Origin of the sequence: Paenarthrobacter sp. Y-19 (assembly GCF_029223985.1) — a bacterium.
In the GTDB taxonomy this organism is placed as follows: Bacteria; Actinomycetota; Actinomycetes; order Actinomycetales; family Micrococcaceae; genus Arthrobacter; species Arthrobacter nicotinovorans.
In genome coordinates, this window is sequence record NZ_CP119414.1 from 510272 (window position 1) to 740957 (window position 230686).

General features: G+C 63.4%; 204 protein-coding genes, 2 tRNA genes, 3 rRNA genes and 4 riboswitches (1 of these 213 only partly in view). Of the genes, 122 read left to right on the plus strand and 87 right to left on the minus strand.

Annotated features, from left to right (window positions below):
- Nucleotides 1–180: 180 nt before the first annotated feature.
- The 6 genes from PYR64_RS02460 to rlmB all read left to right on the plus strand — a co-directional run bounded on the left by PYR64_RS02460 (nucleotide 181) and on the right by rlmB (nucleotide 5006).
- Nucleotides 181–663: a CarD family transcriptional regulator gene (locus PYR64_RS02460; protein ID WP_011690592.1), complete on the plus strand. Its 483-nt coding sequence runs from the start codon at nucleotides 181–183 to the stop codon at nucleotides 661–663.
- Nucleotides 664–748: 85 nt separating this feature from the next.
- Nucleotides 749–1531 carry a 2-C-methyl-D-erythritol 4-phosphate cytidylyltransferase gene (gene ispD, locus PYR64_RS02465; RefSeq protein ID WP_018777895.1) on the plus strand — a complete coding sequence of 261 codons (783 nt, stop codon included), beginning with the start codon at nucleotides 749–751 and terminating at the stop codon, nucleotides 1529–1531.
- Nucleotides 1532–1545: 14 nt separating this feature from the next.
- Complete coding sequence (ispF, locus tag PYR64_RS02470) at nucleotides 1546–2085, plus strand: 2-C-methyl-D-erythritol 2,4-cyclodiphosphate synthase (RefSeq protein WP_275779879.1); 540 nt, start codon at nucleotides 1546–1548, stop codon at nucleotides 2083–2085.
- Nucleotides 2078–2434, plus strand: a complete 357-nt coding sequence (locus PYR64_RS02475; RefSeq protein ID WP_275778151.1) for a hypothetical protein — start codon at nucleotides 2078–2080, stop codon at nucleotides 2432–2434. The genes ispF and PYR64_RS02475 overlap by 8 nt, the downstream gene beginning before the upstream one ends.
- Nucleotides 2435–2469: 35 nt before the next feature.
- Nucleotides 2470–3936: a cysteine--tRNA ligase gene (gene cysS, locus PYR64_RS02480; protein WP_039239789.1), complete on the plus strand. Its 1467-nt coding sequence runs from the start codon at nucleotides 2470–2472 to the stop codon at nucleotides 3934–3936.
- Nucleotides 3937–4016: 80 nt separating this feature from the next.
- Nucleotides 4017–5006, plus strand: a complete 990-nt coding sequence (gene rlmB / locus PYR64_RS02485; RefSeq protein ID WP_018777891.1) for a 23S rRNA (guanosine(2251)-2'-O)-methyltransferase RlmB — start codon at nucleotides 4017–4019, stop codon at nucleotides 5004–5006.
- A 628-nt stretch (nucleotides 5007–5634) separates the two neighbouring features.
- Here the strand turns inward: rlmB and PYR64_RS02490 are convergent.
- Complete coding sequence (locus PYR64_RS02490; RefSeq protein WP_275778154.1) at nucleotides 5635–6444, minus strand: carbon-nitrogen hydrolase family protein; 810 nt, start codon at nucleotides 6442–6444, stop codon at nucleotides 5635–5637.
- 120 nt (nucleotides 6445–6564) lie between these two features.
- On the opposite strand from PYR64_RS02490, the gene glgX reads away from it, so the two are divergent.
- The 3 genes from glgX to PYR64_RS02505 are packed head-to-tail and all read left to right on the plus strand — an operon-like array spanning nucleotide 6565 to nucleotide 9587.
- A complete protein-coding gene (gene glgX / locus PYR64_RS02495; RefSeq protein WP_275778156.1) occupies nucleotides 6565–8679 on the plus strand; it encodes a glycogen debranching protein GlgX in 2115 nt (704 codons plus the stop codon).
- A gap of 26 nt (nucleotides 8680–8705) precedes the next feature.
- On the plus strand, nucleotides 8706–9206 hold the full coding sequence (locus tag PYR64_RS02500; RefSeq protein WP_275778158.1) for a ribonuclease domain-containing protein: 501 nt from the start codon (nucleotides 8706–8708) through the stop codon (nucleotides 9204–9206).
- 21 nt (nucleotides 9207–9227) lie between these two features.
- A complete protein-coding gene (locus PYR64_RS02505) occupies nucleotides 9228–9587 on the plus strand; it encodes a barstar family protein (protein ID WP_275778160.1) in 360 nt (119 codons plus the stop codon).
- Nucleotides 9588–9705: 118 nt separating this feature from the next.
- Here the strand turns inward: PYR64_RS02505 and glgP are convergent, their stop codons facing one another.
- Nucleotides 9706–12330 (minus strand): alpha-glucan family phosphorylase, encoded by a 2625-nt coding sequence (gene glgP / locus PYR64_RS02510; RefSeq protein ID WP_275778162.1) that lies wholly within the window; start codon nucleotides 12328–12330, stop codon nucleotides 9706–9708.
- A 125-nt stretch (nucleotides 12331–12455) separates the two neighbouring features.
- Here glgP and PYR64_RS02515 point away from each other — a divergent pair, with 125 nt between their 5' ends.
- The 8 genes from PYR64_RS02515 to PYR64_RS02550 all read left to right on the plus strand — a co-directional run bounded on the left by PYR64_RS02515 (nucleotide 12456) and on the right by PYR64_RS02550 (nucleotide 27125).
- Nucleotides 12456–14540: an alpha-1,4-glucan--maltose-1-phosphate maltosyltransferase gene (locus PYR64_RS02515; RefSeq protein ID WP_275779881.1), complete on the plus strand. Its 2085-nt coding sequence runs from the start codon at nucleotides 12456–12458 to the stop codon at nucleotides 14538–14540.
- Nucleotides 14540–16336, plus strand: coding sequence for a maltose alpha-D-glucosyltransferase (gene treS, locus PYR64_RS02520; RefSeq protein WP_018777880.1), 1797 nt, complete (start codon nucleotides 14540–14542; stop codon nucleotides 16334–16336). Before PYR64_RS02515 ends, treS begins: the two co-directional genes overlap by 1 nt.
- 1 nt (nucleotide 16337) lies before the next feature.
- Nucleotides 16338–19991, plus strand: coding sequence for a 1,4-alpha-glucan branching enzyme (locus PYR64_RS02525; RefSeq protein ID WP_275778164.1), 3654 nt, complete (start codon nucleotides 16338–16340; stop codon nucleotides 19989–19991).
- 524 nt (nucleotides 19992–20515) lie between these two features.
- A 16S ribosomal RNA gene (locus PYR64_RS02530) occupies nucleotides 20516–22033 on the plus strand.
- A 545-nt stretch (nucleotides 22034–22578) separates the two neighbouring features.
- A 23S ribosomal RNA gene (locus PYR64_RS02535) occupies nucleotides 22579–25722 on the plus strand.
- A gap of 150 nt (nucleotides 25723–25872) precedes the next feature.
- Nucleotides 25873–25989 (plus strand): 5S ribosomal RNA (gene rrf / locus PYR64_RS02540).
- The 16S, 23S and 5S rRNA genes sit together here, the layout of an rRNA operon.
- A gap of 127 nt (nucleotides 25990–26116) precedes the next feature.
- Nucleotides 26117–26611 carry an SRPBCC domain-containing protein gene (locus tag PYR64_RS02545; protein ID WP_026267458.1) on the plus strand — a complete coding sequence of 165 codons (495 nt, stop codon included), beginning with the start codon at nucleotides 26117–26119 and terminating at the stop codon, nucleotides 26609–26611.
- Nucleotides 26604–27125: an N-acetyltransferase gene (locus PYR64_RS02550; protein ID WP_229778714.1), complete on the plus strand. Its 522-nt coding sequence runs from the start codon at nucleotides 26604–26606 to the stop codon at nucleotides 27123–27125. Before PYR64_RS02545 ends, PYR64_RS02550 begins: the two co-directional genes overlap by 8 nt.
- A 13-nt stretch (nucleotides 27126–27138) precedes the next feature.
- Here PYR64_RS02550 and PYR64_RS02555 read toward each other — a convergent pair whose 3' ends face one another.
- Both PYR64_RS02555 and PYR64_RS02560 read right to left on the minus strand, forming a co-directional pair.
- Nucleotides 27139–28161 (minus strand): LacI family DNA-binding transcriptional regulator, encoded by a 1023-nt coding sequence (locus PYR64_RS02555; protein ID WP_018779858.1) that lies wholly within the window; start codon nucleotides 28159–28161, stop codon nucleotides 27139–27141.
- 20 nt (nucleotides 28162–28181) lie between these two features.
- Nucleotides 28182–29909, minus strand: coding sequence for a glycoside hydrolase family 13 protein (locus PYR64_RS02560; protein ID WP_275778167.1), 1728 nt, complete (start codon nucleotides 29907–29909; stop codon nucleotides 28182–28184).
- 209 nt (nucleotides 29910–30118) lie between these two features.
- On the opposite strand from PYR64_RS02560, the gene PYR64_RS02565 reads away from it, so the two are divergent.
- From PYR64_RS02565 to PYR64_RS02595, 7 genes are all read left to right on the plus strand, one after another.
- Nucleotides 30119–31417 carry a maltose ABC transporter substrate-binding protein gene (locus PYR64_RS02565; protein WP_275778169.1) on the plus strand — a complete coding sequence of 433 codons (1299 nt, stop codon included), beginning with the start codon at nucleotides 30119–30121 and terminating at the stop codon, nucleotides 31415–31417.
- Nucleotides 31418–31513: 96 nt separating this feature from the next.
- Nucleotides 31514–33151 carry an ABC transporter permease subunit gene (locus PYR64_RS02570; RefSeq protein WP_193590934.1) on the plus strand — a complete coding sequence of 546 codons (1638 nt, stop codon included), beginning with the start codon at nucleotides 31514–31516 and terminating at the stop codon, nucleotides 33149–33151.
- Nucleotides 33151–34083 (plus strand): sugar ABC transporter permease, encoded by a 933-nt coding sequence (locus PYR64_RS02575; RefSeq protein WP_039239841.1) that lies wholly within the window; start codon nucleotides 33151–33153, stop codon nucleotides 34081–34083. Before PYR64_RS02570 ends, PYR64_RS02575 begins: the two co-directional genes overlap by 1 nt.
- A 2-nt stretch (nucleotides 34084–34085) precedes the next feature.
- Nucleotides 34086–36065, plus strand: a complete 1980-nt coding sequence (locus PYR64_RS02580) for a glycoside hydrolase family 13 protein (RefSeq protein WP_275778173.1) — start codon at nucleotides 34086–34088, stop codon at nucleotides 36063–36065.
- Between the two features lie 113 nt (nucleotides 36066–36178).
- Nucleotides 36179–37642, plus strand: coding sequence for an FAD-binding protein (locus tag PYR64_RS02585; protein ID WP_275778175.1), 1464 nt, complete (start codon nucleotides 36179–36181; stop codon nucleotides 37640–37642).
- 320 nt (nucleotides 37643–37962) lie between these two features.
- On the plus strand, nucleotides 37963–39186 hold the full coding sequence (locus PYR64_RS02590) for an MFS transporter (RefSeq protein ID WP_275778177.1): 1224 nt from the start codon (nucleotides 37963–37965) through the stop codon (nucleotides 39184–39186).
- Nucleotides 39183–39668, plus strand: a complete 486-nt coding sequence (locus PYR64_RS02595; protein ID WP_039239845.1) for a pyridoxamine 5'-phosphate oxidase family protein — start codon at nucleotides 39183–39185, stop codon at nucleotides 39666–39668. The genes PYR64_RS02590 and PYR64_RS02595 overlap by 4 nt, the downstream gene beginning before the upstream one ends.
- Before the next feature lie 79 nt (nucleotides 39669–39747).
- Here PYR64_RS02595 and PYR64_RS02600 read toward each other — a convergent pair whose 3' ends face one another.
- The 6 genes from PYR64_RS02600 to PYR64_RS02625 form a co-directional block, all read right to left on the minus strand.
- On the minus strand, nucleotides 39748–40977 hold the full coding sequence (locus tag PYR64_RS02600) for an amidohydrolase family protein (protein WP_275778179.1): 1230 nt from the start codon (nucleotides 40975–40977) through the stop codon (nucleotides 39748–39750).
- A gap of 36 nt (nucleotides 40978–41013) precedes the next feature.
- Nucleotides 41014–42036 (minus strand): oligopeptide/dipeptide ABC transporter ATP-binding protein, encoded by a 1023-nt coding sequence (locus PYR64_RS02605; protein ID WP_039239848.1) that lies wholly within the window; start codon nucleotides 42034–42036, stop codon nucleotides 41014–41016.
- An 8-nt stretch (nucleotides 42037–42044) separates the two neighbouring features.
- Nucleotides 42045–43097: an ABC transporter ATP-binding protein gene (locus tag PYR64_RS02610; protein ID WP_275778182.1), complete on the minus strand. Its 1053-nt coding sequence runs from the start codon at nucleotides 43095–43097 to the stop codon at nucleotides 42045–42047.
- Entirely contained in the window at nucleotides 43094–44095 is a 1002-nt protein-coding gene (locus PYR64_RS02615; protein ID WP_055974226.1) for an ABC transporter permease, read from the minus strand. Before PYR64_RS02615 ends, PYR64_RS02610 begins: the two co-directional genes overlap by 4 nt.
- 81 nt (nucleotides 44096–44176) lie before the next feature.
- Entirely contained in the window at nucleotides 44177–45901 is a 1725-nt protein-coding gene (locus tag PYR64_RS02620) for an ABC transporter substrate-binding protein (RefSeq protein ID WP_275778185.1), read from the minus strand.
- A gap of 65 nt (nucleotides 45902–45966) precedes the next feature.
- Nucleotides 45967–47001 (minus strand): ABC transporter permease, encoded by a 1035-nt coding sequence (locus PYR64_RS02625; protein WP_209783734.1) that lies wholly within the window; start codon nucleotides 46999–47001, stop codon nucleotides 45967–45969.
- Between the two features lie 160 nt (nucleotides 47002–47161).
- Between PYR64_RS02625 and PYR64_RS02630 the strand changes: the two genes are divergently transcribed.
- Nucleotides 47162–48628 carry a chlorohydrolase family protein gene (locus PYR64_RS02630; RefSeq protein WP_055974220.1) on the plus strand — a complete coding sequence of 489 codons (1467 nt, stop codon included), beginning with the start codon at nucleotides 47162–47164 and terminating at the stop codon, nucleotides 48626–48628.
- A gap of 52 nt (nucleotides 48629–48680) precedes the next feature.
- Nucleotides 48681–49364: a GntR family transcriptional regulator gene (locus tag PYR64_RS02635; RefSeq protein WP_275778188.1), complete on the plus strand. Its 684-nt coding sequence runs from the start codon at nucleotides 48681–48683 to the stop codon at nucleotides 49362–49364.
- Nucleotides 49365–49427: 63 nt separating this feature from the next.
- On the opposite strand, the gene PYR64_RS02640 is transcribed toward PYR64_RS02635, so the two are convergent.
- The 5 genes from PYR64_RS02640 to PYR64_RS02660 form a co-directional block, all read right to left on the minus strand.
- Complete coding sequence (locus PYR64_RS02640) at nucleotides 49428–50843, minus strand: DUF4032 domain-containing protein (protein ID WP_018779875.1); 1416 nt, start codon at nucleotides 50841–50843, stop codon at nucleotides 49428–49430.
- Nucleotides 50840–52435 carry a beta-N-acetylhexosaminidase gene (locus PYR64_RS02645; RefSeq protein WP_275778190.1) on the minus strand — a complete coding sequence of 532 codons (1596 nt, stop codon included), beginning with the start codon at nucleotides 52433–52435 and terminating at the stop codon, nucleotides 50840–50842. The genes PYR64_RS02640 and PYR64_RS02645 overlap by 4 nt, the downstream gene beginning before the upstream one ends.
- A gap of 88 nt (nucleotides 52436–52523) precedes the next feature.
- The gene (gene ugpC, locus PYR64_RS02650; RefSeq protein ID WP_275778192.1) at nucleotides 52524–53606 is read right to left on the minus strand and encodes a sn-glycerol-3-phosphate ABC transporter ATP-binding protein UgpC; all 1083 of its coding nucleotides are present in this window, start codon (nucleotides 53604–53606) and stop codon (nucleotides 52524–52526) included.
- Between the two features lie 206 nt (nucleotides 53607–53812).
- The gene (gene otsB, locus PYR64_RS02655; RefSeq protein ID WP_079582569.1) at nucleotides 53813–54610 is read right to left on the minus strand and encodes a trehalose-phosphatase; all 798 of its coding nucleotides are present in this window, start codon (nucleotides 54608–54610) and stop codon (nucleotides 53813–53815) included.
- Complete coding sequence (locus tag PYR64_RS02660) at nucleotides 54600–56096, minus strand: trehalose-6-phosphate synthase (protein ID WP_064723542.1); 1497 nt, start codon at nucleotides 56094–56096, stop codon at nucleotides 54600–54602. Before PYR64_RS02660 ends, otsB begins: the two co-directional genes overlap by 11 nt.
- A gap of 176 nt (nucleotides 56097–56272) precedes the next feature.
- Here PYR64_RS02660 and PYR64_RS02665 point away from each other — a divergent pair, with 176 nt between their 5' ends.
- The 6 genes from PYR64_RS02665 to PYR64_RS02690 all read left to right on the plus strand — a co-directional run bounded on the left by PYR64_RS02665 (nucleotide 56273) and on the right by PYR64_RS02690 (nucleotide 61056).
- A complete protein-coding gene (locus PYR64_RS02665; protein WP_018779880.1) occupies nucleotides 56273–57151 on the plus strand; it encodes a thioredoxin domain-containing protein in 879 nt (292 codons plus the stop codon).
- A gap of 147 nt (nucleotides 57152–57298) precedes the next feature.
- Nucleotides 57299–57375: transfer RNA gene (locus PYR64_RS02670), tRNA-Thr, on the plus strand.
- 809 nt (nucleotides 57376–58184) lie between these two features.
- Nucleotides 58185–58874, plus strand: coding sequence for a helix-turn-helix domain-containing protein (locus PYR64_RS02675; protein WP_275778196.1), 690 nt, complete (start codon nucleotides 58185–58187; stop codon nucleotides 58872–58874).
- On the plus strand, nucleotides 58867–59175 hold the full coding sequence (locus PYR64_RS02680; RefSeq protein ID WP_064723544.1) for a hypothetical protein: 309 nt from the start codon (nucleotides 58867–58869) through the stop codon (nucleotides 59173–59175). The genes PYR64_RS02675 and PYR64_RS02680 overlap by 8 nt, the downstream gene beginning before the upstream one ends.
- Entirely contained in the window at nucleotides 59172–59453 is a 282-nt protein-coding gene (locus tag PYR64_RS02685; RefSeq protein WP_055974205.1) for a hypothetical protein, read from the plus strand. Before PYR64_RS02680 ends, PYR64_RS02685 begins: the two co-directional genes overlap by 4 nt.
- Nucleotides 59454–59625: 172 nt before the next feature.
- Nucleotides 59626–61056: a hypothetical protein gene (locus PYR64_RS02690; protein WP_275778199.1), complete on the plus strand. Its 1431-nt coding sequence runs from the start codon at nucleotides 59626–59628 to the stop codon at nucleotides 61054–61056.
- 228 nt (nucleotides 61057–61284) lie between these two features.
- Here PYR64_RS02690 and PYR64_RS02695 read toward each other — a convergent pair whose 3' ends face one another.
- From PYR64_RS02695 to PYR64_RS02710, 4 genes are all read right to left on the minus strand, one after another.
- The gene (locus PYR64_RS02695; RefSeq protein WP_079582573.1) at nucleotides 61285–61629 is read right to left on the minus strand and encodes a hypothetical protein; all 345 of its coding nucleotides are present in this window, start codon (nucleotides 61627–61629) and stop codon (nucleotides 61285–61287) included.
- Nucleotides 61630–61673: 44 nt separating this feature from the next.
- Complete coding sequence (locus tag PYR64_RS02700) at nucleotides 61674–61979, minus strand: hypothetical protein (protein WP_275778201.1); 306 nt, start codon at nucleotides 61977–61979, stop codon at nucleotides 61674–61676.
- Nucleotides 61980–62361: 382 nt separating this feature from the next.
- Nucleotides 62362–62514 (minus strand): hypothetical protein, encoded by a 153-nt coding sequence (locus PYR64_RS02705; RefSeq protein WP_018779902.1) that lies wholly within the window; start codon nucleotides 62512–62514, stop codon nucleotides 62362–62364.
- A 19-nt stretch (nucleotides 62515–62533) separates the two neighbouring features.
- A complete protein-coding gene (locus PYR64_RS02710) occupies nucleotides 62534–63256 on the minus strand; it encodes a hypothetical protein (RefSeq protein ID WP_039239874.1) in 723 nt (240 codons plus the stop codon).
- 210 nt (nucleotides 63257–63466) lie between these two features.
- On the opposite strand from PYR64_RS02710, the gene PYR64_RS02715 reads away from it, so the two are divergent.
- Entirely contained in the window at nucleotides 63467–63961 is a 495-nt protein-coding gene (locus PYR64_RS02715) for a hypothetical protein (RefSeq protein WP_275778204.1), read from the plus strand.
- A gap of 174 nt (nucleotides 63962–64135) precedes the next feature.
- On the plus strand, nucleotides 64136–64372 hold the full coding sequence (locus PYR64_RS02720) for a hypothetical protein (RefSeq protein ID WP_018779905.1): 237 nt from the start codon (nucleotides 64136–64138) through the stop codon (nucleotides 64370–64372).
- Nucleotides 64373–64640: 268 nt separating this feature from the next.
- Here PYR64_RS02720 and PYR64_RS02725 read toward each other — a convergent pair whose 3' ends face one another.
- The 3 genes from PYR64_RS02725 to PYR64_RS02735 form a co-directional block, all read right to left on the minus strand.
- Complete coding sequence (locus PYR64_RS02725) at nucleotides 64641–64943, minus strand: hypothetical protein (protein ID WP_275778206.1); 303 nt, start codon at nucleotides 64941–64943, stop codon at nucleotides 64641–64643.
- A gap of 129 nt (nucleotides 64944–65072) precedes the next feature.
- Nucleotides 65073–65567 (minus strand): DUF2306 domain-containing protein, encoded by a 495-nt coding sequence (locus tag PYR64_RS02730; RefSeq protein WP_275778208.1) that lies wholly within the window; start codon nucleotides 65565–65567, stop codon nucleotides 65073–65075.
- A gap of 211 nt (nucleotides 65568–65778) precedes the next feature.
- The gene (locus tag PYR64_RS02735; RefSeq protein ID WP_275778210.1) at nucleotides 65779–66561 is read right to left on the minus strand and encodes a hypothetical protein; all 783 of its coding nucleotides are present in this window, start codon (nucleotides 66559–66561) and stop codon (nucleotides 65779–65781) included.
- 35 nt (nucleotides 66562–66596) lie between these two features.
- Between PYR64_RS02735 and PYR64_RS02740 the strand changes: the two genes are divergently transcribed.
- Nucleotides 66597–66800 (plus strand): helix-turn-helix domain-containing protein, encoded by a 204-nt coding sequence (locus PYR64_RS02740; protein WP_039239890.1) that lies wholly within the window; start codon nucleotides 66597–66599, stop codon nucleotides 66798–66800.
- 42 nt (nucleotides 66801–66842) lie between these two features.
- Nucleotides 66843–67301 carry a Clp protease N-terminal domain-containing protein gene (locus PYR64_RS02745; protein WP_275778212.1) on the plus strand — a complete coding sequence of 153 codons (459 nt, stop codon included), beginning with the start codon at nucleotides 66843–66845 and terminating at the stop codon, nucleotides 67299–67301.
- 286 nt (nucleotides 67302–67587) lie between these two features.
- Here the strand turns inward: PYR64_RS02745 and PYR64_RS02750 are convergent, their stop codons facing one another.
- From PYR64_RS02750 to PYR64_RS02775, 6 genes are all read right to left on the minus strand, one after another.
- Nucleotides 67588–68481, minus strand: coding sequence for a glucose 1-dehydrogenase (locus PYR64_RS02750; protein ID WP_064723555.1), 894 nt, complete (start codon nucleotides 68479–68481; stop codon nucleotides 67588–67590).
- A 109-nt stretch (nucleotides 68482–68590) separates the two neighbouring features.
- The gene (locus tag PYR64_RS02755; RefSeq protein ID WP_275778214.1) at nucleotides 68591–69664 is read right to left on the minus strand and encodes a LacI family DNA-binding transcriptional regulator; all 1074 of its coding nucleotides are present in this window, start codon (nucleotides 69662–69664) and stop codon (nucleotides 68591–68593) included.
- Between the two features lie 38 nt (nucleotides 69665–69702).
- A complete protein-coding gene (locus PYR64_RS02760) occupies nucleotides 69703–70608 on the minus strand; it encodes a carbohydrate ABC transporter permease (RefSeq protein ID WP_055974167.1) in 906 nt (301 codons plus the stop codon).
- Nucleotides 70605–71486 carry a sugar ABC transporter permease gene (locus tag PYR64_RS02765; protein WP_018779914.1) on the minus strand — a complete coding sequence of 294 codons (882 nt, stop codon included), beginning with the start codon at nucleotides 71484–71486 and terminating at the stop codon, nucleotides 70605–70607. The genes PYR64_RS02760 and PYR64_RS02765 overlap by 4 nt, the downstream gene beginning before the upstream one ends.
- 47 nt (nucleotides 71487–71533) lie before the next feature.
- Nucleotides 71534–72871 (minus strand): extracellular solute-binding protein, encoded by a 1338-nt coding sequence (locus PYR64_RS02770; RefSeq protein ID WP_018779915.1) that lies wholly within the window; start codon nucleotides 72869–72871, stop codon nucleotides 71534–71536.
- A 45-nt stretch (nucleotides 72872–72916) separates the two neighbouring features.
- A complete protein-coding gene (locus tag PYR64_RS02775; RefSeq protein ID WP_079582580.1) occupies nucleotides 72917–74353 on the minus strand; it encodes a GH32 C-terminal domain-containing protein in 1437 nt (478 codons plus the stop codon).
- A gap of 326 nt (nucleotides 74354–74679) precedes the next feature.
- Between PYR64_RS02775 and PYR64_RS02780 the strand changes: the two genes are divergently transcribed.
- The gene (locus tag PYR64_RS02780; RefSeq protein WP_079582581.1) at nucleotides 74680–76239 is read left to right on the plus strand and encodes a glycoside hydrolase family 32 protein; all 1560 of its coding nucleotides are present in this window, start codon (nucleotides 74680–74682) and stop codon (nucleotides 76237–76239) included.
- A 31-nt stretch (nucleotides 76240–76270) separates the two neighbouring features.
- On the opposite strand, the gene PYR64_RS02785 is transcribed toward PYR64_RS02780, so the two are convergent.
- Both PYR64_RS02785 and PYR64_RS02790 read right to left on the minus strand, forming a co-directional pair.
- Nucleotides 76271–76750: a hypothetical protein gene (locus tag PYR64_RS02785; RefSeq protein WP_144027695.1), complete on the minus strand. Its 480-nt coding sequence runs from the start codon at nucleotides 76748–76750 to the stop codon at nucleotides 76271–76273.
- A 182-nt stretch (nucleotides 76751–76932) separates the two neighbouring features.
- A complete protein-coding gene (locus PYR64_RS02790) occupies nucleotides 76933–77541 on the minus strand; it encodes a TasA family protein (protein WP_275778218.1) in 609 nt (202 codons plus the stop codon).
- Nucleotides 77542–77817: 276 nt separating this feature from the next.
- Between PYR64_RS02790 and PYR64_RS02795 the strand changes: the two genes are divergently transcribed.
- On the plus strand, nucleotides 77818–79479 hold the full coding sequence (locus PYR64_RS02795; protein ID WP_179128476.1) for a RecQ family ATP-dependent DNA helicase: 1662 nt from the start codon (nucleotides 77818–77820) through the stop codon (nucleotides 79477–79479).
- Here PYR64_RS02795 and PYR64_RS02800 read toward each other — a convergent pair.
- Genes PYR64_RS02800 through PYR64_RS02810 form a run of 3 tightly spaced genes read right to left on the minus strand, consistent with a single transcriptional unit; the run spans nucleotide 79476 to nucleotide 81687 of the window.
- Nucleotides 79476–79982 carry a hypothetical protein gene (locus PYR64_RS02800; protein WP_275778221.1) on the minus strand — a complete coding sequence of 169 codons (507 nt, stop codon included), beginning with the start codon at nucleotides 79980–79982 and terminating at the stop codon, nucleotides 79476–79478. The genes PYR64_RS02795 and PYR64_RS02800 overlap by 4 nt on opposite strands.
- 21 nt (nucleotides 79983–80003) lie before the next feature.
- Nucleotides 80004–80918: an NAD(P)H-hydrate dehydratase gene (locus PYR64_RS02805; protein ID WP_227453690.1), complete on the minus strand. Its 915-nt coding sequence runs from the start codon at nucleotides 80916–80918 to the stop codon at nucleotides 80004–80006.
- Nucleotides 80902–81687, minus strand: a complete 786-nt coding sequence (locus PYR64_RS02810) for a histidine phosphatase family protein (protein ID WP_018780164.1) — start codon at nucleotides 81685–81687, stop codon at nucleotides 80902–80904. Before PYR64_RS02810 ends, PYR64_RS02805 begins: the two co-directional genes overlap by 17 nt.
- A gap of 125 nt (nucleotides 81688–81812) precedes the next feature.
- Here PYR64_RS02810 and PYR64_RS02815 point away from each other — a divergent pair, with 125 nt between their 5' ends.
- A complete protein-coding gene (locus PYR64_RS02815; protein ID WP_275778225.1) occupies nucleotides 81813–83108 on the plus strand; it encodes an NAD(P)/FAD-dependent oxidoreductase in 1296 nt (431 codons plus the stop codon).
- Here the strand turns inward: PYR64_RS02815 and PYR64_RS02820 are convergent.
- A complete protein-coding gene (locus PYR64_RS02820) occupies nucleotides 83094–83378 on the minus strand; it encodes a DUF3040 domain-containing protein (RefSeq protein ID WP_079582795.1) in 285 nt (94 codons plus the stop codon). The two genes, PYR64_RS02815 and PYR64_RS02820, sit on opposite strands and share 15 nt — an antisense overlap.
- Nucleotides 83379–83516: 138 nt before the next feature.
- On the opposite strand from PYR64_RS02820, the gene PYR64_RS02825 reads away from it, so the two are divergent.
- On the plus strand, nucleotides 83517–83978 hold the full coding sequence (locus PYR64_RS02825; protein WP_018780161.1) for a GatB/YqeY domain-containing protein: 462 nt from the start codon (nucleotides 83517–83519) through the stop codon (nucleotides 83976–83978).
- Nucleotides 83979–83989: 11 nt separating this feature from the next.
- Here PYR64_RS02825 and PYR64_RS02830 read toward each other — a convergent pair whose 3' ends face one another.
- Nucleotides 83990–84721, minus strand: a complete 732-nt coding sequence (locus PYR64_RS02830) for a DUF72 domain-containing protein (protein WP_055975233.1) — start codon at nucleotides 84719–84721, stop codon at nucleotides 83990–83992.
- A 261-nt stretch (nucleotides 84722–84982) separates the two neighbouring features.
- Entirely contained in the window at nucleotides 84983–85441 is a 459-nt protein-coding gene (locus tag PYR64_RS02835; protein WP_018780159.1) for a MarR family winged helix-turn-helix transcriptional regulator, read from the minus strand.
- 139 nt (nucleotides 85442–85580) lie between these two features.
- Between PYR64_RS02835 and PYR64_RS02840 the strand changes: the two genes are divergently transcribed.
- From PYR64_RS02840 to PYR64_RS02890, 11 genes are all read left to right on the plus strand, one after another.
- Entirely contained in the window at nucleotides 85581–86534 is a 954-nt protein-coding gene (locus tag PYR64_RS02840) for an SDR family NAD(P)-dependent oxidoreductase (RefSeq protein ID WP_193590956.1), read from the plus strand.
- 2 nt (nucleotides 86535–86536) lie between these two features.
- Nucleotides 86537–87427 (plus strand): 4-hydroxyphenyl-beta-ketoacyl-CoA hydrolase, encoded by an 891-nt coding sequence (locus tag PYR64_RS02845; protein ID WP_018780157.1) that lies wholly within the window; start codon nucleotides 86537–86539, stop codon nucleotides 87425–87427.
- 1 nt (nucleotide 87428) lies between these two features.
- A complete protein-coding gene (locus tag PYR64_RS02850; RefSeq protein ID WP_275778231.1) occupies nucleotides 87429–88631 on the plus strand; it encodes an acyl-CoA dehydrogenase family protein in 1203 nt (400 codons plus the stop codon).
- Between the two features lie 37 nt (nucleotides 88632–88668).
- Nucleotides 88669–89124, plus strand: a complete 456-nt coding sequence (locus PYR64_RS02855; RefSeq protein WP_064723682.1) for a MaoC family dehydratase — start codon at nucleotides 88669–88671, stop codon at nucleotides 89122–89124.
- A gap of 44 nt (nucleotides 89125–89168) precedes the next feature.
- On the plus strand, nucleotides 89169–90494 hold the full coding sequence (locus PYR64_RS02860; RefSeq protein WP_275778233.1) for an MFS transporter: 1326 nt from the start codon (nucleotides 89169–89171) through the stop codon (nucleotides 90492–90494).
- A gap of 11 nt (nucleotides 90495–90505) precedes the next feature.
- Nucleotides 90506–92056, plus strand: coding sequence for a long-chain fatty acid--CoA ligase (locus PYR64_RS02865; RefSeq protein WP_275778234.1), 1551 nt, complete (start codon nucleotides 90506–90508; stop codon nucleotides 92054–92056).
- A gap of 344 nt (nucleotides 92057–92400) precedes the next feature.
- Nucleotides 92401–92877: a DUF805 domain-containing protein gene (locus PYR64_RS02870; protein ID WP_018780152.1), complete on the plus strand. Its 477-nt coding sequence runs from the start codon at nucleotides 92401–92403 to the stop codon at nucleotides 92875–92877.
- Between the two features lie 138 nt (nucleotides 92878–93015).
- Complete coding sequence (gene lhgO, locus PYR64_RS02875; RefSeq protein WP_275778236.1) at nucleotides 93016–94215, plus strand: L-2-hydroxyglutarate oxidase; 1200 nt, start codon at nucleotides 93016–93018, stop codon at nucleotides 94213–94215.
- A gap of 104 nt (nucleotides 94216–94319) precedes the next feature.
- Nucleotides 94320–94535 carry a hypothetical protein gene (locus PYR64_RS02880; protein WP_018780149.1) on the plus strand — a complete coding sequence of 72 codons (216 nt, stop codon included), beginning with the start codon at nucleotides 94320–94322 and terminating at the stop codon, nucleotides 94533–94535.
- 126 nt (nucleotides 94536–94661) lie between these two features.
- Entirely contained in the window at nucleotides 94662–94964 is a 303-nt protein-coding gene (locus tag PYR64_RS02885) for a DUF4193 domain-containing protein (RefSeq protein ID WP_018780148.1), read from the plus strand.
- Between the two features lie 215 nt (nucleotides 94965–95179).
- A complete protein-coding gene (locus PYR64_RS02890; protein WP_275778238.1) occupies nucleotides 95180–95725 on the plus strand; it encodes a hypothetical protein in 546 nt (181 codons plus the stop codon).
- A gap of 92 nt (nucleotides 95726–95817) precedes the next feature.
- On the opposite strand, the gene PYR64_RS02895 is transcribed toward PYR64_RS02890, so the two are convergent.
- The 4 genes from PYR64_RS02895 to map form a co-directional block, all read right to left on the minus strand.
- On the minus strand, nucleotides 95818–97368 hold the full coding sequence (locus tag PYR64_RS02895; RefSeq protein ID WP_275778240.1) for an APC family permease: 1551 nt from the start codon (nucleotides 97366–97368) through the stop codon (nucleotides 95818–95820).
- 12 nt (nucleotides 97369–97380) lie between these two features.
- Nucleotides 97381–98406, minus strand: coding sequence for an agmatine deiminase family protein (locus tag PYR64_RS02900; RefSeq protein WP_275778242.1), 1026 nt, complete (start codon nucleotides 98404–98406; stop codon nucleotides 97381–97383).
- On the minus strand, nucleotides 98403–99431 hold the full coding sequence (locus PYR64_RS02905; protein WP_018780144.1) for a nitrilase-related carbon-nitrogen hydrolase: 1029 nt from the start codon (nucleotides 99429–99431) through the stop codon (nucleotides 98403–98405). The genes PYR64_RS02900 and PYR64_RS02905 overlap by 4 nt, the downstream gene beginning before the upstream one ends.
- A gap of 189 nt (nucleotides 99432–99620) precedes the next feature.
- Nucleotides 99621–100400, minus strand: a complete 780-nt coding sequence (gene map / locus PYR64_RS02910; protein ID WP_275778244.1) for a type I methionyl aminopeptidase — start codon at nucleotides 100398–100400, stop codon at nucleotides 99621–99623.
- A 69-nt stretch (nucleotides 100401–100469) separates the two neighbouring features.
- On the opposite strand from map, the gene PYR64_RS02915 reads away from it, so the two are divergent.
- Nucleotides 100470–100772: a helix-turn-helix transcriptional regulator gene (locus tag PYR64_RS02915; RefSeq protein ID WP_018780142.1), complete on the plus strand. Its 303-nt coding sequence runs from the start codon at nucleotides 100470–100472 to the stop codon at nucleotides 100770–100772.
- Here PYR64_RS02915 and PYR64_RS02920 read toward each other — a convergent pair.
- Nucleotides 100769–101371: an XRE family transcriptional regulator gene (locus PYR64_RS02920; RefSeq protein ID WP_018780141.1), complete on the minus strand. Its 603-nt coding sequence runs from the start codon at nucleotides 101369–101371 to the stop codon at nucleotides 100769–100771. The genes PYR64_RS02915 and PYR64_RS02920 overlap by 4 nt on opposite strands.
- Before the next feature lie 102 nt (nucleotides 101372–101473).
- On the opposite strand from PYR64_RS02920, the gene PYR64_RS02925 reads away from it, so the two are divergent.
- Both PYR64_RS02925 and PYR64_RS02930 read left to right on the plus strand, forming a co-directional pair.
- Nucleotides 101474–102478 (plus strand): NAD(P)/FAD-dependent oxidoreductase, encoded by a 1005-nt coding sequence (locus tag PYR64_RS02925; protein WP_275778246.1) that lies wholly within the window; start codon nucleotides 101474–101476, stop codon nucleotides 102476–102478.
- Between the two features lie 109 nt (nucleotides 102479–102587).
- Nucleotides 102588–102803: a hypothetical protein gene (locus PYR64_RS02930; protein WP_018780139.1), complete on the plus strand. Its 216-nt coding sequence runs from the start codon at nucleotides 102588–102590 to the stop codon at nucleotides 102801–102803.
- An 86-nt stretch (nucleotides 102804–102889) separates the two neighbouring features.
- Here the strand turns inward: PYR64_RS02930 and PYR64_RS02935 are convergent, their stop codons facing one another.
- Nucleotides 102890–104122 (minus strand): amidohydrolase, encoded by a 1233-nt coding sequence (locus tag PYR64_RS02935; protein WP_275778249.1) that lies wholly within the window; start codon nucleotides 104120–104122, stop codon nucleotides 102890–102892.
- Between the two features lie 102 nt (nucleotides 104123–104224).
- Between PYR64_RS02935 and PYR64_RS02940 the strand changes: the two genes are divergently transcribed.
- Nucleotides 104225–104884: a cyclodeaminase/cyclohydrolase family protein gene (locus PYR64_RS02940; RefSeq protein ID WP_275778250.1), complete on the plus strand. Its 660-nt coding sequence runs from the start codon at nucleotides 104225–104227 to the stop codon at nucleotides 104882–104884.
- A 6-nt stretch (nucleotides 104885–104890) separates the two neighbouring features.
- On the opposite strand, the gene PYR64_RS02945 is transcribed toward PYR64_RS02940, so the two are convergent.
- A complete protein-coding gene (locus PYR64_RS02945) occupies nucleotides 104891–106441 on the minus strand; it encodes an MFS transporter (protein WP_275778252.1) in 1551 nt (516 codons plus the stop codon).
- A 73-nt stretch (nucleotides 106442–106514) separates the two neighbouring features.
- On the opposite strand from PYR64_RS02945, the gene PYR64_RS02950 reads away from it, so the two are divergent.
- From PYR64_RS02950 to PYR64_RS02975, 6 genes are all read left to right on the plus strand, one after another.
- Entirely contained in the window at nucleotides 106515–107054 is a 540-nt protein-coding gene (locus tag PYR64_RS02950) for a TetR/AcrR family transcriptional regulator (RefSeq protein WP_275778254.1), read from the plus strand.
- Between the two features lie 93 nt (nucleotides 107055–107147).
- A riboswitch (glycine riboswitch) is annotated at nucleotides 107148–107245 on the plus strand.
- A 178-nt stretch (nucleotides 107246–107423) separates the two neighbouring features.
- Nucleotides 107424–110270 carry an aminomethyl-transferring glycine dehydrogenase gene (gcvP, locus tag PYR64_RS02955; protein WP_275778256.1) on the plus strand — a complete coding sequence of 949 codons (2847 nt, stop codon included), beginning with the start codon at nucleotides 107424–107426 and terminating at the stop codon, nucleotides 110268–110270.
- A gap of 9 nt (nucleotides 110271–110279) precedes the next feature.
- Nucleotides 110280–111413 carry a glycine cleavage system aminomethyltransferase GcvT gene (gene gcvT, locus PYR64_RS02960; protein ID WP_018780133.1) on the plus strand — a complete coding sequence of 378 codons (1134 nt, stop codon included), beginning with the start codon at nucleotides 110280–110282 and terminating at the stop codon, nucleotides 111411–111413.
- 99 nt (nucleotides 111414–111512) lie between these two features.
- Nucleotides 111513–111899: a glycine cleavage system protein GcvH gene (gene gcvH / locus PYR64_RS02965; RefSeq protein WP_018780132.1), complete on the plus strand. Its 387-nt coding sequence runs from the start codon at nucleotides 111513–111515 to the stop codon at nucleotides 111897–111899.
- A gap of 193 nt (nucleotides 111900–112092) precedes the next feature.
- Complete coding sequence (locus PYR64_RS02970; protein ID WP_110505696.1) at nucleotides 112093–113505, plus strand: L-serine ammonia-lyase; 1413 nt, start codon at nucleotides 112093–112095, stop codon at nucleotides 113503–113505.
- A gap of 38 nt (nucleotides 113506–113543) precedes the next feature.
- Nucleotides 113544–114365: a DNA/RNA non-specific endonuclease gene (locus tag PYR64_RS02975; protein ID WP_275778261.1), complete on the plus strand. Its 822-nt coding sequence runs from the start codon at nucleotides 113544–113546 to the stop codon at nucleotides 114363–114365.
- A 24-nt stretch (nucleotides 114366–114389) separates the two neighbouring features.
- Here the strand turns inward: PYR64_RS02975 and PYR64_RS02980 are convergent, their stop codons facing one another.
- Nucleotides 114390–114905: a class IV adenylate cyclase gene (locus tag PYR64_RS02980; RefSeq protein WP_110505700.1), complete on the minus strand. Its 516-nt coding sequence runs from the start codon at nucleotides 114903–114905 to the stop codon at nucleotides 114390–114392.
- Between the two features lie 211 nt (nucleotides 114906–115116).
- Between PYR64_RS02980 and PYR64_RS02985 the strand changes: the two genes are divergently transcribed.
- The 3 genes from PYR64_RS02985 (at nucleotide 115117) to PYR64_RS02995 (ending at nucleotide 119147) form a co-directional block, all read left to right on the plus strand.
- A complete protein-coding gene (locus PYR64_RS02985; protein WP_110505702.1) occupies nucleotides 115117–116205 on the plus strand; it encodes a peptidoglycan bridge formation glycyltransferase FemA/FemB family protein in 1089 nt (362 codons plus the stop codon).
- A gap of 111 nt (nucleotides 116206–116316) precedes the next feature.
- On the plus strand, nucleotides 116317–117633 hold the full coding sequence (locus PYR64_RS02990; protein WP_018779550.1) for a peptidoglycan bridge formation glycyltransferase FemA/FemB family protein: 1317 nt from the start codon (nucleotides 116317–116319) through the stop codon (nucleotides 117631–117633).
- Nucleotides 117634–117659: 26 nt separating this feature from the next.
- Complete coding sequence (locus tag PYR64_RS02995; RefSeq protein WP_018779551.1) at nucleotides 117660–119147, plus strand: threonine/serine exporter family protein; 1488 nt, start codon at nucleotides 117660–117662, stop codon at nucleotides 119145–119147.
- 81 nt (nucleotides 119148–119228) lie between these two features.
- Here PYR64_RS02995 and PYR64_RS03000 read toward each other — a convergent pair whose 3' ends face one another.
- Together PYR64_RS03000 and PYR64_RS03005 are read right to left on the minus strand one after the other, a co-directional pair.
- Nucleotides 119229–120068, minus strand: a complete 840-nt coding sequence (locus tag PYR64_RS03000; protein WP_275778266.1) for a siderophore-interacting protein — start codon at nucleotides 120066–120068, stop codon at nucleotides 119229–119231.
- Nucleotides 120069–120187: 119 nt separating this feature from the next.
- Nucleotides 120188–120955: a uracil-DNA glycosylase gene (locus PYR64_RS03005; RefSeq protein WP_055973380.1), complete on the minus strand. Its 768-nt coding sequence runs from the start codon at nucleotides 120953–120955 to the stop codon at nucleotides 120188–120190.
- 132 nt (nucleotides 120956–121087) lie between these two features.
- Here PYR64_RS03005 and PYR64_RS03010 point away from each other — a divergent pair, with 132 nt between their 5' ends.
- From PYR64_RS03010 to PYR64_RS03030, 5 genes are all read left to right on the plus strand, one after another.
- On the plus strand, nucleotides 121088–121399 hold the full coding sequence (locus PYR64_RS03010) for a DUF3263 domain-containing protein (RefSeq protein ID WP_179128353.1): 312 nt from the start codon (nucleotides 121088–121090) through the stop codon (nucleotides 121397–121399).
- Between the two features lie 49 nt (nucleotides 121400–121448).
- Complete coding sequence (locus tag PYR64_RS03015) at nucleotides 121449–122069, plus strand: LytR C-terminal domain-containing protein (RefSeq protein ID WP_275778268.1); 621 nt, start codon at nucleotides 121449–121451, stop codon at nucleotides 122067–122069.
- Nucleotides 122070–122237: 168 nt separating this feature from the next.
- Complete coding sequence (locus PYR64_RS03020; protein ID WP_011773737.1) at nucleotides 122238–122441, plus strand: cold-shock protein; 204 nt, start codon at nucleotides 122238–122240, stop codon at nucleotides 122439–122441.
- A gap of 320 nt (nucleotides 122442–122761) precedes the next feature.
- Complete coding sequence (gene groL, locus PYR64_RS03025; RefSeq protein ID WP_018779556.1) at nucleotides 122762–124387, plus strand: chaperonin GroEL; 1626 nt, start codon at nucleotides 122762–122764, stop codon at nucleotides 124385–124387.
- A gap of 177 nt (nucleotides 124388–124564) precedes the next feature.
- Nucleotides 124565–125629, plus strand: coding sequence for a ribonuclease HI family protein (locus PYR64_RS03030; protein WP_275778273.1), 1065 nt, complete (start codon nucleotides 124565–124567; stop codon nucleotides 125627–125629).
- A 126-nt stretch (nucleotides 125630–125755) separates the two neighbouring features.
- Here PYR64_RS03030 and PYR64_RS03035 read toward each other — a convergent pair whose 3' ends face one another.
- From PYR64_RS03035 to PYR64_RS03050, 4 genes are all read right to left on the minus strand, one after another.
- A complete protein-coding gene (locus PYR64_RS03035; RefSeq protein ID WP_018779558.1) occupies nucleotides 125756–126046 on the minus strand; it encodes a WXG100 family type VII secretion target in 291 nt (96 codons plus the stop codon).
- A gap of 144 nt (nucleotides 126047–126190) precedes the next feature.
- On the minus strand, nucleotides 126191–127654 hold the full coding sequence (locus PYR64_RS03040) for a HAMP domain-containing sensor histidine kinase (RefSeq protein WP_018779559.1): 1464 nt from the start codon (nucleotides 127652–127654) through the stop codon (nucleotides 126191–126193).
- 2 nt (nucleotides 127655–127656) lie between these two features.
- Nucleotides 127657–128367, minus strand: a complete 711-nt coding sequence (locus PYR64_RS03045; RefSeq protein ID WP_026267426.1) for a response regulator transcription factor — start codon at nucleotides 128365–128367, stop codon at nucleotides 127657–127659.
- 83 nt (nucleotides 128368–128450) lie between these two features.
- Entirely contained in the window at nucleotides 128451–129092 is a 642-nt protein-coding gene (locus PYR64_RS03050; protein ID WP_064723384.1) for a LysE family transporter, read from the minus strand.
- 69 nt (nucleotides 129093–129161) lie between these two features.
- Here PYR64_RS03050 and PYR64_RS03055 point away from each other — a divergent pair, with 69 nt between their 5' ends.
- Nucleotides 129162–130085: a LysR family transcriptional regulator ArgP gene (locus tag PYR64_RS03055; protein WP_079581243.1), complete on the plus strand. Its 924-nt coding sequence runs from the start codon at nucleotides 129162–129164 to the stop codon at nucleotides 130083–130085.
- A 68-nt stretch (nucleotides 130086–130153) separates the two neighbouring features.
- Complete coding sequence (locus PYR64_RS03060) at nucleotides 130154–130372, plus strand: hypothetical protein (RefSeq protein ID WP_039240009.1); 219 nt, start codon at nucleotides 130154–130156, stop codon at nucleotides 130370–130372.
- 25 nt (nucleotides 130373–130397) lie between these two features.
- Here PYR64_RS03060 and PYR64_RS03065 read toward each other — a convergent pair whose 3' ends face one another.
- From PYR64_RS03065 to PYR64_RS03085, 5 genes are all read right to left on the minus strand, one after another.
- Nucleotides 130398–132467, minus strand: coding sequence for a multicopper oxidase family protein (locus tag PYR64_RS03065; protein WP_275778279.1), 2070 nt, complete (start codon nucleotides 132465–132467; stop codon nucleotides 130398–130400).
- Between the two features lie 12 nt (nucleotides 132468–132479).
- Complete coding sequence (locus tag PYR64_RS03070) at nucleotides 132480–132953, minus strand: hypothetical protein (protein ID WP_018779565.1); 474 nt, start codon at nucleotides 132951–132953, stop codon at nucleotides 132480–132482.
- 209 nt (nucleotides 132954–133162) lie between these two features.
- A complete protein-coding gene (locus tag PYR64_RS03075) occupies nucleotides 133163–134821 on the minus strand; it encodes a DNA repair helicase XPB (RefSeq protein WP_018779566.1) in 1659 nt (552 codons plus the stop codon).
- Nucleotides 134822–134915: 94 nt separating this feature from the next.
- A complete protein-coding gene (locus tag PYR64_RS03080) occupies nucleotides 134916–137381 on the minus strand; it encodes a helicase-associated domain-containing protein (protein ID WP_018779567.1) in 2466 nt (821 codons plus the stop codon).
- Between the two features lie 54 nt (nucleotides 137382–137435).
- Nucleotides 137436–137651 (minus strand): hypothetical protein, encoded by a 216-nt coding sequence (locus PYR64_RS03085; RefSeq protein WP_055973402.1) that lies wholly within the window; start codon nucleotides 137649–137651, stop codon nucleotides 137436–137438.
- 224 nt (nucleotides 137652–137875) lie between these two features.
- Here PYR64_RS03085 and PYR64_RS03090 point away from each other — a divergent pair, with 224 nt between their 5' ends.
- From PYR64_RS03090 to PYR64_RS03100, 3 genes are read left to right on the plus strand one after another with little or no spacing between them, the layout of a single operon-like run.
- Nucleotides 137876–138259: a cold shock domain-containing protein gene (locus PYR64_RS03090; RefSeq protein WP_011773749.1), complete on the plus strand. Its 384-nt coding sequence runs from the start codon at nucleotides 137876–137878 to the stop codon at nucleotides 138257–138259.
- A gap of 8 nt (nucleotides 138260–138267) precedes the next feature.
- The gene (locus PYR64_RS03095; RefSeq protein WP_018779569.1) at nucleotides 138268–138888 is read left to right on the plus strand and encodes a DUF3027 domain-containing protein; all 621 of its coding nucleotides are present in this window, start codon (nucleotides 138268–138270) and stop codon (nucleotides 138886–138888) included.
- Nucleotides 138889–138931: 43 nt separating this feature from the next.
- Nucleotides 138932–140242: an MFS transporter gene (locus PYR64_RS03100; protein ID WP_275778282.1), complete on the plus strand. Its 1311-nt coding sequence runs from the start codon at nucleotides 138932–138934 to the stop codon at nucleotides 140240–140242.
- 92 nt (nucleotides 140243–140334) lie between these two features.
- Here PYR64_RS03100 and serC read toward each other — a convergent pair whose 3' ends face one another.
- The gene (gene serC, locus PYR64_RS03105) at nucleotides 140335–141465 is read right to left on the minus strand and encodes a phosphoserine transaminase (protein ID WP_039240016.1); all 1131 of its coding nucleotides are present in this window, start codon (nucleotides 141463–141465) and stop codon (nucleotides 140335–140337) included.
- 302 nt (nucleotides 141466–141767) lie between these two features.
- Between serC and PYR64_RS03110 the strand changes: the two genes are divergently transcribed.
- From PYR64_RS03110 to PYR64_RS03155, 10 genes are all read left to right on the plus strand, one after another.
- Complete coding sequence (locus tag PYR64_RS03110; RefSeq protein ID WP_018779572.1) at nucleotides 141768–142463, plus strand: iron dependent repressor, metal binding and dimerization domain protein; 696 nt, start codon at nucleotides 141768–141770, stop codon at nucleotides 142461–142463.
- 195 nt (nucleotides 142464–142658) lie between these two features.
- Nucleotides 142659–142899: riboswitch (cyclic di-AMP (ydaO/yuaA leader) on the plus strand.
- A 4-nt stretch (nucleotides 142900–142903) separates the two neighbouring features.
- Nucleotides 142904–143740, plus strand: coding sequence for a M23 family metallopeptidase (locus tag PYR64_RS03115; protein WP_018779573.1), 837 nt, complete (start codon nucleotides 142904–142906; stop codon nucleotides 143738–143740).
- A gap of 124 nt (nucleotides 143741–143864) precedes the next feature.
- A riboswitch (cyclic di-AMP (ydaO/yuaA leader) is annotated at nucleotides 143865–144047 on the plus strand.
- A 4-nt stretch (nucleotides 144048–144051) separates the two neighbouring features.
- The gene (locus tag PYR64_RS03120; protein ID WP_237567108.1) at nucleotides 144052–144783 is read left to right on the plus strand and encodes a C40 family peptidase; all 732 of its coding nucleotides are present in this window, start codon (nucleotides 144052–144054) and stop codon (nucleotides 144781–144783) included.
- A 94-nt stretch (nucleotides 144784–144877) separates the two neighbouring features.
- Complete coding sequence (locus tag PYR64_RS03125) at nucleotides 144878–145660, plus strand: NlpC/P60 family protein (RefSeq protein WP_039240017.1); 783 nt, start codon at nucleotides 144878–144880, stop codon at nucleotides 145658–145660.
- 216 nt (nucleotides 145661–145876) lie between these two features.
- Complete coding sequence (locus PYR64_RS03130; RefSeq protein ID WP_039240018.1) at nucleotides 145877–146377, plus strand: HNH endonuclease; 501 nt, start codon at nucleotides 145877–145879, stop codon at nucleotides 146375–146377.
- Between the two features lie 42 nt (nucleotides 146378–146419).
- Nucleotides 146420–147316 (plus strand): NTP transferase domain-containing protein, encoded by an 897-nt coding sequence (locus PYR64_RS03135; protein WP_275778287.1) that lies wholly within the window; start codon nucleotides 146420–146422, stop codon nucleotides 147314–147316.
- A complete protein-coding gene (locus PYR64_RS03140) occupies nucleotides 147313–148656 on the plus strand; it encodes a molybdopterin molybdotransferase MoeA (RefSeq protein ID WP_275778289.1) in 1344 nt (447 codons plus the stop codon). The genes PYR64_RS03135 and PYR64_RS03140 overlap by 4 nt, the downstream gene beginning before the upstream one ends.
- Before the next feature lie 30 nt (nucleotides 148657–148686).
- Nucleotides 148687–150993 carry an FdhF/YdeP family oxidoreductase gene (locus PYR64_RS03145; RefSeq protein ID WP_018779579.1) on the plus strand — a complete coding sequence of 769 codons (2307 nt, stop codon included), beginning with the start codon at nucleotides 148687–148689 and terminating at the stop codon, nucleotides 150991–150993.
- A gap of 1 nt (nucleotide 150994) precedes the next feature.
- A complete protein-coding gene (gene fdhD, locus PYR64_RS03150) occupies nucleotides 150995–151858 on the plus strand; it encodes a formate dehydrogenase accessory sulfurtransferase FdhD (RefSeq protein WP_018779580.1) in 864 nt (287 codons plus the stop codon).
- A 172-nt stretch (nucleotides 151859–152030) separates the two neighbouring features.
- Nucleotides 152031–155060, plus strand: a complete 3030-nt coding sequence (locus PYR64_RS03155) for a glycoside hydrolase family 38 C-terminal domain-containing protein (RefSeq protein WP_275778291.1) — start codon at nucleotides 152031–152033, stop codon at nucleotides 155058–155060.
- Nucleotides 155061–155108: 48 nt separating this feature from the next.
- On the opposite strand, the gene PYR64_RS03160 is transcribed toward PYR64_RS03155, so the two are convergent.
- The 7 genes from PYR64_RS03160 to PYR64_RS03190 all read right to left on the minus strand — a co-directional run bounded on the left by PYR64_RS03160 (nucleotide 155109) and on the right by PYR64_RS03190 (nucleotide 160983).
- The gene (locus PYR64_RS03160; protein WP_275778293.1) at nucleotides 155109–156140 is read right to left on the minus strand and encodes a hypothetical protein; all 1032 of its coding nucleotides are present in this window, start codon (nucleotides 156138–156140) and stop codon (nucleotides 155109–155111) included.
- Between the two features lie 3 nt (nucleotides 156141–156143).
- A complete protein-coding gene (locus PYR64_RS03165; protein WP_275778295.1) occupies nucleotides 156144–157055 on the minus strand; it encodes a hypothetical protein in 912 nt (303 codons plus the stop codon).
- Nucleotides 157056–157068: 13 nt separating this feature from the next.
- Nucleotides 157069–157857 carry an amino acid ABC transporter ATP-binding protein gene (locus PYR64_RS03170; protein ID WP_018779584.1) on the minus strand — a complete coding sequence of 263 codons (789 nt, stop codon included), beginning with the start codon at nucleotides 157855–157857 and terminating at the stop codon, nucleotides 157069–157071.
- Nucleotides 157844–158503: an amino acid ABC transporter permease gene (locus tag PYR64_RS03175; protein ID WP_018779585.1), complete on the minus strand. Its 660-nt coding sequence runs from the start codon at nucleotides 158501–158503 to the stop codon at nucleotides 157844–157846. Before PYR64_RS03175 ends, PYR64_RS03170 begins: the two co-directional genes overlap by 14 nt.
- Nucleotides 158504–159319, minus strand: coding sequence for an amino acid ABC transporter substrate-binding protein (locus PYR64_RS03180; protein ID WP_275778298.1), 816 nt, complete (start codon nucleotides 159317–159319; stop codon nucleotides 158504–158506).
- Nucleotides 159320–159556: 237 nt separating this feature from the next.
- Nucleotides 159557–160264 carry a hypothetical protein gene (locus PYR64_RS03185; protein WP_018779587.1) on the minus strand — a complete coding sequence of 236 codons (708 nt, stop codon included), beginning with the start codon at nucleotides 160262–160264 and terminating at the stop codon, nucleotides 159557–159559.
- Complete coding sequence (locus PYR64_RS03190; RefSeq protein ID WP_018779588.1) at nucleotides 160261–160983, minus strand: hypothetical protein; 723 nt, start codon at nucleotides 160981–160983, stop codon at nucleotides 160261–160263. The genes PYR64_RS03185 and PYR64_RS03190 overlap by 4 nt, the downstream gene beginning before the upstream one ends.
- 209 nt (nucleotides 160984–161192) lie before the next feature.
- On the opposite strand from PYR64_RS03190, the gene PYR64_RS03195 reads away from it, so the two are divergent.
- Nucleotides 161193–162854, plus strand: a complete 1662-nt coding sequence (locus PYR64_RS03195) for an ABC-F family ATP-binding cassette domain-containing protein (RefSeq protein WP_275778301.1) — start codon at nucleotides 161193–161195, stop codon at nucleotides 162852–162854.
- 3 nt (nucleotides 162855–162857) lie between these two features.
- Nucleotides 162858–164771, plus strand: a complete 1914-nt coding sequence (locus PYR64_RS03200; RefSeq protein WP_275778303.1) for an ABC transporter ATP-binding protein — start codon at nucleotides 162858–162860, stop codon at nucleotides 164769–164771.
- A gap of 2 nt (nucleotides 164772–164773) precedes the next feature.
- Here the strand turns inward: PYR64_RS03200 and PYR64_RS03205 are convergent, their stop codons facing one another.
- From PYR64_RS03205 to PYR64_RS03215, 3 genes are all read right to left on the minus strand, one after another.
- Entirely contained in the window at nucleotides 164774–165172 is a 399-nt protein-coding gene (locus tag PYR64_RS03205) for an NUDIX domain-containing protein (protein WP_018779591.1), read from the minus strand.
- Nucleotides 165169–165627: a DUF6314 family protein gene (locus PYR64_RS03210; protein ID WP_275778306.1), complete on the minus strand. Its 459-nt coding sequence runs from the start codon at nucleotides 165625–165627 to the stop codon at nucleotides 165169–165171. The genes PYR64_RS03205 and PYR64_RS03210 overlap by 4 nt, the downstream gene beginning before the upstream one ends.
- Nucleotide 165628: 1 nt before the next feature.
- A tRNA-Arg gene (locus PYR64_RS03215) sits at nucleotides 165629–165701 on the minus strand.
- Nucleotides 165702–165809: 108 nt separating this feature from the next.
- On the opposite strand from PYR64_RS03215, the gene PYR64_RS03220 reads away from it, so the two are divergent.
- On the plus strand, nucleotides 165810–166640 hold the full coding sequence (locus PYR64_RS03220) for a DUF998 domain-containing protein (protein ID WP_079581231.1): 831 nt from the start codon (nucleotides 165810–165812) through the stop codon (nucleotides 166638–166640).
- On the opposite strand, the gene PYR64_RS03225 is transcribed toward PYR64_RS03220, so the two are convergent.
- From PYR64_RS03225 to PYR64_RS03240, 4 genes are all read right to left on the minus strand, one after another.
- Nucleotides 166583–167005, minus strand: a complete 423-nt coding sequence (locus PYR64_RS03225) for a hypothetical protein (protein ID WP_039240033.1) — start codon at nucleotides 167003–167005, stop codon at nucleotides 166583–166585. The two genes, PYR64_RS03220 and PYR64_RS03225, sit on opposite strands and share 58 nt — an antisense overlap.
- A complete protein-coding gene (locus tag PYR64_RS03230; RefSeq protein ID WP_052247124.1) occupies nucleotides 167002–168456 on the minus strand; it encodes a hypothetical protein in 1455 nt (484 codons plus the stop codon). Before PYR64_RS03230 ends, PYR64_RS03225 begins: the two co-directional genes overlap by 4 nt.
- Nucleotides 168453–169250, minus strand: a complete 798-nt coding sequence (locus tag PYR64_RS03235; RefSeq protein WP_275778309.1) for a hypothetical protein — start codon at nucleotides 169248–169250, stop codon at nucleotides 168453–168455. The genes PYR64_RS03230 and PYR64_RS03235 overlap by 4 nt, the downstream gene beginning before the upstream one ends.
- A gap of 145 nt (nucleotides 169251–169395) precedes the next feature.
- Complete coding sequence (locus PYR64_RS03240) at nucleotides 169396–170016, minus strand: hypothetical protein (RefSeq protein WP_039240036.1); 621 nt, start codon at nucleotides 170014–170016, stop codon at nucleotides 169396–169398.
- A gap of 33 nt (nucleotides 170017–170049) precedes the next feature.
- Here PYR64_RS03240 and PYR64_RS03245 point away from each other — a divergent pair, with 33 nt between their 5' ends.
- The 8 genes from PYR64_RS03245 (at nucleotide 170050) to PYR64_RS03280 (ending at nucleotide 177776) form a co-directional block, all read left to right on the plus strand.
- The gene (locus PYR64_RS03245; RefSeq protein WP_018779598.1) at nucleotides 170050–170904 is read left to right on the plus strand and encodes an inositol monophosphatase; all 855 of its coding nucleotides are present in this window, start codon (nucleotides 170050–170052) and stop codon (nucleotides 170902–170904) included.
- Nucleotides 170905–171030: 126 nt separating this feature from the next.
- Complete coding sequence (locus tag PYR64_RS03250; protein WP_039240037.1) at nucleotides 171031–171456, plus strand: hypothetical protein; 426 nt, start codon at nucleotides 171031–171033, stop codon at nucleotides 171454–171456.
- Between the two features lie 171 nt (nucleotides 171457–171627).
- Nucleotides 171628–172917, plus strand: coding sequence for a choice-of-anchor G family protein (locus tag PYR64_RS03255; protein WP_018779600.1), 1290 nt, complete (start codon nucleotides 171628–171630; stop codon nucleotides 172915–172917).
- Between the two features lie 39 nt (nucleotides 172918–172956).
- Nucleotides 172957–173139 (plus strand): hypothetical protein, encoded by a 183-nt coding sequence (locus PYR64_RS03260; RefSeq protein WP_018779601.1) that lies wholly within the window; start codon nucleotides 172957–172959, stop codon nucleotides 173137–173139.
- Nucleotides 173140–173227: 88 nt separating this feature from the next.
- The gene (locus tag PYR64_RS03265) at nucleotides 173228–174589 is read left to right on the plus strand and encodes a glycosyltransferase (protein ID WP_275778314.1); all 1362 of its coding nucleotides are present in this window, start codon (nucleotides 173228–173230) and stop codon (nucleotides 174587–174589) included.
- Between the two features lie 5 nt (nucleotides 174590–174594).
- Nucleotides 174595–175188 carry an exosortase S gene (gene xrtS / locus PYR64_RS03270; RefSeq protein WP_275778316.1) on the plus strand — a complete coding sequence of 198 codons (594 nt, stop codon included), beginning with the start codon at nucleotides 174595–174597 and terminating at the stop codon, nucleotides 175186–175188.
- Nucleotides 175175–176056: a septum formation family protein gene (locus PYR64_RS03275; RefSeq protein ID WP_144401238.1), complete on the plus strand. Its 882-nt coding sequence runs from the start codon at nucleotides 175175–175177 to the stop codon at nucleotides 176054–176056. Before xrtS ends, PYR64_RS03275 begins: the two co-directional genes overlap by 14 nt.
- Nucleotides 176049–177776: a sugar ABC transporter permease gene (locus tag PYR64_RS03280; RefSeq protein ID WP_039240042.1), complete on the plus strand. Its 1728-nt coding sequence runs from the start codon at nucleotides 176049–176051 to the stop codon at nucleotides 177774–177776. The genes PYR64_RS03275 and PYR64_RS03280 overlap by 8 nt, the downstream gene beginning before the upstream one ends.
- On the opposite strand, the gene PYR64_RS03285 is transcribed toward PYR64_RS03280, so the two are convergent.
- From PYR64_RS03285 to PYR64_RS03295, 3 genes are read right to left on the minus strand one after another with little or no spacing between them, the layout of a single operon-like run.
- A complete protein-coding gene (locus PYR64_RS03285; protein WP_052247125.1) occupies nucleotides 177750–178391 on the minus strand; it encodes a LuxR C-terminal-related transcriptional regulator in 642 nt (213 codons plus the stop codon). The genes PYR64_RS03280 and PYR64_RS03285 overlap by 27 nt on opposite strands.
- The gene (locus PYR64_RS03290) at nucleotides 178385–179533 is read right to left on the minus strand and encodes a hypothetical protein (RefSeq protein WP_039240043.1); all 1149 of its coding nucleotides are present in this window, start codon (nucleotides 179531–179533) and stop codon (nucleotides 178385–178387) included. The genes PYR64_RS03285 and PYR64_RS03290 overlap by 7 nt, the downstream gene beginning before the upstream one ends.
- Nucleotides 179530–180759, minus strand: coding sequence for an ATP-binding protein (locus PYR64_RS03295; RefSeq protein ID WP_160291489.1), 1230 nt, complete (start codon nucleotides 180757–180759; stop codon nucleotides 179530–179532). The genes PYR64_RS03290 and PYR64_RS03295 overlap by 4 nt, the downstream gene beginning before the upstream one ends.
- An 88-nt stretch (nucleotides 180760–180847) precedes the next feature.
- Here PYR64_RS03295 and PYR64_RS03300 point away from each other — a divergent pair, with 88 nt between their 5' ends.
- The 13 genes from PYR64_RS03300 to PYR64_RS03360 all read left to right on the plus strand — a co-directional run bounded on the left by PYR64_RS03300 (nucleotide 180848) and on the right by PYR64_RS03360 (nucleotide 196968).
- Nucleotides 180848–181501 carry a response regulator transcription factor gene (locus PYR64_RS03300; protein WP_039240046.1) on the plus strand — a complete coding sequence of 218 codons (654 nt, stop codon included), beginning with the start codon at nucleotides 180848–180850 and terminating at the stop codon, nucleotides 181499–181501.
- A 76-nt stretch (nucleotides 181502–181577) separates the two neighbouring features.
- Complete coding sequence (gene pcrA, locus PYR64_RS03305; RefSeq protein WP_039240047.1) at nucleotides 181578–184112, plus strand: DNA helicase PcrA; 2535 nt, start codon at nucleotides 181578–181580, stop codon at nucleotides 184110–184112.
- Nucleotides 184113–184126: 14 nt separating this feature from the next.
- A complete protein-coding gene (locus tag PYR64_RS03310) occupies nucleotides 184127–184825 on the plus strand; it encodes a hypothetical protein (RefSeq protein ID WP_144401240.1) in 699 nt (232 codons plus the stop codon).
- A 264-nt stretch (nucleotides 184826–185089) separates the two neighbouring features.
- The gene (gene sucC, locus PYR64_RS03315; protein ID WP_039240049.1) at nucleotides 185090–186259 is read left to right on the plus strand and encodes an ADP-forming succinate--CoA ligase subunit beta; all 1170 of its coding nucleotides are present in this window, start codon (nucleotides 185090–185092) and stop codon (nucleotides 186257–186259) included.
- 12 nt (nucleotides 186260–186271) lie between these two features.
- Nucleotides 186272–187174, plus strand: coding sequence for a succinate--CoA ligase subunit alpha (sucD, locus tag PYR64_RS03320; protein WP_018779613.1), 903 nt, complete (start codon nucleotides 186272–186274; stop codon nucleotides 187172–187174).
- Nucleotides 187175–188009: 835 nt separating this feature from the next.
- Nucleotides 188010–188414 carry a tautomerase family protein gene (locus tag PYR64_RS03325; protein ID WP_275778329.1) on the plus strand — a complete coding sequence of 135 codons (405 nt, stop codon included), beginning with the start codon at nucleotides 188010–188012 and terminating at the stop codon, nucleotides 188412–188414.
- Nucleotides 188415–188576: 162 nt separating this feature from the next.
- Nucleotides 188577–189599 (plus strand): 5-dehydro-2-deoxygluconokinase, encoded by a 1023-nt coding sequence (gene iolC / locus PYR64_RS03330; RefSeq protein WP_039240053.1) that lies wholly within the window; start codon nucleotides 188577–188579, stop codon nucleotides 189597–189599.
- The gene (locus PYR64_RS03335; protein WP_275778331.1) at nucleotides 189596–190558 is read left to right on the plus strand and encodes a deoxyribose-phosphate aldolase; all 963 of its coding nucleotides are present in this window, start codon (nucleotides 189596–189598) and stop codon (nucleotides 190556–190558) included. Before iolC ends, PYR64_RS03335 begins: the two co-directional genes overlap by 4 nt.
- Nucleotides 190559–190565: 7 nt before the next feature.
- Complete coding sequence (gene iolD, locus PYR64_RS03340) at nucleotides 190566–192512, plus strand: 3D-(3,5/4)-trihydroxycyclohexane-1,2-dione acylhydrolase (decyclizing) (RefSeq protein ID WP_275778333.1); 1947 nt, start codon at nucleotides 190566–190568, stop codon at nucleotides 192510–192512.
- 41 nt (nucleotides 192513–192553) lie between these two features.
- Entirely contained in the window at nucleotides 192554–194065 is a 1512-nt protein-coding gene (locus PYR64_RS03345; protein WP_055973489.1) for a CoA-acylating methylmalonate-semialdehyde dehydrogenase, read from the plus strand.
- Between the two features lie 28 nt (nucleotides 194066–194093).
- The gene (locus PYR64_RS03350) at nucleotides 194094–195011 is read left to right on the plus strand and encodes a sugar phosphate isomerase/epimerase (protein WP_039240059.1); all 918 of its coding nucleotides are present in this window, start codon (nucleotides 194094–194096) and stop codon (nucleotides 195009–195011) included.
- A gap of 60 nt (nucleotides 195012–195071) precedes the next feature.
- Nucleotides 195072–196085 carry a Gfo/Idh/MocA family oxidoreductase gene (locus PYR64_RS03355; RefSeq protein WP_275778336.1) on the plus strand — a complete coding sequence of 338 codons (1014 nt, stop codon included), beginning with the start codon at nucleotides 195072–195074 and terminating at the stop codon, nucleotides 196083–196085.
- Between the two features lie 10 nt (nucleotides 196086–196095).
- A complete protein-coding gene (locus PYR64_RS03360) occupies nucleotides 196096–196968 on the plus strand; it encodes a sugar phosphate isomerase/epimerase (protein WP_275778338.1) in 873 nt (290 codons plus the stop codon).
- A gap of 72 nt (nucleotides 196969–197040) precedes the next feature.
- On the opposite strand, the gene iolB is transcribed toward PYR64_RS03360, so the two are convergent.
- Together iolB and PYR64_RS03370 are read right to left on the minus strand one after the other, a co-directional pair.
- Nucleotides 197041–197934: a 5-deoxy-glucuronate isomerase gene (iolB, locus tag PYR64_RS03365; protein ID WP_189076023.1), complete on the minus strand. Its 894-nt coding sequence runs from the start codon at nucleotides 197932–197934 to the stop codon at nucleotides 197041–197043.
- An 18-nt stretch (nucleotides 197935–197952) separates the two neighbouring features.
- The gene (locus tag PYR64_RS03370; RefSeq protein WP_018779623.1) at nucleotides 197953–198693 is read right to left on the minus strand and encodes a GntR family transcriptional regulator; all 741 of its coding nucleotides are present in this window, start codon (nucleotides 198691–198693) and stop codon (nucleotides 197953–197955) included.
- Between the two features lie 319 nt (nucleotides 198694–199012).
- Here PYR64_RS03370 and PYR64_RS03375 point away from each other — a divergent pair, with 319 nt between their 5' ends.
- From PYR64_RS03375 to PYR64_RS03385, 3 genes are all read left to right on the plus strand, one after another.
- Nucleotides 199013–200008 carry a substrate-binding domain-containing protein gene (locus PYR64_RS03375; RefSeq protein WP_018779625.1) on the plus strand — a complete coding sequence of 332 codons (996 nt, stop codon included), beginning with the start codon at nucleotides 199013–199015 and terminating at the stop codon, nucleotides 200006–200008.
- Nucleotides 200009–200072: 64 nt separating this feature from the next.
- Nucleotides 200073–201125 carry an ABC transporter permease gene (locus tag PYR64_RS03380; protein WP_018779626.1) on the plus strand — a complete coding sequence of 351 codons (1053 nt, stop codon included), beginning with the start codon at nucleotides 200073–200075 and terminating at the stop codon, nucleotides 201123–201125.
- A 12-nt stretch (nucleotides 201126–201137) separates the two neighbouring features.
- Nucleotides 201138–202064 carry an ATP-binding cassette domain-containing protein gene (locus PYR64_RS03385; RefSeq protein WP_275778344.1) on the plus strand — a complete coding sequence of 309 codons (927 nt, stop codon included), beginning with the start codon at nucleotides 201138–201140 and terminating at the stop codon, nucleotides 202062–202064.
- Nucleotides 202065–202133: 69 nt separating this feature from the next.
- On the opposite strand, the gene PYR64_RS03390 is transcribed toward PYR64_RS03385, so the two are convergent.
- The gene (locus PYR64_RS03390; RefSeq protein ID WP_275778346.1) at nucleotides 202134–203150 is read right to left on the minus strand and encodes a LacI family DNA-binding transcriptional regulator; all 1017 of its coding nucleotides are present in this window, start codon (nucleotides 203148–203150) and stop codon (nucleotides 202134–202136) included.
- A gap of 158 nt (nucleotides 203151–203308) precedes the next feature.
- Here PYR64_RS03390 and PYR64_RS03395 point away from each other — a divergent pair, with 158 nt between their 5' ends.
- The 3 genes from PYR64_RS03395 to PYR64_RS03405 all read left to right on the plus strand — a co-directional run bounded on the left by PYR64_RS03395 (nucleotide 203309) and on the right by PYR64_RS03405 (nucleotide 206619).
- Entirely contained in the window at nucleotides 203309–204496 is a 1188-nt protein-coding gene (locus PYR64_RS03395; protein WP_179128342.1) for a Gfo/Idh/MocA family oxidoreductase, read from the plus strand.
- A complete protein-coding gene (locus PYR64_RS03400; RefSeq protein WP_039240072.1) occupies nucleotides 204493–205512 on the plus strand; it encodes a sugar phosphate isomerase/epimerase in 1020 nt (339 codons plus the stop codon). The genes PYR64_RS03395 and PYR64_RS03400 overlap by 4 nt, the downstream gene beginning before the upstream one ends.
- 81 nt (nucleotides 205513–205593) lie before the next feature.
- Nucleotides 205594–206619 (plus strand): Gfo/Idh/MocA family oxidoreductase, encoded by a 1026-nt coding sequence (locus tag PYR64_RS03405; protein ID WP_275778349.1) that lies wholly within the window; start codon nucleotides 205594–205596, stop codon nucleotides 206617–206619.
- Here the strand turns inward: PYR64_RS03405 and PYR64_RS03410 are convergent.
- Nucleotides 206616–208505, minus strand: a complete 1890-nt coding sequence (locus PYR64_RS03410; protein WP_275778351.1) for an HNH endonuclease signature motif containing protein — start codon at nucleotides 208503–208505, stop codon at nucleotides 206616–206618. The genes PYR64_RS03405 and PYR64_RS03410 overlap by 4 nt on opposite strands.
- Nucleotides 208506–208630: 125 nt before the next feature.
- Nucleotides 208631–211549, minus strand: coding sequence for a chitobiase/beta-hexosaminidase C-terminal domain-containing protein (locus PYR64_RS03415; protein WP_275778353.1), 2919 nt, complete (start codon nucleotides 211547–211549; stop codon nucleotides 208631–208633).
- 215 nt (nucleotides 211550–211764) lie between these two features.
- On the opposite strand from PYR64_RS03415, the gene PYR64_RS03420 reads away from it, so the two are divergent.
- Nucleotides 211765–212898 carry an LOG family protein gene (locus tag PYR64_RS03420; RefSeq protein ID WP_275778355.1) on the plus strand — a complete coding sequence of 378 codons (1134 nt, stop codon included), beginning with the start codon at nucleotides 211765–211767 and terminating at the stop codon, nucleotides 212896–212898.
- A 13-nt stretch (nucleotides 212899–212911) separates the two neighbouring features.
- On the opposite strand, the gene PYR64_RS03425 is transcribed toward PYR64_RS03420, so the two are convergent.
- The 3 genes from PYR64_RS03425 to PYR64_RS03435 form a co-directional block, all read right to left on the minus strand.
- On the minus strand, nucleotides 212912–213844 hold the full coding sequence (locus PYR64_RS03425) for a peptidase M10A and M12B matrixin and adamalysin (RefSeq protein ID WP_275778357.1): 933 nt from the start codon (nucleotides 213842–213844) through the stop codon (nucleotides 212912–212914).
- 120 nt (nucleotides 213845–213964) lie between these two features.
- Complete coding sequence (locus PYR64_RS03430) at nucleotides 213965–214858, minus strand: matrixin family metalloprotease (RefSeq protein WP_275778359.1); 894 nt, start codon at nucleotides 214856–214858, stop codon at nucleotides 213965–213967.
- Nucleotides 214859–214945: 87 nt separating this feature from the next.
- Nucleotides 214946–216109 (minus strand): VIT1/CCC1 transporter family protein, encoded by a 1164-nt coding sequence (locus PYR64_RS03435; RefSeq protein ID WP_035733445.1) that lies wholly within the window; start codon nucleotides 216107–216109, stop codon nucleotides 214946–214948.
- Nucleotides 216110–216347: 238 nt separating this feature from the next.
- Here PYR64_RS03435 and PYR64_RS03440 point away from each other — a divergent pair, with 238 nt between their 5' ends.
- Complete coding sequence (locus PYR64_RS03440) at nucleotides 216348–216539, plus strand: hypothetical protein (RefSeq protein WP_018777074.1); 192 nt, start codon at nucleotides 216348–216350, stop codon at nucleotides 216537–216539.
- Here PYR64_RS03440 and PYR64_RS03445 read toward each other — a convergent pair.
- Together PYR64_RS03445 and PYR64_RS03450 are read right to left on the minus strand one after the other, a co-directional pair.
- Nucleotides 216536–216835, minus strand: coding sequence for a hypothetical protein (locus PYR64_RS03445; RefSeq protein WP_064723898.1), 300 nt, complete (start codon nucleotides 216833–216835; stop codon nucleotides 216536–216538). The two genes, PYR64_RS03440 and PYR64_RS03445, sit on opposite strands and share 4 nt — an antisense overlap.
- A gap of 16 nt (nucleotides 216836–216851) precedes the next feature.
- Nucleotides 216852–216971: riboswitch (SAM riboswitch) on the minus strand.
- A 109-nt stretch (nucleotides 216972–217080) separates the two neighbouring features.
- Complete coding sequence (locus PYR64_RS03450; protein ID WP_018777076.1) at nucleotides 217081–218616, minus strand: sodium:solute symporter; 1536 nt, start codon at nucleotides 218614–218616, stop codon at nucleotides 217081–217083.
- A 280-nt stretch (nucleotides 218617–218896) separates the two neighbouring features.
- Between PYR64_RS03450 and PYR64_RS03455 the strand changes: the two genes are divergently transcribed.
- Nucleotides 218897–219472, plus strand: coding sequence for a cupin domain-containing protein (locus PYR64_RS03455; protein ID WP_275778365.1), 576 nt, complete (start codon nucleotides 218897–218899; stop codon nucleotides 219470–219472).
- A 32-nt stretch (nucleotides 219473–219504) separates the two neighbouring features.
- Here PYR64_RS03455 and PYR64_RS03460 read toward each other — a convergent pair whose 3' ends face one another.
- Nucleotides 219505–219981 carry a DUF559 domain-containing protein gene (locus PYR64_RS03460; protein ID WP_275778367.1) on the minus strand — a complete coding sequence of 159 codons (477 nt, stop codon included), beginning with the start codon at nucleotides 219979–219981 and terminating at the stop codon, nucleotides 219505–219507.
- Between the two features lie 676 nt (nucleotides 219982–220657).
- Nucleotides 220658–222631, minus strand: a complete 1974-nt coding sequence (locus tag PYR64_RS03465) for an amino acid transporter (RefSeq protein ID WP_275778369.1) — start codon at nucleotides 222629–222631, stop codon at nucleotides 220658–220660.
- Between the two features lie 221 nt (nucleotides 222632–222852).
- Here PYR64_RS03465 and speB point away from each other — a divergent pair, with 221 nt between their 5' ends.
- Both speB and PYR64_RS03475 read left to right on the plus strand, forming a co-directional pair.
- On the plus strand, nucleotides 222853–223914 hold the full coding sequence (gene speB / locus PYR64_RS03470; protein WP_018777080.1) for an agmatinase: 1062 nt from the start codon (nucleotides 222853–222855) through the stop codon (nucleotides 223912–223914).
- Nucleotides 223911–225623, plus strand: coding sequence for a thiamine pyrophosphate-binding protein (locus PYR64_RS03475; RefSeq protein ID WP_079581197.1), 1713 nt, complete (start codon nucleotides 223911–223913; stop codon nucleotides 225621–225623). The genes speB and PYR64_RS03475 overlap by 4 nt, the downstream gene beginning before the upstream one ends.
- Before the next feature lie 90 nt (nucleotides 225624–225713).
- Here PYR64_RS03475 and PYR64_RS03480 read toward each other — a convergent pair whose 3' ends face one another.
- Both PYR64_RS03480 and PYR64_RS03485 read right to left on the minus strand, forming a co-directional pair.
- The gene (locus PYR64_RS03480; protein ID WP_275778375.1) at nucleotides 225714–227042 is read right to left on the minus strand and encodes an MFS transporter; all 1329 of its coding nucleotides are present in this window, start codon (nucleotides 227040–227042) and stop codon (nucleotides 225714–225716) included.
- A gap of 28 nt (nucleotides 227043–227070) precedes the next feature.
- Nucleotides 227071–228099: an MBL fold metallo-hydrolase gene (locus PYR64_RS03485; RefSeq protein WP_110505867.1), complete on the minus strand. Its 1029-nt coding sequence runs from the start codon at nucleotides 228097–228099 to the stop codon at nucleotides 227071–227073.
- Nucleotides 228100–228195: 96 nt separating this feature from the next.
- Between PYR64_RS03485 and PYR64_RS03490 the strand changes: the two genes are divergently transcribed.
- The 3 genes from PYR64_RS03490 to PYR64_RS03500 form a co-directional block, all read left to right on the plus strand.
- On the plus strand, nucleotides 228196–229101 hold the full coding sequence (locus PYR64_RS03490; RefSeq protein ID WP_079581195.1) for a LysR family transcriptional regulator: 906 nt from the start codon (nucleotides 228196–228198) through the stop codon (nucleotides 229099–229101).
- Nucleotides 229102–229175: 74 nt separating this feature from the next.
- Nucleotides 229176–229658: a MarR family transcriptional regulator gene (locus PYR64_RS03495; RefSeq protein WP_018777085.1), complete on the plus strand. Its 483-nt coding sequence runs from the start codon at nucleotides 229176–229178 to the stop codon at nucleotides 229656–229658.
- Between the two features lie 10 nt (nucleotides 229659–229668).
- Nucleotides 229669–230686: the 5' end (the start) of an MDR family MFS transporter gene (locus PYR64_RS03500; protein WP_189076012.1), read on the plus strand. Its footprint extends 1043 nt past the window's final position; the window shows 1018 of its 2061 coding nt (coding positions 1–1018); its start codon is at nucleotides 229669–229671; its stop codon lies beyond the right edge, outside the window.

The window sequence follows — 230686 nt, forward strand, 5'->3', positions numbered from 1 at the left end:
GTGGAGAAGTCCGGCCGCTCACACTGGGTGCCTGATGCATCTTTCGGCGAATACGTCAAGAGGTTGGATGAACCCGTTTAAGGCCTGTTTCCCTGTATTGGCGCGGGTGAGGAGGCCTTTGGGTGCCAGTCGTATGCCTTAATCGTGATAGACTAATCTGCGGGAAAGGGGAAAGTCCACATGGTTTTTGAGGTCGGCGAGACAGTAGTTTACCCTCACCACGGTGCAGCAAAAATTGAGGAAATCAAGATGCGCACCATCAAGGGCGAAGAGAAGATGTATCTCAAGCTCAAGGTGGCTCAGGGTGATCTGACCATTGAAGTTCCAGCAGAGAACGTTGACCTTGTTGGGGTCCGGGACGTAGTGGGCAAAGAAGGCTTGGAGCACGTTTTTGACGTTCTCCGCGCCGAGTTCACTGAAGAGCCTACCAACTGGTCACGTCGTTACAAGGCGAACCTGGAGAAGCTTGCTTCCGGCGATGTCATCAAGGTGGCAGAGGTCGTTCGCGATCTTTGGCGCCGCGATCACGATCGCGGCCTTTCGGCAGGCGAGAAGCGAATGCTGGCCAAGGCACGGCAGATTCTGATTTCAGAACTGGCCCTGGCTGAGAAGACGGACGAAGAGAAGGCTGCAAGCGTTCTTGACGAGGTCTTGGCTTCCTAAGAATTGAGCCCCGGTGGTGCGAAAGCGCCGCCGGGTTTCTTTTTGCCACAAATCACCCCTGATGCCTCGCAGTACTCTGGTGACCATGAGTATTCCTTCCAAGCGCGCCGTCACGGCCGTGATCGTGGTTGCCGCCGGCTCCGGTGAGCGGCTCGGCTACGGCATGCCCAAAGCCCAGGTTCCGCTGGGCGGCGAGACCATCCTGATGCACGCCCTGCGCGGAGTTGTTTCGTCCGACGTCGCACGCCAGATCTGCGTAGCCGTGCCCAAGGGCGACACCGTCCTGCGCGAGTCCATCGCGGACTTCACAGTCGACCTGGTGGATGGTGGCCCCGAGGTCACAGTCGTCGACGGCGGTTCCTCCCGCGCGAATTCCGTCCGCGCTGCCCTGGCTGCCTTGGAAGACGGAACGGAATTCGTCCTCGTCCACGACGCAGCCCGGGCGCTCACCCCTGAACGGGTCTTCCAGAGGGTCGCCGATGCGTTGTCGTCCGGCGCCAAGGCGGTCATACCCGCAATGCCGGTGGTGGACACCATCAAGACCGTCGCAGAAACGGATGGCCAGGACGCCTCCATAGCCCCCGAGGTTGTCACCGGCACGGCACCGCGCGAACAGCTCCGCGCCGTCCAAACCCCCCAGGGCTTCGAACTCGCCACCCTGCGGCGGGCACATGAGGCCGCAGAACTCTTTGACGACAAGCAAGCCGCCGCGGTCACCGACGACGCCATGCTGGTGGAACTCCTTGGCGTCCCGGTCCACGCCGTCCGCGGGGCAAGCCAATCCCTCAAGATCACCACGCCGCTGGACCTCATCATCGCCGAAGGCCTCCTGGAAGGCCCCCTTGGGATTCGTTGGGTGGAGGGATAGTGGCCCCGGAAAACATGATCCTGCCACGCACCGGCATCGGGATGGACGTCCACGCCTTCGCGCCCGAAGACGATCCCCAGCCGCTCTGGTTGGGTGGCCTCTTCTGGGAAGGCGAACAGGGACTCTCCGGCCATTCCGACGGCGATTGCGTCGCCCATGCAGCCGCTGATGCGCTCTTCTCCGCCAGCGGCATCGGGGATCTTGGCACGCACTTCGGTACGGACCGTCCCGAGTACGCCGGCGCATCGGGCGTCAAACTCCTCGGAGAGGCAGCGCGGCTCGTCCGTGCTGCCGGCTTCGAGATCGGCAACGTAGCTGTGCAGTTCGTGGCCAACCGCCCCAAGTTTGCTCCGCGTAGGGAAGAATCCCAGCGGGTCCTCTCCGTAGCCGCCAACGCTCCCGTGACCGTCACGGCCACCACCAGCGACGGATTGGGCTTCACCGGACGTGGAGAGGGCATCTCAGCCGTCGCCACAGCATTGGTCTACCCGATGCCCGGCCATGAGGTACCCGCCGCAGTGCCTGGGCCCGCGAAAGGGGCGCCGCATGCGTAAGTTAGGTGCCGGCGTCGTGCGTTCCGCTGTCCTGCTGCCGGCGGCCCTGGCGGCCGCGCTCCTGCTGGGCGGTTGTGCCGGTACGCCGAAGATGGACGTGAAAGCCAGCTGCGATTTCCTCAACAACGACGCCTTCAAACCGGACGGCAACCAGCAGCAGCAATCCAAGCAGATCGCTGAGCATTACCACCAGATCGCGGACAAGCTGGCTCCGGAGATCGGCGACCCCATCAAGGAGATGGCCGCGATCATGGATAAGGCTGCAGCGTCGTCGCTGGGCGTGGCCACCCAGGAGCAGCAGGAAAAACTCAAGGTGCAGTTCAATAAGATCGGCGAATACTGCAAGTAGGCAGGTCACGCCGCGTCATCGGCTAATCTGGAGCGGTGACCCTGCGCTTTTATGACACCGCTTCCGCCGAAGTCCGCGACTTCGTTCCCCTCGAAGACGGCAAGGCCAGCGTGTACTACTGCGGGGCCACCGTCCAGGGAATGCCCCACGTGGGCCACGTGCGGTCCGCGATCGCCTTCGACCAGCTGACCCGTTGGCTCGAATTCCGTGGCCTCCGTGTCACCGTGGTGCGCAACGTCACCGACATCGACGACAAGATCCTGGCCAAGTCCGCCCAGTCGTTCGGCCCGGACTGGGACGCCGAACCCTCCGCACGGCAGAACGAAGAATGGTGGGCCCTGGCCTACCGCTACGAGCAGGAATTCGAGAACGCCTACGAATCCCTCGGCGTCCAAAGCCCCACCTACGAGCCGCGGGCCACCGGACATATCCCGGAAATGCACGCGCTCATCCAGCGACTCATCGACCGGGGCCACGCCTACCCCGCGCCGGACGACTCGGGCGATGTCTACTTCGACGTGCGCTCGTGGAGCAAGTACGGCTCCCTGACGCGGCAGAACATCGACGACATGCAGGGCGCCCCCGACGTCGAAGCCCAGTTCGTCAGCCGGAAGCGCGATCCCCGCGACTTCGCACTGTGGAAGGGCTACAAGGAAGGCGAACCGGAGTCCGCGAGCTGGGCGTCGCCGTGGGGTGCGGGCCGTCCGGGCTGGCACCTTGAATGCTCCGCGATGGTCACCAAGTACCTTGGTGCGCGCTTCGACATCCACGGCGGGGGATTGGACCTGCGCTTCCCGCACCACGAGAACGAGATGGCCCAGTCGCAGGCCGCCGGCGACGAATTCGCCAATTTCTGGATGCACAACGGCATGGTCACGTACGAGGGCGAAAAGATGTCCAAGTCCATAGGCAACACCGTGAGCCCGGCAGAGATGCTCGACCTCGCCTCACCGCGGGTCGTCCGCTACTACCTCGGCCAGGCACACTACCGCTCGGTGCTCGATTACCGGCCCACGTCGCTGCAGGAGGCCGCGGCCGCCGTCGAACGTATTGACGGATTCATTTCTAAAGCGTCCGCCAAAGTTCCCGGCAGGTCAGGCGCGGACGTGGCACCGCAGGCCAACATGCCCGCCGCGTTCACTGCTGCCATGGATGACGACCTCAACGTCCCGCAAGCCCTCGGCGTGCTGCACGAAACCGTCCGCGCGGGCAACACAGCCCTCGCCAGCGGTGACCTGGACGGCGCCAAGGCGGCCCTTTACAGTGTGCTGTCCATGACCGAGGTGCTGGGGCTGGACGCCGTGAAGCAACCCGAAGCCGTACAGGGCCGTGAGCATGCGGCGCTGAAGGTCCTCGTGGACGCACAGCTCCAGGCCCGCGCTGCCGCAAGGGCCAACAAGGACTGGGCAGCCTCCGACGCGATCCGCGACACACTCGCCGCCGCCGGCGTCGTCGTCGAAGATGGTGCGGACGGGGCCACCTGGAGCCTCAAACGCGACTGACAAACGGGCGCTGCGGCCGAATTGCATCGGGTCAGTAGACTTGATTCCAGACTTACTCACAAAATCAAGGATGGAATCTCATGGCCAACAATGGTCGCCGGTCGGTCAAGAACAAGAAGGGCCCCTCCACCGGAACCGGTGGCCATGGCCGCAAGGCCCTGGAAGGCAAGGGTCCCACGCCCAAGGCGGAGGACCGGACCTACCACAAGGCGTACAAGAACAAGCAGCTCGCTGAGCGCTCGGCCGCCAAGCGCGGACCGGCACGTCCGGGCGGCGCCGGCGCCCGCTCCGGCCCCAAGGGCCGCGCCACCGAGGAACTGGTCACCGGCCGTAACTCCGTGGTCGAAGCCCTGCGTGCCGGCATCCCTGCCAAGGCACTGCACGTAGCCATCCGGATTGAAATGGATGACCGCGTCAAGGAGTCCCTCAAGCTCGCGGCCGAGCGCGGCATCCCGCTGCTGGAAACCGGCAAGCCCGAGCTGGACCGCATGACCGAGGACGCCGTCCACCAAGGACTCGTGCTGCAGATCCCGCCGTACGAATACGAGGACGCCTACGACCTCGCCGAGCAGACCCTCGCCAAGTGGAAGAAGGGGCACATTTCCAATGCGCCGATCTTCGTGGCTTTGGACGGCATTACCGATCCCCGCAACCTCGGCGCCATCATCCGCTCCGTCTCCGCGTTCAGCGGGCACGGCGTGATCGTACCCGAGCGTCGTTCCGTGGGCGTCACCGCGTCCGCATGGAAGACCAGCGCTGGTGCCGCTGTCCGCGTACCGGTGGCCCGCGCGTCGAACCTCAACAACGCGCTCAAGCAGTTCAAGAACATGGGCATCTACGTCCTGGGACTGGACGGCGACGGCGACGTCTCGCTGCCCGACCTCACGGTCGCCACCGAACCGGTCTGCATCGTGGTTGGTTCCGAAGGCAAGGGCCTCAGCAGGCTCGTGCGCGAAAACTGCGACCAGATCGTCTCCATCCCGATCGACTCCGCCATGGAGTCGCTCAACGCATCCATGGCCGTCGGCATCTCGCTGTACGAAGTGTCGAGGCAACGCTCCGCCCAGTAAGCAGTGCCCAAGGCGGTGGTCGCAGACGCGACCGCCGCCTTTCGCATGCCCGACGCTTGCTCACGTTCCGCGTGTTTGGGCCGGTCGCTTGCTCACGTCCCGCGTGTTTGGGCCGGTCGCTTGCTCACGTTCCGCGTGCTTGGGCCGGTCGCTTCCTCACGTTCCGCGTGTTTGGGCCGGTCGCTTCCTCACGTTCCGCGTGTTTGGGCCGGTCGCTTGCTCACGTTCCGTGTGTTTGGGCCTGATGCTTGCTCACGTTCTCACCCTTTAGGCCGCTCTGGAATCACGACGGCGACAGCGGCCTCGGTTTGTCCACCCGCCTGAGCGCGAATCGCGCGGAGGTAGACCGCCTGGCGTCCTGCCTTTTAGCAGTTCGATTCCTGACCGCGAATAGACCAAGGGCAGCATTGGCCCACAGCCAAAAGTTGAGTGAGTGTCGATGTGAAGCACGGGGGATGTGAGTGAGCGTCGGCGGGAAGCCTTAGGGATGTGAGGGAGGGTTGGCGGGAAGCCCTAGGGATGTGAGTGAGCGTCGGCGGGAAGCCTTAGGGATGTGAGGGAGCGTCGGCGGGAAGCCTTAGGGATGTGAGGGAGGGTCGGCGGGAAGCCCTAGGGATGTGAGCGAGGGTCAGAAGTCGCGGCGGTTGGCCAGGACGGGGAGCTTCTGCCGGGCGTCGTCCACTACTGAGGCGTCGAGGTCGGCGAAGATCAGGCCCGGCTCACCTTGGAGGGCTTCCAGAACCTGGCCGAAGGGGGACACGACGGCGGAGTACCCGACTCCCGTGGGGGCGGCACCCTTGGCTTCAATTCCCTGAGTGGCTGGATCACCCTGGCCGCAGGCGAGGACAAACGTCGTGGTGTCCACTGCGCGGGCCCGTGCCAGGAGCTGCCACTGATCGGCCTTCCCCGGACCAGCTCCCCAGGACGCCGAAACGATGTTCACCACGGCACCGCGCTGGGCGTTGGCAGTGAACAGGGCGGGGAAACGGATGTCGTAGCAGGTGGCTAAACCAAAGGTGAGGCCGCCGGCGTCGAACGTCACGGGTTCTGTACCGGCCTCAACGGTGTCCGATTCAGCGAAGCCGAACGCATCGAAAAGGTGGATCTTGTCGTAGCTGGCGTCGACGCCGGGCCCGGTGGCGAGAAGGGTGTTGCGCACACGCGGCGCCCCGGACTCCGCAGCAGCGCCGGGCGTGAACATGCCCGCCACGATGACCAGCTGCAGTTCCTCGGCGATGGCACGAACACGGCCTGCCCAGGGACCGTCCAGCGGTTCCGCGATGTCCAACAGTGAATTGCCGAACGCGCGCATCATCGCCTCGGGGAAGACCACCAGGCCGGCCCCACCATCCTTGGCCCGTCGCGCGTACTCCTCCAGGAGACGCAGGTTTTCGGCCAGGTCGCGGCCTGAGATGACTTGGGCGAGTGCCACGCGCACGATAGAACCTCCACTTCTCTGCCTCCCAGTATGCCAAGGAAAACAAAATCGCTGCCTCGAACGTCGTCATATGGGCTGCGGGCACTGCACATACCGGGCGTGGAACTAAACTTGCCTTCAATGGTTATGCCTATCTTTGACACAGCAGCTGCCGTCGACGCGTCGCGGCCACGACCCCTCGGACTGAGCACGCCCCAGCCCGGTCTTACGGATGCGGAGAGAACGCAAAACCAGGAAGTAAACGTCGCAGTCTTCGCGCCCGACCTGGAACGGGTGGAGATCGTATTCCAAGCGCCGGGCGAACCGTGGCGCGCCCGGATACTTCCCAACATCGAAGACGACGTGCATTTCGGGCTGGTGGGCGGCTTCACTCCGGGCACGCGCTATGGATTCCGCGCGGCGCCCTTGGAAGACGTGCTGCCCATGTCGGTTCCGGCGCTGGACCCGGATGACGACGGCGGACAGCGGCTCCTGCTCGATCCCTACGGTCGCGCCGTGGATCAGCATGGCGAGTTCCTGACGAGTGTCCACGTGGACACCGGCTTTGACTGGGGTGAGGACAAACCGCCCCGGACCCCCATGCGGACTTCGGTCATTTATGAGGCCCACGTCCGCGGCCAGACGATGCTTCACCCGGAAATTCCCGAGCACCTCCGCGGCACGTATGCCGGGATGGCGCACCCTGTGATGATCCAGCACCTCACCGAGCTGGGCATTACCGCGGTGCAGCTGCTGCCCATCCATTTCCACTTGGATGAATCGCACCTCCAGGACCTCGGCATGACCAATTACTGGGGTTACAACACCGCGGCCTTTTTCGCCCCGCATTCGGACTACGCCACGGAAGCTGCCCGCGACGCAGGTCCCCACGCTGTGCAGGACGAACTCAAGGGCATGGTCAAGCTCCTGCACGCGGCCGGGATCGAAGTCATCCTGGACGTGGTCTATAACCACACTGCCGAGGCCGGTCCTGACGGGCCGGCGCTGAGCTTCCGGGGACTCGGGGAGAAACGCTACTACCGTCATGACGCGCATGGCCGTTACCTGGACACCACTGGCTGCGGCAACACCTTGGATTTCAGCGACCCCGTAGTGGTGGACCTCGCGCTGGACTCGTTGCGTTACTGGGTCAACGAGTTCCACGTCGACGGATTCCGCTTCGACCTCGCCGTGACCTTGTGCCGTGACGCCGGAAACACCTTCGATCCCCAGCACCCCTTCCTGCAGGCCATCGCCGAGGATCCGGTGTTGTCGGCAGTCAAACTCATCTCCGAGCCCTGGGACGTAGGCTACGGCGGCTGGCAGACGGGCCGGTTCCCGCAGGGATGGTCGGACTGGAATGACCATTTCCGGGATGGCGTCCGCAGCTTCTGGCTTTCGGACCGCGCGGCCATCGAAGCCGGTGGCCAAGGAGGGTCGGTGGCGTCGTTGGCTGAGCTGATGGCCGGTTCCGCGAACCTCTTTGCCTCCTCCGGCCGCACCCGGCTGGCGTCGGTGAACTTCATTACGGCCCACGATGGCTTCACCCTTAAGGACCTTGTCAGCTACGACCGCAAGCACAATGAGGCCAACGGCGAGCAGAACCGTGATGGTCACGGCGACAACCGCAGCTACAACCACGGTGTGGAAGGCCGCAGCGAGAACGAGGCCATTGTGGCGGCGCGGGCGTTGTCCATCCGGAATTTGATGGCCACGCTGCTGATTTCCATCGGCGTGCCCATGATCACTGCCGGCGACGAACTCGGCCGCACCCAGCAGGGCAACAACAATGCCTACTGCCAGGACAACCCGACGGCATGGCTTGACTGGAGCCGCACGCAGGAAGCCAACGCCATGTTCCGGACCACCCGGGAGCTTGTCAGGCTCCGCCGCTGGTTCCTTCGGCACCAGCCCGAGAGCTTTCCGGGCCAGGCCAACAATTCAAGCCTTCAGTGGTTTGATGACAAGGGCAAGCGGATGACACCGGCACGGTGGAACGATCCCGGCGTTCGTGCGGTCCAGCTGTTGATGGGTCACGAGGACAGCGAAATCCGTGGCCTGATCGTGGTGAACGGCAGCAACCAGGACGTGAAGATGGTGCTTCCGGAGATCCTGAGTGAAACAGGGATCGGCAAGCGCATGTTCGAACTCCGGTTCACCACGTCGGTGCTGCACGACCGCCGGAAGGGCGCGTTGGTTGCCTCCGGGGAGCGGGATATCCTGCAAGCCAATACGATCAACATTTACCGCACGTAGGCACCAACCACACAGGAGAACTCCGCATGAACCGCAGCCGCAGCAAACTCGTGGCATTCGCGGGTTTGGTGATCGCCGTCGTCGTGCTGGTGGTCGCGATGGTGGGCGGAGGCGCGCTGACGGCGCCCTCTTCCACACCAGGGGGCGGCGTCCAAACCACGACGCCGTCCGCAGGCTTGGTGCCGACCCCACCCGCCGCCGTGCCAAGCCGGACGACGGCGGCAGCTGTGGAGAACCCGTCGGGCCTGCCGTCGATCAATGCCTCCCAACTGCCGAAGGAAGCCCGCCAAACCCTGGCCCTCATCGCCAAAGGCGGCCCGTATCCCTACGACCGGGACGGCGTGAACTTCGGCAATTTCGAGGGCCTGCTGCCCAAGAAGTCCGGCGGCTTTTACAAGGAGTACACCGTGCCCACCCCGGGAGAGTCGGATCGCGGCGCACGGCGGATCATTGTTGGCAAGGACGCTGCGAAGTACTACACGCCGGATCATTACGAGTCGTTCAAGTTCATCGTCGAGGACAAATAGTCGAAGACAACAGAGGAGCCCATGAAGATCTACTCAGCCGACACCTGGACCATGGAGGAACTGCAGGAGCAGGTATCCGACGCAGGCCGCAGGACAGTACTGGTCCCACCGGCAACCACCAAGCAGACAGTCCTTGAGGTCTTCGGCCAGGTCCTGGATTTCCCCGAGTACTACGGCGTGAACCTGGATGCCCTGAACGATTCCCTCCACGACTACGCGGACGCCCTCTCCGAGGACGAGGGCAGCCCCGTCACGATGATCTGGCAGGTCCCCGCGGCATACCGCACGGATCGCTCCTTCGGTGTCGTCTGCGAGATCCTGCAAGACGCAGAGCGCTACGCCGGCCGCGACCTGGCAGTCATTGCGGTGTTCGAAAACTAACCCGCGAACCCGCCCGGGCCCCACTGGGCAACAGCGGTCCGGCAGCGCTCGTCAAAACGACGAAGGAGCAGCGCGCAGCGGATCAGTGTTGCCCAGCGGGTCAGCCACGTTATTGCGCTTAGGCGTTCGCGATCAGCCCCAGTTCAGCCTTGGACGCCAGCGCGCTGTGCTTCGGGAACACCCGGACGGTGTAGCCGAAGGAGCCCGAACGGTTGATGACCAGCGATCCGTTGAAGAGGTGCCGGCCGTTGCCGAGGTCCTCCACGGAGTCCAGTTCCGCCACTACGATGTCTTCGAGTTCGTCGGATTCCTCGGCGCGGCCGAAGGCCACTTCCACGGAGACATCGTCCGGAGTCAGGTTGTTCAGTGCCACGTAGGCGTTGACGTGGAGGCTGTCGCCGACCTGGGGTTCCTCGGAAACACCTACTGAATCAACGTGTTCCACCACGACCTCGGGCCATGCGCTGCGGACCTTGGACGTCCAGGCTGCGAGCTCCTTGGCTTCCTTGAATGATTCCGCAACCGCCCGGCGTCCGGAGACGGCGGCGGGGCAGTAGAGGTTGTTGACGTAGTCGTGCAGCATCCGCTCGGCGGAGACGGCCGGGCCGAGGTTGGCGAGGGTGTGCTTGATCATGGACACCCAGTGGGTCGGCACGGTTTCCTGGCTGGACTCGGACGGGCCTGCTGCTCCTGCGCCCTGGGCGACGGTGGTGCCGTAGAAGCGTGGTGCCACTTGGGTTTCCAGGAGCTCGTACAGTGCCGAGGCTTCGATGTCGTCGCGTTCGTCGGCGGATGCGCCGTTGTTGGCCGTCGGGATGGCCCAGCCGTTTTCGCCGTCGTACATTTCATCCCACCAGCCGTCCAGGACGGAGAGGTTGAGGGAGCCGTTGATGGCGGCCTTCATGCCGGACGTGCCGCAGGCTTCGAGCGGGCGCAGCGGGTTGTTGAGCCAGACGTCGCAGCCGGGGAACAGGGTGCGTGCCATGGCGATGTCGTAGTTCGGCAGGAACACGATCCGGTGCCGGACCTCGGGGTCGTCGGTGAAGCGGACCAGGTCCTGGATCATCTTCTTGCCGGCGTCGTCGGCAGGGTGTGACTTGCCGGCGATGACCAGCTGGATGGGATGCTTCGGATCCAGCAGCAGGGCCTTCAACCGGGCGGGGTCGCGCAGCATGAGGGTGAGCCTCTTGTACGTGGGTACCCGGCGTGCGAAGCCGATGGTGAGTACGTCCGGATCCAGGACGGAGTCCGTCCAGCCGAGCTCGGCATCGGCGGCGCCGCGCTTCTTCCACGAAGCCCGGAGCCGGCGTCGGACGTCCTCGATGAGCTGTGCCCGCAGTTCGCGCCGGAGGCTCCAGACGTCTTCGTCGCTGACGTTGTAGGCCAGGTCCCAGCGTCCCATCGCCTCAGCTTCGGCGCCGAACTGGTGCCGGGCCAGGGAGGAGATCCGGGGGTCCACCCAGGTGGGAACGTGGACGCCGTTGGTCACGGAGGTGATGGGAATTTCGGAATGGTCGAATCCCGGCCACAGACCGGAGAACATTTCGCGGGAGACCACGCCGTGGAGCTTTGCCACACCGTTGGCGCGCTGCGCCAGGCGCAGGCCCATCACGGCCATGTTGAACACGGAGGGGTTGCCGCCGTCGTAGTTTTCGCGGCCGAGTTCCAGGATGCGTTCGGTGGGGACGGCAGGTGCCAGTCCGGCGTCGAAGAAGTGCTTGATCTGGAGGGACTCAAAACGGTCGATCCCGGCCGGCACCGGCGTGTGCGTCGTGAAAACGGTGGACGCGCGGCCGGCCGCGAGGGCTTCGTCCCAGGTGAGGGGCTCGTTGGGATCGGACATGGCTTCCTGGATGCGTTCGATCCCCAGGAAACCGGCGTGTCCCTCGTTGGTGTGGAAGACCTCGGGCGCGGGCGTGCCGGTGAGTGCCTGGTAGACGCGCAGGGCCTTGACCCCGCCCATGCCCAACAGGAGTTCCTGCTGCAGGCGGTGGTCGCCGCCGCCGCCGTAGAGGCGGTCGGTGATGCCGCGGGCGGCTTCATCGTTCGACGGGACGTTGGAGTCCAGCAGCAGCAGCGGAACGCGTCCGACGTCGGCACGCCACACGTGCGCGTGCAGCTCGCGGCCGTTCGGCAGCGGGAGGGAGATCTGCACCGGCTTGCCTTGGGCGCCGTCCTTGGCCGGGTGGCGGAGCAGGGTCAGGGGGAGACCATCGGGGTCCAGCACGGGGTAGGTTTCCTGCTGCCATGCATCGCGGGACAGTGACTGCTTGAAGTAGCCGGCCTGATAGAGGAGCCCGACGCCGATCAGCGGCACACCGAGGTCGGAGGCGGCTTTGAGGTGGTCGCCGGCGAGGATGCCGAGGCCGCCGGAGTACTGGGGGAGAACTTCGGTGATGCCGAATTCGGGGGAGAAGTAGGCGATGCAAGCCGGCGCATCTTCGCCGAGGCCCTGGTACCAGCGCGGCTCGCTGAGGTAGCGGTCCAGGTCGGCTGCGGCGTGCTGTACGCGGTCCACTACCTCGCCGTTGTTTGCCAGGTCCTGTAGCTGCTCGCGGCTGATTGATCCCAGGAGAGCGATGGGGTCGTGCTGCGAGGCCTCCCAAAGAGCCGGGTTAAGGCTCGCGAAAAGTTCCCTTGTTGGCCGGTGCCAGGACCAGCGCAAATTGGTCGCCAATCGGGCCAGCGGCCGGATGGGCTCGGGGAGGACGGTACGGACTGTAAACCTTCGAATAGCCTTCACGAGCGCCACACTAACGGACTCCCATGGCAGTCGGAACTGCATTGGGTTTCTTTTAGGTAAAAGTCATCTTGCGTCAAGGAGAAACCTCGTTTGCTTAGCATTCTGTGATTTTTGTCGCTAACGTCGTGGTTGTGACGAAAACTGCGCGAACCACCACCGTTCTGAATTCCAAGACGACCTCGGACATCACCGCCGGCCTTCGCTTCGGGCGGTTCCCCATCACTGCCGTGCAGCCGGTGGTTGAGGGTGGCCGTTTCCCCGCGAAAGCGTTGCCTGGCGAGGATCTGGTGGTCGGAGCCACCGTCTTCCGAGAGGGGCATGACCAGCTGGGCGTCTCCGCCGTGCTGCTCGATCCCCGGGGCAGGGAGCGCCAGCGCGTGCGACTGCACCCGGCCCAAGGCGAGCAGTGGAAGGGCCTGGACCGCTGGGAGGGCCTGTTCACCCCCAGCGGAACCGGCGCCTGGTCCTTCGTCATTGAGGCGTGGCATGACCGCTACGGCACCTGGCACCACAATGCCGAGGTGAAGGTCGCCGCGGGCATTGACGTTGAGTTGATGCTCGCCGAAGGCGCGGCCCTCCTCGCGGGAGCAGCCGACGACGCCGGTCGCACCGGCGCTGAAAAGCGCACCCTGCGTGCCGCTTCCGTCGTGCTTTCCGATACCACCAAGACGGCCGAGGAGCGCCTTGGCGCCGGCTTCAGCCCTGAGGTGCTGGCCGCCGTCGGGCGTCTTCCCATCCGCGAGCTGGTGACCGTTTCGGAGCGCTTTCCGCTCCAGGTGGAGCGCGACCTTGCGGGGCGTGGGTCCTGGTACGAGTTCTTCCCGCGTTCTGAAGGCGCCGTCCTGGACCACTCCACCGGGGTGTGGACGTCCGGCAACTTCCGCACGGCGGCCAAGAGGCTCGACGCCGTCGCGGACATGGGCTTCGACGTCATCTACCTGCCGCCCATCCACCCGATCGGTTTCCAGCACCGCAAGGGCCGTAACAACACCTTGACTCCGGGGCCGCAGGATCCCGGTTCGCCATGGGCCATTGGTTCCAAGGACGGCGGACACGACGCCATCCACCCGGAGCTCGGAACCTTCGAGGACTTTGACGCTTTCGTTTCCCGGGCCAATGAGCTTGGCCTGGAAGTGGCCCTGGATTTGGCGTTGCAGGCAGCTCCGGACCACCCCTGGGTCACGTCAAACCCGGAATGGTTCACCACCCGCGTGGACGGTTCGATCGCCTACGCTGAGAACCCGCCAAAGAAGTACCAGGACATCTACCCCCTGAACTTCGACAACGACCCCGCGGGTCTCTCCAAGGAGATCCTGCGCATCGTGCAGTTGTGGATCAGTCACGGGGTCAAGATTTTCCGCGTGGACAACCCGCACACCAAGCCGGTGTGGTTCTGGGAATGGCTGATCGGCAAGATCAATAAGAAGAACCCCGAAGTCGTGTTCCTTGCAGAGGCCTTCACACGCCCGCCCATGATGCATGCCTTGGGCAGGGCCGGATTCCAGCAGTCCTACACGTACTTCACCTGGCGGAACACCAAGACCGAGCTGGAGGAGTACTTCCACGAAGTCAGCCACGTGAGCCCGGCATACTTCCGTCCGAACTTCTTCGTCAACACCCCGGACATCCTTACCGAGTACCTGCAGTACGGCGGACCCGCGGCCTTCCGCATCCGGGCCGTCCTTGCAGCGACGGCCAGCCCGCTGTGGGGCGTCTACGCCGGCTACGAGCTGTACGAACACGTGGCCCGTCCCGGCGCGGAAGAGTACATCGACAACGAGAAGTACGAGTACAAAGCCCGGGACTGGGACGGTGCCGCCGAATCCGGCCGGACGCTGGCCCCGTACATCACACGCCTGAACACCATCCGCAAGGACCACTTGGCGCTGGGGGACCTGCAGAACCTGACCATCCACCGCAGCACCGATGACGCCACGATCGTCTACTCCAAGCACAAGACGTTGGCTGACGGTACCAAGGACACCTTGATCATGGTGGTCAACGTGGATCCGCACAGTGCCCGTGAAAGCACCGTTTCACTGGATCTGGCGGCCTTGGACCTTGACCCGGCCGATCTCAACGAAGACGGGCTCTTCCGTGTTGACGACCTCATCAGCGGCCAGAGCTGGTGGTGGGGCGAGCACAACTATGTCCGCCTCGATGCCCACGTTGAACCGGCACACGTCCTGAGCATCCGGAGGCAGCCTTAGTGAGTTTTTCTCCGCAGAATCCCAGCCAGTACTTCACCCCGAAGAACACCTTCGAGTTGAACGCCCCCGGCCTCCAGCATGATCCGCTCTGGTACCGGAAGGCAGTCTTCTACGAGGTACTGGTGCGGGCTTTTGCGGATGCCAACGGGGATGGTTCCGGCGACTTCCAAGGCCTGATCGACAAACTGGACTACCTCCAGTGGCTGGGCGTTGACTGCCTCTGGCTGCCGCCGTTCTTCCATTCCCCGTTGCGCGATGGCGGCTACGACATCGCGGACTACACCTCGGTGCTGGACGAATTCGGTACCATCAGCGACTTCAAACGGCTGGTGGCCGAGGCCCACGCCCGTGGCGTCCGGGTGATCATCGACCTTCCGCTGAACCACACGTCGGACCAGCACCCCTGGTTCCAGGAGTCCCGCAAGGATCCCACCGGTCCCTACGGTGATTTCTATGTGTGGAGCGACACGGACGAGAAGTACCAGGACGCCCGCATCATCTTCGTTGACACGGAGGAATCGAACTGGACCTTCGACCCCATCCGTCGGCAGTTCTTTTGGCACCGGTTCTTCAGCCACCAGCCGGACCTGAACTTCGAAAACCCCAAGGTCATCGAGGCTCTCTACGACGTCATCAGGTTCTGGCTGGACCAGGGCATCGACGGCTTCCGGGCTGACGCCATTCCGTACCTCTTCGAAGAGGAGGGCACTAATTGCGAGAACCTGCCGGCGACCCACACCTTCCTGCAGGACCTGCGCCGGATGGTGGATGCGAACTATCCGGGCAGGGTGATCATTGCGGAGGCCAACCAGCCTCCGCACGAAGTGGTGGAGTATTTCGGGACAGAAGAAGCGCCCGAATGCCACATGGCCTTCCACTTCCCGATCATGCCCAGGCTGTATTACGCACTCCGTGACCAGAAAGCCGCACCGATCATTGACACGCTGCGCGATACGCCGGAAATCCCGCGGGGTGCGCAGTGGGGTACCTTCCTGCGGAACCACGACGAGCTGACTCTGGAGATGGTGCCTGCGGAGGAGCGTGCGGCCATGCTTGGCTGGTACGCGCCGGATCCACGCATGCGGGCCAACATCGGTATCCGCCGCCGTCTGGCACCGCTCCTGGACAACTCCCGCTCCGAGATCGAGCTCATCAATGCGCTGCTGCTGTCCCTGCCCGGCAGCCCGTTCCTGTACTACGGGGACGAAATCGGCATGGGCGACAACATCTGGCTTGATGACCGCGATGCCGTCCGCACCCCCATGCAGTGGAACCCGGACCGCAACGCCGGGTTCTCCTCGGCGGACCCGGGCAAGCTGTATCTTCCGGTAATCCAGTCGCTGGTCTACAACTACAGCATGGCCAACGTCGAGGCCGAAGCCGCACACTCAGGCTCCCTGCTCCGGTGGACCCGGCAGATCCTTAGTGTCCGGAAGAACCACCCGGTATTCGGCTTGGGCGGTTTCCGGCACATCGAGGCCGACCACGAGGTGGTGTTGGCCTACGTCCGTGAGCTTCCCGCAGGAAACCCGGAAGGGGAAGACGCGGAAACCATTCTCTGTGTCTTCAATCTCTCGCAGCACCCGGTCGCGGCAACGTTGGATATTCCCGAGTTCGCAGGCCGCGGCTTGCGCGATATTTTTGGCGGCCAGCCTTTCCCGGCCGTCGGTGACAACGGTCACCTGACCGTGATGCTGGGCAGCCACAGCTTCTACTGGCTGCGGGTACGCTCGGCATTTTCGAATCCCTCGTCGCCTTTTACCCAGGCGATTCCAGTGGTGACCTCCAAAGGATGAGATGAACAAGGAAAACTTGAACCCCTCCATTGAAGGACTTCTGCGGACCTGGCTTCCCGGCAAACGCTGGTTCCCGGTCAAGAGCCCCGACTTCGCGTTGGAGCAGGTGGGCGGCTTCAGACTTCAGGGCAGCGGCGACGCTGTGTTGGAGGTCCTGGTGCTGGCCGTCACCCACCGGACGGCCGACGGCGGTCCCCGGACCGATGTGGTCCAGGTGCCGTTGAGCTTCCACAGCCAACCGCTTGTGGATGCGCCTTCGGCGCTTTTGGGCGAGTACACGGATCCGGAACTGGGCCTTCGTTTGGTGTACGACGCCGTCTACGACTCCGAATTCGTCACGGCGTGGCTGCAGCTCATGCGCAGCGAAGGGAATGTTGGTTCAGCCCGCGGCCACCTCACCCGTGGCCGCGTCCCGCTTCCGGAAAACCCGGTGTCCGTGCGGGTCCTTTCCGGCGAACAGTCCAACACGTCCGTCATCATCGACGACGGCGACTCGGCGGCGATCGTCAAGATCTTCCGGGTGCTTTCGCCCGGCCGGAATCCCGAGGTTGAGCTGGGTGCGGCGCTGACCGCTGCAGGGACCAGCGAGGTTCCCGCGACGCTGGGCTGGATCACGGGCTCGTGGAATGAACCGGCGTCGAAACACGGTGCAGTGGCCACAGGTGAGCTGACAGTCGCGCACGAATTCCTGCTCGGCGGCCTGGACGCCTGGCGTCTGGCTGTTGATGCCGCCGCGGCCGGCAACGACTTCACGGCTGAAGCGCGGGGACTCGGCAACGCCACCGCCACGGTTCACGCCAGGCTGGCGGAAACCTTCGGCACCCATGACGGCCAGGAGCAGGGCCCGGACATCATTGCCACTGTTGCCCGGCGGGTCCGGCAGTCGTGGGCTGAGGCGGCGTCCGCCGTCGGGCCCTATGACGCAAGCCTTGAAGAACTGCTGGCGGCCCTGGAGCCCCGGGCCGTGGGACAGCTGCAGCGCGTCCACGGTGATCTCCACCTGGGCCAGATCCTGCGGGTTGCCGGTAACGGGGCGCAACCGGGCCGCTGGGCGATCCTGGACTTTGAGGGCGAGCCGCTGCGGACGATCGACGAGCGGAACACCCCTGATCTTCCGCTCCGCGATGTCACCGGCATGTTGCGCTCGTTCGACTACGCCGCCGGTGCCGCGACCAGGGAGAATCCTGACGCGCAGGTACCGGAGACCTGGGTGGATGACTGTGCTGCCGCCTTCCTTGAGGGGTACAGCGAAGTCACCCCGGGAACCATTGACCTCCAGTCGCCGCTCTTTGTGGCATTGTGGCTGGACAAGGCCTTATACGAGGTGGTGTACGAGCTGCGTAACCGGCCCGACTGGTTGTCGATACCGGTGAACGCATCCCGACGGATCCTCGACAACACAAGCCGCGGCAAGCATGCGGCAGCAACAGCGGAAGGTAATGACATGACTGGCTCAGCACGTACCGAACGGCCCCGAGTTCCCTTGCACGTGGACTCCGAGACCTTGGAACGCGTGGCGGCCGGCGCTTACCACGCGCCGCATTCGGTCCTTGGCGCCCACCTCGATGACCACGGCCACGTGACCATCAGGACAGTGAAGCACCTGGCCAAGTCCGTCACCGTGGTGACGGAGACCGGCCGCACCCCCATGGAACACGAGTCGCACGGAGTATGGACTGCGGTCCTGGAACCGCTGCAGGCCGGGCATGTGCCGGACTACCGTTTGGAAGTGGTGTACGACGCCGAACCCGTCACCATCGATGACCCCTACCACTACCTGCCCACGGTGGGTGAGGTTGACCTGCACCTGATCGGCGAAGGCCGCCACGAACGGCTCTGGGATGTCCTGGGTGCGCACGTTCAGCACTACCGGTCCGCCTTGAGCGACGTGGATGGTGTTTCCTTCGCTGTGTGGGCGCCGAATGCGCAGGCTGTCCGCGTGAAGGGTGACTTCAACGGTTGGGACGGACGCTCGCACGGAATGCGCTCGCTGGGGTCCTCGGGCGTCTGGGAGCTCTTCATTCCAGGTGTTGTAGCAGGGGCGTGCTACAAATACGAGATCCTGACCAAGGCGGGTCAGTGGATCGAGAAAGCCGACCCGCTGGCCTTCGGGACCGAGGTCCCTCCACTCACGGCATCGCGGGTAGTGGACGCCAGCTACCGCTTCAAGGACGCGGACTGGATGGCTGCCCGGGCCAAGCGGGATCCGCACAACTCGCCCATGAGCGTCTACGAAGTCCACCTGGGCTCCTGGCGGTTGGGTCTGGGCTACAAGGAACTTGCCAAGGAACTCGTCGAGTACGTGAAGTGGCTTGGCTTCACCCACGTTGAATTCATGCCCGTCGCCGAGCACCCGTTCGGCGGCTCATGGGGTTACCAGGTGACGTCATACTTTGCCCCGACCTCACGCTTCGGGCACCCGGATGAGTTCCGGTTCCTGGTGGACTCGCTCCATCAGGCCGGTATCGGCGTCCTTCTGGACTGGGTCCCTGCCCACTTCCCCAAGGATTCCTGGGCGCTGGCCCAGTTCGACGGCCAGCCGTTGTACGAGCACTCCGATCCGGCGCTGGGCGAACACCCGGACTGGGGCACGCTGATTTTCGACTTCGGCCGCAGCGAGGTCCGGAACTTCCTGGTGGCCAACGCGCTGTATTGGCTGGAGGAGTTCCACATTGACGGCTTGCGCGTGGACGCCGTGGCCTCCATGATCTACCTCGACTACTCCCGCGAGGAGGGTCAGTGGCGCCCGAACAAGTTCGGCGGCAGGGAGAACCTGGAAGCCATCTCCTTCATGCAGGAAGTCAACGCGACGGTCTACAAGTCACACCCCGGCGCTATCGTCATTGCCGAGGAGTCCACCGCATTCCCCGGCGTTACGGCACCCACCAACCACGGCGGTTTGGGCTTTGGCCTGAAGTGGAACATGGGCTGGATGCACGACTCCCTGAAGTACATCTCCGAAGACCCCATCAACCGCAAGTGGCACCACGGCACCATCACCTTCTCGCTGGTTTATGCGTTCACGGAGAACTTCCTCCTGCCCATCAGCCATGACGAAGTGGTTCATGGGAAGGGCTCCATGCTGCGCAAGATGCCGGGCGACCGCTGGCAGCAACTGGCCAACCTTCGTGCCTTCTTCGCGTACCAGTGGTCGCACCCCGGCAAGCAGCTCATCTTCATGGGTACTGAGTTCGGCCAGGAAGCGGAGTGGTCCGAGCAGTACGGACTGGACTGGTTCCTCTCGGACATTCCGGCTCACCGCGGCCTGCAGCTCCTGGTCAAGGACCTCAATGAGGTGTACGCCGCCACCCCTGCGCTCTACGAGAAGGACAACGAGGCCGGCGGGTTCCAGTGGATCAACGGCGGGGATGCGGACCATAACGTCCTCACCTTCATCCGCTGGGGCAACAACGGCAAGCCGTTGGTCTGCGCGGTGAACTTCTCCGGCGGTCCGCACCAGGAATACATCCTGGGTGTTCCGCTGGCGGGGGAGTGGACCGAAGTCCTGAACACCGATGCCGAAGCATATGGCGGGTCAGGTGTGGTGAACGCCGGTTCGCTGAAGGCCACTGCCCCCGGCACGGACGGGCAGCCGGCGGCGCTGTCCGTCACGCTGCCGCCGCTCGGAGCATCCTGGTTCACGCCGGCTGAGTAACGCTCCTCCAGTTCCCGCGTGATTGGGCCCGACGCCCGCTCACATAACCGGTGTTTCCAGGCAACGCTCCCTCACTGCGGCGGGGGGGCGTTGCCTGCTTTCGTTGGGGCCAGGGAGTCCATCGGATAGGGGCTTTGCCAACCCGGCAGAGTGTGTGTATAGTTAATACCCGCGCTGCTCCACGAGTTGAGATCGCAAGCTGACAAGAAACCGCAAGGAAAAATGAAGTCAAGCTTGCCGATTTGACTCGGAGGGAAGCAGCGGGTAAGTTTGGAAAGTTGCTCCGGAGCGATCCTGGACCCTGTGGGGTGTGGGTGGTGCCGGTTGTGTCTGTTGTTTGAGAACTCAATAGTGTGCCAAGTTTGTTGATACCGATTGTTTTATTGATTGGTTGAAATTTTGCCAGGTTGCTGCGCACCCCCGTGTGTGGTGGTCTGGTTTTCAGCTGGTTTCGAATTTTGTGCAGCCGCGTTTTGCCGTTATTTCCGGTGGGTGTGGTTGTGTCTGTTTGATTTTGTTTTATTTCAACGGAGAGTTTGATCCTGGCTCAGGATGAACGCTGGCGGCGTGCTTAACACATGCAAGTCGAACGATGATCCCAGCTTGCTGGGGATTAGTGGCGAACGGGTGAGTAACACGTGAGTAACCTGCCCTTGACTCTGGGATAAGCCTGGGAAACTGGGTCTAATACCGGATATGACTCCTCATCGCATGGTGGGGGGTGGAAAGCTTTTGTGGTTTTGGATGGACTCGCGGCCTATCAGCTTGTTGGTGGGGTAATGGCCTACCAAGGCGACGACGGGTAGCCGGCCTGAGAGGGTGACCGGCCACACTGGGACTGAGACACGGCCCAGACTCCTACGGGAGGCAGCAGTGGGGAATATTGCACAATGGGCGCAAGCCTGATGCAGCGACGCCGCGTGAGGGATGACGGCCTTCGGGTTGTAAACCTCTTTCAGTAGGGAAGAAGCGTAAGTGACGGTACCTGCAGAAGAAGCGCCGGCTAACTACGTGCCAGCAGCCGCGGTAATACGTAGGGCGCAAGCGTTATCCGGAATTATTGGGCGTAAAGAGCTCGTAGGCGGTTTGTCGCGTCTGCTGTGAAAGACCGGGGCTCAACTCCGGTTCTGCAGTGGGTACGGGCAGACTAGAGTGCAGTAGGGGAGACTGGAATTCCTGGTGTAGCGGTGAAATGCGCAGATATCAGGAGGAACACCGATGGCGAAGGCAGGTCTCTGGGCTGTAACTGACGCTGAGGAGCGAAAGCATGGGGAGCGAACAGGATTAGATACCCTGGTAGTCCATGCCGTAAACGTTGGGCACTAGGTGTGGGGGACATTCCACGTTTTCCGCGCCGTAGCTAACGCATTAAGTGCCCCGCCTGGGGAGTACGGCCGCAAGGCTAAAACTCAAAGGAATTGACGGGGGCCCGCACAAGCGGCGGAGCATGCGGATTAATTCGATGCAACGCGAAGAACCTTACCAAGGCTTGACATGAACCGGAAAGACCTGGAAACAGGTGCCCCGCTTGCGGTCGGTTTACAGGTGGTGCATGGTTGTCGTCAGCTCGTGTCGTGAGATGTTGGGTTAAGTCCCGCAACGAGCGCAACCCTCGTTCTATGTTGCCAGCGGTTCGGCCGGGGACTCATAGGAGACTGCCGGGGTCAACTCGGAGGAAGGTGGGGACGACGTCAAATCATCATGCCCCTTATGTCTTGGGCTTCACGCATGCTACAATGGCCGGTACAAAGGGTTGCGATACTGTGAGGTGGAGCTAATCCCAAAAAGCCGGTCTCAGTTCGGATTGGGGTCTGCAACTCGACCCCATGAAGTCGGAGTCGCTAGTAATCGCAGATCAGCAACGCTGCGGTGAATACGTTCCCGGGCCTTGTACACACCGCCCGTCAAGTCACGAAAGTTGGTAACACCCGAAGCCGGTGGCCTAACCCTTGTGGGGGGAGCCGTCGAAGGTGGGACCGGCGATTGGGACTAAGTCGTAACAAGGTAGCCGTACCGGAAGGTGCGGCTGGATCACCTCCTTTCTAAGGAGCTGCTTGCAATGGCTGGTGCCCTGCATGGGGTGTCTGGTTGTTGTCAGTGTTGCCCATTGCGCAGGCGTTTGTTCTGCGGTGGGTGCTCATGGGTGGAATATCAACGAATCATTTTTTTGGCATGGCTTTCGTGGTTGTGTCCTGGTGCTAGTACGGCGGTTCGTGCTCCTGCTTTGTGTGGGGGTGTGGGTTGTTGGGAACGTGTCCGGGGTGCGGCTGGTGGGGGTTGTGTTTGGCGCACTGTTGGGTCCTGAGGCAACAGGACCTTTTTGCAGCAATGCAGGGGGGCACTTCTGGTGTTTCTTTTGTTCCTGCAGCCGGTTCCTCCGGTCTTTGTGTTGCGGCCTGCGTGTGTGGGTTGTGGCGGGTTGGGGGGTTGGTTGATGGGGTTGTTGTTTGAGAACTACATAGTGGACGCGAGCATCTGGGACATACACGCTTTGGTGTGTGTGTTCCATACAGCAATTTCTTATGAATGAACCTTGGGCCGTAGTGGCTCGTGGTTCTCTCGAGTAAGTTTTTGATCATGTTTGTGTGGTCAAGTTTTTAAGGGCACACGGTGGATGCCTTGGCATTAGGAGCCGAAGAAGGACGTAGGAATCTGCGATAAGCCTGGGGGAGTTGATAACCGAGCGTTGATCCCAGGATGTCCGAATGGGGAAACCCCGCACAACGCTGTCATGGTGATTGTGTGACCCGCATCTGAACACATAGGGTGCGTGGGGGGAACGCGGGGAAGTGAAACATCTCAGTACCCGCAGGAAGAGAAAACAAGAGTGATTCCGTTAGTAGTGGCGAGCGAACGCGGATCAGGCTAAACCGTTTCCATGTGTGATAGCCGGCGGGCGTTGCATGGGCGGGGTTGTGGGACTTTCCGTTCTGGTTCTGCCGGGCCAGTGAGGTGAGAGTGCGTGCATAGGTGAACGGTCTTGAAAGGCCGGCCAGAGAGGGTGTGAGCCCCGTAACCGTAATGTTGTGTGCCGCCTGGAGAGTATCCCAAGTAGCACGGGGCCCGAGAAATCCCGTGCGAATCTGTCAGGACCACCTGATAAGCCTAAATACTTCCTAATGACCGATAGCGGACCAGTACCGTGAGGGAAAGGTGAAAAGTACCCCGGGAGGGGAGTGAAACAGTACCTGAAACCGTGTGCTTACAATCCGTCGGAGCAGTCTTGTTACTGTGACGGCGTGCCTTTTGAAGAATGAGCCTGCGAGTTAGTGTTACGTCGCGAGGTTAACCCGTGTGGGGTAGCCGTAGCGAAAGCGAGTCTGAATAGGGCGAGTGTAGTGGCGTGATCTAGACCCGAAGCGGAGTGATCTACCCATGGCCAGGTTGAAGCGACGGTAAGACGTCGTGGAGGACCGAACCCACTTCAGTTGAAAATGGAGGGGATGAGCTGTGGGTAGGGGTGAAAGGCCAATCAAACTCCGTGATAGCTGGTTCTCCCCGAAATGCATTTAGGTGCAGCGTTGCGTGTTTCTTGCCGGAGGTAGAGCTACTGGATGGCCGATGGGCCCTACAAGGTTACTGACGTCAGCCAAACTCCGAATGCCGGTAAGTCAGAGCGCAGCAGTGAGACTGTGGGGGATAAGCTTCATAGTCGAGAGGGAAACAGCCCAGACCACCAACTAAGGCCCCTAAGCGTGTGCTAAGTGGGAAAGGATGTGGAGTTGCGAAGACAACCAGGAGGTTGGCTTAGAAGCAGCCATCCTTGAAAGAGTGCGTAATAGCTCACTGGTCAAGTGATTCCGCGCCGACAATGTAGCGGGGCTCAAGTACACCGCCGAAGTTGTGGATTTCACACAGTACCCTAGCCTTCGTGGTTCAGGGGTGTGGAGTGGTAGGGGAGCGTCGTGTGGGCAGTGAAGTCGCGGTGGAAACCAGCGGTGGAGCCTACACGAGTGAGAATGCAGGCATGAGTAGCGAAAGACGGGTGAGAAACCCGTCCGCCGAATGATCAAGGGTTCCAGGGTCAAGCTAATCTGCCCTGGGTAAGTCGGGACCTAAGGCGAGGCCGACAGGCGTAGTCGATGGACAACGGGTTGATATTCCCGTACCGGCGAAAAACCGCCCATGCCAAGCGGGGGATACTAACCGCCCGGAGCCTGCCCGCTCACCCTTGTGGTGTTGTGGGTTTTGGCCGAGCGCGGGACCTGATCCCGGGAGGTAAGCGTATTAACAGGTGTGACGCAGGAAGGTAGCCGGGCCGGGCGATGGTTGCCCCGGTCTAAGGATGTAGGGTCAGGGATAGGCAAATCCGTTCCTGTGTGCTTCGAGCACGTTCCTGAGATCTGATGGGACTCCCGTAAGGGGGGATCCGGTGATCCTATGCTGCCAAGAAAAGCATCGACGCGAGGTTTTAGCCGCCCGTACCCCAAACCGACACAGGTGATCAGGTAGAGAATACCAAGGCGATCGAGAGAATTATGGTTAAGGAACTCGGCAAAATGCCCCCGTAACTTCGGGAGAAGGGGGGCCTGCCCCGTGATGGAGACTTGCTCTCCGTGAGCGGGTGTGGGCCGCAGAGACCAGGGGGAAGCGACTGTTTACTAAAAACACAGGTCCGTGCGAAGTCGCAAGACGATGTATACGGACTGACTCCTGCCCGGTGCTGGAAGGTTAAGAGGACCGGTTAGCCACTTGTGGCGAAGCTGAGAATTTAAGCCCCAGTAAACGGCGGTGGTAACTATAACCATCCTAAGGTAGCGAAATTCCTTGTCGGGTAAGTTCCGACCTGCACGAATGGAGTAACGACTTCCCCGCTGTCTCAACCATAAACTCGGCGAAATTGCAGTACGAGTAAAGATGCTCGTTACGCGCAGCAGGACGGAAAGACCCCGAGACCTTTACTATAGTTTGGTATTGGTGTTCGGAGTGGCTTGTGTAGGATAGGTGGGAGACGTTGAAACCCGGACGCCAGTTCGGGTGGAGTCATCGTTGAAATACCACTCTGGTCACTTTGGACATCTAACTTCGGCCCGTGATCCGGGTCAGGGACAGTGCCTGATGGGTAGTTTAACTGGGGCGGTTGCCTCCTAAAAAGTAACGGAGGCGCCCAAAGGTTCCCTCAGCCTGGTTGGCAATCAGGTGTCGAGTGTAAGTGCACAAGGGAGCTTGACTGTGAGAGAGACATCTCGAGCAGGGACGAAAGTCGGGACTAGTGATCCGGCGGTACATTGTGGAATGGCCGTCGCTCAACGGATAAAAGGTACCTCGGGGATAACAGGCTGATCTTGCCCAAGAGTCCATATCGACGGCATGGTTTGGCACCTCGATGTCGGCTCGTCGCATCCTGGGGCTGGAGTAGGTCCCAAGGGTTGGGCTGTTCGCCCATTAAAGCGGTACGCGAGCTGGGTTTAGAACGTCGTGAGACAGTTCGGTCCCTATCCGCTGCGCGCGCAGGAAATTTGAGAAGGGCTGTCCTTAGTACGAGAGGACCGGGACGGACGAACCTCTGGTGTGTCAGTTGTACTGCCAAGTGCATCGCTGATTAGCTACGTTCGGATGGGATAACCGCTGAAAGCATCTAAGCGGGAAGCTCGCTTCAAGATGAGATTTCCATACACATTATGTGTGAGAGGCCCCCAGCCAGACCACTGGGTTGATAGGCCGGATGTGGAAGCGAGGACTAAAGACTCGTGAAGCTGACCGGTACTAATAGGCCAACAACTTACACCACACACAAAACACTGCACGCGTCCACTATGTGGTTCCCGAACAACAACCGTTCCAGGAACCAACAACAACAACAACTACATAACACCACAGTTGTAACCACAAAGCTTCCCACCCACCCCCACACCAACGGGGTCGGGACGGGTAACAGAGTTACGGCGGTCATAGCGTGGGGGAAACGCCCGGTCCCATTCCGAACCCGGAAGCTAAGACCCACAGCGCCGATGGTACTGCACCCGGGAGGGTGTGGGAGAGTAGGACACCGCCGGACAACCATTAACGAAGAGCCCCAACCACGGTTGGGGCTCTTCCATTTAACACACACTTCAACTTCACCACGTACTGGCCCTCAGGACCACAATGCGTCTGGGCCCGGTCCACCGGTAGAGTTGGTGGTCATGGAAAACCTCTTCAGCCACCCCGAGTCGGAGCCTGAGTCGGCCCAACAGGGCAGCAACGACCTCGAGCCGCTCATCGTTTGTGTCGTGGTCCCCAGCAACGTCTCCCACGCCTTCCAAGGATTCACGGACCACCCGCATCTCTGGTGGCCCTTGGAAGAGGAAAGCGTCTACGGTGCGGGCTCCCACGTTGAGTTCGAGGAGAACCTCATCCTGGAGACGGCTGAAGACGGCCGGACGTCCGTGTGGGGAACAATCGATGACTGGCAGCCCCCGCTGTCCTTCCACGCCAGCTGGTATCCCGCCGGAACTCCCTTGTGGTCCACCGAGATCCGGGTGGTGTTCAGCGCCGTCGAAAATGGTACGGAGGTGCGCCTGATCCACGATGGCTGGGAGGGCGCGGAAGATCCTGCGGCCTCCAGGGCATCCTATGCCGAGGGCTGGCCTCGGGTCCTCCAGCGCTACGCCCGGTTTATGGGCGGAGCAGTTGCCTAGGGTCCGCAGGCTCCACGCAGGCGATTGGCTGCTGCTCAAGAACGTCCGGCTGGAGATGCTTGCCGACACCCCCATGGCGTACGTGGAGAGCCTTGCAGCTGCGCGGCGTCAGACGGACAGCCAGTGGCGGGAACGAGCCGCTGCCATGTCCGGGGAATCCAGCGTTACTCTGGTGGCTGACGGCGGCGAGGACGGCTCCAGACTCTGTGGCCTGATGCGGGTAGTGGCCAAGCATCCACAAGATCCCGAGCGCCCACTGCAGGCGATGCTCATCAGCGTGTACGTCGCAGCTGAGCATCGTGGGCTGGGCCTGGCTGACGAGCTTCTCCAGGAGGCCTGCGCAGCTGCGGCAAACGAGCTCGGGGCCGGCTATCTGGAGCTGGGCGTGCATGAGGACAACTCCCGCGCCCAGGCCTTCTACAGACGCCACGGATTCGAAACCACCGGAGCCAGCAAGCCCTATCCGCAGGACACCACCAAACGTGAGCTCGTGATGGAGCGGCGGCTGTCCTAGGTTGCGCCCCGGCTTAGGCTGAGCCCACCTTGGGCACTGCCGTGCTTGTACGCACCACCAGTTTGGTGGGGTGTTCGGCGTCTTCGGGCTCCAGTACCAGGCCGTTATTGATGGCACCCAGCAGAGTGTGAACCGCCAGTGCCCCCTGCCCCTTGGCATCCTGGTCGATCGTGGTCAGGCCCATGACGTTCCCCAGGTCGTGGCCGTCGATGCCCATCACGGAAAGGTCCTCGGGAATCCGCAGCCCAAAATCGCGGGCGGCCAGGATGGTGCCGATCGCCATCTCATCCGATGCTGCGAACACGGCGGTGGGCCGTTCGGGCGCACTGGCCAGCAGTTGCCGGGCAGCGGCGTAGGAGCCTTCGATGGTGAAGTCCGCCGTAACGATCCATTCGGGCCTCACCGGGCAGCCGGCGTCGTTCATTGCTTTTTCGAAACCGCCGCGGCGGGTTCCGGGCAGCTGGAAGTCCTGGTCGTAGGTTTCGCTTCCCGTGATGTGGGCAATCTTGGTGTGGCCAAGCCCCAGCAGATGATTGGTGGCCTGCATCGCGATGCCGGCATCATTGATCCGGATGGTCGAAGCCCCGGGAAGGGGGCCGCCAATGCCGACAATGGGCCGGTGCATGGCATGGAGTTGCTGGATTTCGGCTTCGCTGAGTTCCAGGGAAACAGCGATCACGGCGTCCACCCGTTTGCGGAGCAGGAAGTCACTGAAGACGCTGTGCCGATGAGCCGGGTTTTCACCGATGTTGTACAGGGTGAGGTCGTAGCCGGCTTCGAGGAGGGCGGCCGAAGCGCCCTCGATCACCGCTGAAAAGAACCAGCGGTGGACCGAGGGCACCACCAGGCCAACGTTGTGCGTACGGCCGGAAGCGAGGCTTGAGGCATGGTAGGACAACACGAAACCGAGCTCCGCGGCTGCTGCCCTCGCGCGTTCCCGGCTGGCGGGGGACACGTGGCCCTTCCCGCTCAAGGCCCGTGAAACAGTGGCAACGGACAGCCCTGCGCGCTCGGCTACGTCCTTGATGCCGGTCATGCTGCTCCTTGGTGGGAAAGTTAGCTGGCTGACAGCCAGATTGTCTCCCCCGAGCCTAATGGATGGGTGGCGTCCGCCGCGGAACTGCGCAGGATGACCTCGCCCGCCGGAAGCGGAAGGGGTTCTTCGCCGACGTTCATGACCACCAGCGTTTCCCCGTTGAGGTACGCGAGTGTGGACTGCGTGCAGTAGTCCTCCACCCAGGCGAGGGACCCGGCGCCCAGCCGCAGCCGTGCCCGTTCCGCCAGCAACGCCCGGTACAGGTTAAGGTGCGACGCCGGATCAGACTCCTGCTCGTCCCTCGCCAGTGCGGGCCAGGACTCGGGCTGGGGCAGCCAGGGGTCCCGACCGTGACCGAATCCTGCATGGGGCTCCGCGGAACGCCACGGCAGGGGTACGCGGCAACCGTCGCGTCCGATCCTGGCTCCGCCGGTTCGCGCGAAGGTGGGGTCCTGACGCAGGCTCCCGGGAATGCTGGATGAATCGGGAAGGCCCAGTTCTTCGCCCTGGTAGAGATAGGCACCGCCCGGGAGGCCGAGCATGAACATGGTGGCCGCGGCAGCCCGGCGTCGTCCCAGCTGTTCGTTGGGCTGAACGTCGTCAGGGCCGATGCCATCGCCGTCACGGGGACCAGGGCCGTCGTAGCCGAAGCGTGAGACGTGGCGGACGACGTCGTGGTTCGAAAGGACCCAGGTGCTGGGGGCGCCTACGGCGTCCAGCGAGACCAAGGAGTCGGTGATGATGTGGCGCAGGCGGTTGAGGTCCAAACCTGCGTGCAGGTAGGGGAAGTTGAACGCCTGGTGCATTTCGTCCGGACGTACCCATTGGGCCAGGCGCGGGAGCGGGTCCACGTTGGCTTCGGCGCACAGGATGCGGTCCGGACCGTACTCTTCCAGGATGGTCCGCCAGCGGCGGTAGATCCCATGGAGGGCAGGCTGGCCGAACATGGGGGCGTCCTGGCCGGGGAAGCCTTCCGTGCTGTTGCCGTCAGCCCGGCCACCCCAGTTGGGCAGGCCGGGAGCCTTGACCAGGGCATGGGCGACGTCGACCCTGAAGCCGGAGATTCCACGATCCAGCCAGAAGCGGAGCACGCGTTCGAACTCGGCGTGCACTGCGGGGTTGTCCCAGTTGAAGTCGGGCTGCGAGGAATCGAAGAGGTGGAGGTACCACTGTCCTGGCCGCCCGTTGGCTTCGATGACCCGCGTCCAGGCGGGTCCGCCGAAGTGCGACTGCCAGTTGTTGGGTGGCTCGTTGCCGTCTTGTCCCAGACCGTCCCGGAAGATGAAAACATCCCGCTCGGGGCTGTTGGGGCCGGCGGCCAGCGCTGCCTGGAAGGCGACGTGCTGGTCCGAGCAGTGATTGGGAACGATGTCGGCGATGACCCGGAGGTTGAGCCTGTTGGCCTCCGAGATAAGGGCATCGAAGTCCGCCAGGGTCCCGAACAGTGGATCGACGTCGCAGTAGTCGCTGACGTCGTAACCGGCGTCCCGCTGCGGTGAGCGGTAGAAGGGCGACAGCCAGACGGCGTCGACCCCTAAGCGTGCCAACTGGCTGAGTTCGGCAGTGATGCCCGCCAGATCTCCCACACCGTCCCCGTTCAGGTCCCGGAAGGAGCGTGGATAGATCTGGTAAATCACAGCGGAGCGCCACCATCCGTGAGCCGTGGAGGCGTCGTGGACCGGGGTGAGCTGTGTGAAGGCTGCAGGGGGCTCGTGGGCCGCAACCTGGAGCAAAGAATCAACGGACATGGAGTCATCGTAGAAGAGAAAGCGCGAAATTGTAAACGTTTCCAGTCCTAAGGATGCTTTCTTTACAGGCTGATTTGCAAGCGCACTTTTCAAAAGGAGCAATTGCCCTGTAGTGTGTGGAAGCGCTTGCAGTTGTGAGCCATGTCACCGGCGATGCGACCGGGCCCAGAGCCCCTGCCGTCGAAGGAAAAAGAACGAAAGGGACACCAATGAAGGTGCACAACACCCTCGAGACTCGAACCACCCGCCGCGTTTTCACCACGGGAGCCATCTCTGCCGTGGCAGCCCTGGCCCTGAGCGCTTGCGGCGGAAGCGCTTCCACATCGCCCACCTCCGAAGCCGCAAAGCCCGACCTCAAAGCGTCAGGAGCCGGTGTCATCACCATGTGGGTAGACGCCGAACGCTCGCCGGCGTTGAAGGACATCACCGAAAAATTCAAGTCGGACACCGGCATCGAAGTGAAGCTCGTGGTCAAGGACTTCGCAGCGGTCCGGGACGACTTCATTACCCAGGTGCCCACCGGACAGGGGCCGGACCTCATTGTTGGACCCCATGACTGGATCGGCAAATTCGTCCAGAACGGCGTCATCGCACCCGTGGAACTCGGCGACAAGGCCGGCCAGTTCCAGGACTCCTCCATCACGGCCATGACCTACAACGGGGCTGTTTACGGTGTCCCGTACGCCATCGAGAACATCGCGCTCCTTCGTAACACCGGCATCGTGGACAGCAAAGCCGCCACCTTGGACGAAGTTGTGGCCAACGGAAAGAAAGCCGTTGCTGACGGTAAAGCCACGTTCCCGTTCCTGGTCGGCATGGACCCCAAACAGGGCGACCCGTACCACCTGTACCCATTGCAGTCCTCCATGGGTTCGCAGGTCTTCGGCAAGAATGCCGATGGTGGCTATGACGCCAAGCAGCTCCTCATTGGTGACGCCGCCGGCGTCGAATTTGCCAAGAAGCTGGCTGCTTGGGGCGATTCCGGCGAGAAGATCATCAACTCCAACATCACCGGCGACATCGCCAAGGAGAAGTTCCTGGCCGGCGAATCCCCGTACTTCCTGACCGGACCGTGGAACGTTCCGGACGTGCAGAAGAAGGGCATCAAGTTCGCAGTGGATGAACTGCCGACTGCCGGTGGCGAACCCGCCCAGCCTTTCATCGGCGTCAACGGCTTCTTCATCAGTGCCAAGAGCGCCAACGCCTTGGCCACCAACGAATTCGTCACCAACTACCTCACCTCGGAATCTGCCCAGGACTCCATGTATGCAGCCGGTGGCCGTCCGCCGGCCCTCAAGTCCTCCTTCGAGAAGGCTGCCAGCGATCCCGTGGTGGAAGCGTTCGGCAAGATCGGTGCCACCGGCGTTCCCATGCCTGCCATCCCCGAGATGAGTGCAGTGTGGGCTGATTGGGGAGCTACGGAGCTTGCCATTATCAAGGGCCAGAGCGACCCGGCTGAGGCATGGGCCAAGATGGCCGCCAGCATCAAGTCCAAGATCGGCGGCTGATCCCGCACCGGTGATTCCACCGGTCTGCCCAGGGCCGGGCGGCACACCACCGTCCGGCCCGTGCCTGCCGCCATCCGCTTGACGCAAGGACCCACAATGCCAACCCCAGACCTCCAAGAACTCCCGGCAACCGCCGCCAGCACCGCACCGCCCCGGCCGCGTCGCGGCAATACCCGCCGCATGCAGGGCAAGCACCACCCCGATTCCCTCAAGGGCACCATCCTGAAGATTGTCCTGTTGGGCCTGGTGGATGCCTTCGCCGTCTACGTGCTGATGATGCTCTTCCTGAGCCAGTCGTGGGCTGCGCTGGGAGTGTCCGCCCTGGTGGTCGTTGCCATCAACTGGATCTACCTCCGCAAGGGTGGGCTGCCCGCCAAGTACCTCGCTCCCGGTGTGCTGTTCCTGCTGGTTTTCCAGGTCCTGGTGGTGGTTTTCAGCGGCTACATCGCGTTCACCAACTACGGAGATGGCCACAACAGCACCAAGGATGATGCCATCTCCGCCATCCAGTTAACTGCCCAGAAGCGTGTCCCGGATTCGCCCGCTTACAAGGCATCCGTGCTCACCAAGGGCAGTGATTTCTACCTGCTGCTCACGGACCCCTCCGGGAAAGCGCAGATTGGCAGCACCGGGCAAGCACTCGCTGACGCGACGGCTGCGGGCAAGGATTCCACCGGCAAAGCAAACTCCCTGCCCGGCTACGAGACCCTCAAGTTCCAGGAGATCGTGGCCAATCAACAGGAGATCCTGAAGATCGCGGTGCCGGTCTCCAGCGATCCCGCTGACGGAACGCTGCGCACTGCGGACGGCAGCACGGCCTACCAGTTCAAGCCCGCCCTGCACTATGACGCCGGCACGGACACCTTCACGGACACTGAAACCGGTACCCAGTACACCGACAACGGCAAAGGTGCGTTCGCGGATTCCAAGGGTGAAACGCTGGCTACCGGCTGGAAGATCGACGTTGGCCTGGACAACTTTGCCCGCGCCTTCACCGATCCCAGCCTCCGCGGACCGCTCCTCGGCGTGATTATCTGGACCTTCACCTTCTCCATTGCATCGGTGGCACTGACCTTCATCATGGGCCTCTTCCTGGCCATCACGTTCAACCGTGAGGACCTCCGTGGCAAGAAGGTGTACCGGATCCTGATGATCCTGCCCTACGCGTTCCCGGCCTTCCTCTCCGGATTGGTATGGTCCGGCATCCTGAATCCCGAGTTCGGCTGGCTCAACCAGACCCTGCTGGGCGGTGCGAACATCGGGTGGCTGACCGACCCCGTCCTGGCCAAGGTCAGCGTGCTGGTGGTCAACGTGTGGCTCGGCTTCCCGTACATGTTCCTCGTCTGCACCGGCGCGCTGCAGTCGCTGCCCTCCGAAATTGACGAGGCCGCACGCATGGACGGCGCCTCTGCCTGGCGGGTGTTCCGCTCCATCAAGCTGCCGCTGCTCCTCGTGTCCGTTGCACCCCTGCTCATTTCGTCCTTCGCATTCAACTTCAACAACTTCAACGTGATTTACATGCTCACCGGCGGTGGGCCGCGCTTCGCGGACACCGATCGCGACATCGGAGCCACCGACATCCTGATCACCTTGGTCTACAAGGTGGCTTTCGGCCAGGGAACAGGCCGTGATTACGGGTTGGCCAGCGCACTGGCCATCATCATCTTCATCATCGTGGCCACGATCTCGGCCATCAGCTTCAAGCAGACCAAAGCACTCGAGGACGTGAACTGATGAGCGTACGCACTCTCGCCGCCAGCAAGGAAACAGCGTCCGACGGCGGCCCCTCGCCGCTGGTGCCCAAGCGCCGCCCGTTCGGGGTTTGGTTCAAAGACAAGGGGTGGCGGCATGTGGTGGGAGTCGTCACGACGATCTTCGCAGTGTTCCCCCTCCTGTACGTATTGTCCGCGGCACTGGACTCCAACGGCACCCTGGTAGGTTCCAACGGGCTGTTCTCCAGATTCGACACCGGCAACTTCACGGCTCTCTTCAGCGATCCAAGCCGCCCATTCGGCCGCTGGTTCGTGAACACGCTGGTGGTGGGGGTGGTGACCTCAGCCGCCACGGTGTTCCTCGGTGCCATGGCCGCGTACGCTTTCTCCCGGATGCGCTTCAAGGGCCGCCGGGTGGGCCTGCTGACGCTGCTCCTGCTGCAGATGTTCCCGCAACTGTTGGCCGTCGTCGCGATCTTCCTGCTCCTGAGCGGCATCTCACAGGTGATCCCGGCCCTGGGGCTCGGCAGCCAACTGGGCCTCATCATGGTGTACCTCGGAGGTGCGTTGGGCGTGAACACGTATCTCATGTACGGGTTCTTCAATACTGTCCCGCAATCCTTGGACGAAGCCGCCAAGATCGATGGCGCCAGCCACGTGCAGATCTTCTTCGGCATCATCCTCCGCCTGGTGACACCGATCCTTGCTGTCGTGGGACTGCTGGCATTCATTGGAATCTCCAGCGAATTCGTCATCGCCAGCGTGGTCCTGACAGACCCCGACAGCCAGACACTCGCCGTCGGGCTTTACTCCTACGTGGCCCAGCAGCGTTCGGAGAACTGGGGAGTCTTCGCAGCCGGCGCAGTCATCGCGGCCATCCCTGTCATGGCGCTGTTCCTGTTCTTGCAGAAATACATTGTCAGCGGACTCACCGCCGGCTCAGTGAAAGGCTGACCATGCCCATCGCGCTTCCGCACCACGACGGCTCCAGCCTCTTCGTCTCCACGTCCTCCCCTCAGTCCGTATCCCTTGGCGATACCGTCCGCCTCCGGGTACGCGTCCCCCAGGGGTGGGGTCCGGCGTCGAAGGTCTGGGTCCGGTCCGTCCAGGACGGGGAGCCGCGCTACGACGCCGCCATCCGGCTGGGCACGGCCGACGGCTGGGAATGGTGGGAAGCGGCGATGCTGGTAGCCAACCCCGTGGCCAAGTACCGCTTCCTGCTGGAAGTAACAGAAGCGCACGACGACGGCGCTCCCGCCGGCACGGCGGTATCTGGCACGGCGATATCTGGCACGGCGGTATCCGGCACGGCGGTATCCGGCACGGTGGGGCGGAGCTACTGGAACCTCAACGCCCAAGGGCTTTTCCGGCGCGATGTGTCCGACGCCGCCGATTTCAGGGTGACAACGTTTGCCCCGGCGCCGGAGTGGCTCCGCCGAGGCACCATGTACCAGGTGTTCCCGGACAGGTTCGCCCGCTCGGAGCAGGCAGATGGCCACCCTGTTCCCGATTGGGCCATCGGATGTTCCTGGGATGAGCCGGTTGTCGGGACGGGCGGGCAGGCAGCTACTCAGTTCTACGGGGGAGACCTGCCGGGAATCACGGGCAAGCTTGATCACCTCCGGGAGCTGGGCGTCGATGTCCTGTACCTGACTCCGTTCTTTCCGGCCCGCTCCAACCACCGTTACGACGCATCCACGTTCGACTCGGTGGACCCGCTCCTGGGCGGGGACCAGGCCCTGGTGCAGCTGGTGGAAGCGGCGCACGCACGCGGGATCAAGGTCCTGGGGGACCTCACCGCGAACCACTCGGGCGCTGCGCATGAGTGGTTCGTCAAGGCGCTCGCAGATCCGGGCTCGGAGGAAGCCGGCTACTACTACTTCAGCGCCGACCATTCCAGCTACGAGTCCTGGTGGGGAGTGCCGTCGCTGCCCAAGTTCAACTGGGCCTCGGATGCTCTGCGCCGACGCTTCATCACCGACGAAGACTCGGTGGTGGCGCGCTGGCTCAAGCCACCATTCAGCCTGGACGGTTGGCGGATCGACGTCGGCAACATGACCGGGCGCCTCGGATCCGTGGACCTCAATCACGAAGTAGCCCGGCTCATCGCGGACCGGGTTCGCGAGATCAACCCGAATGCCGCCCTGCTGGCCGAGTCCACGTCCGACGCAGCCCCCGATGTCACCGGTGAACACTGGCAGGGTGCCATGACGTACTCCAACTTCACCCGCCCCTTGTGGTCCTGGCTCGCCAAGGACGCTCCGGATGTGAACTTCTTCGGCTCGCCCCAAACAGGGCCAAACAGGATCGGCGCGGAAGATTTCCTGGCCACCCACCAGGACCTGTCCGCCGGATTTAGCTGGGGTGTGCGACAAAACAACATGAACGCCCTGAACACGCACGACACCGCCCGGGCGGCAACGGTCATGATCGACGGCGGCCCGGAAGTGGGCGCAGTAATCGCCTTCTGCCTGCCGGGCGTTCCCGTCATGTTCGCCGGCGATGAGTTCGGCCTGGAAGGGTTCAACGGCGAAGACTCCCGGACCCCCATGCCCTGGGACGCCCCGGAACGGGTGGGCAAGGACTTGCGTTCGGCTTACGCCACCCTGGGACGGCTCCGCAAAGAGCTGCCGGCACTGGGCGACGGCGGGATCCGATGGCTCCACGCCCAAGGGGATGCACTGGTCTTCATCCGTGAATGCTCCGGGACCTCAGCGCTGGTCTTCGCCGCGAGGTGCGACGCCACTGTCGTCATGGATTCCTCTGTCCTGTCCGAACCGCAATTGCGGGCACTGCTGGCCGCGCCACGGCACCAGTCCGGGACGGTGATGTCGGCACCGGCCGGACCAACCGGCGTCGACGGCGCGCGGCTGAGGGCGGAAGGGCCGTCGGCCGGCGTCTGGGTGCTCCCGGGAACCGCAGTGCCGGGCCGATAGGGGGCGCCGGGTTCCGTGCCGGCCGACGCCGGTCTGGCTAGACTGGCACCACAGAAAACACTGCGAAGACTGCCGGTTTGGCGTGTCCGCGGTGCACATGTGGAGGGAATGTCTTGTCGGACGAAACGGCTATCGCCGGAACATCAGGAGAAAGCGTCAGGAGCCGCACAGCCGGCGGAACAGAAACTGCACGGCACACGACCGCGCAAAGGGAATTCCTGGCGGAACTGGCCAACGGCCTTGAAGACCGCCAACTCGCCCGGGACGAAGAAACCCTCACGGTCTACTCAATCGACCAAGGGCCCACAGTGGAGCGACACCTTCCATTGGCCGTTGTGTGGGCAGAATCCGTAGAGGACGTCCAGCACGTGGTTCGCAGCTGCGCCGCCCATCACGTGCCGATCGTCGCCCGTGGCGCGGGAACCGGCGTATCGGGAGGAGCGCACGCCACCGAAGGCTGCATCGTCCTGAGCCTGGAACGGATGAACCGCATCCTGGACCTCAACCCCGATGACGAGACCGCCGTCGTCGAACCGGGCGTCATCAACGCCGAGCTGAACGCCGCCGCCGCCCCGCACGGCCTCATGTATGCGCCCGACCCGGCGAGCTACAAAATGTCCACCATCGGCGGCAACGCGGCCACGAACGCTGGAGGCCTGCGCTGCGCCAAGTACGGTGTGACACGCGATTCCGTGCTGGCGCTGGATGTTGTCATGGCGGACGGTTCGCTCATGCACACCGGCCACCAGACCTTCAAGGGCGTGGCAGGCTACGACCTGACCGCGCTGCTGGTGGGCTCCGAGGGAACCCTGGGCATCGTGGTCGGGATAACTGTCCGGCTGAAGTACCTCCCGCGCGAAGTCCACACCATCGCTGCGTTCTACCAGGACTTCCGCAACGCTGCCGCCGGAGTGCTGGCCGTTGGCCGGGCGAGGGTACAACCCGCCATCATGGAACTCCTGGACAACGGCACCCTTGAGCAATTGGACGAATTGCACGGAGGCGACCTGCAAAAGCGCGGCAAGTCCCTGCTCCTCATCCAGACCGACGGCTTCGGTGCCGCTGCGGAGGCCGACGTCGTCCGGGAGGTCCTCGCCGCGGGCGGCGCCACAGTCACCACCGAAGCCAGCGCCGAAGCGGAAATGCTGGTGGAACTGCGCCGCAACAGCCGCGGCGTGGAAGTCGACGACGAGTTCAGGGTAGGGGAAGACATCGCGGTGCCGCGTTCACGCCTGGTGGACTTTGTCGCCGAACTGGAAGCCATGGCCGCACGCTTCCAGGTCCGCCTCAAAGTAGTGGCCCACGCCGGCGACGGCAACCTACACCCCACGTTCTGGATGGACCGGGTAGACCCCGCCACGGATGCCGACGCACTGGTCCGCCTCAACGCCGCCCTCGACGAATCCATCCGGGTAGGCCTGGAAATGGGCGGGACCATCACGGGCGAGCACGGGATCGGGCAGTACAAGCTCCGCTGGCTGGGGCTTGAGCAGCCTGAGCCGGTGCGTGAGTTGCAGCGGCGGATCAAGGAGTTGTTCGATCCGCAAGGGATCCTGAATCCGGGGAAGGCGATCTAGGGCAGTCCGTGGGCGCGTGGGCGCGTGGGCGCGTGGGCGGCCCAAAGGGCCAGAACGCTCTGCGCGCTCGGTCGTTCCTCCCTTAGACGCGCGCTGCCGCGTTCCGGCCCTTTGGGGCTGTGCGCCTTGGGCACCCACTGGTATCCCAAATTTTACCGACCGCTTATTACACTCCGCCGATTCCCAGCATTTACTTTCCGCCAATCACCTCATAGTCTTACTTGGTATACCAAAGTGGCTATGAGGAGATTGACGTGGAAGAACGGCGCAGAGCTGGTGTCCTACCTTCGGGGAGTGGGGGCCGACTCGCTACGGGGCTCGTGCTGCTTGCTCTCGTGATGGTTTCCATCAATCTCCGGCCGGCCATTACCACCGTCGCCGGGGTGATGAACCAGGTTCCCGGGGTGTTTGGGCTGGATCCTGCGCTGCTTCCGCTGCTGGGGACCCTGCCGGTGCTGGCCTTTGGTATTTCGGGTCCGATCGGGCCTTGGCTGGCCCGGCGGGTCGGAACCGGGCGTGCCGTTGCGGTGGCCCTATTGGTACTGGCTGCGGCCTTGATCGTTCGGGCGACCGTGCCTGCACTGCTGTTGCCCGGTACATTCCTGGCGGGCTCGGCGATCATGACCGCAAGTGTGCTGGTACCGCAGATCGTCAAAGCCAATCGCGGCACCGGCTGGTGGACTGGCCTGTGCACTATGGGATTCGGTCTCGGCGCTGCGCTGGGCGCGGGACTCGTTCAGCCCCTGGAGCAGGCCTTCGGCGGAAACCTGCCCTCAGCCCTCGCGGTGTGGGCGGTGCCCGCTTTGATCGGCGCGTTCCTGATCCATCGGTCCGGAGGACGGCCGACGGCGGCACCCGCCGCTGCGGGTACGGTTTCCGGAGCCTCCGGTGCAGCCGCACCGCTGCGGAGACAGCGCACGGCGTGGGCTGTCACGGCGTTCTTCGGCCTTCAGGCGATGCTGTACTTCGCCATCACGTCGTGGCTGGCCGTGTACCTGGTATCCCGGGGTCTTTCGCCAGCCGACTCTGCGGCATTGCTCGCTTGGTTCAGCCTGGCGGGACTCCCGGCCAGTTTGCTGGCCCCGGTCCTTGCCAGCCGCCCGCGTATCCTGCGGGTCATGGCGCCGGGACTGGGGTTGTCGGTGGCCGTTGCCCTCCTGGGAGTCCTCACCGCACCTACGGAACTGCAGTTCATCGCCGTCGGGGTTTTGGGGGTTGTCCAGAGCGCAGGCTTCGGATTGGCCATGGCCCTGGTAGTGATCCGGTCAGCCGGGCCGCAATCTGCCGGGCGGCTATCGGCCATGAGCCAGGGCTTCGGATTCGCCCTGGCCTCCCTTGGCCCGCTGCTGGCAGGGTTGCTGCATGCGGTGACCGGAGGGTGGGAGGTGACGTTCTGCGTGCTTGCCGCGGAAGCTGTGGTGCTGGCCGGTGCTGGATTCTTCGCAATCCGCGGACCATTGGTCAGTGTGGGATCAGCCGACTCAGCCCCGGAGCCGGCCGGGCCTGTCGGGGCGCACCCCCGCGGCGTATCCTCGGCGTTATGACGAACTCATCAGGGACGAACCAGCCAGCAACACCCGCCACCGAAATCCTTGAAACCAACGAATGTTGGGAGCTCCTCCGGAGCGTCTCAGTGGGCAGGCTTGCCGTGTGGGTGGACGACCACCCGGACATCTTCCCCGTGAACTACAAGGTTGACCACGGCACCATGGTGTTCCGGACCGGCGAGGGTACCAAGCTCCACGCTGCCCTCGGCGACGCGCCAGTGGCCATCGAAGCCGATGGGGTCAACGCCGAAACCGGCGTGGCGTGGAGCGTGGTGGTCAAAGGCCAGGCGTCGGCCGTGAAACTGACCCAGGAGGTGCTGGACACCATCGGGCTCCTGCTCTTTCCCTGGGAGGCAGGGCAAAAGGACCAGTTCATCCGCATCACACCCAACAAAGTCACGGGACGGCGCTTCACGGTGACTCCTGCCGTGACCTGGTGGACGCCGCTCGATAACGCCCCCACGGCCCGCGCCGAATAGGCCGAACCAAGAAACCGCCCCTGTCCGGCTTCTTCCCCTTGCGGGGCGGGAGCTCGGTCAGGGGCGGGTTTCGTGCCGGCTAGACGAGTTCCAGCTGGTCGGCCACTACCTTGCCGGCGTGGATGACCGTGCGGTCCCTGCCCCGGTCCATCACCGTGGACGCCACAGTTTCGCCGTCCACCAGGAGCAGTTCCGCCGGATCGCCAACCTCGACGCCGGGACGGTGGGCCGTATCCTTCAGCCGGGTCGCGGAGGGGTCCAGGATGCTCGCGCCACCGATGGTGGCGATGGCCAGGCAGTGCTCGATCAACTCGTCCTTGCGGAAGCCATGGGTAAATGCGAGCTGCCACGTCCGGTCCAGCATGTCGGTGTTGCCATAGGGGGACCAGTAGTCACGCTGGCCGTCCTCGCCCAGGCCGAGCCGGACGCCGGCCTCGGTCAGCAGCGGGATGGGCAACTGGCCGGCAGCAGCTGGAGCCACCGAAGCCATGGAGACATCAAGCTCTGCGAAGGCGTCAATCAGCCTGCGGGTGGTGGCCTCATTGACGCTGCCCAGTTGGTAGGCGTGGGACATGGTCACCTTGCCCTGCATCCCCAGGGCCCGCGTCCGTTCCAGCACGAGGTCCGTGCTGAAGACGCCGAGTTCGCCGGGTTCGTGAAGGTGGATATCGATGGGGACCTGGTACTTCTCGGCGAGGCCGAACACGATGTCGAGGTGCCTCGCAGGGTCCCGGTCCAGGGTGCAGGGATCAATGCCACCCATCACGTTGGCACCGGCCTTGAGCGCTTCCTCCATGAGTTCCACCGTCCCTTCCTCCAGTAACAAGCCGGCTTGGGGGAAAGCAATAATGTCCACCGAAGCCTGGCCGGCGAACTTCTCCTTGGCGGCAGCAACGGCGTCGAAGCGTTCCAGCCTGCAGTCCACGTCAACCTGTGCGTAGGAGCGGACCCGGGTGGTGCCCCTCGCGATCATCCTCCCTAGGGTGTCGTTCACGCGATCCTGCAGTGGCACCTCGGCGTTGCGCCAGTTCTGCCGGTCGTTCATCATCATGGTCCACACACCCGGACCGCCGGTGTGCTCGCGGAACGGCAAACCGATCCGGGTGGAATCGAGGTGGACGTGGACGTCGGAGAAGGATGGCAGCAGCAAGCGTCCGCGTCCCTCCACTACGGTCACGTCGGCTGGAACGGCGCGGTGCGGGTCATGAGGTTCGACGCCGGTGATCTTGCCGCCTGCTTCACCCGCGACGATGGTGACATCGCTGAGCGCTTGCCCCCACGGGCGGACGGCACGGATCAGGGTATTCAATGGTTGCTCCTTTGGTTGTGGATCAATTGCCTGCGTCTATTTCACGCCCGCCAGGGCCGTTGCGGCCATACCCGCGTGGTGGCAGGCCGGCGCGGCGGGCGTCGCCGGTGTTGGAATCTCGTCGATGCAGCGCTGGCGTTGTTCTTCCGGGAGGGTCCCGATCAAGGGGCAACGGGTCCGGAAGACACAGCCGCTGGGCGGATTGGCAGGAGAGGGCAGGTCACCTCGAAGCCGGATCTTCACCTGTTCCCGGGCAGCCCTTGGATCGGGCAGTGGCACTGCCGAGAGCAGGGCCTTGGTGTAGGGATGCAGGGGGTTCCGGAAGAGCTCGTCGCGGGGTCCCTGCTCCACGATCTTGCCCAGGTACATCACCGCAACTTCGTGGGAAATGTGCCGGACCACGGAGAGATCGTGGGCGATGAAAATGTAGGAAACGCCGGTGTCCTGCTGGATCTGCTGCAGGAGGTTCACCACCTGGGCCTGCACGGAGACATCCAGCGCGGAGACGGGCTCATCGCACACAATGACCGACGGGTTCAGGGAAATGGCCCGGGCAATACCCACGCGTTGGCGTTGCCCGCCGGAGAATTCATGCGGGAACCGGTTGTAGTGTTCCGGCTTCAGGCCAACCTGGTCCAGAAGTTCCTTGACCCGGTTCTTCAGGCCGCCAGGCGGGTTGATCTTCTGCGCCACCATGGGAGCGGCAATGGCTGTGCCCACGCTCTGCCGCGGATTCAGGGAAGCGAAAGGATCCTGGAAGATCATCTGGACCTTGCGGCGGAAGTTGTACAGCTCCCGGCCCCGCAACTGGCTGATGTCCACGCCGTCGATCACTATCCGCCCGGCCGTCGGGTCCATAAGCCGGGCCACCATGCGGCCGGTGGTCGACTTGCCGCAACCGGACTCACCCACGAGCCCCAAAGTCTGGCCGCGGGCGAGACTGAAGGACACGCCGTCGACCGCTTTGACCGATCGCTTGGCGGCTCCCGGCAGCAACCCGCCCTTCAGCGGGAAGTGCTTTTGCAGGTTCTCCACCTGGAGAATTGGTTCATGTTCCACGGCTGGTCCTAACGCGAATTCCGGATGGTGATGATCTGCGGGCCGCTCAAGTGGCAGCGTTGGCCGTGGCCGTCGTCGATTGTCAGCTCCGGGCGCTGCTTGGCGCAGACGCCGTCGCCGACGAGTTCGGCGTACTGACACCGTGCGCTGAAGATGCACCCCTTGGGCAGGTCAAGGAGCGACGGCGGCTGGCCGGGTATCGGATTCAGCCGGCCTGCGGCGCTGTTCAGCGTGGGCATGGAGTTGAGCAGGCCCAGGGTATAGGGATGCCGGGTGTCGTAGAAGATGTCGTCCACCGGCCCGGACTCGACGCACTGGCCGCCGTACATGACCAGCACGTTGTCGCAGACCTCGGCCACTACGCCGAGGTCGTGCGTGATGAGGATCAGCGCAGAGTTCGTTTCCTCCTGGAGCTCTGACATGAGGTCCAGGATCTGCGCCTGGACAGTCACGTCCAGGGCGGTGGTGGGTTCGTCGGCAATCAGCAGCTCCGGCTCGCAGATCAGCGCCATCGCGATCATGGCGCGCTGACGCATTCCACCGGAGAAGTGGTGCGGGTACTCGTCGAAGCGCTGCTCCGGGCTGGGGATACCCACCCTTCCCAGCATGTCGACGGCGGCTGCCCGGGCCTGCTTTTTGCTCGCCTTGTTGTGGACCAGGTAGGCCTCGGCAATCTGGTGGCCCACAGTGTAGAAGGGGTGCAGTGCCGACAGTGGATCCTGGAAGATCATTCCGATGTTGCGGCCGCGGAGCTTGCGCATGGCGGACTCGGGCAGCGTCACCAGGTTCTTGCCTTGGAACATGGCCTGCCCGGTCACCTGCGCGGAGGTGCCTTTGAGCAGGCCCATCAAGGCCTGGCTGGTGACGGACTTTCCGGATCCGGATTCACCCACGATGCCCAGGGTCTCGCCACGTTCCAGGGCGAAGTCCATGCCGTTCACTGCGGAGACAACGCCGTCATCCGTAGGGAACTTCACTGTGAGGCCGTGGACTTCAAGGAAAGCAGCGGTTGCTGTACTTCCGGCAGTAGCGCTCGCGGTGTTGGTCTGAAGCTGGGTCATTGGAGCCTCACTCGGGGATCGATGGCGGCGTAGGCGAGGTCCACGGCGACGTTCGCAACGATGACGAAGAACGCGGCCAGCATGGTGATGGCCATGGTGACTGGAAGGTCGCCGGAGATGGCCGCATGCACTGCCGTGAAGCCCAGGCCCGGGACGGAGAAGATCTGTTCAGTGAGGACCGCGCCGCCGAGAAGGAGGCCGATGTCCATTCCGAGCATGGTGACAACCGGGGTGATGCCCGCACGGACGCCGTGCTTGAACGTGACCGTCCGGGGTGCCAGGCCTTTCGCACGGGCGGTCCTGATGAAGTCCTCGCCAAAGGTTTCAATCATGTTGGTTCGGGTGACGCGGATATAGGAGGCGCTGAACAGGACAGCCAAGGCGATCCACGGCAACAGGTAGTTCGCCACCCAGGCCCCCGGACCCTGTGGTCCGAAGGGACTGTTGATTTCGTTGGTGGTGAACGGCAGAAGATGCAGCTGGTTGACGAACAGGAGCAGCAGAAACAAGCCGGTGACCGGGATGGGCAGCGAGACCCCCACTGAGGCAGCACCCACGATGAACTTGTCCACCGGCGTTCCTTTGCGGAGGGCGGCCAGCAGACCCAGTCCGACGCCGGTGATGGTCCACAGGACCAGCGCGCCGATGGCCATGGAGAAGGTGTAGGGGAGCGAGCGGCCGATGATGTCGGCAACGTTCTCATTGGTTTGGAACGACTTGCCGAGGCAGGGCCATTCGCAAAGCGTCTGGGCTCCCGGAGCGCCGATCATGCGCGAGGAGAAGAAGCCGCGGATGTAGTCGATGTACTGGATAAGGAATGGCTGGTCCATGCCCAGGGCTACGCGGGCTTCAGCCACGCGTTCGGGAGTGCACTCCTGGCCGCAGGCTGCGGCGGCGGGATCAGACGGACCGAGCTGGAAGAGCGTGAACGTAATGAAACTGACGGCGGCAAGCAGCAGGACCAGCGATCCGGTCCGGCGAAGAATGAAAGTCATCATGGTGGTGGTTGCGGGCCGCCCGCCGGGGCAGGCGGCCCGCTTCTCCTTCTGGACTATGCCCGAATGGTTATCAAAGCCCGGTTACTGCTCGACGCCGACGATGGAGAGGTCGATGCCGCCGAAGAAGTAGCCCACCTGGGCATTGCGGACATTCGAACCGACCACGCTGTTCGTGTGGCTGCGGATGAGCGGGACGATCGGGTAGGTCTTCAAGGCAGAACCGAAGGCCTCTGCCCACTTCTTGCCAAGTTCCTCGGAGGTGCCGTCCGTGTTGCGCAGATCGAACATGGCCTTGGACACAACGGGGTCGAAGTAACGGGAGGTGTTGGAGAAGCCATAGCTGGTGCCCTCATTGTTCGGTCCCAACAGAGGGTCGGCGGAGGTGCGGACCGATGCCGGGTCGGCGCCACCGCACCAGCCGGAGCGGCCCATGTCCGGGAGCTGTTCGCTGGCGAGGACCGAGTAGTAGTTCGGGGCGGGAATCGGAACCAGTTCCACGTCGATGCCCAGGGCCTTGAGGTTCTGCTGGACCACCGTGCCGGTGTTCTTGAAGGCGTCCCGGTTGTTGGCGTAGCCGTACGTCAGGGTCTTGGGGTAGTCCTTGCCTTCCAGGAGCTTCTTGGCTTCCTCGAGCTTGGGCTTGCCGGTGGGGTCGAGTTCCAGCTCCGTTTCCACATAGCCGCGCATCTTGGCGTTCAGCGGGCTCTGGGTGATCTCGCCGAAGCGGCGTCCTCCGTACTGCACCAGGATGGACTGGCGGTCCAGGGCCAAGGCGATCGCCTTGCGGACGTCCGGGTCCTTGATCTTCTGGGTGTTCAGGCTCAGGACGTCGTTGCAGCCCAGCAGGCCCGAAGCTACGCGGTCCTTGACCTTGGCATCTGCCAGCTTTGCGGAGTCGGAGGTTTGGAGCGCGCCGTTGGAGTCGAGCGTGATGGCGTTGGGGTCCGAGTCGGCAAGCAACTGCTGGCTGATGGTGGCCTGGGACGTGGACAGCGAGAAGCTGAAGGTGTCCGGGAGGGCGGAGCGGTTGGGGTCGGTTGCCGGATCCCAGTGCGGATTGCGGACCAGCTTGAGGGACTTGCCGCGGTTGTAGGACTCCACCATGTACGGGCCCGAGGAAACGGGGTGGTTGGTGTAGTCCAGCTTGGTGTCCTTGGCTTTGGGGACCGGAGCCGTGTTGGAGCGCGACGCCAAGGCCGGGAACTCGGCGAAGGGCTTCTTCAAGTGGAAGACCACGGTGCGCTCGTCGGGCGTTTCAACAGCCTGAAGCACAGCGGCAGGATCCTTGTACGGACCCTTGTACCCGCCGGCGTCGAGCGCTGCATTCAACTCCTGCGGCGCCTGGGTGAAGACATCCTGGGCGAGGGTGCGTTCCACTCCGTACTTGATGTCGGCGGAGGTGATGGGTGTTCCGTCCTCGAACTTCACGCCGTCCTTGAGGGTGAACGTCCAGCTGAGGCCGTCATCGGAGACCTTGCCCGTGTCCGTGGCGAGGTCCGGGACGACCGTTGGCGGTTGGCCCGCTGTTTCCTTGGCCATGGTGAGCGTGCGGTAATACAGCTGGCCGACGTTGGCCGTCTGGACGTAGTTGCTGTTGCCCGGGTCCAGGGTCTGGAAATCGGAGGACATCAGGACGTTGAGGTTTCCGCCCTTGGAAGTGAAGCCGGACTTGACCACATTGGGGGCCAGTTCGGTGACGGACTCTGCGGGCTTGGAGTTGCCCGGCTGGTTCTGGCCGGCGCCGCAGCCGGTGGCTGCCACGGCAATCAGCACGGAAAGAGCAAGGGCTCTTGCGGGGGTTTTCATGATGCTCCTTGTAGAGGATGGGGCGATGCGGGGAATGGTGCGGAATTTGTCGGCGGGGTTCTTTGTCAGCGGGAGGACTTGGGATCCAGCGCATCCCGGACGGCGTCGCCCAGGAGGTTGAAGGCCAGCACGGTGACGATGAGCATGATGCCCGGTACAGCCAGGAACCACGGGTCGCTGAGGTACCAGTTGCCGGACTGGGCGGCGTTGAGCATCTGGCCCCACGACGGTGTGGGGTCCTTGACACCGACGCCGAGGAAGGACAGTGCCGCTTCGGCGGAGATGTTGGTGGGGATCAGCATGGTGGCGTACACGAGGACGACTCCCATGACGTTGGGGATGATCTGCCGGAAGAGGACGCTGAGGTGGGAGGCACCGAAGGACCGGGCGGCTTCCACGAATTCGCGCTCGCGGAGGCTCAGCACCTGGCCGCGGACGATGCGTGCAAGGTAGGCCCAGCCGAAGAAGCCCAGGATGATCACCAGCGAGGCCATGGGCAGGAAGCTGCCTTCGCCCAGCGGGGTATCGCGGAGCCGTGACTGCAGGATGGGCGTCAGCGAGAGCACCAGGAGCAGGTGCGGGAACGCGAGGAACAGGTCCATGATCCGGCTGATGATGGCGTCTGTCTTGCCGCCGAAGTAGCCGGCGGCTGCGCCAAGGACCGTGCCGAGGACCACGGAGACTGCAGTGGAAAGCAGCGCAATGGTCAGGGAGACCTGGCCGCCGTAGGCAAGCCGCGCGAAGAGGTCCCGGCCCAGTCCGGGCTCCACACCCAACCAATGCTGCGCCGAGGGGTACATGAACCCTGGGAGGGGCAGCCCGGGTGTTTGGAAGTCGTCCAGGACTTCGGGGCTGGTGTTGGACGTGTAGGGATCGTTGCCGGACATGGCGCTGAGCACAGGGGCAAGGATGGCGAACAACAGGATTGCCACCACGACGCACAGGCTAAGAAGTGCCACCTTGCTGCGTCGGATCCGCATCCATGCGGTGGCGAGCAGTGAGCGGGCTTCGGCAGGTGCCGCCACTTTGCCTTCCGGCGTCGTTGCCGGAGGCAGCGGCGGACTGCCGGTACTTGGTTCGACGGACTGTATCTGGGTCAACGGTTCTGCTCGTTTCGTGATCAGGAGCTTGCTCCGGAGTTCTTGTATACCAAAATAGACTAGAGCAGGATTCATGCGATGTAAATCACAAATAATGTACTGTTTGGAATACCAGAGAGTAATACGAGTTGTCCGGACGGGACAGGAAACAGGAGACGACGTGCGCACAAAGGTCACCGCCCGCTACGTGCTGGGCCACCACAACGGACATCACGTGCTGCTGGAAAACGCGTGCGTGGTCTACAGCGGCCACACCATCGACTTCGTGGGCCATGACTTCACCGGTCCTGTGGACGAGGAACGGCACATGGGGGATGCGCTGCTCATGCCCGGCCTGATCGATCTCGATGCCCTGACCGACATCGATCACCTCATCCTGGACAGCTGGGCCGGCGCTGAGCAGGCCAAAGGCCACCAGTGGTCCGAGGACTATTTCCGTAACCGCCGCACCGATGTCTTCACGGCCGGGGAACGCCAGCAGATCCGTGAGTACGCCCTGATCCAACTCGTCCTGCACGGCATCACCACCTACATGCCCATCGCCTCCGAAGTGCACTCCGAATGGGCGGAATCGTTCGAGGAGCTGGCGGGCATGGCGGAGACCAGCCGGCGGCTGGGCCTGCGCGGCTACCTCGGTCCGGCCTACCGCTCGGGCGTGAACGTCGTGTTGGACGATGGCAGCCGTTCAGTCATGTTCGACGACGACCGCGGCCGTGAGGGTCTTGCCGACGCCTTGCGCTTCATTGACCACGCGAACGAGCTCAACGATCCCTTGGTCAACGGAGTCCTGCTCCCGTGCCGCATTGAGACGCTGGACATCGAATTGCTCAAAGCCACTGCCGCAGCTTCCAGCGAGCGGGACGTGCTGGTGCGCCTGCACTCCCTGCAAGGGCTCGTGGAGCGACAACTCATCCAGGACTGGCACGGCGTAACGCCACTGGAACTCCTCGACCAGGTAGGCCTCCTCAACGAGCGGCTCCTGATCCCGCACGCCACCTACACGGACAGGAACCCTGCCGTCCATGGCGAGGATCGCGGCGACCTCGCGCAGTTGGCGGACAGCGGCGCCAGCATCATCCACTGCCCCCTCACCTCCATGCGTTACGGCAGCACACTGGACTCCTTCAACGCCTACAAGAGCGCGGGCATCAACATTTCGCTGGGCACGGACTCGTTCCCGCCCGATCTCATCCGGGGCATCGATGCCGGCGTGCAGCTCGCCAAAATCCTCGCCGGAAGCAACGACGCCGGAGACGTCGCCGGATACTTCGACGCCGCCACGCTGGGCGGTGCCCACGCCTTGAGGCGCCCGGACCTGGGCCGGCTTGAGCCCGGCGCCCAGGCTGACCTGGTGGCGTTCTCCTTGGAAGACATCCGTGACGGCGTCCACGACGACCCGCTGCGGACCCTCCTTCTCAACGGCACAGCCCGCCAGGCCGTGCTGTCCGTCGTGGCAGGCCGGACCATCATGGTTGACGGGACGATCGAAGGCGTTGACCTGGCCTTTTGGCGGTCCAAGGGGCAGGAATTATTCGACAGGATGCGTGGAGCCTACAGCAGCCGTGACTTTGGGAACCGCCCGGCCGATGAGCTGTTTCCGCCCGTGTATGCTCGGTTGGAACGCTGACCGGCGCCGTCCGGCGGCGGCAGCGTACGCAGTGATGAAGGGAAGTTCCACAGTGGCTGAGGCGATGCCGGAAACCGGGAATGGCCGCGATGACGAGGCCCGCGCAGAGAACGTCTACCAATTGGTACTGGAGGGCATTGTCACGGGCAAGTACGCCCAAGGCGTGCGGCTGCGCGAACGCGAACTCTCGGAGATTTACAGCGTCTCCCGCATCCCGGTCCGTGAGGCCATCCAGCGCCTGGAGCAGGACGGCTTCGTGGAGACCTTCCCGCGCCGCGGGGCGGTGGTCCGCCAGCTGACTCTCACGGACGTCAATGAGCTCTTTGATATCCGCCTGTGCTTGGAAACCTTCGCCGCGAGGATGGCCGCCACCCGGGTGGCCGAGGGCAGCGACGGCGGCCGGTTGGAGGAACTCATGGAGGCCTCCAACGCCGCCATCGACGAGGACCGGACCGAGGATGTCGCCGTGATCAGCGCAGAGCTTCACGCCGAGATCGTGCGCCTGTCAGGGAACAGGCTCCTCATCGAATCCGTGAAGCCGCTGTTTGGGCGGATGCGCTGGATTTTCGGGCTCACGCACAACCGCAGCAACGAACTCCAACGCGACGAGCATACGGAACTCTGCAACGCGATCCTCAAGGGCAAGCCGGACCTGGCGTATTCACTGGCGTACTCGCACATCGAGCTGGGCCGCGAGCCCGTGCTGAACGGGCTCGCGGAAACCCTGGAACCCTGAGTTTTTGTCCAGATAACGCCCTTTAGGAGCCGTCTTAGGGGTGTTAGCTGTACAAAAACTCCATTAGTCGTCGGCGTCCGGGTACTCGTCCTCGTCGTCGTACCGGCCTGACTCCTCCACCTCGACCTCAAGGATCTTGAGCAGTTCCGTGTCCGGGTTCAACATGATGGCCGCCTCGTCACGGCGGTGCTGCAGCACAGTGTCCAGGTAGGACTGCACGGTTTCAGCCAACGGCACGTACCTGTCCTGTTTCTGGCTCATGTACCAGCGGTGTTCCAGGACCTCGTGAACAACCTCAGCCGGCTCCAGCTTTCCCGCCAGATGGCGTGGGATGGAGCGGACAATGGGCTCGAAGATCTGGCTGACCCAGATGTGCGCGCTGATTTCCTCGTCCAGGTCAGGGTTGTTGTCGGCCCGGAACTGGTCCATGTCGTTCAGGAGCCTGCGGGCCTGGTTCTCCTGGGCGTCCAAACCGGTCAGGCGCAGCAGCCGGCGCTGGTGGTGCCCGGCGTCCACCACCTTGGGCTGGAGCTGGATGGTGGAGCCGTCCGCCGTCGTCTTGATGGCGTACTCTTCCACGTCGAAGCCGAGCTCGTTGAGGCGCCGGATGCGTGCACCCACGCGCCAGCGCTCGCCCAGTTCGAAGGATTCCTTCTCGGTCAGTTCAGTCCACAACCGGCGGTAGCTGCCCATGATCAGCTCACTGGTGGCTACAGGATCCACCTTCTCCTCAATGAGGCCGCCGTCCAGCAGGTCCATGAGCTCACCGGCGATGTTCACCCTGGCGATCTCAAGGTCGTATTCGCGCTGGCCCATGGAAAGGTCCGGGTAGAGCTCGCCCGTTTCGGCGTCCACCAAATAGGCGGCAAAGGCACCTGCGTCACGGCGGAACAGCGTGTTGGACAGCGAGACGTCGCCCCAGTAGAAGCCGATCAGGTGCAGGCGGACCAGCAGGAGGGCCTGCGCATCAATAAGGCGGGTCAGGGTGTCCTTGCGGAGCATCTGCGAAAACAGGGCACGGTAAGGCATGGAGAACTTCAGGTGCCGGGTCACCAGCACCGGATTGAGCGGCCGGCCATCCGCCGTGGTGCGGCCGGTAATGACGGCCACCGGCTCCACGCAGGGGACATCCAGCCGCGCCAGTTTGCGCAGCATGTGGTACTCGTGCCGTGCCACGTGCTCCGACGTTTCCTTGATGGCGATCACCGAACCGCCCAAGTGGGCGAACCGGACAATGTGCCGGGAAATACCGCGGGGAAGGGCGGCAAGGTTCTCAGCCGGCCAATCCTCCAACGCAATGTGCCAGGGCAGATCCAGCAACTCCGGATCTGCCGTTGCCGCCGTGATGTTCAGCGAACCGATGACGCTTGCCGGAGGGGCGGCATCCTGCGCGCTGGCAGCCTCGGTCCGCGGGAGCTTGCCGATCTGCCCGTAGTCGGTGGGTTCGTCGTGCCACTGGGCTTCGTTTTGCTCGCTCATGCCTCAATTGTTCCGTACTCAGGGGAAGCGGACGCACCCGCGTCCGTGAAGGGGTTCAGCGGCGGGGCTGACCATTCGACGTCGGGGGCCTCCTGGAAGACGACGCCCTGCTTGGTGAGGCGCTCACCAAAGGCGCCCAGCCGACGTCGGAAGTCACCGGCGTTGCGCAACTCCTGGCCGGTCCAGGCGACTTCCGCCAGCGAGATGGCCCGTGGGTAGAGCAACCACTGTGCTTGTTGGTTGTTGCGGACGGTCTCGGTCCAGAGGGGGCCTTCGACACCCAGGATCTGCTTGTCCGTCAGGCCGCCTTGGGCCGGGTCCCAGTTGTAGTACTCGGCCCAGGTGAAGGGGCCGCCCTTGACCCATTCAAGGCCCACAGGACTCTCCGGGGAGTACTTCTGGTCCAGATAGGTGTTGGCTGCCGGCGACATGATCACTGTGGGTGTGCTGGTATCAGCCTGCTGGACAATCGCTTCCAGATCTCCGAACCAGTACTGGATCACGGCCCCGTTCGGAAGCTCTGCCTCGGCAAACTCGTTCCAGCCCACCACGGTCTTTCCGGTCAGCGAAGCCAAGCGGGCAAATTCCTGCATCATGTCGAGGTAGTTCCGGTGCCCCGTTACCAACGCTTCGTCGCCACCGATATGCAGGTAGGGGCCAACGGTTATCGCGGCAAGCTGGCCCAGGACCTCGGCTACGAACTCGTAGGTGGCCGGGAGTGAGGCGTCCAGCGTTGACCAGCCGACGTCGGCAGTGGTGCTCATGTCCTTGGCGACGCCGTCCGGGTTGAGCTGCGGAATGGCCGCGAGGGCGGCGTTGACGTGTCCGGGAAGGTCGATCTCCGGAATGACGACGACGTTCCTGACAGCGGCATACGCCTGGAGTTCCTTGAAATCCTGCTGGGTGTAGAAACCGGACTTGCCGCGGGGCGGAACTGCCGTGGCGACTTCCACCGCTCCCTGCCCGCCCACGTCGGTCAGCTTGCTGTAGTCCAAGCCGGACGGGTTCTCTTCCGGTTGGCGGATTTCGATCCGCCAGCCTTGGTCGTCGGTCAGATGCAGGTGAAGGGCATTGAACTTGAACTGCGTCATGACGTCGATCTGCTCCTTGACCTCCTCCACCGTGAGGAAGTTGCGGGCAACATCGAGCATGAGGCCGCGGTAGGCAAAGCGCGGAGCGTCGAGGATCTCGACGGCGGGAACCACCCAGGTGCCGGCGTCGAGGTTTTGGGCGGCGTCGGTTTCTTCGATCGCTGCGGGGAATAGCTGCCTGAGCGTTTGCAGTCCGTTGAACAGGCCGGCAGGGGTGGAGGCGGTAAGCCGGATGCCATCCTCGGCGACGGTCAGTGTGTAAGCCTCACGGCCGCCGTCGAACGAATCCACCAACTCCAGGGCGATATCTCCTGGGCGGTGTTCTTCAACCAGCGGCAGTGCAAAGCCGGTGGCGGTGCGGAGCAGCGCGGCTAACTGTTCAGCGGGCTGCGCGGCGGCATGGCCGGCCGCGATCCTGGCGCCGGGGGAGAGGGTGAAAGCCGGGCCGTCCTGGGGTGCGACGTGGGAGGGCCGGGGAATCAGGTGATCTGTGGTGTTCATGCCGTTCTTTCCGGGAAGAAGGTTAACGTGATAACGGCCCGACCGGAAGGGTCGGGCCGCCATCACAATGCGGAACGTACAGACGCGATTAGTCGCCCAGGCGCAGGCCCGTCTTGGTGTCGAACAGGTGCACGTGGCCGGACTGCGGACGAACGAAGACGGACTCGCCCTTCATCGGAGGGCGGCGGCCGTCGACGCGTGCGACGATGTCGTGGCTCTTGCCATCAAGGATGGTGTGGCCGTAGACGTAAGCGTCGGCACCGAGTTCTTCAACCACGTCAACCTCAACCTGGAGGCCTTCGCCGTTGCCGACGGTCTCGAGGTCTTCCGGACGGGAACCAACGGTAACGGTCTGGCCGTGGGCTTCCTGGAGAACGTCACGCGGCACGGCGTAAACCGTTCCGCCGAACTGGACGCCGCCGTCGACGACCGGCAGTTCCAGCAGGTTCATGGCCGGGGAGCCGATGAAGCCTGCAACGAAGACGTTCTTCGGGCGGTCGTACAGGTTGCGCGGGGTGTCAACCTGCTGGAGCAGGCCGTCCTTCAGGACTGCAACGCGGTCACCCATGGTCATGGCCTCGACCTGGTCGTGCGTCACGTAAACCGTGGTGACGCCGAGGCGGCGGGTCAGGGATGCGATCTGAGTACGGGTCTGGACGCGGAGCTTGGCGTCAAGGTTGGAAAGCGGCTCATCCATGAGGAAGACCTGCGGGTTACGGACGATTGCGCGTCCCATGGCAACACGCTGACGCTGACCACCGGAGAGAGCCTTCGGCTTGCGGTCCAGGTACTGCTCAAGGTCAAGAAGCTTGGCGGCTTCGCGAACACGCTCTGCGCGCTCTTCCTTGGAAACGCCGGCGATCTTCAGTGCGAAGCCCATGTTGTCCGCAACGGTCATGTGCGGGTACAGGGCGTAGTTCTGGAAGACCATTGCGATGTCGCGGTCCTTCGGGGGAACATCCGTGACGTCGCGGTCACCGATCAGAATGCGGCCGGCGTTCACATCCTCAAGACCTGCGAGCATGCGCAGGGAGGTGGACTTACCGCAACCGGAGGGTCCAACAAGGACCAGGAATTCGCCATCGGCGATGTCGATGTTGAGCTTATCGACGGCGGGCTTATCTGTGCCCGGGTACAGACGCGTAGCGTTATCAAAAGTAACTGTAGCCACAGTTATCAATCCCTTCACCGGCAGGTACGTGCCGGACGATCCGTTGTGAATGGTTCATTTTCTTCAGTTGAACTCCCCGGCCTGAGGCCGGGGAGGATCGTGTAACGCCGCACGGTACTGTGCGTCACATCACAACCAAGAGTATGTCAGACTTTTTGACTAACTACCTAAATGTTACGAACATCACATATGCAACTGCTCACATATCAGGCCTCCGCGGTGACCCGTCGGCGCTCCCGCAAAAGCGCTTCCAGCAACTCCGCCACGTGGACGGGAGCCTCCACCCGGTACTGTGCCTGGGTGTAATCCAAGCCAACCTTGATGCCGACGTCATCACCCATGAGCCTGCCCAGGGCGTCTTCATCCGTGACGTCGTCCCCGGCAAACAGGATGGCCGTGGCACCTGTCGCCTGGCGGAGGAACTCCACGGCTTCGCCCTTGGAAGCGTGGACCACGGAGGTTTCCAACACCCGCTTCCCCGTCTTCAGGTACACCCCCGGATAGTCTCCCAGGACCCGCGTGGCGGCCTCGACGGCGTCCTCCGCCACGTCGTCGTCGGCCATCCGGGTATGGAGGACCACCCCGGCAGGCTTGTCTTCGAGGACGGTCCCGGGGGCGATGTTCACGATTTCGGCAAGCACCTCACGGACGGCAGCCAGTTTCTTCCGCTGGTCCTCATCCAGTTCCAGGCCCAGGGATCCTTCGCCTAGCCACACCTCGGCGCCGTGGCTGCCTATCAGCAGCGTGTTGGCCGGCGGAGAGGCGACCAGCCGCAGACTGTCCAGGGCCCTGCCGGAGATGAGTGCCGTCGTCGTGCGTGGCAGTTCGGCGAGGCTCGCAAGCGCTGCAGCCGAACGCGGAAGGGGACGCGCGTCCTCGGCCCGGTCGACGATCGGCGAGAGGGTTCCGTCGAAGTCCAATGCCACCAGCAGGTGCTCCGTGCCGGAAATACGACGGACGGCGTCCAAAAGTTCCGGTGACAGCGACAGGTTCTCAGCTGTCATCACGAACCACCTTCTCCTCCAATGCGGCCAGGAACTCGGCCGACCAATGATCGACATCGTGGTCCAGGATCTGCTTGCGCATCAGTTTCATGCGGCGGCGTGCTTCCTTCGGGGAGAGATTGATGGCGCGCAGGATGGTGGACTTGAGGCCGTCGATGTCGTGCGGGTTGATCAGCAGGGCCTGCTTGAGCTGATCGGCTGCGCCGGCGAACTCACTGAGGACCAGCGCGCCGTCGTCCTCGGAACGGGCCGTGACGTATTCCTTAGCCACCAGGTTCATGCCGTCGCGCAAGGCCGTCACCAACATGACGTCCGCAGCCAGATACAGAGCCACCATCTCTTCCACCGGGTAACTGTGGTGCAGGTAGCGCACGGCCGTGTTCTGGATGGTGTCGTACGTGCCGTTGATGTGGCCTACGGTGCCCTCGATTTCCTCGCGCAGAAGCCTGTACTGCTCCACGCGCTCCCTGCTGGGGCTGGCCACCTGGATAAGGGTAGCGTCCTCTACCTTGATATGCCCGTCCGCCAGGAGTTCCTCAAAAGCCTTGAGCCTGTGCCGGATGCCCTTGGTGTAGTCGAGCCGGTCCACGCCCAAGAGGATGGTCTTGGGGTTGCCCAGGTCCGTGCGGATCTGCCGGGCCCGCTCAATGATGTCCGGCCTGGCGGCGAGCTCGCGGATCTGGTCCACATCAATGGAGATGGGGAACGCCTGCGCCCTGGCGATGTGGGTCACTTCCCCGTCCGGGCCCTTCACATGAACCTGCTGCTGCTTCACGCTGGCGCCCAGGAAGCGGCGGGCGGAGCGCATGAAGTTGCCGGCGTCGCTGGGGCGTTGGAAGCCCAGCAGGTCAGCGCCAAGGAGGCCGTCGATGATTTCGCGGCGCCACGGCAGCTGGGCAAAGATCTCCGGCGGCGGGAAGGGAATGTGGTTGAAGAAGCCGATCTTGAGGTCCGGCCGGGATTCCCGCAACAGGCGCGGAACCAGTTGGAGTTGGTAGTCCTGCACCCACACAGTGGCGTCCTGTGCTGCGTGCCGGGCTACGGCGTCGGCGAACTTCCTGTTGACCTTGCGGTACGAATCCCACCAGGTCCTGTGGAACTCCGGCGGTGCGATGACGTCGTGATAGAGCGGCCAGATGGTCGCGTTGGAGAAGCCCTCGTAGAAGAGTTCAACGTCATCGCTGCTCAACTGTACGGGGATCAGGTCCATGCCCTCATGGCTGAACGGGCGCACGGTCTCATCCGGAGCGCCATGCCAACCTACCCACGCGCCGTCGGACTTGGTCATCATCGGCGCGAGCGCCGTCACCAGGCCGCCGGGCGAGCGGCGCCAGCCGTCCTTCTCATCTCCGTCGTCGCTGATCCGATCGACGGGCAACCTGTTGGAGACCACCATGAAATCGAACTTGGTTGCCGTGGGCTTCTTGACGGGAGAAGCCCGTACGCCCTCTTCGGTTGTGAGTTTCTCGCTTGCCAAATCCTGCATCAATGCTCCCTGGGGTTGCTGTGACTCAACTCCCAGCCTACTAGCGGAATCTTCCCCGGCGGTTGATCGTTCAACTACCGGGCGGACGGGTGCGCGGTAGAGCTCCAAGTTGGCTCCCGTAAACTGTCCCCGTTGCCCTAGCTATTCACTACGACGTCGAGTAACCCGAGGAACTGATGAGCCCCGCAAACGAATCCCGCCTGTCAAAGGCTGAACGCACCGCCCAGGCACGGGAAAAAGCGCGAGCAATCCGCGAAGAACAGTTGAAGAAGGAGAAGCGCAACAAGCTTCTGGTCGGCTGGGGCATCGTGGTTGCCATCGTCGTCATCATTGCCATAATCGCCGCAGTGGTCATCGGCAACATCCAGAACAACGCTCCGGTTGCAGACCAGGGCCCGACGCCGGCCAACGGCAACGTCCACGGCGGCGTCACGCTGCTGGCTGGCAGCGAAGTCGTCAAGTCGGAGCCCGGCAGCGTCAACGTCGCCGATGTTCCCTCCGCTCCCGCCACCAAGCCCGCCACGGTGACCGTGCCCGGCGGCGAAGCTGAGGCCGGCAAGCCCGTCAAGGTGATCGCCTACATCGACTTCATCTGCCCCGTCTGCAAGCGGTTCGAGACCACCTACGGAGAGTCCCTGACCAACCTCCGCAACGAAGGCAAGATCTCCCTCGAATACCGCCCCCTCGGGTTCCTGGACCTGCAGTCCACCACCAACTACTCATCCCGCGCAGCCAACGCCGCAGCATGCGTAGCGAACACCTCCCCGGAGAAGTACGCGGACTTCTTCAACCTGCTCTTCGAACGCCAGCCGGCCGAAGGCAGCGCAGGCATCTCCGACAAGGACCTGAAGGCCATGGCCACTGAGGTTGGCGCCGCCAACATCGACTCGTGCGTGGACAGCAAGCAGTTCCGACCTTGGGTGAAGGTTGCCACGCAAGAAGCAGCCGCAATCGGCATCACCGGCACGCCGACCATCTTCGTCGACGGCAAGCAGTGGGACGGTTCCACTGACCTGAACGCCGAGATCCAGACCGCCATCACGGCAAAGGGCTAAGCCTTTATCTGACATCCCGACGGCGGCCGGTCACCTTCTCGTTGAGGTGGCCGGCCGTTGTTGCTCAGGCAAATTTCGTTGACGGGGATGGTCTGGGCTAACCTTATCTAGCGCTCTTTCGCGCATGGTTCCGGGTAGCCGGAACGTGCCTCCTTAGCTCAGTTGGCCAGAGCACCGCTCTTGTAAAGCGGGGGTCGTCGGTTCGAATCCGACAGGGGGCTCCACGAACCCCTCCGTACCGGCGATTTTGCTCGGAACGGAGGGGTTTTTCGTGTCTGAAATGCAGGGCACTACACGTTTTCTACACGCTTTCAAGAAGGCAGACGACACCAGCGGGCTCCCCAGCTGCATAGAGGGAACCATGCAGTCAGAGAAGAAGGCCCTGAGGGCGACGACGGACCGAGACAACGTAGGGACGCTCAGGGATACAAATAAGACCGTCGGCAGGTGTCAACCCATTCCGGCGGATACCAGGAACAACACCTGTGCCGGCTGTACTTCCGACGCGTCGAAGCATCAGAGTTGCAGAGGCAGTGTGCGAAGGACGGCCAAGTACCGGACTGATTCTGAGCCTTTGAACGGGACCTCCTGATGGGAAGGTCCAGCCTGCCGATTGGCACTTGGGGAACGATCAGCGCCGCGAAGGACGAGACGACAGGGAAGTGGCGGGCCAGTTGCAGGTTCCGCGGCTGGGACGGGGCCACTCGGACGTACAGCAAGTTCGGTTCGACCAAGGGCAAAGCCACAACCGCGCAGCCAACCCCACTTTGAACGTGCGACGACAGACGCGAGAGACCAGACTTGAAGCTGTCAGCGGTCTCCTGGCCGGCTGGGGTGCAGCTAGTAATAGAGCGTCTCGCCCGTATCGAGGCGCACAACAATGCCCCATGCCTTTGGCCTGCTCTTCCCCATCACAGCCCTTTCATCTGGCCTCAATCTTCGCACTCAGTATCGGGCCCGCAGGATTGGCAGGGCGCACACTGCAGTGGCTCCTAATATTGACACATATCCTTACCTGGGTATGGTTTAGTGTATGCAGAACATGGACGGGATGACCGTCGCGGAGGTGGGGGAGAGGCTCGGTATCACCCGTGCGTCCGTTCATGGCCTGCTCGGCTCTGGCCAGTTGACGGCCAGTGGCAGGGCTGGCCGCATGTTGCTCATCGATCGTCAGTCGGTGGAGCGCCTGGCCCTGGCCGGTACCCGTCGCGGCCGCGCCTGGACGGCCAGGATTGCTTGGGCTGCATTGGCGCTGCTCTCTGGCCAGAACCCCACCTGGATCAGCGCTTCGGAGAAGTCCCGGTTGAAGAGGCGACTGCGTGAGCTGGACGCCGACGCCGTTCGTGTTCTTGCCCGGAACAAGGACATAACCCATCGCTATAGGGCGACTTCGGACGGGCTGGCCGCACTTAGCGACCACCTGATCCCAAGTGGCGCCTCGGCCATGCGCGAGGAGTCCATTGCAGGGACCTTCGGGATGGCCGGCGGGAGCGGGACTGCAGAGGGCTATGTCATGATCGGCGACGTATCCGCCCTCGCGGACGCGTTCGGCCTGGTTGAAGATCCAGACGGCAACGCCATCATTCATGAAGTCGATTTGGATGAACCCTTTGCCGACGGCCGGGCGCCGGTGGCAGCGATCGCCGTGGACCTCATGGACTCACTGGCAACCCGCGAACGCAGCGCCGGACAACGCGTCATCAACGAACTGCTCCATGTCTGAACCTGAACTGGACGCAGTCGCCGAAGCGGAAGATGACCGCGAGACCTGGGACGTGCCTGTGCCTCCTGGAGGCTGGGGAACACCATGGCCACAGTGCGTGGAACTGGCCCGTGCCCTGCCGTCCACCCAATGGACGTTGGTCGGTGGGCTCATGGTGCAACTGCACGCTGCGGCCGCCGGTCTTGCCGTCTCCAGGCCAACGGCGGATGTCGACATTGTGCTGCACATCGAGACCGGTGCGGCGACGACGACGAACCGGTACTCATCAGCATCCCGAATGCCCTCGGGGCGTTGGTCTTGAAAGGCGCGGCCTACCGCGAGGACTCCCGCGACAGGGATCGGCACCTCGATGATGCCGTCGTCCTCTGCGCGACCATCAGAACACCGCTGGCCACGGCGGCCCAGATGAAGGGCAGCGATAGGTCACGGGTTCTTTCCCTGCACAAAGAGCTGGCCGATCCGGGGCACCGATCGTGGCAGCTGCTGGACCCGGTCGACCGGACACCGGCGATGGACGCGCTGCGCATACTTGCCGCCAATCACAGCCTGCCGCCAGCCAACCGCCTCAAATCCGGCTGACAACGTCGAGGAGCGGCTGTCTAAAAACAATGGTCATAAAATCCCGGCCATTGTTATTTGACGTAAGAGCAAAGCGCAGGCTGAAACTACGCATGTCAAAGTTGAAGGGCTTGATGTGGCAGCATGCATGCTGTCGGGGCGATCAATCGCCCGTTCAGGAAGGGAACTCATAGTGCCACCGCGTCAAACACCTGCCCAAAAGTTGTCAGCGAAGCTATTGCTGGGCAATGAATGGGCGCCGATCACCACCCGGATGGGTTTCATCAACCTGCCCTTGGACGACAGCGCTCACGAGTGGCGGGTGTGGGCTCAAGGCCGTCCGACGGAAGGCGGGACAGGGGTTGGTGTCACTGAACTGAACGGCACGCTTCCCGAACTTTTCGAGAAACTCCTACCCCTCGACTGGAGCTATCGGTGGCTTCTTCTGGAGACGAGCAACCCGGAATGGACTGCCATCGTGGACAACTCCCGCGGAGGGTCCAACCTTCATGCCGCCCTTCACATGCATTTCCCGGACGCCCGCGGAATCACTACTGTCGAGGTCGAGGACGAACCCCGGAACATCAAACGGTTCGACGATGAACCAGGCCGAGGCCGTTGGGGTTCACGGACCTTCACAGTCCACGACAAGGAAGGGCTGAAGCGGTTCCTGAGCCTCAGCAACTTTGAGCCGTGGAAATTCAACCAGAATGGCGAGCCCTACGATTTCGAGGACACGTCCAAGTACGAGGAACCGAAAACGACGGACCGGTTCACCCACGAGATGCTCGTCGAGTACTGCCGTCAGCTTGGACTGGAGCCGTTCGAGGATGACTTCTACGTCGCGACCGGCCGCGCAGTGATGATCGAATTGCTTGGGGATTCCCGGGAACGGCTCGGATACACCTTGGCAGAAGCCAGAGCAGGCTACGAGGATCTGACCCAACGGGTCTGCCAGGAGCCGGTTGAATGGAAGCAGCTCCACCCGTCCGGCGTCGAATACCCGCCCTATGATGCGACGTTCCCGATGACCGGGTACAAGCGCTTTGCCAAGCCCACCCCTTGGGATGACGCCCGGACCGAATTTGAGCAAAGCCTGCAGCGGTACAGCTCTCATCCGGCGGAGGCATCCCTGAGCGTAGGCCTCGATGAGCATGGGACATTGGCCTACCCGACGTTTGAGATCACCAACCCGCGACTCAGTGTCCTGGTCGCCCCGACACTGCTGGAAGCGCCGGCAGCGGTGCGTGAGTACACGGCGGCGTTCATCAGCGTCCAGTACGAGAAGTTCAACGGTATGTCCGTCTACAAGGCGTTCTATCCGAACAAGAAGCAGATGGCCGTCATCCGGAAGCTCTACAAGGACCAAGGCCTGTACCCGTTCGACCAGCCATCCGATGGCGTCTACTACACACTGGCGCTGGACAAGATGGTCCGCATGACGACAGACCTGAAACTGACATCGGAGCTCGTGGACTGGGAGAACACCATCGCTCAGGCAGGCCCCAAGGAGGTGGCTGCGCCGGACCGGAGAAGCCACTCGAAGGCGTGGGACATCCGGCTGCACATCCAGGAGAACGAGGACGCCATCTGGAACGCCGAACTCGACGACCGCTGCGTGTGAGGTCTGCGCCTGACTACTACTGACCGGTGGCGTGCTCGGCCCAGTAGATGGCTCTGCGGACGGCCTCGGTCCGCTGTTGGGTCGGACAGGATGAGGCTGATTGCGTAGAACGGGATGAAGATCAGGGCCATGAGCGGGCCGAAGATGACCCCTGCTTCCTTGGCAGCGTTCAAGGCCGACAGTTGATGTCGTCAGCCTCAAACTGCTGTGGTGAAGTGAACTAATGTCCTACCGATCGCCGAGCTTCTCCAAGACCTCGGCAGGCGGCTCCGGTGTTGGCCGGTCCGCGGGGATGACGACCCAGACGATGCCGTGCTCGTCCTGTCGGGTGGTGGCCGCAAGTGTGCCTAGGGGTTCGGCAAGATTGATCGCTATGTCCCGCGCGTAGCCTTCGATGGTGCCGTCCGCTGAGGTGGGCGTGAACTCGAACCGGTGGCCCAGGATCGTGGTTGGGTCCATGGAGCGGCGGTGCACTACGCAGGCGGCCGGTCCGTCCTCCCAGATGCCGATGATCTTCACGTCCACGGTCCAGTAGCGGTCGACCGCGTCGTCTATGTGCTGAACCAGGTGCATGGCGGGCCAAGCTTTCTAAACAACTCGCGCCGAGCCGACGTGCCTTAACTATTCGAGACCAGAATGTTGGCGTGTACCTTGGTGAAGCCGGAAGCTTCCAGGTCTTTGGTGTCGTAGCCGTCTGGGACGAGAATGGATGTTTTCTGGTCAGGCCCTGACGCCTTCAGGATCTCTCCACGTCCTGAACCCTTTCCTGCGCAACTGGCGTGCCAGCCGGCGGGGTTTTCAACGGGATAGACAGCGAGGCATGAGGTAAGCCCTTCCTCATCCTGTCCGAGGAAGAATTTCTTACCGTTGGCCTCGGCGACCAAAAGTACTTTGCTCAGGTTTGTGTCGGGCCCGAAATTCACACCGTCGGGAAGGCTGTCGCTCGCTGTGGATTGACGCTCGAGCGCCTTGAAACCGGGTGCCTCGCCGGAACAACCCGCGAGAAACGAACTAACTGCGAGCGTCGTGACTAGGAATGCGAACTTTGGCTTCTTAATGGCGCTGCCCCCTCAGGCTCTTGTGTGTTTGATTCTAGCCACAACGCAGGAAAGCCCCGCCGATGGGGGACCGGCGGGGCTTCCAATTCAAAACTATGCCTGTCTGGTTCCACCACCAATTGGATTCGCTAACAGCATTTCGCTTGAATACGTAGCTGTCATTCGAGCTGAAGCAGACGGCCGGTCTGCGGAGTCAAAGGCGACGGAGGATCTCTCCGTCGCCTTTGACTCCTGCGTATAGGGACCGTCAGTGGGTTCGTTTTGCGTTACCGCGGGCAGCACGGCGTGCGATGCCCTTCGGGATGCCGCGTTTGGCTATGTAGATCAGCACTCCCACGACGATGAGAACGAGTATGACTACTGCGGCAATGATGAGGTGCCAGGCGGCGATTCCACCCATGGTGATCCTCCTTGGATAATTAGGACGAGTAGGTCATGTAGGCTCCGCCGAAGCCAACATTCAGCTGAACCCAGAAGTTGAACGCGAAGGGCGTACCGGCAGGATAGGCGAGGACGGTCAAGCGAGCCGTCGCGGGGGCCCCGGGTGTTTCATACTCTCGAGTTACCGCGAACTCCGTCTGTTCTGCGCTCGATGCTCCGCCGATGATGTAATCGGGGGAGTAGATGCTTCGAATGTAGTCGACATTGTTATCGACAGCAGAGTAGTCGGCGCGGAAGCCCATGTAGACCAGGCCCGCCCAGAAGTCGACCAAGCAATTGTCGTAGTTCTCGGTCGCTCCGACACGGTAGTACCCGCACTCGCTGATACCACGGGTTGTTATTTCGCCCTCTTGAGGCGCGGCCGCTGGCTTTTGAATTGACGTGACGTTAACGGAGCCGTCAGCGAACCGGGAAACAGTTTCTGTCTTGCCCGTCTTCTCGACGGTTTGGGTATCCACCGGCGTGGCCCCATTCAATGAGTCCCAGGTCTCACCACGCTGGTATTTGGCGACCAGTCTCTCCTGAGTTTCCGCCGTTACGTTGTAAAGGGTAAGGAACTCACGAGCCTGTTCCAGGGACTGGTTCACGTCTGAAACGGCCACTTTGGGTGCCGGCGACTGAGCAGCTGTTGCTGCCGGAACAGATGCCATGGTCAAACCAGCAGCAAGAAGAATTGCGGTTCCGAACGCGGATTTTTTCAAGGTATCCCCCAGTAATCTTGACTATTTTTCGGTCCGTTGCCGATCAGTCCAGTGTTAAGAGAGGATCTGAGGATTGCAAGTCAAGTCCCCCACTGCAGTGAAAGGTCCGCTGTGCCGGGTCATAGAGGGTGGGGTTGTGGCTTGGCACCACGAGCCTCGCGGAGCCGCTTCCCAGCGTCTGGAGGGAAGCACACGTCTCATAAGGCAGCGATGATTATCTCAGGTGTTTACGGGCTACGAGCCGCCGAGCAGGTAGTGGAGCCGGTCCCGCCTGCTGACCCCGTGGCGGCGTTGCAAGCCAGCCGGGCAGGTGGAGCCCAGCAGCCTTTCCGGACCACACTGTTCCACACCGGCATCAATTCGGGGCCGGTCACCATGACTGTAGACGTCCTAGGTGCCCGTCCCGAGTCTGTTCTGGAAGGGTGGGAGGACGTTCATGAAGTCTCAGCCAATCTTCCTGCAGGGCGGGTGGCCGCCGGCGGACCCATGGAGGAACTGACGGCCTTGGGAGAAATGGGGGAGGACGAATCCGGAGACTACAGAATCCGAGTGTCCGCTGTGGGCCGCGATGCGGCTCCCGACTTGGTCTCTTCGACAGCTGTTGAAGACTATCTGGTGCAGATCTGGCCTGAGGCGGTGTTAGCGCCGCGGGTTCTCTCCGCAACTTCGCAGCAGCGCCAGTACTGGGCGGCCAGGCTGGGCTAAGCGTGTGGTGGCGGAGCTACTTGAGCTCAGCCGCCACTTCGGCTCCCTGAGAAACTCTTGCGGAGAGGGCATGGCGCCTACATCTGGCGGACATGGGCACCCCTGCCCATATACGCCAGAAACCCCCGCTGATAGTTTCGCTCTATCCATACAGGACTATTTGGGGGAGTAACCATGAAACGCAGAATTGCCGCAGCATTGCTCGGATTGGGCATCGCAGGTTCCACACTCGTCGGCGGTGCGATTCCTGCCCAGGCGGCCACGTTGAGGGTGTACACCTATGAGTCACTTTCAACGTGCAACCAGGCCGCTGAATACTACGCCCAGCGCGGCACTATCGTTCAGTACTGCACCGTCATCAGCACCGTCAACGGTGTGCCGGTCAAATGGCGTCTGATGTTCAACATGTAGGAGTGTGCTGGCACGTCGCTGCCCGCCACGATGCCTTATTCAAGGACTACAGCAGGCCCACTCCAGGCATGACACGAAACGGGACACGCCGTCTCGTAGGGCGAGGGATTCAATCTGCTCCGGCCGATCGATCATGCAGATCTTGTGGGACTCCTGAGGGGTCGTCTCCCTAAGCCGAGTCACGTCGCTTATTCGCCCCAGCCTACGCAACGCACACGATGGAGCGGGCCCGACGAGAAGTAGAAGCGCTGCATGGACGTCAGCCGGGCTACTGGGGTTTGTACGATCTCAGCTGGCTGATCTTCTGCCGTGTCGCCACGATCAGAGGGCGTGCCGCGACAACCCCTGCCTTCAAAGTGCCAGGAACCTTACTCCAGCTGCTGCGGAACGGCTCCCGGTCTCGCAGGTTTTGCGTCAGTCCCCATGTTGTTCGGGTGAAGTGCACGGCCATCACTACGGTGAACAGGGAAATCGCCAGGCCGGCAGCCGATGCCACTACGATCATCACGCCGGTGATGTGCACTAGGAGGACGGCAGGGATCACTACTGTGGGGGCGTCAAGAAGGTCCATATTCGTTTCTCGTTGGTTGGTCTGGTGGATCGGCTGTTGTGCGGTGTGGCCGTGGCTGGGCGGCGGTGTTACACGTCTTTCAGCGGGCGCACCTTCATATTATTGAAAGTCTCGGGACGCTGTTCGGCACTAATGCCGGACGCTGGCCCCTGGCGTGGTCTTCTGACGAAGCTGCGTCAGGCCGGCGACAGTCAGCCCGGCGGTGAGAGCCAACGCTGCTACCCAGAGGGTCAAGCCGACGAGGTCGTGAACGGCCATTTGGGGGAGACGTCGGTCCGGTACAGCAACGACGCCGATGAACGCGCCAATGAGTCCGAAGTAACTGCCGGTCATAAATCGTTGGTGAGCGCGGATGTTGCCCTTACGGACGGACCACAAGCCCAGGGTCAAGGTGCAGAAAGTCAGCACAGAAAGTGCGTGAAGCCAGTTGAACCCGCCGTCGATGGTCCGGATCCCGAATGAGGTGAGGACGACGACGTACATGGTCGCCGCCCAGATGCGGCCCAGGATCTTGTGTGCTGCGGTGCCTTTGTTGCGCTTGAGCAGGTTTACGGCGCCGAAGATCAGGGCGTAGCCCGCAGCGATGGCGTGCAGGGCGATCAGGAAAGTCCACGGCGAAGGCATACGGCCAGCCTAGCGAGTCGGACGGGCAGTGACGGACTGCGGCAACATGGGCGCAATGATCGGAATCGCTGCCCTGTTCGGCTCGAACGTCCGTAGTCTCTGGCGGCGATCAGAATCGTGGCCGCTATATTGGTCAACTGGATTCTCCGGAGGCACACGGTAGTGGCAGCTACTCACTGCAAATCCTTGCCTGCGTAGCCTTCGAGCGTTTTTATGGCGTGTACTCGCCCGGCCAGAACTCCTTGGCACCTGCAGCAGCAGCCTTGAGCTGTCCGCCGTCGAGAATTAGAGAGCTTTCCTCGATGCCGAGGGCGGGCCATTGCGTGACCAGCCGAAGGTCGCCTTCCTCGGGAAGGGGCCACAGCCAGAGTGATCCCGAGCCGGCAAGTTCGTCGTCACCGCCACTGCCTCCACCGCCGTTGAAGGAGAGGACGGGAGCTGTGGGCTGCTGTGACGGGTCCATGTACCGGCCACCTCCGTGGGCTCCGGTGAAAGCGCGGGAACCGTCAGGGAGTTCTACGCCGAACAGCAGAAGCACGTCCAGCAGATTTTGTTCGGGCTTCGGCCGGAACCCGTGCTGGAAGAACACGCCATTGAGGGCTTCCCATTCCTCGTCTGTCTCGTCGGCCCGGCGGATGATCCAGGTCAGATCGAAATTGCATCCGGTGGAGAACACTTCAACGCCCTTGACGGCGATCACCCTGGTGGGGCTGAAGTACAGGAACTGACCGATGTGGACCAGCGCGGGGAGCTCGTAGCGGGGTGTTCCGGACCATGGCGGGGGAACGAAGCGGCCTTGGCGCCCACGTTTGGGCTGGGTTGGAATGGGGAAATCCTGGAAGAAGGCCATGGGGTCCTTTGCTCGCTGGTTTCGACCGACCAGCGGAACGACCGATGATGCCGCGCGTCGTTGTGGATCCCCCAATCCGTCCTTCACGACGAGTCTAGCCGTGTAGGTCGGGATGCCGGCAAGAAGCTCCTTGTCAGTCTGCATTGACGCAATGACTCATGTCAGTCTAGCCTGACAGCATGGAAGCTGATGAACTCTCCGAGCAGATCCACTCCACCAACCCCGCCGTCGGATTGCGGGCCGTGGGTGCCCTTCACCGCCTGGCCGAGCAAGTGGAAGCCGTCCATGTCCGGGCGGCACGCGAGCAAGGCTGGACGTGGGAGCAGATAGGTGACGCTTTGGGTGTTTCCCGGCAATCGGTGCATGCCAAATACAGGGAATGACCAGTTACGGAGAATGACCAAGTACAGGGAATGAGTTGAGCAATGTTTGAGCAATTTACCCATGACACCCGCCGGATCGTGGGGTTTGCCATGGAAGAAGCACGCAGTCTGGGCGACAAGCGAATGGGAACTGAGCACCTGCTCCTGGGGGCACTCCACGAACGCGGCCCCGCTGATGTCCTGGGCGTCTCCCTGGACGATGCGCGGAAGGCGGCGGCCAGGCTTGACGCCGCTGCGCTGGAGGCCATCGGCTTCAAAGGCAAGGGACTTGTACGAGCACCCATGCCAACCCGCGGAAGGAAGCCGCCTTTCAGCTCCGGAGCCAAGGAGGTCATGGCGAGCATGGTGAAATCTGCTGTGGATCAAAAATCCCGGAAGATCACCGCATCGAGCCTTTTACTCTCCCTGTTGGATCGGGAGGAGCATGACCCCGTGTCCGCCCTGTTCGAGGAGCTCAAGGTAAACCGTGAAGCTGTTCGAGAACGGCTGCTCTCCCAATAGTCCCGAAGAGAGTCCAAGTAGCGGGAGGCTCCAACGGGAGCAAAAAACGAGTACACATTACTCGTGTCCCCGCGGGTGGGGGCGACTTGACTGAATCCAGCGGATCCAAGCAACGGCCCATGACCCCCCTCGTCGGCCGGTGCTGCCCATCGGATCTGCGGCGCAGGGCCGGACGCATCTCCCGGAAGTGCTGTCCGGCCCTGACGCGAGGGCTGCGCGGCTGGGACGACGACGGCGACGCCCCAGCGTGTGGAGGCGTCGCCGTCGTGATGGTGCCAAGTGGCGCCTATGGCGTGGGGCTGCCCCCGTTGACGTTGAGGGTCTCGCCCACTACGTAGCTGGATTCCGCCGACGCCAGGAAGACATAAGCCGGAGCCAATTCGGCCGGCTGCCCGGCGCGGCCCAGGGGAGTGGACTGGCCGAACTCGGGGAGCTCTTCCTTGGGTTGACCGCTGCTGACCTGCAGGGGAGTCCAGATGGGTCCGGGTGCAACAGCGTTGACGCGGATGCCCTTCGGTGCGAGCTGTTGCGCGAGTCCCTTGGTGAAGTTGTTGATGCTCGCCTTGGTCGTGGCGTAGTCCACCAGGGTGGGCGACGGGTTATATGCCTGGATGGACGTGGTGTTGATGATCGTCGAGCCCGCCGGCAGGTGCGGGAGCGCCGCTTTTGTCAGCCAGAACATTGCATACACATTGGTCTTCTGTGTGTGGTCGAATTGCTCGTCCGTGATGTCAGCCAGGTTCTCCTGGGCAACCTGCTTTCCGGCGTTGTTGACCAGGATGTCCACGCCGCCCAAAACCGCGACGGCGGTGCCCACCAGTTCCTGGCAGGTCGCCGGGTCCTTGAGGTCGCCGGGGACTTTCACGGCCTTACGGCCTGCTGCCTCGATAAGTGCCGCAATCCGCGCGGCGTCCTCTTCTTCTTCGGGCAAGTAGGACAGTACGACGTCGGCCCCCTCACGTGCGAAGGCGATGGCGGTGGCTGCGCCGATCCCTGAGTCGGCGCCGGTGATGATCGCCTTGCGCCCCTCAAGCCGTCCGGTGCCGCGGTAGCTTTCCTCGCCGAGATCCGCCTTGGGCGTGAGTTCGGCGTCGAGGCCGGGCTCGGGCTGGTGCTGCTTTGGCGGGGAGATCTGCTCGTAGGCGGTGACCGGGTTGCGGAAGGTGTACTGGTCAGTCATTGTGGTCCTCCGGTTTCTTAGGCGTGAAACACGAAAGCTAAGTAAGCTTATGATTTCCAGCCTAGACACGTGAAGGCGTCCCTGCCAAACCGGGGAACCACCTCCCGTATCAAGCTGCTGTGTGCACCGCCACGGAAGCCCGTTCAACGGCGGGGCACGCGATTTTCACGGGGCCGTCGCCAGCGGCCTGATCCAGGCCGAGCAACATGCGGACGCCGGCCGCCCCGAGTTCGTAGTGCGGCAGGGAAACGGTGGACAACGGCGGGCGGAGGTGCGCGGCAATGACCTCCTGGTTATCGAAGCCCACAACGGCCATGTCCTCAGGAATGGCGAGCCCGTGTTCCCGCAGGCCATCGTAGAGGCCCATGGCCATGCGGTCGTTGTAGCAGTAGACGGCGGAAACGTTGAGCTTGAGCAGCTCCTCCGTCGCGCCGTAGCCACCTTCCTGGTCCGGGTACGCCTCCATCACCAGTTCCGGATCGAAAGCAATTCCCTCCGCTTCCAACGCCTCCCGGTAGCCCTCGAGCCGGCCGTCCTTGGCCGGAGCGGGAGTGGTGGTGTTGATGAAGGCGATACGACTATGCCCCCCGCGCAGCAGGATTTCCGTGGCCGATTTCCCGCCCTGGGCTTCATCGGGCACTACGGCACGGGATGCCGGCGAATCCGGCGAAAAACAGTTGACCAGCACGAAGTCGGACTCACGAAGGGTTTCCGGAACTTCCGTGGCCCGGTGGAACCAGGTTGAGTACAGGATGCCGCGGACCTTGTACTCCAGCATCATGGCGATCGCGTCCTTTTCCAGGTCCACGTTTCCTTCGGTGTTGGCGATCAGCAGGGCGTAACCGTGCTTCCAGGCTTCGTCCTGCGCGCCGTGGATGATCTGCCCCGCGAACGGGGTGGTTGCCACGCCGTCCGCTACGAGTCCGATGAACTTGGAAGTTCCGCTGACCAGATTCTTCGCCATCGCATTGGGCCGGTAGCCCAGGAGCTGGATGGCCTCCAGAACGCGCTGCCGTGTGTCGTCAGCGATGCGGGCGTTCTTCTTCTTGTTGATGACCAAGGAGACAGTTGCCGTCGAAACACCGGCTGCTTCAGCAACTTCGCGGAGGGTTACCGGATGGGCGCGGTCGGTAATAGTTGGAACATCGGCCGCGCTGCCTGAATTTTTCTCCTGCGAAATCATCTGTCCTCCATCAGGAGTATATCCATCCGCTGTGGTGGTCATCCCTTGCTCGCCCCGCTCTCCAGGCCCTGGATCATGGCCTTGTTCAACACCAGGAAGACCAGCAGCAGCGGTGTGATGGTCACGCAAACAGCAGCAAATGTTGCTGTCCAGTCCACCTTGCCCATGGCGCCGATGTAGTTCTGCAGACCGAGGGGAATGGTCTTGAGGTCCTCGGAGAGGACAAAGGTGTTGGCGAAAATGAAGTCGTTCCAAATGAAGATGCTGTTGACCAGGACCACGGTCACCACGGTGTTCAGCGACAACGGCAGGGTAATCAGGCCGAAGATCCGGTACGGCCCGGCACCATCCAGGGAAGCTGCTTCATAGGTTTCCCGGGGAATGTACTCAAAGAAGGACGAGAACAGGTAGATGGACATGGGCAGCGCAAAGCCGGCCAGGGGAATGATCATCGACTGATAGGTGTCCAGCAGATTCACGGTGGAGTAGTCGATGAACAGGGGGACCAGGGCGATCTGGACGGGAACGATGATGCCCACCAGGAACAACCCCCGCACGAACCGGCTCAATCGGAAGCCAAGGACCTGGATGGCGTACGCGGCCATCATGCCGAACAGGACGATGAGAAGGTTGGCGCCCATGGTCACTATGAAACTGTTGAGGATGTTCCGGCCGAGGTCACCCGTCTCAAAAGCCCGGGCGTAGTTGTCCCAGGTCAGTGCGCTCGGCAGGGCGAACGGGTCTCCGGTGGCGAAGTCCTGTTCCGTGCGGAGGCTTGTCAGGAACAGCCAGGCCAACGGATACACCTGGACGATCACGATCAGCATGATCAGGACCCGCGAAAGCGTCCGGTACAGGCTCGGCTTGCGGCGACGCCGTTTGGGTGCCGGCGCGGACGGCGGAACTGCCGGTGACTTGGTGGCCGGGGCTGTCTGGGCGATCATGAGTCTGCCTTCCGCTTGAGCATGAAAAGGATGAGGCCGACGGCGACGAGGCACTCGATCACGATGAAGACGGAGATGGTGCTTGCGTAGCCAAAGTCCGTACTGGTGAACGCTGTCTTGTACATGTAGGTGGTGAGCAGCTCGGAGGATTGTCCGGGGCCGCCGTTGGTCATGAGATAGGGGATGTCGAAGCCGCGCAGGCCGTAGGTGGTGGCCATGATGGTGGTAGTGATCCAGACAGGGCGGATGTACGGAAAACGGATCTTGGTGAAGAGCGTCCATTTGGAGGCGCCATCCAGGACGGCGGCCTCTTCAAGTTCCTTGGGAACGGCGATCAGTGCGGCGTAGATGATGAGCATGTAGAGCCCGGTGAATCGCCATCCCTCCGGGGCCGAAACTGCGGCAAGCACGGTATTCACATCGGAGAGCCAGGCGCGTTCAAAGGAACCGAGTCCCACCCAGTGCAGGAGCTGGTTGAGCAGGCCGACGGGATCGATTGAGTAGATGCGCACGAACAGGAAGGCGATCGCCACAGTGGAGATGACCGCGGGTAGCAGGTACAGGGTCTTGATGAGCTCCCGGCCCCGGCGCAGCGAGGTCAACAGGCTGGCGACAACCAGGGCGCCGCCAAGTTGCAGGACCAGGCAGATGGCCAGGTAGAGGAGCGCGTTGAAGAAGGAGCGCCAGAAAACATCATCGGCGGTGAGCATCCGGACGTAGTTCTGGAGCCCGACGAACTCCATGTCGCTGATGCCGTTCCAGGAAAAGAAGCTGAGAAACAGGGATTGCAGGATGGGGAACAGCACGGCTGCGCAGTACAGCAGCAGTGGAGGGAGCAGGAAGACCAGGACGGACGTCCTTGACCGGTTGGGAAGCATGGCGGGGCCTTTCGGGCGGGGGGCCTTGCGACCCCCCGCTGCTACGTTTACTTGAAGAACTTGGGCGCGTTCTGCTTGATGGCGTCGTTCATCGTGCTGGTGAACTGTTCGGGCGTGATGTTGCCTTGGACCAGCAGGACCAGCTCTTGCTGGAGCCTGCCGTTGGTGGTTGGGTCCAACTGCGTATCCCACGGCATGGCCTGCTTGTCACCAAGATCGTTGGCCGTCTCCAGCGCTTTCTTGTAGAGCGGGGTGGCGTTGGCCGGGATTGCCGTCTGAACATTGGTGGTGGGGGACAGTGCGCCGGTGGCCGCGTACTCGGACGGGTACTTCTCCAGGGCGAACTTCAGGAAGTCGCTGACCAACGGATCGTAGGTCTTCGAGTTCACGGCCATGCCGATGCCGGACGGTGAGACGAACTCGTTGGCCGCGGTCACGGACCCCTCAGTGGTGGGAAGGGTGAAGAAATCTATGTTGTCCCGGACTGCCGGGTTGAGCTTGTCCGTGGCAAGGCTAGGCAGCTCCCACGTTCCGATGTTGTACATGGCCGCCTGGCCGGACGTGAACTGGTTCTGCGCGTCCGAGTATCCCTGCGAAGAGAACCCGTCCTGGAAGCAATTGGCCTTGCCGAGATCAGCCATCCACTTGACTGTCTTCTGGCCCGGGGCGTCGGAGAATGAGGACTCGCCCTTCTTCAGTTTCTGCACGAAGTCAGGACCGGCTTCGCGGAAGGGCTGGTAGGCAACGTAGCGTTCCAGCGGCCACTGGTCCTGCCCGTCAATGGCGATCGGGGTGATCCCGGCCTTCCTCAAAGCCGTGCACATGGCCGGGATGTCATCGAGGGACTTGGGGATGGAAACGCCGGCCTTCTCCAGGAGGGCTTTGTTGTACCACATGAATTCCAGCTCGAATTGGAACGGAATCATGTAGAGCGAACCGTCGTCGAAACGCTGGTAGTCCAAGGCGCCCGGACGGTAGTCGTCGTAGAGGTTCAAGGATTTCAACAGCTTGTCGGCGTCCACCATCTTGCCTTGCTTCGCCAGTTGCTGGGCGAACGGGGTGGCGTCGGTGTCAAAAAGTTCAGGAAGCTTGTTCGCGGCAGCCAGGGTCTCAAGCTTCTGTATGTAGGACGGCCGGTCCGGTGTGGTGATGAGGTTCAGCGCGAAGCCGGGGTGGTCCTTGGCATAGTCATCGGCGAGCTTCTTCATGATGTTGATGACTGCGCCGTCGGCGGGCCTGGAGAGCAGCCACGAGATTTCGCGGGGTTTGATCTCGCCGGTGGGGCTGACGTTGGCAGGGTCGGCGGTGCTTCCTCCGCCGCCGCAGGCTGTCAATGCCAGTGCGGCTGCGGCTGCGACGGCGGCAACGCGGAGTAGTTTTTTCATTGCGGCAATCTCCCTTGATTGGAACAGAGGTTGGGGTTGGGGGTATTAGTTTTCGGTGCGTTGACGGATTTCGAGTTCGGTGACGCTGACGGAACCTTCACCGGCGAAAACGCCGATCCGTCCCGCCGTCAGGTCGTAGATCCGGGCGCTGAGCGCAACTTGGCGGTCGACGACGGCGACGCAAGTGTCGCCGTCGACGATCACCTCAAGGCTGTGCTCGCCCGGGGTGAGGTCGCAGGGGCGTTCCAGTTCGATATCGAAGGGGACGTCCCCGGAAACGTGCCACTGGGCGTCGCCGGTGATGGCGCGGGGCCATCGGTCAAAGACCAGGCGGCCGCGCTTTGGTTCCAGGCGCAGGATGTAGGACTGGTCGCCGTCGTGGCTTGCCCGCAGGAGCAGGCCGCATTCGGTGGTGTCGGGCCCTATGTCCAGCACGGCTTTGGCGTAGAACTGCGAGGGGAGCTCCTCCCGGGATACCAGGGCTGCGTAGCTGTCCGGCACGTCCAAAGCTGCCGGCAGCTCGTCCGCCAGCGATACGTGCACGTCTTCCCAAAAGCTCTCCACCAGTTCATCCGCGAAGGAGAACCCGAGGGTGCCATCCGGATTCTGTCGGGCCTCCAGGACGGACATGGTGCCGGCCCATTCCCAAGGGCCGTGGTCCTTGTTGCCTTCCTTGCTGGCGATCCATCCGAAGAAGAAGCGGCGTCCGTCGCGTTCGGCTGTTTTGGACGCATAGAAGGCCCGGCCATCGATGCTGTCCAGGTTCGGTACGGTCCATGGGCCGTCAGGGCTCTTGGCCATCCGGTACCGCGTGGTGAACGATTCCGAGAATTCTGAGTAGACCATGTACCACCAGTCGCCCCACTGGAAAACGTCCGGGCATTCGTGAGTGATGTAGCGGCGGGGATCCCAGAAAGGCTCGGTGTGCTCCCAGGTCATCAGGTCCGTGGATACGCACTGGGCGATGACACCGCGACGCCGCTCGGGTCCTTCTGAATGCCGAGCCGCGAGCAGCATCCGCCACTGGCCTTTGGCTTCATCCCGAAAAACGAAGGGATCCCGCCAGTCCCCGGATTCGTACCCGTCGGGAGCTCCGAAGGTGAGCTCCGGGTGCTTGGTCCAGCTCTGCATGCCGTCGGTACTGGTGGCGTGCATGACCAGTTGGAGCGGTGCGCCGTCGGGGCCCAGGTTGCGGGGGTTCTGGCCGGTGTAGAACAGGTGGTGGACTCCGGCGTCATCGACGACGACGCTGCCCGTGTAGGCGTTGAAGTCCAGTTCCGCTTCGGTTCCGTGCGGGAGGGCAACGCCGTGGTCCTCGAACTGGGTGAGGTCCTTGGTGGTGATGAGGTTCCATGAAGTGCCCGGTTTGGGCTGTGACCGGACTTCATGGAGGTAGTAGAGCCAAAACTCCCCGTCTTTCTCGAAAGGGATGAGGTCGCCGACCCAGCCGTCGGCGGGTTGGAAGAAGACTGAGCGTTTCATCTGCGCTGATGTCCATTCTGCTAAAGCGTTTGATCACACTGAAGGTAGCGCAGGTCACACACATTGATCAAGCGTTTTAGCAAAGTTAATTTGCTCAAAAATATTCTTCGCTAAAACGCTTGACCACCGAAACCCCCAGCCACTAACGTCCTTGCTACCGGAGGCACACCTGTGTCCCTCGACGCCGAGCAGACACCTTTGGTCACGCCCACCGGACGAAGTAATCCAGTTCCTTTGATGGCGCACTTTGGCGTGCCCGGATGCGCAGCCGTATCCGCACACCCACCGCGTTCTCAACCAAAGAATGTTTGAGAGGAAACCGCTTCATGACGCCCAAATTTCCACGACGAACCCTTCTCCAAGGCACCGGAGCCGGCGCTTTGGCCCTGCTGATGAGTGGTGCCGTGTCCGGCTCCGCCCAGGCTGCTGCCTCGCAGCGGGCGGTCTATCACATGACCCCGCCGTCCGGATGGTTGTGTGATCCGCAGAGGCCGGTGTACACCAACGGCGGCTACCAGCTGTACTACCTGCACTCCAGCATCAACAACGGCCAGGGCGGTTGGGATCACGCCACCACAACTGACGCGGTGTCCTTCAGCCACCACGGCGTAGTCCTGCCGCTTCAACCGAACTTCCCCGTCTGGTCCGGGTCGGGGGTGGTGGACACGGCCAACACCGCAGGCTTTGGCGCGGGAGCCGTCGTCGTGCTGGCTACCAAGCCGACCGACGGCATCCGCAAGTACCAGGAGCAGTACCTGTACTGGTCCACCGACGGCGGTTACACCTTCACGGCCCTGCCGGATCCGGTGATCGTGAACACTGACGGCCGGGCCGCCACCACACCTGCCGAGATCGACAACGCTGAGTGGTTCCGCGATCCCAAGATCCATTGGGACGCGGCACGCAGCGAATGGGTGTGCGTCATCGGCCGGGCCCGCTATGCGGCCTTCTACACCTCCGCGAACCTGCGCGATTGGCAATGGACCTCCAACTTCGACTACCCGAACCACGCCCTTGGCGGGATCGAGTGCCCGGACCTGTTTGAAATGACTGCTGGCGATGGCACCCGGCATTGGATCTTCGCCGCGAGCATGGATGCCTACAGCGTGGGCCTGCCCATGACCTATGCGTACTGGACCGGCAGCTGGAACGGCTCGGCCTTCATTGCCGATGACCTGACGCCGCAGTGGTTGGATTGGGGCTGGGATTGGTACGCCGGGGTGACTTGGCCGGACGTGGAAGCACCGGAGACCAAGCGTCTTGCCGTTGCGTGGATGAACAACTGGAAATACGCCGCCCGGGACGTCCCCACCGACGCATCCGATGGGTACAACGGGCAAAACTCGATTGTCCGGGAGCTGAGGCTGGAAAGGCAGTCAGGAGGCTGGTACAGCCTGCTGAGTTCCCCGGTCGCTGCCTTGCAGGGCTACGTCAGCGCCACCACCGCCCTCCCGGACCGTGTCGTCAATGGCAGCGCCGTCCTGCCATGGACCGGCCGTGCCTATGAACTGGAGCTCAGTATCTCCTGGGACGCAGCAGCCAACGTCGGGGTGTCAGTGGGCCGTTCGGCCGATGGAACGCGGCACACGAACATCGGAAAGTACGGCGATGAGTTGTACGTGGACAGGAGTCCCTCCGAGCTGGCCGGCTATTCGCTGGCACCGTACACCCGTGCTGCCGCACCCATTGATGCCAACACCCGCTCCGTCCACCTGCGCATCTTTGTCGATAAACAAAGCGTGGAGGTCTTTGTGAATTCCGGACACACCGTTGTTTCGCAGCAAGTTCACTTCGCGGACGGGGACACCGGGATTTCCCTCTATGCCGATGGTGGCCCTGCCAACTTCACGGGGATAACCATCCGTGAGTTCGGCAACCCCATCTAGAAGCTCTTCGTGGCGTCGCGGATTCCGCGGCTCAGGGGCAGTTCAGCGTGCCGGTCAGCGGCTGGCCTGCCCAGCTGTTGGTGGAGTTGGGCACCTTGTAATAACCGCGGATCTGGTAAGTCCACGTTCCGCTGAGGTTTCCCACGCTCTGGATTCCCGAACTGTAGGAACGGCCGGACGACTTGCTCAGATCTCCAGTGAACTGGACGACGCCGTCGGGATCGATGACTTTGAGCTCGTAGTAGTTCGCATAGGTTACGGCGGTGTAGCTTCCTACACTGATCTTGGCCTGGCCGAACCACAAGAAGGAATCACAGCTCTTGGTTACGGAGACGGTATTGGCCGCCGGTGCCGGGATCCGCGCCGCCGCCACGGCCATGCCGGCGCTTTCGGTGTCGTGGAACTGTGCATGGGCCGGAGACAACGAAAAGCCCATCAGCATCAGCAGGACGGCCAGGAAGATGGCCGGTCCGCGCCAGAGGATGAACTTGATCCGCATGCTCGTCGTCACTTCCGTTTCTGATGGTGTGGATTGGCCTTGATCCAACTCTCCCAAGGGATCCTCAGGAAAGGATCCTTCGGACCCTCAAGGTCTACTCAAGACTCAGGGAAAGCCTGGATTTGACCGGCACAGTAATGGCCGGGAACCGGCCTGAAGGGCAAGACGGGCCGGTTCCCGGGGTTTGGGGTGGTTTATTTGGTGGTTTCGGTGCGTTGGGTGCCGGTGAAGGCGAAGGCGATGGTGGAGGTGGCGCCTTGGAAGGTGTTGTCCGCGGTGGTGGGGAACGCGGTGGTGACTTTGAGGTTGTCGGTCTTGGCTGAGGTCAGGGAGGTGAGGTTGTTGAGGACCTTGTTCGCTGCGATGACGGGGCCGTTGGCCAGGACGGTGGTTTTGGTGCCGGCGCAGGTGTAGGGGGCGGCGGTGCCGGTCCAGGGGGTGGAGCAGTTTTCGATGGTCAGTTGCAGCCCGTTGGTCACATCGGTGGTGAGGAGGGAGGCGGTGGCGCCGGCGGAGGTGGTGAGGGTGACGTTGTTCAGGTCGGAGTTGCCGGTGTTGGCCAGGGTGACGAGTTTTTCGACTTTGTCGCCGGGCAGCAGGCCGGCGATGGGGACGTTGAGGGTGTTGGCTGGTCCGGGGGCGCCCAGGGCGATGGTGACGGTGCCTGCGGTGACGGCTTGGGAGGCGGAGGTGGAGGAGGTGAACGCGCCGTAGGTTCCCATGCCGGCGACGGCGGCTGCGGTGCCGACCAGTGCGACGGAGGCGAGGATTTTGCCGGAGGTGGTCTTGAGGCTGATGGCCATGGGGATCAGTGTCCTTTCGTGTGGCCACCGTGAGACCGGCCGGCCGTTTCTTCAGCCTGTGTGGCTGACAAGAAATACTTTGCCGGGCCTGGATCAAGAACCAATCCTGCAAACCCACAACACTTCCTCAGGAAACCCTCAAGAAAACCGCAGCACCCCAAGGCGCTTATCCACAACCCAAACTTCGTAAACGGCGCAGAGCCGTGCCTCGCGCTAGGCTGGTCATCTCGGCTGATGCAAGTGGCCGCAGGAACCACCAAGCGGAGCCACCTTTCCATGTCAGTTGACCTTGCCCTGACTGCCCTTGCGGCGTCCTCCTTTTCCCTTCCTGAGTTGCGCGATGGCCAACTCGCCGGCATGAGCGCCCTTGCTGAGGGCCGTGATGTTTTGGCAGTCATGCCGACCGGATACGGAAAATCTGCCACCTACCAGGTCGCGGCACTTCACCTTCACCAACAAACCAAGCGCCCCGCCGTCGTGGTTTCTCCCCTCATTGCCCTGCAGGAGGACCAACTGGAGGGCCTTGCCGGGGACCTGGGGGAGGGTTCCGCCGTCGCCATAAATTCGTCCCGCAGTGACTCTGAAGTGGAGGCCGCCTGGCAAGCGGCCGAATCCGGCCAGGCTGTCTTCCTTTTTCTCGCGCCGGAGCAATTGGCCAGGCAGGAGACAGTGGACCGGATCGCCACGTTGGACATCTCCATGTTCGTGGTGGACGAGGCTCATTGCGTCTCCGCGTGGGGCCATGACTTCCGCCCCGACTACCTGGAGCTGGGCAACGTCCGCGAACGGTTGGGCAACCCGCCGGTGATAGCGCTGACGGCAACAGCTTCCCCGCCGGTCCGCGATGAAATCGTCCAACGGCTTGGCATGCGCGATCCTTTGGTCCTGGTCCGGGGGTTCGATAGGCCCAACATCAGCCTGGACGTCATACGCCACCAGGAGGACAAGGCCAAGCGCAAAGCCGTGGTGGAACAGGTAGTGGAGCTGTCCGCGTCGCAGGGGATGGGGCTTCTGTACGCGGCTACGCGAAAAGACACCGAAAAGTATGCTGCCAAACTGACCGAACGGGGCCTGCGTGCTGAGGCCTATCACGCGGGCAGGACGGACGCGGACCGCGAAAGCATTCACGAGCGCTTCCTGGACGACCAACTTGATGTGGTGGTCGCTACAACTGCTTTTGGCATGGGCATCGACAAGCCCAACGTCAGGTTCGTCGTGCACGCGGACATCCCCGAGTCACTGGACTCGTACTATCAGGAAATCGGCCGGGCGGGCCGTGATGGCAAAGCTGCTGCGGCCATCCTGCATTACCGGGCCGAGGACCTGGGCTTGCGCAAGTTCTTCGGTACCCATTCGCCGGACCCTGTTGCCCTCAAAACGATCCTGAAGGTGATCAGGAACGCCGGTGGGCCGGCTCCGAAGAGCGCCCTGGTGGAACTGACGGGATTCCCCGCCCGGCGGGTTACCGGGCTGGTCAACCAGTTGGAGGAGGCCGGCGCGGTGAAAACCGGCAAGCGCGGCACCCGGCTCATTTCCAAGGCAAAACCGGCTACGCTGGTCAACCGCGCTGTGGATCTGGCCGAGTCACGGCAAAGGGTTGACCAGTCCCGGCTGACCATGATGCGGGCTTACGCTGAGACGGATGCCTGCCGCCGCCAGTTCCTGTTGGGCTACTTCGGGGAGGAGTTGCCGGAGCCCTGCGGCAACTGCGATTCCTGCGCTGAGGTCCAACAAGACGCACCGGGTTCCGGCAACCCCGCGGCCCCGGGCGGCGAGGAACAGTTCCCCCTGCAGTCCACCGTGGTCCATAAGGAGTGGGGGCCTGGTCTGGTGATGCGGCACGAGGACGACGTCATTACTGTCCTGTTCGAACAGGAGGGTTACAAGACCCTGTCCCGTACCGCCGTCGTGGAGCATGAGCTGCTGAAACCGGCCTAGGCGGTGGCGGGAGCCGCGCCGGATCGGCCATTGGTGACCACCACGATCAACCCGGCAAGCAAGGCTGCCGCACTGACCGTGTACAGCACTCCGCCCCACGGGGCGTAATCGCCACCGGAAATGAAGAACGCATCAGCCAAAGCCATTCCGGCGTGGAAAGACACCAACGAATAGGATGGGGCGCCGAGCCCAAGGATCAGGAGGTCGAGGAGGACAACGGTCCTCAGCCGCCTGAGAGAGCCGACCGCTGAAAGCAGCACCACAACGGCCCCCAGCGCTGTTCCCAAAAAGGCCCATGTCACAACCGTGGGCGCTGAGATTGACTCGTTGGCCCGCGCCAGCCCTTCATGAATTTCGTCCAGGCTGGCACCGGGCACAGCTGCGAGGGGGTTCCAGACAAGAATCTGGAACGCTCCCACAACTGCGAATGCAGCTATTGCAGCCAGCCCGAACAAACTGGCAATGACACGCGGTGTTCGATTACTTCCCCCGATTGTCCCCATGCTGGCAGCCTAGTGGAGGACTCAGGTGTTCAGTTCCACCATCAGGGCCGGCAGTTCGTCGGCGAGCTCCCGGGCCAGGAATCCGAGGGGACCCAGTTTGCTGGCCAGGCGGTCCGCAGCGGCTGCATGCAGATGGGTACCCCAGCAGGCGGCCTGGGCGTCGCTGGTTCCGCGGGCCCTGAGACCGGCAATCGCACCCGCCAGGACGTCCCCGCTGCCCGAGGTTCCCAACCCTCCGTAGCCTGTGGTGATCTTCCAGAGTCCGGATCCTTGATCCGACATCCCCTGCGGGCCGGCGATGAATCCCTGGCAGCTCACCACGGCATCGAACCGTTGGGCAATGTCCATCACTGCAGCTTCCAGGTCATCGACATCCTTCCCCAACAGGACCCCGGCCTCTGTGGGATTGGGGGTAAGGATCAGGCGCCCACGCCATGGTCCCAGCAGCGACTCAACCTTCCCAAGTGCCCCCAGGGCATAGGCGTCAAGAACGACGGCGGGACCGCCCGCAGCGTCAGCGGGACCGTTGGATTCCTCCCGCTCCAAGAGCGCCCGCAGCATCGTCCCGGCCAGATCCAGATCATCCAGCCCCGGCCCAATCAGCAGGACGTCGGCCCGCTCCAGGTCGGATCCGATTCGTTCCAGCCCTTCTCCGGTCAATGACCCGTCGGCTGTTTCGGGAAGACCGGGTGAACCGCACTCCGGCAGGGTTACGCCCACCTGCACCGCCGCGGATTCGGCCACGGCCAAGGTTATTTTGCCCGCCCCGGCACGCAGCGCCGCCGTCCCGGCGAGTATGGCCGCCCCGGGGGTCGCGCGTGCCCCGCCGATGACCAGGACTGCCCCGCGCGAATACTTGTCCTCGCCAGGGGCCGGCAGTGGCCAGTCCCGCAGAAGGGACGGAGTCACCAAAGTGGGTTCACTGGGGGTGGACACTGGCATCTCCGGCGTGTTCGGTGACTGTGACACCCTGCTCTGTGAGGTGGTCGGCGACGTTGAAGCTCTCCAATTCCCAGGGCCCCGAGCCGGTGGGACGCACATAGCGCGTGATCGAAGCATTCAACACCGACGTCGTCGCAGCGAGGTCCAGGATCTCCTCTTCGGACATGCCTTCCAGGACGTAGCGGACCAAAAGGATGACGGCATCGTGGCAGACCAGCATCACCCGCTGGCCCGAGCCCAAGGTGTTGAGTTCGTCCAGCACCGAGCGCAGCCGGAGGGCAACATCGGCCCAGGACTCACCGCCGGGCGGACGGTAGTACAGCTTGCCCAGCCACAGACGCCGCTCGGCCTCATCCGGGTAGCGGTTTTCCACGCCCCGGCTTGTCAGCCTGTCCAGGATGCCCAATTCCCTGTCCCGGAGGCGTTCGTCGGTGAGCACCTTCACTGGCCATCCGGCAGTTTGGACGGCGATTTCCGCCGTCTGCCTGGCACGGGCGTAGGGGGAGGAGACAACAGCGTCCGGCCTCATGTCTTCGGCGATGCGGGCCAGCGCGGTCCCAAGCGCTTTGGCCTGGTCCTGTCCGGTGCCCGAGAGGTTCACGTCGGGGTCCCGGGCCGGGACCGCAATGACCTCCGCCCCTGCCAGCCGCGCCTCGGTGGCCGCCAGGTTTCCTTCGCTCTCACCATGCCTGACCAGCAATAATTCCACGGCACCGGCCTCCTGCACGGCGTCCGTCAGACCGTCCTCGTTCACAAAAGCCACCCCTCCGCGTGCGTTGCCGAATGCAGAACACTACCCACTGCGTACCCATCGGTCCAGAGAATAAACACGCGACGACGGATCGGGAACCTCTGTTGCCCGGACCCCCGGTGAAGTATGTTGCTCGCATGAAGGACACATACCAGGTCATTGTGGTCGGTGGCGGATTTGCAGGCGTTGCAGCAGCCAGGGAACTCGGCCGCAAGGGTGTACAGGTCTTGCTCATCGACTCGAACAACTACCACCAGTTCCAGCCCCTCCTCTACCAGCTTGCTACGTCCCAAATCGGGGTGTCGGCCATTGCCCGGCCACTCCGTTCGGTGTTTCGCCGCCTCAAAACGGTCAAGGTCCTCACCGCCAAAGTGGAATCCGTGGACGCATCGCAACGCACAGTGACGACGTCCGACGGGCAGACCCTGCGGGCGGACATCCTGGTCCTTGCCGTGGGGGCCGTCCCGAACTTTTTCAACACTCCGGGCGCGGAGGAACTGGCCTTCCCCCTGTACTCCGTCACAGACGCAACAAGACTTGGCGGCGGGCTCACCCGGTTGCTGGACCAGGCTGACGGGAATCCCGACAGCTTCGTGGATGTGGTGGTGGTCGGCGGCGGTCCCACAGGTGTAGAGACAGCCGGAGCGATGGCTGAAAACGTCAAATACGTGGTGCGGAAGTACTTCTCGCCCGAGCTGGCTGCCCGCTGCCGGGTACACCTGGTGGACATGGTTCCCAGCGTGTTGAACATGTTCTCCCCGAAGTCCCAAAAGTACGCGACCGAACACCTGCAGAAAGTCGGTGTCCAGCTTCACATGGGAGTGGGTGTCACTGAGGTCCGGCCTGATGGTGTCACCTTGGCGGACGGGAGCTCCGTCCCGGGGCAGATCGTCGTTTGGGCCGGCGGCCTGAAAGCGGGCGGCATTATCGCCGGATCGGGGCTGGCCCAGGGGAGGGGTGGACGTGTCGATGTCCACCCGGACCTGACAGCGCCGGACGTGGATGGCGTTTACGTCATTGGGGATGCTGCCAACATCACGGACTCAACGGGAGCCAAATTGCCGCAGCTGGGCTCGGTAGCCCAGCAGGCGGGTAAATGGGCGGCCAAGAACATCCTTGCTGACCTTGGCGGCGGCAGCCGAACGCCTTTCCGGTACGTCGACAAGGGCTACATGGCGATGGTGGGACGCGGTGCGGCAGTGGCGGAACTTGGTCGCAAGCGCATCCAGCTTCAGGGCCTCTTTGCGTTTTTGTCCTGGCTGCTGGTGCACTTAGCCCTGTTGTCAGGGCTCCAGCAAAAGATCCGGGCACTGTTTTCCTGGCTCAACGGCTATCTCCTGCACAGTCCCGCCCAAGTGGTGGTCAGCGGACCCTTGGACAAGGAACCTCCCGGGCAGGGGCCGCCTGTGCCGGCACCGTTAAAGGAATCTTGAGGGGGCCTGTTTCTTGTAGTTGCGGTGGGACAACACCGCGTGAACCCCAAGAAGTGTGCCGGCCACGCCAAACAGGGGTACGTGCAGAGGTATCGCCATCAGGACCAGCAGTACTCCCAAAGCGGCGGCCATGACGTCACGGAGGCGCGGGTGGATGGGGCCGCGCACGGGGACACCGGATTCCAGTTGCCGGGCGAGGTGGGGATCCTGGATGAAGAGCTCCCGCTCAAGCTGCTGCAGAACCCTGCGCTCGCGTTCTGAAAGCGGCATAGTGGTCCTCCTCGGCGCTAGGTTTCCAAATTAGCTAAGCATGCTGATTATTAAGATCGCAAGCATCAATTTGCCGGCAATGAGCGCCCGTGGGGATCAGCTGGGAAGATAGCAGGAGGAATTCGAACAAGGAGCAGCATGACACTCAAAGAACGCTTGAAGGCAGACGTCGTCGACCACATGAAGGCCGGCAACAAAGTTGCCCTGACCACGGTTCGCAATGTCCTGGGTGAAATCACCACCCGTGAAAAGTCAGGCAAGACGCCAGTGGAGCTCGACGACGCCCAGGTCACCTCGCTGCTGCAGAAGGAAGCCGCCAAGCGCCGGGACACGGCGAAGATCTATACCGAGGCGGGGGAAGCTGACCGCGCAGCGGCCGAAGTTGCCGAGGCGGAGATCATCGAGGCCTACCTCCCCAAAGCGCTCACCCGCGAAGAGGTTGAGGCCATCGTGGACGAGGCCATTGATGCCTTGAAAGCTGAAGGCCAGGAACTCTCAATGCGTTCCATCGGTGCCGTCATGAAGCCTGTTACCGCGAAGGTCGCAGGACGTTTCGATGGCAAGACCGTCAGCGAGATCGTGCGCGCCCGCTTGGCCTGACCGCCACCGGGTCAGTTGACCCCAAGCAGCCACCGCAGAGTGTCAGCGTTGCGCACGGCGTTACCACCGCCGTCGTTGTTGAAGTAGACGTACACGTCCTTGCCGGCGCCGCTCCACTCGCGGATCCTGTCCGCCCACCACCTCAAATCGTCGTCCGAATAGGAGCCGCCGTAGAGGTGTTGGTGGTCCGGGCCGTGCATGCGGATGTAGACGAACGGAGCCGTGGCCCGGAGGATGCAGGGCAGATTGGCGCCGCTCATGATGCAGTAGGCGGTCTGGTGGCGTTCCAGCAGCGCGTACACGTCCGGGTGGTCCCAGCTGTCGTGCCGGAACTCGACGGCGACGCGGATCCAGTGCGGCAGGGCGGCCAGGAAGTAGTCGAGCCGGGCATCATCACGGGCAAAATCAGGTGGCAACTGCGCCAACAGAACCGCCCTTTTGTCGCCGAGCTCGTGCCAGCAGCGCACGATTCTTTCCACCCATACCTCGGGGCTGTAGAGCTTCTTGGCATGGGTAAGGCCACGCGGCGCTTTGACCGACATCGCGAAGCCTTCCGGCAGGCGGTTCCGCCAACCCGCGAAGGTGGTGTCCCGGGGCCAGCGGTAGAAACTCGCGTTGAGTTCCACGGTGGTGAACCGCGCAGTGTAGTGGGCCAGCCGCTTGGAGGCGGGCAGTCCCGGGGGATAGAGCACGCTTTCCCAGTGATCGTAGCTCCAGCCCGATGTGCCGATGTGGATGCCCATGGGGAGGATGTACCCCTGTGGGTGGTTTCTTAACGCACGGTTCCGTTGCCAGCGGTCCTCGCCATCAGCGCGCGGAGGTCATCGGCAACATTAGCTACTTCCCGCTGGCGTGCTCTGCGGGGCTGCTCGTCAGAACTTCGGGAAGCGTCAGCAAATGTACCTGGCAGTCCTCTCACGGAGTGGGTGCCCCGCGCAATCGGAAGGGCTGGATCGATGGCGTAGGAGTCCGGCCGGCCGAGGAAGCCGACATCGTAATTGCTCCTAGCCCCACAGCGCCTTTTTCAGCAGTGCCCGCAGCTGCGTGTTCTCGTCCTCGCTGAGCGCTGCCAGCTGTGTCTGCTCGCACACCTCAAGCGCAGCCCGGGCCTTGTTGTGGATCCGGCGGCCCTCCGCAGTGGAAACGATGATCTTGGCCCGCCGGTCCTGCTTGCCTTGCGCCCGCTTGACCAGACCGCGGTGTTCAAGGTCGTCAACCAGACTGACCACTTGGCTGGGGTCCAGGCTGAGGAAATCGGCGAGCTCGCGCTGCGTAGGTTCCAGGCCGCTGCAGGCAAGTGTCAGCACGGAGAAGGACCGCTCACGAAGCCCGTAATCCGCCAGTGCCTTGTTGTTCAGAAGGGAGCCTGTCGCGTGCAGTTTGGCCAGCAACAGGCCCACATCGTTGCCGATTTTGGCTTCGGCCAGGCGCGGGGTTTCCACTTCGGTGCTTTGCGGGCCCATGACAACTCCAATAGTAATGAAAAACAATCGTTGACTTTATCAATGATCCGTATTCTCATTGATCATGACAAGGATCTCACGACGCAGTGGGATCGGCCCCACCGGCTCCGGCCGGTTACTGCATGCGAAGGAGCACGCCATGAGCTTGAACGGCAAGGTTGCAATCGTTACCGGGAGTGGACAGGGTCTTGGTCTCGCTTACGCGAGGGAGCTCGCCCGCCAGGGTGCCGCCGTCGTCATTAATGACGTGAACGCTGAGACCGCAGCGCAAGCAGTCGCGCAGATCGAGGCCGACGGCGGCCGGGCCACCGCCGTCGTCGTTCCGGTGGGCACCACGGATGCCGCCAAGGCACTGGTCGCCGGTGCCGTGGAGACGTTCGGTCGCTTGGACATCCTGGTCACGAACGCAGGAATCCTCCGCGATAAGAGCCTGTTGAAGATGACCGACGAGGACTTCGACCTTGTCATCAACGTCCACTTGAAGGGCACGTTCACCTGCGTCCGTGAGGCCTTCGCGTACTTCAAGGAAAACAACGTCGCGGGCCGGATCATCACTATCGGTTCGCCTACGGGCCAGCGTGGCAACTTCGGGCAGACCAATTACGCGGCTGCGAAGGCGGGGATCGTGGGCATGGTCCGGACGTGGGCGCTGGAGATGAAGAAGGCCGGCGTGACCGTCAACTCTGTCATTCCGGTGGCGGCGACGGCGATGACCAAGACGGTCCCTTATTTCCAGAAGGCCGTGGAAGCTGACGAGCGTGGCGAGGCCATGCCGTCGTTCTTCCGTCATGACCTGGGTTTCGGAACTGCCGACGACGTCGCCGGGCTCATCGCCTTCCTCGCCTCGGATAAGGCGGCCGGCATTACCGGCCAGGCGATCGGTGCCGGCGGTGACCGGCTGCAGGTCTGGACGCACCCGACGGCGGCAACCACCGAATACCGCGACGGCGGCTGGAGCTACGAAGCACTGGTAGAGAACGCCGGATCACTCTTCGGCCCCGACGCGTTGCAGAGCTACGGTGAGGAATTCCTGCCCTTGCCGGAAGAACTGCAGCCTGAACCGGCCAAGCCCGAAGCGGTACAGGCCCGCTGATCATGGCTGACCGATACGAGCTCGGCATCGACGCCGCTGCCCTTGATGCGATCGACATGCACGTCCACCTCGAAGTGGACAGCTGCGGCCACGGCTCGCTCCCGGATGCCCTGACGGAAGCCTCGGCCAAGTACTTCAAAGCCGAGGACAGGACCCCGTCCCTGGACAGGATCGCCGAGGTGTACCGCGAACTGAACATGGCCGCCGTCGTCTTTACCGTCGACGCAAGGACGCAACTAAAGCACGAACCAAACAGCATCCCGGAACTCATCGCCGGAGCCGGGCGGAACAACGATGTTCTGATTCCGTTCGGCAGCGTGGACCCGCGGACGGGTGAGGACGCGATCGCCGGAGCCAAGCACCAGGCCGTTGAGCTCGGTGCCCGGGGATTCAAATTCCATCCTTCACTCCAGGGCTTCGACCCATCCAACGAGCAGTTCTACCCGCTCTGGGAAACGCTCCAGGAGCTGGGGTTGCCGTGTATTTTCCACACGGGCCAGAACGGTATGGGTGCCGGGCTTCCCGGGGGATACGGCATCAAGCTGGCGTACTCGAACCCGCTCCTGCTCGACGCCGTGGCGGCCGATTTCCCGGGCCTGCAGATCATCATGGCCCATCCCTCGGTGCCGTGGCAGGACGAGGCAAATTCGATCGCCACACACAAAGCCAACGTGTTCATCGACCTCTCCGGGTGGTCGCCGAAGTACTTCCCGGAATCGCTGGTGAAGGCCTCGAATTCGGTGTTGCAGGACAAGGTCCTGTTCGGGACGGATTTCCCGCTGATCACTCCGCAGAAGTGGCTGGGCGCATTTGCCGACCTGCCCTTGAAGGACGAAGTCCGCCCGAAGATCCTCAAGGACAACGCCGTCCGGCTGCTCGGGTTGGGTAGCTGAGATGACCACGAGTGTTGCGGATCAGCGACTGTACTCGGTGGCGGACTGGTACGACGCCGAGGCGCTCCTGACCACCGAAGAGCGCCGGGTGCTGGGCAGGTTGCGGACCTTCCTGGAGACCGAAGCGAAGCCGTTGCTCGCCGAGTACTGGGAGCGGGGCGAATTCCCTGAACAACTGGCGCAGCCGTTGGTCGACCTTGATCTGATGGAACCGGATGAGCTGACCGTCGATGCCCCCGCGAGGGGGATCTTCCACGGCTTCCGGATCTTCGAACTTGCCCACACGGACGCTTCCCTGGCTACGTGGTACACGGCGCAGGCTGGTTTGTTCCGGACAGCGATCCGGGTGGGTGCGTCCGAGGAGCAGCAGAAGGAGTGGATGCCCAAGGTCATCGATTTCTCCCTCAAAGGTGTCTTCTCGCTGACCGAACCGGAGCACGGTTCGGACATCGCGGGAGGGCTTTCCACCACCGCACGCTTTGAACCGGGAGACGGCAGCTGGGTTTTGGACGGCGCCAAGCGCTGGATCGGGGGTGCCTCCACGGCGGATGTGCTGTGCGTGTTCGCCCGGGATGTGGCCGACGGACAGGTCAAGGGGTTCCTCGTGGACCGGACCGCGCCCGGGGTCGGCTTGGAGAAGATCCACGGCAAGACGTCCCTGCGGATGATGCAGAACTCCCACATCACCCTGAAGGGCGTCCGGGTGCCGGAAGCCATGCGCCTGCACAGCGTAAATTCCTTCAAGGACGTGGCCGCGATGCTGCGGGCCATGCGATCCGATGTCGCGTGGATCGCCACCGGTATCCAGGCCGGTGCCTTCGAAGCCGCCCTTGCCTACGTCAGGGAACGCCGGCAGTTCGGCCGCTCCTTGGGGTCCTTCCAACTCGTGCAGGAAAAGCTGGCGCGAATGCTCGGAAATACCACCGCCTCGCTCTCGTTGGTGACCCGCCTGACCGAACAACAGGCCAAAGGCATCTACCGGGACCAGGACTCCGCCCTGGCCAAGATGCAGACGTCCCTGATGATGCGCGAAACCGTCGCCCTGGCCCGCGAAGTCGTGGGCGGCAACGGCATCACGCTCGCCGCCGACGTCGCCCGTTTCCATGCCGACGCGGAAGCTGTCTATTCGTACGAAGGCACCCACGAAATCAATGCACTGATCGTCGGACGCGCCCTCACGGGCGAGAGTGCTTTCACCCACTGAACAACGCACAGAAAAACACAACAACCAGGAGGCAACGATGCCCAATCTCGTCGTCGATTTCGACACTCTGCTCACCATGTCCGGCAAGGACCTGGGCACCACCGACTACCGTGAGATCACCCAACAGCAGATCAACCTGTTCGCCGATGCCACGGACGATCAGCAGTGGATCCACACTGATCCCGAACGCGCCAAGGATGGTCCTTTCGGTGCACCGATCGCCCACGGCTTCCTCACCCTGTCCCTGATCATCCCGTTCTGGGGCGAACTGTTCGACGTCGACGGCGTCACCACCAAGGTCAATTACGGCCTGGACAAAGTCCGTTTCACGTCACCGGTGAAGGTGGGCTCCAAAGTCCGTATGCAGGGCAGCATCGCCGAGGTGACCGAGGTCAAGGGCGGCGCCCAGATCAAGGTCAACGCCACCATCGAAATCGAAGGCCAGGAACGGCCCGCCGTCGTGGCCGAATTCCTCGCACGCTTCTACAAATAAACACTCCCTTTCCAGCAACTTCCCTCCTCTTCCAAGGAACAGCCATGTCAGGACACACTGCGCTCGCACAGTCGAGCACGGCCGCAAAGCGTAAAGAAGCGCGTACGGTCATCCTTTCCAGCTATCTGGGCAGCACCATCGAGTTCTACGACTTCCTGCTGTACGCGACGGCGGCAGCGGTTGCCTTCCCCAAGGTGTTCTTCGCCGGAACGGACGAGTGGGTGGGCGTCGTAGCTGCCTACGCAACGTTCGCCGCCGGTTACGTTGCCCGGCCCTTGGGCGGCATCATTTTCGGCCACTTCGGCGACAGGATCGGCCGGAAGGGAATGTTGATCGTTTCCATGGCCATGATGGGCGTCGCGTCCACACTGATCGGCTTGATCCCGGGATCCAGCGTGATCGGTCCTTGGGGTGCCGTGCTGCTGGTGCTCCTGCGCGTCTGCCAGGGCATCGCCGTCGGGGGTGAATGGGGTGGCGCCGCGCTGATGGCGCTGGAACATTCCGATCCCAAGCGGCGCGGTTTCGCTGCCTCGTTCGTGAACGCCGGTGCGCCGACAGGCGCCGTACTCGGCACGGTTGTGATGGGTATTTTCTCCGCCCTGCCGCAGGACGCCTTCCTGGCATGGGGCTGGCGCGTGCCGTTCCTGCTCTCCTTCGTGCTGCTGATCGTGGGCATGTTCGTCAGGCTCCGGGTCTCCGAGAGTCCGATCTTCGCCGAGGCCGTAGCCAAGGAAAGCGCCCAAGGCAGCAAGCGGAAGATCCCGCTGCTGGAGGTCCTGAAGCGTCCCAAAGCACTCATCATGATCATGTTTGCCGGTGCTGCTGGCTTCGGCCTTCAGGTAGTGCTTCCCACGTTCTCCGTCACCTACGCGGTTTCCAAGGGCGCACCGCAGCAGGGAGTGCTTTATGCCTTCGCGGGAGCTTCGGCGATTTCCATCCTGTTCGTCCTCCTGGGCGGCCGCTTGTCGGACCGCTTCGGCCGGCGCCCCGTGATGGTCACAGGTTTGGCCCTGTTCATCCTTTACCTGATCCCTATGTTCGGGATGCTCAGCTCAGGAAACATCGCCCTGATTTTCCTGGCATTCACGGTGGCGCTGGTCCTGCACTCGTCACTCTACGGACCCCTTGCAGCGTTCGTGTCGGAACAGTTCGGCACCACCAACCGCTACACGGGTGCTGCGGTCGGCTATCAGCTGGCTACCTTGATCGGCGCCGGGTTCACCCCTGGAATCGTCGCCGGACTGTACAAGGACGCAGGCCAGAGCATCGTCCCCGTAGTGGTGTTCCTGTCCATCATGTCCTTGGTGTCGATTGTCTTCATCCTGCTGACGCGGGAGTCTAAGAACAACGACCTCTCTACGGTCAGTTAGGAGAAACCACCATGGACAACAACGGAGTTGGATCCTGGCTGCACCGCCGCCGCAGCAAGTCCGGAAACGCAACAGCACTTGTTTCCGGTGACCGGAAGCTCAGCTACCTCGAACTGGCTGACCGGGCAGATCACCTGGCCAACGCCCTCAAGGACAGGGGAGTAGCCAAGGGAGACCGCGTTGCCTACCTCGGGGAAAACCACCCCTCCTTCGTGGAAACCTTCTTTGCCTGCGGGTTGGTGGGCGCCATCTTCGTGCCTCTCAATACGCGCCTGGCCGCTCCCGAGCTTCAGTTCCAGCTGCAGGACTCGGGAGCCCGGATCCTCATCAACGCCGCGGCTCTGGAGCCTGTTGCGACGGCCGCCGTGGCTGACACTGCGGTCATCAACCGGTTTGTGGTGGCTCCCGACGGCGGACCTGAAGGGTCCGCGGTCAAGCTGCCGACCGGCGTCGAACCTTATGAGGAGGTGATTGGCGCCTCGGACGGTACAGCGATGGATGTTGCGGTGTCCCCGGACGACGCCGCCATGATCCTCTACACCTCCGGCACCACAGGGAAGCCGAAGGGTGCGCTGCTCACGCACGGCAACATCACCTGGAACTGCATCAATACCGTGGTGGACATGGACCTGAGCCGCAACGACATAGCGCTCATGATTTCGCCTCTCTTCCATGTCGCATCCCTGGATATGGGTCTGCTCCCGATGCTGCTCAAGGGCGCCACGGTGGTCCTCGAATCCAAGTTCGACGCCGGTCGCGTCCTGGAACTGGTGGGCCGGCACAGGGTCACCACCCTGAACGGAGTCCCCACCACCTTCCAGATGCTCTGCGACCATCCGGCATGGTCGACGGCGGACCTCAGCTCCCTGGACAAACTCACCTGCGGCGGGTCCGCCGTTCCGCAGCGGGTGTTGGACGCCTATGAGGAACGTGGCATCGGATTCACCGCCTGCTACGGCATGACCGAAACCGCCCCGGGAGCCACCATGCTCCCGGTCTCCGCTTCCAAGGTGAAAGCCGGATCAGCGGGTTTGCCGCACTTCTTCACGGATGTGCGGATCGTTGACCCGTTCGGGAGCGTCGTGGGCGCGGGCGAAGTGGGGGAGATCCAGATCTCCGGGCCCAACGTCATCAAGGAATACTGGAACCGGCCGGAGGCAACTGCCGACAGCTACGCGGACTCCTCCTGGTTCCGCTCCGGGGACATGGGACACCAAGACGAGGAAGGCTTCTTATTCGTCTCCGACAGACTCAAGGACATGATCATTTCCGGCGGCGAGAACATCTACCCGGCCGAGGTGGAAGCAGCCATTGCGGAACTGCCCGCCGTGGGAAGCGTGGCCGTGATCGGCGTCGCCGACGGGAAATGGGGCGAAGTCCCGAGGGCGATCGTGACTTTGCGGGAGGGTGCTGCCCTGACCGAAGAGCAGCTGCGCTCGCATCTGGACGGACGATTGGCACGATACAAGATTCCCAAGTCCGTGGTGTTTGTGGAAGAGATGCCGCGCACGGCCAGCGGGAAGATCAGGAAGACCGACCTCCGCAAGCACTACGCACAGTAGCCCTCCCGACGCTTGCTCACGTTCCGCGTGCTTGGGGCGGACGCTTGCTCACGTTCCGGGTGCTTGGGGCGGACGCTTGCTCACGTTCCGGGTGTTTGGGGCGGACGCTTGCTCACGTTCCGGGTGTTTGGGTGAGACCCTCCCTCACGTTCCGCGTGTTTGGGTGGGACGCTTGCTCACGTTCCGGGTCTGAATGCGGCTTTCGGGCGACATATTCCGTTACTGGGCTAAATCCCGGTTAATTTTGTCCATCGAACTGCCTAAACAGCGTTCGGGGCATTACGATTGGGTCGACTCGTCTCTGAGTACGCATTCATCACAACGAAACCCCGGGGGATATACCAATGAGCTACCCGCAACAACCGCAACAGACCCAGCCCTACGCAGCGCAAGCCGGCGAGCCGCCGCTGTGGGCACCCTACTATGGCGCTCCGATCGGTGCAGCCGTCAAGCGTTTCTTCAAGAAGTACGCCGCGTTCTCGGGCCGTGCCAGCCGTAGTGAATACTGGTGGGTCGCCCTTGTACTGGGCGTCGTGGGCTTCGTCCTGCAGCTGCTCACCGGCATTCTCGGCGCCGCTGGTGCCACCACTACAAGCAGCGGAACAATTCCCGGTCCTGGTGCTGCAGTGGGGCTCATCCTCGTCCTCGTCTTCTACTTGGCAGTCCTGATTCCGTCTCTCGCCCTGTTGGTTCGCCGTCTCCACGACGCCAACCTCAGCGGCTGGTTGGCATTGCTCGTTGTGGTGCCGATCGTTGTTTTCGTGCTCTCGCTCCTGCCGTCCAACCCGGCCGGCCAGCGTTTCGACCAGCCGACCGCGTAGTAACCCACGCACCACGCAAAAAGGGGCGGTACCCAGTGTGCCGCCCCTTTTTCGTGCCCGCACTGCGTGCCCGCGGGGCCACTCCGTGAAATGCTGTCCCTTGACGCGGACCGACCCCGATGACGAGGAGAGCCAGCCATGAAACCAGTCAAGCGCTGCGCCGTGGTTGGCGGCGGGATCATCGGCGTCGCGGTTGCGCGGGAACTTTCCAACAAGCTCGACGGCGTCCAGGTCACCGTTTATGAGAAGGAAGGGCGCCTCGCTGCCCACCAAACAGGCCACAACTCAGGGGTGGTCCACGCAGGGCTGTACTACGAACCCGGCGGGTTGAAGGCACGGCTGTGCCGCAGGGGAGTGGAGCTGCTGCAGGAATTCTGCGCCGCGAAGGCCCTTCCCTACGAAGCATGCGGGAAGCTGGTCATTGCCCAGACACCAGAGGAGCAAAAACGCCTGGACAACATCTTTGCCCGCGCCACAGCCAACGGGGTGCCCGGAGCACGGATGCTGGGCGGCGACCGGATAAGCGAGGTGGAGCCGAACGCCGTCGGGCTTTCCGCTTTGCACTCGCCGGAAACGGCGATCGTCGACTATTCGGCCATCACCGAAGCGCTCGCCGACGACGTTCGGGCCTCGGGAGGGACCATCCGGCTTGGGCAGGAAGTCACGTCGGTGGAACAGCAAGCGAGTGGCGCGGTTGTCCATACGAAGGACGACAGTGAACACTTTGACCTGGTGGTCGCCTGCGCCGGCCTGCAATCGGACCGTTTGGCGAAGGCGGCGGGTGAGGCCGCGAACCCGAGGATCGTGCCGTTCTTCGGGCAGTACTTTCTCCTGGACCGCGCGGCCCGCGAGCAGGTGAAGGGCCTTATCTATCCTGTCCCGGACCCCCGGCATCCCTTCCTGGGCGTGCATCTGACCAAACGCATTGACGGCGAAATGATGCTCGGACCGAATGCGTTCATTTCCTTTGGCCGGGAATCCTACGGCTGGAAGGATGTCAAGGTCCGTGATGTCCTGGATTATGCGCTGTTCCCGGGCTTTTGGAATTTTGCGCGGCAGAATGTGCCGTCGGCCGTTCGTGAATTCCAGACTGTGGTGAGCCGCAAGAAATTCATCCGCGAAGCTGTCCGCTTTGTTCCGTCCCTGGAGGGCGCCACTGTTCTCCCTGGCACCCGCGGCGTCCGCGCCCAGGCCATGAACGGCGACGGATCGCTGGTGGACGACTTTGTCATCGCACGACGCCGGGACACCGTTTTGGTGCGGAACGCGCCGTCGCCCGGGGCTACTTCGTCCATGGCGATCGCCGAGTACATCGTGGAGCAGGCGCTGGCGGACTAGCAGGCGAGGGCTGTTTGGCCGGGGAGGGTCGGGAGCGGCGTGAGTTAACAAGGCCGTGACGATCCGGAAACGGCGCCCACATGCGGGGTGGATAGCTTTGCTCCATGATCACCTCACTGGCCGCACTTGCTACCCGACTCGGCGATTCCCTGGGCCGCTGGATCGAGGCCGCGTACGTCCTGGATTGCGCCGGTCCCGAGCCTGAAGGACCGCACGGGTCGGCTTCGGATTGGACATGGCTTCCAGCCCTGAGCGGGGTGACAGTGGCAGGAGCCCAGGCCATCCAATCGCACGCAGGACGCCCGCCGACGGCCACGTAGGAACCGCGCTATAAGCTGCCCAATGTTGCGTTGAGCACACTTTTCGTTGATGCCGGGTAGTATGCCCTAAACTGCTTCACTGAGGTGCCGGAATAGGCACTATGCAGCAACGAAAGCGAACCCTCAATGGCTACTGATTACGACGCCCCGCGCAAGACAGAAGAAGAGTCTCCCGCTGAATCACTTGAGGCTCTCCAGGCGTCCCGCGGGGGCGGTGCCCAGACCGCTGTCATCGACGTGGAAGACGTTGATACCGCCGAAGGAATCGATCTTCCGGGCGCCGATCTTTCGGGCGAGGAACTGACCGTCGTTGTGGTTCCGGAGCAGTCGGACGAATTCACTTGCGGGTCTTGTTTCCTGGTCCGTCACCGTTCGCAGATTGCCTTGGAAAAGAACGGCCTCAAGTTCTGCAAGGACTGCGAAGGCTGATAACGCGCTGATCACGTTATCTTCGGTCACGAAAACGTGGTTGAAGCCGACTGAAACGGCCCGGAATTGATGCCGGAAGCGGCTTCGGATGACCCGCCCGTAACCTGACGGGGGTCCTCTTAACGGTTGTGCTCCGAAGCGGCCACAACCCGCTAAAACCCGTGGATGCACTCCTACAGTTGAAGTATCAACTTCGCCTGAAGGGGGCACAAAAAATGAGGAAAATTGGAGCGGGTTTGGCGGCTGTTGTGGCAGCGGCCGGGCTCGGTCTGGCAGCACCGGGGCCAGCCTCGGCGGGTTCCTATTGCGGCATCACCTGGGGTTCCCTGGCCAAGGCCGACCCCGATATGAGCGCCGCGCAGGTCACCAATGTCCGCACGGGCCAACAGCTCTGCTACGACCGACTGGTGATCGACATGACCGGGAAAGTGGCCGGTTATTCAGTGCAGTACGTTCCGGTGATCACCCAGGATGCAACGGGCTTCCCCATCCCGGTGCTCGGTGACGCCGACCTGCAAGTGGTGGTGACGGCGCCGTCGTACAACCAGTACAGCCAGCCCACCTACGTTCCGGCAGCCAAGGCCGAGCTCTCCAACGTATCGGGCTACCAGACGTTCCGTCAGGTGGTCTACGCCGGGAGTTTCGAAGGAATTACCAGCATCGGCTTGGGTGTCCGTGCCAGGCTTCCGTTCCGGGTCTTCACCCTGGACGGACCCGACGGCGGCTCGCGGCTTGTCGTGGATGTCGCCCATCACTGGTGAAACACTGCCAAAACGCGCGAAAGCGGCCAGTTCGCCGGATAGCTCCGGCGAACTGGCCGCTTTCCGGCGTTCTCGCTGTTCGGCGCGCCCGGCTACTCAGGGACCACCAGGGCGGGAGTGTCTTTCCGGATGGTCTCGCCACGGAAGAACCCTGGCCGCATGCGGGCCTGGATCAGCATGACGACGGCACCCAAGGCCAGGATCCCGATGCCGAGGATGAACACGAGGCCCACCCCGAAGATCTCCGAGCCGCTGCCGAACTCCGGATCCCAGCTGTCCATCGCGGTCTGCAGGAACACAACGAACAGGCCCACACCACCCAGCACAGGGCACACCAGGCGCAGGAGGAAGTTGCGGGCGCTGCTGAAGACGCTGTTGCGGAAGTACCAAGCACAAGCAATGGCCGTCAGTCCGTAGTAGAAGCAGATCATCAGGCCCAAGGCCAGGATGGTGTCGTTGAGGACGTTCTCGCTGATCACGTGCATCACGGCGTAGAAGCCCGCGGACAGTACGCCTGCCGCAATGGTGGCGAAGCCCGGCGTCGAGAACTTCTTGCTCATGTGGCTGAAGCGTTCCGGCAGCGCGCCGTAGTGCGCCATGGCAAGCAGGCTCCGCGACGGCGAAGTGAACGTGGACTGCAACGAAGCCGCAGAGCTGGACAGCACCGCCAACGACATGAGGATCGCGAACGGTCCCATGACCGGAGAAGCGAGTGCCGTGAACACGTTGGCGTGGTTCTCGGGGTTGTTCAGCCCGATTCCGGTGTCGCCGACGCCGGCGAACATCATTGTGGCGATGGTCACCAGCAGGTAGATCCCCAGGACGATGACTGCCGTGAGGGTTCCGGCGGCGCCCGCGGTCTTCTTGCCGTTGGCGGTTTCCTCGTTCACGGTGAGGCAGACATCCCAACCCCAGTACACGAAGATGGACAGCGAAATGCCCGCGGCGATCTGGCCGAAGGTCTCGACCTTCGTGACGTCGAACCAATCCCAGCTGAAGGGAACGGCGGTCTCGGACGAGGACCAGTTGGCGAAAGCCATGGCCACGAACAAGCCCAGAACCAGCAGCTGGAAACCCACCAGCCCGTACTGGACGATCTTGGTGGTGTGCAGGCCGCGGTAACTGATCCACACGGCCAGGGCCACGAAGACAAAACAAGTGGCTACGTTCAGCAGCTTGTTAGAGGCGAGGTCGGCCAGCTCAGGGGAACCTGTGGCCTGGGCGAGGAAAAGGTAGAAGAAGTCCACCGCTACACCGGCCAGGTTGGACAGGACAATGATGTTGGCTGCGAGCAGGCCCCAACCGCCCATCCAACCCACCCAGGGTCCGAATGCCTTGGTGACCCAGGTGAAGGTGGTGCCGCTGTCCGGGGAGTCTGCGTTGAGCTCCCTGTAGGCCAGCGATACCAGGATCATCGGAATGAACCCGATCAGGAAGATGACGGGCAACTGCAGCCCGACTTCGTTGACTGTTGGACCGAGCGCACCGGTGAGCGTGTACGCCGGGGCGATGGTTGAAATGCCAAGAACGACGACGGCGAGGAGCCCCAACTGCCCCGTCTTCAGTCCCTTGCCGCTGATGTTGTGCGACTCTGCAGCGGCTCCAGTGCTTTTGGAAGCACCGGCGCGGATTGTCTGGCTCATGAAAGGCCCTTTCTAGATGGCCGAAGGCTGTTGCTGCGTAATGCAGTGGATGCCGCCGCCCCGGGCGAAGAGTTCGCGCGCGTCAACACTGACAACGCGGCGTCCGGGGTAGGCATCGGCGAGGATGCGGAGCGCTTTCTCGTCCATGGGGTCGTTGAAGCTGCACGCAATGACCCCACCGTTGACTACCAAGTGGTTGATGTAGCTGTAGTCCACGTAGCCCTCGTCGTCAGTGAGGGTTTCGGGTGCCGGAACTTCGATGATGTTCCAGTCCCGTCCGGCTGCGTCATGGGTGGTGCGCAGGAATTCGATGATCTCCCGGGACACCGCATGATCGGGGTGCTCAGGGTTTTGCTGGGAATGGACAAGGAGTGTGCCCGGGGAGGGGATGGCGGCCACGATGTCCACATGGCCGCGTGTGCCGAACTTCTCCGAATCGCGGGTGAGGCCGCGCGGCAGCCACACCACGTGGGTAGCGCCGATGGTGCGGGCGAGCTCTTCCTCGATGTCGGACTTGGTCAGGCCGGGATTGCGGCCCTCGTCAAGCTGTACGGTCTCGGTGACAAGGACGGTGCCTTCGCCGTCAACCTGGATGCCGCCGCCTTCGTTCACGATCCCCGAGGGGAGGTGTGTGGCGTTGGCATGGCCGGTGATGTTGGCAGCGATCTGCGAATCCTTGTCCCACGCCGCCCAGTCCTGGGCGCCCCAGCCGTTGAAGATCCAGTCCACGGCGCCGAGCTGCTTGTTCGCATCCAACACGAACGACGGTCCGATGTCCCGCATCCAGGCATCGTTCAGTTCTGCGGTGAGTACCTCGACGCGGGGGTCCAGGTAGCGGGCGGCTGTTTCGACGTCGTCGGGCGCTACCACCATGGTGACCGGCTCGAACTCAAGGACGGCATTCGCGACGGCGGCCCAGGTGGAGCGCGCTGCATGCGCCTCTTCCTCGGTGTCGCCCAAGGTGTAACCGCCGGTGGGGAAGGCCATCCAGACGCGGTCCTGCGGTGCCGTTTCCGACGGCATGCGCCAGACGCTCACGCGGAGACCGCCTGGTAGGCAGTGGCGATAGCGCTTGCTCCCAGTGGCGCGTTGGGGTCCACCGGTGCGGTGAGGCGACCGTAGGTTTCAGGGCGGCGCGTGGCCAGGAACGGGAAGAGCGTGAGCCAGTCCTTGCGCTGGTCGAGGTCGAGGTCGGCGACCAGTACGGCGGATTCGTCCCGCGGTGCCTGGACCAGGATGCGGCCGTAGGGATCGGAGATGAAGGAGGAGCCGTAGAAGTTCAGGGTGCCTTCGTTGCCGTAGCGGTTCGGCGCGATCATGAACAGGCCGTTGGCGATGCCGTTGCCCACAATGACCTGCTGCCAGAGCGGCTGCGTGTCGAAGTCTGGGTGGTCCGGTTCGGAGCCGATTGCGGTGGGGTAGACCAGGATCTCGGCTCCGCCCAGAGAGTACATCCGGGCGAGTTCGGGGAACCATTCGTCCCAGCAGGTGGGCATGCCCAGGCGTGCACCGCCGAGTTCGGCCGGTGCGTACACTGCGTAGGCATCCTCGGCTTCCGGGCCCTTGCGGAAGAACTTGTCTTCGTAGTAGCCGGCGGTGACGGGGATGTGCAGCTTGTGGGTGCGGGCTACGAGTTCCCCGGCGGGGGAGACCAGGATCGCGGTGTTCAGGCCGAGGCCGTCGTCAGTGCCATCCGGGTTCTCAGCCCGCTGGTACAAGGATGCGTGGACCGAGACGCCGAACTTTCTGGCAGCTTCGGCAGCGAAGGTGAAGGTGGGGCCGGTGAGGAGGTCCTCGGTGATGTCCGAAGGACGGATGCCTGCCGCGGGGTTGTTCTCCGGCCGGGTGTCGGCGGGGTAGCGGGAGAGCGTCAGTTCAGGCAGGAAAACAACAGTGGCTCCCAGCTTGGCGGCGCGCTCGATGCCTTCGGTAAGTTCTGCGCGGAGGGCGGATTCGTCGGCATGCCAGCGGTGCTGGACAACGCCGACGCGCAGCGGCGTCCGCGTGGAGGGTTCGGTGCGAGCCAGGGAAGTCGGGGCTTCGAGGCGGGTTATTTCAATCATGGTGGCATGTACTCCGATGAGACGACAGTCACTAAATGAATAGCGTTCATTTAGTATGACGCGAGTCACGCCGTAGTGCAAGGGGAAAACGAATGCCAATCATTTATGACAGCCCGGACCCCTACCCGGCACCCCTGCGGACGCCCTGGCCGAGCGCCCCTCCCGCCCCCTCCCGCCCCGGGAGCAGGCCTAGCCGGCCAGGGTGGGCAAGGTGAGGATCTCGGCTCCGTCCGGGGTGATGGCGATCGTGTGCTCGCTGTGGGCCGTCCGGCAGCCGGTGACGCTGCGGAGGGTCCAGCCGTCGGGATCAGTCACGAGCTGGGCGGTATCCGCCATGACCCACGGTTCCAAAGCGAGCAGCAAGCCAGGGCGCAGCTTGTAGCCGCGGCCAGGGCGTCCCATGTTGGGCACATGCGGTTCCTGGTGCATGGTTGAGCCGATTCCGTGGCCGCCAAACTCCGTGTTAACGGGATATCCTGCCTCGCCGAGGACTGAGCCAATGGCGTAGGACAGATCGCCGATCCGCGCGCCGGGCCGCGCCGCTGCTATGCCGGCACGCAGGGCGCGTTCGGTTGCCTCGATCATGGCCACGCTTTCGGCGGGCTTAGCGTCGCCGACGATGAAGCTGATGGCAGAGTCTGCTGCGATCCCTTTCAGGGAGACGGCCAGGTCAAGGGTCAGCAGGTCGCCGTCGGCAAGCGCGTAGTCCCGCGGCAGTCCATGGAGGACGGCGTCGTTGACGCCTGTGCAGATGTAGTGGCCGAAGGGGCCGCGCCCAAACGATGGCGCGTAGTCCACGTAGCAGGACACCGCGCCCGCCTCGAGGATCATGGCCTTGGCCCACGCGTCGATCTCCAGGAGGTTGGTGCCAACAGTGCACCGGCTCTTGAGCGTGTGCAGGATGTTGGCCACCAGGGTCCCTGCAGCCCGGGCACGGGTCAGTTCGCTGGTGCTGAGGATCTCGATCATAGGGGACCTTTCCGGGGTTGATGCCAATAACTATCCCGGCCATATTATCCCGGTATTACAATTGGAGCCATGGTCAGGTTGCCGCTCACACCCGCAGAGGCCGAGCGCGGACAGCGTCTCGGTGCCCTGCTCCGCCGTGCGCGGGGCGCACGCTCCATGCTGGAGATTGCCCTCGATGCCCGTGTTTCTCCCGAAACGCTGCGCAAAATCGAGTCGGGAAGGGTTGCCACTCCCGCCTTTCCCACGGTGGCGGCCATTGCCGATGTTCTTGGACTTTCGCTCGATGAGGTGTGGTCCGAGATCAACCAGCCCGACGCCGGAGCGGACCCCGCCGTGTCGCGCCGCAATGCCCGGGAGTTCCTGGCTTCCTAGATTTCCGCCTGCTGGTCCTGCCGCTTGGGCCGTGCCCGGACGTGCAGGCGCTCGCCTTGCTGGCCGAACAGGGTGAGCAGTTCCACCGGTTCAGAGGTAGCGCTGGCGAACCAGTGTGGGGTGCGGGTGTCGAATTCCGCCACTTCCCCGGGTTTGAGGATGAAGTCGTTCCCGCCCAAAACCAGCCGCAGTTTCCCATTGAGGATGTACATCCAGTCGTAGCCTTCGTGGGATTGCGGGTCTGGAATTTCCTTGCCCGTTCCGGCTTTCAGCACCATCTTGAAGGCCTGGATTCCGCCGGGGCGGCGAGTGAGGGGCAGCGCGGTGCCCCAATGATGGACGTGTGGCTTGAGATGGATGCGGGGGTCGCCCGTTTCCGGGGCGTCGATCAACTCCTCAAGAGGTACTTGGTGAAGCCGTGCAATCGGCAGCAACAGTTCCAGGGTGGGCTTGCGCTGGCCCGACTCCAGGCGGGACAGCGTGCTCACCGAGATCCCCGTGCCTTCCGATGCCTCTGCCAGCGTCAGGTTCCGTTGGGTCCGCATCGCGCGCAGGCGCGGGCCGACGGCGTCGAGCATTGCGCTGAAATCCTTTGCCATGTCTCCAGTTTGCCATAGTGGCAATTTTTCTTGCCGCTTCTGTCGACATCGACCAAGGATGGTAGGAGCGGCGGAAGGCCGCAGCGAGTCGACGGAGGCACAGTGAGCAGAGATACGAAGACGGACACCGCGGACGAGTACCAGGTTGTGGTGATCGGAGGTGGCGCAGCTGGGTTAAGTGCCGCCGTGACGCTTGGCAGGGCCCTCCGGTCCGTCCTGGTGATCGACGCCGGCGAGCCGCGGAACGCGCCGGCTGCCGGGGTCCATGGTTTCCTGTCCAGGGACGGCATTGATCCCAGGGAATTGTTGGATATGGGGCGGGAAGAAGCACGCGGCTACGGGGTGGACTTCATCGCGGGCGTCGCCGTCGCAGCGCGCTCGACGGCGGGGGCCGAGGAAGGCGCGGAGCTCTCCTTTGATGTTGAACTGGCCGATGGGCGGACGGTGAAGGCCCGCCGGATCCTTGTGACCACGGGGCTGACCGATGTTCTGCCCGACATCGACGGCATCCGGGAGCGGTGGGGTCGTGATGTCCTGCATTGCCCCTACTGCCACGGCTGGGAGGTCCGGAACAAAGCGATCGGCATACTGGGCTCTGTTCCCATGGCGTTGCACCAGACGATGCTCTTCAGGCAGTGGAGCCCGAACATCACGCTGTTCCTTAATGACGTGGTGGAGCCGACGGACGCAGAGTGGGAGCAGCTGGCTGCACGCTCGATCAGCGTGGTGGAAGGCAAGGTGGAGTCACTCGCCATCCAGGATGATGCGTTGAGGGGCGTCGTCCTGGCCTCGGGAACAGTCATCCCGGTGGAGGCCGTAGTGACCGCAACCAGGCTGGAGGCAAGGTCCGCAGTGCTGGAGTCGCTTGGCGTCCCGGTGGTGGAACACCCCATGGGAGTAGGGCACCACGTGGAAGTGAATCCCATGGGCGGGGCCACCGCGGTTCCCGGCGTCTGGGCTGCGGGCAATGTCGCGGACCTTATGGGACAGGTCATGGCGTCGGCCGCTTCGGGCGTCATGGCCGGGGCCGCCATCAACGCCCACTTGGTGGCGGAGGAAACCAGGTTGGCGGTGGACGTTGCGCGGCTGTCCAGCCTCGCCCGGTGACCACCACAAGCTGAACGGAAACCCTGTAAAAAGTGGTCGACTGCAAAAAAGTGGTCGACGTGCGGCCGGAGTGCGAGGACTATTAAAGAACGCCACTAAGGGAGGTTGTATGTGCTACGCGTACTATGACGACTTCGAGCGGCGCACGAAGAAGGACTCCGCGCGCAAGCCCGAGACCACAACTGAAGAGGCCAGGAAGGAACCGGTTGCCCCGGCGGAGACCCGCCAGGCATCGGAAGGGACACTCTGGACTTTCCTGGCACGCCGTCGCAGGGAACCTGTGGTTTACGAACCGAAGGTTGACCGCATCCACGAGAAGGTCTAGGCCCCGCCTGGACTGGAACGAGTAGAAGATCACGAAAAAGGCGCCGGTCTGCCGGCGCCTTTCCCGTGTGCCCGTCCACGCGCAGGCTAGTTGTTTCCGCCTGTTGAACCGAGGTACTCCAGAGCGGCTGTGACCAATGCTTCCGTTCCCTTGGCCAGCGTGGGCTGGATCAGGGGCGCGAAGTAGGGCGAGTGGTTCGAGGGAATATCTTCGGGGAGGCGCCCCGTCGTCGCCCATTCGCGGAACAGGGCAGGGTCGGCGCCGCCGAGTAACCAAAACACCAACGGCGCGTCGGCGCCCTTTGCCAAGGCTCCTACGTCTTCGCTGCCGGATACGGGCCCGGGATCAATGACCTGTGCCTCGCCGAACCTGGCCTTGAAGGCCGCTGTAATCCTGCCTGCTGCCGACTCGTCGTTAACTGTCAGCGGGAAGTGCTCTTCGAAATGGATCTCCGGGTCCTTGGGGGCGCCGGATGCCGCTGATTCCCCGTGCACAATGCGCTCAATCGAACCGAGGATTTTGTCCCTGGTGGAATCGCTGAAGGTGCGGACACTGAGGCCGAGGGTTGCCGTCTCGGGGATGATGTTGTTCTTGGTACCGGAGTGGATCTGTCCTACGGTGACCACAGCGGAGTCGCTGGCGGCGAGTTCGCGCGACACGATGCCCTGCAGGCGGATGGTGGCAGCGGCGGCCATCACCACCGGATCAATGGTGGTTTCCGGGCGCGATCCGTGCCCGCCGCGGCCGTGCAGGGTGATGTTGAGGGAGTCTGCGGAGGCCATGGTGACGCCGGCCCGGACGCCGAACCATCCGGCGGGGAAGGGGGCCACGTGCTGTCCGAGCACTACATCGGGCTTCGGCACGACGTCATAGAGACCGTCGCCAACCATCGCCTGCGCACCGCCACCCCATTCCTCGGCGGGCTGGAACACGACGATCAGTGTGCCTTGCCACCGGTCACGTTGTCCGGCCAACGCTTCTGCTGCTCCCACGAGGCAGCTGACATGGACATCGTGTCCGCACGCATGCATGACCGGAACATCATTTCCGTCAGGATCGACACCCATGGCAGTACTTGCGTAGTCCAGTCCCGTTGACTCTTTGACCGGGAGGGCGTCCATGTCGGCCCGGAGCATGACGACCGGCCCGGCTCCGTTCTCAAGGATGCCCACCACGCCGGTCTTGCCGATGTTGCGGTGGACGGTGAGGCCAAGATTCTCCAGGTGCCCGGCTGCGATCCCGGCGGTCCTGGTCTCCTGGAAGGACAGCTCCGGGTGGGCGTGCAGGTCCTTGTAAAGCTCTTCGAGGTCAATGGTCATGGGTTTACCCTTCGTTCGACGCCTTCGGTCCGGCCAGTGTATCCATCCGCTTTGTGCGAACCCTGTGTGTGCGAACCTGGCTGTCACGGCACACTTGATGGCATGACGAATTCCGAACCCGCCACCACGCAGCACTCCACGGTTGAGGACTGGACCGCAGCCCTGGCAGAGTCGAGCGGCTCGCCCGGGGGCGGCGCCGGCACCGGGGTGATGCTATCCATTGCGGCTGCCTTGACGTCAATGGTGGCCGGGTACACGGAAGCCGAGGGGCAGCAGCGTGACGAGCTTTCCGCTATCCATGCCAGGGCCCATGAGCTCAGGGAAGCGGCTCTCCGGCTCGCGGACGAGGACGCATCTGCCTCCAACGCCTTCGGAGCTGCTTTCCGCCTCGACCCCGGACCGGAACGCGAAGAAGCCATCCACCAAGCCTCCGTGGACGCAGCCAAGGCATCCGCCGTCCTGGGTGAACGGGCCATCGACGCCATTGAAGACCTCGGCTGGCTCGCTTCCCACGGGAACCCGGCCCTCGTTGCCGACGTCGTGGTGGGTTTCGGTGCGCTGCGGGCGGCCATAGCGGGGGCGAGGACCAACGTGAGCTTCGACCTCGCTTCCCTGACCTCCGCGGGGACTTCCCTCGAGGAGGTCAGGGAGCAGCAGCCCTGCCTGTGGACAACGGTCGGCCGGCTCGGCGATGCCCTGGAGCGTATCGACCAACTGACTGCCGGCGTCGACACGAAGGCGGCACCCACGGAAGCCGTGTAGCTTCCCTTATTGCGCTTTGGGAACCTTGCGCAGTACGACGGCGGCCATCACTGCTGCTCCGGCCATCAGTACCAGCCCAATCGCCGCTGTGATGTGGACGCCGGAGTCGAAGGCTATCCGCGCGGCGGTGGTCAGTGCCTCCGACAACTGGGCGGGGAGCCCGGATGCCGCGTCAACCGCACCTGCCAGAGTCTCCCCGGACTTCCTCGCCGCCTCTGTGGGCACGCCGTCGGGAATGACGAGGTTGTGCTGGTAGGACGCGGTCAGGATTGAACCGAGCACGGCTGTTCCCAGGAGGGAACCGAGTTCGTAACCGGTCTCGGAGATGGCAGAGGCCGCCCCTGATTTGTCTGCCGGCACGGACGCCAGGATGAGGTCGTTGGAGATGGTCTCCGCTGCACCCACGCCGACGGCCAGGACCGTCAGGGCTGACAGGAGGAACACCGGTCCGCTGCCGTGGTCACCCACGACGGCCACCAGGTAGCCTATGGCGCTCAGAGTCAGTCCGCCGGCCACCACGAATCCGGGCCGTACTTTCTTGACCAGCGGTACTACGAGCAGGCCGGCGATGACGGTGGCCAGGAGGGCCGGGATCATGGCGATGCCGGCTTCCATGGGGGACTGCCCTTCGACCAGCTGCAGGTGCTGGGCAAAGAAGTAGATGAATCCCGTCATGGAGAACAAGGACAAAACATTCGCCACGATGGCCGTGCTGAACACCTTGTTCTTGAACAGGGAAACATCCAGCATGGGGCTTTCGATCCTTTGCTGGCGGCGGACGAACAGAACGCCCATCACCAGGCCAAAGCCCATGAAGGCAGCAGCTGAGGCACCGAAGCCGTGGACCGCGAATTCCTTGATGCCGTAAACGAAGGGCGCCATGGTGACCACGGACAGGACAATGCTCGGCACATCCACCCGGCCGGGGTTGGCGTCCTTGGACTCGGGAATGAGTACCCGGCCAAAGGCAAGGAGCGGCAGAAGCAGGAATGCTGCTACCAGGAAGACGGCGCCCCACCAGAAGTGCTCCACCAGCCAGCCGCCGAAGATGGGGCCGAGGGCTGCGCCGCCGGAGAATCCGGCAGCCCATACAGCGATCGCGAGCCGACGGCGGTTGGGGTCGGTAAAGATGTTCCTGATCAAGGACAACGTGGATGGCATCAGCATGGCGCCGAAGACGCCGAGTGCAGCGCGTCCGGCAATAAGCCACTCCGCGGACGGCGCGAATGCCGTAGCAGCCGAAACCGCGGCGAAGCCTGTGCTGCCGATCAGAAGCAACCGGCGTCGTCCGATCCGGTCACCAAGGTTGCCCATGGAGACCAGGAGCGCAGCGAGCACCAGCGGGTAGGCGTCAACGATCCACAGGAGCTGTATGCCGCCCACGTCCAGGGAACGGGCGATTTCCGGCAGGGCAAAAGTGAGCGCGGTGTTATCGACGGCCACCAGCAGCACCGGGAACATCAGCAGTGCCAAGGCCGTCCAGTCGCGCCACGGTGCAGCCGGGCCCGTCAAGGGGGCGGCTGCACGGGGTGCTTGGGTTGAGGACGGCGAGAACATGCCTCTTACTGTACCGTCCAGACGGTATAGTTACAAATTCAACCCCCGCAATTCTTTAGGGAATGATGTACACATGCCACGAAAACCAGTTGCCCGGGACGCCGTCCTGGATGCCTACGAATCCCTCCTGATCGAGGTAGGGGAGCGGGCCGCTACCCTGGATGCCGTCGCCAAGAGGGCCGGTGTCTCCAAGGGCGGGCTCCTGTATCACTTCCCCAACAAGGAAGCCCTGATCAGCGCCTTGCTGGAACGCCTGGACGATTTGGCGCAGGAGGACATTGAGCAGATGAAGGCCGCGCCGGACGGTTCCGCCGCCTACTTCATCCGGTCCTCCCTCTGGGCCGACACCCCCATGGACAGGGCCTTCGTTGCCGCCACCAGGCTCGCTGAAGTAGCCCATGAGGAAACGCGGCGGCGCTTCGCAGGAATCCAGCAGCAGTGGCTTGATGTCCTGGCCGAAGACGTAGGACCGGAGATCGCCAAGGCCGTCAGCTACATGGGCGACGGCCTTTATTTCAACGCGATGTTCGAGGGCGGGCAGGGGGCCGGCAACGCCGGCCGGGAGGCCGACGTCGAAATCCTGCTGGGGGTCCTGGACCGCCTCCGGAAGTGACTGCTCATCCATTTGCCGCAGGGCCTTGCACGTAGGACAATTAAGCCTTGTGGCGTGCCCAGCGTGGCGCCCACAGACAACTGAACATGCCTTTGATCTGCGGCGGGAGAGTCCTGCAGGCACGTGATGCAGGCGCCGTAGGAGCAAACCCTCCCCAGGAATCTCTCAGGCCCACGCACCGCCGCGGCGAGGCAACTCTGGAAAGCAGCAGGCACTCCACGCCATTGACGTGGGATGCTGTGCTCACCGACGGTGCAAGCGATTCGTTGTGCGGACAACACGCGGAAACTCTCAGGTCCAATACAGAGCGGGGAGGAACCCGAGCCGCTGTGGCGTACCCAAACGCCGCCCAAGTATTGGAGTTCCTTCGTGACGGTTAGTTCTGCCTCCACCACCTTCGTCGATCGGCATATCGGCGCCCGCCGCCAGGCCGACATTGAGACCATGCTCAAGTCCGTTGGCTACGACTCTGTTGACTCGCTGGTCGACACTGCCGTTCCGAACGACATCCGCCAGGACGTCGCCCTCACCTTGCAGAACGCGCTGAGCGAAGTCGAGGTCCTGGCCGAGCTGCGCAAGCTCGCCTCCAAGAACAAGACCGCGGTCCAGATGATCGGCCAGGGCTACTACGACACCATCACGCCGCCGGTCATCCGCCGCAACATCCTTGAGTCCCCGGCCTGGTACACCGCTTACACCCCGTACCAGCCTGAAATTTCGCAGGGCCGCCTTGAAGCACTCCTGAATTTCCAGACCATGGTCCAGGACCTCGTTGGCCTGCCTATCGCCAACGCCTCGCTGCTTGACGAAGCAACCGCCGTGGCCGAGGCCGTCCTCATGATGCGCCGCGCCAACAAGAACAAGGCCGTGCAGGACGGCAAGACTGTGCTCGACGCAGACTGCCTCCCGCAGACCATCGCCATCGTCAAGGGCCGTGCTGAAGCCCTCGGCTTCGAGGTTGAGGTTGCCGATCTTTCAGCCGGCCTTCCGGAAGGTGCCATCAACGGCGTCGTCCTCCAGCAGCCCGGTGTTTCCGGCCACGTCTTCGACCACTCCGCCGTCATTGCCGAGGCCAAGGAACGCGGCGCACTGGTCACCGTTGCCGCCGACCTCCTTTCCCTGACGCTCATCACCCCTCCGGGTGAGCAGGGCGCTGACATCGCCGTGGGTTCCGCCCAGCGCCTGGGTGTCCCGCTCTTCTTCGGCGGCCCGCACGCGGCCTACATGGCCGTCCAGAAGGGTCTCGAGCGTTCCATGCCGGGCCGCCTGGTGGGCGTTTCCAAGGACGACGCCGGTGTCCCCGCCTACCGTCTGGCCCTGCAGACCCGCGAACAGCACATCCGCCGCGAGAAGGCCACGTCCAACATCTGCACCGCGCAGGCGCTGCTGGCCATCGTCGCTTCGATGTACGCCGTCTACCACGGCCCCGAAGGCCTGAAAGCGATCGCCGAGACCGCCCATAGCCACGCCCGCACGCTCGCAGCGTCCCTGAAGGCTGCCGGCGTCGAGGTCCTCCACGGTTCGTTCTTCGACACCATCACCGTCCGCGTCACGGGCAAGGCGGCAGAGATCGTCGCCGCCGCCGAGGCCAAGGGCATCAACCTGCGTGGCATCGATGCTGACACTGTTGGCATCTCGGTTGATGAGACGACTACGTCCGACATCGTCGGCCGCCTGCTCGATGTCTTTGGCGCTTCGGTCACCGATGCTGCCGAGGACTTTGCGCTGGAGGCTTCCGTTGAGCGCACCAGCGCATTCATGCAGCACCCGGTGTTCAACACCCACCGCTCCGAAACCCAGCTCCTGCGCTACATCCGCAAGCTCTCTGACCGGGACCTCGCGCTGGACCGCACCATGATCCCGCTCGGTTCCTGCACCATGAAGCTCAACGCCACTGCCGAGATGGAAGCCATCTCCTGGCCGGAGTTCGCCTCAATCCACCCGTTCGCTCCGGATTCCCAGACCGAGGGCTGGCGTGAACTCATCAGCGACCTCGAAGCCCAGCTGACCGAGATCACCGGCTACGACCAGGTCTCCATCCAGCCGAACGCCGGCTCCCAGGGCGAGCTCGCAGGCCTGCTGGCCATCCGCGGCTACCACCTGTCCAACGGCGACGAGCAGCGCAACGTCTGCCTCATCCCGGCGTCCGCGCACGGCACGAACGCTGCCTCGGCAGTGCTGGCCGGCATGAAGGTCGTGGTGGTGGCCACCGCTCCTGATGGCACCATCGACCACGTTGACCTGAAGGCCAAGATCGAAGCCCACCGCGACGCCCTTTCGGCCATCATGATCACCTACCCGTCCACGCACGGCGTGTATGACGCCGACGTCCGCGAAGTCTGCGATGCCATCCACGAGGCCGGCGGCCAGGTTTACATCGACGGCGCCAACCTCAACGCACTTGTGGGATTGGCCCAGCCGGGCAAGTTCGGCGGCGACGTCTCGCACCTGAACCTGCACAAGACCTTCTGCATCCCGCACGGCGGCGGCGGACCGGGCGTTGGCCCGGTTGCTGCCAAGGCACACCTGGCGCCGTTCATGCCCGGTGACGCGGCATCCTGGACCGAAGGCAACGATGTCCCGATTTCGGCATCCCGCTTCGGTTCGGCCGGTGTCCTCCCGATCTCCTGGGCGTACGTGAAGCTCATGGGTGGCCAGGGCCTGACCGAAGCCACCAAGTCCGCGCTGCTGGCTGCGAACTACATCGCATCGCGCCTCAACGAGCACTTCCCCGTGCTTTACACGGGTGAAGGCGGACTCGTGGCCCACGAGTGCATCCTGGACCTGCGTGAACTGACCGCGAAGACCGGCGTCACCGCTGAGGATGTGGCCAAGCGCCTCATCGACTTCGGCTTCCACGCCCCCACCCTGGCCTTCCCGGTTGCGGGCACACTGATGGTGGAGCCCACCGAGTCCGAGGACCTCGTGGAGATTGACCGCTTCATCGAAGCCATGATCATCATCCGCAAGGAAATCGACCAGGTAGCCCACGGCGACTTCTCCGTGCAGGATTCCCCGCTTCGCCGGGCGCCCCACACGGCTGCCGCCGTCGTAACTTCTGATTGGGACCGCGCGTACCCGCGCGAGCAGGCCGCTTTCCCGGTCCACCACCTCAAGCAGGACAAGTACTTCCCGCCCGTTGGCCGCATCGACGGCGCAGCCGGAGACCGCAACCTGGTCTGCTCCTGCCCACCGATCGAAGACTTCGAAAACTAAGGACTCGTCATGACTGAGAACTACACAGCCCTTTACGAAGAGCACAAGAAGCTCGGCGCGTCCTTCACCGACTTCGGTGGCTGGCAGATGCCGCTCAAGTACTCCTCCGAGTTGGCCGAGCACCACGCGGTCCGCAAGTCCGCAGGCCTGTTCGACCTCTCCCACATGGGCGAAGTCTGGGTCACCGGCCCCGAAGCCGCAGCCTTCCTGGACTACGCCCTGGTGGGCAAGATCTCGGCCATGGCGGACGGCAAGGCCAAGTACTCGCTGATCTGCCAGGAAGACGGCGGCATCATCGACGACCTCATTACCTATCGCCGTGGTGCCGACAAGTTCCTGGTGGTGCCGAACGCCGGCAACGCCAAGGTTGTGGCTGACGCTTTGCTTGAACGCGCCGCCGGTTTCGACGTGGTGGTTGAAGATGCCTCTGCCCGGACCTCGCTGATCGCCGTGCAGGGTCCGCTCGCCGAAGCCATCCTGCTGCGCCTGGTTCCGGCCGACCAGCACGCGCTGGTCACCGGGCTCAAGTACTACGCCGCAGTTGAGGTGACCTTCCTGGTGGCAGGCAGCGGCCAGGACCTTCTCCTGGCACGCACCGGCTACACGGGGGAGGACGGTTTCGAGATCTTCGTACCCAACGAATCCGCCGCCGCGCTGTGGCAGGCAATCGCCGCCGTCGCCGAAGAAGGAGAACTGGTTCCGGCCGGCCTTGCCTCCCGCGATTCCCTGCGCCTGGAAGCCGGCATGCCGCTCTACGGCAACGAGCTCTCCCGTGAAGGCAACCCCTTCGCTGCAGGGCTCGGAGCCGTGGTGGCGCTGTCCAAGGAAGGTGACTTCGTTGGCAAGGACGCACTGGCTGCGTTGAAGGCCGACGGTGCCGGTTCCACCACGGGACGCAAGCTCGTGGGCCTCAAGGGCCTGGGGCGTCGCGCCGGACGCGGCCACTACCCGGTCCTCAAGGATGGCGCAGTAGTCGGCGAAGTGACCTCCGGCCAGCCCAGTCCGACCCTCGGGTACCCGGTAGCGTTGGCATATGTCGACGTCGAACACACCGAGCTTGGAACCGCGCTGGACATTGACCTGCGTGGCAAGAGCGAGCCGTTCGAAGTCGTCGCACTGCCTTTCTACAAGCGCCAAAAGTAGCGAGTTTTTGTACAGCTAATGACCCCATAGCCCAGCTATAAAGGCATTAGCTGTACAAAATCTCCACGTTTTTCATTTCGACCACGTAAAGGAAACAGAATGCCCAAAGTAGCGCCCGAACTTCAGTACTCCGACGAGCACGAGTGGGTCTCCCGCGGCGAGGGGAACTCGGTGTCCGTCGGGATCTCCGAGGTTGCCACCGACGCACTGGGTGACATTGTGTACGTTGACCTGCCCGAGGTCGGTTCGACTGTGACCGCAGGCGCGACCTGTGGCGAAGTTGAGTCCACCAAGTCCGTCTCCGACCTGTACTCGCCCGTCACCGGCGAGGTCACGGAAATCAATGACGCCGTTGTTTCGGACCCGGCCCTGATCAACAACGACCCCTACGGCGCCGGCTGGCTCTTCAAGGTCGCTGCTGAGTCCGACGGCCCGCTGCTCTCGGCAGAGGAATACGCCTCCAAGAACGGCGGCGACCTCTCCTAAGGTCCGCGCTCCAGCACGGAACGAGCGTGCAGGGCGTAGCGTTTGTAGTAACTGAATAATTTGCGACGCCGGGTTGCCGCCTTTGGGGGCCATCCGGCGTCGTGCTTCGGTCGTCTGCCGCCACAAGCGGGGGAGGCCATCCGGCAGGACCATCTGCCGGACCGTTTCAAGCTGTATAAAAGGGATCCCGGCTATGGCTGTTGGTGTTTTCGATCTGTTCTCTGTGGGCATTGGTCCGTCGAGTTCCCATACTGTGGGGCCGATGCGGGCCGCCGCTGTGTTCGCTGGTGAGTTGAAGGACGCTGGTGTCCTGGACTCGGTGGCGTCGTTGCGGGTTGATTTGTATGGTTCGTTGGCGGCGACGGGTCGTGGTCACGGAACCATGACGGCGACGTTGCTGGGCTTGGAGGGCTACCACCCTGAATTGATCCTTCCCGAGGAAGTGGAGGAGCGGCTCGCAACGATCGCTGAGAGCGGTGTGCTGAACCTTGCGGGGGCATCCGGCGGGGGTGTGGAGTTGCCGTATGCGGTGGAGGATATGGTGTTGCATCCGTTGACGGTGTTGCCGCGGCATACGAACGGGATGAAGTTCGCCGTGGCTGATGCTGAGGGAAACACTGTGCATGAGGCGACGTTCTTTTCGGTTGGTGGTGGGTTCATTGTCCGTGAGGGTGAGGAGGACGCTGCGCGGCAGGAGTTGGAGGAGTCGAAGAAGGAGTTGCCGTTGCCGTTCAGGACGGCGGCGGAGTTGTTGGGCAGGTGTGCGTCCAAGGGGTTGGGGATTTCGGACATCATGTTCATCAATGAGCGGGCGTCGCGGTCTGAGGAGGAGATCCGGGAGGGTCTTTTGCATATCTGGTCGGTGATGGAGGCCTGTGTTGAAACCAGTTTGAAGCGTGAGGGTGTGTTGCCTGGCGGGTTGCGGGTCCGGCGTCGTGCTCCTGATTGGTTGGAGCGGTTGTTGAAGGAGGACAAGGACCGGAATGATCCGAAGTATTGGCAGGAGTGGGTGAACCTGATTGCTTTGGCGGTCAATGAGGAGAACGCTTCTGGTGGTCGGGTGGTGACGGCGCCGACCAATGGGGCTGCGGGGATTATTCCGGCGGTGTTGTATTACGCGTTGAATTACGCTCCGGGCATGGATCAGGCCAGTCAGCAGGACAGGGATGATGTGGTGGTGAAGTTCCTGCTCGCTGCTGGTGCGGTGGGTGTGTTGTACAAGGAGCAGGCGTCGATTTCGGGTGCTGAGGTGGGGTGTCAGGGTGAGGTTGGTTCGGCGTCGTCGATGGCTGCTGCGGGGTTGGCTGAGGTGATGGGTGGTTCGCCGGGTCAGGTGGAGAACGCTGCGGAGATCGCGATGGAGCATAATCTGGGGTTGACGTGTGATCCGATCGGGGGGTTGGTGCAGATTCCGTGTATTGAGCGGAACGCGATTGCTGCGGCGAAGGCGATCAACGCGGCGAAGATGGCGTTGTGGGGGGACGGGACGCACCGGGTTTCCCTGGACGAGGTGATCGTGACGATGCGTGAGACGGGCAAGGACATGTCCGATAAGTACAAGGAAACCGCGATGGGCGGCCTCGCCGTCAACGTCGTCGAATGCTGAGTCTTTTTACTGTCAGTGCGTAGTGCCATGCTGTATCCATGAGCGGGGGATACGACAGGGATTTTTTGCGGGCACGCCTTGAACTGCCCAGTCCGTCGGCAACGACGATACTGCTGGACTACACCCACTTCTCCGTGCGTTTCCGGGCTGCCCGGAAGCTCGCGGCGATCGTGGGAGTCAACATCAGCGGTGCAGAACTGAACCCGTTGGCGCGGGAAGGAACCTGGCATTTCGATGACAGGGTCCCCCGGGAACAGCAGGCGGGTCCGGACGTCTACAAGAACAACGCCTTCGATCGCGGCCACTTGGTGCGCCGGCTGGATCCCGTCTGGGGGGACGCCGCCACTGCCAAGAAGGCCAACCAGGAGACGTTCTCATTCACCAATGCGGCGCCGCAAGTGGACGATTTCAACCAAGGCAAGGAACTCTGGGTGGGCTTGGAGGACCATGTCCTGGGGCACGCCGATGCCCATGACGCCAAGATCAGCGTCTTCACGGGGCCGGTCCTGCTTGAGGATGATCAGCCCTACCGTGGTGTCCGGATCCCTCGAAAGTTCTGGAAGATTGCGGCATGGACCAACGATGCCAAGCTGGCCGCCGTCGGGTTCGTTCTGGACCAGTCACCACTGCTCGGGAAGGTGGAACTGAAGAGGGCCATTGATCAACGGCTTCTGGAAGGCGAACCTCCGCCCCTGGGTCCCTTCCGGACCTTCCAGGTCCCTATCGGGGAGATCGCCGACCTCACCGGGCTGAGCCTCAGCCGCCTCGCGAACGCCGACCGTCTTGGCAGTGGCCGGCGTGAACTGGGGAAGCGGCCGAAAGCCATCGAACTGGAGAGCATGGAGCAGATCAGGCTCTAGGCACGCCCACTTGGTGGAACGGGGTCACAGCTTGGCCATGATCAGATCCAGGTAGGCGCCCTTCGCCAGATCCGCAGGGCTGATTCCCAGGGCTTCCATGAGTTGATGGGCCTGTTCGGTGGCTTCTTCGGGTCCGAACACTCCACCCACGGCCACTTCCAGCTCGATGAAGTCACCGAGCCCGTCCACGGAGTCCAGATGGATCCTGGCCTCTCCCACCTGGACCACGGCACGGTGCTTGCGAACGCGCCCAATTTCCCCGTAAGCATCGGCCAGGACCTGACGCAGACCATCCGGATCGGACGTTGTTGAATGAACATAGTAGGAAGACTTCGGACCGGGTTCGTCTGCCCTGCGGTAGAAGATCAGCACTCCGTGGCCATCGCCGGTCACGCGCAGCTTGAGCCGGCCGCCTGGACACTCAAAGAAAGTATCGTCCTGCGAGCTGTGCCCGGGTTCCGAGCCACCCAGGGAAAGCACGGTGGGCAGCAGACGTTCGATGCTGTCTACATGCGCTTTGATTTCGATGTTCGTTGGCATGGATTTCCCCGGATCAGCTGTGGACGATGTACGCAGTGGAACGAGTGGATGGTGGCTTCCAAGCCTAGCGAACCCCTTGCCGGGCTTGTGCTGAGCGTTTCGTTTGCCCGGTCCGCCCGGGAATCAGCCCGATTTTTCTCGGCCCGATAGACTTGGGGCTGCATGTCCGCATGCGCACGATGCTTTTGAACACTGCACCAAAACCCTGAGATTGGACACGGCCACCTTGCGAGAATTTACCGCCCGCTTTGCCACTGCCGAGGAAATCGATAATTGGGACAAGCACGTCACTGCCAACCCGAACGGTGGCAACATGCTGCAGTCGGACGCCTACGCGGCAGTCAAGGACGGCAATGGGTGGCTTGTCCGCCGGCTCGTCATCGAGACCGCTGACTACGCCAGCTACAACCTCCTGCTGGAGAAGAAGTTCCCCGTCCTGGGACGGCTCTGGTACCTGATCAAGGGTCCGGACGCCGGGTCCGTTGACGACATCAAGCCCATGCTGGACGCCGTCGCTTCCTTGGCGCGGGAACAGAAGATGAACGTCTTCACCATCAAGATAGAGCCCGACGTCGTGGAGTCGCCTGAGGTGGCCGCTCACCTGAAGGCCAGTGGCCTGGTCAAGGCCCCGAATATCCAGTCCAACGACTCCACCGCGCTGCTGGACATCTCAGCGCCTGCCAATGAAGTGCTTCGGAGCATTTCCTCCCGGGCCCGCAACGCAGTCCGCCGTGCAGAACGCGAGGGCTGCATTGTCCTGCAGGAAGAGGCCGGCGAGGAAAGCTACCGCAAGCTCTACGCCCTCATGCAGAACACCGTGAACGCCAAGGGCGCCATGCCTCTGCGGAGCTATGAGTACTATGCCGCGTTCTGGGGTGCATTCTGCAGTCGTGGACAGGGACAGTTCTTCTTCGTGTACGAGGACGATGCCCCGAGCGTAGGCGCGTTTGTGATCAATTACGGTTCCAAAGCCACCTACAAGGATGGCGGGTCGACACAGAACCGCAAACAGTATGGCGACTCCCACCTGGTCCAGTGGGCTGCCATTCAGCGCATGCAGGAACTTGGCTGCGTCGAGTATGACTTCTGCGGCACCCCTCCAGGAGCCCGGATCAAGGACAAGACCCACCCGCTGTATGGCCTGGGATCGTTCAAGACAAGCTTCACCAAGACGGTCACGGACTTCGTGGGCTGCTACGACCTCGTGCTGGGTCCGGTCCGTTACAAGCTGTGGCTCAAAGGGGCCGAGCGGGTGTTCCGTCGACTTGAAACCATGCGCACCGGAGGCCAGTTCTACTGACCGGCAGCAAAAGCCAACAAGCCAGCGAAAAGGCCCGCCCCGGCCACCAACGGGCGCAAATCTAACTTAGGCGAGGTAATTTCTTTGACTCCGATCGAGGCTGGAACCGACATGGAATTCGTGATTCTCAGCGACGCTGATTTCGAGACGTTTGCCAAGGGACACCCGCAGGGGAGCTTCATCCAGTCCATGGACCTGACGCGTTTCCAGCGCGCCCGCGGACAGGAAGTCGAGCTCTTCGGCGTGACCCGGGGCGGGAGCCTTATCGCAGCAGGAAAGCTCGTGTACACGTCCAACCGTTTTGGCTACAAGACAGCCGACTGCGCCAAGGGACCACTGATGGACTACAGCGACCCGGCAGTGGTTCGCTTCGTCGTCGGGCAGTTGAAGAAGCACGCGGCTTCGAAGAAGGCCGCAGAGCTACGGATATCACCCAACCTCCGGTACATCGCGCGCGATGAGGACGGCGCGGAGCACCCGGAAGTCGAGGACAACCGTCCATTGCTCAAGGAACTGGAAGGCCTTGGCTTCCAGCACCAGGGCTTCGACATGAACTTCGCCAACATCAACTGGATGTTCATCAAGCAGCTCGACGGCATCGCCGATTCCGAAGAGCTCATCATGGGTATGAACTACCGCACCCGCAAGGCCATCAGGAAAGCGGAGAAGAACGGCGTGTACCTGGAACAGGCCACGCTGGAAACGCTGGATGACTTCTACAGCGCGCTGAGCACTGCCGGCGACGAGAAGGGCTTCACGTACCGCGAACGCGAGTACTACGAGCAACTCCTCAGGAACACCTCCGATGAGTTCACCAAGCTCATGATGGCCAAGATCAACATCCCGGAGTACCGGGCCTCCATTACCGAACGCCTGGAAGCTGAATCCGCCACCCTTGCTGACCTCAAGCGGGAGGTTGAGGAAACCGGCAGCAAGAAGAAAGCCAACCGCGTCAAAGTGGTCCAGGATCTCGTGGACAGCTACGAGCGAAGCCTGAAGGACATCGAGCGCTTCCCGGACTCCGTGGGCGTGGCTACCGTAGCTGCCATCCACTTTGCGTGTTCAGGTGACGAACTCACGTGCGTCATCGGCGGCACCGTGCAGGACTACATCTACTTCAACGGCGCAACGTCCCTTTACTGGGGCATGATGTTACACGCGCTGAACAACGGCTACTCCCGCTACAACTTCTACGGGACTTTCGGCATCCAGGGCCAGGACGAAACCGGGCACGGTGGCTATGAATTCAAGAAGGGATTCGGTGGCGAGGTAGTCCAGCTGCTGGGTGACTTCGTTGCTCCGGTCAGTCCCCTAAAGTACACGGCGTACCGTGTGGCCAGGAAGCTCGCAGGGGCCGCCCAGACAGTTCTGGGACGATTGCCGCTGGGCAAATTGCCGGTAGTACGAAACCTGCGGGGTAACCGCTGATCAAACAGCCAAGGGAGGATCGCCGCGTGACTGAACGCCCCGATGGGTCCGCCAGCCGGCCCCAGACCGACGGGTTGCCAAAGACCCAGCCGTTGCGCCCGTCGCAGGTCCGGCAGAACGTCAACGCCAAGCGCATGCTGATGCGCCTGGTGCAGGGCGATAGTCCGCCTACCGCTCCCATGAACATCGTGGACCGGCTCGCCGGGAGTCCCTACGCCAATCCCACCATCCAGGTGGTTGGCGTGGACGCCTCGGCCCGCAAGACCATCGACTTCGCGCTCCATTTGGCCGAAGTGATGTTCCGTTACGGTGCGGGTGCGTTGGAAGTAGAGACGAGCATGATCGCTGTCACGGCCGCGCTCGGACTGAAGAACGTGGAAGTGGACATCACCAACCAGTCGGTGGCCATCAACTACGCTCCCAAGGACCAGACCCCCATCACCCTGCTGAGGGTGGTGCGCTCCTGGACCAACAACTACGCCGGATTGGCTCAGGTCCATCAACTGGTCACCGACATCGTGGCCGGGGGAGTTGGCCGTGACGAAGCCGTTCGCCGGCTGAACGGCATCATCCGCAGTGCCAAACCCTTCCCCCGGTGGATGGTGACGATCGCCTTCGGTATCTTCGCCGCAGTCTTTGTGGGTGTGTTGGGTGGCGGCATTGGTGCCTCGGCGGTGGCTTTCGGTTCCAACATCCTCATCAGCCTGCTGTCCCGCCAGCTTGTTAGATGGCGGACGGCGGACTTCTTCAACACCATGGCCTGCGCCTTCCTGGTCACGTTCGTTGCCCTGATGCTCCGTTGGGCGGGGGTGGAGATCGCGCCATCCATTGTGGTGGCCGGTGGAATCCTGCTGCTCCTTCCCACGGGCCGGCTGGTGTCCTCGGTGCAGGATGCCATCAACGGCTTCCCGGTGACTGCCGCAGGCCGGTTCCTCTCCACGCTGCTGACCTTTGGCGCGATCGTTGCGGGCATTGGCGTGGCCGTGGTGGTCGGGACACTGATGGGCAGTGCCGTCCTCGACGTCACCCAGACGTTCCCCGACGCGTACCCGCTGTGGGGCCAGGCCATCCTGATCGCCGTCGCCGTGGTGGCAATCGGCGTGACGGAACAGACCCAGATGCGGTTGTTGATTCCGACGGCGGCAGTCGGGTTGGTAGGTTTCTTCGTTTTGTGGGGGGTCGGCCAGGCCGGCCTGGGGGACCGTTTGTCTCCAGCCGTTGCGGCCGTGGCCATTGGCCTCCTGGCCCGTGTGGTGGCGTTGAAGCTGGGTGCCCCGCAGCTGGTGGTGGCTGTTCCGGCCGCGCTCATCCTGCTGCCGGGGCTGACCATTTTCCGGTCAATGTATGCCTTGACCGTGGAAGGCGGCAACATCCTGCTGGGTGCGGGCGGAATGCTGAATGCAGGCGCGATCGTACTCGGGGTAGCCGCTGGAATCGTGCTCGGCGACAACCTCGCCAGGCCGCTGACCAAGGGTCTTTCCAGCAACGAACGCCGCCGGGTGCGCCGGCGCTAGGCCGCCTCCCCCTCTCGAGTTTTTGTACAGATATGGCCCCTAAAACGTCTTTTTAGGGGCAATATCTGTACAAAAAGTCAGCTAGATCTGGCCGACGGGAAGCTTCTTCTCAGCTTGGAACACTTCTTCCACGCGGCCCTGCGCCCAGTACCCGGACAACGAAACCTGCGAACGCTCCAGGCCGCGCTGGACGAAGAAGATCTCCCTGAGGCCCTTCATGTACCCCCGCTCGCCGTGCGCGAAGACGTCGACGCGTCCCGGCAGCCATTCGGTGCTGCGCAGGGCGTCCAGGAGCAGGGGGCTGGAGCCGGCCGGCGTGCCCTTGCGCAGCAGCCAGTGCAGTTCGACTCCGTGGGGCGCTGCGAGGGGAAGAATGTCGGCTTCGCTGTCCACCTCGAGGTAGGCGGTTCCCCGGGCGTCGGCGTCCAGGGCCTCAATGCATGCGGCGATCGCAGGGATCGCTGCGTCATCTCCGGCAAACAGGTACCAGTCGGCGTCGGGGGATGGTTTGTAGCCGCCGCCCGGACCAGTGAAAATCAGCGAATCCCCGGGCCTGGCCTTGGCCGCCCAAGGACCTGCAAGGCCTTCATCCCCGTGCACCACGAAGTCGATGGCCAGTTCTTGTGCCTCCAGGTCCACCCAGCGGATGGTGTAGGTCCGGGTATGCGGCCACTGTTCGCGTGGCATGGTCTCGCGGATGGCCCACAAGTCCAGGGGCTGCTCGTAGTCGATGCCGTCCTGCGGGAAGACGATCTTGACGTAGCGGTCCACGTAGTCGTTGTTGACGTAGTCGTTGAACCCCGGACCGCCGGCCACGATCCGCACCATGTGGGGTGAAAGGCGCTCGTTCCGCAAGACGGTCAGGTTGACCTGCGGACGGCTTTTGCGTGTGGCGGACGAGGTGACGGGGAGAGCAGTCATATAGGTAAGCCTAAGCTAATCGACTGGGCCCCGGCCGGGTATGAGTCGAAGGTTACAAGTCGAAGGTTACAAACGCTCCCTCACGTTGCGCGTACTTGGGCCAAACGCTTCCTCACGTCCTACAGGACCGGGAGTTCCCAGTCGACAGGTTCCGCGCCTTGTTCGACCAACAATGCGTTGGTCCTGCTGAAGGGTTTGGAACCGAAGAAGCCCCGGGACGCCGAGAGCGGGCTTGGATGGACGGAGACCACCGACGGCGCCCCCTCCAGCAGCGGCACGACACTTTCGGCGTCTTTGCCCCACAGGATTGCGACCAGCGGCTTCTGCCGTCCCGCACCGTCCGTCCGCTGTGCGACGGCGGTGACTGCCGCCGTCGTGATGGCCTCCCATCCCTTCCCGCGGTGGGCGCCGGCATTGCGGGCCTCGACCGTGAGGACGCGGTTCAAGAGGAGGACGCCTTGCTCCGTCCATGCGCTGAGATCGCCATGGACGCGGGGTGGGAGGCCGAGGTCGTCATGAAGCTCTCGGTAAATGTTGGCAAGGCTGCGGGGGATGGGCCGTGTTTCGCGCGAGACGGAGAAGGAAAGTCCCACGGCGTGTCCCGGTGTCGGATAGGGATCCTGGCCCAGGAGGAGGACTTTGACGTCGGACAAGGGTTGCTGGAACGCCCGGAGGATGTTCCCGGAGGCGGGGAGGATCTGTTTGCCGTCGTTGGCACGCCGGGCGGCAAAGGACAGGGCATCGCGCAGTTGGCCTTCGACCGGACGCAGGGCATCGGCCCAGTCGGGAGCCATCAGCTCCTCAATCGGACGGTCAAGCAGCGCAGCCAAGCCCGCGTCCTCCGGGCCCGCAGGTTCAAGATCAAAGAGAGCATCCTCGCCAGTCACCCGGCCATTGTCTCCCGCGTGGCGGAGGTCGGGCGAATGACAGTGATGTTATTCGCCCGTAACATGGGGGTAGGACATTTTCCCCAACAAGCGTCGAAGGAGTGTGCCGTGGCAGAACCAGCACCGGAACCAATGGCGCCGCAGGCCGACGGGTTGGCCTTGGAAGATCTCACGGCCGGTACCCGAAGCGACTCCCCGTTGAGTGAGCGTGATCAGCAGATGTTGGCGCTGGAACGGCAGTGGTGGAAGTATGCCGGCGCGAAAGAACAGGCTATCCGGGAGCTCTTCGACCTCTCTGCCACCCACTATTACCAGATCCTGAATGCACTGATCGACACCGAGGACGCGCTGGCCCACGACCCCATGCTCGTCAAGAGATTGCGTAGACTACGTACGTCCCGCCAACGCGCGCGGACAGCGCGGCGCTTGGGGTCGGACGCGTAAATCGCCAGGCTGATCTGTCAGCAGCAACCAGCAAGGACAACGCTTCACCATGACCAAATATGCCAGGGACGAATTCGACCAGGTCCCACAGAACACCTCCCGGCAGGGCATTCATCGCGACGGCCAGGACATCGCGCGTCCCACCTTGTGGCCGGTTCTGACTGTTGGAGCTGTGGCTCTGGTGCTCGGCCTCGTAGCGTTCCTCATCCTGCCGAACCTTGGGCTTGTCGCGCCCAGCGCGTCGTCAAACGTCTCGACGCCGGTACCCCAGCAAACATCCACCTCGCCGTCCGCTGCGCCTTCCGAATCGAGCAGCGCCCCGCCCGCTTCCAGCGAACCGAGCACCCAGCCGACGCCGTCGAGCACTCCGTCAGCGACGCCGTCATCGGCGCCGGTAGACAAGAGCGTTCCGGTGGCGGTTTACAACGGGGCAGGTACTGCCGGCTTGGCGGGCAGGGTTGCAGGCCTGGTGCAGGGCGGTGGCTGGACGCTCAGCACGGTAGCCAACTGGGGCGGCATTCCCCAGCAGACCTCGGTGATCTTCTACAACGCTCCGGCGCAGAAGGCCAATGCAGAGGCCTTGGGAACCCTCCTGGGCATCCAGACGATCATTGAGACCCCGGATGTGCAGCAGCCGCTGGTTGTCGTAGCGGGACCCGGCTACCAGTAACGGCGCGGCTCCACGGCCCAAAACGGCCAACTCGGTTAAGCCTCAATAACAAAACCAGCACCCCGCCCATTGGGGGCAGCGCCGGCGGAGTGACTGTGGTTACAGTGGACTAATTCCGGTCCGGAGATCCCGGCAACCGGTCTTGGCTACTGCGAAAGTGTGGGCATCATGGCATTGGGAACCGTCAAATGGTTCAACGCCGAAAAGGGCTACGGATTCATCACTGTGGATGAGTCCGGCGACGACGTCTTCGTGCACTGGTCGGCTATCCAGATGGATGGCTTCCGTGCCCTCGAGGAGGGCCAGAGGGTTGAGTTCGAACTGGGGGAGGGCCAGAAGGGACCGCAGGCCGAGGGTGTTCGCGTCGCCTGACTTTCAGGGTTGTCCCGCATCGCCATCAGCTATCGGCTGAAACCCGTGTTTTTACTGCGAAAAGTGGAGACTCTGCTTGCACTCTCCCCGGTCGAGTGCTAATTATTGATTTAGCACTCCTGCGGTTCGACTGCTAAATCCGGCCCGGGTTTCCCCGGTGGCGGACAGTGGTGGGATCGCTGGGAGATCAAGAAACACCTTGGTGGGGTGAGGTTCGGAACGCGGGGCATACAGAGGCCGCACGTGAAGGACCGTCCGTCGCGGGCACCCCATCTGACAGGTACCTTCTTAACGACTGTCCCGAAAGGACTACCGCCGTTATGGCCAAGATCATTGCATTTGATGAAGAGGCACGCCGCGGCCTCGAGCGGGGCCTGAACATCCTCGCAGACGCCGTCAAGGTCACCCTCGGCCCGCGTGGACGCAACGTCGTCCTCGAAAAGAAGTGGGGCGCCCCCACGATCACCAACGATGGCGTTTCCATCGCCAAGGAGATCGAGCTGGACGATCCTTACGAGAAGATCGGTGCAGAACTGGTCAAGGAAGTTGCCAAGAAGACGGATGACGTCGCTGGCGACGGTACCACCACTGCAACCGTCCTCGCCCAGGCACTGGTGAAGGAAGGCCTGCGCAACGTTGCCGCAGGCGCCGACCCGCTGTCCCTCAAGCGCGGTATCGAGAAGGCTGTTGAGGCAGTCATCAGCGAACTGCTGGCCTCCGCCAAGGAAATCGAAACCAAGGAAGAGATCGCAGCTACGGCTTCCATCTCCGCCGGTGACCCGGAAATCGGCAGCCTGATCGCCGAAGCCCTGGACAAGGTGGGCAAGGAAGGCGTCATCACGGTTGAAGAGTCCAACACCTTCGGCCTGGAACTCGAGCTCACCGAAGGCATGCGCTTCGACAAGGGCTACATCTCCGCTTACTTCGTCACGGACGCAGAACGCCAGGAAACGGTCCTCGAAGACCCGTACATCCTGATCGTCAACTCCAAGATCTCCAACGTGAAGGAACTCGTCACGGTTCTGGAGAAGGTCATGCAGTCCAACAAGCCGCTGCTGATCATCGCCGAAGACATCGAGGGCGAGGCCCTGGCCACCCTGATCGTCAACAAGATCCGTGGCACCTTCAAGTCTGTTGCCGTCAAGGCTCCGGGCTTCGGTGACCGCCGCAAGGCCCAGCTGGCCGACATCGCCATCCTCACCGGTGGCCAGGTCATCTCCGAAGAAGTTGGCCTCAAGCTCGAAAACGCCGGCCTGGACCTCCTCGGCACCGCCCGCAAGGTTGTTGTCACCAAGGACGAGACCACCATCGTTGAAGGTGCCGGCGACGCTGACGCAATCGCAGGCCGCGTGGCCCAGATCCGCGCCGAGATCGAGAACTCCGACTCCGACTACGACCGCGAGAAGCTGCAGGAACGCCTGGCCAAGCTGGCCGGCGGCGTTGCAGTCATCAAGGCCGGTGCCGCCACCGAAGTTGAGCTCAAGGAACGCAAGCACCGCATCGAGGACGCAGTCCGCAACGCGAAGGCTGCTGTTGAAGAAGGCATCGTTGCCGGTGGTGGCGTTGCCCTCATCCAGGCAGGCGCCAAGGCATTCGCCAACCTCACCCTGCAGGGTGACGAGGCAACAGGTGCCAACATCGTCAAGGTTGCCATCGACGCACCGCTGAAGCAGATCGCTTTCAACGCCGGCCTGGAGCCGGGCGTCGTGGTGGACAAGGTTCGCGGCCTGCCTTCCGGCCACGGCCTGAACGCTGCCACGGGCGTCTACGAAGACCTTCTGGCTGCCGGCGTCAACGACCCCGTAAAGGTCACCCGCTCGGCTCTCCAGAACGCTGCTTCCATCGCTGGTCTCTTCCTGACCACCGAAGCTGTTGTTGCAGACAAGCCCGAGAAGAACGCTCCGGCTCCCGGCGGCGACGACATGGGCGGCATGGGCGGCTTCTAAGCCCCACAGCTGTAGCGATACAGCGCCAGGCTCACGCTTGAAAACACGCGACGGCGGTCCCCACTCCGGTGGGGGCCGCCGTTGTGCGTCTGCGGCCAGGTTTTCTGGAGCCTGCTGCTGCTGGCTGCCGGGGCGCGGGCGCGTTTAAGTGTCGGTGCGGTCTGGCAGGATTAATGCATGACGATTATTGCTGCCGCCGATGGGTCTGCCCTCGGTAATCCTGGACCGGCCGGCTGGGCCTGGTACGTTGATGACTCCTGTTGGCGCGCGGGAGGGTGGCCGCACGGCACCAACAACCAGGGTGAATTGATGGCTGTGCTTGACCTTTTCCGGTCAACAGCCCACGTACCTCACGAAGAACTGCTGATCCTTTGCGACAGCCAATACGTCATCAATTGCATAACCAAGTGGATGCCGGGCTGGAAGCGAAAGGGTTGGCGGAAGGCCGATGGGAAGCCCGTCTTGAATGTGGACCTCCTCAAAGAGATCGACCACGCGATCGCGGGACGCAAGTACACGTTTGAGTGGGTCAAGGGCCATGCCGGGCATGACCTCAACGAGGCAGCAGACGAGCGCGCACGCGCGGTGGCCACGGCTTATCAGCAGGGCATAGCGCCGCGCAGTGGCCCCGGCTTCCCTGGAGCCCAGGAGAAGGCAACCGCTGCCGGCGAGGGATCTCCGGCAGCGACGACGGTATCGGAGGTACCGGTCCGGTCCGAGCCCGTTGCCGTGGCCTCCGGGGTCGCTTCTGTGTCCGCCTCGAATGCACTTCCGGCGTCCGCGCGTCCTGACCGGAGCGTCCGGCCGCATTTCGAGCCCACCTTGTTTGGCGAGGCGGGCCTCTTCGGCCAGCCCGACCTGTTCAGCGAACTGGGAGATGACACTTCAGCGCCCGAGCTCTCGGCTGAGGACACCGTCCTTGCCTTGGAACGCGAACTGCTCAGGCCGGACGTCAGGGCCGACATCGGAAGGATCGGAGTTCTCCTTCACCCGGACTTCGCCGAGATCGGCAGCTCGGGACGCTACTGGACCCGCGATGCCATGATGATGGCCCTGGAAGAAGACCCGGGAGAGGCAACGGAACTGGAACTCCTGAGCGCGGACCGGCTCAGCGAAAACACCATCCTGCTGACTTACCGTAGTTTCAGCCATTCCGGTTCAGCGCTCCGCAGCTCCGTCTGGACGCTCGACCGGGGCCAATGGCGGCTGCGGTTCCACCAGGGCACGCTCGAAAAACAGTAGCTGAGACAGCCCGGTATAACCTGCAGGGCCGGATGCACAGGGGGAAGACAGCCGGCCCTGCAGGAGTTCAACGGCCCCGCAGGAGTTCGAAGCGTCCTGGATCGGGACGTTTGGTCCGAGTGGATCCTAGTAGGCGAAGCGTTGGGTATTGCCTTGTTCCACCTCTGAGTAGCTGGTTGCGGCCGAGGCCAATGCCATGGTGATGGAATCCAGAGAGGCTTCGACCTTGCTTTGGGTGAGCGACCATTCCACCAGGAGGGCCTGGAAGTTGTTGGCCGCTGAGCCTTTCCAGCTGGCCTGCAGTTCTTCCAGGCCGCGTCTCATGGTGTGCACGTCTGTACTGATGCGGTCCACAGTTCCTTTGACGTTGGCGGACTTGAGCTGCAGCAGCTCGGTATCAACGGAGATGACGGTCATGGATGGTGCCTTTCGATGAAGATGTCCCGCCGTATGCGCGGGCTGCTTGGGAAGCGTGGCCACTGCATTCAGCCTAGGGGCTGCGCCTGCAGCCCGTAACGGCCCTTCATCGCTATGTGGATAAGACTGCTATGTGCAAAAGCACTATGCGGACGGCACCTCGGCCGGTTCTTCACGGAAGGGGAGGCTGACCACCAAAGTGGCGCCGCCGCCGTCGGTCTCTGTCACCTGCACCGAGCCGCCGTGGGAGCCGACGATCGCCGCCACAATCGCCAGTCCCAGGCCACTGCCACCGGTTTCCCGGGTCCGCGAGGTGTCTGCCCGGTAAAAGCGTTCGAAGATCTTGTTGGTTTCCGACTCCGGAATCCCGGACCCGTGGTCGCGGATCTCAATGACGGACATTTTCCCGGCGGGAGTGGTGCTTACGCCGACGGCGAGCTCAATCGGGCTTCCCTCCGGCGTGTACCGCAAGGCGTTGCCCACCAGGTTCCCAATCACTTGGCGAAGTTTCGCTTCATCTCCCTGGACCGGCGCCGCAGAGGGGGCATCGCCGTCGAGACCTGTGAGGGTGATGGTCCGGTCGCCGGAGGAGGCCTTGGTGTCCACCATCGCGTCGTGGGCAAGGAGCTGCAGGTCTACAGGCTTGAGCTGGAGCGGCCGCTGTTCGTCCAGGCGCGCCAGAAGCAGCAGGTCTTCCACCATTGAGCCCATCCGCTTGGCTTCGCTTTCGATCCTCCCCATGGCCATGGCCACGTCTTCCTCGGTGGAGAGGGCTCCGTGCCGGTATAGCTCGGAGAAGCCTCGAATAGTCACCAGGGGAGTCCTCAGTTCGTGGGACGCGTCCGCGGCAAAGCGGCGCATCCGGCCCTCAGAGGCGGCACGTGCGGCGAACGAGGCTTCGATGTGGGCGAGCATGGCGTTGAGGGAACCGCCGAGCCTGCCCACTTCGGTATGCGGATTGTCTACTTCCACACGGCGGGAGAGGTCGCCTGCGGCAATGGCCGCTGCGGTCTTTTCCACCTTGGCCAGGGGGCGGAAGGACCGTGCAACTGTCCAGGTGGCTATGAAGAACGCCAGGACCAGCGTTAGCAGGCCGACGCCCACCACCACGAGGACGGCGTGCTCCATGACCTTGTCCACGGGAGTCAGCGGCAGCCCAATGATGACCACGCCATTCTGCCCGTTGGCCACGACTCCCACAGCAACAACCCGCCAGTTGGTTCCGGCGGTTCCCTTGACCTGGAAGGGCGCATTGGCGCGCTGCTTCGCTTCCAGCGGGGTGATGTTGGAAATCGCCGGACGATCGCTCTGGCTGCCGCCGAATGGATACGGTGCAAGGTCAGGGACGTAAAGCGTCAGGGAATAGTCCGTGGGAACCGCGGTGTCTGCGGGCACGGCGCTGTTAGGCTCGGTCAGCCTGTCGAAGGACTGGCGGTCCTGGGCCAAGGCGACAGCGGCCTTGAGCTTGTCGTCGACTTGGCCCTGCAGGTAGCTCTTGACGAGCGTCAGGGTACCCGCGCCGGTTGCCGCGAGGGCAAGCAGGAGCAGGCACATGATGATGGCTACCAGCTGCGACCGCAGGGAAGCCGACTTCCAGCGTTGCAGCAAGGTCAGCGCTTCTCTGCCGTTCGCAGCACGTAGCCCACGCCACGCTTGGTCTGGATGAGGGCTGCGGCATCGGGATCGATGTCCACCTTGCGGCGAAGGTAGGAAATGTAGGACTCGACGATCGAGGCATCTCCGTTGAAGTCGTATTCCCACACGTGGTCAAGGATCTGGGCCTTGGACAACACGCGGTTGGGGTTGAGCATCAGGTAGCGGAGCAGCTTGAATTCGGTGGGGGACAGCTCGATCACGGTGCCGCCGCGGCGCACCTCATGCGCGTCGTCGTCGAGTTCAAGATCATCAACGCGGATGACGGCGTCATCGTCCTCCAGCGGCTGCGTGCGGCGGAGTACGGCGCGGATCCGGGCCACAACCTCGTCAAGGCTGAACGGTTTGGTGACGTAGTCATCGCCGCCCACCGTCAGGCCGGTGACCTTGTCTTCAGTGTCGTCCTTCGCGGTCAGGAAAAGCACGGGGAAGTGCTTGCCGGCCGCGCGGAGGCGGCGGGTGACGGTGAAACCGTCCATGTCCGGAAGCATGACGTCCAGGACCGCCAGGTCCGGGGCATGAAGGTCGGCGGCGGCGAGGGCTTCGCGACCGTTGGCCGCGGCCACCACCTCGAAGCCGGCGAAACGCAGAGACGTGGAAAGAAGCTCGCGAATGTTGGGCTCGTCGTCAACCACAAGGAGCTTGGCTTCAGGACCGTTCTTTTTCATGACACCCATAGTGCTCCCAGAAACTGGGAGTTCTCTGAATGCTGCATGTGAGCCCCCCAAGTGCCAACGGCGTGTCACGTTGGTTATGCCTGCAGGACCAACCCGACTCCCAGCGCCACCATGGTCACGGCAATCCCGCCGTCCAGGAACCGCCAGGACAACGGACGGGCGAAGAAGCCGCGGAGGAACCTCGCACCGAATCCCAGGGAACAGAACCAGAGGATACTGCCCACCATGGCGCCGGCCCCGAACCACCACTGCAGGGGACTGCCTTGGGCGTTCGCCAGCGAGCCGATGAGGGCGATGTCCAGGTAGACGTGCGGATTGAGCCAGGTCAGTGCGAGGACGGTGGCTACCGCGGCCAGGGCACCGCCCTTGCGGCCGGTACCACCGTTACCACTGGTGCTTTCGCCCGTCGTCAACGACTGCGGCCGCATGGCGCGCCTGGCCGCCATCACGCCGTACGTCACCAAAAATGCGGCCCCTACATAGCGGAGGACGACGACGGCGGCAGGCGCTGCCGTCATCAGCGCACCTGTACCGAAGACTCCGGCCGCGATCAGGACGGCATCCGAAAGCGCACACACAGCGACGATGGGGACGAGGTGTTCGCCCCTGATGCCTTGGCGCAGCACGAACGCATTCTGGGCGCCGATGGCAACAATGAGGGCAAGACCCGTGGCCAGGCCGAGGCCTGCGGAATGGAAGTAGTCAAGGGAAGTCACCCTCCCGAAGTTACGGCGGTACCAAGCCTAAGACCAGCTAAAGTTTCTGAATCTGCGTAAGCTGAGCTTATGAGCCAGTTTCCATCCGAACAGTTGCTGACCTTTGCCACTGTCCTCTCCGAGGGCACGTTGGAAGCGGCGGCGCGCATGCTTCACATCACGCCGTCGGCGGTGTCCCAAAGGCTGAAAGCACTGGAACAATCCACGGGCCGGGTCCTGCTGCAACGCAGCAACCCTGCACTGGCAACTGAAGCCGGCGAGGTTGTCCTGCGGCTGGCGCGGCAGGTGGGACAGCTGGAAGCGGACGCGGGCAAGGAACTGGGTCTGGATGGTGGCCAGCCCCAACTGGCCCTGCCGATCGTGGTCAACGCGGATTCTTTGGCGGTGTGGTTCCTGAAGGCGCTTGCCCAAGTGCCCGGCAGCCTCAACGTCACGTTCGATCTCCACCGTGACGACGAGCAGCACTCCACGTCGCTGCTCCGGTCAGGCACGGTCATGGCTGCTGTGACGGCCACGCCCGAGCCCGTCCAAGGCTGCCGCGTCGAAAGCCTCGGCATCATGCGGTACCTCCCCGTGGCCGCTCCGACGTTCGTGGAACGTTGGTTTCCGGGCCTTCCGAAGGGCCTCGACGGCGCAGCACTCAATGCTGCGCCAACAGTGGACTTCGACCGCAAAGACACCTACCAATGGGCCTTCGTCCAGTCCGTGATCAACGCCGAGGGGCGGCCGGTTCCCGAGAGGAAAGGCCCGCGCCACTATGTGCCGGCATCCCAGGACTTTGGCGATGCGATCCGGCTGGGACTCGGCTGGGGTCTCATCCCGGAAGTCCAATGCGGTCCCGACATTGCGGACGGGCGGCTGATCGAGCTCGCTCCGGAGCAGCCTTTCGATGTGCCGCTGTACTGGCAGCGGTGGCGCACGGCGTCCTCTGCACTGGACACGCTCAGCGAGACGGTCCGCCGGGTGTCGGCACAATACCTCCGCCAGTCCTGAAGACGCTAAATCCGAACACGCCCGCCGATGCTTCCAAAAATGTCGGTGCCCCGTTCCACACTTAAAACATGGCAAACACAGCAGCTCCAGTCAGCATCCATCACCTCACCGGTGAGGTCGAATTCCATGTCACCTACCTGGACACGGACACCGGACGGGTCCGGCGTGAAGACTTCCAGGACCTCATGGAGGCAGAACGCTTCGCCAGTGCGCAGCTCCGCGACGCGGACTCCTGGGCCGTCATTGACCAAGTGGACACCACGCCCTCAAACCGGATGGTCGCCTGAACCCCTGGCAGGTCGCCTGAACGCCTTACTCGGGCCGGTTCCCGGCGTGGCCGCCGTGGACGAACGGTGATGACACGCCTTCGTATTTGAGCATCATCATCATGCCCTCGGCAGCATGATCCAGATTGTGGCAGTGATCCATCCAAATTCCCGGGTTGTCGGCATGCAGCAGTACTTCCCATACTTCGCCGGGCAGCACATCCACGGTGTCCAGGACCAGTGGTGAGCCGCTGGGTGCCACGCCGTTCCTGCTCAGGACCTGTACGTGATGACCGTGCGGATGCATCGGGTGGGGTTCGGCGGTCCTGTTCACCACCGTCACTTTCACGGTGTCACCCTCCGCCACCTCAATGGACGGCACCAGCGGGTACGCCGCCCCGTTCACAGTGAAGGCATACCGCGGGACACCATCGACAAAACGAAATTGCCGGTCCAGCACCACTACCTCTTCGCGGGTGACAGCAGAGGCAGGTGAACCGGACGCCTCTGTCGGAGTCCCGGCCAGCGTATTCCCGGCGGACAGTGGACTGCCATAATCCAAAAGGTCCAGCACAGGAGTGGTGGCAAAAACGCCTGACGGCGCCCGCCCTTGGGCCGTTGTGGGGAATCCGGGTGGGGCAATGACCACCACGGCGTCGGCTGCCGAATCCGAGCGCAGGGTGACGGGGGAGTCCGGCATGCTGAACGCAACATCCACCCGGCCGCCCGCTCCCAGCCGCACCAACTTTCCCTTGATGTCCCCGGGCTCATTGACGTCGGTACCGTCCACGGCCACGGCCTTGAAGGACGTGCCTTCCACAAGGTAGCGCTGGGGCAAGGAATCGGTGTTCACCAGTCGCACCCGCACACTCGTCCCCGGGGCGGCCCGGTATTCGCTGCTGCGGTCTGAGGAGCCCAGCAACCCCAGACCGCTGAGGTCGTGCCCCGCCACCACGATATCCGTGTCAGCACGGACCTTCGCGGGATGGTGCACGACGAATGCGCCGTAGAGGCCCTTGCGGACCCCCTCGGCCGAATCCTGATGTGTGTGATACCAGTACGTACCGGCCTGTGCTGCGGTGAAGCGGTAGGTGGTGGACTGGCCAGGCATCACTGCGTCCTGCGTTGCTCCAGCCACTCCGTCCATGGCATTGGGGACGTCGTAGCCGTGCCAATGGACAGTCACACCGACGGCGACATCCCGGTTCTTGAGAACCACCTCCACTACCTCGCCCAGCGTGGCTTCTATCATCGGGCCAGGAACGCTCCCGAAGGTCCAGGCTTCCATGGTTCGTCCGGATGGCAGGGTCAGCTGCTCCACCCGGGCGGTCAGTTCGTAGTGCCGGACCACCGCATCTTTGGGTGTCTCACCCACAAGGCTGGTCACCGGCGTCGGGTCCGCGACCGTGGCGGCGCTGTTACCGCGGTGATGGCTTACAGCGGCGGCTATCGCCGCGCCATCGGCGGAGCGGCTCCCGAGCCATGCAAAGACTCCCGACCCCAACACTGTGCAAAGCATAAGGGCGGACACGGCGGCCGACGCCGTCGTCGAACGTCTGCCATGGGTTCGCGCGACGCCGGTGCCGGCCGGCTTTCCCAGGGCGATCCAGGCGATCAGCATTGTTCCGCCCACCATGAAGAGTAGTACTGCGATGCTCCACGGTGCGGGGAACGGTCCGAGGACCAGGACTAGAACCAGTGCGGCGGCAGCGGACGAGGCCGCCGCCACCATTGCCATCACCGCCCCTCGGCGGCTTCGCCCGAACCACCACCGGGCCCTGGCAGGTTTGGCGCCGGTGTTCCGCCTCCTCAGCAAGAACGGAACACCGGCCATCGCGGCCCAAGCCGCGGGGATGGCGGTCAGAGGCAGACTGATGATTATGCGTTCGCTGGCAAACCACCAACCGCCGGCCACCAAAGACGGAAGCAAGGCATAGCGTGACACCGTCACGATCACGGCAATACCCACCAACAGCAAAGCCAGGTCAATCCCGCGGCGCGGCCCCGGCTTGGGGTCAGTGCTTGAAACAACAGTCATCCACACGGCAGCCGTCCAGGCTGCGGCCGCGAGGATGGACAACACCAAATCCACCGCCAGCAGCTGCGAGGTATTCACAGCTGCCTTTGCTCAGGCTGCGCTGGAGGAGGCAGAAGCATCCGAAGCAGCAGCTTTCGGAGGCAACGGCTGCGGATTGAGGGCCGCTGCGCGTGCGCGGTTGAAGAGCCAGTAGGACATGAAGATCATCAGCACACCGGTGATCGGGTGGATGGAGACAACCCATGATCCGGCAGGGGTGATGAAGTCTTCCGAAGAACCGGTCAACATGCCGCCGATGATGAAAATGAACAGCTGGACCCAGGAGAGCAGGAAAATTCCGGCTGCCAGCCAGATTGTCCGGGCGCCCATCCGGGCGATGGCGGCCACAATGGCGGCGAGGAGCGCCGAGTAACGCAGCACATACTGGCCGTTCATCACGTGGAAGACGCCCGCTTCACGCTGGGCTTCAATGGTGTTCTGGAAGTGGAAGTATCCTGCGAAAAACAACTGCGCGAGTGCTGACAACAGGACGATTGCGGAAATGACCAGGAGGGCTTTACGCATGGGGAATCCTCTGGGGAAAACTTCTTTTCGGATTCTTCTAGGCCTTCGAACCGCCGGCTCCCTGGCTGCGGGCTACCCCCACCGCCGACGGCTGGCCGCCGGATTGCCTGGACCAAGGGCAACCACGTAGGGCGGAGAGCTTCACTAGGAATCGTAAATTCGCTGGAGGTGAATAGCAAGGGTCCTGAGGTACATTCCCGGAAGGGCCGCTACTGTTCCTGACCCACGTCCTTGCCGACATCCTTTGAATCCATGATCCGGTAGGCGTAGCCCTGTTCGGCCAGGAACCGTTGGCGTTTGGCGGCAAAGTCCTGGTCGAGCGTATCCCTGGCCACCAGTGAGTAGAACCGGGCAGCCCTGCCGTCCTGCTTCGGGCGCAGGAGGCGCCCCAGCCGCTGCGCCTCTTCCTGCCGGGAACCGAAGGAACCTGACACCTGGATGGCCACGGACGCTTCGGGGAGATCAATGGAGAAGTTGGCTACCTTGGAGACCACCAGGGTTTGGATCTCGCCTTTGCGGAAAGCGTCAAAGAGTTTCTGGCGGGCCTTGACAGTGGTTTCGCCCTTGATCAGGGGCGCGTCCAGGCGCTCGGCAATTTCATCCAGCTGGTCGATGTACTGTCCGATCACCAGCAACTGCTCGCCCTTGTGGACGGCCACCAGGTCTTCCACCAGTTTGGTTTTGGTTTCGGAGGTAGCGCACAGGCGGTACTTGTCGGCATCATCGGCCATGGCGTAGGCCACGCGTTCGTCGCGGGGGAGGTCCACCCGCACTTCGACGCAGTCCGCGGGTGCGATGTAACCCTGTGCTTCGATGTCCTTCCATGGCGCGTCGTACCGCTTGGGACCAATGAGGCTGAAGACTTCGCCTTCCCGGCCGTCCTCACGGACCAGCGTGGCGGTGAGGCCCAGACGACGGCGGGCCTGCAGATCCGCCGTCATGCGGAAGATCGGGGCAGGCAACAGGTGGACCTCGTCGTAGATGATGAGTCCCCAGTCGTGCCCATCCACGAGTTCCAGGTGCGGATACAGGCCCCCGCGCTTGGTTGTGAGGACCTGATAGGTGGCGATCGTGACGGGCCGGACTTCCTTGACGGAGCCGGAGTACTCACCGATTTCGTCTTCGGTGAGGGACGTCCGCTTGAGGAGTTCGTCCTTCCACTGCCGCGCCGAAACAGTGTTGGTCACCAGGATCAGGGTTGTTGTGGAGGACGTCGCCATGGCTGCCGCGCCCACCAGTGTCTTCCCGGCACCACAGGGGAGCACGACGACGCCGCTGCCGCCGGCCCAGAAGTTCTCCGTGGCCAGCTTCTGGTACGGCCGCAGCTGCCAGCCGCTCTCGTCCAGCATGATGAGGTGTGGCTGCCCGTCAACGTATCCAGCGAGGTCTTCGGCGGGCCAGCCCAGTTTGAGGAGCAACTGCTTCAGCTGTCCCCGCTGCGAGGAATGCACCACCACGGTTTCACCGTCGATCCGCGGCCCCAGCAAGGGTGCGATCTTCTTGGCGCGGATGACTTCCTCGAGTACCGGATAGTCGTCGGTGCGCATCACCAGGCCGTGTTGGGGGTCCTTCTCCAACCGCAGGCGGCCGTAGCGGGACATGGTTTCTTCAATGTCGATCAGTAGTGCGTGCGGCACGGGGAAGCGCGAGTACTTCAGCAGGGTATCGAGTACCTGCTCGGCGTCCAGGCCCGCAGCGCGTGCATTCCACAGGCCCAGTGGCGTGAGCCGGTAGCTGTGCATGTGTTCCGGGGCGCGCTCCAGTTCGGCGAAGGCCGCAATGGCGTGCCGGGCTTCGGTGGCGAGCTCGTGGTCGACTTCGAGCAGTATGGTTTTGTCACTTTGTACGATCAGGGGACCGTCGTTCACAGCTGAATCCTCACGTTCACAGTTGAATCCTCACGTTCACAGCTGAATCCTCACTTGGCACCGTCAAAGCGCCGTTTGGCTGGCAGCGCTGTTTTCATGAACGCATTTCTCCGGCGGGTTCCACATCGATGATCCGGTGGATGGACAACACCCGTTCGGTGTCCTTGGCAGGATCGAACACCCTGACCCGTCCGCCGGAGACGGATACAGGAACAACGGTTTCGGTGTTGGCATTCCCCAGGCTGTCCACCACGTTCATGGTGACCGCCTGTTTGAGCCGGATCGCGGTTTGGAGCGTCTCCAGGCCCAGCTGCGTGGATGCCTCGCCCGTCGCCTCGGCCGGGACGCCGCGGTGCTGACGAAGAACCGTCAGCTGCGCCTCGACGTCGTCGTCCGGGGGTGCGGTCCTGGGGGCGGTGTAGACAGGCCGCGCGCTGCCCGGCACCGCGGTGGTCCGCTTGAAACGCACGACGGCGGGTTCGGCCTCCTGCACGGCCGGCGAAAGTCCCAGCTCGCGCAGGACGCGGGCCGTTTCACGGGGGCTGGCCGAGGACGTGAGCACGGTGGGGGCGATGCGTACCAGGCTCAGCACGGAGGTCCTGGCTTCCTGCAGGAGATCGGAGATGGCGGTTTCGTCGTCGCTTTGGATGAAGCTGGCACTGGTTCCGATCCGGAGGCGGCCGTGGCGGGAGGCTGTGTCCTGGATGAGGTACGCCAATGGCTGGGGTACCTCGGTGGCCGAGTGCTCGCGAAGGAAAGCCAACAGCGACTCCGCGTCCTGTCCGGCGTCGAGGGCCCTGCGGATGGTGATGGCAGAGAAACGGTAGATCGACGCCGGCCCCTGGCCTTCGGCGTCGGCCATCAGCAACAGCGTCTCGCTGAGCTCCGGAGCCAGGTAGCCCGGGGCGACGGCCGTCAGGTCGGCCTGCAGGAGGATGTGGTTGACGGCGGCCGGCAGATGCTCGCCGAGGATGGTGATGGCCTGCTCCGGCTGGGCATCGGCAATGGCTGAGCCCAATTGCGTCAACGCCCCGGAACCCATCAAACCCAGCAGGGCGGCCTCTTCGAGGATGCCGCGGACCAGGGAGCTGAAACGGCGGGACATCCTCGGCTGAGCCCACTCGGCGCGTTGGAGTACGGCCCTGGCGTCCAGGACGGGTGCTTTGCCGTCGGGCGCGGCTGCCTCGACGGTCAGCTCGTTCAGGATTTCAAGGACACGACGCCGGACCACCGGGGCATCCGGCCGCTGGGCCTCCGCGGACAAGGCGTTGATGGTGGTGCCCGCTGCACCATGATGGGCCGTCGAGGACGAAGGGCCCGTCAACGGCTGCCCCACCAGCGAAGGGGCGCGCTCGCTGGCAAGCCAGGCATTGACCAGCCACAGCCATTGTTCCTGCCGGGGCAGACTGAGCCATTCCAGGGACGGCGGCTGGATCCACGTTGAACTGTCGACGTCCAGGCGCAGCAGGCCGGACAAGGCACACAGCTCCAGGAGAATCGCCGTTTCGTGCACACCCAGGCGGATCGACTCGGCAAGGCGACGCAGTTCCCGGACGCCCACGCCACCGCTCCGGAGCGTGGTGAGGGGCTGCTCCCGGACAGCGAACAGCAGCTCGTTGGCCAACCGCAGTGTTTCCGCGATGGCACCCATGGCCGCGTTGCGCCGCAGTGCCGCACTGGTGTGCCCCAACTCCGGAACCGGCGGGGAAAGAGTGAAGTCGTCAATGATGGCGCCGCCCCGGAGCGCAAGGCCCACGCTGTGGGGCAATTCGACGTGGCCGGCATCCAGGGGAACCAGCAGGCCGCGCGCCAGCAACCAGTCAATGGGCCCGACGTCGTGGCTTTCGTGCGTGACGGAAGCCCGCCGCTGTGCCTGGGGTACTGCGCCCATGGCCCAGCTGCCGAACTTGTTCAGCAGGCCAAGCGTCCGTTCGGGCGCTGACGAAAGGATGGCCCGCAGGTTCTCGGGAGTGGCCGTCCATCGCTGCAGGGCCAGGGCCGCATCCATGGGTGTGCTGGCCGGATGGATTCCCAGGCCGCTTTGGTGCAGCTCGGCGACCAACTGGACCACCCGCTGGGCGAAAGCGGGTTGCAACCGCACAAGTTCCGTGTAGCTCCTGCCCAGTCCAGCCGGGTAGATGCCGATCACGTCCTTGAGGCTGCCCACCGGAAGGTAGAAACGCTGGCGCGACGAGGTGGGCGGAGAACCCTGGGGCGGGTCAGCCCGGTGGATCAAGGCCAGCTCCTGCAGCTTTGCGAGGATCGGGTCCAAGGCCGAAAGAGTGGAACCGGCGATGACCTTCTTCAACCCTGCCGCCGAAACGCTGTGCCCGGTATCGGTGTTGGTACACAGATGGAGGGTTTCCAGGACCTGCATTTCCGGCTTGTTCAGGCGTTCAAGTGCCCGCTGCACACTGACGCGTGCGCTCGCCCTCGCAGCCAATGCCGCAAAGTCCGGCGCCATGGGGGAAATGAGATCAGGCCGCGCGGCAAACAAGGCCCGCAGCGAATTGTCGCTGCGCGCTTCCAGTTCCTTGCTGAGCGCGCGAATAAGGGACATCAATCCAACGTTACCGCCCCGCGGCAACTCGTGCCCGATCCTGGGCCGGCCGCCCTACTGCCGGCGGCGTTGCCGGACTGCGTCCAGCATCAGAACCATCGCGAGCGTGAAGGCCACAGGCAAACCATAAAGGGCAGTGGAGGTAACCCAAACGGGCGCCACGCCACCGTAATATGCCACTGCTATGACCACGGCAACAGCTGCCAGGGAAAAGGCGGCAATGGCGACGGCGGCAATCATAAGGGGGCGGCGGTAACCCGGGGAAGTCATGCCTTCAACGCTAGCAGCAGAGAGTCCGGGGCTGCGCGCCGCAGGAAATGAAGCCGCAGCTGGCCCGTGCATGGCCGACAAAGCGGGATTAGGGGGTCCGGCAGGATAACCTTGAAGGAACAGACCAACACGGACCGGACTGTCACCCTCGATCCCGTAGCTATCTGCGGATGCGGTAACGGCCCGGCGTGTCTCCCACAGCAAGAACGAAGAAGGTTGATTACGTGCCTACCGGCAAGGTCAAGTGGTATGACAAGGAAAAGGGCTTCGGCTTCCTCGCAGCTGAAGACGGCCAGGAAGTCTTCCTGCCCAAGACGTCCCTGCCTGCGGGCGTAACGGAGCTCAAGGCCGGTACCCGCGTGGAGTTCGGCGTCGCCGACGGCCGCCGCGGTGCCCAGGCACTGGGACTTCGCGTCCTGGAGAAGACTCCGTCGATTGCCAAGGCCAAGCGCATGAATGCCAGGGACCTCGCTCCGATGGTGCAGGATCTGGTCACCGTCCTGGACAACCTCTCCGGTTCGTTGTCCTCCGGCAAGTACCCCGATGGCAACAAGGCCAAGGCCATCAGCATGGCGCTGCGCAAGGTTGCCGACGAGCTGGAAGCCTAGGACCGGCCATGACCTCGGAATCCGCACAGGAAACAACGCCCGCACAGGATGTCCTGGATAACGCCGGGGCAGGTCCTCGTGGTGCCCAGGCTCCTGGCAACGGGGAAGCTCCCGCGCGGAAGCCCACGGCCACCAAGCCGCGTGCCGGTTTGCCCGTGTGGCGCACAGGCAAGCCGGACGCCTTCCTGGCAGCCGCCGTCGATACTGCCCGTGAGGCTGTGGAGGGCATCGCCAAACCGGGCGAGGTGGGCGCGCACCTTGGCGCCAAATCCGAAGGTGACCGAGTGGTCACCCACCTGTTTGAGTCCAGGCTTGCCGGATACGGCGGCTGGCAGTGGTATGCCGTGGTGACCCGCAACTCGCGTTCCAAGATCGTCACTGTGAGTGAGCTCGGGCTGTTGCCTTCCGAGGATTCCATCCTGGCGCCGGAGTGGGTGCCTTGGGCCAAGCGTGTCCGGCCCGAGGACGAGACACCCTTGGTGGAGGAGACAGAAAGTGACGTTTCCGAAGAGTCCGTGCAGGCTGCCGAAGACGAGGCAACCGGCCCGGCCGCCGAAGACGACGACGAACCGGACGAGTCCGGGGACGAAGACATCGCTGTGGACAGCGACGAAGCCGGGGCTGAATAAGCATTGCGGAAACACTGGGTGACTCAATGGATGGCGGACACTGATGTCCACGTTTAGGTCGCTCGGAATCCTCAACTACCGCATCTGGTTCTTCGGTGCGCTGATATCCAACATCGGGACCTGGATGCAGCGCACAGCCCAGGACTGGCTGGTGTTTGACCATCTGACAGCGCATGACGCCGGGGCGATGGGCATTACCTTGGCCCTGCAACTGGGGCCTCAACTGTTCCTTGCGCCCTGGGCGGGCCTGCTGGCCGACCGCTACAGCCGCCGCAAGCTGCTGTTCATCACGCTCATAGCCATGGCCTTGCTCAGTACCGGCCTGGGCATCCTGGTATTGCTGGGCGTGGCTGAGCTGTGGCACGTGTACATTTTCGCGTTGCTCCTGGGAATCGTGACTGCCCTGGACGCGCCGGTGCGCCAGACATTCGTCTCCGAGCTGGTTACCGACGACTACCTGTCCAATGCGGTGGCCCTCAACAGCGCTTCCTTCAACGTGGCACGCATGATCGGACCCGCGGTCTCGGGCGTGTTGACGGTGGTGGTGGGCCCCGGCTGGGTTTTCCTTATCAACACGGTCTCGTTCGTGGCCATGCTTGTGGCATTGAAGCTGATTCCGGTGTCGTCGCTTCGTGCCCAACCCCGTGCCGCCGCCGGGAAGGGACGAATCCGGGAAGGGCTGCGCTACGTGCAGAGCCGGCCCGATATCCAGGTGGTCCTGGTGGCCATTTTCATCGTGGGCACTTTCGGACTTAACTTCCCGCTGTTCATCGCAGCCATGGTGGGTACGCAGTTCGGCATGGATGCAGGCGCATTCGGGCTGCTGAACTCCGTCATGGCCATCGGCTCAGTGACGGGGGCGCTGCTGGCCGCGCGCCGTGGCCGGCCCCGCCTCAGGCTGATCTTCGCTGCAGCCGGTGGCTTCGGCGTGGCAAGTGCCCTCGCAGCCCTGGCTCCCAACGCCGTGATGTTCGGGCTCGCCCTGGTCCCTTGTGGCCTGTTCGCCTTGACCCTGATTACCAGCGCCAACGGTTACGTACAGTCCACCACCGAGGCAGTCATGCGTGGCCGCGTGATGTCCCTCTATATGGCTATTTTCATGGGCGGCACACCAATTGGCGCTCCGCTGGTGGGCTGGGTGGCCAACGTGGGCGGCCCCCGCTGGGCTGTCGGCGTCGCGGCCGTAGCCGGCGTCAGCACCGCCGTCGTGGGTTTGGTGTGGATCATCAGGGCCAAGCAGCTGCGCCTCCGCTTCGATCGCAGGGCCCGCGGCCTGCGGCATTTCCGGGTGGAGTCGCTGCTGTCCGGTCCGGTTACCGAAGACGGCGACGGCGGCGCCGGGCCGGTCCGCTAAGGCGCCTTGAGGGATTTAAACGTGGGGGATTTAAACGGGGGAGCCGCCCGGGCATGACCCAGGCGGCTCCGTTCGATCCTTTTTTGAGGGAGCTACTTCTTCAGTTCGCCCACCACGTAGTCGATGCTGGCGAGCAGGGCCGAGACGTCGTCCGGTTCAATGGCCACGAACGTGGCGATGCGCAGCTGGTTGCGGCCAAGCTTGCGGTACGGCTCGGTGTCCACCACGGCGTTGGCCCGCAGGACCTTGGCGATGGCGGCGGCGTCAATCGAATCGTCGAAGTCGATCGTGGCGATGACGTTGGAGCGGTCTTCGGCGTTGGCGACAAACGGCGTCGCGTACTCGGAAGCTTCTGCCCATGAGTAGATGCGGTTGGCCGAATCTGCCGTGCGCTTGCTGGCGAAGTCCAGCCCGCCGTTGCTGTTCAGCCACTGCACCTGGGCATCCAGCGTTACCAGGGTGGAGAGCGACGGCGTGTTGTACGTCTGGTTCAGCTTGGAGTTGTCGATGGCTGTCTGGAGGTCCAGGAAGTCAGGGATCCAGCGGCCACTGGCTTTGATGCGGGCGGCCCGCTCCAAGGCGGCGGGGGAGAAAAGACCGAGCCACAGGCCGCCGTCGGAGGCGAAGTTTTTCTGCGGCGCGAAGTAGTAGACGTCCGACTCCGAGACGTCGACGTCCAGGCCGCCGGCGGCGGAGGTCGCGTCCACCAGGACCAGCGAACCTTCGTCGGCTCCCTGGACCCGCTTTACGGGAGCCGCGACGCCGGTGGAGGTTTCGTTCTGCGGCCACGCGTACACGTCAACGCCGGCTTCTGCCTGAGCGGCAGGACGGGTGCCGGGTTCGGATTTGATGATGGAGGACGCATCCAGGAAAGGTGCCTTGTTGGTGGCGGCGGCAAACTTGGAACCGAACTCGCCGAAGGAGAGGTGCTGGGCCTTCTTGTCCACCAGGCCGAACGCGGCGACGTCCCAGAACGCGGTGGAACCACCGACGCCGAGGACAACCTCGTAGCCGTCGGGGGCGCGGAAGAACTGGCTCAGGCCCTCCCGGACGGAACCCACCAGGTTCTTGACGGGAGCCTGCCGGTGGGAGGTGCCCAGGATGGTGGTGGCAGCGGCAGACAGGGCCTCGAGCTGTTCCGGGCGGACCTTGGACGGTCCAGCGCCGAAGCGTCCGTCTTTCGGCAGGAGGTCGGCGGGTATGGTGATGCTGTTGTCGCTCACGTGTGGCTCCAAAGGGTATCGGCTCAAGATGGGTCGTGGCAGGTGGCGTCAGCTGCCCCTTCGACACCCCAATTCTGCCTGACATGGCCCGCGCGCAGGAACCTGCCCCTGTCATAGTCCGCCACGTGGAACGCGGACGAACAAGATGCGACCGCAATGGGTCCGGAATTATCCGGAGTAATTCCAAATAAGCTAGGCTGGGGGTTGGCGTTCAAAGGGTGGCGGTGGCACCGCCCACCCCGGTATGGGACGCGGTACGGTGGAGATTACGCAAGAACTGCGTTCGAGGAGAGCTGAGCTGGATGACGGATCTGATCGATACCACTGAGATGTATCTTCGGACCATTTTGGAGCTTGAAGAAGAAAACATCGTGGCTCTCAGGGCCCGCATAGCCGAACGCCTGCGGCACTCCGGCCCCACGGTCTCCCAGACCATCGGCCGGATGGAGCGCGATGGCCTGGTGATTGTGTCCAACGACCGCCACCTGGAGCTGACCGAAGTCGGACGCAAGCGGGCCACCGAAGTCATGCGGAAGCACCGTCTGGCTGAGCGGCTCCTGGCCGATGTCATCGGACTCGACTGGGCGTACGTGCATGATGAAGCCTGCCGCTGGGAGCATGTGATGAGTGAGCGCGTGGAGCGCCGGCTCTATGAACTGCTTGAGCATCCCACCGAGTCACCTTACGGAAATCCGATTCCGGGACTGGAAGCACTGGGAGGCATGGCCGGAACACAGTTCCCCCGGATCGACGTGAACCTCCTGCAGGCCATGGACGGCTACGCCTCCGACTCCCGGGTGGTCGTCACGCGGCTGGCCGAGCCCATCCAGGTGGAGCCGGAACTGCTCACCCAGTTGGATGAGGGCGGAATCCGGCCCGGGGCGCCGGTCTCCCTCGAGCGCGTGGGCGAGTACATCTCCGTCCGGGTGCCCGGCATCGAAGGAGCCTTGGAGCTCCCGCCTGAAGTTGCAGCGCACGTCTTCGTGTCCCTCAACTGACAGCCTTCCGGTCCGACAACCCTCCCGGCAGTGTCAAACCTCACTTTAAGGGGCTTTGGCGCGCGTGTGACCTGCGGTTTTTCGAAATTGATGATAAGGGCCCGCCGCCGCAGGCGTCTTTCTGTTGATAACGAATTTATTACCAAGGGCCTTAATCCCCTATAGTTATCTACTAGCGCTGATACCAAAGCGTTACCTGATCCGGAGCCGAGCTCTGCCAGCGGATCGGGTGAACCATCACCACTGGCAGAGGCGGGGGAACCACAAGCGGCTGTCTAAAGAAGCAGCCTTGGGGTGAAGTCCGCAGCAGAAGTGCCCATTGATGCAAGTCCCTCCTTGGATACCTGTGTGCCGTGAGCGCTTCGTGCGGACCGGGTCTTTGAACTCTCTGACCCGAATCCGACAGCTAACTTCGCAGGCTTTTCAGAGAGGAACAGAGTTTGACATCGCAGAACGTCAGGGGCCGCCGCCGTGCGTCCGGCCCCGCTACTGAGCTGCGGCCAGCCCGCGTCGTAACGGAGATCCGGCCCCGCGACACCGAACGCCAGGTGCGCCGCCGTAAGAGCCCGTTGCGCCAGGTTGCCGACTTCGCCGCAGCAAGTGGCGTCGGGCAGAAGGCCGGAGTTGCGCTTGCCGCCACCGGACTTGCCCTGACTGTCGGCCTGCCGGCCACCAGCCCCGTCATGGCCACCTCGGAATCGGGACAGTCCGAATCTGCCCTGGCCGTTGGCGGCACTGTGGGAAGCCAGCCCGAGGTTTCCGCGGCAGCATCAGCCAAAATCGACTTCAGCCGCGCAGCTGTAGCCACCGCTGCGGACCCTGACGGAAAACTGAAGCAACTGCTCAGCGCCCAGTCGGCCGGCAGCATCCAGCGTGCTTCTTCCGTGGGCACCCTCGGCAGCCCCCTCGACACGCTCACCACCGCTTCCCCCTTCGGTTACCGCGTCAGCCCCCTCACGGGCGGCACCGGCGACTTCCACCGCGGCCAGGACTTCGTGGCCCAATGCGGAACTGCCGTGCATGCAGCTGCAGCAGGCAAAGTGACTTTTGCCGGGTGGCACGAGTACGGCGGAGGCAACCGCGTGGTTGTGGATCACGGCAACGGCCTGGAGACCACGTACAACCACCTGTCGTCCTTCAACGTCCAGGTGGGCCAGACGGTCAACCGCGGGGACACCGTAGCCCTGAGCGGCACCACAGGCGCCTCCACCGGCTGCCACCTCCACTTCGAAGTACAGGTCAACGGCGAGGTCGTTGACCCCATGGGCTGGCTCTAAGCCAGTTGATGGTGCTCTCTCGCATTGATGACAGGCCTCGTGACCTGAATGTGACATTCGCTTTCAATTGTTATAACCTTCAGAGCGCATCGGCTTTTTAGGGGGCCGGTGCACTTGAGTGGATTGCCTAGCTCTGCCACCACTCGAGGTCCGTTCGCAAAATCGTCTGGCAGGGGCGGGGGAACCACTTCTGGTCTTCGAATGAAGGCCTTGGGGTTAAGTCGCAAAGTTTCCCAGTGAAGCAGCGCGGCCGGATGACTCCCATCCGAATCCGACAGCTCACCTCGCAGGCATTGGGAGAGGCTACCTACGTGTCATCACGCACTACCCCTGCGCGCCATCGCGCTGAATCGGTTCGTTCGAACCCGTTGAACACTCTTTCGAAGGCTGTTTCCTCGAACGCCGGTACCGTTGGCCGCCAGGCCGCCGTGCTGGCAGCAGCCTCAGGCCTCGTCCTTACTGTCGGGTTGCCGGCTCACGCCGCTGACACCGACGTCTCCACCTCGGAAGTCTCCAGCACCCAGCAGCTGGCTGCCACCGCAGTGGTCACTGCAGAGCCAACTGCCACCGTCTCCTTCGAGAGCCCCGTCGTGGCCACCAAGGAAGCCCCCAAGGTTGTCCAGCGTGCGGCCCTGGTCACAGAGCGCACGGCGGATGAAGCTACTGCAGTCACTGCCCAGTCCTCCGAAGCCAAGGAGTCCGCCTCCAGCGCGGCAGCATCCGGGCTCGCAGCGATTGCCTACACAGGAATCGGCTCGCCTTACGTATGGGGCGGCACTACTCCGAGCGGCTGGGACTGCTCCGGCTTCACCCAGTGGGTCTACGCCCAGGCCGGCATCAGCATCCCCCGCGTCAACGCCTGGACGGCCATGAAGCCCACCAGCGCCCCCCAGCCCGGTGACCTGGTCATGCAGAACGGCGGTGCGCACGTAGGCATCTACGTCGGCAACGGCATGATGATCAGTGCTTTGAACCCGGGCCAGGGAACCCTGCTGCACTCCGTGGCCTCCACCGGCACGTCTTCGTTCTTCACCCTCCGCTAGAAACAACCCGATTCGGGGCCGGCTGACGTACCCCTGCCAGCTGACCCACTACCCACAGGTACCCCAACTGCCTGCGGATACGAAAGAGAAAACAATGACCAGTGCACACAAAGTTGCACGGCACCGCGCTGAGGCCCCCAAGACCAGCTCGCTTGCCGTCATCGCAAAGGCCGTCACCGTCAACGCCGGTGGCGTCGGCCGCCAGGCAGCAGTCATCGCCGCAGCTTCAGGCTTGGTGCTGACCAGCGGTATCGCTGCCAATGCTGCTGAGACGAATGTCGACCGCGAATCGACGTCGACGTCCGCCCTCGATGTCCAGTCTGTTGCCCAGGCCACCATCGCTGCGGACTCCACGGTTGCCATCTCTTACGAGCGTCCCGTGGTCACCACCGTGGAAGCTCCGGCTCCCGTGGTTGAAGAGGCTCCGGCAAAGGTTGAGGCCAAGGCATCGACCAAGTCCACCGCCACCGCGGCTCCGGCCACGAACGCCTCAGTGGCCGTCAGCACTGCCACCCCTGCACCCGCTGCTCCGGCTGCGTCCAGCGGACTCGGCGCAGCAATTGCTGCCGCCGCGTACGCCCAGCTCGGTGTCACGCAGGACTGCACCATGCTGGTCACCAACTCCCTGGCAGCAGTGGGAATCCACTTCCACGACTGGCCCGCCGGTTACCTGTCGCTTGGCCGCACTGTCAGTGCAGCCGAGGCACAGCCCGGCGACCTCGCCTACTACGCCAACGGCGGTTTGGCCGGACAGGCACACATTGCTGTGTACGTCGGCAACGGCATGGCAGTCCACGGTGGATGGAACGGATCCACCACGGCACTGTTCAGCGTCAACGTCGGCTCCGGCCCGGTCTTCATCCGCGTCAACGGCTGACAATCAGCTCCCGGAACACCCCGCAGGCAGATGCCTGCGGGGTGTTTTGCTTTAATCACGCGTGAACTTTTGCCGACACTGTGAGCGAAACGACAAATAAATTCGTTGATACGGCATATAAGTGCTTACCCTTGTGTTGTCGATCCACAGCCCGTACATGCAGAGGGCAGCCGGCCCTCGTGCCCCTGACGGGTGCGGCCGTGAAGAGGTACGTGCATGCGCACACTCGTTCTGAATGCTGGATATGAACCGCTGGCGGTAATAACATTCCGCCGGGCGCTGGTCCTTGTGCTCACTGGGAAAGCAAGCGTAGTGGCCGAAGGCGACGAGCCTGTCGTCGGGCCACAGGAGATTCTCGGACGCCCCTCCGTGATCCTCCTTAACCGCTACATCCGCCCCAAGTACAACAAGATCACTGCCGTGAGTCGCCGCGGGGTTCTTCGCCGCGACGGTCACCGTTGCGCCTACTGCGGGAAAACAGCCCACACCATAGACCACGTCCACCCCAAGTCCAGGGGCGGCGCGGATTCCTGGGAAAACCTGGTTGCGGCGTGCTTGAAATGCAACAACGCCAAGAGCGACCACACACTTGCCGAAATGGGCTGGAAACTCCGTTTCAAACCCGGTGTGCCCCAGGGGACCATGTGGCAGATCAAAGAACTCGAGAAACCTGCGCCGGACTGGGACCCGTTCCTTCTGCCGGAATCCGCTGCCTGATCGATTTCTGCTGACCTCCCGCCGTCCGGGTACGCTGGGCGGATGGAGTTCAACGCCGTTGTTTTGGCGGGTGGCAGGGCCACCCGCCTCGGTGGCGTGCCCAAGCCCACGTTGAAGTACGACGGCGGCACCCTCCTTTCGCACGCACTGGAGGCTGCCCGGGCTGCTGCGGCCACCGTAGTGGTGGGTCCCGGCGAGCACGGAGTGCATTTGCCCGGATCCGTGCTGCTCGCGCGTGAGGAGCCGGCCTATGCGGGCCCGGCAGCGGCGATCGCCGCAGGGTTGTCGGCACTTGATACGGCCGGGATGAGATCCCCCTGGACACTGGTTTTGGCCTGCGATATGCCCAAGGCATCGCAGGGGATCGGCCGCCTGTTGGAAGTGCTCGCTGGGCACCCCGGGGTAGAGGGTGTCATGGCGGTATCCACTGACGGGCGGAAGCAGCCGTTGTTGGGCATTTACAGCACGGCCGCTCTGGACCGGGAGGTGGCCTCGGCCATCCGGGGTTCCGGGTTAACGAACTCTTCAGTGTTCAAGCTGCTTGCTAGGCTGAACCTGCTGGACGTTGACGTCCCCGCGGGGTCCACAGACGACGTGGATACGTGGGAGGACGCCGCGGTGCTGGGTATTGACTACGAGTTGGAGGCGGACGTGAAGAGCCAGGAAGAAACGCTCGAGGACTGGTGCCGCATATTGCTGCAGGCGTTTGAGCTTGAGGGCGTGGAAATAGACATCAACGAGGTACTGGCCGTGGCAGGAGTGGCCGCGCATTCGGTGGTTCGCCCGGCCGCGCCGCTCACCACCTTCATTGCCGGCTTCGCGGCGGGAATGGCCCGTGGTATTGGCCAGGCCAGCGATGACGCCTCCATGAAAGCGGCCCTGGACCTGGCCCGCAAAATCGCCAAGGAGTACTCGGAGACCGGGACTGACGCCGAATGACGGAGGCCCCCGGCGAGGGCCACCACGCGGCACACACATGGCAGGAGGCCCGGCAGCGCGCGTTCGACGTCGCCACGCCCATACCCCCGGGGCCGGTTTCGCTGGCAAAAGCCCTTGGCCGTACCCTGGCCTCTGATGCCCTGGCTCTCCAGGACATGCCCCACTACGCCTCCTCCGCGATGGATGGGTGGGCAGTGAACGGCAGCGGCCCGTGGATCCTCAGTGAACCCGGTCAGCGTCTGGCGCCCCACCAAGCGAGCCCGATAGTCACCGGCGGACTCATTCCGCCCGGCGCCAAGGCTGTCTTGCGAAGCGAGAGCGGTATCATCACCACCGACGACGACGGCCTGCCGGTTCTCGTGCTTGGCGGCGCCGCCAAGCCGGGGGAGCCCCGCAACGGCCAGCACATCCGCAAGGCCGCAGAAGAAGCGGCCGAAGGTGACGTCCTGCTCAAGGCCGGAACACGCCTGAACCCCGCGCACATTGCCCTAGCGGCCCTTGCCGGCCTGGATCACGTGGATGTTCTGGGAAAGCCCTTGGTCCGCTTCCTCCTGACAGGCTCGGAAGTGGTGGAGCGCGGCATCCCGCAACCGGGTCAGGTCAGGGACACTTTCGGGCCACAATTAGGTGCAGTAGTGGAACTCCTCGGCGGAATCGCCGGCGAACAACTCCGGGTGGGTGACAGCTACGAGGAATGGATGGCCGCGCTTCAGGATACTGAGCCGGAACCAGGCGGACCGGACGCAGAAACAGAGCCGCCGGCCGACGTCGTCATCACGACCGGCGGGACCGGGCGCTCCGGAACGGACCACTTCCGGAGGGCCGTGGCCGAACTCGGCGGCCGCCTGCTGATCGATGGCATCGCGATGCGGCCAGGGCACCCGGCCGTTTTGGCGGAACTTCCTGATGGAAGGTTCGTGGTGGGGCTGCCGGGCAACCCCTTGGCCGCGATGATGGCTCTCTTCACTGTCGGGGCGCCGTTGCTTGCAGCCCTCGGACATGCCCGCCCGGCTGACGTGGGAGAGGTGCCGTGCGGCACCACCATCGATGCTGATCCGGGGCGAACGCGTCTGATGCCCTTCAGGCTGGTCTATGGCCTGGCGTCGCCGGCCCAGCACACAGGTCCGGGAATGATGCGGGGATTGGCCGGCGCTGACGGGGTCATGATTGTGCCTCCCCATGGAGTCCAGCTGGGGGAACTGGTCCCTGCTTTCCCTTTGCCCTGGGCGAAGCCGCTGCCCGCGCCGAAGCCGCCGGAGGACAAACCGCGGAAGACGCAGGCCCGGCCCCCGCGCAAGGCTCCCGCTGGTCCTGTCGATTGGAGCGGACTGGACGCCTGAGCGCAGGATGCAAGATGCAATGATGGACCTATGAACAGGCACGCTCCCGAACAGGACATCAATGAAGATGACCTGCAAATCCATCCGCCCAAACGAGCCGCAGCAGGTGTCAAGGCCGTCACGGTCGCCCTCGAGCGCGGTTATGCCCAAGCCGGTGTAACCCGGACTGTCCGCTCCATGCTGCGGGTCAACCAGCATGACGGCTTCGATTGCCCCGGCTGTGCGTGGCCGGAATCGATCACCGGCAGGCGGAGCCCGGCAGAGTTCTGCGAGAATGGCGCCAAAGCCATCGCCGAGGAAAGCACCACCCGTACAGTCGGTGCCGGATTCTGGGCTGAACACCCGATTGCCGAACTGGAAGGCAAAACCGAGTACTGGCTGGGCAGCCAGGGCCGCATCGCCGAGCCTGTCGTCATCAGGCCGGGGGACACGCACTACTCACCGATCAGCTGGACCGATGCTTTCGCCTTGATCGGCGAACACATCAATGCCACCACCCCGGATAAGTGTGTGTTCTACACCTCCGGAAGGACAGCCAACGAGACCGCCTTCATGTACCAGCTGTTCGCACGAAGCCTGGGCACCAACAACCTGCCGGACTGCTCCAACATGTGCCATGAGTCCTCAGGCAGTGCGTTGAACCCCACCATCGGGATCGGCAAGGGAACTGTTTCGCTGGAGGATATCCACCACTCGGAGCTGGTGCTGGTAGTGGGCCAAAACCCGGGCACCAACCATCCGCGGATGCTGTCCGCCCTGCGGGACTGCAAGAACAACGGCGGCAAAGTGGTGGCCGTAAACCCGCTTCCCGAGGCCGGACTCCTGAATTTCAAGGACCCCCAGTCCCTCAATGGCGTGATCGGTGGCGGCACCACCATTGCCGATGAGTTCCTCCAGATCAAGGTCGGTGGCGACCTCGCGCTGTTCCAGGCCCTGGGCCACCTGCTCCTGGAGGAAGAGAAGCGCAACCCGGGCACCGTCGTCGACCATTCCTTTATCGAGAGCCAGACCGAAGGCTTTGACGCCTACCGGGAAGCGCGTTCCGTGCTGGACTGGGCTGAGACAGAACGGGCCACCGGACTCTCGCGCGCGGAGATCACCAAGGTTGCCGGGATGATGGCAGCTTCCAAGGCCACGGTCATCTGCTGGGCGCTCGGGCTGACCCAGCAGCCGCACTCGGTGGACACGCTGCGCGAGATCATCAACCTGCTCTTGCTGCAGGGCAACTTCGGCAAGCGCGGCGCTGGTGCTTGTCCGGTTCGTGGCCACTCCAACGTGCAGGGCGACCGCACCATGGGGATCTGGGAGAAACCCAAGGAATCCTTCCTGGCTGCCCTGGACCAGGAATTCGGCTTCCACATGCCCCGGGACCACGGCTACGACTCCGTGGAAACACAGCACGCCCTGGAAAAGGGAGACGTGGACGTGTTCGTCTCCATGGGCGGGAACTTTGCCGCCGCCGGCTCGGACACGGCGGCGTTGGAGGAGGGCCTGAAGAGGGCCGGGCTGACCGTGCACATCTCCACCAAACCCAACCGCGCCCACATTGTCCATGGCCGGACGTCGCTGATCCTGCCGACACTGGGGCGGACCGACACGGACGACAAGCACCCCAAAGGCAAGCAGTTCCTTTCGGTGGAAGACTCCATGTCCGTCATCCATAAGACACAAGGCAGGCTGGAACCGGTCTCCGAACACCTGCTCAGCGAACCCGTGATCGTAGCCCGCATGGCCCAGGCCACCTTTGGTGACGACCACAGCGTGGACTGGCGGGCCATGGCCGAGGATTACGACGTGATCCGGGACCACATCTCGCGCGTCATACCTGGATTTGAGGACTTCAACGCAAGGGTCCGGACCAAGAACGGCTTCGTACTGCCAAACCCGCCCCGTGATTCCCGCACCTTTGCCACGGATATCGGAAAGGGCCGGTTCTCCGTGCGGCCGCTGGAGTACCTTGAAGCGCCCGAAGGCCACCTGATCCTGCAAACCGTGCGCAGCCACGACCAGTACAACACCACGTTCTATGGCCTGGATGACCGTTACCGTGGCGTCTCGGATGGGCGCCGGGTGGTCCTGGTCCACCCGGACGACCTGACGGAGCTGGGTTTCAATGACCGTGATCTGGTGGATGTCATCTCCACCTTCGCCGGAACGGAGCGCCGGGCCGACAAGTTCCGGCTCATCGGTTACCCGACCGCCAGGGGATGCGCTGCGGCGTACTTCCCGGAAGCCAATGCCCTGGTGCACCGTGAGCTGGTGGCCCGGGAATCAAACACCCCCGGTTACAAGGCCATGACTGTGCGCTTTGTAAACCATGAGGAGAACGGATCCTGACGTGGGACGCGTGACGCAACGCCGCAAGGTGCACAAGTTCGTCCTGGACGGTTCGCCCCAGGCTTTGGAGCATCCCGTCCGTTTCAAGGAAGATGTCCTGGCGGTGGAGGAGCCCCTGGAAATCCGGCTTGGAGACATGTCCTTCTCGGTGACCATGCGGACCCCGGGGGACGACTTTGACCTGGTGGCGGGCTTCCTGGTGTCGGAGGGCATTGTGTGGGAGCCTTCGCAGCTGATTTCCGAGCGTTTTTGTTCGGGGGAGGACGAGAACGGGGTTCAGACATTCAACGTCGTGGATGCCCAGCTCCGTCCTGACGTGGAGCGCCCTGACACGGGCAGGAACGTGTACACGTCCAGTTCGTGCGGCATTTGCGGCACGGACTCGATCGAGGCCGTCCGCAAGTCCTCCCGCCACAGCCCCAAGGAGGACGACGTCACCATCCCCGTGGCGGCGCTGGCCGCACTTCCGGACCGGCTCCGCGAGGCACAGGCGGTCTTTGACAAGACGGGCGGCGTCCACGCTGCCGGACTCTTCCGGATTCACGACGACGGCACCACCGAGCTGCTGTGCCTCCGGGAAGATGTCGGCCGGCATAATGCGGTGGACAAGGTGGTGGGCTGGGCACTGCGCGCCGGCAAGCTGCCCTTGCGCGGTACCGTGCTGCAGGTTTCCGGGCGGGCATCTTTTGAGCTGGTGCAGAAAGCTGCCATGGCCGGGATCCCCGTCCTGGCCGCGGTCAGCGCGCCCTCCAGCCTTGCTGCTGAACTTGCCGTGGAGTCCGGCATCACCTTGGTGGGCTTCAGCCGGGGATCGAGCCTGAACGTGTACGCCGGCCGCGACCGGATAGTCGGGCAGCCAGGTTAAAGCTGGTGGGTGCCTGGGGATAGTGTCCATCACTTGGCTATTGTCCGCGAACGCCGTAGATTTTATCCATCGATTGGAAGCGCGGCGAAAACCATAAATGCCGTCCACGCCAAGCACGCCGGGGCCGGGTCACCAAGCCTGGCCGCCCAGCCAACGCCCAAAGGGGAAATAATTGCACGACGACCGCCGGATCACTGAACAGCGTCTCGACCGATTTGTTCGGGACCGCATTCTTCCGGCCATTTACGGCAGGGCGATACCGCTTGAACTCAGCAGCTGGGATGTACCCGGAGAACCGGTGCCGGCCGCAGAGGCGATGCGCCAACTGTTCACACCGCAGGAGCCCGGGGCGCCCTGGGGTAAGGCATGGAGCACCAAGTGGTTGCGTCTGCAGGGCGAGGTTCCGCCGGACTGGGGCATGTCCGATGCGACCGCTGTGGAGATCATCGTGGATCTGGGCTTCAACAGCGACGTCCCGGGTTTCCAGTGCGAAGGAACTGCCTGGCGTGCCGATGGAAGCATCATCAAAGCAATATCGCCCCGGAATTACCACGTTCCGCTGAAGCTGCTGGGTGGCGGACAATCCGTTGACTTCTATGTGGAAGCGGCGGCCAACCCGGATGTGGCGCAGGGCTGGTCCTTTGCCCCCACTCCGCTCGGGGACAAGGCCACTTCCGGCGACGAGCCACGGTACCGCCTTGGCAGGATCGCCATCGCCGAGCTCAACGAGACCGTCTGGGAACTCAACCAGGACATCTGGACGCTCACCGGCCTGATGCATGAGCTGCCCATGGAGCTGCCCCGCCGCCACGAGATCCTGCGCGCCCTTGAACGCATGCTGGACATCATGGACCCGGACGACGTCGCCGGTACCGCCGCAGCCGGCCGTGAGGCCCTCAGGGAGGTGCTGGGCCGTCCCGCGTATGCCTCAGCCCACGAACTCCTGGCGACGGGCCATGCACACATCGACTCAGCCTGGCTGTGGCCTGTCCGCGAAACCATCCGCAAGTGCGCCAGGACGTTCTCCAACGTGGTGGCGCTCATGGACGAAGATCCGGACTTTGTGTTCTCCTGCTCCTCGGCACAGCAGATGGCCTGGATCAAGGAATACTTCCCCGAGCTCTTTGTGCGCATCCGCGAGAAAGTGAAGGCCGGCCAGTTCATCCCCGTGGGTGGCATGTGGGTGGAATCGGACACCAATATGCCCGGCGGCGAGGCCATGGCGCGGCAGTTCGTGGAAGGCAAGAGCTTCTTCCTCAAGGAGTTCGACATCGAATGCCGGGAGGCCTGGCTCCCCGATTCCTTCGGCTATTCCGGCGCGATTCCGCAGATCGTCAAGGAAGCGGGATCCCGGTGGTTCCTCACGCAGAAGATTTCCTGGAACAAGGTCAACCGCATGCCGCATCACACCTTCTCCTGGGAAGGCATTGACGGCACCCGCTTGTTCACCCACTTCCCACCGGTGGACACCTACAACGCCGAGCTTCATGGCCGCGAGCTGGCGCACGCCGAGCGCAACTACCGTGAGCACGGCCGCGGCACCATGTCGCTGGTGCCCTTCGGATACGGCGACGGCGGTGGCGGACCCACGCGCGAAATGGTGGCTGCGGCACACCGCACGGAGAACCTGGAAGGCTCACCGAAGGTCCGGATGGGCACGGCCAAGGACTTCTTCACCAAAGCGGAAGCCGAGTACACCAACCTTCCCGTTTGGGTGGGGGAGATGTACCTGGAGATGCACCGAGGAACCTACACGAGCCAGGCCAAGACCAAGAAGGGCAACCGGCGCAGCGAACACCTCCTTCGCGAGGCTGAGCTGTGGTCCACCACGGCTGCTGTCCGGCTGGGCAACGAATACGAGTATCCCCGCGAGGAACTGAAGCGGCTGTGGCGGCTGGTTCTCCTCCAGCAATTCCATGACATTCTTCCCGGCAGCTCCATCGCGTGGGTCCATCAGGATGCCGAGCGGAATTATGAGGCCATTTCCCGCGATCTTGAACGGATCATCACCCACGCGGCCCAGGCGTTGGCAGGGCCGGGCACCGAGGAGTTCCTGCTCAACGCCGCTCCGCACCAGCGTCATGGCGTGCCCGCTCTTGGCATCGGGAAGATCAGCCAGGACGATTCCGTGGTTGAGGTGGACCATTCCGGCGATGGTTTCGTACTGGATAACGGACTGATCCGGGTTGTGGTGGACGCAAACGGCCTCCTGACCTCCGTGGTGGACCATGCCAGCGGCAGGGAAGCCATCGCTCCGGGGCAGGCCGGCAATCTGCTCGAATTGTTCCGGGACACCCCCAATGAATGGGACGCCTGGGACATCGAGGAGTTCTACCGCCGCAACGTCACTCCGTTGACCCAGGCAGAAGGAATTGAGCTGGAGCGGACACCCAACGGAGCCGTCGTCGTGGTTAAGCGCGCGGTGGGCAGCTCAACCATTACCCAACGCCTGACGCTCGACGCCGGCGCCAGGTCGCTGGGGATCTCCACTACGGTGGACTGGCAGGAACGGGAGAAGATGCTGAAGATCGCCTTCCCCCTGGACGTCAGGGCGGACCGATCTGCCTCGGAGACCCAGTTCGGCCATGTCTTCCGGCCTACCCACACCAATACCTCGTGGGAAGCGGCGAAGTTCGAGATCTGCGCGCACCGTTGGATCCACGTGTCCGAACCCGGCTACGGCGTGGCCATCAGCAACGCTTCCAGCTACGGACACGACGTCACCAGGGCGGTCCGCGACGACGGCGGAACTACGACGACGGTCCGCACCTCGCTGCTGCGTTCGGCCCGTTTCCCGGATCCGGAAGCAGACAGGGGCGAGCACACGCTCGAGCTGTCCATCAGGCCCGGCGCCGCAATCGCCGACGCCGTGGAGGAGGGCTACCGCACCAATCTCCGTCCGCGGTTCGTTACCGGCGGACATGCGGTGGACCCAGTGGTTGTCGTATCCAACCCGGCAATCGTGGTCGAAGCCGTGAAGCTGGCTGAGGACGGTTCGGGTGATGTCATAGTGCGGCTCTACGAATCACTGGGGGAGCGGTCAGTTGCCCTGGTTAAGCCTGGCTTCGATGCCAGGCGAGCCACTGCCACGGACTTGCTGGAGCGCGCCACCGACGCCCCTGGCGTGACGGTGAAGGACGACTCCGCTGTCAGCCTGGCGCTGCGTCCGTTCCAGCTGGTCACGCTGCGTTTTTCCAGGTAAAAAGCGGTTGAGGGTCCTGCACAGAAGCGCAGGACCCTCAACGACTGCCTACTTGGTGGTCAACTCGACGTCGATCGTGTCTTTGAGGATCTGCTCCCTGGCCGGGATCACCGCGTCGAAGTGCTTGATGTCGGCTGAGACCTCTTTGGAAAAGACATTCTCCACTGTGGAGGGCATCTCCTTCACTCCGGCCAGGTAGCGCTTGGCTGCAAAGTCGAACTCGGAGCGGTTTGTACGTATTTGGGCGTTGACTGCCTTGGCGTCATCGGCAATTTTCTGCACTTCCGCCTCCGGGGCGTTGCGTGCCTCAGCATCATCCGCCCTTTTGACGAGGTCGTCCTTGAGCCGGACAAACCCAGCGTAGTTTTCTTCGCCCTTGGCCGTAACTTCGGCGCGTTCCTGCAGCTCAGCCACCTTGTTGTCGAACGTCCGGGCGAACTCCACGTAGGCATTGTTCTTTGACTGCAACAGATCGCTTGCCGCCTTCCGGCAAGGCTCCGCGGCCTGGGCAAGCAGGGTTTGGCGTTCCCGGAGGGTGGATGCTTTCGAGCCGACGAACAGGCCGTTGCATCGGGCCGCGTCGTCATCGCGGAAGAGGCCCTCAAATTGCGGGTAGGACTCCACCAGGCCTTCCATGTAGTCAAAGTAGTCCTCGTGGGATTCGACCAGCTGGTGAACAGCGACGCCGACGGGAGTGTCGACGGAGTCATTCCCTGACTTCAGCTCCTGCAGGGCAGAGCGGGCGGACTTCGATGCCTGCTGGAATTCGTCCTTTTCCTTTTGGCTGTCCTTCACGGCCTGCTCCCGCGAGGCAGGGGCGTTCCGGGCCTTCTTGTAGGCGGCCAGGTACGCATTGGCTGCCGGCTGGACCTTGCCCCTGGCGTCGCCCAGTGCGTTGAGGCGGTCTCCCTTCAACGCGGAAAGGCTTTCGGCCTTTTGCTGTCCGGCGAAGTTGTTGACGGCCACAAGGGCGCCGACGGCGATCGCCAGCACGGCAAGGACAATGCAGGTCACCAGGATGACGGGGCGGCGGCGTGAGCGGGCGGGTTCGGGGGTGACCCCGGGGTTCTCGTAGGTCATGGCCTATTTCCCCTCCTGGCCGGAGGCCTTGAACTGGTCCAGCCGGGATTTTAGGACACGTTCGAGCTCGGCATTGGCGGCATTTGCGTCGTCGACGAGTTTGGTTGAGCTGGCCTTCACGGCGTCCTCATACGTGGTGCGGACCTTGTTCAGTGCATCATTGATGTCGAGCAAGGCCACTCCCGCAGTGGTGCTTTTGGCGAGGCGTCCGAGGTCATCCGTCGCGTCCAGGACTTCCTGCTGCTTGTCGCGTTGTCCTTTGACGATGCCTTCGATCCCCTGCAGGAGTTGGACCGTGTCCGCATCTGCCTTGTCCTTGGCACCTGCCAAGGCCAGCAGGCAGGAATCGGCCGTCTTGACGTACTCCTGCGCATAGTCGCCACCGCTGACGTTCAGGTCCCTGTGGAGCGGGGCGCACGGTCCCCCCACAGAACGGGTGATGTTGGCCGTATTGATGAGCCGTTGGTCGTTGTAGGCGATCACCGCTACGTATTGGTCCTTGAACCGCCGGAACGCCTCGGCAATCTCCGGCTCCTGCGCCACGGGAGAAGCGGCCATGGCGTCGAGCCTGCCGGTGTTGGCGGCGGACTCGCGTTTGATCACATCGCTTTCCCGGGTGAACACCTGCTCTTTTTCCTGATCGCCCTCTTCCTCGGCGACCACGTTGGTGTACCGTGCCGTGAACTCCTCAAGCAAGGGGTCGTAAAGGTTCATGGAGCGATCCACGATGCCCCGTTGCTTGTCCAGCCGCTCCACGTCCGCGCGCTGCACTCCGGTTGGCCGGAGAAAGGCGAACCAGGCGCCGAACCCCCCGGCGGCCAAGGCCAGGACCACCACGACAACAATGATGCCTGTACGCCGGGAATTGCTGCGCCCGGAGTCCTTGTTGGTCTCGTCCAAAGTCTGATCCCCCATATTTTTGAAAAGGCTAAACGTCGTGTTGAAGCCGCTTCACGAAGAGCTTGGTACGTTCCTGCCGTGGCGCCCGCAGTACCTCGGCGGCCGGGCCACGTTCGACCACGACTCCACCGTCCATGAAGATCACCTCGTCGGCAACATGCTGGGCGAAGGCGAGTTCGTGCGTCACGATCACCATGGTCCAGCCTTCCTCGGCCAACTCCTTAATGACGCCCAGGACATCACCCACAAGCTCCGGGTCCAGGGCGGACGTGGGCTCGTCGAACAGCAGGAGCTGCGGCTTGAGGGCGAGGGCCCGGACGATGCCAACACGCTGCTGCTGGCCGCCGGAAAGCTCGAACGGATAGGCATCGCGCTTGTCCGCCAGGCCCACGCGTTCCAGGAGCCGCTCGGCCTCCGCGATGGCTTCCGCCTTCGGCCGCTTCTGCACCTGGACGGGCCCCTCGATGACGTTCTTGAGCACCGTCATGTGCGGGAACAGGTTGTAGTGCTGGAAAACCATGGCGCTGCGGTCGCGGAGCGCTGCGATCTCCTTCTTGCCCACCTTGGCCCCGAAATCAATGGCCAGCCCGCTTGAGGCATCGCCGCTGCCGAAGGTGACCGTACCGGCGTCGGGAACTTCCAGGCCGTTGAGCGAACGCAGGACGGTTGTCTTACCGGAGCCGGAAGGCCCGATCAGGGCCACCACCTGGCCGCGGCGGATGGTGATATCGATGTCCCGCAATACTGTGTTGCTGCCGAAGGCCTTGGCGAGGTTCCTTGCCTCCAGGACCATGGATGACGGATCAGTGGGCGACATAGCGGTCCAATCTTCTTTCGACCGCGGACTGCGCCGTGGACAGAACCAGGCAGATCACCCAGTAGACCAGGGCTGCCTGCAGGTACAAGGCCATGAACTCCTGGCTGAAAGCGGCGATCTGCTGGGCGTTCCGGAACAGTTCGGTGACCAGGATCAGTGATGCGAGGGACGTGTCCTTCACCAGGGAAATGAAGGTGTTGGACAACGGTGGAACCGAGACCCGGGCAGCCTGCGGAAGGATGATCCGTACCAGCGTCTGCCGGTTGGACATGCCGATGGTGTGCCCGGCTTCCCATTGGCCCTTGGGCACGGAAAGGATGGCGGCGCGGATGATCTCGGCGGCGTAACCACCCACGTTCAACGAAAACGCGATGATGGCACTGGGCCACGGATCAAGCCGCACACCGATGCTGGGCAGTCCGAAGAAGATCACGAACAGCTGCACCAGCAGGGGAGTGCCGCGGATGACCGAGACATAGAACCGGCCAATGCCGGACAACAACCGGTTGGGGCTCAGGCGCATCAGGGCCACGACCAAGGCCAGCAACAAGCCAAAGGCGAAGGAAGCCAGTGTCAGGGGGATGGTCCCTGTCACGGCGCCGGTGATGAGTGGTCCGAAGGAACTCCAGATGAGGTCCCAGTTCATCTATTTGGTGACGTCCGCGCCGAAGTACTTGTCCGAAATCTTCGCCAGGGTTCCGTCCGCGCGGAGGTCTTCAAGAGCCTTGTCCACGGCCTTGGTGAGCTCGCTGGAACCCTTGCGGAAGACGAAGGCACTCTCAGTCTTGTCCGGTGCTTCGGCTGCCACCTTCAAGCCGGAGTCGGGAGTGGTCTTGGCATAGTCCAGGTAGGTGAGCTTGTCGTTCACCGTGGCGTCCACACGACCCTGCTGGACCAGCGTGGCGGACTGGGCCCATCCTTCAACGGCCTGGACATTGGCACCGGCTTCCACGGCCATCTTGTAGAAGTTGCTCGTGAGGGACTGGGCGGTGGTCTTGCCCTTGAGGTCGGCGAAGCTGTTGATGCTGGAGTTGTCCGACTTGGTGACCACTACGCCGGTGGAGATCGTGTACGGGGTGGAGAACTCGTACTTGGCCTTGCGGTCGTCGTTGATGGAGATCTGGTTTGCGATGGTATCGAAACGCTTGGAGTCGAGGCCTGCGAAGATGCCGTCGAACTGGGTTTCCTGGAAAGACGCCTTGACGCCGAGCTTCCCGGCGACGGCCTGCGCAATCTCGACGTCGAATCCGGTGAGGTCGCCGGCTCCCTCGGCGTGGAAGCTGAACGGGCGGTAGGTGCCCTCGGTGGCAATCACCAGTTCGCCCTTGGACTTCACGTCAGAGAGGGAGGTGTCCCCGCCGGACTGCGCCGGCGTTGAACCACCACCGCACGCCGAAAGAGCGAGGGCAGCGGAAGCCAAGGTGGCGGCAAGGATGGAACGTCGGGCGCGGAGGCTGTTCATGGAGCCATCTTAGTCACCGGAGGGAACGGGCACGGCGGTGGACACCAGTGCCAGGTAAAGGTGCGTTAAAAAGGCTGAGTGGGGGCGGTCCCCAACAGCCCGCCACCACTCATCCCCCCAATTGTGATCCCGTGGGCGCCACATCCACCGGAAACCCGTTCTCTGATTCCGGTGTCAGGCTGCAGCCGCGTTCACACATTCATGATTGTGCCACGATCTAATGGTTTTGTGAAAGTCTTACGCTGAGAGACGCCGTTTTCGACGCGCAACTGCTTTCGAGAACCAGATTCCGGCCAATCCGATACACGTGAACATGGCTGCGGAGTAGTTGATCAGCACCCGCAGCCAGGCCTCCGAAAACGGGATCAGCGGAAAAAGCTGTGACAGCAAAAGCAACGAAAGTCCCAGCAAAAGCAGGCCCGAGGCGACGCGCAGCAACACAGGCGCCTGGCTCGCCACCGTGCGCCAGATGGCCGGCACCAGGCAGGCAGCAACGAATCCCGGGTAGAAGCGGCCCATAAAGGCATAGGCCTCCAACGACGGCCCCCACACCAGCCCGCTCATCCCCGCCGACGAGCCCCGGGTGTCGGTGATGAGGAAAAAGTAGATGGTCAGCACGCCCACGATTGCGGCAACCGTGATACCCAGTGGCCCGCGGATGGCCCGCACTGCCGATTGGGAGCCGAACGCGGTGGCGATCTTGATGCCCATGAAGAAGAACGTCGCATACAGCAGGAAACGCAGAATCAGGTTCCCAACGTTCATCCCGCCAAGCCAGCCGTCGATGACAAGGTAGGGCGCCTCGATGCTGATGAAGATGCTCAGTGAGATCAACGAAAAGATGTAGAAGACAACGCGGTTCTCCCCACGCAGTGCGCTCGGAATCCGTGCGATCGTAATCGCCAGGCAAACTGCCAGCGTGACCCAGGGCAGGACAGCCGTCATCCGAGGTTCTCCCAAATTCGTTCAGTTCGTTCGTGGTCTTGTTCCTGGCGGCGAAGGGTCTTTCCCAATGCCAGCAGCCGCTCACCGGCAAGGGTCACCAGTGCACTTTGGGACATTGCGTCCAAGGCCTCCCGGCGTGCATTGGGTGGCCAGCCGGCTTCGGCTTCGGTGATCAGTCCTCCGGCCACCAACCCTCCTGCCGGTCCCACCCCGGCCGCACGGGAGGTGGCAATCGCCAGCTCCGGCGGAAGCCTGTTGGCTGTCAGGTGGGCCGAGAAATTCTGGGGCGCGATGCCGGTGGTGTCGCTGACCCGGTGCCGCAACTCGCCGTCGTCGATTGCGTCCACCCAGTTGCGCACGGAGGTGGGGTGAGGTGGTTCCGAAAGGCGGGCCACGGGCGCGGAGCCGGGCTCGCTGCGCTCCACTACGGCACGCAGAAGATCGATCGTGGCAACTTGGCTGACCAGTTCGCAGCCCGTGGGCGGAACGGGGTCGCCGCGGAGATCGGAGTAGAGGTCGAAAGTGGCCAGGGCCTGCACAGGGTTGATGTTGAAGCCCCGGCTGATGCTCACCAGCGTGGACTCGGCCACCTTGCCGCGGACCAGCTGCTGGGCCAGGGTTGTCCGTTTGATGCCGGCGATCCTGCAGACGTCCGCCGTGCTGGCATCGGGCGCAACGCCATGAAGCCAGCGCTGGAACGCCTTGGACTGTAAGGGCATGTGGAACTCTCTGTGATGTGGGGCGCGGCAAACCGGCAAATTGCGGTAAGTGGGAGTACAGATCGATTTTACGCCGACGCCACATTGAATTATGCTTGATGATTGAACCCGCTGGTCCGTACACCCCCCAAGTTCGGACCAGCGGGTTTTTCCATGCCCGCGGGAATCGGGGCCTGATGATCTGCGTTTCCTTGCTGGAGGATAGACAAATGACTGCAACCTTGGTGGCCAAGGAACTGGCCGGTGGGCATGGCCACCGCACACTCTTTTCCAAGCTGTCCCTCACGGTGGCGCCCGGCGACGTGGTGGGCGTAGTGGGAGCCAACGGCGCCGGAAAATCAACGCTGCTCCGTATCCTGGCGGGCGTCGACCAGCCGCAGGAAGGCAGCCTCAGCCTTGCACCCTCGGATGCGTTCGTGGGTTGGCTGCCGCAGGAACACGAGCGCACCGAAGGCGAAACCATCGCCGGCTACATCGCCCGACGCACTGGTTGCGCGCAAGCCACCACCGAGATGGAAGCCACTGCCGAAGCCCTCGGCTCAGGTGCCGCAGGAGCCGACGACGCCTACTCCCTTGCCTTCGACCGCTGGATGGCCTCCGGCGCGGCAGACCTGGAAGACCGCATTCCCGCCGTTCTGGCCGATCTCGGGCTGGAGGTTGGCACCGAGGCACTGATGACCGGCCTTTCCGGTGGCCAGGCCGCCCGCGTGGCTCTGGCGGCGCTGCTGCTGAGCCGCTTCGATGTAGTGCTCCTGGACGAACCCACCAATGACCTGGACCTCGACGGGCTGGCACGCCTTGAAGCCTTCGTCCAGGGCCTGCGCGGCGGAGTGGTGCTGGTTTCCCACGACCGCGAATTCCTGGCCCGCTGCGTCACCACAGTGGTGGAGTTGGACCTGGCCCAGAACTCGGTAGCTGTCTACGACGGCGGCTACGAAGCCTTCCTCGAAGAGCGCGCGGTGGCCAAACGCCATGCCCGGGAGCGCTACGAGGAGTTCGCCAACACCAAAGCGGACCTTGTTTCCCGCGCGCGCACCCAGCGGGAGTGGAGCTCCCAAGGTGTCCGCAACGCCATGAAGAAGAACCCGGACAACGACAAGATCCGCCGGACCGCCAGCGTCGAATCGTCGGAGAAGCAGGCGCAGAAGGTCCGTCAGATGGAGTCCCGCATTGCCCGGCTCACTGAGGTGGAGGAGCCCCGCAAGGAGTGGCAGCTGCAGTTCAGCATCGGCCAGGCACCCCGCTCAAGTGCCGTCGTCGCGACCTTGCGTGACGTCGTCGCGCGCCAGGGCGACTTCACGCTGGGACCGGTGAACCTCCAACTCAACGGTGGGGAGCGGATCGGCATCACGGGTCCGAACGGCGCCGGCAAGTCCACCTTGTTGCGCCTGCTGCTGGGGACGCAACAACCCGACGACGGCGTTGCCTCCATGGGCGCGTCCGTCGCCATCGGCGAAATCGACCAGGCACGCGGATTGCTTGACGGCGGGCAGCCGCTCGGCGACGCGGTGGAAGCCGTGCTCGTGGACTGGAACAGCGCAGACGTCCGCACGCTCCTGGCCAAGTTCGGGCTCAAAGCGGACCACACCTCACGCACTGTGGACTCGTTGTCCCCGGGGGAGCGGACCCGGGCTGCGCTCGCATTGCTGCAGGCCCGCGGCGTGAACCTGCTGGTGCTGGACGAGCCCACCAACCATCTGGACCTTCCGGCGATCGAACAGCTTGAAGAAGCGCTGGAGAGCTACGACGGTGCGCTACTGCTGGTCACCCACGACCGCCGGCTGCTGGAAAACGTCCGTCTCGATTCGCGGTGGCACCTGGACAACGGACAAGTCCGGGAACTCCACCACACCCCAAGCCAGGAGAAGTAACCCATGAGCATGGACCGCGTGGCCTGGAGCTCGCTGTACAACATCACCACTGCCAAGAGCGGCTCCAAGCCGTTCTCCAAGGAAACCCTCAAACGGGTCCTCGCCTTCGCTGCCCCTCACAAGGGGAAGCTGATTGCGTTCGTCATAGCTTCCATCGCGGGCGCCTTCCTGGCAGTGGCCACCCCGGTGCTTGCCGGACAGGTGGTGGATGCGATCATCGCGAACGCAGGCGTGGGAACGGTCATCTGGCTGGCCGTCCTCATTGCGATCGTTGCGGTGGGTGAGGCCGGAGTGGGCCTGCTGACGCGCTGGTTGTCGTCGATCATTGGTGAAGGCGTCATCGTGGACCTGCGCACGCGGGTGTTCGACCACGTGCAGCGCATGCCCATCGCGTTCTTCACCCGGACACGGACCGGCGCTTTGGTGAGCCGGTTGAACAATGACGTCATCGGGGCGCAGTCCGCCTTCGCCGGCACGTTGTCCGGTGTGGTCAGCAACGTAGTGGCACTGGCGTTGACCCTCGCCGTGATGCTCAATACTTCCTGGCTGGTGACGGTGCTCGCCATGGTGCTGCTGCCGATCTTCCTCATCCCCGCGCGGCGCATGGGCTCCAAACTGGCAGATCTTCGCCGTGAGGCTGCAGCCCACAACGCCGCCATGGGCACGCAGATGACGGAGCGTTTCTCGGCGCCCGGTGCCACGCTGGTGAAACTGTTCGGCCGCCCGGACGAGGAATCGCGTGAATTTGCCGACCGGGCTGGACGGGTGCGGGATATCGGAATCCGCACCGCCATGCTGCAGTTCACCTTCGTCACCGCCCTGACCCTGGTCTCGGCGTTGGCACTGGCCCTCGTGTACGGCCTGGGCGGTTGGTTAGCCCTCAGCGGCCAGCTGGCACCGGGCGATGTGGTGGTCCTGGCGCTCCTGCTCACCAGGCTTTACGCGCCGCTGACCGCGTTGTCCAACGCGCGGGTGGAAATCATGAGCGCACTGGTCAGCTTTGAACGGGTCTTCGAAATCCTGGACCTGAAGCCGCTCATCACCGAAAAGCCGGATGCCATTGAGGTGGCTCCGGGCCCTGTCGCGGTGGAATTTGATGACGTCCGCTTCTCCTACCCCTCAGCAGACAAAGTGTCCCTGGCCTCCCTGGAGGAGGTGTCCACGCTGGACACCCGCGGCGGAGACGAAGTGCTGCACGGGGTGAGCTTCCGGGTGGAACCGGGCCAGACAGTGGCCCTGGTGGGTTCCTCGGGTGCCGGCAAGTCCACCATCGCCCAGCTGCTGTCCCGCTTGTACGACGTCGACTCCGGAGCAGTGCGCCTTGGCGGGAACGGGCCCCGGACGGGTGCCGATGTGCGGGACATCAGTTTCGATTCCCTGCGCGACACGCTGGGCATGGTGACCCAGGACGGCCACCTGTTCCACGAAACCATCGCCTCCAACCTGCGCCTGGCACGGCCGGATGCTACCGAGGACGACATGTGGGATGTGCTCAGGCGCGCCCGCCTGGAACCGATGATCCGTTCCCTGCCCGATGGCCTGGAGACAGTGGTGGGAGAGCGTGGATACCGGCTCTCCGGCGGCGAGCGCCAACGCCTTACCATCGCACGTTTGCTCATCAAGCAGCCGCGCGTGGTGATTCTGGATGAGGCGACGGCGGCGCTGGACTCCACCAACGAAGCCGCCGTGCAGGCGGCCCTGGGTGAGGCGCTCGAGGGACGTACCGCCGTCGTGATTGCGCACCGCTTGTCCACCATCCGCGCCGCTGACGCGATCCTGGTGGTTGAGGACGGCAGGATCGTGGAGCGTGGCACGCATACCGAGCTGCTGGCGGCGGACGGGCGCTACGCCGAGCTGTACCAGACCCAGTTCGCGGAGGCCACGGCAGTGGCGCAGGAAGCTGTCCCGGAGCTCTAGCGCTACTTAAGGGCCGGAAGGACGTGGTCCGTGAGCAGCGGCGCCAGGTCCGCGGGCAGGGGTGCTGAGAGGTCCAGCCAGCGGATTTCCGCGATCTCGGCGGAGGGGTGCGCGTCCCAGGTTCCGGGCGCCGTGAAGACGGTGGCTTCGATGTTCGTGGCGGCTTCGTTGGCGGCTACGGCGAGCCAGACACCCAGGGGTTCCAGCTGCTCCGGTGATACCTTGATGCCGACTTCCTCGGACAGTTCCCGGGCAGCGGCCTGGGCGGCGGTTTCACCCGGTTCGGGTTTGCCGCCGGGGTGCATGAATTTGTCCGTGCCGCGCTTGCGGACGGTCAACAGCTGCCCTTCGTTGTTGTAGACGCACACGGCGCTGACCACGATCAGGTCCGTTGTTGTCATTCATGCCTCCCGGCGTCGATGCGGACCAGATGCGATTCCAGCAGCAAGTCCTTGGCGGGCCCTGTGACGTCCCAGGTGAAACTGAACGAATCCGGGCCGTTGTAGGTGTAGTTGACCTGATAGTCGTCGGGATCGCACCAGTGCTTGTCCTCGCGGCCCTCTTCGGAGAATCCCATGACGTGGAAAGGCCTGCCGTCGGGGAAGGACACATCCATGGAGTCCGGTGCGGCGCCGGGTGTCAGGACGTATTCACGGAAGGCGGGGCCGGTGTGGGTGGGCCAGTGCATGGTGCCGTCTTCGCGGTAGTCCAGGCCGCCGTCGGGGTTCGGGCTGTAGTGCACGACGCCGGTGAAGGTTCCGCGGGTGCCGGAGGCGCGGTCCAGGAGGTTTCGCTCCACCCTCCAGCTGCCGGCCAGGTAGGCCCGCAAGTCCTGGATGCGCTGCTGGTGCTTCAAGTGCCCTCGATTGGAATCGAACCAACGACACCGGCTTTAGGAGAGCCGTGCTCTATCCACTGAGCTACGAGGGCCTGTGTGTCCATGGCTCGGAATCCCACTGCTGGAGCTCAAGGGCCCGGACACGACTACAAGCATACAAGCTGCCGGGGCGATGCCAGAACACAGCTAGGCTGGCCACCATGAACGGGCGTGCAACGGCGTCGGCACCGGCGGGATGGTTCCTTCCGGATGTCCGCAGCATCAGGGCAAATATTGGGGGATGGGCGCAACTGAGCGTCGTCCAGTACTTCGTGGCCGAGGCTGCTGTGATCGAGGCTTGGGCCGGTCCGGAGCCCTACAGCAGGGCCACCGGCTTCATCAGCGACCTGGGCGCCGTTTCCTGCGGACTGTATGAGGACCGGTCAGTCTGTTCGCCCTTGCATTGGCTGATGAATGCCTCTTTCGTGGTCCAGGGGCTGGCGTTGGTCCTCGGGGCAATCCTCCTGACGGCCGGGCTCCTGTGCGTCGCGGCGAGGCCGGAAGTCCAGGCCAGGCGTTTCCGGGCGACGCAGGAGGGTGAAACGCCCATCCGCGTGCTGGCCGTGCCCTGGATCATGGCGGTCGCCATCCGGATCCTGACGGGCGTTGCGGGGGTGGGCACGGTGATTGTGGGACTGGTACCCGAAGACCTGGGCTCGCCGTGGCATTTTGCAGGGGCCCTCATGTTCTTCATTGGGGGAGGGTTCGCCTTGCTCCTGCTGGCCGTATTGTGGTTCAGGCAAACCCCCGTCAGTTGGTTCCTCGGAATCTGCGGGATTCTCTGCCTTGGGGCGCTGGTCATTGGCGGCATCACCGCGATGGATGTACCCCGGCCCGGAACTCTGGAACGCTTCATGGGGTATCCGGTCACTATCGGCCTGGCCACTGCAGGCCTTGTTATTGCCCAGCGGGTACGAACGGAACGAAAAAGCGCTCAGGGCCGATTGAGGAAGTACTCGCGGAAGTCCACGAGTGAAGTCCCTCCCGCGTAGCCGAGGTCGCCAGCACCCACCGAAACCGAGTCGTCGGGTGAAAAGATACTGACCGAGAAGGATCCCGAGTCCAAGTCCGTGGTCTTCTCCAGCATGGCCGGAAGGGCCTCTTCCAGGGCCTGTGCAAGCGCGGCGTGCTCGGAGCCGGTTCCTGTGAGCTTGGCGGTGATGAAGTTGCCGGACGTATTCATGTTCACATGGACCTGGGCGTCCTTTACTCCCGGCACGGACGCAGCAGCGTCCTGCATGTCCTTGCCGAGCCGCTCGGCCTTGGACGGGCCACCCACACCGCAAGCCGTGATGCCCAGAATCAGCATCATGATGATCAGGGCCGGCACCGGCTTGGGAAGTTTCTTCAAGGTCACTGCTTTCGGGAGATGTTGGACACGGTTGAGGACACCTGGCCGGCATCGCTTGTGAGGAACTGCTGGGTGGATTCCTTTTGACTGTACTGGGCGATGGGACCCCCGGCTTCCTGCTGCGCTACCGAGTCAACGTAACGGTAGGAGTCGTGGTAGCTGATTCCGGCGAATCCCGGATCGATGTCCGGATTGGGCAGCGTCACCACCAGGGCGTTGTTGTCCCGGCTCGTGGTGATGCTGCCGCCGGGAAGCAAAGTGGCATCCGCCAGGTCCACCTGCGGGACGGGGTCACCGGCGTGCTGAAGGGCCAGGACGTCGATGGATGCCGGGATGGGTGCCGAATCCACCGGCGATCCGTACGTGACAACGTTGGTGACGTTGAACCTGTCGGTGAAGCTGCTGTCGGATGCCAAGGCCGTGGCGATCATGCCGCCCTGCGAATGACCTGACAGCATCACCGGTGCGTCCTGGGGAATGCCGGCTTTCTCCATGGCGATGCGGACCGCTTGGGCGGCAGTGGACAGGTTTCCGCCGGCAAGTTCAAGGTTCCCGGTGAGATCGGTGGGGTTGGCCGCGCCGTCCGGCATCCACCGGGTGGTCCCTGGAATGCTGATGATGTAGGCAGGGGGACTGCCCGGCTTGTCGACTGTGGTGATCCGGATCCCGGTATCTTCCGTGCCCGCGATTCCTGCGTCGGCGTAGGCTGCGTCGGTGGCGGCCAGGACGGAGCTGATGGTTGACGGCACGGGCGTGACCGGCCTGCCGTTCACGTCGGCGGTTCCGGGTTTGCCAACGCTCAGGGGGATGGGCTCGCCGGCCACCGGCCTTCCGTCATCCATCAAATGCGGATTGTGGAAGCCGAAACTCGTCACCGTCGCGGCTGTGTTCAGTGTCGCCGCTACGAACAGCACTCCGTTGGACACCAGCTGGGTGATCGACGGTGGCTCGCCCGAGGTCAGCCACCCCCAGCCCATGTTCACGAAGTCGCCCAGCCGCGAGGCACGGTTTTCCTCGGCATCCATGAGGTTCCCCACAGGGAGGGGAGCCAGGTCCTGGGCAAGGTTCCACATGGTGGACGCAGTGCCTGCCAACAGGCTGGTGACTTTTCCGCTGGCATCCCACAGGTCCCCAGCCTCCCCGGCGGCGGCGTCCAGGAGCCGGTCAAGGACGGACGGATCCCCGAAGCCGGCCGCGGTGGTACTGGCGGCCATTTGTTCGTCGACGTTGCGTTGCACGGCACTGGAGGCGGCGGCGAGCGCATGCCCTGCCGCGATGAGCTGGCTGCGGTAGGCCATCCACTCCTGCGTGAAGCGCTTCCCGTCATCGCCGTGCCAGTCCACACCGGTGATCAAGGGAGTGAGGTTGCCGCTCAGGTCCAGCAGGCGTTGGCTGCTGCGGGCAAACTCTTTGCTGAGGCGTCGCCCGCCCTCCAGATCCATTCCGTAAAGGCTCATGAGCGCACGCTCCGACCGGCGGCGCTGCCAAGGTATTCCTTTGCTCCCAGGAGGGACCAAGCGAATTCGAGCCCGGGGTCCGTGGATGGAACGGCGGTCAGGGTGGGTGTGGTGTTCTGTCCTGGCCCGGTTTCCACGGAGTTCAGCTGGTCAACGGAGTACAGCTGGTCCGCGACGGTCCAAACGCGCCGGCTGGTATACGGGCGGGAACCTGGCGCCGGAGTGCCTGAAACATCAAGGTGGCCTGACACCTCAAGGTGGATGGTGCAGCTGGTGTTGGCCGCTACCGCCTGCGGCGTCGCTTCCGGCAAGGGCTCCAGCTGATGGAGCCGGGGAAAATGGCGGCTGAGGGCAGCCCACGCATTTTCCTCCTGGAAGAAGGAAACCTCGACAGCGTTGCGGACTTCCGTCACCACCACACCGTTTGGCTGGTGGCTGATACGGCGTCGATAGGAGACGGCGACGCCCCGCCCTCCTGCCAGGCCGGCCCTGCTGTGGATGGACTGGTCTTGGAACTGCACCACCGTGGTGGCCGTCAGGGGTGCCGATACAGCGAGGGTAACCGCCAGTATCCATTGCGGTGACAAGGTGCCCTGCGCATCGAGGATGCCGGCACGGCGAAGTTCGTCCCCGGCGTCCTGGTGGTGCGCGTCCGGATGTGGAAAGTACTCCGGATAGGCGGCAGCGTCGGCCTCGCTGCCCGTTGCTTCGGCCGCCCTGCGGACAGTTTCTGCCCAGGCGATTCCGCTGAGCTCAACGATGTTGAGCCTGGCATCGACGTGAATTTCCCCCATTGATCCCCCAAGATCCACTTACTGCGCGCCAGCACTTGGCGGCAAGCGCAACACTATCCGGGCGGGCCGGGACGCGGAATGGGGAGAGCTATCCTCAGTGGTTGCTGCGGGGGCGGGGGCGGGGGCGGGGAGGTGGCCCCCCGTTTCAGGACGCGCGCTTCTTTCCCAGGAAGACGGCAACGACGCCACACACGAGGCTCACCAGGAAAAGTACCCAGGAGGCAACGGTGACGGCCGATGCCACGGCGACCGAACCGGCGTCGGGCGTCTGTGCGGCCAGCACCGAATCAATGGCCACGTTCGACCACAAGTGGGCCACGGCAAAAAGCAGGGGAGCGGCCCACATGGCCCAGCGCCACGACTTGCGTGCCACGTTGGTGCCGATGAGCAGCAGCCAGCTGAAGCCGAAGATCAACGGGAACAGTGTGCCGGCCGTCTTGTGGACGTAGTTGAGCTGGCCGCGTGCCGCGTCATCCATGGCTGCGCGCAGTTGGGCGATGTAGTCCGGGGAGAAACCGCCGATCAGGGAGTCCGGCATTGCCAGCCCGCCGGAAAGCTGGGTCATCTGGTTCAGGGTCAACAGGTGCAGGTACCAGAAGAGGAACAGGCTGGCCACCACGCCGGCAATCACGATCAACCTGGAGTTGTTTTGTGCCTTCTGCGGCGTCCGCGCGGTGGTGCTGTTGATCACGGGAGGCAGTGTGTGGTCGGGAACCACTGCCTTCGCTCCGTGCTTTTTGATCCGCTGAGCTGGTGTCTTGGCCATGTCATTCATTATCCCGCCACCTAAGCTGGATCCATGACCACCGGCAGGCACACCGCAACTGAACTCGATCCTTCACTTGATGACTACCAGTTGGCCAGCGCCCTGGTCCGGGAAGCAGGGCAACTGGCGTTGCTCATGCGGATGGGCGGGTTGCAGGGCGAACGCAAGACGTCCGTCTCGGACGTCGTCACCGCAGCCGACCACGCAGCCGAGGCCTACGTCCTGGAGCAACTGCGCCGTTGCCGGCCGGAGGACGGCATCCTTGGTGAAGAGGGTGCCTCGGTGGCCGGGACCAGCGGACGGACCTGGGTGATCGACCCCGTTGATGGCACCTATAACTTCCTGCACGGCTCTACCTACTGGTGCTCGGCCATTGCCTTGAAGCGTGATGACACCGCCCACAGTGGCCAGTCCGGCAGCCCGTTGGTGGACCCGTCGGTGTTGCTGGGGGCGATCTACCAGCCCGAACTGGACAAGCTCTGGCTGGGCGGCGAGGACCAGGCGGCGACGCTCAACGGAGAACCCATTTCCGGTTCCGGCGATGTTTCGGTGGCCGGGATTTGCGCAGCCACGTACATCCATCCGACCTGGCTCGCGGATCCGCGCACGGCCATGCCATGGCACGCGGCCGCCATCACCGCCGCCTCCTTGCGGATGTTTGGCTCAGGTTCCTGTGACCTGGGCCGGGTGGCCGATGGCGAACTCGGTTGCTGGTTCCAGCACAGTTGCCCCGAATGGGACTGGCTGCCCGGCAAGGCGATCGTTCGCGCGGCCGGCGGGGACACCGCCGTCGTGAAGGTCAACGGGATGAACTGGTTCGTTGCCGGAAGCCCGACGGCGGTCCGCGAGTTGGGTGCCGCGCTAACCTCGGTTCCGCAGTTCGCCTAGCTGGCGCCATCGTACCCCGCAGGGTATTGCTAAGTAGCCTTAGTAATGGTTTCCTTGTACTGGGACGAATGGTTCGTCCCGCTGCCCAGGTGCTGACCGGTCAGCTGCCGAGCCCCAGGAGACGCCATGCAAGGCATTGGTGGTCCCAGCCTTCCACGGCTGACGCAAGACATGCGGCCCCTTGGCTGCCCGCACTGCGGAACGAACGAAAATGTTGCCATCGAATCCATCGAGTCCCTGCCGCCGCATCCGGGCGAACTGCAGGTCCAGGTCGGGTACGTCTGCCGCAAATGCCAAGGCAACTACCTGCACAGGGCACGGTTCCGTGATGTGGCAGCGGTCCTGAACAAGGTGCGCTCGCTGGAGGGATTGCTCCGCTTCGCAGGAGAGTACTTCCATTGCGGCGAAGCAATGTCCCTGGCAGGCTCCAACGTCAAGAGCATCTACGCGCCCTTGTCGACGGACGAACCCGGCGGCGACGCTTCGGCAGTCGACGTCGGCACGAAGTTGCTGCGGTGCCAGTGCGGCTTCCAGCTGGAACTGCCGGACTGACAGCAACTCAGTAAATAGAACAGCTATAGAACCAGGACGCGGGTTAACCCCTTCGGGTACCCCCGCGGACCTGGCCCCATTCCCCTTGTTATTTTGCACCGGGGGGCGTTTGCCCCCACGGTCTCAGCTGCAGAACAGCCCTGTCCTGCAGCGTTCGCAAGGGGGAAATACTTGAACAGCAAGAGCAAGCTGTGGCCCACAGCCGTCGGCGTCACCGCCGTATCGGCCTTGGCAATCGGCCTCGTGGCCGCACCAGCCGCAAACGCAGCGCCCACCGACGTCATCTCGGTGGGTAGCGGACAGATCATCGATGGTTCTGTCCTGACACTTCCGAACTTTGCCAACCTGGCATCCAACGGAGCAGCAACTGCCCAGCAGATCGGCACCCCGCCGAGCGGCCCGGCAGTCATTGAGGCCACCGACCCGCTGGATCTCAGCGCAGTCTTCGGCGTCGTCAACGTGGGCGCGGGCAACATCCCGCTGCTCCAGAACAACGGCATCATCCAGGTTGGTGCTGTCAGCCAGTACGGCAAGGCAGTCAACGATGGTTCCTCGGAAGCATTCTCCGGTACCGTGAGCGGCGCTCCCGGTCTGGTGACCCTGCCCGGCGGCCTTCCCACGTCCGGCGATCCTGCCATCCCGGCAGCCCGCGTCAGCCTCGGCACTGCAGCCATCCTCGGTGGCACGGACCTGGTCAACGTCAACCTTCAGGTGGCCACCCTCGCGGCGGCAGCCAAGAAGGACCAGGGTGCAGCCCCCCAGGGTGCCTACTCACTGGCCGGCGTTTCGGCTGAAGTCGGCGGCACTGTCATTGGCGGCGTCGCAGGCACCATCAGCACCGCCATCAACACGGCCAACGCCGTCCTGACCCCCTTGGGCGTCACGGTGGCCAACCCGGTGGCCGGTGGAACCATCTCCATCACCGAGGCAGACCTGCTGGCCGTTGCCGGCGTGCCGGACCTGAACTCCCTGCCGGCCGGAACCGACCTGATCTCGTTCCTGCCGCAGGCTGTTGCCAACAAGCTGACCTCCATCGTCAGCAGCACCCTGGCAACCGCCACGGCCGCCGTGAACGGTCTTGGACCGATCGCCCAGCTCGTCGCAGGACCTGCTCTGTCTGTCCTGACCACCACCCTGAACGGCGTGACCGGAGCAGTTGCTACCAGCGTTGTGGCTCCTCTGAGCACCGCGCTGACCGCCCTCGTTTCGGCCAAGGTCAACGTCCAGGAAACCGCTCCGTCGGGCGCCTTTACCCAGCGCGCCCTGCAGATCGCCGTTGCCGGCGGCTCCATCGCCACCGTCAACCTGGCCAACGCAACCGTCGGACCCAACCTTGACGCAGCGGCGATCCCGCTGGTCAACGCCGACACCATGGCCATCAGCGGTGGCGTGGCCCTCCTGGCTCTGCTCACCTGGTTGTTCGTCCGCTCACGCCGCCGCACCGCGGTAGCCGCTGTCTGATCGCCCCGGCGATCACGCACGGCGAAAGGAGAACAGTCAATGTACGGCAATAACTGGACCGCAGGTGGTACCGCCGCCGGCGGTACCACGCTCGCTGTCACGGGAGCCCCAACCCTTGGTTGGGTCATCCTCGTGGGGGTAGCCCTGCTGATTACCGGTTTTGTAGTCCTGCGAAACAGCAGGCTCAAAGCCGCAAAGCGGGGAGCACATCCCAACTCGTAATACCATCGGCGGGGCGGCTCTTTCCGGGCCGTCCCGCCATCCCCATTTTTCCCGGGCCATTCCGGCCTCGCCCAAGCATCGGAAGTAAATGTCGGTACTCGAATCCGCACAGGCGCTGGCTTTTGTGCTCCTGGTGGTTTTTCTGTCGTACATCCTGGTGATTCTGGTGCCCTTCCTCCGGCGCAAACCCGATCCCGAGGGCGATCCCGACTCTTTCTCGTGGCATGTGTTCATTCCGTGCCGCGATGAAGAAGTGGTGATCGGCGAAACCCTGGGATTGCTCCGCAGGCAATTCCCGCAGGCCCACGTATGGGTTGTCGATGACGACAGCGACGACGCCACCGCCGACATCGTGGACGCGGCCTCTGAGCGCGACGCCATGATCCACCTCGTTCGCCGTCGCCGGCCACTGGCCCGCACCGGCAAGGGAGATGCGCTTAACGCCGCCTACCGCACTTTGGACGGTTGGCTGCCTGCCGACGTCGACCGGTCGTCGGTGATTGTCCTGGTGGTCGACGCCGATGGCCACCTGGCTGACAATGCGTTCCGTCAGGCGGCTGGTCCCCTGGCGTTCGGTGACCCGGAAGTCGGCGCCGCCCAAACCGCCGTCTGGATGTCCAACCTGCAGGACCCCGCCCTCGAAGGCGGCACCGGGATGCAGCGTCTCAGGAAGTCCTTCGGACGGTACCTGGTCCTGATGCAGGACATGGAGTTCCGCACCACCATCGCGGCCATGCAGTCCCTTCGGCGGCACACCCTGACGGTCGGCCTGGGCGGCAACGGCCAGTTCACGCGGTTGTCCGCCCTGGATGTCATCGCCAGGACGTCCGGCCAGCCATGGCACGGGGCGCTCCTTGAAGATTACGAACTCGCGATCCACATCATGCTGGGTGGTTACAAGACCGTCTACATGCATGACACCCACGTAGCCCAGGAAGCACTCCCTGACCTCCGCAGGCTCCTCACGCAACGCACGCGGTGGTGCCACGGCGGCATGCAGTGCAGCGTCTACCTCAAGCGGATCTTCGAATCGCCCTACTTCAGCAACGTCGGCGCGATCGAATCCAGCTACTTCCTGGTCCAGCCTTTCATCCAGATTCTCGGCTTGGTCCTGTGGCCAACGCTGTTTATCACCATGGTGGCGCAGGGCTCATTGACCATGGGCAGCTTTGGCGCCTGGATCAGTGCGGCATGGTTCATCATTCCCCTGATCTTCGCAACAGGCGTGCTGCCGTTCGCGCTGTGGGGCCTGGTGTACCGGAAGCAGGTCACACCGGAGAAGAACTTCATGCTCGGTGTCCTCTGGGGCTTCGGCTACTGGCTCTACATGTACCAGAATTACGTCACGGTGCCCAGGGCAACCTACCGCCTCATCACAGGACGGCAGGGGTGGGCCAAGACCCGCCGCAACCAGGAGACAGACGTCAAACTCCTAGCGAAGGAAGCCTAGTGGCCATGAGCGCCGAAGCCGGCAACATCAGCGTCCCCACCGGACCCCGTGCGATCCCCGTACGGAAGGCCCGTGGCGGGGGCCTCATCGGGCTGGTCTTCATCGCTGCCGCGGCTGCGGCCATGCTGCAGCAGGAGCACATCAGGGCAGCCGAAGCCTGGCTCATGTCCGCCATTTTCGACGGCGTCCTCGGCGGGGCTTCCTACAGCGTGGGCGACATCATTTTCCACAATGTGGGCGGGGGCCAGCCCTTCGCCCTCCAAGTCACCGGGCTGTGCTCCAGCGCCGTCCTCCTCACGCCGATCGCAGGCCTCGCCGGGATTCTTTTCCTGATGGGACGCATCCCCGTCTCCCGGCTCATGCCCGCGGCCCTCATCGCACTCCTCATAGTCTGCATCAGCAACGCAACCCGCTATTTCATGATCGCAGCGGCGCAACAGAGCTGGGGGCAGCAGGGATTCGATGTCATGCACCACTTCCTGGGTTCCTTCGTGGTGATTTTCGGCTTCGTCGCGGCCATCATCGTGCTGGTCCGGGCCGCCGTCGTCCGCAAAGACCGTGCAAAGACCCACAGCAAGGGCCGGCGTGCGTCCTCGTAGTCTGTTCCGGGCGTCGGCCGTCATGGCCGCGGTGATGATAACGGCAGCCTTGGCCGCCTGTGATGAAGGAAAATCCGGGGTGGACACGGCGAGTCCGGAAACAGGACTCTGCCATGCCGTGGTGTCCCCGGAAGAATTCGATGCCAGCAGCGAAGCCAGCCCGCCTGTTTCCTGCACCGAACGCCACACCACCCAGACTTTCCTGGTCACGACGATGCCCGAACCCCTGGCCCGCCAGGAGTCACGTCCCAACCAGCAGCAGCTCAAGGCTGCCGGCAAACGGCTGTGCACCAGCGAGGACCTGCGCACTTATCTCTCCGCGTCCGACAGGGACGGGACCTTCGGACTGGCGGTCACCAGTTACTTCCCTGACAGGGACGCCTGGGCTGCCGGCAGCCGGGCGGTTCGTTGCGACGTAGCGGTCACGGACCAAGACGGCACCCCGCAGGAAACCGGCCTTGACCTCAAGGATGCTTTGGCGGGACCACACTCGGCAGCAGTACGGCTCTGCTACCGGCAGGAATACAAGGACGGCGTTCTTTCCGACGACGGAACCGATGTCCCGTGTTCGGAGCCCCATACCGCGGAGGACATCAGCGCATGGATCGCCCAGGACGCGTCACTGGCAACACCCGTGGCGCGTGAAGCGCGTTGCCTTCCCTATGCGCTCGAATTCCTCGGCACGGAAAAACTGCCGGCAGGCGTCACAGTCCATCCCATCATCCGGACGGTGGGCACTGCCCGGACCGTCCGCTGCGCCGTGGCCTCCGCCCGGCAGCCAGTACCGGGTGAAGCTCCGGAATTGGTGACCGGAACCCTGGCTCCCGTGCGCGTGCCTGTCACCGGGGGAGCAGTAAACAATGGCTGATCAAGGATCCGGGAGCGCCACGCAGCTCCGTGAACGTGGCGGGAAAGCGCAGAGAACGTTCACCCCTGCCCCTGTGCGCGGACGCAAGGGCACCAAGGCCCGTCCGCTCGGCAGCCTGGGACGATACTTTGCCAGGACCTTCGGTCCCGGTACCTTGACGCTGGGACCAGTCCACGGCGCGGCCCTGATCGCGGGGCTGGTAGCGGCCGCCCTCATGATGGTCCGGCTGTTCATTCCGGAACCTGTGGGGATGGGGGACCAGGGCGAGGGGCATGGTCTGCTGTGCTCGCTGGGGGTCATGAACCAACGGCCCTGGGATTACGCGGGGTTCACGAAGTACATCCACCCTTCCTGGGTCCCGCACCAGTTCTACGGTGAAGGCTGCGGCGCCAACGGCACCGGGGAGCCGTACTACTCTTCCCAGCTGCTGTTCCTGTGGTTGGGGAAACTGCTGACACCCCTCCTGGGCTGGGGACCAGGGCTGGACACCCGTGCCGTTGGAATCGTCTGCTGTGTGGTCTTCGGATTGCTGATCGCGGCCCTGATCAACGTGCTGCCTGGCCGGACCTGGTTCCGTATCCTCATCGCCGCGCTGGTCACCGGGGTGATGGCAGACGGCGTCTTCGCTGACTTCTTCGTCTCGCCCTACAGCGAACCCGCGGCCTTCCTTGGCATTCTTGCCGTGTCCGTTGCGCTGCTCCACTACTGGAACGGCAGCGGTCCGCGGTGGCTGGCTTTGCTGCTGGTCGTCTTCGCGACGGTCTTTACCGTTGCGGCAAAAACACAAACTGTCTCGTGGCTGCCCGTTATTGCCCTGGCGCTGCTCTGGGTGCCGTGGCGGCGGGGTGCAGCGGACGGTGAGGCGGCCGTCGTCGTGCCTCCGTCCGACGGTAAACCGGCCGACGGTGCGCTCGGCAGGGGTCGACATTGGCGCGCGCTATTGCTGCCCGCGACGGCGGTGCTGCTCATCGTTGCGTTTTCGGTGGCATTCATCAACGTCCAACCCAAGCGCTTCTCGGAGGTGAACCTTTACAACGCCGTCTTTGTGGAGCTTCTTCCGTACAGCCCAACCCCTGAGGCAGACCTCGAATGGTTGGGGCTGGACCCAAGTTTCATCAACTCCATGGACACTACGGTGGCCTCCACACGTTCGGCTGTTTACAACCCGCTGTACCCCCAGTTCCAGGAGAAGATCAGCCTGGGCACGATCGCCGGTTTTTACGCCACGCATCCGGAACGGCTCATCACCATGGGCGAACGCGGAGTGACTGCCATGCTGACTCCGGAACTGGGCTATGTTGGCTCGTACCTTGAGGGTTCCGATCATGGCCCTTATGAAAAGGAACGGCGTTTTCCCGTGGTGTTGGGCCTGTTCAGCGCCGTAAAAGCTGCTCCGGTGGCCTTCGTCGGGATGCAGTTGGTGACGCTGCTGCTGGGCCTGGCCGTGGCTTTCCGGAAGCGGAGTGCTGTGGGAAGGCTGGCGGTCATCATGGTGCTGGGATGCTGGTTCCAGTTCTGGGCCGTCATGCTCAATGGCGGCCAGGCCGAAATTTACAAGCAGATGATCATTGCGGGCTTCATGGCGGCATTGTGCGGGCCATTGCTGGTGGCCCTGATCAGCATCCTGGCTTCGGAGCCGGGGAAGGTGCCGGCGCGAAAGCGCAGGGGCCGGCGGGCCAAGGCACAGCAAGGGTCAGCTGATCCAGCCATCGTTGCTTAACTGCTTGCGGAGGCTGATGACATTGCCGAGCTTGATGCCGGCCGTGGCGTAGCGCTGCCGGATCCGGTGAAGGTGCGCCTTGACTGTTTGCTCGCTGATTCCCATGGCATCCGCAACGCCACGAACGGACATGGCGTCACTGCCAAGGTACAGCTCGGCAAGACGCTGTTCCCGGGGTGAAAGTGTGATGCGCAGCGGTGTGCTGCTGTCATGACCGGCCAGGACGTCAGGATGCAGATATTCCTGTCCGGATGCGGCGGCGCGGAGGGCGAGTTCCGTGTGCCGGGGGCCAGCTGCCTTGGGCACATAACCCAAGGCACCGGCAGAGCGGACCGCGCCCGCATCCCAGCGGTCCAGGGCGGTGGCAAGGACTACCACCCGCAATCCGGCCCGCACCAGCTGTTGAACTGCCGGGACCAGTTTTTCCCGGCGATCGAGGGTACCCAGGACAGCCACCGTCACCGAAAGGCCGCCCAAGGCCTCCTGCTGGAGTTGCGTGGGAACGGTAGTGAAGCCCGCCGCGACCACCAGGTCCGGGGCGTTGCGGCGCAACCACGCATCCAAGGTATCGATCATCAATTGGTGCTGGTCCACCACCATCAGGCGCGTCACCATGGCTTGGGTGCCTTGATGGGGACAATGATGCTGGCTCCTCCGGGGTCCGTGTGAACGCGTGGCGAACCCAGGGCTTCCACCTCGCTCCACAACGCGGGGGTGCAGCGGTTCGGATTGAGTCCGGTCACACGCCAGGTAATCAGCAAATGATCGTTCACATGCGGCTCCACATAGACATGTACCCTTCCGGGCAAACTGCTGCCTTGGCGCGGCCCGTCCGGCACCGGCTTCAGCAGCAGCATGGTGACCGCGAGGAGTGCCGGGCGCTGTGCCTGCGGGATACGTTGAAGGAGGTCCGGCTGGGCCGTCACAGTGGCCGTGGAGTCCAGGCCGGCCAGCACCAAGGACTCCGACAACCAGTCGCTGCCCTGTGCCACCATCAACTGGGCACGCAACCGCGAGGCGAGCCACTGGGCTTCCTCCGCCAGGCCCGGCGTCAGCGGGTGGCTTTCGCTCCGGGCTGCCCTCGCAAACAGCTCCTGGATCTGATGGTGTGTGGCTGACAGCTCCTCGGTGTGGGCCGAACTGCGGGTATCAGCCTGCCTGGTCAGGGCAGTCATGGCCTGGGCGGAATGCCTGGCGAGCTGTTCCTCCATGCGGCTCCGGATTCCCACGACGAACAAAGCGCCCAAAAGCCCCGGGATAAGCGTGATGAAGAAAATCAGCAGGCCCTCGCCGGACCCGAATCTCGGAGTGGTGGCGTAGTAGAAGCTGCTCAGGACCGAGTTGGCGGCCGACAGGAGCATGAAACCCATCAGGTCCCACCGCATGCAGACAAGGAAGACCAAAGCCGACCCCAGCATGACGTTGAAGGCGAGGGCCAGGTAGCCCGAGCCCAGCGTCACCACTTGGGCCGTCATCACGCCCGAAATAATGGACGTGGCCAGCCAGGCCAGGCGCACATAGGGAAGATGCCTGCGGGGCGTTGCCGGCGCAGACGCCAGGAAAGCCGCGCAGCAGCCAATGAGGTCGAGGGCCACGGCAGCAAACCTTGAGCGATCAAGACTGCTCCCGTCGAAGGACACCACCTGCGTCATGGCCGAAAATATCCAGAGCGTCAGACTGATGCTCACCAGGATGCCCCGGGACAGGAAAAGGGGACCGGCAGTGGCCCCGTGTACATCCGGAAGGAATCGGTTCATGCCGCCTCGACCTCAAGGACAACAGTGGTACCACGCCCTGGTGTCGACAACAGCCTGGCGTTCCCGCCGACCTGTGCCATTCGCTCAATGATCGAATGCCTCACCCCGAAGCTCTCCGCCGGGAGGGACCCGGGGTCGAATCCGCGGCCCGCATCGCTGACGAGGACCGACACCACAGGACCTGTGCGCGAAATGAGCACATCCACGTGATCGCTCCCGGCATGCCGGGCCGCATTGACCATGCATTCCCCGGCAGCATCAGCAACCGCCCGCAAGGTATCCGGCGGCAGGGTTCCGCCCTCGCCGAAAACGTCCACGGTGAAGCCGTTCCGGCTGTGTTCGCGGGCCCGCTCTTTCAGCAACGACGCCACGTCAGCGGCAGTGGAAGACTCGACGACGGCCAGCCCGCCTCCGCTGCCAAGGGCCGCGCGCCGGCCGTCCAGCGTGGTGGCTTCCGCCGGGGTGCCGGGGCTCCGGTGACCTGACCCGACGCCGTCGTACTCTCCAGCGGCGAACATGCTGCGGAAGTCCTCCGGAGCCAACCCGGCGCCGCCCCGGGCCAAGAGGGTCAGCCCCCGCAGCACGGTGTCGTGAAGCAAGCGGGCGTCATGGGCGGCTGCACTGGTCCGGTCCCGGACGACCGCCTGGGCAGCAAGGGATTCCGCCTTCACGGCTTGGTCGCGCAGGAAAATATCCAGGGCCCTGGGCGCTGAGTGACGGATGGCGAGCATGATGAGCCAGAATCCCACAAGAATCGAGAAGGTGATGGGACCGAGGCGATGCAGGATTGATGTCGCGATGGTATGCCCAAATACCAGGACGGCCAGCAGCGCCGTATAGACCGCCGACTGCCAAGAAGCGCGCAAGGACAAGGCCACCGTGGAGCTGGCACCGATCAGCAGGCTGTGCGCCAGGAGCAGCGAGTCCGAATCCTGGCGGTAGCTGACTCCTGCCAGGAGTTCGGACAGGGCGATCAGGCCCACGACGGTCATCAGCCGAAGGGGCCAGAAATCGGTCCGCAGCATCGTAGCGAAGCACATCACCAGCATCATCACGAGCACCCACGCCAAGGCCCGGTGCCACAGGGGTCCGCCCATGATCGGAAACAGGTATAGCCAGGAGGCCGCCACGAAAACGAAGCTCATTACTGTCCCGGATCTGGCCAGCAGGTCCGAGCGCTCCAACGCGGGCCGGCAGGTTGCCAGCCGCGTTATCCATGCCCCCATGAATGTCTCCCCAAAACCCGTCATCGGAATATGATGACCACTTAGCCAGCATCATATGCGGGGAGGACCGATTTAAGTGCGATACCCGGTGTCCCGACCCACGATCGAAGTGGACATCGTGGAGGATCACGCCGTCCTGCTCGAAGGGCTTTCCCAGTGGCTCCAGGACAACACCACGGGCATCCGTGTGGTTGGCCGGTTCGCCTCCTGGGCCGAAGCCGCAGCAAGCCTGGGTGCCCTGTCCGATGTCGTTATCCTGGACGTTCTCCTGGGTGACCAGGTCCCGCTGCGCGCCAAGATCGAGGCCATCCTTTCCTCCGGCCCGCAGGTTGTGGTGTGCAGTTCTGTCCTTGACCCTGCCGTAATGCGCCAGGCCATGGCGGCCGGCGCCATGGCGTACATCCCCAAGACCGCCTCCGCGAGTGTGGTGGAAACCGCGCTCCGGCGCGCAGCGCAAGGGCTGCAACACATCACCCCTGAAGTGGCCGCAGCCATGGATGCCGGCCGGGGGGAACCGCAATTGTCCGCCAGGGAGCACCAAGTGGTCTCCGTCTACCTCGGAGGAGAGGCCGGGACCATGGCGGAGACAGCCCAGCTGCTGGGTATCTCCGTGGATGGTGTGAAGAAACACCTGGCGTCAGTGCGCCGGAAGTTCCAGGACGGTCCGGAGCCCCTGACGAGGCTGGGACTCCGGGAGCGGCTCACTGCCGGCGGATGGCTGCTGGAGGACCCGCGGCAGTAGATTCCGGTGGTTGGCCCCGGGGCCGTGGACGTACCGCCCTATAGTGTCGGGGGCACCGCCTAGACTGGTAGGCACCATGGATATGTTGTTTGACCCCTACGCAGACGGACCCTTCAAAGCAGGCACCAAAGCCGCAGTCAAGGCTGCCCCGGAGCTATCACGCCCAGGTGGTGGTGCGCCGGGTCCCCGTCTTCAGGAGGGCGGCGGCGGCCAGTCGGAGGCTCCTGCCTCAGGGGGATGGGGCAACCCGGGCACGTCCGGGCTCCCCTCTGCCGATGCCCTGCTCCAAGGGCTGAACCCGCAGCAGGAAGAGGCAGTCAAGCACGCCGGAAGTCCGCTGCTCATCGTTGCAGGCGCAGGTTCGGGCAAAACGCGTGTGCTCAGTAACCGCATCGCCTACCTCATCGCCACCAAACGGGCACATCACGGCGAAATCCTTGCCATTACCTTCACCAACAAGGCAGCAGCCGAGATGCGGGAGCGCATTGAGGCGTTGGTGGGGGCGCGGGCCAAGGGCATGTGGATCTCCACCTTCCACTCATCCTGTGTCCGTATCCTGCGGCGCGAGGCCGCCAACGTGGGCCTGAACTCGAACTTCTCCATCTACGACTCCGCCGACTCGCTGCGCCTCATCACCCTGGTGGCCAAGAACCTGGACCTCGATCCCAAGAAGTTCGCGCCCAAGGCCATCCAGCACAAGATCTCGGCCCTCAAGAACGAGCTCATCGACGCCGACTCCTACTCCTCCGCGGCGAATCACAACGACCCCTTCGAAACCGCCGTGGCTGATGTCTTCAAGGGCTACACGCAACGCCTGCGCCAGGCCAACGCCATGGATTTCGACGACCTCATCGCAGAGACCGTCTACATGTTCCGGGCTTTCCCTGCGCTCGCGGAGTCCTACCGGCGGCGCTTCCGGCACGTCCTGGTGGACGAGTACCAGGACACCAACCATGCACAGTACGCGCTGGTCAGGGAGATCGTGGGCCTGGGCACTGACACAGAGGTCCAACCCAGCGAACTGACCGTGGTGGGTGATTCGGACCAGTCCATCTACGCCTTCCGCGGTGCGGACATCCGCAACATCGTGGAGTTCGAAGCCGACTATCCTAACGCGCGCACCATCAAGCTGGAGCAGAACTACCGTTCCACGCAGAACATCCTCAGCGCAGCCAACTCCGTCATCTCCCGCAACCCCAACCGCCAGGAAAAGCGGCTGTGGACGGCTGAAGGCGATGGCGAGAAGATCATCGGTTACGTGGGCGAGAACGAGCACGACGAAGCCCAGTTCATTGCCAAGGAAATCGACCGCCTGCAGGACGAGGAAGGCCTGCGTCCCGGAGACGTTGCCATCTTCTACCGGACCAACGCACAGTCGCGCTCCATTGAAGACGTCCTGGTCCGCGTGGGCCTGCCGTACAAGGTTGTTGGCGGCACCCGCTTTTACGAGCGCAAGGAAATCAAGGACGCCCTGGCGTACCTGCGCGTCCTGGTGAACCCGGACGACGACGTCAACCTCCGCCGCGTGCTCAACGAACCCAAACGAGGGATCGGCGACCGTGCCGAGGGTGCCGTCGCCGCCCTTGCCGAGCGCGAGCGGACATCCTTCATGGCTGCGGCACGTCGGGCGGACCAGGCGCCGGGCATGGCCACGCGTTCGGTCAACGCTGTCCTCGGCTTCGTGAAGCTCCTGGACGACCTCGCGGAAGTCGCCTCCGGATCCGGCGCGGCTGCAGCCCTCGAGGCAGTCCTGGAACAGACCGGCTACCTCGCCGGACTGCGCGCCAGTTCCGACCCGCAGGACGAATCGCGGGTAGAGAACCTTGCCGAACTTGTAGCCGTCGTCCGTGAGTACGAAAGGGACAATCCGGAGGGGTCACTGGGCGAGTTCCTGGAACAGGTGTCCCTGGTGGCAGATGCCGACCAGATTCCGGACGCTCCCGGCGCGGACATCGATGCTGCGGTGGCAGAAGCCAAGCGCATGGGAGTTGTCACGCTGATGACTCTGCACACAGCAAAGGGCCTTGAGTTCCCTGTGGTCTTCCTGACCGGCATGGAGCACGGGATTTTCCCGCACCAGCGCTCGGCCACGGACCCGAAGGAACTGGCAGAAGAGCGCCGGCTGGCCTACGTGGGGCTCACCCGGGCACGCCAGCGGCTCTACGTCACGCGCTCGGAGGTCCGCAGCATGTGGGGCCAAAGCCAGTACAACCCGGCCAGCCAGTTCCTCGAAGAGATTCCGTCCGAACTCGTGGAGTGGAAGCGCGAAGGCATGAGCCGGCAGGCGGGCGGATGGGGGAGTGCTCCCATCGGTTCCAACCGTTACGGTGGTTCGTTCTGGGGTGCGGGTACCTCCCGCGGTGTGGCCGCGAGCCCAACCGCAGGGTTCGACGCCGACGTTCCTGCCGCCGTCGCACGCAACAGGGTGCAGCCACAGAAGGAAGTCATTTCCGTAGTGGTGGGGGACAAGGTCAACCACACGAGTTTCGGCAACGGCGTGGTGCTCGGCGTCGAAGGTGCGGGCGACAAGACGGTCGCGAAGGTGAAGTTCGACGTCGGCGAGAAGCGCCTGTTGTTGCGTTATGCGCCGCTGACCAAGCTTGATGCATGAGGCCGCACGGCATAATTGGTGCCATGCGTCGCACAGTGTGGGGGATTCTGGCCGCTTTGCTCCTGGTGTTGGTGTCGGGTTGCTCCTTCGCCACCAAGGACCCGGACTACGTTCCGCCTGCCCCTTTGCCGCCGCTGGAGCAACTGCAGCAGGTACCTGTCTCTGAGCAGACCACTCTGGCTGCGGGCGAGGACGTCACAGCTTTCGTCACCGGGGACCGGAACATCGTGTGCGCCATGACGTCCTCAAGGGGCGGTCACCTCAACCTCCCGTACGAGGCCAACAGCTACTCGGACGCAGCCAACAACAAATTCGCGGTAGTGCCGGTGGTGCACTGCGAACTTGCCGCGTACGCCAAGGCTGAGCTTGACGACATGGCGGACGATTGCGCAGGCACCGGGCTGGGCTACCTTGGCGGAACAGCGCTCCTCACTCCGGACAAGGCCGTCTACGGCTCGTGTCGTTCCGGCGTAACACAAATGGAGTCGGAGTTCGGACCCAAGGGCAGCCGCAACGGTCCCATCTCCAAGCTTCGCGAGCTGGCCGACGGCCAGAACATCGAACGCAACGGCCTGCGGTGTTCTGCCTACAACGGGGGAGTAGCCTGCGGAAACGTCTCCGGGGGCGTGGCGTTCTTCGTCAGCCGTGAGGGTTACCAGTTGGTTTCCGACGGCGGCAAGACGGTCCGCGGGAGCCTGAAGGAAGGCTTCTGATGGGCTTTGCACGGATCCGGAAGAACCCAAAATCCGCGTGATTATGCGGTTTTTCTACATACGATAGAAGTGTAAGGTTACTCACTTAACGGGTACTGTGTAGCTGGCGGGACTCCTCAAAGGGCTAAAGTTCCGAGAGGACCTTACGCAATGTGACCGGCTTCAATCCTGGTTGTCACCGCGTACTCTCCGCAGCTGGCTATCGCGGTCATCGCGGTTCCCGGCTGAACAGAAAACTACTTCGACGTAGAAGGACACTAAACCGTGGACCTGTTTGAATATCAGGCGCGCGATATGTTCGAAGCGCACGGTGTACCCGTGCTCGCCGGCATCGTGGCGCACACTCCTGAAGAAGCGAAGGCAGCTGCCGAGAAGATCGGCGGCGTAACAGTCGTCAAGGCACAGGTTAAGGTTGGTGGCCGCGGCAAGGCCGGCGGCGTCAAGGTTGCCAAGTCTGCCGACGAGGCACTTGAGCACGCCACCAATATCCTGGGCATGGACATCAAGGGCCACACCGTCAACAAGGTGATGATCGCCCAGGGTGCTGACATCGCCGAGGAATTCTACTTCTCGGTCCTCCTGGACCGTGCCAACCGCAACTACCTGGCCATGTGCTCGGTTGAAGGCGGCATGGAAATCGAGCAGCTTGCTGTCGAGCGTCCCGAGGCCCTGGCCAAGATCGCTATCGACCCGGCTGTGGGCATCGACCAGGCCAAGGCTGACGAGATCGTCGCAGCTGCAGGCTTCGCTGAAGAACTGCGCGGCAAGGTCGCCGACGTCATTCTGAAGCTCTGGGATGTCTTCAAGAAGGAAGACGCAACCCTGGTTGAGGTCAACCCGCTGGTCCGCACCGGAGCAGGCGACATCGTTGCCCTCGACGGCAAGGTCTCCCTGGACGAGAACGCAGACTTCCGCCACGTGCACCACGCAACGCTGGAAGACAAGGACGCAGCTGACCCGCTCGAGGCCAAGGCCAAGGCGCAGGACCTCAACTACGTCAAGCTGGACGGCGAAGTAGGCATCATCGGCAACGGCGCCGGTCTTGTGATGTCCACCCTCGACGTCGTTGCTTACGCCGGCGAGAACCACGGCAACGTCAAGCCCGCCAACTTCCTGGACATCGGTGGTGGAGCTTCCGCCGAGGTCATGGCCAACGGCCTGGACGTTATCCTGGGCGACTCCCAGGTCAAGAGCGTGTTCGTGAACGTCTTCGGTGGCATCACCGCGTGTGACGCTGTTGCCAAGGGCATCGTGGGTGCACTGGCCGAGCTCGGTTCTTCCGCGAACAAGCCGCTGGTTGTTCGCCTCGACGGCAACAACGTTGAGGAAGGCCGCCGCATCCTGACCGAGGCCAACCACCCGCTGGTAACCCTGGCCGCCACCATGGACGAGGGCGCCGACAAGGCCGCCGAGCTCGCCAACGCAGCTAAGTAAAGGGACGCGACAATGTCTATCTACCTCAACAAGGACTCCAAGGTCATCGTTCAGGGCATCACCGGCGGCGAGGGCACCAAGCACACCGCCCTGATGCTCAAGGCCGGCACCAACATTGTTGGTGGCGTCAATGCCCGCAAGGCCGGCACCACGGTCCTGCACGGCGACAAGGAAATCACGGTCTTCGGCACCGTCAAGGAAGCCATGGCTGAAACCGGCGCTGACGTCTCCATCGTCTTCGTTCCGCCGGCATTCACCAAGGACGCCGTGGTTGAAGCCATCGAAGCCGGCATCGGCCTCGTGGTTGTCATCACCGAAGGTGTTCCGGTTCAGGACTCCGCAGAGTTCTGGGCACTGGCCCAGTCCAAGGTGGACGCCGACGGCAAGCAGGTCACGCGCATCATCGGACCGAACTGCCCCGGCATCATCACCCCGGGCGAGGCCCTGGTTGGCATCACCCCTGCGAACATCACGGGCAAGGGCCCCATCGGCCTCGTGTCCAAGTCCGGTACCTTGACCTACCAGATGATGTACGAACTCCGTGACCTCGGCTTCTCCACCGCGATCGGCATCGGTGGCGACCCCATCATCGGCACCACGCACATCGACGCCCTGGCCGCGTTCGAAGCTGACCCCGAGACCAAGGCAATCGTCATGATCGGCGAAATCGGTGGCGACGCTGAAGAGCGCGCAGCCGACTTCATCAAGGCCAACGTCACCAAGCCTGTTGTTGGCTACGTGGCTGGCTTCACCGCTCCCGAAGGCAAGACCATGGGCCACGCCGGCGCCATCGTCTCCGGTTCCGCTGGTACCGCACAGGCCAAGAAGGAAGCCCTCGAAGCTGCAGGCGTGAAGGTCGGCAAGACGCCGTCCGAGACCGCCAAGCTGCTGCGCGAAGTTTACGCAACGCTCTAGGTTCCGCAGTAAGACTAACGACGGCGGCCCGGTGCCTTCCCATGGAAGGTGCCGGGCCGCCGTCGTATTTTAAGCGTTCGTTGTGGGGCCTGATGTGCGGGGTATTCGCGTGTTTTGGGGGCGCAGAGCGGGCCTCGCAACGTGAGGTTCCTCGTTGTGGGGCCTGTTGTGCAGGGTGTTCGCGTGTTTGGGGGCGCAGCGCGGGGACGAGTGACGCGCATGTTCGCTGGGGACGCGCATGTTCGTTGGTGACGCCCGTATGTGGGTGTCCTGGGTCGGGTTGGGTGTCGCTCAGGAGTTTGGGTGTCATTTACGACGGCGGCCCGGTCCCTTCCCCGCGGAAGGTGCCGGGCCGCCGTCGTACTTTAAGCGTTCGTTGTGGGGCCCGCTGTGCGGGGAATTCGCGTGTTTGGGGGCGCAGAGTGGGCCTCGCAACGTGAGGTTCCTCGTTGTGGGGCCTGTTGTGCAGGGTGTTCGCGTGTTTGGGTGGCGTAGCGCGGGGACGAGTGACGCGCATGTTCGCTGGTGACGCGCATATTCGTTGGTGACGCCCGTATGTGGGTGTCCTGGGTCGGGTTGGGTGTCGCTCAGGAGTTTGGGTGTCATTTACGACGGCGGCCCGGTGCCTTCCCACGGAAGGTGCCGGGCCGCCGTCGTACTTTAAGCGTTCGTTGTGGGGCCTGCTTTGCGGGGTATTCGCGTGTTTGGGGGCGCAGAGCGGGCCTCGCAACGCTCAAGAAAAGGCCCGTCCGGAATGTCCCGGGCGGGCCTTTTCTGTACTCCAGATGCAATTGTTTGTTAGTATGTCAGGACAAACTACTCCAGGAGGATCGCAATGCCGCTTGTTCGAATCGATGTAAACCAAGGTCGCTCGCCCGCGGAGCTGGCTGCCCTTAGCCGCGCCATCCACGACGCCATCCTTGCCGAGTATGGAATCCCCGAGCGGGACTACTTCCACATCCTTACGGAACATGCGCAGGGTCAAATCGTCGCCCAGGACGCGGGCCTCGGTTTCGAGCGCACCGACAGTGTGGTCATGATCCAGATCTTCACCCAGGGTGGACGCAGTCAGGAGGCTAAGAGCTCCCTCTTTGAGGCCATCGCGACTGGCCTGGCCGCTGTGGGCGTTGCGGGCGAGGATGTCTTTGTTGGCTACGTGGAGAACTCGCCGGGGGACTGGTCCTTTGGCTTTGGGCGCAGCCAATATGTCAGTGGGGAACTGGCTGTTCCGAGCAAGTAAAAGCTGTCCGTGTCATGTTGTAAATATGTCAGTACAAACCTTTGACAGGACATGAAATCTGGTGCAAAGTAGTCATGTGGCCCCGCTCACTGAGGGGTGGCAAGGCATTGGGGCCCAGCGCTCAAAGGTTCAGAGTTCACAAGAGAAAGGTCAACGATTACCGTGACCCACGAACTACTCACGATCGGGCGCATCAGCGTTGATATCTACCCGAATGACATCGGAGTGGACCTGGAGGACGTGACGTCCTTCGGTAAGTACCTCGGAGGCTCGCCCTCCAACGTGGCTGTTGCGGCAGCCCGCCATGGCCGCCGCACCGGTGTCATCACCCGGACCGGCGATGACGCCTTCGGGAAGTACCTGCACCGCGAACTTCACAAGTTCAATGTTGACGATTCGTTCGTGTCGCCGGTTGCGGAATACCCCACGGCAGTGACGTTCTGCGCGATCAAGCCCGCAACGGACGAGTTCCCGCTGTACTTCTACGGCCGCTTCCCCACGGCGCCTGACCTGCAGATCAAAGCCGAAGAGCTTGATCTGGAAGCTGTCCGCGAAGCAGGAATCTTCTGGTCCACCGTCACCGGCCTGTGCCAGGAGCCCAGCCGCAGCGCACACATCGCCGCACACCAGGCCCGTCCCCGGACCGGCTTGAAGCCGGGCCAGTTCACCATCTTGGACCTGGATTACCGCCCCATGTTCTGGTCGTCCGAAGAAGAAGCCCGCACCGAGGTCGCCAAGATCCTCCCGCACGTCACTGTCGCGATCGGCAACGATAAGGAATGCGCCGTCGCCGTGGGTGAGGGAACGCCTGATGAGCAGGCAGACCGCTTGCTGGCCGCTGGCGTCGAAATCGCCGTCGTGAAGCTTGGCGCTGAAGGCGTGATGGCCAAGACCCGCACGGAACGCGTGGTCTCGGCGCCTGTCCCGGTGGAAACCGTCAACGGCCTGGGCGCCGGCGACTCCTTCGGCGGCGCTTTCTGTCACGGACTGCTGTCCGGCTGGCCGCTGTCGGAAGTCCTCGACTACGCCAACGCTTCGGGCGCGATTGTCGCCTCCCGGGTGTCGTGCGCGGATGCGATGCCGACGCCGGACGAGGTCACCTCGCTGCTCGCCGAACGTGGCCGGCCCATTCCCGGTGCCTCACTTGCAGCCTCCTCGACCCTCGCAGAAGGAGCAGTGCGTTGAGCCTCAACGATGACCCCCGCCGTTATGAGCACCTGAGCCGGATCAGGCTTGAAGACCCGGAAGCTGTTGCCCGCGCTGCAGCCACGCGCCGCAGGCACCCTGGACTGAAGCACGGCAAGCAGAACTTCATCGTCGCGGCTGACCACCCGGCCCGTGGTGCCCTGGCCGTCGGCTCCGAGCCCATGGCGATGGCCGACCGCCGCGACCTCCTGGACCGCCTCCAGATTGCGTTGGCCAACCCCGCCGTGGACGGCATCCTCGCCTCGCCGGACATCATGGACGACCTCCTGCTCCTGGGCGCGTTGGATGGCAAACTCATTTTTGGTTCCATGAACCGTGGCGGCCTGGCCGGTCTGGTCAACGAGTTCGACGACCGTTTCACCGGACACACGGCAGAGGCCCTTGAAGCACTCGGCGCCGATGGCGGCAAGATGCTGACCCGTATCTGCCTGGGCGACCCGGACACGGTGGCCACCCTCGAAGCCACTGCCAAAGCCATTGATTCCCTGGCAGCACGCAAGCTGATCGCCATGGTGGAGCCGTTCCTGTCCGTGCGTGACGCCCACGGCAAAGTCCGCAACGACCTCCGCGCAGATGCTGTGATCAAGTCCGTGGGAATTGCCGAGGGCCTCGGCTCTACCAGTGCCTACACCTGGATGAAACTGCCGGTGGTGGCCGAAATGGAACGCGTCATGGCCTCCACCACCCTGCCGACCGTACTCTTGGGCGGCGACCCGGACGGTACCCAGGACGAGGTGTTCGCTAGCTGGCAAGCGGCATTGGCACTTCCGGGCGTGCGTGGCCTGACGGTCGGGCGCACCCTGCTGTACCCGCACGACGGCGACGTCGCAGGTGCCGTAGCAACGGCCGCCTCGCTGCTGAACAACACTGCGTCCGTGCCCGCCGTTGCGCCGCAGAATGGCGCTGATGCCCGTATTCCAGTGAAAGTATCGGAGTAGAAGACCCATGGGAACAGCAACCCGTCGGATGACCGTGGCGCAGGCCGTGGTCGAGTTCCTTTCCAAGCAGTACACCGTGGATTCCATTAACGGAGTGGAGTATCGTGAGCGCCTGATTCCGGGCACGTTCGGCATCTTCGGACACGGCAATGTTGCTGGTGTGGGACAGGCCTTGAAGCAGTACCAAGCTGCGGACCCCACCATCATGCCGTACTACCAGGGCCGCAACGAGCAGGCCCAGGTCCATCAGGCGGTAGGGTACGCACGGCACACGCGCCGCCGCCAGACGTTCGCGATCAGCACCTCCATCGGCCCGGGTTCCTCGAACCTGCTGACAGGTGCCGCCTTGGCCACCACCAACCGCCTTCCCGTTCTGCTGCTGCCGAGTGACACCTTCGCAACCCGCGCGGCGGACCCTGTGCTGCAGCAGTTGGAGCTCCCGTACGCTTACGACATCACGGTCAACGATGCCTTCCGTCCGTTGTCCAAGTTCTTCGACCGGGTCTCGCGTCCGGAACAGTTGTTCTCCGCGTTCCACCACGGGCTGCGTGTTCTGACGGATCCGGCGGAGACTGGTGCCGTCACCATTTCGCTGCCGCAGGATGTCCAGGCCGAGGCCTTCGACGTCCCGGAAGAGTTCCTGGCCGAACGTGAATGGCGGATCCGCCGCCCCGAGGCCGAGGATGACGACATCCGCCGCGCCGTGGAGGCCATCCGCGCGGCCAAGCGCCCGCTGATCATCGCCGGCGGTGGAGTCCTCTACGCCTACGCCAACGATGAACTCGCCAAGTTCGCTGAACTGACCGGCATTCCGGTAGGCAACACCCAGGCCGGCGTGGGCGTCCTGCCGTGGGACCATAAGTTCTCCCTCGGTGCCATCGGTTCAACCGGCACGACGGCGGCCAACGCCATCGCCGCCGAAGCGGACCTCATCATCGGTATCGGCACGCGCTACGAGGACTTCACCACCGCGTCCCGCACGGCGTTCCAAAACCCGGACGTGAAGTTCGTGAACATCAACGTGGCCCCCATCGACGCTTACAAGCACGGGACAACGCTCCCGATCGTCGCTGACGCCCGCAAGGCATTGGTGAAGCTGAACGAGGCCCTGGGCGGGTACCGCGTCGGTGCTGACCTCGAACAGAAGGTCGCTGCGGAAAAGAAGCGCTGGAACGCGATCGTGGACGAGGCTTTCGAGACCCGTTACACACCGCTGCCGGCCCAGAACGAGATCATCGGTGCCACCAACAAGGCCATGGATGACCAGGACGTTGTCATCTGTGCCGCCGGTTCGCTGCCGGGTGACCTGCACAAGATGTGGCGTGTCCGCGACCCGTTCGGCTACCACGTGGAATACGCGTACTCCTGCATGGGCTACGAAATCCCCGGCGGGCTGGGCGTGAAGCGCGCAGCGCTGGCCGAAGCCGCCGCCGGTGGTCCGGACAGGGATGTGGTGGTCATGGTGGGGGACGGCTCCTACCTGATGATGCATACCGAACTGGTCACCGCCGTCGCCGAACGCATCAAGCTGATCGTGGTCCTGATACAGAACCACGGCTACGCCTCCATCGGTTCGCTGTCCGAGTCCCTCGGCTCGCAGCGCTTCGGTACGCAGTACCGCGTCCTGGACAAAGAACAGCACAGTTTCGACGCCGGTGAACACCTGCCCATCGACCTCGCCACCAACGCCGAATCCCTGGGCGCGAAGGTCATCCGGATCGAGCCTGGGGAGAACGTCATTGAGTCCCTGGGCGCAGCCATCAAGGAAGCCAAGGCAGCCCCGGAGACCGGCCCGATCGTGATCCACGTCGAATCCGATCCGCTGCTGGATGCGCCGTCCTCCGAATCCTGGTGGGACGTCCCCGTCTCGCAGGTCTCGGACCTGGAGTCCACCCAGCAGGCTTACAAGACGTACACCGACCACAAGAACCGCCAGCGCAAACTGCTCGGCTGATTCCCGCACACGTCACGCTACAGACCAAAGGAAGTCCGCACATGTCGACGACGACCACACTGACCACCATTCACCACTTCATCAACGGCGCTGAAACCACCGGTGAGGGCGACCGCACCCAGCCGGTGTACAACCCGGCCACCGGCCAGGTTACGGCTGAACTGCGCCTGGCCAACGAGGCTGACCTGAACACAGCGGTTGCCGCCGCGAAGAAGGCCGCGGAGTCCTGGGGTGACATTTCCCTGGCCAAGCGCACCGCCGTGCTGTTCAAGTTCCGTGAGCTCGTGGCCGCCCACGTGGACGAACTCGCTGAGCTGATCACCGCCGAGCACGGCAAGGTCCTCTCTGACGCCAAGGGCGAGATCGGCCGTGGCCTGGAGGTCATCGAGTTCGCTTGTGGCATTCCGCAGTTGCTCAAGGGTGACTACTCTGACCAGGTCTCCACGGGCATCGATGTTTTCTCGTTCCGTGAGCCGCTGGGCGTGGTAGCCGGTATCACGCCGTTCAACTTCCCGGTCATGGTTCCGTTGTGGATGGCTCCGATGGCCATCGCCACCGGCAACGCGTTCATCCTCAAGCCCTCCGAGCGCGATCCGTCCGCCTCGATGCTGCTGGCCAAGCTGTGGAAGCAGGCCGGACTGCCGGACGGAGTGTTCCAGGTCCTGCACGGTGGCAAGGAAACCGTTGAGGGCCTGCTGACCCACCCGGACGTGGACGGCATCTCCTTCGTCGGCTCCACCCCGATCGCCCAGTACGTCCACGAGACCGCCACCAAGCACGGCAAGCGCGTCCAGGCCCTGGGCGGGGCGAAGAACCACGCCATCGTAATGCCCGACGCCGACCTCGACAACGCCGCAGACCACCTCGCCGCTGCCGCTTTCGGCTCAGCGGGGGAGCGCTGCATGGCCATCTCCGTCGCTGTGGCCGTCGGTGACGCCGCCGACCTGATCGTGAAGAAGGTCGAAGAACGCGCCCTGGCCGTGAAGGTCAAGAACGGCACCGAACCCGACGCTGAAATGGGCCCGGTCATCACCCCGGCTTCCAAGGAACGCATCGTCAAGATCGTCACCGAAGCCGAAACGGCCGGCGCGGCAATGGTGGTGGATGGCCGTGACCTGGTGGTCCCCGGCCACGAAGACGGCTTCTGGGTGGGCCCCACCGTGATCGACCACGTCAAGACCGAAATGACCGCCTACACCGAGGAAATCTTCGGACCCGTCCTGGTGGTGGTCCGCGTGGCCGACCTCGAAGAAGGCATCGCCCTGATCAACTCCAACCCGTACGGCAACGGCACCGCGATCTTCACCTCCTCCGGCGCGAACGCCCGGAAGTTCCAGCGCTCCGTGACCGTGGGCATGGTCGGCGTCAACGTTCCCCTGCCCGTGCCGGTGGCCTACCACTCCTTCGGTGGTTGGAAGAACTCCCTCTTCGGCGACAAGCACATCTACGGCCCCGAAGGCGTCTCCTTCTACACCCGGGGCAAGGTCATCACCTCACGCTGGCCCGAGCCCACCCACGCCTCCGGCGCCTCGTACAACTTCCCCTCCAACTAGCAGCTTCCCGAAGAAAGACAACGCTGTCATGACTGATGTTGAGAACAAGCTGATCATCGGCACCGCCCCTGACTCCTGGGGCGTATGGTTCGCGGATGATCCCCAACAGACCCCGTGGGAACGCTTCCTGGACGAGGTTGCGGAGTCCGGCTACAAGTGGATCGAACTGGGCCCGTACGGCTACCTGCCGAACGACCCCGCACGCTTGGCTGAAGAGCTCAAGCAGCGCGACCTCAAGGTCACTGCGGGAACGGTCTTCACGGCTTTCCACCGCGGGGCCAAGCAGTACGACGAGGCGTGGGAACCGGCGCGCAAGGTTGCCGAACTGACGGCAGCCATGGGCGGTGAACACGTGGTGGTCATCCCCGCGATGTGGCGGGACGATGTCACAGGCGAGGCCGTGGAAAACGGTAACCTGACGGATGAGCAGTGGGCGGACCTCTTCGCAGGCCACAACCGCATGGGCAAGGTCCTGCTGGAGGACTTCGGGCTGCACCAGCAGTTCCACTCGCACGCCGATTCGCACGTCGGTGCGCAGCAGGACATCGAAACCCTGCTGGCGGCGACGGATCCGCGGTACTTGAACCTTTGCCTGGACACGGGCCACGCGGAATACTGCGGCGCTTCCAGCCTGGAACTCATCAAAAACTATCCGGACCGCATCGGCTACCTGCACCTCAAGCAGATCAACCCCGAGGTCCTTGCCGAGGTCAACGAGAAGAACATGACGTGGGCAGCTGCCAACATTGCCGGCGTGATGACCGAGCCGCCGAACGGACTCCCGGACCTGCGCGCCGTCATCGACGCCGTGGAGGCGCTCAACCGCCCCATTTTCGGCATCGTGGAGCAGGACATGTACCCGGTGGCATTCGATGTGCCGATGCCCATCGCCAAGCGGACCCGCAACTATCTGCTTTCCTGCGGATCCCGTACCCGCGTTGAGTAACGCAGTCCAGTAACGCCTGCCAACAGCACCCCCACAAGAACCTCACGAAGGATAAGAACAGTGACCAAGACTCTCCGCGTTGCCGTCATCGGTGCGGGCCGCATGGGTGCGGACCACATCAAGCGACTCAGCACCCGCATCCACGGCGCTGAAGTTGCCGCCGTTGTCGACGTCGACCTCGCCCGCGCGCAAGCCGCCATTGAAGGCATCGACGGCGCCGTGGCGCTGGCCAGCGCCGACGAGGCCCTCAACAACGGTGACGTGAACGCCGTCCTCATTGCCACCCCGGGATTCCTCCACGAGGAAATCCTCTACAAGGCGCTCGAAAAAGACTTCCCGATTCTTTGCGAGAAGCCGCTGACCCCTGACGCTGAAAGCGCCTGGAAGGTTGTTCAGGCCGAGCAGGCGCTCGGCCACAAGCGGATCCAGGTGGGCTTCATGCGCCGCTTCGACGCCGAGTATGCGGCGCTCGGTTCGGTCATCCGCAACAGCGAATTGGGGGAGCTGTTGATGCTGCACCACCAGCACCGCAACCCGACAACGCCCGAGGGCTTCACCAACGAGATGCTGATCAACGACTCCGTGGTCCACGAATTTGACGCGATCCGCTACTTCACCGGTGAGGAAATCACCTCCGTGCAGGTCCGCCTGGGCAAGGCGACGCGTAACGCCCCGAATGGCCAGCACGATCCCCAGCACGTGTTGCTGGAAACCGAATCAGGTGTGCTGGCCGACGTCGAAATCTACGTCAACGCCAAGTTCGGCTACCAGGTGGCCACGCAGGCTTCCTTCGAGGACGGGATCGTGAGCATCGGCGGGGACTCCGGCCCCTACATCCAGTCCGCGGGCAAGTGGGGCGGCAACGTCACCCCTGGCTTTGAGGAGCGTTTCGGAGCGGCGTACGACGTCGAGGTGCAGGCTTGGGTGGACGCCGCCCTTCGTGGCGAAATCGGCGGGCCCACCGCTTGGGACGGTTACGCCACCGCGGCTTGCTGCGAGGCAGGCGTCGAGGCTCAGAAGTCCGGCGAGAAGGTCAAAGTCCAGCTGAACACCAAGCCGGACCTGTACAGGTAGGGGATTGAGCATGAAGATCGCACTGGATCCCACCCCGTTCCACCACAGTCACAGCCTGCTGGAGTTCCCGCGTGTGGCCGCGGACCTGGGCTACAAGTACCTGCAGATGACCCCGCACGCGGACCTCATCCCGTTCTTCAACCACCCCAAGGCAGACGACGAGCTGGTGGGGAAGCTGAAAGCAGCGTGCAAGGACGCCAGCGTCGAGATCGCCTCGGTCCTGCCGGTCCTGCGCTGGTCCGGTCCGGACGAGGATGCGCGGGAAGCCGCGGTCCGCTACTGGAAGCGCGCCATCCAGATTGCCGTGGACCTTGGGGTGCAGACCATGAACACGGAGTTCAGCGGCCGTCCCGAGAAGGCCGAAGAGTCGGAGCGGGCGTTCTACCGCTCCATGGAAGAGCTCCTGCCCATCATCGAACGCGAAGATCTGGACGTGCTGATTGACCCGCACCCGGACGACTTCGTTGAAGACGGGCTTGCTGCCCTGCGCGTGATCCGCGGCGTCAACTCGCCGAATATCGGCATGGTCTATGTCGCTTCGCACACGTTCCACATGGGGAACCAACCCTTGGAGATCATGCGGGCGGCCGGGGACAAGCTGCGGCTGGTCCACGTCTCGGACACCATGAACCATCACGCGTCCCACGGCCTGCGCTACATCACCAACCCGCCCGGCAACGCCGTACGCGTCCACCAGCACCTGAAGATCGGCGACGGGGACGTCAACTGGGACGAGTTCTTTGGCGGGCTGAAAGAAATCGGCTTCCTGGACAAGGCGAACACCGTGATGGTTTCTTCGGTCTTCGCCGAGGATGAGAACGCGGAAGACGTGTCCCGCTACCAGCTCAAGACGATGAACGACTACGTCGCCCAGGCCAAGTAACGCGAGTTTTCGTACAGCTAATGCCCCCAAGACCGCGTCTTGGGGGCATTAGCTGTACAAAAACTCAGCCGGTTAGGCCGTGAACGGGAGCCTGGGATCGATGTCCTGGCCTTCCCAGGTCCGGCGGATCCAGCCGTGGTGGGGGTCGTCGCTGATGAGCCAGTCGCGCACGCGGCCAGGACCGGCCATGACATTGAGGTAGTACAGGTCGTAGCCCGGCGCCGCCATGGCAGGTCCGTGCCAGCCATACGGCACCAGCACTACGTCGCCAGTGCGGACCTCGGCTGAGACATCGATGGGGCGCTCGTCGGAGGCGTACACGCGCGCGTGGCCGAACGCGTCGGCGTCTTCAGGCGCGGGCGAACCGGCAGCTACCCGGGTCTCGAAGTAGTAGATCTCTTCAAGGCTGGTCTCGCCGTCCTTCTCCTCATCGTGCTTGTGAGGAGGGTAGGACGACCAGTTGCCGGCCGGGGTGATGACTTCGCAGACGATGAAACGGTCCGCTTCCAGTGCGGCGGGCGTACCGAAGTTGTGCACCTGCCGCGAGCAGTTACCGGCACCGCGAAGTTCCACGGGGGTCTCGGCTGCGGTGATCAACCGGGTCGGGTACGCGGCCTTGGCCGGGGCGGTCGCAATGGCGACCCTGCCGCCGTCGTTCGAACTGATGGTGACTGCCTTGTCGATACCCGTGTACAGGACGTCGCTGGGCCCGTGGAAAACGGACTGCCGCCCGGCGAGGACGTACTCGCCGTCGTCGACCGTTACGGTGAACGAGCCGCTCAGCGGCACCACTATGCGTTCTTCCGCGGCTGCGGGAAGTTCGACGGCGGCCCCGGCGGCGAGCGTCGCCACCTTCAGTCCCGTGTGGGCCCAACCGTCGACGGCGAGGTTGGAATCTGACGTGCCCAGGGAGATGTCCCACTTGCCGTCATTGGCTGTTCCCAGCGGGTAGACCCAGTTGGCCATATGTAATCTGTCCTTGCTTTAGCGCTGTACGAGTGTCATTTCAAAGCTGTAGGAGTCGGCTCGGTAGACGTGGTGACCGGTTTCCACCATGCGGCCGGTGTCGTCCACGGCAGTGCGTTCCATGGTGACCAGGGCTGAACCCACCTCTGCTTCGAGCAGGGGAGCCTGGTAGTCGTTGGCAATCATGGCGCCGATGCGCTGCGATGCGAGCCTGAAGTTGACGCCACCACGGCGGAGGATGGCGTAAAGGCCCTCCTTGGAAAGCTGGGCTTCATCCATGCTGGTGATGTCATCGCGGACCCAGTTCTCCATGAGCGCCAGCGGCTTGCCGCCCACTTTGCGCAAGCGCGTGAAGTGGTAGACCTTGGAGCCGGCGGGCAATTGGAGGGCTGTGAGCGTGAGCGCGTCGGCTTCGACGTGGGAGAAGCTCAGGACTTCGGTGGTGGGCTTCTTGCCGTTGTTGCTGAGGTCGTCGTAGAGGCTGGAGAGTTCCAGCGGCCGGCGGACCTGGCTGGCTACCACCTGTGTTCCCACCCCGCGTTTGCGAACCAGGAGACCGGCGCGGACGAGCTCATCCATTGCCTTGCGCATGGTGGGCCGGGACAGGTTGAGTTGTGCCGCGAGGTCGATCTCGTTGTCCAAGCGGCTCCCGGGTTCCAGGATGCCGCTGTGGATCGCGGCCTCGATGCCCTGGACCACTTGGTGGTAGAGGGGCACTGGAGACGAACGATCGATGCTGAGACTGAGTTGGTTCGCCACTGGATTCTCCTAGACGCCTGCTGAAGACCGGCCAGGGAAGCAGGATGTGGCTCCTCTGCCGGATGGAAGCGTATGTCCGGTCATGTTCTCTTGATAGGACATACTGCCTTTTTTGATGATAGCAGCCGGGTTATGGCCGTCAAGGTCATCGCCCCACGCGGGACGTTCTTTGTCGTCTACACGAGGAGGTCAAGTAAAAACATCCTAATGTCAGGACAAACTATTGACAAAGTGTGAGGCGAGTCACCATGATCGGTGTAGTGGGGAGATCCGGATACGAGTCTTCGGACCCCTCAACCTGAAATCAAAGGAGATAACGGTGGCAAAATTCTCATGGCGCAAAGCGGCGGTCGTCGCTGCAGTGGTTCCCTTGGTGGCACTGAGCGCTTGTTCGAGCCAGGGTGGCAAGCCGGCAGATTCCGGTGGGGGAGCAGCCGCCGGCCAGGTGGCCGGCACTGATCGCATCAAAGTTGCCCTGATTACGCACGCCGCTGCCGGTGACACCTTCTGGGACATCGTCCGCAAGGGTGCGGAGGAAGCATCGGCGAAGGACAATGTCGAGTTGCTGTACACCAGCGACCCCGAAGCCGGCCGCCAGGCGCAGCTGGTCCAGCAGGCCATTGACCAGAAGGTGGACGGCATCGCCGTAACGCTGGCGACCCCGGACGCCCTGAAGGATGTACTGAAGAAGGCCACCGATGCAGGTATCCCGGTGGTCAGCCTCAATGCCGGCGAATCCGTCTCGGCCCAGCTCGGCGCCTTCACCCACTTCGGTTCCAACGAGCAACTGGCCGGCGAGGCCGTCGGTACCAGGCTCGCGGCCGAAGGTTACAAGCACCCCGTCTGCGTCATCCAGCAGCAGGGCCACGTAGGTTTGGAAGCCCGTTGCGCCGGCGTCAAGGCCAAGGTTCCCGCAACGGAGATCCTCTATGTTGACGGCAAGGACATGACAGCCGTCCAGTCCACTGCCACTGCCAAACTCCAGGCGGCCAAGGACGCGGATGTGATCATCGGGCTCGGTGCCCCGATCACGCTGACCCTGCTCAAGTCTGTTACCGACGCTGGAAGCTCGTCCAAGGTGGCCAGCTTCGACCTCAACGCCGACCTCGCCCAGAAGATCGTTGACGGAGCAGTCATTTTCACTGTTGACCAGCAGCCGTGGCTTCAGGGCTACATGTCCGTGGATTCCCTGTGGCAGGCAAAGCGCGGCGGCTTCAAGATCGGTGGCGGCCAGCCGGTCCTGACCGGACCAACCATCGTGGACAAGTCCAACGCTTCCGACGTCCTCAAATTCGCCCAGCAGGGCGTCCGCTAGATCCCGGCATCAGGCTGCGCGGCGGGCAACCGCCGCGCAGCCTGGACAACAAGGAGTCACTCCCATGGCAAACACAGCAACCCTGCCGCCGGCGACATCGCCTGGTGATGAACGGGTCGGCCGCCGCAACCCCTTCCAGAAATTCCTCGCCAGGCCCGAGGTTGGTGCCCTCGTTGGTGCCGTGGTCCTCTTTATCTTCTTCGCCTCGGTGTCGCAGACGTTCACCCAACCGAACGCCCTCGCCACCGTCCTTTACGGTTCTTCGACCATCGGCATCATGGCCGTGGGCGTGTCGCTGCTGATGATCGGAGGCGAGTTCGACCTTTCCACCGGCGTGGCCGTGATCTCGTCAGCGCTGACCGCCTCGCTGTTCAGCTGGAACTTCTCGTTGAACGCCTGGGTTGGTGTGGGCTTGGCCCTGGTGGTCTCGCTGGGCATCGGATTCATCAACGGCTGGATCCTGGTCAAGACCAAGCTGCCAAGCTTCATCGTCACCCTGGCCACGTTCCTGATGCTCACCGGCCTCAACCTGGCGCTGACCCGCCTGATCGGCGGCAGTGTTTCCTCCCCGTCCATCTCCAAGCTTGACGGCTTCGAATCAGCACGTGCGGTTTTCGCGTCCTCCGTCAGCATTGGCGGAGTGGAAGTGAAGATCACCGTCTTCTTCTGGATCGTCCTTGTCCTGATCGCATCCTGGGTGCTCCTGCGCACGAAGGTCGGCAACTGGATCTTCGCAGTGGGCGGTGACGCCAATGCTGCCCGGGCCGTAGGTGTCCCGGTGACCAAGACCAAGATCGGCCTGTTCATGGCTGTGGGTTTCTGCGGCTGGATCCTGGGCATGCACAACCTCTTCGCCTTCGACGCCGTGCAGTCCGGTGAAGGTGTCGGCAACGAGTTCCTCTACATCATCGCCGCAGTCATTGGTGGCTGCCTCCTCACCGGCGGCTACGGCTCAGCAGTGGGCGGCGCCATCGGTGCCTTCATCTTTGGCATGGCCAACAAGGGCATCGTGTACGCACAATGGAATCCGGACTGGTTCAAGTTCTTCCTTGGCTTGATGCTCCTGCTGGCAACCATCGTCAACCTCATCGTCAAACGCCGGGCAGAGCTGAAGTAAGGGGCCGGAACCATGAACGCACAACAGATTGACCAGCAAACCCTGCTGAAAGACGAGAAGGACCCTTTGACGCACACACCGGTGCACCTGCTCTCACTCGATGGCATAGGCAAGCACTACGGCAACATCATCGCCCTGCGCGATGTCACCATGGCCGTGGACAACGGCCGCGTCACCTGCGTCCTGGGCGACAACGGCGCCGGCAAGTCCACGCTGATCAAGATCATCGCTGGTTTGCACCAGCACGACGAGGGCACACTTCAGGTGATGGGTGACGAGCGGAAGTTCAACTCACCCCGTGACGCCCTCGACGCCGGCATCGCCACCGTCTACCAGGACCTCGCCGTGGTCCCGCTGATGCCCATCTGGCGGAACTTCTTCCTCGGCTCCGAACTCACCAGCGGTTTCGGTCCGTTCAAGAGCATGGATGTCCAGAAGATGAAGGACATCACCAGGAAGGAACTCGCCGACATGGGCATCGACCTGCGCGATGTCGAGCAGCCCATCGGCCAGCTTTCCGGTGGTGAGCGCCAGTGTGTGGCAATTGCCCGTGCTGTGTACTTCGGCGCCAAGGTCCTGATCCTGGACGAACCGACAGCAGCGCTGGGAGTCAAGCAGTCCGGCGTCGTACTTCGCTACATCCTGCAGGCACGCGACCGGGGCCTGGGCGTCATCTTCATTACCCACAACCCGCACCACGCCTTCCCCGTCGGTGACCGGTTCCTGCTGCTCAAGCGCGGCAAGTCGATCGGCTACCACGACAAGAAGGACATCACCCTGGATGAACTGACAGCCCAGATGGCTGGTGGCGCGGAGTTGGCTGAGCTGGCCCATGAGCTGGAGCAGCTTGGCGGACACTCCGCGGCGCTCGAGGAAGTCAAAGCCGAGGTAGCGGATGTCGCCGAGGCCACGACGGAGGCCGCCCCCAAGCGCCACTAGGCAGCCCTTCATGGAATTCTGCCCGGAGCCTGCAACGGTTCCGGGCAGAGTTATTTCAGCAGCAGGGCCTCAGCGCGTGGACGTTGTGCCGCGCAGTACCAGGGCGGGTTCAATAAGCTTCCGCTCGGGGAGGAGCGCGGGGTCCTCGATCCGTGCGAGCAGTCTGCGGGCGGTGTCCACTCCGACCAGATCGCTCCGGTTGTCGATGGAGGTCAGGTCCAGATAGCGCGACTTCGCCAAGGGGGAGTTGTCGTAGCCAATCACCGAAACATCATCCGGCACGGACAAGCCACGGGCCTTGAGGGCGGCGAAGGCGCCCAGGGCCATGGTGTCGTTGGCTGCGAAGACTGCGGTGGTGTCCGGGTGGTGCTCCAGGAGCCACACGGTCGCAGCGTAGCCGTCTTCCTCCGACGTACCGACGGACTCACTGACAACAGACCCGACGCCGGCAGTCTCCACAGCGCGCAGGAAGCCGGCCCGCCGGTGTGCGGAGGCGCCGTCGGAACCTGAGAGGTGACCGATGCGGACGTGGCCCAGTTCCAGCAAATGGTTGGCGGCCAGGCGGCCGCCGGTGTCGTCGTCGTTGGTGATCAGGTCCGCGCCTTCCGGGATGCCTTTGCGCCAGCCTGCCACCACGGTGGGAACCCAGGTTCCGGACAACATGGCTTCGCTGGGCTCGGCCGCGAGTGCCAGGGCATCGACATGCATGGCAAGCAGGCCGTCGGTGGCTTCCTTGATGCGGTTCTCGCCTGGCCTGGAGTCCGCGAGCATCACTTGGTAGCCCAGATCGGAAAGGACGGACTCCATGCCGCGGAGAAGATCCACGAACCAAAGGTTCCGGTAGTCGTCGATGACCAGGCCGATGCTCTTGGTCTTGCTGCTCGCCAGGGTGGTGGCGGCCCGGCTGGGCCGGTAGCCGAGCTCCGAGATGGCCTTCTGCACAGCGCCCCGGCGCTTTTCGCTGATGCGTGCAGGATCCTTAAGGAACAAGGAAACCAACGACGGCGAGACTCCCGCCTGGGTAGCGACGTCGTAGAGCGTTGGCCGACGGGCCAGGGGACTGTTCTGTGTTCCGGGGCTTGTCACGGGATTCCTGGATGCCTTTCGTTCTGTCTTCGAGGATAGTCGGTTAATGATTGACAGGACATATAGACATAGTTACGATCAAATCCAGCGTAAAAATTGTAGCGCTACAAAATGCCGTAAAGCGCCTCGGGCGCAGGCGAAATTTCGAAGGAGAAATCATGGCTGAAAGCCTCGGCGTCGCCGTCATCGGTGCGGGCATGGCCGGCAAGGCCCACGCTGCCGCTTACCGGACCGCATCCGCCCTCTACAGCCCGGTGCTGCCACCGGTCCGCCTCGTCTCGATCGGCGACGTCAATGCTGAATTCGGCTCACTGGCAGCACGCCGTTTCGGGTACGAGCGCAACGACACCTCCTGGCAGGCCATTGCCGAAGCTGACGACATCGATGTGGTCAGCGTGGTCATCGCCAACTCCCTGCACCGCGAAGTGGTCGAAGGGTTGTTGGCCGCCGGCAAGCATGTCCTATGCGAAAAGCCGCTCAGCGATACCTTGGACGACGCACGGGCCATGGCCGACGCCGCCCGGGCAGCGGAAGCCCGCGGAACCCTTGCCCGCATCGGTTTCACATTCCGCCGCACCCCTGGCATCGCCTACATTCGCGACCTGATCCGCAATGGAACGCTTGGCAATGTGCTCCACTTCAGTGGCCGATACTGGACGGATTACGGCTTCAGCCCCGCCGCGCCCATGAGCTGGCGCTACAAGGGCGGGCCCGGATCAGGTGCGCTGGCCGACGTCGGAAGCCACCTGACATACGTCTCCGAATTCCTCTGTGGCGACATCAAATCCATCAGCGGCGGGCGACTGACGACGGCGATCGACAAGCGTCCCCTGCCGCTCAGCGCCGTGATGGGCCATGACCATGTTGCTGTCAGTGACGTATTTGAAGCCGTGGAGAATGACGACTACGCCGCTTTCAACGCTGAGTTCACCAACGGTGCCGGCAGCTTCGAAGTCTCACGTGTGGCGGCAGGCCACGCCAACAGCCTGCAATTTGAAGTCTTTTGCGAGAACGGCGCAGCCAAGTTCGACCAGCGCAGGCCTTCAGAGATCCAGTTGTTCCTGAACGATGGATCCGGGAATGAGAACGGCTACCGCCAAGTCATCCTTGGCCCGGGCCACCCCTACATCGCCGGAGGCCTTGCCATGGATGCGCCCGAGGTTGGTTTCGGCCAGAACGACGCGTTCGGCTACCAGGCGCGGGCCTTCCTGGAAGAGGTTGCCGGCCTCAGCGCGGAGTCCTCCCTGCCCCGCTGTGCAACGTTCGATGAAGGTGTCCGCAATATGGAGCTCCTTGGCGCCGTCACCGACTCCGCTCTCAACAACGGAAAGAAGATCACGCTATGAAGCTCGGCGTCTACAACGCGATCCTGCACGACCGCCCCCTGCCCGAAGCGTTGAAAGTCATTGCCGACCTTGGGCTCACGGGGATCGAGATCAACACGGGCGGCTTCCTGCCCGCTGTGCACGTGCCTACCTTTGACCAGATTCTGGAAAGCGACGCAGCCCGTGATGACTACCTCGCGGTCTTCGAGGGCACTGGCGTGTCCATTGCAGGCTTGAACTGCAACGGCAACCCCCTGCACCCCAAACGCGAGATCGGTGAAAAGCACGCGGAGGACATTCGGCGCTCGATCCGCTTGGCGAGCCGCCTGGGCCAGAACCGGGTGGTCACAATGTCCGGCCTTCCCGGTGGTGAGCCTGGCGCGAGTACCGTCAATTGGGTGGTCAACGCCTGGAACTCGGCCGCACTGGATGTGCTGGATTACCAATGGGGCGTGGCTGCGGATTTCTGGAAGGAAACCGATCGCCTCGCTGCCGATCACGGTGTCAAGGTGGCTTTGGAGCTGCATCCGCAGAACATCGTGTTCAACACCGCCGACGTCTACAAGCTGATCGAGCTCACCGGCGCCACCCATGTGGGCGTGGAGCTCGACGCTTCCCACCTGTTCTGGCAGCAGATGGATCCGGTGGCCGTGGTCCGGGAGCTTGGCCCGTTGGTGTTCCAGGCGGCCGCAAAGGACGTGCGCGTCAACCAGGAAAATGCCGCGCTCTACGGTGTGCTGGACAACAGCTTCCGCAGACTCTCAGCCGACGAGAATCGCACCAACCTTGGCGGCGATGAGTGGGCCAATGAGTGGCCCAAGAACTCGGCGTGGGACTTCGTTGCCCTGGGTCGTGGGCACGACACCGCCTTTTGGACCGAATTCCTCCGGGCGCTGCATGACGTGGACCCGGACATGCTGGTGAACATCGAGCATGAAGACGTGTCCCTGGGGCGCATCGAAGGGCTGGAGGTCGCGGCGAAGGTCCTGTTGGATGCGGATGCTGCACTGGAGGAGTCATTGAAGCAAAAAGTTTGACAGGACAAACTAACAAGGTCTAGTCTCGCTTCAGGATTCTCGCCCCGAGACCGCTTTCTGCTGCAGTGACGGAGACAGAACATGACGAACGAAGTGACCCTCGGACTGGTAGGCGTTGGCCGGATCGGTGTGATGCATGCGAATAACATCAGCGCGCTGAACGGCACCATGGCGCAGGACGGTGTGAAGGTACGACTGAAGCTGACAGACGTCGCGGAGGAGCATGCACGCGCGGTGGCCGGCTCTGTCGGCGCCGACTTCCTGGGCTCTGTGGAGGAATTGATTGCCTCCGGGGTGGACGGTCTGGTCATAGCCACAGGCACGGCAACCCACCCGGAGCTCATCCGTGCCGGTATCGATGCCGGGATCCCTGTGTTCTGGGAAAAGCCTGTGGGCGTGAACGTTCCGGAATCCCTCCTGGTCCTGGACTATATCCGGGAGAAGAACGGCGTGGTGCAGATCGGGCACCAGCGTCGTTTCGATGCGGGTTACCTCGAGGCAAAACGGGCCTACGAAGCCGGAGAGCTTGGCTGGATCCATTCGCTTCGGGCAGTCACCTGCGACATGACCCCGCCGCCGGTCCAGTTCCTCGCCACCTCGGGTGGCTTGTTCCGGGACTGCTCCGTCCACGACTTCGACATCCTCCGCTGGCTCACCGGCAAGGAAATCGTGGAGGTCTTTGCCAAAGGCTCCAACAACGGCGATCCGGCAATTGGTGAGGTTGGCGACGTTGACACTGCCTTGGCGGTGGTGACGTTCGACGACGGCACGGTAGGTACGGTCTCGGCCAGCCGTTACAACGGGGCCGGCCATGATGTCCGGCTGGAACTCCAAGGCTCCAATGGCTCCGTCCTGGTTGGGATGGACGAGCACATGGCCATGCAGTCCGCCGAACCCGGCGTCGCGTTTCCCACGGGCACTCCTCATCTGACTTTTGCGGAGCGGTTTGATCAGGCGTATCGCTCGGAGATGGCTGCGTTTGTTGAACTGGTGCGCGGGCAGCGGAAGAATCCCTGCACGCCGGAGGACGCTGTGGCTGCTTCCAAGGTGGCGGATGCAGCACAGGAGTCCCTGGAGACGGGTGCGCCGGTCAGGGTTTCTGCCTAACTGAGACGTGTCTGCTTCGCCCGGTGTCTTGTTTTGGGTGGTGTGTGGTGGTGGTTGCGTCGGGGTGTTTGGTGGGGGTCGATGTGGGGTGGGGGGATGAACCAGGGGACGCCGTTTTGGATGGTGATGCGCCAGTGTTCTTTGTGGATGAGGTGGTGGTGGTGGGAGCAGAGCAGGGTGGCGTTGTTTGTTCCTGTGGTGCCGCCTTGTGACCAGTAGGTGATGTGGTGGGCTTCGCACCAGGGTGCGGGGAGGGTGCAGTCGGGGAACGCGCAGCCGCCGTCGCGGGCGGTGATGGCTTTGCGGATGTGGGGTGGGAAGATCCGGGTGGTGCGGCCGATGTCGAGTATTTGGGAGTCGGTGCCGAGCAGGACGGGCAGGATGTCGGCGTCGCAGGCTATTTTGCGGATGGTGTTGGGGTGGATCGGGCCGGTGAAGGTCGCGGTGCCGGTACTGACAGTGTTCCGGGGGCCCGGCTGATGTGTCGCGTTGGGCTGCTTCGGGGTGTTGGTTTCTTTTGTGGCGCTCGTGGTGGTGTGGGTGAGTTGTTGGAAGAGTTCGTGGTGGTCGATGGTGACGGTGAGTTGGGGTCGGAGTCCGCCGTTGCTGGGCAGTTTCCCGGTGGTCATGGCCACGGCGCAGGCGCCGACGAGGCCGTCGAGGAGTTTCTGGGCGCGGGAGCGCCGGTCCAGCCCGGGGACCGCACCGTTCGGAACACCCGCATCCGGTGCCGACGCGGTCGCCGTGCCGTGGTCAGCGCCTAGGGCCGTGCCCTGAACCGTGCCTTGGACAGTGCCTTGGTCAGGGCCGGTGGTGTTGGTGAGTCGTGGGTTGGTGGCGGCGTTCATGGCGGTGGTGAGGGTTTCGTATTGTTCGGTGGTGGCGAAGATTTCCAGGTGGTGGAGTCCGTGGCGGCGTCGGCGTCGTAGGAACGCGCCTTGGACGTGGTGGAGGGCTTCTTCGGTGGGTTCGGGGCCGTTTTGGTCGATGTGGTCGATCCAGCGGTTGGCCATTGTGGTGACGAAGTCGGGGTCGGATTGTGTGGCGGTGGTGGTGAGGGCGTGTTCCATGCCGGTGAGGGTGTCCGGGGCGGTGAAGTGTTGGGCTTTGTCCAGGGCGTTGCTGATGATCGTCGCGGACCGGGACGGGACCTGTCCGGTGTGGAGGGCGTCGGCGAGTCTTTGACGACGGGCCGGGATTTCCTGGCCGGTTATTCCGGCCCCGGGCAGGACATCGTTCGCGAGGGCGAGCCTGCGCCGTGCTTCGCCGATCCCGATCCTCAACCGGGCCCGCAGGAACTCCGCTGCGTTCCGGTACCCATCATCCAAAACACTGCCACCACCAGCACCATCCGCTTTGACGGTGCTTCCGGGGGCTGCTTCACCCGTACCACCACCGGATCCACCGCCACCTTCTGACTCACCGGCTGGTTCTGTCCACCCCGTCCGCCATTCCTGCGCGCCGGACGCCGGGGACTGTCCAGGCTGCTGTGCCGGCACCGCACGCTGCGCCTCCGTCCGGGTCCGCTCCACAGTCTGCGCCGCAACGACCTGGAGGTACTCAAGGGCCCGGGAAATCTCTTCGACCGATCCTGCGAAATCTGCGGCTTCCGTGAAGTCAAACAGCCGTGTCTCCTCGGCCGCGAGTGAACGCACAGCTGCCACTGCTGCAGCACCCAATGCCAGCGATTCGGCGAGTCCTGCAGCTCCGGCGCGGCCCTCAAATGACATACCGGCGGTTGGCCGCGCGCCAGGGTCGCTGCCGGTGAGCGCGGCGGCGAGTGACGCCGTCGAACCGGTTTTCTCGCTGTGACGGACGCGTCGGGGCAGGACTTTGGCGCCGGGCGAACCTGCCCGCCGCGCCAAAACATCCCCAATGCTTCCCATGCATCAACCCTGCCAGGAGGGTCTGACATTTTTAGCAGCCCACCCCGGACAGGCTCCGGACATGGCTGACGCGGGCCGAAGAGTCTGGGGGAAAACTCCGACCCGCGCCAGGTCCAGGGGGTTGGCTAGCCGATGATCTTCATGGCCTGCCAACCGGTGCCGAGGCTAGTGGGCGGGACGTTGCTGAGAGTCCCGTTGCCGCTGCCTGGGTAGAGCCACAGGGTGTCTCCGATGCGGCCGATGACGTCGTTCTTGTTATCGCCGTCGAGGTCCCGGGGGCCTGCGATCGATGTTCGGTTGTCCCAACCCGCGGAGATTTGCTTCCATGCGAGCCATCCGCGGGTTCCATCGCCGGGGTAGAGCCAGAGGGCGCCAGTATCCGAACGCCTGGCCAGCACGTCTCCCGTACCATCTCCATTAAAGTCCCCGGTGCTCAGAATTGCATTCATAACATTCCAGCCGGTTCCAATCGTGATTGGCGTCCGGAGCCCGCCGCTGCCGTTGCCTTCGTAAAGGCGCAGATCGCCGGTGCTCCGCCTGGCGATCAGGTCAGGGATTCCGTCGCCACTGAAGTCGCCCGGGGAGAACAACTGGCTCATGGTGCTCCATCCGGTGCTCACCTGGACCCTGGCGCCGAAGCTGCCGGCGCCGTCGCCCGGGTAGAACCACAGGACGTCACCTGCACGGGCCAGCAGGTCCGGTTTGCCGTCCCGGTTGAAGTCGCCGGGGGTTATGGTGTCGGTGATCGTGGACCATGCAGGTGCCGCCAAGGCCGTTTGCCGCGGCCCCAGACCGCCTCCGCCATTGCCCGGGTAGAGGTACAGGTTGCCGGCAGTATCGGAGGACAAGACGTCGGCCTTGCCGTCGCCGTTGAAGTCATGGGACGACGGCGGCCCGGCTGCGGGAACGCTGTACGTCTGGGTTCCAATGGGTGAGGTGTTCCCTGCAGCGTCCACACCGATGTACTTCAGGGTCAGCTGTGATGTCCCCATGACCAGCGGAGCCGAATACTTGAAGTTGGTGGCAGACTCCGTAGCCGTGGGGCTGCTGCCGTCTGTGGTGTAGTAGATGCTTGCGCCTGGTTCATCGGCGGAAAGCGTGATGGTTGCCCCGCTGGCCAGCGCACGGCTGGTTGGGTTTGCCGTCACCACAGGCGCCCGCGTGTCAGGCGGAACGTTGTAGGTCTGCGTGACGACATCGGACACGTTTCCGGCAGGATCCGTGGCGAAGAATTTCAGGGTCATCGGATCCGGGCCTGCGAAGACAATCGGCGTGGAGTAGACCAATCCTGCAGTGAGGGGATCGCTGCCGTCCTTGGTGTACTTGATCACGGAGTTTGCCTCGTTGGACGTAAGCGAGATGGTGGTGCCCGGGGCGTAGGCGCCGCCCAGCGGATTGGCCGCCACCACAGGCTTGGTGACATCAGGTCCGGTGGAGTAGCTCTGCGTTATGACGGTCGACGGATTGTTCGCAGCGTCCACCGCGAAGTACTTCAGTGTCAGCGGACCATTCACGGTGATAGGCGCGGCATATTTGGCACTCGCCGTGGTGGGCGTGGTCCCGTCCAGCGTGTAGTAGATCGTCGCGGGTTCGTTTGCAGTGAGTGTGACCTTTTGCCCGATGTCGTAGGTGCCGCCGGGAGGTGTTGCCGTCACTTGGGGTGCAACGACGTCTGCGGTGATGTAGGCCTCGAACTCGGACAAGCCCACGTTCGTGGTGGAGCCGCTCACGGAGGTGATGTTGAAGCGGACCGAACTCACTGTCCGTGCCGGGAAGTTCACTGTGAGCCCCGAACCGTTGTTGGGCAGGGCGCCTACAGGCACGGTGCTGCCGTCGGAGAAGGCGAGGTTGCCGCCGGTTACCTGGTCGCTGAGGATCGGCCGGTCAAAAAGCGTCACGGCGTTGATGGTCCGGGCAGGGGAGAAGTTGTACTGGATCCAGCTGCCTGCCTTGCCGCCGTTGGTGACCCATTCGCGGTTGGCGTCCATGGGCGTACCCCATGCGTACCCGTCGCGGGCCTTCTCGGGGCTCTGCCCCGAGGCCTTCTGCGAGGAAGCGCTCACTGTTGTGCCTGCTGATTTGGCAGCATTGCCCGTCCACTCGATGGCCGTGATGTACTGCCGTTTGAGCCAGTCGCTGTAAGGCGGCGCCGGGCAGGGAGTGTCGCAGAGGTACTTATCGAAATCGGCGAAGCGCACAAAGGTGTTGACTTTGTTGGTCAGGTCCGCGCCCGTCACGTTCTGGGCGTACTCATCGATCACGTAGGCGTCGTATGCAGACGCCGTATGGGGACCCGTGTAGGCCCTGCTGGCCAGTTGGGCAAACTTTGCGGTGGCCCAGTGGTCGCTGTGGTCGTAGGGGTCCTGGTAGTTGCCCGTCCAATCCTGGGTCCGGAAAGTGGTGGGTTGGTAATTGGTTACGAGCTGGTTCAACGTCGTCTGGAATTGCGCCTTGGTGAACGCGGCGGCCCCGTCAACCGGACGGATGGAACTGAGCCGGCCGTCCCAGAGCTTCAGGATGCTCTGGCCGTTATAGCGGCTGCTGCCCTTCCCGTCAGGGAAACCATCCGGAAGCCGCATGAAGACGACGGAAATGTTGGGTGCGGCATTCAAGGTCTGAAGGGTGAGGGGCCGCCCCGGGACGCCCGCGTCGGAGGTGGTCCAGGCATCGGCAACGCCTGCCATTTTCGCGTAGCTTGCCCTGATGCCCGCTTCGAGGCTGTTCCAATAGGCGGCCCCTTCACCGGCTTCACCCGCCGTTGCGTACACGGTCTGCACGCAGCGCTTGGACTGGATGTCACGCATGAAATCCGGACTGATGAAAATCAGGTCATCATCGGTGTGGGCCACTATCTGCATGGCGCCGCCGGTGCCCGGGCACGGCGGGACCGCAGCAGCGGCAGGCGCCGCGATGCCAACGGTCAGGGCAGAAAAGGCAACAGAGGAACCCAGCAGGAAAACAAGGATTTTCCTGAAAAGGGAACGGGCAATGAGAAGGGCGGAATGAGTATGACGCCGAGCGTATTTTGGACGGTCCACAACCATGCTCCTCGAGCAGATGTTGGGCCCCCCAGCCGGCAAGCTTACGACGCCTCCGCGACGTCATTTCGGAATTCAGTTGGGTACTGCAAATACTTTTCATGGATCGAAAGTGGAGCAGTGATCGATACTGTACTCCTCGCGGAAATTCATGGCTAGGGTCCAGACCGGTATGGGCGAAATCCCAGCGGCGCGGGCAAGCCCGCTACTACGCTGAAATCATGAACCGCACCGCAGCTTTGAATCCAAGTCCCCGAACACTCGACGTCGAAAGCGTGGTTCATTTCGATCGGCTGGTCAGTGCCGGAGCCCGGTCAATGCACGGTTGGCACGCGCAGTCGCTGGACCTTCGCGGCTACTCGCGCCAGCTCAAAGCGATGGATCCGCAAGGTGCCATCTTCCTCGGCTGCACCTTTGACACCGGCGTGGAAGAAAGTCTGCGAAGCCGTGGCGCACTGATCTTTCCCAAGCTGCTGGGTGTTCCCTTTGACCCGTACCGCGGCACTCTCTACACCCCGGCGGAGCTCTATCAGGACATCCCAAGCACTGAATACGAGTCCACCCTCGACGCGCAGGTCTACCAGTGGAGCATCCTGCCAGGCCAGCGTCAGAGCCTCGACGCCACGCTCGCCGCAGCGCTGCACGATCACGCCATAGGCGACGCCCTGGACGAGGCATTGGATCAGGGCCCCTTCGCAGGAAGCAGGATTGTGGGAGTCATGGGCGGCCATGCCGCCCAGCGAGGATCCAGGGAATTCGCCGACGCCGCCCGGCTGGGCAGCCTGCTCGCCCAAGCCGGCTTCGCCGTCGCCACGGGCGGGGGTCCCGGTGCCATGGAAGCGGCCAATATGGGCGCCTACTTCAGCGGAAGGCCCGACGCCGAACTGCAGGCGGCCCTTGCGACCCTCGCCGATGTACCGGGGTTCAGGCCCTCGGTGACGGCTTGGGCGCGTCAGGCGGCGGCCGTCGTCGAACATTACCCGCAAGGCACCCCGACCCTCGGCATCCCTACCTGGTTCTACGGGCACGAGCCGCCCAATTTGTTCGCCACCCACATCGCCAAGTACTTCGCCAACGCCATCAGGGAAGCCATCCTGTTGGAAGTCTGCAACGGCGGGATCGTGTTCCTGCCGGGAGCTGCAGGCACGGTGCAGGAGATTTTCCAGGACGCCTGTGAGAACTACTACGGGGCGCCCGAAACCATTACCCCCATGGTCCTCGTGGGCCGCGAACACTGGGAACGGACCTTCCCGGCGTGGCCTATGCTGCAGAGCCTGGCCGCCGGGAAGCCCATGGCGGAGCGTATCTTTTTGGTGGACACGGTGGAGGATGCGCTCGCGGTGTTGGCCCGCTAAGACACAGCCCGGCTCAGAAGTCTTTGCTGCAGGGACCTGAACCCAGTTCCGCGAGCCCCGTCAGGTCGCCTGCGGCATATTCCCGTACCCACGATGCCTGCCCGAACATGAGTTGCCGGGGATCGTCCACGTGGTCCAGGCCCACCAGGTGTCCGAGCTCGTGCATGATGACTGCCACGCCGATGTCCTCCCCGTCCGGGGTGTCCACGATCCCGGCAAACTGTGGCGCATCCAGTGAGACTGTCCCGGTCACGTATGCCTTGTAGCCGTTGCTCAGGCCAATGGAGGAGCTTCCGCCCAGACCCACCGTCTGCCCGGTCAGGCGCGGTACCTGCTCCGGGGTACTCCAGGCGATCAGCACCGGCGCCCAACGGTCCCCGTATCTGGCCGGCTGATACCCGGAACGGTTGGGGGAGGGAACCTCGGAACTCGGCCCGTCGTAAATGAATCTCAACCCCGTAGCTCTCCCGGTTTCATGGACGGCCTTCTCCACAAGAACCTGCCAGGAAGCCGGTGCGAGGTCCGAATTCACCACGTAGTGGATGGGCCTGCAGGGCGAGTACGCCAAGGGCGTGCCGTCCTCTTTGACTGCCAGGAACTTGTACGAGCTGCTGGCTTGGACCAGCGGGGGCGGCGTGCCGAGGGGCGCGTCGGCTTCTTCACGTCCGGGCAGGGGGTCGTCCCGTTGTCCGAAGGGTGCCAGCCCGGGACGTGGCGGCTGGCTCTGGCTTTCCGATGATCCGTAGAGGAATTGCTGCAGCTCTCCGCCGAAATAGGCTCCGGCCCACACGAGTCCCAGAATGCCCAGCAGGAACAGGATGGCGGCGACGCTGCTGTGCTTGATCGGCGGGCGGGGCTCAGGCGGCTCGTGCGGACCCGAAGGCGGAAGGTAATGGGGCCGGGGAGGATCCGGGTCCGGCCACTTGGACGACCCATAAGGTTCCATGGAACCCCCTGACGTGGAGGCCGCGGACGGGCGGTGGGGCGCCGCCGTCGGCCGTATTCGCCAGCATAAGTCCAGTGTCCCCGTGAGTCCATGGCCTTTGTACCCAACGCCTGAACGCTGCTAGATGTCCTTGCGGCAGGGGGCTGATGCCAGGAGATGGAGGCCGTTCAGGTCACCGGCGGCCAGACCGTCCGGTGCCCCGATTTCCGGGTACATGAGCTGGATCGGATCGTCCACATGGTCCAGTCCCATCACGTGTCCCAGCTCGTGCTGCATGACGGCAAGGACGTAGTCCGCACCGCCGGGATCGGCCAGAAGTTCCGCGATCTGGGGTGTGTCCAGCTCCAGGCTTCCGGTGATGTAGCTTTTGGGGCCCTTGTCCAGCGAATACATGGTGCTGCCGCCCGTGCCGATGACCTTCCCTTCAAGGGCCGGCGCCACTTCTGGTGTGGTCCACGAGATCAGCAGGGGAGCCCACCGGTCGCCGTAGCGGTTGGGTTGGTAGGGCTCTCGCCGGTCCGCGGGTTGTTCGTCGGTTGTTCCGTCGTTGACGAACCGGATGCCCGAGGCTGCAGAGATATTGGCAATGGCCGTCGTCAGGAGGGGGTCGGTTCCTTCGGGAGCGGAGGCGTTGTTCACCACGTAGTGCAGCGGCCGGCAAGGGGAATAGCCCACCGGGGTGCCGTCGTCGTTCATGGCCAGGAACTTGTACGAATCATTGGTGGTGCCCGGTGCCGTCGGCGAGGCCAGCGGGGCGTCCGCTTCCTCAAGTCCCGGCGGTGGTGCGTCCGGAATGCGGGCCGAGGTGGGCTGTATCTTCCCGGTTTGCGGGCCGCCCGGGACGCTGACGCCCGGGAACAGTGCCGTGATGCGGGGGTCGCCATTCAGGAACCAGGACACCAGCACAGCGACCGTCGCCGCGATGAATGCCATCAGCAGGCCGAGCAGAACGCGCTGGGTTGTTCCCGATCGCCGGTGCTTCGGCACGTGCGTAGCTTCCCGCTCCCAGTCCACGGTTCTCCATTCCTCAGGGCCCTTGGTCACGCGGGGCAGCGCGGAGGACGAACCAACATTACGGTCTGCCGGGGGAGCAGTCCAAACTCAGACGATCGCCGCGCCGAACAGCAAACCGAGACCGTAGGTGGCAGCAGCTGCTCCCAGCCCGATGGCCAGTTGCCGCAGGCCGCGGCTGAGCGGCGACGTACCGGACAGCAAACCCACGACGGCGCCTGTCGCCAGCAGCGCGATGCCCACCAGGACTCCGGCCACCAGGAGCGCGGCCATACCCGTCATCCCGAAAAGGAAGGGCAGGATCGGAACGATGGCTCCCGAGGCGAAGAAGCAGAAACTGGACAGCGCCGCGCCCCACGCCGAACCCACCGATTCATGCTCATCGGCCACCGGCTTCTCGGGCTGCAGGGAGAGGCTGGGATCGCAGTCGCAGCTGAACAATCCCATGCGCTCGGCTGCCCGGTGCTCGGCGGCTTCGCGGGTCATGCCGCGTGCCAGGTAAACGAGGACCAGCTCGTTGTGGTCGATGTCCAGCGACGGGGCTGCGGTCAGGGTGGCCTGGGTGGGGAGGGTGGCGTTGAGCAGTTCGCGTTGCGAGCGGACGGAGACGTATTCGCCGGCACCCATGGACAGTGCGCCGGCCAGGAGCCCTGCAACGCCGCTCATGAGGACCACGGAACTCGGTACACCCGTCGCGGCCATGCCCATGACCAGCGACAGGTTGCTCACCAAACCGTCGTTGGCGCCGAAAACTGCAGCACGGAAGGTACCCGAGAGCCGGTTGCGTCCACGGGTCGCCAGGCCCCGGACTACTTCCTCGTGGATTTGTTCATCGGCCACCATCGCGGGGGTGGCGGCCGGCTCGGTTCCGTAGGGGGAGCGGCCCTCTGCACGTTGCGCCAGGGCCAGGACGAAGACCGAACCGAAGTTGCGGGCCAGGAACCCCAGGAACTGGCTGCGGGCGGAAGCTGCTTTGGGCATGCCTGCGTGCTCACCCAGGAGTTTGAGCCAGTGCGCTTCATGCCGCCCTTCGGCTTCGGCCAGAGCCAGCAGGATCTGCCGTTCCTCGCCGTCGCGGCGCTGGGCGAGTTCGCGGTAGACCGCAGCCTCGGCGCGTTCATCGGCAAGGTACTGCCGCCACCGCCTGATGTCCGACGCAGTGGGTGCTGCCGGGTCTGCGGTGTGGTGGAGGGCTGCGGGTTCGATTGCGGGGTCCGGAGCGGGGCTCGACGAACTGTGGGATTCCTGGTGCATCTGCACTTTATCTCCTGTGCTGGGTGGGGTAGTTGCGGCCCCATTGCACGCCCCACACTACCGCTTATTTGCAGGGTTTTTTGGCTGGTATTCCTTAGCTGGAATGTTCGGTGCACCGTAATTTCCGGCTCTGCTTGACCCTCGCTTTGGCCGGTGCTCAGATGGAAGGACAGGGGCGGGGAGCCTCCCCGCACTCGGTTAGCGGGCTCTTACAGGCCCACGGGACGGAGGTTGCACCATGGACACCACCGAATCACACGCCAAGTACCCGGAACGCACCACCATCGAGTCGGACCCGGCCTACGACTACGCCGAAGACCAGGAAGTGGACGAGCCCTGGGTTGAGGAAGTGGACGCCCCCGAGGACGATGAACGGGTGGTGCCGATCGATGAGACCGAGGAATTCCGTGGGGAGGAAGAGGAAATCTAGTCCTCGTCCCGGCTGCCGAGGGCGAACAGGCGCGGCTGGCCATCCCGTTTTCCTGTCGCGGCCACAGTAACCGTCAGGGTCCGGGACGCCTCGCACCACGTTGAGGGCCGGACGGCCTGGGCCAGCGCTCTGGCGATCTGCTGCGGATGGGGATGCCGGAAGAATAGGGTTTCGTTCCTGGCCACTATGGTGACCGTGCCCAGGTAAAGGTCGACGGCGGGAATCACCGTGACGTTCCGGGCTTCGGTTTGGCCGGTGGTGTTGTGGGCGTGGCTGGCATCGCTCTGATACGGCAAGGTGCTGCTCCTGTGGAGAGTGCTCTTGCCCGCTCGGTTGTCTCAGGTCCGGGACGGGCCGCTTCCTCATCCGAACCACCCGTGAACATGGGGTTGGTGCATGGCCAGTCGGAGCTTGGCGCCACATCTCTTGAAGCTGGGACAACAGTACCGCACCTGCGGTTGTGAAGGCCCTTTTGCCGGGGACACAACAACGGCGGTGCTGCCCCGCAAAGGGGGCGGCACCGCCGTCGGGTATTGCCTGGTTACTTGCTGCTGCCCACCGGGTGGACTTCCGGCGGCAGTTCCTCGGAGATGGCGCCGGCTACGCGCTTGTCCCAGGCCTCGCGGACGGCTGCGTCCGTGGGCGGAGTCAGCAGGGAGACCACGACGTAAACCACCAGGGAAGCACCGAGGCCCCAGTAGATGGGCTCGTTGGCGTAGACGCCGTCTTCGCTCGGGATGACACCAACCGCGTACATGATGAGCAGGGCCAGTGTCAGAACTGAGCCGACTGCCATGGACCATGCAGCCGCGATGCCCGTTCCGCGCTTCCAGACCAAGCCGCCGAGAATGGCGACCAGGAGTCCGCCTACCAGGATGTCGTAGGCGATGGTCAGGGCAACAACGACGTCCTGAGCTGCCATGGAAATCAGGACGGCAACGATGCCCAGGCCCAGGACCCAGTAGCGGTTAGCCTTGACGTCGTGCTCGGGGTTTTCCGTGTCGTCTGTGTTGATCGTCTTGCCGAACCAGCTGGCCACGAACGGGACAACGTCTGCGCGGGCCACCGTGGCGGCGGCGATCAGGGCGCCCGAAGCGGTTGACATCATCGCAGCCACAGCCGCGGCCATCACCAGTCCGCCGATGCCGACGGGCAGGATGTGGGTTGCCACCTCTGCGTAGACAACGTCCTTGCCGAGGTTGGCGACATCGATGTCCGGGAGGGCGACGCGGGCAGCCAGGCCGATCAGTGCGCCGGCGATGCCGTAGAGGATGCAGTAAACACCGGCGGTAGCTCCGCCCCAGCGTGCAACGGTGGCGGTCTTGGCGGTGAAGACGCGCTGCCAGATGTCCTGGCCGATCAGGAGGCCGAGGGTGTAGACCACGAAGTAAGTGATGATTGTCTGGACGCCGATGCCGTCGATCTGGAAGAAGCTGGCGTCAAGGCGCTCACGGATGCCGTCCATTCCGCCGGCTGCGTTCAGGACGAACGGCAGCATCAGGAAGAAAATGCCTACGGTCTTGATGAGGAACTGCACCTGGTCTGCCAGGGTGATGGACCACATGCCGCCGATGGTGGAGTAGACCAGCACGATGGCGCCGCCGACTGCGATTGCCAACCAGCGTTCCCAGTCGAAGAGCACCACGAAGATGGTGGCGTAGGCGCCGGTGGACGTGGCGCAGAGCATGAGTGTGTAGGCCAACATCACGATTCCGGATGTCTGGGTGGCTTTGCTGCCGTATCGCAGGCTCAGCATTTGGGAGACCGTGTAGATTTTCAACCGCTGGATGGTGCCGGCGAACAGGAGGCTAAGGAGCAGCACGCCGGAGCCGATGGCCACCACGAGCCACATGCCGGAGATGCCGAACTTGTAACCGAGGCCCACGCCGCCCACGGTGGATGCGCCACCGAGGACCACGGCGGCCATGGTGCCTGTGTAGAGGAAGGGTCCCAGGCGGCGGCCGGCCACCAGGAAGTCGCTGTTGTTCTTTGTGCGGGACTTGCCCCACCAGCCGAAGGCCAGCATGGCGAGCAGGTACACCACCACGATTGCGATATTAATAGCCGAAGATTCCATGAACGGTCCTTGGAGCTGATGCACGGAGGTTGGGGTTTTCGACGATACTCCTGCGATGCGTCGAAGTCTCTGTGCGGATGATTGGAGATTTGGGTTTGGAGCTTGGGGATGTGTTGTGTGCCTCACAGACAACACTTGTTGCCTATGAGGATATGTTGTGATCGGAGTAACAGTCAAGATCCTTTGGACTTGGTTACGCCCGCAGTGGCCCTGTTGGCGTGCCTCCCGGCTACTATTGCTCCAATGACAGGGCCACATGACAGGCCTGAAAGGTTCGTGAATGAAGGCTCTACCCGTTGAACCGAGCAATGTTCCCGTTGCCATCGGTTCCAGAATCCGCGCAGCCCGGCAAGCGCAGCGCCTCACCATCGAGCAGGTTGCGGACGCCACCGGGTTGACCAAAGGCTTCCTGAGCCGCGTGGAGCGCGACCTGACATCGCCGTCGGTTGCTTCCTTGGTGACCCTCTGCCAGGTTCTGTCCGTCTCCGTCGGCGACTTGTTCGCCGCGCCGGAGACCCATCTGACACGTCGCGACGACGGCCCCAGGATCTCGCTGGGCGGCCAAGGCATTGTGGAACGCCTGCTGACCGCACGTTCCGAGCGGCGCCTGCAGATACTCCAAGCCACCATCGAGCCCCGCGGGCGCGGCGAAAACGAGCTTTACGCGGTTGACTGCGACGTGGACGTGCTGCATGTGGTCAAGGGCCGCATCAAGCTCATCCTGACCAACGAAGAATACGACCTCGAGGAAGGGGATACCCTCTCCTTCCCGGGCCGCGAACCGCACACGTGGATCAACCCGACGGACGACACCGTGGAAGTGCTCTGGGTGCTGGTGCCCGCAGCAAGCCGGTAGTTTCCCTCCCGGCGTTGTGCACTCCCTCCCAGTTACCTCCTGTATTGGAAGCCAGGGACCGGGCCGATCCCCGAAAGTCCGGGGCTCGGCTGGGCAAAGCCGTCCACCAACCGGGCGGGATCGTCACGACGCAGCTTGAGAACCGCCTGGATCTCCGCGATCACGCGCTCCGGCTCGAACCAGATGACTTCCGGTGGGTACCTCAGGACCAAATACCCGTTGATGGTGGAGGCGTTGTTGCGTGCCAAGTCGTTGCGGAGGGCCTTTCTATCGGAGTGAAACGCGAAGCCGTCCACTTCAATAATGAGGAACTCTTCCAGAAGGAGGTCGACGCGCCCGATGCCAGGTATTGCCACTTGGGCGTCGAATGCAATGCCGTGGGTGCGGAGCAGATGCTGTGCATCGACCTCCACAATGGACTCTGCACGCAGGTCGAGATCCTTGAGCGCGTTGAGGACGGGCCGCGACCTGTCTCCCTGCAACTGTTCCTTCAGCAGTTCCAACGGCACACCGTGCAGTCGAACCGCCGAGATTGCCATTGCCGTTGAAGCGGGCGGCGCCAGGCAAGCCATGGCATGTAGGACTACATCTTCCACCGCGGCGATTGGGAGGCTGGGATGAGGTTCGAATCTCATGGTCCTGTGCCTGACGAACCCGGTGCCGTGACCGTGATCGCATGCTAGATGGTGGAGATCAGGTGCTTTGCGTATCCACAATCCGTAGTGTTGAGCTGCGCTGGCGCAGGAGACGTAGGAGTTGTAGCGGAGGGCGGTTGCCAACTCGGGTCTGTGATCCGCAAGCATGAAGATGCCCCGCCGGGGTTGTTTCGCACCCTTGCTTGGAAGGCGCGCGATGTCCCGGCGCGAATAGCCTGCGGCCAGGAGTTGTCCGGTCCGAGCCACGCCGCCTACTTTTTCGAGGTACTGGAAGGCGTCCATCGGACCAGTCCACAGGCTTCCAACGTTCCACGAAATGACGCACTTGCCGTATGTGGGCAACTCCAGCCGACGCTCCATCCCGGTTTGAGCTCCTGGTGGCGGCGCTCCTCCCCGGTTGCCGCCGCCCTTCGTCCCACGGGCCAAGCGGAGCGCCCGAAATCCGGGGATGAGCGGAGTCCGCGGGGGGACGAACTGGGGAGGAGCGCAGCCTGCGAAGGGACTAACCGGGCAGGAGCGTGCGAGGCGGCTAGCCCACGTGGACCCAGGGGCGCCGGGTGATGTCCGGCTCGGCTTCCCGGAGCACTTCGCGGGTGACGGGAGCGATCTCCCCTTCGCCGAAGAAGAGGAAGCGGCTCAGGTTCGAAATCGGGTTGCCCTCAGTCCATCGGAAGTAGATGTGCGGCATGAAACCGGTGACGTCGCGGATGTGGAGGAGTACTGCCGCCAGCGTGTTCGGCACGTTGTTGCTGTGCACTTCCAGGATCTTGAACCCGTGCCGCTCCTTGCCGACTACCTGGAGTTCCTGCTCGAAGTCTGAACTGTCGTCCACGATGATCTCGATGAAGACGGCATCGCAGTCCAGGGGGAGGTGGTTGGCCTGCTGGGCGTGCTGCAGCTTCTCCCGGTACCTGTCGGCACTGAAGCGTTTGGGTTCGTGCGCGATGATCCGGACCGGTCCGTGCGTGTTGTTGGCCGTGAACTCCAGGGCCTTCCGGTCCATCTTGATGTGCGTTGCCCGCAGCTCGAATGCCCGCCTCATCCTGGAGACGAAGCTGACCACCAGAATGCCAAGGATGAACAGGGCGGCAATTTTCAGGCCGTCCGGGCGCTCGATGGAGTTGACCACGGTGGTGTAAACGAAGACCAGGGAAATGAGGCCGAAGCCGATGACCTGTGCTTTTTGCTTCCTTCGGCGTGCCGACAGCGTCACGGCGATGGACGCGGAAGTGATCAGGACCAGCACGCCAGTGGCATAGGCGCCACCCTGGGCATTGACATCAGCCTGGAAGATGATGGTGACGATGAAGGCGATGACCGTGAAGACGAGGACCAGGGGGCGGAGTGCCCGCGCCCAGGCCGGTGCCATGCCGTAGCGCGGCAGGTACCTGGGAACAAGGTTCAACAATCCGGCCATCGCGGAGGCTCCGGCGAACCACAGAATGGCGATTGTGCTGATGTCGTACACGGTTCCAAAGCCATCGCCCAGGAACTTATGCGCGAGGTAGGCAAGGGCGCGGCCATCGGCCTTTCCGCCGGGTTCGAATTCAGCGGCCGGAATCAACATGATCGTGGTGAAGCTGGAGGTGATGAGGAACGAGCTCATGATGATCGCGGCGGTGGTCAGGAGCTTGTGGGCACCCTTGATGCGGCCGGCCGGATTGGCTTCCGTGTCCGTGGCATGGCCTTTGATCTGCGGCATGACGGCGACGCCTGTTTCAAAACCCGAGAGGCCCAGCGCCAAGCGGGGGAACACCAGCAATGCCAGGGCGATCATCATGATCGGATCGCCGTGGGAGGTGGTCAAAGCAGTCCACCAGTCCGTGATGATGCGGGTCTCGGTGAAGACGTGGCCGATGGATACGGCGATGACCACAAGGTTGAGCATCAGGAAGGCGCCCACCAGGACGACGGCCACGTTGATGGCCTCCTTGAATCCGCGGAGGAAGACGATGCCCAGACCCGCGATGAGCGCCAGGGTGATGGCGACGTTCTGGCCTTCAAGGAAGTCCGGCGCGAACGGGTTCTCGATGAGGTGGGCCGTGGCGTCGGCAGCCGACAACGTAATGGTGATCATGAAGTCCGTGGCCGCGAAGCCAAGGAGTGCCAGGACGAAGAGCTTGCCGCCCCAGCGGGGGAGGAGCCGCTCCAGCATGGAAATGGAGCCCTCGCCGCGTGGACTTTCCTTTGCCACCCGGCGGTAAACCGGCAGCGCTCCGGCCAGGGTTGCTGTGACCAGCAGCAACGTCGCCAGGGGAGAAAGCAGGCCCGCTGCCAGGGCGGCGATGGCGGGCTGGTACCCCAGTGTCGAGAAGTAGTCCAAGCCCGTGAGGCACATGACCTTCCACCAGGCCTGCGGCTTGTGGGACTCCGAGGGCTGTCCGTGGGGGCCTTGCCGCTTGCCTGAAGTGTCCGGCATTCCCTCAAGCAACCAGGGTTTGAGCTTGAAGGAATTCTTGGGCCGGTTGGCCGGGTCGGCCGGAGGCCTCGACAGGGTGGTCACGGTGTCCTTTCGCGCAGCACGGTACTGCTTCCGCATGGAGCGTATGGCCCGGTTCGACGCCGGGACACCGGTTTTTATGGAATCTTTACGCCTGCTGTGAGCGGCGTCTCATCCTTTTGGAAGGTTGTAAACAAGTGATGCATATTAGACAACTTTGAGTGTATGATGGGTGTCACAGTCCGCAGAATCAATCCCCCTATTCACTCAAGGAGTGGCGTACTTTGGAAGAGCTCCGCATCGAGGCCAACGGCAACCTGGGCCCCATCGATTCATCCCGTATCCCGCGCTACGCCGGTGCCGCCACGTATGCCCGCCTGCCCCGCCTGGACCAGGTCTCCAAGGCCGACGTCACCGTAGTCGGCGTTCCCTTCGACTCCGGCGTTTCGTACCGCCCCGGAGCCCGCTTCGGCGCCAACCACGTGCGTGAGGCCAGCCGTCTGCTCCGCCCGTACAACCCGGCCTGGGACGTCAGCCCGTTCGAGAACATCCAGGTAGCCGACGCCGGCGACATGGCAGTGAACCCGTTCAACATCAACGAGGCCATCGAAACCATCCAGCAGAACGCCTTGGACCTCACGGCCAACGGCAGCAAGCTGGTCACCCTCGGCGGCGACCACACCATCGCCCTCCCGCTGCTCCGGGCAGCAGCGGAACGCGCAGGCGAACCCATCGCCATGCTGCACTTTGATGCCCACCTGGATACCTGGGACACCTACTTTGGCGCCGAATACACGCACGGTACGCCGTTCCGCCGGGCCGTCGAAGAAGGCATCCTGGACACGGAGGCCATCAGCCACGTCGGTACCCGCGGTCCGCTGTACGGCAAGAAGGACCTCGACGACGACCACCGCTTCGGTTTCGGAATCGTCACCTCCGCCGACGTCTACTACCAGGGCGTCCTGGAGACGGTGGCAAAGATCCGCGACCGCATCGGCAACCGCCCGCTGTACATCTCGGTGGACATCGATGTCCTTGATCCGGCCCACGCCCCCGGCACCGGCACCCCCGAAGCAGGCGGCATCACCAGCCGCGAACTGCTGGAGATCATCCGCGGCTTCCGCGGCATGAACCTCGTTGGCGCGGACGTGGTGGAAGTCGCCCCGGCCTACGACCACGCAGAAATCACCGGAGTCGCCGGCAGCCACGTTGCCTATGAACTGGTGACCCTCATGGCAGACAACGCCGTTGAAGGTGACCGCCACGGTGCCCCGAACGGCTACGCGCAGCAGGCCCTCGGCGCCCGCATCCAGGAAGTCGCACAGGCCATCGGAGGGCAGCGATGATCGATTTCGATCCTGGCACAGCAGCTCCCACCAAGGGGACCAACCAGCGCAACGGTGGGGACCTCGTCGTCGAGACCCTTGAAGCGCTGGGTGCCAAGACTGTTTTTGGTATCCCGGGCCAGCACGCCCTGGGTCTCTTTGATGCCATGGGCCGCGGCAACCTGCACTTCGTGTCCTCCCGTGTGGAGAACAACTCGGCGTTCGCAGCTGACGGCTACTCCCGTGCCACCGGCGAAGTCGGTGTGCTGTTCCTGTCCACCGGTCCGGGCGCGCTGACGTCCCTCGCCGGCCTCCAGGAAGCGTATGCCACGGGTGTTCCCATGGTGGTTGTTGCCAGCCAGATCCCGCTCGACGGACTGGGCGCACGCCGCAAGGGTATGCTGCACCAACTCGATGACCAGAAGGCCTCGGCGGCGAACGTCACCAAGAGCCAGCGCCTCATCCAGCACGCATCCGGCATTCCGTCGGCCATCCAGGACGCCTGGACCGAGGCCATCTCCTCGCCCCAGGGGCCGGTCTGGATCGAAATCCCGCAGAACGTCCTGCTGGATCCGATCATGGTGCCCCCGGTTGAAGACGCGCTCGCCGAAGCCTTCGACAACCCGCCCCGGGTGGAGCTGGTCCGCGAGGCTGTGAAGTGGCTTTCGACGGCGGAACGTCCGGCGATCATCGCCGGTGGCGGTACACGCCGTGGGCGGGCCGAAAAGTCGTTGCTCTCGATTGCCGAGCAGTTGCGCGCACCGGTCATTTGCACCCCCGGCGGCAATGGCGCGTTCCCGTGGACCCACGAGCTGTCCCTGCAGTCGTGGATCGAGGACCGGTACATGACCGATGTCCTCGAAGACGCCGATGTGTTGATTGTGATCGGCTCCTCCCTGGGCGAGGTGACGTCGAACTACTTCACGTTCGAACCCCGCGGCCGCATCATCCAGATCGACGCCGAACCCCGGGTCCTCGAGTCCAACCGGCCCGGCCTGGGCATCCGCGCCGACGCCGGCCAGGCCCTCGCGGCCCTCGACGAAGCGCTCAAAGCAGCCGGAGCCGCGAATGCAACAACGCGCTCCTGGCACGGAACCGCTCCGGAAGATGTGGTCAAGGAATCCCTGGCGAAGGTCAAGGCCCGCCTGGAATCCCAGGACCTTGCCAAGGAGCTGAAGTTCATGTCCGACATCCGCGAGGCCGTCCCGGCGGATATGCAGACGTTCTGGGACATGACCATTTCCGCCTACTGGGGCTGGAGCTGCTGGGACGCCCGGCAGGGCCAGTTCCACTCCGCCCAGGGCGCCGGCGGGCTTGGTTATGGTTTCCCCGCGGCCATCGGCGGAGCCGTGGGCCTGGAAACCACCGGCAAGACCGGTGGTTCTGCACGAGTGCTGGCTGTCTCCGGTGACGGCTCCTCCATGTACTCCATCTCGGAACTCGCCACCGCCAAGCAGCACAACGTCCCGGTCACTTGGCTGATCGTCGACGACGGCGGCTACGGCATCCTGCGCGAGTACATGGTGGGCGCTTTCGGCCAGGCCACAGCCACCGAGCTCGCCCGCCCGGACTTCGTGAAGCTCGCTGAAGCCTTCGGTGTCCCGGCCCGCCGGGTTGCCCCGGAGGATGTCGGGGACGCGCTTAAGGCGTCCTTCGCAGCGGACGGACCCAACGTCGTCGTGGTTGAGACGCTGCTGAAGATGTTCGGCCCCACCCACCTGGACGACTAAGGCGATCAAGCCCCTAAAGAGTCAGCCCCCGCACGGAATACCGTGCGGGGGCTGACTGCGTTGCGGGGATGCCGGCGGCAAGGGAAGCGGTTAGTCGAGTTCGCGTTGGGTGCCTTCGGGCGTGGCCTTCACGGCGATGGCCGATGCCAGCATGGCGGCAATCCAGAAGACCGCGATGAGCCAGATTCCACCGCCGGCGGCAAGGCTCAGTCCGGCTACGATCATGGGCGTGAAGCCCGCACCGATCATCGAGGCACCCTGGTAGGCCAGCGATGCTCCCGTGTAGCGGTTGCGGGTAGGGAACTGTTCGGCGACGTAGGCGGCAATCGGGCCGTACAGGAAGCCCTGGACCAGTCCGTTGCCCAGGATGATCGCGGCCGCGAAGCCCCACAACTCACCGTTGCTCATCAGCATGAGGATCGGGTAGACCAGCACGGCGCCCAGGAGGGACGCACCAATGAGGACACGACGCCGGCCGATACGGTCGCTGAGGCGGGCGGAGTAGAAGCAGATCACCAGGGTCAGCAGCGCGGCAACAGCCTTGATATTCAGGACACCGTTCTTGTCCGCCCCGCTCTCGACGGCGACGGAGACGCCCCACACCGTGGTCATGGACTGGCACACGTAGAACGAGGTGGTGGCCAGCAGGCCCAGGACTACGGCGCGGGGGTTGTTCTTCAGTACGTCGAGCAAGGGCACCCGGCGCTGTTCGCCGGCAGCTTCCAGGCGCTGGAAGGCGGGTGTTTCGGCCACCTTGAGCCGGATGACCATGCCGACGACAATGAGCAATGCGCTCAGCAGGAACGGCACGCGCCAACCCCACACGAGGAAGTCATTGCCGGAAACCGCGGCGAACAAGGACAGGGCAAGGGTGCCGAGAATGGCGCCGGCCGGTCCGCCGGCGTTGGCGAAGGCGGCCGCAAAACCGCGGTGCTTCTTGGGGGCGTGCTCGATCGCCATGAGCGCGGCACCACCCCACTCGCCACCGACGGCAACACCCTGGACTAACCGGAGAAGGACCAAAGCCAGCGGCGCGGCCATGCCGATCTGGGCGGTGGTGGGCAGCAGGCCGATCGCCGTGGTGCCCAGTCCCATGATGAGCATGGACAGGACCAGCATTTTCTTGCGGCCAAGTCGGTCACCGAAGTGTCCGAAAATCAGGCCGCCCACCGGCCGGGCAACGTATCCCACGGCGAGCGTGACGAACGAGGCGAACAAATCAAAGCCGGGGCCGAGGTTGGCGAAGAACACCTTGTTGAAGACCAGGCTTGCTGCCGTGGCGTAGAGAACGAAGTCGTAGTATTCGATGGCGCTGCCAATGAAGCTGGATGCGAGGATGCGGCGCATGTCCTTGGTGTTCATGGACGCATCCGCCGAAGTGGCCGTGCCTGTCTTCGGGGCGGTTGGTGCTGAGCTCATGTGCTTCCTCAGTGTGGGTATTGGCTCGTCAGCGCTGACGGGCGAACGGGATGGTGTCGAGATCATTGGGAACCGTGAACGTCCCGGAGAAATGTTCCCCGGCTTCCCGCCATACGGCTTCGGAAGCGGAACCGGGCACGAGGTGGTGCAGGGCCAGGTGGCCGGCACCGGCAAGCTCGGCGAGCTTCGCGGCTTCGCGGACGCTGGTGTGGGACTTGTAGTGGTGGTCGCGGGAAGCCCGGCTGGACTCATCGGTCTTGTCTGCGTACAGCGACTCCACCCAGTTGAAGTCGATCGCTTCATGCAGCAGGAGGTCCGTGTCCTGCGCCAAGGTGATCATGTTTTGCGTGTAAGCGGTATCACCGGAAATGGTCACGGAACCCTCGGCGGTGTCGAAGCGGAAGGCGAATGCCGGGGCCACGGGAGGGTGTTCCACCAGGATCGCGGTCACGGTGACGAGTTCGTCGCGGTAGACCTCGAAGGGTTCCATGTCCGGCGTCGGGTTGTTGTTGGGGTGGTAGCCCGATTCCGCCGGGATCCGGATGTCTTCGGCGTGGAAGATGTCCAAGGGGCTGGGCCGCAGGCTGTCCAGGATGCGGTCGTTGAGGTCGGTGGCGTGCGCTTTCATGAGCTGCTCGAACATCTGCCGGGTACCCGGCGTCGGATTTTCAGGCGCCAGCGGCTGAGGCTCGACGACGGCGCGCGGCGACACGGCGGGCAGCTCGCCGCGGTTGCCCGGTCCAATGATCTTTACGGGGGAGTCGAGGCGGTCTGTCAGGGCGTAGAGGCCGAAGATTCCCAGCCCGGCGAGATCGTAGACGTGGTCCGAGTGCAGGTGCGTGATGAAGAGTGCCCGGAGGTCCTTGAGCTGCAAGCCGGACTGGCTGAGCCGCCGTCCGGCGCCCTGGCCGAAATCCACCAGGTAGAAAGCATCCCCCACCACCACGGCGGTGGCGATCCCGGTGCGCTCGCCGGTGTCAGCCGCTGCCCACCATCGCGGTCCGCCGGCCGTTCCGAGGGTGACGATGTGCGGCTTCAGGGATGACGTCGGTGTCATGGATGCTCCTTTGACTGAATGGGCTTTCTTCCAGTGTGGTGCGGACCACGTCACTTGTATAATCAATCAATTCAAAGAAGTTCATAAGGAGAATTGATGGGTGAGTTTACGCTTCGGCAGCTGGAATATTTCGTGGCCGTGCTGGACCACGGTTCGCTCACCAAGGCCGCCAGTGAAAGCAATATCTCCCAGGCTGCCGCATCCATGGCCATCGCCCAGTTGGAGAAAAACCTTGGCCTGGACCTGCTGATCCGGACGCGCGCCAAGCGGGTGGAACCGACGCCGGCCGGAGTTGAGCTCGGCGTCCGGGCCCGGCGGATCCTCCGTGAAGCCGCAGATCTCCAGGGGGCACTTCGTGGTTCCCATGAGGACATGCGTGGTCGGGTCGCCATCGGCTGCATGATTGCCATCTCGCCTCGCTTGATTCCCGAGCTGATCCATGTCTTTGCGGCCAAATGGCCGGAGGTGGAGCTCGACTTCGTGGAGGGAAACGCCGAAGAGCTGCAGCGTGCCGTGGGGGAAGGCGAGTTGGACGTTGCGTTCATCTATTCGCTCCAGGCGGTTCCCGGCGTCGAAATCCTGACGGTGGCTCCATCCCGGCCGCAGTTCATGCTGGCCGCCGATCATCCTCTGGCCGGCAGAGCCTCGCTGCGCTTTGCCGATCTCGCCGATGAGGATGTAGTCCTGTTCGATGTTCCACCAAGCGCGGAGCGGGTCATCGCGATGTTCCATTCGGCGGGCATCGAGCCGAAAGTGCGGTGGCGCAGCGTGGTGGCCCAGACGATCCGCGGCATCGTAGCCAGCGGCCGGGCGTACTCGGTAACGAATGTCTGGCCGGGAATCGAGTCCCTCTACACGGGAGCGCGCGTTGCGCTTGTCCCGATCGAGGACAAGGTGCCGGCGAACGAACTGGCAGCCGTGGTGGCGCCGGGCGTAAGCCGTCCGCGCCGCGTGGAGGAAGTCATCAACGCGGCCCGGGAGCTGACCCGCCCGGAGGCCTAGGCTCTTCTTTTAGTTTCCCAAAGCAATCAATCTGCGTTATAGTTGCTTTAGGCAAACAAAAAGGGGTGTTTTACATGTCTGTCGGTTCTGCCACAGCAACCGATCTAGTGCATCAGATCTTTGACCTGCAGCGGACTCTGCGCTGCGTGGTAACCGCGCACATGGCCCGCGTTCCCGACGTCGGAATGGCGGTCCAAGGGGTGATGCGGTTCATCGGCGAGGGGGAGACCCGTGCCACGCACCTGGCCGCGCGCCTTGGCGTGAGTGCGCCGGTACTGAGCCGCCACGTCGCGGAGCTCGAAGAACTCGGCTTCGTTACCAGGCGGCCGGATCCCGCAGACGGCAGGGCGCAGCTTCTGGCCCTGACTGAACGCGGGACGGCGAAGCTGCACGAATTCGAAGAACAACGCAGCGTGAGACTGCGGGATTACCTGGCGGATTGGAGCGAGGCTGACGCCCTCGAGGCCTCCCAGGTCATCAACAAACTCACCGAATCCCTCAAGGATTCAATCCGGGCAACGGCGGCCGGCTCCATCACAACAGACCAGACAGCTTAGGAGCCCACGCATGGCTACAGCAGCACCACAACATCCGCAGGCGGTGGACGCCGCAGCCAAGGCTGCCGCGCCCATGACCCACCGTCAGATCATGGAAGCCCTGACCGGCCTCCTCGCGGCCTTCTTCACGGCGATCCTCAGCAGCACCATCGTCGCCAACGCACTTCCCACCATCATGTCCGAGCTCAAGGGCACCCAGACCGACTTCGCCTGGGTCATCACGGCCGCCCTGCTGGCGAACGCGGCCACCACGCCCATCTGGGGCAAGCTCGCGGACCTCTTCGACAAGAAGCTCCTGGTCCAGCTGAGCATCATCATCTTCGTGGCCGGCTCGGTCATGGCGGGCCTGTCCGAAACCATCCCGCTCCTGCTGACCGCGCGCGTTATCCAGGGCATCGCCATGGGTGGCCTCACGGCCCTGGCACAGGCGATCATCGGATCCATGATTCCGCCCCGCGACCGCGGCAAGTACTCCGGTTACATGGGTGCCGTCATGGCTGTCGGCACGGCCGGCGGCCCGTTGCTGGGTGGCTTCATCGTGGACAGCCCGCTCGGCTGGCGCTGGACGTTCTTCGTCTGCGTGCCACTGGCCGTCGTCGCGCTGATCCTGCTCCAGATCACCCTGAAGATCGAGCACATCAAGCGGCCCGCCAAGATCGACTGGCTCGGTTCCATCCTGCTGACCTCCGGCGTGAGCCTGCTCCTGATCTGGGTCTCCTTTGCCGGCAACCCGGAGTACTACGACTGGGTCTCGTGGCAGTCGGCACTCATGGTCGGCGGCGGCGTAGCACTCCTTGCACTCCTGGTGTTCGTTGAAACCAAGGTTGCCCAGCCGATCATTCCGCTCAAGATCATCTCGGAGCGCACCACGGCGCTGGCCATCGTTGCTTCCGTTGCGGTTGGTATCGCCATGTTCGGCTCCTCCACGTTCCTGGGACAGTACTTCCAGGTAGCCCGCGGAGCCACACCCACCGAGGCCGGCCTGCTCACGCTGCCCATGATCGCCGGAAACCTCATCGGTTCGGTGG

Excerpts from the sequence above, each read along its gene's own strand:
- sucD (WP_018779613.1), top strand. The coding sequence starts at position 186,272 with ATGTCTATCTACCTCAACAAGGACTCCAAGGTCATCGTTCAGGGCATC.
- PYR64_RS02615 (WP_055974226.1), bottom strand. The coding sequence starts at position 44,095 with ATGATGACTTTCATTCTTCGCCGGACCGGATCGCTGGTCCTGCTGCTT.
- pcrA (WP_039240047.1), top strand. The coding sequence starts at position 181,578 with ATGGATATGTTGTTTGACCCCTACGCAGACGGACCCTTCAAAGCAGGC.
- PYR64_RS02610 (WP_275778182.1), bottom strand. The coding sequence starts at position 43,097 with ATGACCCAGCTTCAGACCAACACCGCGAGCGCTACTGCCGGAAGTACA.
- PYR64_RS02905 (WP_018780144.1), bottom strand. The coding sequence starts at position 99,431 with ATGATTGAAATAACCCGCCTCGAAGCCCCGACTTCCCTGGCTCGCACC.
- PYR64_RS02790 (WP_275778218.1), bottom strand. The coding sequence starts at position 77,541 with ATGGCCATCAGCCTCAAGACCACCTCCGGCAAAATCCTCGCCTCCGTC.
- PYR64_RS03245 (WP_018779598.1), top strand. The coding sequence starts at position 170,050 with ATGACCACCGGCAGGCACACCGCAACTGAACTCGATCCTTCACTTGAT.
- PYR64_RS03475 (WP_079581197.1), top strand. The coding sequence starts at position 223,911 with ATGATCGATTTCGATCCTGGCACAGCAGCTCCCACCAAGGGGACCAAC.
- PYR64_RS02750 (WP_064723555.1), bottom strand. The coding sequence starts at position 68,481 with ATGACTGACCAGTACACCTTCCGCAACCCGGTCACCGCCTACGAGCAG.
- PYR64_RS03420 (WP_275778355.1), top strand. The coding sequence starts at position 211,765 with ATGAACCGCACCGCAGCTTTGAATCCAAGTCCCCGAACACTCGACGTC.
- PYR64_RS03130 (WP_039240018.1), top strand. The coding sequence starts at position 145,877 with ATGCGCACACTCGTTCTGAATGCTGGATATGAACCGCTGGCGGTAATA.
- PYR64_RS03440 (WP_018777074.1), top strand. The coding sequence starts at position 216,348 with ATGGACACCACCGAATCACACGCCAAGTACCCGGAACGCACCACCATC.
- PYR64_RS02545 (WP_026267458.1), top strand. The coding sequence starts at position 26,117 with ATGGAAAACCTCTTCAGCCACCCCGAGTCGGAGCCTGAGTCGGCCCAA.
- PYR64_RS03135 (WP_275778287.1), top strand. The coding sequence starts at position 146,420 with ATGGAGTTCAACGCCGTTGTTTTGGCGGGTGGCAGGGCCACCCGCCTC.
- PYR64_RS02645 (WP_275778190.1), bottom strand. The coding sequence starts at position 52,435 with ATGAACACCACAGATCACCTGATTCCCCGGCCCTCCCACGTCGCACCC.
- PYR64_RS02570 (WP_193590934.1), top strand. The coding sequence starts at position 31,514 with ATGCCAACCCCAGACCTCCAAGAACTCCCGGCAACCGCCGCCAGCACC.
- PYR64_RS03030 (WP_275778273.1), top strand. The coding sequence starts at position 124,565 with ATGACGATTATTGCTGCCGCCGATGGGTCTGCCCTCGGTAATCCTGGA.
- PYR64_RS02525 (WP_275778164.1), top strand. The coding sequence starts at position 16,338 with ATGAACAAGGAAAACTTGAACCCCTCCATTGAAGGACTTCTGCGGACC.
- PYR64_RS03410 (WP_275778351.1), bottom strand. The coding sequence starts at position 208,505 with ATGGGAAGCATTGGGGATGTTTTGGCGCGGCGGGCAGGTTCGCCCGGC.
- PYR64_RS02940 (WP_275778250.1), top strand. The coding sequence starts at position 104,225 with ATGACGAATTCCGAACCCGCCACCACGCAGCACTCCACGGTTGAGGAC.
- PYR64_RS03395 (WP_179128342.1), top strand. The coding sequence starts at position 203,309 with ATGGCTGAAAGCCTCGGCGTCGCCGTCATCGGTGCGGGCATGGCCGGC.
- PYR64_RS02920 (WP_018780141.1), bottom strand. The coding sequence starts at position 101,371 with ATGGCAAAGGATTTCAGCGCAATGCTCGACGCCGTCGGCCCGCGCCTG.
- PYR64_RS02825 (WP_018780161.1), top strand. The coding sequence starts at position 83,517 with ATGACACTCAAAGAACGCTTGAAGGCAGACGTCGTCGACCACATGAAG.
- PYR64_RS02720 (WP_018779905.1), top strand. The coding sequence starts at position 64,136 with ATGAAACGCAGAATTGCCGCAGCATTGCTCGGATTGGGCATCGCAGGT.
- PYR64_RS02575 (WP_039239841.1), top strand. The coding sequence starts at position 33,151 with ATGAGCGTACGCACTCTCGCCGCCAGCAAGGAAACAGCGTCCGACGGC.
- PYR64_RS02565 (WP_275778169.1), top strand. The coding sequence starts at position 30,119 with ATGAAGGTGCACAACACCCTCGAGACTCGAACCACCCGCCGCGTTTTC.
- PYR64_RS02850 (WP_275778231.1), top strand. The coding sequence starts at position 87,429 with ATGACCACGAGTGTTGCGGATCAGCGACTGTACTCGGTGGCGGACTGG.
- PYR64_RS02930 (WP_018780139.1), top strand. The coding sequence starts at position 102,588 with ATGTGCTACGCGTACTATGACGACTTCGAGCGGCGCACGAAGAAGGAC.
- PYR64_RS03015 (WP_275778268.1), top strand. The coding sequence starts at position 121,449 with ATGACCAAATATGCCAGGGACGAATTCGACCAGGTCCCACAGAACACC.
- PYR64_RS02680 (WP_064723544.1), top strand. The coding sequence starts at position 58,867 with ATGTCTGAACCTGAACTGGACGCAGTCGCCGAAGCGGAAGATGACCGC.
- PYR64_RS03280 (WP_039240042.1), top strand. The coding sequence starts at position 176,049 with ATGGCTGATCAAGGATCCGGGAGCGCCACGCAGCTCCGTGAACGTGGC.
- PYR64_RS02765 (WP_018779914.1), bottom strand. The coding sequence starts at position 71,486 with ATGCTTCCCAACCGGTCAAGGACGTCCGTCCTGGTCTTCCTGCTCCCT.
- PYR64_RS03450 (WP_018777076.1), bottom strand. The coding sequence starts at position 218,616 with ATGGAATCTTCGGCTATTAATATCGCAATCGTGGTGGTGTACCTGCTC.
- PYR64_RS03180 (WP_275778298.1), bottom strand. The coding sequence starts at position 159,319 with ATGAACAGCCTCCGCGCCCGACGTTCCATCCTTGCCGCCACCTTGGCT.
- PYR64_RS02580 (WP_275778173.1), top strand. The coding sequence starts at position 34,086 with ATGCCCATCGCGCTTCCGCACCACGACGGCTCCAGCCTCTTCGTCTCC.
- PYR64_RS02665 (WP_018779880.1), top strand. The coding sequence starts at position 56,273 with ATGAGCCCCGCAAACGAATCCCGCCTGTCAAAGGCTGAACGCACCGCC.
- PYR64_RS02770 (WP_018779915.1), bottom strand. The coding sequence starts at position 72,871 with ATGAAAAAACTACTCCGCGTTGCCGCCGTCGCAGCCGCAGCCGCACTG.
- PYR64_RS03425 (WP_275778357.1), bottom strand. The coding sequence starts at position 213,844 with ATGGAACCTTATGGGTCGTCCAAGTGGCCGGACCCGGATCCTCCCCGG.
- PYR64_RS02795 (WP_179128476.1), top strand. The coding sequence starts at position 77,818 with ATGTCAGTTGACCTTGCCCTGACTGCCCTTGCGGCGTCCTCCTTTTCC.
- PYR64_RS02715 (WP_275778204.1), top strand. The coding sequence starts at position 63,467 with ATGATTATCTCAGGTGTTTACGGGCTACGAGCCGCCGAGCAGGTAGTG.
- PYR64_RS02555 (WP_018779858.1), bottom strand. The coding sequence starts at position 28,161 with ATGACCGGCATCAAGGACGTAGCCGAGCGCGCAGGGCTGTCCGTTGCC.
- PYR64_RS02945 (WP_275778252.1), bottom strand. The coding sequence starts at position 106,441 with ATGTTCTCGCCGTCCTCAACCCAAGCACCCCGTGCAGCCGCCCCCTTG.
- gcvT (WP_018780133.1), top strand. The coding sequence starts at position 110,280 with ATGACTGAGAACTACACAGCCCTTTACGAAGAGCACAAGAAGCTCGGC.
- PYR64_RS03170 (WP_018779584.1), bottom strand. The coding sequence starts at position 157,857 with ATGTCGCCCACTGATCCGTCATCCATGGTCCTGGAGGCAAGGAACCTC.
- PYR64_RS02730 (WP_275778208.1), bottom strand. The coding sequence starts at position 65,567 with ATGCCTTCGCCGTGGACTTTCCTGATCGCCCTGCACGCCATCGCTGCG.
- PYR64_RS02595 (WP_039239845.1), top strand. The coding sequence starts at position 39,183 with ATGACGAACTCATCAGGGACGAACCAGCCAGCAACACCCGCCACCGAA.
- PYR64_RS02775 (WP_079582580.1), bottom strand. The coding sequence starts at position 74,353 with ATGAAACGCTCAGTCTTCTTCCAACCCGCCGACGGCTGGGTCGGCGAC.
- map (WP_275778244.1), bottom strand. The coding sequence starts at position 100,400 with ATGATCGAGATCCTCAGCACCAGCGAACTGACCCGTGCCCGGGCTGCA.
- PYR64_RS03435 (WP_035733445.1), bottom strand. The coding sequence starts at position 216,109 with ATGCACCAGGAATCCCACAGTTCGTCGAGCCCCGCTCCGGACCCCGCA.
- PYR64_RS03240 (WP_039240036.1), bottom strand. The coding sequence starts at position 170,016 with ATGGCCAAGACACCAGCTCAGCGGATCAAAAAGCACGGAGCGAAGGCA.
- PYR64_RS03285 (WP_052247125.1), bottom strand. The coding sequence starts at position 178,391 with ATGGTGACGCGCCTGATGGTGGTGGACCAGCACCAATTGATGATCGAT.
- PYR64_RS02885 (WP_018780148.1), top strand. The coding sequence starts at position 94,662 with ATGGCTACTGATTACGACGCCCCGCGCAAGACAGAAGAAGAGTCTCCC.
- xrtS (WP_275778316.1), top strand. The coding sequence starts at position 174,595 with ATGAGCGCCGAAGCCGGCAACATCAGCGTCCCCACCGGACCCCGTGCG.
- PYR64_RS02500 (WP_275778158.1), top strand. The coding sequence starts at position 8,706 with ATGAACCGCAGCCGCAGCAAACTCGTGGCATTCGCGGGTTTGGTGATC.
- PYR64_RS02865 (WP_275778234.1), top strand. The coding sequence starts at position 90,506 with ATGGACAACAACGGAGTTGGATCCTGGCTGCACCGCCGCCGCAGCAAG.
- PYR64_RS02830 (WP_055975233.1), bottom strand. The coding sequence starts at position 84,721 with ATGGGCATCCACATCGGCACATCGGGCTGGAGCTACGATCACTGGGAA.
- PYR64_RS03230 (WP_052247124.1), bottom strand. The coding sequence starts at position 168,456 with ATGAGCCTTTACGGAATGGATCTGGAGGGCGGGCGACGCCTCAGCAAA.
- PYR64_RS03095 (WP_018779569.1), top strand. The coding sequence starts at position 138,268 with ATGACCTCGGAATCCGCACAGGAAACAACGCCCGCACAGGATGTCCTG.
- PYR64_RS02560 (WP_275778167.1), bottom strand. The coding sequence starts at position 29,909 with ATGTCCGTTGATTCTTTGCTCCAGGTTGCGGCCCACGAGCCCCCTGCA.
- PYR64_RS03480 (WP_275778375.1), bottom strand. The coding sequence starts at position 227,042 with ATGAGCTCAGCACCAACCGCCCCGAAGACAGGCACGGCCACTTCGGCG.
- PYR64_RS02695 (WP_079582573.1), bottom strand. The coding sequence starts at position 61,629 with ATGCACCTGGTTCAGCACATAGACGACGCGGTCGACCGCTACTGGACC.
- PYR64_RS02760 (WP_055974167.1), bottom strand. The coding sequence starts at position 70,608 with ATGATCGCCCAGACAGCCCCGGCCACCAAGTCACCGGCAGTTCCGCCG.
- PYR64_RS02895 (WP_275778240.1), bottom strand. The coding sequence starts at position 97,368 with ATGAGCCAGACAATCCGCGCCGGTGCTTCCAAAAGCACTGGAGCCGCT.
- PYR64_RS03360 (WP_275778338.1), top strand. The coding sequence starts at position 196,096 with ATGAAGATCGCACTGGATCCCACCCCGTTCCACCACAGTCACAGCCTG.
- PYR64_RS02845 (WP_018780157.1), top strand. The coding sequence starts at position 86,537 with ATGGCTGACCGATACGAGCTCGGCATCGACGCCGCTGCCCTTGATGCG.
- PYR64_RS02755 (WP_275778214.1), bottom strand. The coding sequence starts at position 69,664 with ATGATTTCGCAGGAGAAAAATTCAGGCAGCGCGGCCGATGTTCCAACT.
- PYR64_RS03035 (WP_018779558.1), bottom strand. The coding sequence starts at position 126,046 with ATGACCGTCATCTCCGTTGATACCGAGCTGCTGCAGCTCAAGTCCGCC.
- PYR64_RS02990 (WP_018779550.1), top strand. The coding sequence starts at position 116,317 with ATGGAATTCGTGATTCTCAGCGACGCTGATTTCGAGACGTTTGCCAAG.
- PYR64_RS02705 (WP_018779902.1), bottom strand. The coding sequence starts at position 62,514 with ATGGGTGGAATCGCCGCCTGGCACCTCATCATTGCCGCAGTAGTCATA.
- PYR64_RS03045 (WP_026267426.1), bottom strand. The coding sequence starts at position 128,367 with ATGAAAAAGAACGGTCCTGAAGCCAAGCTCCTTGTGGTTGACGACGAG.
- PYR64_RS02735 (WP_275778210.1), bottom strand. The coding sequence starts at position 66,561 with ATGCAGACTGACAAGGAGCTTCTTGCCGGCATCCCGACCTACACGGCT.
- PYR64_RS03060 (WP_039240009.1), top strand. The coding sequence starts at position 130,154 with ATGGCAAACACAGCAGCTCCAGTCAGCATCCATCACCTCACCGGTGAG.
- PYR64_RS02675 (WP_275778196.1), top strand. The coding sequence starts at position 58,185 with ATGCAGAACATGGACGGGATGACCGTCGCGGAGGTGGGGGAGAGGCTC.
- PYR64_RS02970 (WP_110505696.1), top strand. The coding sequence starts at position 112,093 with ATGGCTGTTGGTGTTTTCGATCTGTTCTCTGTGGGCATTGGTCCGTCG.
- ispF (WP_275779879.1), top strand. The coding sequence starts at position 1,546 with ATGATCCTGCCACGCACCGGCATCGGGATGGACGTCCACGCCTTCGCG.
- PYR64_RS03325 (WP_275778329.1), top strand. The coding sequence starts at position 188,010 with ATGCCGCTTGTTCGAATCGATGTAAACCAAGGTCGCTCGCCCGCGGAG.
- gcvH (WP_018780132.1), top strand. The coding sequence starts at position 111,513 with ATGCCCAAAGTAGCGCCCGAACTTCAGTACTCCGACGAGCACGAGTGG.
- PYR64_RS02840 (WP_193590956.1), top strand. The coding sequence starts at position 85,581 with ATGAGCTTGAACGGCAAGGTTGCAATCGTTACCGGGAGTGGACAGGGT.
- PYR64_RS03190 (WP_018779588.1), bottom strand. The coding sequence starts at position 160,983 with ATGCCCTTACAGTCCAAGGCGTTCCAGCGCTGGCTTCATGGCGTTGCG.
- PYR64_RS03175 (WP_018779585.1), bottom strand. The coding sequence starts at position 158,503 with ATGAACTGGGACCTCATCTGGAGTTCCTTCGGACCACTCATCACCGGC.
- PYR64_RS02815 (WP_275778225.1), top strand. The coding sequence starts at position 81,813 with ATGAAGGACACATACCAGGTCATTGTGGTCGGTGGCGGATTTGCAGGC.
- PYR64_RS03235 (WP_275778309.1), bottom strand. The coding sequence starts at position 169,250 with ATGGGGGAAATTCACGTCGATGCCAGGCTCAACATCGTTGAGCTCAGC.
- rlmB (WP_018777891.1), top strand. The coding sequence starts at position 4,017 with ATGGCCAACAATGGTCGCCGGTCGGTCAAGAACAAGAAGGGCCCCTCC.
- PYR64_RS03165 (WP_275778295.1), bottom strand. The coding sequence starts at position 157,055 with ATGGGGGATCAGACTTTGGACGAGACCAACAAGGACTCCGGGCGCAGC.
- PYR64_RS03290 (WP_039240043.1), bottom strand. The coding sequence starts at position 179,533 with ATGAACCGATTCCTTCCGGATGTACACGGGGCCACTGCCGGTCCCCTT.
- PYR64_RS03485 (WP_110505867.1), bottom strand. The coding sequence starts at position 228,099 with ATGACACCGACGTCATCCCTGAAGCCGCACATCGTCACCCTCGGAACG.
- PYR64_RS03415 (WP_275778353.1), bottom strand. The coding sequence starts at position 211,549 with ATGGTTGTGGACCGTCCAAAATACGCTCGGCGTCATACTCATTCCGCC.
- otsB (WP_079582569.1), bottom strand. The coding sequence starts at position 54,610 with ATGACAGCTGAGAACCTGTCGCTGTCACCGGAACTTTTGGACGCCGTC.
- PYR64_RS03110 (WP_018779572.1), top strand. The coding sequence starts at position 141,768 with ATGACGGATCTGATCGATACCACTGAGATGTATCTTCGGACCATTTTG.
- PYR64_RS02975 (WP_275778261.1), top strand. The coding sequence starts at position 113,544 with ATGAGCGGGGGATACGACAGGGATTTTTTGCGGGCACGCCTTGAACTG.
- PYR64_RS03010 (WP_179128353.1), top strand. The coding sequence starts at position 121,088 with ATGGCGCCGCAGGCCGACGGGTTGGCCTTGGAAGATCTCACGGCCGGT.
- PYR64_RS03160 (WP_275778293.1), bottom strand. The coding sequence starts at position 156,140 with ATGACCTACGAGAACCCCGGGGTCACCCCCGAACCCGCCCGCTCACGC.
- PYR64_RS02980 (WP_110505700.1), bottom strand. The coding sequence starts at position 114,905 with ATGCCAACGAACATCGAAATCAAAGCGCATGTAGACAGCATCGAACGT.
- PYR64_RS03380 (WP_018779626.1), top strand. The coding sequence starts at position 200,073 with ATGGCAAACACAGCAACCCTGCCGCCGGCGACATCGCCTGGTGATGAA.
- groL (WP_018779556.1), top strand. The coding sequence starts at position 122,762 with ATGGCCAAGATCATTGCATTTGATGAAGAGGCACGCCGCGGCCTCGAG.
- PYR64_RS03495 (WP_018777085.1), top strand. The coding sequence starts at position 229,176 with ATGTCTGTCGGTTCTGCCACAGCAACCGATCTAGTGCATCAGATCTTT.
- PYR64_RS03350 (WP_039240059.1), top strand. The coding sequence starts at position 194,094 with ATGACTGATGTTGAGAACAAGCTGATCATCGGCACCGCCCCTGACTCC.
- PYR64_RS03195 (WP_275778301.1), top strand. The coding sequence starts at position 161,193 with ATGACTGCAACCTTGGTGGCCAAGGAACTGGCCGGTGGGCATGGCCAC.
- PYR64_RS02950 (WP_275778254.1), top strand. The coding sequence starts at position 106,515 with ATGCCACGAAAACCAGTTGCCCGGGACGCCGTCCTGGATGCCTACGAA.
- PYR64_RS03490 (WP_079581195.1), top strand. The coding sequence starts at position 228,196 with ATGGGTGAGTTTACGCTTCGGCAGCTGGAATATTTCGTGGCCGTGCTG.
- PYR64_RS02740 (WP_039239890.1), top strand. The coding sequence starts at position 66,597 with ATGGAAGCTGATGAACTCTCCGAGCAGATCCACTCCACCAACCCCGCC.
- ispD (WP_018777895.1), top strand. The coding sequence starts at position 749 with ATGAGTATTCCTTCCAAGCGCGCCGTCACGGCCGTGATCGTGGTTGCC.
- PYR64_RS03260 (WP_018779601.1), top strand. The coding sequence starts at position 172,957 with ATGTACGGCAATAACTGGACCGCAGGTGGTACCGCCGCCGGCGGTACC.
- lhgO (WP_275778236.1), top strand. The coding sequence starts at position 93,016 with ATGAAACCAGTCAAGCGCTGCGCCGTGGTTGGCGGCGGGATCATCGGC.
- PYR64_RS03455 (WP_275778365.1), top strand. The coding sequence starts at position 218,897 with ATGAAGGCTCTACCCGTTGAACCGAGCAATGTTCCCGTTGCCATCGGT.
- PYR64_RS02860 (WP_275778233.1), top strand. The coding sequence starts at position 89,169 with ATGTCAGGACACACTGCGCTCGCACAGTCGAGCACGGCCGCAAAGCGT.
- PYR64_RS02475 (WP_275778151.1), top strand. The coding sequence starts at position 2,078 with ATGCGTAAGTTAGGTGCCGGCGTCGTGCGTTCCGCTGTCCTGCTGCCG.
- PYR64_RS03295 (WP_160291489.1), bottom strand. The coding sequence starts at position 180,759 with ATGGGGGCATGGATAACGCGGCTGGCAACCTGCCGGCCCGCGTTGGAG.
- PYR64_RS02800 (WP_275778221.1), bottom strand. The coding sequence starts at position 79,982 with ATGGGGACAATCGGGGGAAGTAATCGAACACCGCGTGTCATTGCCAGT.
- PYR64_RS02745 (WP_275778212.1), top strand. The coding sequence starts at position 66,843 with ATGTTTGAGCAATTTACCCATGACACCCGCCGGATCGTGGGGTTTGCC.
- PYR64_RS03145 (WP_018779579.1), top strand. The coding sequence starts at position 148,687 with ATGAACAGGCACGCTCCCGAACAGGACATCAATGAAGATGACCTGCAA.
- PYR64_RS03185 (WP_018779587.1), bottom strand. The coding sequence starts at position 160,264 with ATGACGGCTGTCCTGCCCTGGGTCACGCTGGCAGTTTGCCTGGCGATT.
- PYR64_RS03250 (WP_039240037.1), top strand. The coding sequence starts at position 171,031 with ATGCAAGGCATTGGTGGTCCCAGCCTTCCACGGCTGACGCAAGACATG.
- PYR64_RS03080 (WP_018779567.1), bottom strand. The coding sequence starts at position 137,381 with ATGTCCCTTATTCGCGCGCTCAGCAAGGAACTGGAAGCGCGCAGCGAC.
- PYR64_RS03220 (WP_079581231.1), top strand. The coding sequence starts at position 165,810 with ATGAACGGGCGTGCAACGGCGTCGGCACCGGCGGGATGGTTCCTTCCG.
- PYR64_RS03405 (WP_275778349.1), top strand. The coding sequence starts at position 205,594 with ATGACGAACGAAGTGACCCTCGGACTGGTAGGCGTTGGCCGGATCGGT.
- PYR64_RS02780 (WP_079582581.1), top strand. The coding sequence starts at position 74,680 with ATGACGCCCAAATTTCCACGACGAACCCTTCTCCAAGGCACCGGAGCC.
- PYR64_RS03000 (WP_275778266.1), bottom strand. The coding sequence starts at position 120,068 with ATGACTGCTCTCCCCGTCACCTCGTCCGCCACACGCAAAAGCCGTCCG.
- glgX (WP_275778156.1), top strand. The coding sequence starts at position 6,565 with ATGGTTATGCCTATCTTTGACACAGCAGCTGCCGTCGACGCGTCGCGG.
- PYR64_RS03385 (WP_275778344.1), top strand. The coding sequence starts at position 201,138 with ATGAACGCACAACAGATTGACCAGCAAACCCTGCTGAAAGACGAGAAG.
- PYR64_RS03205 (WP_018779591.1), bottom strand. The coding sequence starts at position 165,172 with ATGACAACAACGGACCTGATCGTGGTCAGCGCCGTGTGCGTCTACAAC.
- PYR64_RS03400 (WP_039240072.1), top strand. The coding sequence starts at position 204,493 with ATGAAGCTCGGCGTCTACAACGCGATCCTGCACGACCGCCCCCTGCCC.
- PYR64_RS02660 (WP_064723542.1), bottom strand. The coding sequence starts at position 56,096 with ATGCAGGATTTGGCAAGCGAGAAACTCACAACCGAAGAGGGCGTACGG.
- PYR64_RS02880 (WP_018780149.1), top strand. The coding sequence starts at position 94,320 with ATGATCACCTCACTGGCCGCACTTGCTACCCGACTCGGCGATTCCCTG.
- PYR64_RS02820 (WP_079582795.1), bottom strand. The coding sequence starts at position 83,378 with ATGCCGCTTTCAGAACGCGAGCGCAGGGTTCTGCAGCAGCTTGAGCGG.
- PYR64_RS03265 (WP_275778314.1), top strand. The coding sequence starts at position 173,228 with ATGTCGGTACTCGAATCCGCACAGGCGCTGGCTTTTGTGCTCCTGGTG.
- PYR64_RS03345 (WP_055973489.1), top strand. The coding sequence starts at position 192,554 with ATGTCGACGACGACCACACTGACCACCATTCACCACTTCATCAACGGC.
- PYR64_RS03140 (WP_275778289.1), top strand. The coding sequence starts at position 147,313 with ATGACGGAGGCCCCCGGCGAGGGCCACCACGCGGCACACACATGGCAG.
- PYR64_RS02870 (WP_018780152.1), top strand. The coding sequence starts at position 92,401 with ATGAGCTACCCGCAACAACCGCAACAGACCCAGCCCTACGCAGCGCAA.
- PYR64_RS03020 (WP_011773737.1), top strand. The coding sequence starts at position 122,238 with ATGGCATTGGGAACCGTCAAATGGTTCAACGCCGAAAAGGGCTACGGA.
- PYR64_RS03055 (WP_079581243.1), top strand. The coding sequence starts at position 129,162 with ATGAGCCAGTTTCCATCCGAACAGTTGCTGACCTTTGCCACTGTCCTC.
- iolD (WP_275778333.1), top strand. The coding sequence starts at position 190,566 with ATGGGAACAGCAACCCGTCGGATGACCGTGGCGCAGGCCGTGGTCGAG.
- PYR64_RS03100 (WP_275778282.1), top strand. The coding sequence starts at position 138,932 with ATGTCCACGTTTAGGTCGCTCGGAATCCTCAACTACCGCATCTGGTTC.
- PYR64_RS03125 (WP_039240017.1), top strand. The coding sequence starts at position 144,878 with ATGACCAGTGCACACAAAGTTGCACGGCACCGCGCTGAGGCCCCCAAG.
- PYR64_RS02640 (WP_018779875.1), bottom strand. The coding sequence starts at position 50,843 with ATGAGCGAGCAAAACGAAGCCCAGTGGCACGACGAACCCACCGACTAC.
- PYR64_RS02505 (WP_275778160.1), top strand. The coding sequence starts at position 9,228 with ATGAAGATCTACTCAGCCGACACCTGGACCATGGAGGAACTGCAGGAG.
- PYR64_RS02855 (WP_064723682.1), top strand. The coding sequence starts at position 88,669 with ATGCCCAATCTCGTCGTCGATTTCGACACTCTGCTCACCATGTCCGGC.
- PYR64_RS02835 (WP_018780159.1), bottom strand. The coding sequence starts at position 85,441 with ATGGGCCCGCAAAGCACCGAAGTGGAAACCCCGCGCCTGGCCGAAGCC.
- PYR64_RS02620 (WP_275778185.1), bottom strand. The coding sequence starts at position 45,901 with ATGAAAACCCCCGCAAGAGCCCTTGCTCTTTCCGTGCTGATTGCCGTG.
- PYR64_RS02725 (WP_275778206.1), bottom strand. The coding sequence starts at position 64,943 with ATGGACCTTCTTGACGCCCCCACAGTAGTGATCCCTGCCGTCCTCCTA.
- PYR64_RS03085 (WP_055973402.1), bottom strand. The coding sequence starts at position 137,651 with ATGACTTCCCCGGGTTACCGCCGCCCCCTTATGATTGCCGCCGTCGCC.
- PYR64_RS03070 (WP_018779565.1), bottom strand. The coding sequence starts at position 132,953 with ATGCGTAAAGCCCTCCTGGTCATTTCCGCAATCGTCCTGTTGTCAGCA.
- PYR64_RS02915 (WP_018780142.1), top strand. The coding sequence starts at position 100,470 with ATGGTCAGGTTGCCGCTCACACCCGCAGAGGCCGAGCGCGGACAGCGT.
- iolB (WP_189076023.1), bottom strand. The coding sequence starts at position 197,934 with ATGGCCAACTGGGTCTACCCGCTGGGAACAGCCAATGACGGCAAGTGG.
- PYR64_RS03200 (WP_275778303.1), top strand. The coding sequence starts at position 162,858 with ATGAGCATGGACCGCGTGGCCTGGAGCTCGCTGTACAACATCACCACT.
- PYR64_RS02935 (WP_275778249.1), bottom strand. The coding sequence starts at position 104,122 with ATGACCATTGACCTCGAAGAGCTTTACAAGGACCTGCACGCCCACCCG.
- PYR64_RS02460 (WP_011690592.1), top strand. The coding sequence starts at position 181 with ATGGTTTTTGAGGTCGGCGAGACAGTAGTTTACCCTCACCACGGTGCA.
- PYR64_RS02890 (WP_275778238.1), top strand. The coding sequence starts at position 95,180 with ATGAGGAAAATTGGAGCGGGTTTGGCGGCTGTTGTGGCAGCGGCCGGG.